Genomic DNA, 230,686 nt, shown 5'->3' with positions numbered 1-230,686 from the left:
TCGTCCTCGTCGACGCCGCCGTCGGGTCCGTCCTCCTCGTCCCCGTCGGTGCGTACGCCGGCACCGCCGCCGCAGAACTGCTTCATCGTCTGCCTGCCGCCGATCACCCTGCCCGGACAGGCACCGCCGCCCACCAAGAAGCAGGCGCCGCCCACCAAGAAGGCGCCTCAACCGAACCCGCGCGTCGGAGTGCCGGGAGCCGCCGCGACATCGGTGCCCGTCCGCTGATCCGGTCTCTCGCGGCCGGCCCGGGACCACCATCGGGGTCACCCGGTGACGCCGGTACGCTGGAGCAGATGACTACAGGAGTTGCGCCCACGGAATCGGCAGTTCGCGCCGCCCTGGGCAAGGTCAAGGATCCGGAGATCGGCAAACCCATCACCGACATCGGGATGGTCAAGTCGGTGAAGATCAACGACGATGCGAGCGTCGACGTCGGGATCTACCTGACGACGTCGGGATGCCCTCTGCGGACCGAGATCACCCAGCGCGTGGAGAAGTCCGTCGCCGATGTCGCCGGGGTCGGAGCGGTCCGCGTCGAACTCGACGTCATGGACGACGAGCAGCGCACCGAATTGCGCAAGAAGTTGCGCGGAGACAAGGCCGAACCGGTCATCCCGTTCGCCCAGCCCGGGTCACTGACCCGCGTGTACGCCGTCGCGTCCGGTAAGGGCGGCGTCGGAAAGTCCAGTGTCACGGTCAATCTTGCGACCGCGCTGGCCGAGCGCGGGCTCACCGTCGGTGTCCTCGACGCCGACATCTACGGTCACTCCGTGCCGCGGATGCTCGGCAGCGACGCCAAGCCGACGCAGGTGGAGCGGATGATCATGCCGCCGATGAACCACGGCGTGCGGTTCATCTCCATCGGCCAGTTCACCGACGGCAACACCCCGGTCACCTGGCGCGGGCCGATGCTGCACCGCGCCCTCCAACAGTTCCTCGCCGACGTCTACTGGGGCGACCTCGACGTCCTCCTCCTCGACCTGCCGCCGGGCACCGGTGACGTCGCGATCTCGATCGCACAGCTGATCCCGGGAGCGGAGATCCTCGTGGTCACCACCCCGCAGCAGGCCGCCGCCGAGGTCGCCGAACGCGCCGGTGCGATCGCGCTGCAGACCCGCCAGAAGATCCTGGGCGTCGTGGAGAACATGTCCTGGCTCGAATTGCCCGACGGCACCCGCATGGAACCGTTCGGCTCGGGTGGTGGCGAGAAGGTCGCCGAGCGACTGACCCGTGCGGTCGGCGCTCCCGTCGAGCTGCTGGGTCAGGTGCCGCTGGAGACCGCCCTACGCGAGGGCGGCGACGCAGGTGTCCCGGTGGTGCTGTCGGCCCCCGACTCCCCTGCGGGATCGGCACTGCGGGCGATCGCCGCGAAGCTGGCGGTGCGCAAGCGTGGACTGGCCGGCATGAGCCTCGGGCTCGACACCGTGCGTCACTCCTGAGCCGCTCAGGTCAGGTCGCGTCCCAGTCGGTGACGGCGGGACGACGACCGGACCGGCGTTCGACCGGAGCGCCACCCGAGGACGACTCGGACGAAGGTGTGTCGGTGTTCTTGTCGAGCGACATCGGCGCCGACACCGGTTTGATCGGCGGCACCGGGGTGGTGCTGCGATCCACGGTCGTGGCGTCCTCACCCAGCCGGAACAGCGAGTCGTCGCCGTCGAGCAGATGCTTGGTGACAATCGAACGCGGCGTCATTCCCCGCAGCTCGTTGAGGTCGGCGAGCGGTTTGCGCAAGTCCTCGAACTCGGGCCCGAGCTCGTCCTTGAGCTGGTTGGTCGCGCCGGTCGCGTAATCGCGGACCTTGCGCAGCGACTGCATCGACCACGACACCGCGCCGGGGAGTCGTTCGGGGCCGAGGATGACGAGGGCCGCCACGACCAGGATCGCGATCTCGCCCCATCCGATACTGCTGAACATCTACCTCGTCCCGGTGTCAGTCGCTCTGCGGCGTGATCTTGCCGTTGAACGTGCGCCCGTCCCGCCAGTACTGGAACGGGATCTCCTCACCGATCTTCGCGGTCCGGACCGCGACATTCAACTCGTCGGCGCTCTCGATCGGCCGTCCGTTGAACGAGGTGACGACGTCGTTCTCGCGGACCCCTGCGCGTTCGGCCGGTCCGCCGGACACCACGTTGCGCACCTGCGCGCCCAGGACCCGCTCGTTGCGGACCGAGCTGGCGTTGATGCCGATCTGGGCGTGGTTGACCTTGCCGTCGCGGATGAGGGCCTCGGCGATGGGCTTGGCCTCGTCGATCGGGATGGCGAAGCCGAGGCCGATGGAACCGCCGCCGGCACCGAGCCGACCTGCGGTGTTGATCCCGACGACCTTGGCCTCGGCGTTGACCAGGGGGCCACCGGAGTTGCCGGGGTTGATGGCGGCGTCGGTCTGGATCGCGTCGATGACCGCGTCCGTGTCGGACTCGGCGTCGGGCGTGAGCGCCACCGCACGGTTGGTGGCGCTGACGATGCCGCTCGTCACCGTCCGGTTGAGGCCGAGTGGCGATCCGAAGGCGACGACCTCCTCGCCGATCTGCAGATCGGCGGAGCTACCGAGGACCGAGACGGTGGGATTCTTCACGTTCTCGACCTTGAGCACCGCCAGGTCGGTCTTAGGGTCACGCCCGACGATACGAGCGGCAACCCGCTGACGGTCGAAGAAGATGACCTCGAGCTTCGCCGCCTTGTCGTTCGCGGCCATCGAGATCACATGGTTGTTGGTGAGGATGTACCCCGCTTTGTCGATGACGAAGCCCGAACCGGTCGAGTAGGCCCCGGAGGCGCGTACGTCGATGGCGACGACGGACTTCTCGACGGCCCGCGCCACCTCGGCGATCGATGAGCGCGGTGCCGATCCGTCGCCGGAGTCGTTGGTGGACAGCTCCACCGAATCGGTGGTCAGCGGGGCCGCGACCTCTGCGGTCCAGCGTCCCATCAGGCCGCCGACGAGAGCGATGAGCAGGGCGATGATCGCGAGCGTCGCAAGAGCGCTCCAGCTGATCCGGTTGCCCAGCAACACATCTCGAACACCGAGTTTGGGTCCGGGGTCGGTGGCCGGGGCCGACGACGCGGTCGGCAGCGCCGGGTCGACGAGTCGCGCCGGGCTCTCCGGATCGCGCCAGGGATCATTGCCGGGCGGCTCGTCCTCGGTCTGGCCGTAGGAGGCGAGGGGGTCGCGCTGGAGGGTCTCGTCGGAACCCGGCGGGCGGCCGAAGGCCTCGGCGAGCACCGGGTCCGGATCGGCGACCTGCGGCTGCGGCGCGGAGTGGCTGTTCGGCGTGGTCGCAAAGGAGCCGCGAACTCCCGAGGGCCGGCCGAAGACCTGCGCGGTCGACGGCGACACCGGGGAGTGCCGTGCGCGTCCGGGTGTCAGGCGTTGGGGTGTTCGGGGGTTCTTCGCAGCGCGCGAACTGCGCGTCACCACCGGGAGTCGAGGTGTCCTCGCCCTGCGGTCCGGTTCCGTCGGCCACGTTCACCGACCCCGACGGCGAAAGTTGCGACCGCGACCCGTGTCACGCATGAGCGGGTTCGCGGGCGGGCGCATCGCGTCTCGGGCGCCGGGAATGCCGTCGGTCGGGGTGTCCGAGCCGAGATCGATCTCGCGGGTCGGGATCTGGGAGAGCGCGCCGAGCAGGGACGCGGGCACCGAGACCTGACCGGACTCGCGGAGCCGGGTGCGGGCCAAGGACTGGGCGTCGACGGCTGCCACGCATTCCGGGCAGAGCGCGAGGTGGTGGGCGGCGCGGGCGTGAGCCGACATGCCGAGCTCACCGTCGACGAAGGCGGCGACCGCCTCGGGGGCGAGATGTTCGGTCGGTGCGAAGCGACGCCCGCCGGCAGTGCCGGGCGCGCGATAGCCGCGGTTGGGCAGGAAGGACGAGGGGGCCGGGGTCCAGGAGTCGGTGCTCCAGGAGGATCGCCGGCGACGAAGATTGGGGGTGGGGGGCTCGATACCGCCGCCCCGCGTCGGACGCCCGCGATCGCCGTTCATCATCGTCGGTCACCCCTTTCCACGACGTGTCCGTCGCAATCCGGTCTCAGCCTGCCGAGTCTGTACGCCACGGTACTCACCGTCGGCGGACTGTGCCGCCGCGTAAGGCGTGCACGCAACGTCTCAGCCTATCCGAGTCAGACAACGACGCTCGTCGGCTCGTGGTTCCCGGACCCCGCGAGAGAGTCGGCGACGTGAGGTGTCCGACGATCGACCGACGCCGGAATGACGTGTCAGGAGTGCACGCCGATGGCGACGGAACGGCTGCTGGTGTGGCCCTGGGCGGCCAGCGCGTCGCGGATGCTCTGGCGGCCTCGGTGAATTCGGCTGCGGACGGTGCCGAGCTTGACACCCAGCGTCGCGGCGATCTCCTCGTAGGAGAGACCCTCAATGTCACAGAGGACGACGGCGGCACGGAAGTCGGGTGCCAGGGAGTCGAGGGCGCGCTGCAGATCGGGATCGAGGTTGGTGGCGTCGAAGATCTGCTGCGGGTCGGGGGTGTCGGCCGGCACGCGGTCGTACTCCTCCGGCAGCGCCTCCATGCGGATCTTGCTGCGGCGGCGGACCATGTCGAGGAACAGGTTGGTGGTGATGCGGTGCAGCCAGCCCTCGAAGGTGCCGGGTCGGTAGTTCGACAGCGACCGGAACACCCGGATGAAGGTCTCCTGGGTGAGATCCTCGGCGTCGTGCTGATTTCCCGACAGCCGGTAGGCCAGGCGGTAGACGCGGTCGGCGTGCTCGCGCACCAGTTCGTCCCATGACGGCATCAGCATCTCGTCGCCGGTGGCGTCGAAACCTGCCGTGCCCGCCGGAACGGCAGGCACGTCGTCGATGGAATCGCGGGAATCGGTCATGGTGGGTGGTCGGTTCCTCTCTCGTGAACACAGCCCGGTGACCCAGAGCACTCACCGTGTGGAACAACGTCGCACCGATCGGGTATTCCCCGTTCCGCAGGCGTTCACACCAACCTGGATCGGAAACACCGTCAACCGGACGCCCTTACCCTCTCCTACCGGAGTGTGGTCGCCGTATGAGTCGGCTGAGTGTTCCCTGAGGATGTGGAGCGACCCCGATTCGCGCAGGTCGGCGTGCCATGTCCGAGTTGGACCGAGCTGCGGCTAACCTCGACGCGTGACCGAGTCAACCCCGTCCGCCGGCCCCGATCTGATCGCCTACGCCGAGTCGGCGATCGTCGAGGACGATGCCGTCATCGCCGCCCGTGCCCGCGCGGAGGAACTGGGCGCCGCGCCCGTGAGCCCCGCGGTCGGCGCGCTGCTCGCGCTCCTCGCCCGTACCGCAGATGCCAAGGCGGTCGCCGAGATCGGAACCGGCACCGGCGTCAGCGGCCTGTGGTTGCTCAACGGCATGGCCGCCGACGGGGTCCTGACCACCATCGACCCCGAGCCCGAACACCACCGAGCTGCACGGGCGTCGTTCGCCGGGGCCGACATCTCCCCCGGCCGGACTCGCCTCATCAACGGCACGCCCAAGGACGTGCTGCCCCGCCTCTCCGACTCGTCGTACGACCTGGTCTTCATCGATGGCCCGCTGCTGGACCTGCCGCGGTTCGTGACCGAGGCGGTCCGCATGCTGCGCGACGGTGGCGTCGTCGTGGTGCACAACGCGACCGCCGACGGCACCGTGGGCGACCCGTCCCGCACCGACCCGCCGACCGCGGCCGCCCGTGAGGCGGCTCTGCTCATCGCCGACGACGAGCGCCTGCTGCCGGTTGTCATCCCGCTCGGGCCCGGTGTGCTGGCTGCCGTCAAGACGCGCTGACCCGAACACGTCCCACCCTTTTTCGGCAGGTGCTCCCCCTGTGTGAGGGTGCTGTACTTGCCGAAAAGAGTGGGTTCCGCGATTTCTAGACGTCCGTCGAGAAGCGGATTCCGTTGTCGGGGATCTCGATCCCGGGCCATACGCGGGCGCCGCGCAGGAGTTCGCAGCGCGCACCGATGTCCGCCCCGTCGCCGACGACGGTGTCGCGGATCAGTGCCCGCGGGCCGATACGTGCACCGAAACCGATGATCGAGCGTTCGACGACCGCCCCGGCCTCGATGACCGCGCCGTCGAAGACCACCGCACCGTCGAGGCGTGCGCGCGGGCCGACCTCGGCTCCGCGGCCGACGACGGTGCCACCGATGAGCAACGCACCCGGGCCGACGCCCGCGCCCTCGTGGACCAGCGACTCACCGCGCCGGTCACCGAGTGCCGGTGACGGCGCAATGCCGCGAACCAGGTCGGCCGAGCCTCGGACGAAGTCCTCCGGGGTGCCCATGTCGCGCCAGTAGGCATGGTCGACATGCGCGTGGACGTGCTTGCCCTCGGTGAGCAGACGCGGGAACACCTCGCGCTCCACCGACACGGGCACGCCGTAGGGGATCGACTCGATGATCTCGCGCTCGAAAACGTAGGTGCCCGCGTTGATCTGGTCGGTCGGCGGGTCCTGGGTCTTCTCCAGGAAGGCGGTGACCCGGCCGTCGGCATCGGTCGGCACGCAACCGAATGCGCGCGGATCGCTGACCCGGACCAGATGGATGGTGACGTCGGCGTCGGCCTTGCGGTGGGTGTCGATGACGTCGCGCACGTCGGTCCCGCCGAGCACGTCGCCGTTGAAGACGACGATGGTCTTGGCGGTCAGCTCGTCGAGGACGTTGCGGATGCCGCCACCGGTGCCGAGCGGCTCCTCCTCGGTGACGTATCGCATATTCAGTCCGAGCTTGGAGCCGTCACCGTAGTACTCGCTGAATGTCTCGGCCTTGAACGAGGTGCTGAGGACGACGTCGCGGATGCCGGCGGCGTGGATGCGCGACAGCAGGTGGGTGAGGAAGGGCAGGCCCGCGGTGGGCAGCATCGGCTTGGGCGCCGAGAGGGTGAGCGGACGGAGTCTGGTGCCCTTGCCGCCGACGAGGACGACCGCTTGGACGTCCTCGGCGACCGGACCCGATCCCCCGACGGATTCACTCCCCACCGAGTCGCGCACGGTGTACTGATCCACTTGATCGGTCCCTTCTTCCTGATGATTGGTACTCACTTCAGCACCTATCCGTTGTTTTCGCTCGTCGGGGTGTCCTGAGCCGACAGCGCGCGGCGGGCGGCGCGCACCGCGAGACGGGAACGCACGGCCAATCCGGCCCGCAGCGCCAGCCGCAGGGGTGCACGTAGAACGCCGGGGTTGCGGTCGGCCTGGAACCGGTAGGCGCTCTCGTGGTGCGCGGGCAGCATCTTCTCCGGGTGCCGGCCCGCGCTGTGCCCCTTGGTGTGCACGATCTCGGCGGAGGGCACGTAGACGTTCTGCCAACCGGCCTTGCCGAGTCGGTCGCCGAGGTCGACGTCCTCCATGTACATGAAGTACCGAGGGTCGAAGCCGCCGACGGCGTCGAAGGCCTCGCGTCGCATCAGCAGGCACGAGCCGGAGAGCCAGCCGACGGCCCGTTCCGACGGGGCCTCGTCGTCGGCGCGGTAGGCCGCGGTCCACGGGTTGGACTTCCACACCGTGCCGAGGATGGCGTGGCCGGTGCCGGAGACGAGGTCTGGGACACGACGCGCAGACGGATAGACCGAGCCGTCGGGTTCGCGGATCAGCGGGCCGAGCGACCCGGCACGCGGCCAGCGCTCCGCCGCGGCGAGCAGCTCGTCGATCGAGCCGGGCTTCCACTCGACGTCGGGGTTGGCGATGAGCACGAACTCGATGTCGGGATCGAGTTCGGCGACCCCGCGGTTCATCGCGCGCCCGTAGCCGAGGTTGCCGCCGGTGCGGACCAGCGTGACGGACTCGTAGTCCTGCTCGGCCTTCTCGGGCGCGCCGTCGTCGGAACCGTTGTCGGCGATGATGACCTGCGGCATCACGTCGGTCACGGCGTCGAGACTGCGGAGAAAAGTCGCGAGGTGATCACCGGAGGAGTAGGTCACCGTGACGACGGCTAGCTGAGCGGGCACCGGCTCAGGGTAACGAACCCTCTGAGGCGGCGATCGACGCGTGCAGCGCGGCACGCCAGTCCCGCAGCGGGGTCAACCCCGCCGCGGCCCAGGAACGTCCGGAGAGCACCGAGTAGGCCGGGCGCGGTGCCGGGCGCGGGAACTCCGCCGTGGTCGTGGGCAGCACGCGTGACCGTTCGGCGCCGACCTCCTCGAAGACGGCTGCCGCGACGTCGAACCAGGTCGCGCGGCCCGCGTTGGTGGCGTGCAGGACGGCGCCGGTGACGCCGGCGCGGGGCCCGGCGGCCACGAGTTCCCACAACCCGTCGGCGAGGTCGATGCAGTACGTGGGTGAACCGAGCTGGTCGTCGACCACCGACACTGATTCGCGCGACTGCTCGAGGCGCCGCATCGTCCCGACGAAGTCGCGGCTCTCGGGACCGCCGGTGTACACCCAGGCGGTGCGCACGACAGTGGCGCGCGGGTCCGCCTCGAGGACCGCGCGCTCGCCCGCGAGTTTGGTCGCCCCGTAGACGGTGGCCGGTTCGCCGCTCACGTCGTCGGGCTCGTAGCCCTCGGGGCGGTCGGAGTCGGGTGCGGCACCCGGGAACACGTAGTCGGTGGAGATGTGGATCAGCCACGCCCCCGCGGCGGCGGTGTGGGCGGCGAGCACGGCGGGACCGGTGACGTTGACGCGGCGGGCACCGTCGAGATCCGACTCGGCGCCGTCGACGTTGGTGTAGGCGGCACAGTTGACGACGACGTCATCGGGGCCCAGGTCGCCGAGCGCGGCACCCACCGAAGTCTCGTCGGCGATGTCGATGTCGGCCGAGGTCAGGGGCCGCCACACCACGGAGTCGGGTGCCTGCGCCGACCTCCCCTGGAGTGCGGTGCCGAGCTGACCGCCGGCGCCGACGATGTACACGGTGGGGGTGCTGGGCGTGACACGCATGCGCACCATCGTGCCGCAGATGCCGGTGGGCCACGACTCCGCCGTCGACCACGTGACGACCGCTACTCGACTCCTCGGCGTTGCGTTCTCGAATTCGCGAATCACTTCAGTAGCCTGGCGACAGCACAACACCAACTTTCACTCCTGCACCGACAATCCCAGGGCGCGGACTACCGGGCGCCACCGTCGAGCAGCATGACGACCTCGAAAGGGACCGCTGACCAGTGGATTCACCATCCGACGGCGCACGTGGGCGGCCGCGCCCCCGGCGTGCGGTACCGCCGGAGCCGGGAAACCGGCGCACTCCGGATGCCGACAACGGCCGACGGCCCGTGCGCGGCGAACGCGCTGGTGAACCGGGACGGCCTCCCCAGGGTGCCCGCCCGCGTCCCGTGGACGCCGAGGCGGCCGGTCCCCGACGCCGCGTGGTTCGGCGTGCTCCCGAGCCGCCGACACGAGCCGACTCCGCGCAGCGTGCCCGACGTCAGCCGCCCCCGGAACGGATTCCCGCCCGGGACGTAGAGGGGATGCCCCGACGACGCCCCGCAGACGAGCGTGATCCGCGACGGCGCGTACCCCCGCAGGATCCCGCCTCGCCCCGCCGTCCGCGTCGCACCGACGAGCCTCTCGGGCGACGCTCCTCCGGCGAGATCCACACGCGCTCGAAGCCCGCCGAACGTCAGCGAGCCGCCGCACCGCAGGACCCTGCCCGCAAACGCCGGCCCCGACCGGACGCCGAGCAGGCTCCGGCGAAGAAGAGCGCCGCGAAGAAGGCCGACCCGACGAAGGCGGCAGGTCCGCGGAAGGCAGCGTCTCCGAAGGCCGGCGCGCCGAAAACAGCCCCTCCCAAGGCGACTGCCGGTGAGGGCCCGGTCAAGACCGGCGCCCCGAAGAAGGGCGCGCCGAAGTCCGGAACGCAGGAGACAGGTACACCCGCGAGGGCTGCGGCCGGCGCTCGGACACCCCAAGAAGCGCCGGCCGGCAGCCACCGCCGGTGCCACCGCGGTGACCGAGAAGCTCTCGGTGAGTGAGGGATCCACCGCAGCCACGACGCCGTCGACCGCACCGCCCGGCACCTCGTCGCGCCGACGCGCCCATTGGGCGTCGGGAGCCGGGTGGGGTCGAGCGCTGATCGCGATCGCATCGGTGGCCGTGCTGCTGTGCACCGGTTACGCCTGGAACACGATGTCCGACCTCGAGACCCGCATCACGCAGCTCGGTGGCCTCGGCCTGGGCGGCGCGAAGGACGGCGCCGTCGACATCCTGTTGGTGGGCACCGACTCCCGCACCGACGCCAAGGGCAACCCGCTCTCGCCGGAGGAGATCAAGCTCCTCCGTTCGGGCGAGGAGGTCGCCACCAACACCGACACCATCCTGCTGGTGCGAATCCCCGAGGACGGGTCGTCGGCCACCGCGATCTCGATCCCGCGCGATTCCTACGTCGACGTGCCGGGAATCGGCATGAGCAAGATCAACGCCGCCTACGGCACCACCCGCGAGGGCGTCCGCGCCCGCGCCGTCGAAGCCGGGCAGTCGCCCGAGGAGGCGGAGAAGGAAGGCACCCTCGCCGGCCGGAAAGCGTTGGTGGACACCGTCGCCAATCTCACCGGCGTCCAGGTCGACCACTACGCGGAGGTCGGTCTGCTCGGCTTCGTCCTCCTGACCAACGCCGTCGGCGGCATCGACGTCTGCCTCAACGCGCCGGTCCGGGATCCGTTCAGCGGCGCCCGATTCCGCAAGGGTGTCCAGACGCTCAACGGCCCCCGCGCCCTGAGCTTCGTGCGCCAGCGTCACGGACTCCCCCGCGGCGACCTCGACCGCATCACGCGGCAGCAGGCCTTCATGGCGTCGCTGACCCAGAAGGTGCTCTCCGCAGGCACTCTCACCGACCCGGGCAAGCTGTCCGAGATGCAGAACGCGGTGGCGCGCTCCATCGTGATCGACGACGGCTGGAACATCATCAGTTTCGCCGAGCAGCTCAAGGATCTCAGCGGTGGACGCGTGAAGTTCGCGACCATCCCGATCGTGACCGAGCAGGGTTGGAGCGAGGACGGTCTGCAGTCCGTCGTCGAGGTCGATCCGCAGGCGGTGAAGACCTACACCAGCGATCTCCTCACCCCGAAGCAGGCGGGCGGGGACACCCAACGCGGCGACTTCAAGGTCGACGTCGTCAACGCCGGCACGATCGACGGACTCGGGTCGAATGTCGCCAACATCCTGACCAACAAGGGTTATCAGTCCGGGGAGACCTCGAGTGGCAAGGCCGACACCCGGGACTCGGTGGTCTACGCCAAGGAGAACGGCGACGCCGCCCGACTGCTCGCGAAGGACCTCGGCGGCGTGAAGGTCGTCGAGGACCCGAATCTCGCCGACGACCAACTCAAGGTGATCCTCACCAACACCTACGCCGGCCCGGGCGGGCTCGGCGACACCGGCGACCAGACCGACAACACCCCGGCCAGCGAGCGCGTCGGCAACAAGCGGCCGCCGATCACTGCCGGGACCAAGGGGCCGATGTGCGTGAACTGACCACACCGAACACCGTCGCCGACGCGATCTTCGGTGCGGTGGCCGATCATTCGCGCCCGCTGCTGACCTACTACGACGAAGCGACGGGCGAGCGAACCGAGCTGTCGGCGGCCACCCTCGGCAACTGGGCGGCCAAGACCGCCAACTATCTGACCGACGAGATCGGTGTGGGTGCCGGGGATGTCGTCGTGGTGGATCTGCCGGAGCACTGGCAGACCGCCGGAATCGTGCTGGGCGCACTGTGGTCCGGCGTCGACGTTCATCTCCCGGGACCGGACGCCACCGAGGTCGCGTCGGAACCGCTGGTGGTCTTCACCTCTCGCGACCGGCTCGACGAACATCCCGACGCCGACGAGGTCGTGGTGGCATCACTCGATCCGTTCGCCCTGCCGCTGCGTGATCTCCCACCCGGGGTCGGCGACTACGGCAGCGTCGTGCGGGTCCACGGCGACCAGTTCGTCTCCCGGTCCCCCGCGGTCGAGGCGCTCGACGGCACCCCGACCGCCGAGGTGATCAGCGAGGCCCGCACGGTGGCCGAGCGCGACGGCGTCGCCGCCGGTACCCGGGTGGTGTCGACGCGCCCCTGGCACACCGCGTCCGGCGTTCTCGCCCATCTCCTCGCGCCGATGATCGCCGGCGGCAGTCTCGTGCACGTCGCCAATGCGCCCGCGGAGCGGGTGATCGCGATCGCCGAGGTCGAGAAGGCCGGCGTCGTCCTCGCCGGATGAGTTCTCGATAACCGCAAATGCCGCACGGCCCGCGGGATCGCACCGAATCAGGCACAGTGGGCACATGCGACTACCTGACGCACTGGCCCGGTTCAACAAGATCGTCACCAATCCGATCCAGAGGATGTGGGCGCCTCACCTGCCACCGTTCGCCATGGTCGAGCACGTCGGCCGCAAATCCGGGAAGACCTATTCGAATCCGGTGCTGGCCTGGGTGGACCGTGACAAGCTCACGATCGTCCTCACCTACGGCAGGCACACCGACTGGGTGCGCAACGTGCAGGCGGCGGGCTCGTTCACCATCGTCCGTAAGGACAAGCGCTACCGGGTCACCGGACCCCGCGTCGTGCCGTCGGACTCCCCCGACCTCGCCGGTGGCGCGAAGATCTTCGCGAAACCCTTCGAGTCGGCGCTCCTCGGCACCCTCCACAAGGACTGACCCGCGATGGCCGACGATCCGCTCGACGACTTCACCGCCGAGGACGTGACCCTGCGCGGCGACACCCGCCGGATCTACCGCAAGGGCACGGGTCCCGCCGTCATCGTGATCGCCGAGATGCCGGGCATCAGCCCGAAGGTGGCCCATGTGGCCCGAAGCATCGCAGATCTCGGCGCGACGGCGGTCATGCCGTCGCTGTTCGGGATCGACGGCCAGGACCCGCGACCGGACAATCTCGGCCGCGTGGGAGCGGTGCGCAACATGCTGGGCACGATCACCAGAACCTGCATCACCCGCGAATTCACCATTCTCGCAACGGGAAAGACCTCACCGATCGCAGCGTGGCTCCGCGAGCTCGCCGCCCACGAGCACAGCCGCTGCGGCGGACCCGGCGTCGGCGCCGTCGGAATGTGTTTCACCGGCGGCTTCGCACTGGCGATGGCAACCGACGAACGGATGCTGGCGCCGGTGCTCTCCCAGCCGTCGCTGCCGTTCGCGGTGCTTCCCGGGCGCGCCCGCGCGATCGACGTCGACGCCGCAGATCTCGCCAAGGTACAGGCGCGGTGCGCTCGAGGTCTCGAGGTGATGGGTCTGCGCTTCGCCGGCGATCAACTCTCGCCGCGGTCGCGATTCGCCCATCTCCAAGAGCTTCTCGGCGACTCGTTCATCGGTATCGAACTCCCCGACGACACGGCGAACCCGGATTCGATGTTCCCCCGACCACATTCGGTGCTGACCGAGGATCTCTACGACGAACCCGGGCAACCCACCAGAGACGCCTTCGACCGGGTGATGAACTTCTTCACCGACAAACTCGGCCTACCGTCCACCACTCCGGAATCGTCTGCCGGACAGGGCTAGTCGCCGAGCAGCTCCTGCTGCAGCGCGGCGTCCTTGTCGAGGACCATTTGTTCGAGGCCCTTCTGGAACGACTCCATCCGTTCCTGCAGGGCGGGGTCGGACGAGGCGAGGATGCGTACGGCGAGCAGCCCGGCATTGCGCGCGCCACCGACCGAGACGGTGGCGACGGGCACGCCCGCGGGCATCTGCACGATCGACAACAGCGAGTCGAGGCCGTCGAGGTGTCGCAGCGGCACCGGCACACCGATGACCGGGAGCGGGGTCGCCGAGGCAACCATGCCCGGAAGATGTGCTGCCCCACCGGCTCCCGCGATGATGACCTCGATGCCGTTGGCGGCCGCGCCGGCGGCATAGTCGAGCATCCGCTGTGGCGTGCGGTGCGCGGAGACGACACCCACCTGGAACGGCACGTCGAACTCGGCGAGCGCCTCCGCGGCGGCCTTCATCGTCGGCCAGTCGGAGTCGGAGCCCATGATCAGGCCCACGCGGGGACCCCGGAACTCTGCGGTCTCACTCATGAATGCACATCCCATCCGTCGGTCCACGTCGCGTGCGACATCCACTGCGCGGCACGCTCGGCGCGCTCACGCACCGATTCCATCGATTCACCCTGGCGGCCGACGACGTTCACGTGGCCGATCTTGCGGTCGCGACGCTCGCCCTTGCCGTACAGATGCACCTTCGCCTCGGGCATACGCGCCATCAGGTGGTGCAGCCGCTCGTCCATGGACATCTCCGGGGCGGTCGGTGCGCCGAGGATGTTGGCCATCACGGTCAGCGGCGAGGTCGGTGCGGTGTTGCCCAGCGGGTAGTCGAGGACGGCACGCAGATGCTGTTCGAACTGTGAGGTGACGGCGCCGTCCATCGTCCAGTGACCGCTGTTGTGCGGACGCATCGCAAGTTCGTTGACGACGAGTTCGCCGTCGACGGTCTCGAAGAGTTCCATCGCCATGACCCCGACCACGCCGAGTTCGTCGGCGAGGCGCAACGCCATCTGCTGGGCCCGTTCGGCGACCTCGTCGGAGAGATCCGGTGCAGGCGCGAGCACGACGGCGCACTGGCCGTGACGCTGGATCGTCTCCACGACCGGCCACGCGGCGCCCTGCCCGAACGGGGACCGGGCGATCATCGCCGACAGTTCTCGGCGCATCGGCACCTTCTGCTCGGCGAGCAGGGCCGGTGCGTCGGACGGGTACTCGTCGAAGACCGCGAGAGCCTCGTCGGCGCCGTCGACCAGCCACACCCCGCGCCCGTCATATCCACCGCGGACCGCCTTGACGACGATCTCCCAGTTGTTGGCCTTCCCGAACTCGATGAGACGGTCACGGGCGGCGGCGCGGTCGCCGGCGAGATCGGCGAACGCCGGTACCGGCAGACCCAGCTCGGCCAGCCGCACACGCATGGCCAGCTTGTCCTGGGCGAAGTGCAGCGCCTTCGACGGCGGGAGGACCGCCACCCCTTCGGCTTCGAGCGCCTGGAGATGCTGCAACGGCACACCCTCGTGGTCGAAGGTCAGTGCGGCGGCACCCGCGGCGGCGCGGCGGAGGTCGTCGAGGTCGTCGTGCGAGCCGAGGACGATGTCGGCGCTCACCTGCGCGGCCGGGTCGGACGCGGAGGCGGCGAGGACACGCAGACACTGTCCGAGGGCGATCGCGGCCTGATGGGTCATCCGGGCGAGCTGTCCGCCGCCGATCATCGTGACCTTCGGCATACCCGACGCCGCACCGGCACCACGCGCCGGTTCGGGAGTGGGTGGCACCGCGGAATTCGAGGTCACAGGCACGGGCACAGGCGCTCCATCCGGCTCGCGTGGATTCACGCGAACCATCGTGGCACGTCGGCTCTGTCATCCGCACAACCGCCCGGAGAACTGTCCCCGGTGTTTTGTTTCGTACACTCGGATCTTGTGCCATTGATCGACGAGCTGATCGCTCGCCTCCCAGCGCCGGTCCGACGGCTCGTGATGCGGCACCACGAACTCATCAAGTTCGCGATGGTCGGCGGCACGACGTTCATCTTCGACCTCGCCATCTTCTACAGCCTCAGTCTCACGATCCTCGAGACCAAGCCGGTGATCGCCAAGGTCATCGCCGGTGTACTGGCGACGATCCTCAGCTACATCCTCAACCGCGAGTGGGCCTTCAAGAATCGAGGCGGCCGGGAACGGCACCACGAGGCGCTGCTGTTCTTCATCATCAGCGGGATCGGCGTCATCCTCCAGGCCGCACCGTTGTTCATCGGCAACAACGTCTTCGACATGCGGTCCAACCTGAGCGTGTCCGAGGTCGTCGTCGTCGACTTCGTCCTCGGTTACATCATCGGCAACCTCATGCAGATGGCCTTCCGGTTCTGGGCGTTGCGCAAGTTCGCGTTCCCAGAGGAGCTCCTGCGCGGCGGCGACGCCGGGTCCACCGACCTGCACCCGACGCTCGCCGAACTCAACGATGAGGAACTCGGTCACGCGTGACGTCGGTGTCCGAGCCGTCCTGATCCGGATCCTCCTGCTCGCCCGGGTCCTCGCCGAATCCGCTCGCATACCGGGCCGGGACGACGATCGCGAAGACCGGGGGACGTCGCACGGTGAGTTCCAGTCGTCCGCCGTCGGCCTCGATCAGAGCCCGCGCCAAGGACAGTCCGACGCCGCTGCGACCGGCACCCGGCCGCTTCCCCGCCGAGAACCCCCGGCGGAAGATGTGCGCGGAGATCTCGTCGGCCACCCCGTCGCCCTCATCGGCGACCGTGATGCGCACCAGATCCCCGGCCTGCAGCGTGCTCACGTCGATCCGGCACATCCCGCGGCCGTGCTGTAGGGCGTTGTCGACGAGCACGCTGACCGCCTCGCGGAGGCGCCCGGACTGCGAGGTGAGCGCCTGGGGCGCGCCGTCGACCACCACGGTCAGCTCACGGCCCTGGGCCTCGAAGGCGTGGCGGAAGTCCTCGACCAGCGTGGTCAGCATCTCCCCGACGTCGATGAAATGCGGTGCGGGTTCGTCGGCCCGCGAGGCCTCCACGAGTTCGTCGAGTTCGGTGGCCAGTCGCTCCACCTGATCGAGTGCGGCCTCGGCCTCGGTGACCACCGCCGGGTCCTCGTGCAGCGTCAGCTCCTCGAGCCGCAGCTGGATGGCGGTGAGTCGGCTGCGCAGCTGATGCGACGCGTCACCGGCGATCTCACGCTCCCGCTCGAGCCGCAGTGCCTGCGCGGTGTTGGCGTCGGCGAGAGCCCGCGACACCCGGTCGAGTTCGGCGATGCCGTACATCTTCCATTCGGTGCGGAAATCGGCACGACCCAGCGTGGCCGCGCGGTCGGCGAGATCGGTCAGCGGGTCGACGATCCGGCCGGCCGTCACGGCGGCCACCACCGATCCGCCGATCACCGAGCCGACCACGACGAGCATCACGATTCCCGCCGCGGTCATCTGGTCGTCGCGGACCACGTCGTTCGGGATGGACAGGGTCAGCGTCCCGGCGGCACCGAGCCCGATGGACTCTGACATCCGCGGACCCGCGATGTCGGCACCGAGAACCATCCGCCGATCCTCCCCCTCGAGGTCGGGATAGGTGATCGTGAGTCGTCCGTCCGGCGGCAGCAGCAGCTCGAAGGACTTCCGGTCGATCGCGTCGCGCGGGATGCGACCGTCGGCGCCCTCCTGCCGGATGAGCTGGTCGGCGATGACCTTCAGCCGGCGGTCGAGGTCCTGGTGGGCGTTGTCGGCGACCCACCACCAGGCCACCACGCTCAACGGGATGCCCAGCAGACAACCGACCGCGATGAGGACGCCGATCATCGTGGTGAGCAGCCGGCGTCGCATGGAGGCCGGTCGGCGCATCGACGCCGGTCGCATGGGCATCGTCCTAGGGGTCGAACCGGAAGCCGACGCCGCGCACCGTCACGATGTGTCGCGGGCGGTTGTGGCGGTCGTCGCCGATCTTCCGGCGCAGCCAGGAGATGTGCATGTCGAGGGTCTTCGACGACCGCAGATCTGCCGACCCCCAGACCTCGGTGAGGATCTCTTCACGCGACACGACCTCGCCGGCGCGTTCCATGAGGAATCGCAGGAGATCGAACTCACGGTTCGCCAGGGTGAGGTCCTGACCGTTCACCAGGACGCGACGCGCCCGGGCGTCGAGCCGGATCTCACCGCCTTCGAGCACCTCGTCGCCGTCGCCGGGCTGGCGTCGTCGGAGCAGCGCGCGCACGCGGGCGAGGAGTTCGGCGAGCCGGAAGGGTTTGCCGACATAGTCGTCCGCACCGGCGTCGAGGCCGACGACGAAGTCCACCTCGTCGGTGCGCGCGGTGAGCATGAGGACCGCGAGCGCGGGACGTTGGGCACGTACCCGCCGGCAGACCTCGAGCCCGTCGAGAACCGGGAGTCCGAGGTCGAGGATCAGTAGTTCGTATCGGCTGTCGAGCGCCTTCTCGAGTGCGTCGGCGCCGGTGCTGACGACCTCGCATCCGTATCCCTCGCGTGTCAGCGCACGTGCGAGCGGTTCGGCGATCGCGGCGTCGTCCTCGGCGAGCAGCACGTTGGTCAACGCTCCCGCACCCCTCTGCTCTCGGGACGGTCGGCGGGCCCGTCCGGGTCGCCGTAGGTGTCGCCGGCGTGGTCGTCGTCCCCGTACATGTCGAGCACCTCGTGATAGAGCAGGGAGTGGACCTTCTCCACCTGCGGGATGTCGTCGAAGGACAGCGGTTCGTCGGAGGCCGACTCGATGACCAGCGTGCCGGTCCGAAGCAGCCGGTCGATGACGCCGTGCCGGAACTCGACGGTGTTGATGCGCCGGATCGGGATGTCGATCCCGGACCGCGTGAGGATTCCGTTGCGGAACATCACCCGACGGTCGGTCAGCACGAAGTGCGTTGTCTTCCAGGCCAGCAGCGGCCGGACGAAGTACCAGACGAGGCCGAGCACCCACACCACACCGACGACGATCAGCAGCACAGTCCGCGGGGTCGAGCCCAGCGACGATCCGGCGATCACGCCGGCGAGGACACCCGCGGCCGCGGTGATGATCCCGAACAACAGGAACGGCCCGAGCAGGCACTTCCAATGAGGGTGCCGGTGGAGAACCACACGTTCACCGGGCGCCAGGTTCTCCCGCGGGTAAGCCATGCGGCTCAGCATAATCGGGACAGGCGTGCCCGGGGGGCACGCTGAGTAGACTGCGAGGCACCAGTACCGATCGACTGCCGGGCACGTTGGGGCGGTCGGCGAGGAGAATGTTATGACCTACCAGGACCCGCGGGGCCCGCACCGCGATCCCGATCCCCGGACCGCCCGCTACGAGTCCGGTTACAACCCCGATTCTCGTGCCTACAGCCAGCAGGGCGCGCCCTACGAGGAGCCGTACCGGGACCAGTACCCCGCCGAGCCCTATGGCGGCGACGCCCATCGCGCCGCGGGCGGATACGCGGAGCAGCCGCGGGCGCCCCGGGCGCCGCGGCGCGGACCCGACGTCAACCCGGTCACGTTCGCCGGCGGCGTGGTGATGACCGGTGTGGTCACCGGCTTGGCGGCCTGGCTGGTCGCGTGGATCATCTCGGCGTTCGTCGAGAAGGTGAACGAGTCCGGCAAGCTCGGTGTGTGGAATCCGGTGGCGGCCAGCGAGATCTGGTTCGGCGTCGTGGGCTTCCTGTGTGCGCTCGCCGCGGGCGCCCTCTGGTACGTGCTCCAGCTGATCACGCCGGCGCCCAACCAGTTCTACCGCTGGATCGTCGGGCTGCTGCTGGTCGCTGCGGTGCTGATCCCGATCCTCACCTACCAGCAGACCTCGGTCGGCATCGAGACCGCGATCCTGCACTTCGTCATCGGCCTGCCTCCGCTGACGATCATCCCCGCGATGGGCATCAAGAGCCTGCAGCGTCCCGTCGGCTGAACCAGACCTAGACCGGTCGCAGGTGCGTGACGTCGCCTGCGGCCGCGATCACCTGCCGTCCGTCGGCGTCGACCACGATCCGCCCGGATGCGTCGACGCCCGTCGCGGTGCCGACGACCTCCTCGTCGCCGGGCAGCACCAGCCGTACCCGGCGCCCGATGGTGTCACTGTCCTCCCGGTAGCGCGCCGCGAGTCCGTCGACGTCGTGCGGCCAGAGGTCGAGCAACTCCGACAGCGCCCGGAGGTACGACGCCGCGAGCTCGGTGAGCGTGACGTCCTGGCCGGTCGCCAGCTGCAGCGAGGTCGCGGTGGGCACCGGTAACTGGTCCTGCGTCATCGTCGTGTTGAGCCCGGTGCCGATGACCGCGACTCCCCCGTCCCCGCCGCGGGTGTGGGGCGAGCGCGTGTACTCCGACAGGATTCCGGCGGTCTTGCGTCCCTCGATCAGAACGTCGTTGGGCCATTTGAGGGTCGGCCGCACGCCCATCGCCGCCCCGATGCCCTGGACCGCGGCGAGACCGGCCAGCAGCGACAGCCAGCCGAGGTGTTCGGTGTGCTCCCCGACCTCGACCGCCGCCGACATCGCCAGCTGGGTCCCGCGCGGCGCGGTCCACGTCCGTGCGTGGCGTCCGCGGCCCGCGGTCTGATCGGTGGTCAGGCGCACCGTCCCGTCGATCGATTCGGTCGCCGCGCGTGTCACGAGATCGGCGTTGGTCGAACCCGTCGCGTCGACCACCTCAATCCGGTGCCAGCGCGTGCCGGCGAGTCGGGTCCGGAGCAGGTCGGCGTCGAGAGTCATGTCTGAAGAACCTAGTGGGCCCATCGGCGCGACGTCGACCATCATGATCTGGGTGTCGGCCGGGTGCACCGTCGGTCCACCCGGCCGTGACGGCCCGGATCGGCGCGGCCTACGACGACGCCGGCGACGGTCGGTTCGATCCCGCACCGGACCGCTTTCGCGCAGCTCAGAGGCACCAGCGCACACCGGAAAACGGACAAACCAACCACCACCGACCGATCGCTCGGGAACCTGAGGGATATCTCACGTTGATCCGGTTGACGTGGCTCACACTCGGGTAGTTAGCATCGACAGTCATGACCACAGCTTCACGCGACGATTCCGCCGCTCCCGACATCCACACGACAGCGGGGAAGCTCGCCGATCTGCGCAATCGCCTCGAAGAGGCGAAGCACCCCGTGGGCGAGGCCGCCGTCGAGAAGACCCACGCGAAGGGCAAGCTGACCGCCCGCGAGCGGATCACGCATCTGCTCGACGAGGGCTCGTTCGTCGAACTCGACGCACTCGCCAAGCACCGCAGCACCAACTTCGGTCTCGCCGAGCGTCGACCGGTCGGAGACGGTGTGGTCACCGGCTACGGCACGATCGACGGCCGCGAGGTCTGCATCTTCTCGCAGGACGCCACCGTCTTCGGCGGCAGTCTCGGTGAGGTCTACGGCGAGAAGATCGTCAAGGTCATGGATCTGGCCATCAAGACCGGCCGCCCGCTGATCGGCATCAACGACGGCGCCGGCGCCCGTATCCAGGAGGGCGTGGTCTCGCTCGGTCTGTACGGCGAGATCTTCCACCGCAACGTCCGCGCCTCGGGTGTCATCCCCCAGATCTCGCTGATCATGGGTGCCGCCGCCGGCGGCCACGTGTACTCGCCCGCGCTGACCGACTTCGTGGTCATGGTCGACAAGACCAGCCAGATGTTCATCACCGGCCCCGACGTCATCAAGACCGTCACCGGTGAAGAGGTCACTCAGGAAGAACTCGGCGGTGCGACCACCCACATGGCGAAGTCGGGCACCGCGCACTACGTCGCCTCGGACGAGGAGGACGCGCTCGAGTACGTCAAGGAACTCCTGAGCTACCTGCCGAGCAACAACCGCGCCGACGCACCTCGCCTGCCGGTTGCGCAGCCGGCCGCCGGGTCGATCGAGGACACCCTGAACGACGAGGACCTCGAACTCGACACACTCATCCCGGATTCGCCGAACCAGCCGTATGACATGCACGAGGTCATCCGTCGCATCCTCGACGACGACGAGTTCCTCGAGATCCAGGCCGATTACGCGAAGAACATCATCGTCGGCTACGGCCGCGTCGACGGCCGCAGCGTGGGCATCGTCGCCAACCAGCCGACCCAGTTCGCCGGCTGCCTCGACATCGACGCATCGGAGAAGGCCGCCCGCTTCGTGCGCACCTGCGACGCCTTCAACATCCCGATCGTCACCCTGGTCGACGTCCCCGGCTTCCTGCCCGGCACCGACCAGGAGTACCGCGGCATCATCCGCCGCGGCGCCAAGCTGCTCTACGCCTACGGCGAGGCCACGGTCGGCAAGATCACGGTCATCACCCGCAAGGCCTACGGCGGCGCGTACGACGTCATGGGCTCCAAGCACATGGGCGCAGACGTGAATCTCGCGTGGCCGACCGCGCAGATCGCCGTCATGGGCGCCTCCGGCGCCGTCGGCTTCGTCTACCGCAACCAGCTCAAGGACGCCGCCGCCAAGGGCGAGGACGTCGACGCACTGCGCCTCGAACTGCAGCAGGAGTACGAGGACACCCTCGTCAACCCGTACGTCGCCGCGGCCCGCGGTTACGTCGACGCGGTCATCCCGCCGAGCCACACCCGCGGCCAGATCGCGACCGCGCTCAAGCTGCTCGAGCGCAAGATGGTCAACCTGCCGCCGAAGAAGCACGGGAACATCCCGCTGTGAGTGAGCGCGCCGTGAACGAGAGCACCGAGAAGCCGTTCCTGACCGTCGTCAACGGCAATCCGACCGACGAGGACCTCGCCGTGCTGGTGAGCGTTCTGGCCGGCGCGGGTGCCGGCGGTGGCGAGCCGGAACCGGAGATCCGCAACGACTGGGGTCGCCCCGTCGATCGCCTGCGTCCGCAGTGGGGCGCACCGTCGAGCTTCACCAACCTGCGCTACTGACACGTGCCTGACTCCCTGATCGGGTCGAGTACACGAGAGACCGGGCCGGCCACCGCCGGCCCGGTCTTCGTGCTCGGATCCGCTTCCCCCGCCCGTCTCCGGGTATTGCGGGCCGCGGGTGTCGAGCCGGTGGTTCGTGTCTCGGACGTCGACGAGGACGCGGTGCTTGCCCAGTTGCCGCCCGGCACCCCCGCCGATGCCGTGGTCGCCGCCTTGGCGCGGGCGAAGGCCGAGGCCGTCGCCTCGCTCCCGGAGATCGCCGGTGCGGCCGAGAACGGCGAGACGGTCGTGGTCATCGGCTGTGACTCGATGCTGCTTCTCGGCGATCGCCTGCTGGGCAAGCCGCACACCCCCGAACGCGCACTGGCCCAGTGGGCCGAGATGCGCGGACGCAGTGCCGATCTGCTCACCGGTCACCACCTGATCCGAGTCGACCCCGCCGGCGGTTCCGCGTCCGCGACCGGGACCTCCTCCACCACAATCCATTTCACCGACGCCCACGACGACGTGATCGCGCGCTACGTGGACAGCGGCGAGCCGCTGCAGGTCGCCGGCGCGTTCACCCTCGACGGCCTCGGCGGCTGGCTCGTCGAACGCATCGACGGCGACCCGTCGTCGGTCATCGGGATCGGCCTGCCGCTCGTGCAACGCCTGCTGACCGAGGTCGGGCTGTCGGTCACCGACTTCTGGCTGCACTGACCTGAGCTTCCTCGAAGAACTCCGGCCAGTCCCGTCCGGGGTGCTCGCGAAGTTCGTCCCCGTGAGCACTCCCGAAGGGCACGTTGCCCCCGGAAGCCGCTGAGGGGGACGGGATTTGCGCCCCCGGTCTGCAAACCCCGAGACCCGCTGCGCGGCGCCCGGATTGATGTCGCATGCGACCTCATTCCGCCCGAGCCGCGAAGGGTCAGCTCTCCTCGAAGAACTCCGGCCAGTACCGCTGCAGGCAGTCCACCGGCTGGCCCTGGCGATTGAACTGCGGTCCGGTGAGGCCGATGGTCAGGGCCCGCGCACGTTCGACCGCCGAACCGTGTCCCATGGCGCCGCCGGTGTCGCCGATGATCGGGAGCAGCGTCGCGACCTGGAGGATCTCCTTGGGTCCCAACCCGTCGCGCTGGTAGGCAGTGGCCGCCCAGTTCGCGGCCAGGCAGTCGGCGACCAGTTCACTGTTCTTGCCCTGGGGCAGGCGTCGTTCCGGGATGTCGAAGGCCTCGGCCATCCGGAACACCACGTTGTGCCCGTACTCGTGGGCGACGACGATCGCGGCGGTGAAGTCCCCGACGATCGGCGACGGCACCCCGAAGACGTTCCCGTCCCAGATGGCGGCGAAGGTGTCGACCGGCAGCACGATGCTGCCCTCGGTCTCCTGTCCCTCACCGTTGGGTTCCTCGTCGACCCCGCAGAAGAATGCGTTCGCCTCGTCGGACGGGATACGGTTCGACGCCCCGTCCTCGTCGATGCACTCGGTGGCGAACGAGGTGCCCGGCTCGATCAGGACACGTCCCGGCGCCGGGTCACCCCAGCCGAGTTCGCCGAACCAGCCGCCCCAGGTCTGGTCGAGGTCGTCGAGCAGCGTGGTGAGGTACTTCGGTACCGCGGTGTCGACGTTGGACAAATTCACCCCGCTGGTCATGAGTTCCGCCGAGGGCGTCGCCAGCTCCGGGCAGTCGTCCGGACTGCATCGGGTGGGGTCGGCGTTGCTCGGCGTCGACGACGGGATCCTCGATCGCGACGGCGAACTCGGGGTCGGCGACCCGGATGAGGAGGTCGATGCCGACGACGAGGGCGCCGGGCTCGACGAGTCGTCAGAGGAGATGAGCGAACATCCGCTCGTCGCGGCGAGCACCGCCACCGCCAGCGGGACGCCCCACCGCACCAGTCGCGAGACACTCCGGCGCTCCACGCGAGCCCCACGTCGATCGATCATTGGGCGAACTTAGCAGGCAACCACCCCACTGACCTGCGGTTTGTCATCCAACCGAAGCACGCCGACACCCGGCGCGTCAGACCGCAGCCGATCTGCCACCGGGCAGTCCCACACGGCCATGCCCTACCCTTTGTATCCGGGACCGGTCACGGTCCGCGCGATGAATGTCGAGACGCCCGAACGCACCAAGCTGGAGAACAGACCGTGAGTGTTGAAACCGACCCGAATCCGGCCTTCGCCGAGTACGCCCACCCCGAGCGGTTGGTGACCACTCAGTGGCTGTCGGCTCATCTCGGCGCCAAGGGCCTCAAGATCATCGAATCCGATGAGGACGTGTTGCTCTACGACATCGGCCACATCCCCACCGCGCAGAAGATCGACTGGCACCTGCACCTCAACGATCCGGTCACCCGCGATTACATCAACGGCGAGCAGTTCGCAGAACTGATGCGCAGCAAGGGAATCGAGCGCGACGATACCATCGTCATCTACGGCGACAAGTCCAACTGGTGGGCAGCCTACGCACTCTGGGTGTTCACGCTGTTCGGTCACGAGGACGTGCGCCTGCTCGACGGCGGCCGCGACGCATGGATGGCCGAGGACCGCGACACCTCCTTCGACGTCCCCGAGTACCCGCGGTCGGACTACCCCGTCGTCGAGCGCGACGACACCAAGATCCGCGCCTTCGCCCCGCAGGTCCTCGAGGTGCTCGGCACCGAGCCGCTCGTCGACGTCCGCTCGCCGCAGGAGTACACCGGCGAGCGCACCCACATGCCCGACTACCCCGAGGAGGGCGCGCTGCGCGGCGGTCACATCCCCACCGCGGTGTCGATCCCGTGGGCCAAGGCCGCCGCTCCGGACGGCCGGTTCCGTCCCCGCGCCGAGCTCGACGAGATCTACGGTGACCTCGACAAGGACACCCCGACCATCGCCTACTGCCGCATCGGCGAGCGGTCCAGCCACACCTGGTTCGTGCTCACCCACCTGTTGGGGTACACCAAGGTTCGCAACTACGACGGATCGTGGACCGAGTGGGGCAACGCGGTTCGCGTACCCATCGCGGTCGGCGACGAGCCGGGTGCCGCGCCCGGCTCCAAGTGAGCCCTGATCGACGATGAGTTTGCCCCCAGACCTGGCGGAAATCGTCGAAGACTTTGCGGCACTGGGTGATTCCGACAAGATCACCTTGCTGCTGGAGTTCGCCGACGAACTCCCCGATCTCCCCGAGCACCTGCAGCAGGACGCGATGGAACCGGTACCGGAGTGCCAGTCGCCGGTGTTCCTGTCCGTCGATGCCGGTGATCCGGAATCGGTACGCCTGTACTTCACCGCACCGCGCGAGGCACCGACCACGCGCGGCTTCGCGGCGATCCTGCACCAGGGGCTCGACACCGCCTCGGCGCAGGAGATCCTCGACGTCCCGTCGGACTTCTATTACGACCTCGGTCTGGGCAGCGTGGTCAGCATGCTCCGCCTCCGGGGCATGGCGGGCATGCTCGGCCGGATCAAGGCCCAGGTTCGCAAGCAGACTTCCGGGTCCGACGCACCCGGGGCATGAAGTTCATCCAGATCCGGGATGAGCCCATCGCCCCGGGCGGGCTCGTCGAGTGGACTCCCTATGTCCCCGGCGGTCTGGGCGCGTGGGATCACGACTCCCGTCTGACCTCGCACAACCACGAGCAGCACCTGCGTGCCGCCTTCGAATACCGCGTGCAGACGCAGCGCGAGGGCGGGCGCGAAGCGTGGCTGGGCCTGTCGATCGAGTTCGACGAGCCGTTGTCGATCCCGGCGATCCGCTCGGTGCTGACCCAGTGGATCGACCGCCACGAAGTGCTGCGCAGCCACGTCGTCATCAAGGGCACCGGCCTGCAGCGGCTCACCACCGACCCGGGCACCGTGAAGCTCAAGATGGGCCGGATCGGCTGGTTCCGCGAGTCCGGGCCGCTCGTCGAACAGCTCGCCGGCTCCTTCGACCGTGCCACCGCACCGCTGCACTGGCCCGCCTACCTGTTCGCGACGGTGGGCCGGGCCGATTCGTTCACGCTGCTGTTCGCCGCCGACCATTCCCTCGTCGACGGCTACTCGCTGATCATGGCCCAGCAGGAGCTCGTCTCGCTGTATCGCGCGGCGCGCGAGCACCGCAGCGCCAACCTGCCCGAGGTCGGCAGCTACGTCGACTTCAGCGCCGAGGAACGACGCCTGGCCGACCAGACCGGCGGCGACCACCCGGCGGTGGAGCTGTGGTCGGAGTTCCTGCGCACGGGCGCCGGCGACATGCCCGCTCTGCTGCAGTCCCACGCCGACGAGGCAAGGACCGCCGATCAGAAGTACCGCGAGGAGACGACGATCCCCCAGGAGTCACTGTGGGGCGTCATCGCCGACGACGCCACGGCCAATCGCTTCACCGCGATCTGCTCGGAGGCCGGCGGGACGCTCACCGCGGGCATCCTCGCCGCGTTCGCCATGGTCCATCACGAGATGACCGGCGACGCGGAGTTCCGCTGCGTGTTGCCCCGCCACACCCGCAACGACACCCAGTGGCTGAACGCCCTGGGGTGGTTCGTGGGCGTCGCACCGTTCTGGGTCGACATGTCCGACTCCCCGACCTTCGACAAGGCGGTCGCGCGTTCGACCGCGGTCCTCAAGCGCGGGCGCCAGGGTGCCGCACTGCCGTTCCTCCGGGTGGCGGAACTGATCGGTCAACGGGGTGAGCCGCGCTTCGTCATCTCGTTCATCGACACCCGCTACGCGCCGGGTTCCGGGGCCGCCGACGCCGGACGCGCGAAGGTGATCCGTAGCCACAGCTACTCACCTCACGAGGTCTACATCTGGATCAACCGCACGCCGTCCGGTTTGCGCTATTCTGCCCGTTTCCCACGTGAATCCCCGCTCCGCGAGCGAGGCGCCGACGAGGCATCGGCCGACATCACGGCCGTCGGGGCCCCGATGCCTGATGCGTCACCTTTTCCGCACGATGCGGAGGCGAGTGCCATCGACCCGACCATCGGTCCCGTACACGCCTACCTGCACAATTTCGCCGAACTCGTCCGTCGGCTCGGTGATGCGAGCACGTTCTCTCCGGCGTTGTGACCCACGGCTCCACCGAACGATTGCTCGGTGCGTTACTGTATTGGCCGGAAGGTCGCGATGCTGGACTCCCGGCGTCGTCCAACGCCCGAGCCGTCCGCATCCCGGTCGCCGAGCGTGTGCCCCCGTCTTGACCGTTGTCCGACATCCGTGTCGCGCGCTCACCCCGCGCTGCGAACACCTGAGTACGAGTAAGGCCCAGGAGAACAAGTGCCCAGTACCTCTTCCGCAATCAGCAAGGTCCTCATCGCCAACCGTGGCGAGATCGCTGTCCGCGTGATCCGCGCGGCCCGGGATGCGGGCCTCGCGAGCGTCGCCGTGTACGCCGAGCCCGACGCGGACGCACTGTTCGTCAAGCTCGCCGACGAGGCGTTCGCACTGGGCGGTCAGACCTCGGCCGAGTCGTACCTCGTGTTCGACAAGATCCTCGACGCCGCCGCCAAGTCCGGTGCCGACGCGATCCACCCCGGCTACGGCTTCCTCTCCGAGAACGCCGATTTCGCCCAGGCCGTCATCGACGCCGGGCTGATCTGGATCGGACCGTCGCCGCAGTCGATCCGCGACCTCGGTGACAAGGTCACCGCCCGTCACATCGCCCTCAAGGCCGACGCCCCGATGGCACCCGGCACCAAGGACCCGGTCAAGGACGCCGACGAGGTCGTCGCCTTCGCCAAGGAGCACGGCGTGCCGGTGGCGATCAAGGCCGCCTTCGGCGGCGGTGGCCGCGGCATGAAGGTCGCGTACACCATTGAGGAGATCCCGCACCTGTTCGAGTCGGCGACCCGCGAGGCCATCGCCGCCTTCGGTCGCGGTGAGTGCTTCGTCGAGCGCTACCTGGACAAGGCCCGCCACGTCGAGGCGCAGGTCATCGCCGACCAGCACGGCAACGTCATCGTCGCCGGTACCCGCGACTGCTCGCTGCAGCGTCGTTTCCAGAAGCTCGTCGAGGAGGCCCCGGCGCCGTTCCTGACCGACGAGCAGCGCACCAAGATCCACGAGTCCGCCAAGGCCATCTGCCGCGAGGCCGGTTACTACGGCGCGGGCACCGTCGAGTTCTTGGTCGGCAATGACGGCCTGGTCTCGTTCCTCGAGGTCAACACCCGCCTGCAGGTCGAGCACCCGGTCACCGAGGAGACCGCGGGCATCGACCTCGTGCGTCAGCAGTTCCGCATCGCCAACGGCGAGAAGCTCGAGTTCACCGAGGACCCGACCCCGCGCGGCCACGCCTTCGAGTTCCGCATCAACGGTGAGGACGCCGGCCGCAACTTCCTGCCGGCCCCCGGCCCCATCTCGGTCTACAAGGAGCCGACCGGCCCCGGCGTGCGCGTCGACTCCGGTGTCGTCGAGGGCGACGTCATCGGCGGCCAGTTCGACTCGATGCTCGCCAAGCTGATCGTCACCGGTGAGACCCGCGAACAGGCGCTCGAGCGTTCGCGTCGCGCCCTCGCCGAGTTCCAGGTCGAAGGCCTCGCCACGGTCATCCCGTTCCACCGCCACATCGTCTCCAACCCCGCCTTCATCGGCGACGGAGAGAAGTTCGACGTCTACACCAAGTGGATCGAGACCGATTGGGAGAACCCGATCGAGCCGTACACCGGTGGAGAGCCGATCGAGGAAGACGACGCCGCCCCGCGCCAGAAGGTCGTGGTCGAGGTCGGCGGACGCCGCGTCGAGGTCTCGCTGCCGGGCGATCTCGCCCTCGGCGGCGGTGGCGGCTCGACCAACGGCGTCATCCGCAAGAAGCCGAAGGCCCGCTCGCGCAAGAAGGGCGGCGGCGCAGCCGTTTCCGGTGACGCCGTGGCCGCACCGATGCAGGGCACCGTCGTCAAGGTCGCCGTGGAAGAGGGCCAGGAAGTCGCCGCCGGCGATCTGGTCGTCGTCCTCGAGGCCATGAAGATGGAGAACCCGGTCACCGCCCACAAGGACGGCGTGGTCACCGGCCTGACCATCGAGGCCGGTGCCGCGGTCACCCAGGGCACCGTCCTGCTCGAGCTGAAGTAAGACTCCCCGCGAGTTCACGACTGTGCAACCAGTCGAGATCAACGCCGGGACGTGGTATCTGCGTTCGCTTCGTGCGGACGACCGGATCACCGACGTCCCGGCGTTGACTCTTCTCGGGGCCGACTCCCCCGCCGACTATGTCGCGACGGCCAACGCCGACTGGGAGTCCGAGACCCGCTTCGTGTGGGCCGTCTGCATCCCGACGACGGGCGAACTCATCGCGCTGATCGGCGTGACGCCGGACGGCTCCTCCGGCGAGCTGTGGGGCCAAGCCCGTGACGGCTACGACGAGGCGCTCGACGCTGCGATCGGGCCCGTGTCACGCTTTGCCGAGGGGGCGTTGGGTCTGACTGTGGCGGACGACTTCTCACGCACGATCGGCTGAGAGTCTCCTCGGCCACGAGCACGCGACCTCGGCCGGGTTCACACACCACAACGAAACGAGCGCGGGGAACCGCGATTGCTCGCCGTTCCCCGCGCTCTTGAGTTCTGCTGTGTCGCTTACGTCGTCGCGTTGGCGAACGCGTCCAGATTGCCGGTCGCCTCGATGTACTCGGTCACCCAGCGTTCGATGACGGCCGAGGTCTTCTCGACCTTCTTGAACTGCCCGACGACCTGGCCGACGGGGTTGAAGGCGACGTCGATGCTCTCGTCGGGATGCTTGTGCGTCGCGGCGACCGCCATACCGGAGACCATGTACTGCAACGGCATTCCCAGCGGATCGGGGTTCTCGGGATTCTCCCACGCCTCGGTCCAGTCGTTCTTCAGCATGCGGCACGGCTTGCCGGTGAACGAGCGGCTGCGCACCGTGTCACGGCTCGAGGCGTCGATGTAGGTCTGCTGCTGGACGGGGGTGTTCTCGGCCTCCTCGACCATCAGCCACTGCGAACCACTCCACGCACCCTGCGCACCGAGCGCCAGGGCGGCCGCGATCTGCTCACCGCTGCCGATGCCGCCGGCAGCCAGAACCGGCACGGGTGCAACCTCTTTGACGACCTGCGGCCACAGCACGATCGAACCGACCTCACCGCAGTGACCACCACCCTCGCCACCCTGGGCGATGATGATGTCGACACCGGCGTCGGCATGCTTGCGCGCCTGCTTCGGCGAGCCGCACAGCGCGGCGACCTTGCGGCCGGCAGCCTGGATCTTCTCGATCATGTCCCTGGGCGGGGTACCGAGCGCGTTGGCGATCAGCGTGACCTTGGGATGCTGCAGTGCGATCTCGACCTGCGGGGTCGCAGTCGCCTCGGTCCAGCCGAGCAGCTGCAGCGAGTTGTCGTCACCGTCGGCGAGCGGCACGCCGTGGTCGAGGAGCAGCTTGCGGCCGAACTCGAGGGTCTCGTTCGGCACCATCGACTGCAGCAGCTTGGTGAGCTCCTCGGCCGACATGTTCGCGTCCATGCCCTCGTACTTGTTGGGGATCACGATGTCGACACCGTACGGGTGATCGCCGATGTGCTCGTCGATCCAGTTCAGCTCGATCTCGAGCTGCTGTGGCGTGAAGCCCACCGCGCCGAGCACTCCGTAGCCGCCCGCCTTGCTGACCGCGACCACGACGTCACGACAGTGGGTGAACGCGAAGATCGGGAACTCGATACCGAGTTCATCGCAGATCGGGGTGTGCATACAGACTCCTCGCCAGTGCCAGAATTAGAACGTGTTCTAATCTGGATACCAGGCTGCGCCTCGTCGGACAAGCGTTCCGCGGAACACTCGTCCCGGGGCGCGCGGCAACTGACCGGCGAACCTCGACCCGACTCCCAGACCTCGATCGAGGTCTGCGTGTCGAGGTCGAGGCCCACCGGACGACAACGCCTTCGGCGGAACCTGTCGTACCCCTGCCCTATCGTGGATCTCAATGCGGGAACGCAAGTGCGCTCCCGGGTATCGGAGGGCCTTGTCCCGTTGAATCGATGTATGTCAATATTGACGGGTGTCGAATAAGAACTTGCTTCTCTTGCCAGGCCGCGGCCTGAGTGGTGACGAGACCGGAGCGGTTACCCCGCTGCTGAAGGCGCTCGCGGATCCGGTTCGGCTGCGGTTGCTGTCGGAGGTCGCCGCGCATCCGGGAGGTGAGGCGTGCGTGTGCGACATCTCCGGGCCGTTCGAGCTGTCGCAGCCGACGATCTCGCATCATCTCAAGGTGCTGCGTCAGGCGGGTCTGGTGACGAGCGAACGCCGCGCGACCTGGGTGTACTACCGTGTGAACACCGAAGCACTGCAACAACTGTCGGTCCTGCTGGGCGATCTCGCCATGGTTGTGGGGGAAACTCGTTCGTGCGAGGCCGACCAGTGACCACCACCGACACCGCGGTCGCGGCGAAGTTGTCGATGCTCGACCGGTTCCTGCCGGTGTGGATCGGCGCAGCAATGGTCGCGGGCCTGATGCTGGGCCGCACCGTTCCCGGCCTGGGTGACGCCCTGGCGGCCGTGGAGATCGACGGCATCTCGCTGCCAATCGCTCTCGGACTGCTGATCATGATGTATCCGGTGCTGGCCAAGGTGCGCTACGACCGACTCGACTCGGTCACTGGCGATCGTCGCCTGCTCCTGGGATCGCTCCTGCTGAACTGGATCGTCGGACCCGCGTTGATGTTCGCGCTGGCCTGGCTTCTGCTCCCGGACCTACCGGAATACCGGACCGGACTGATCATCGTCGGTCTGGCGCGCTGTATCGCGATGGTCATCATCTGGAACGACCTGGCGTGCGGCGACCGCGAGGCGGCTGCCGTCCTCGTCGCACTGAACTCGGTGTTCCAGGTGATCATGTTCGCCGTGCTGGGCTGGTTCTACCTTTCGGTGCTACCCGGATGGCTCGGCCTGGAACAGACGACCATCGACACCTCGCCGTGGCAGATCGCGAAGTCGGTGCTGATCTTCCTCGGAATCCCGTTGATCGCCGGCTATCTCACCCGCCGCATCGGCGAACGGGCCAGAGGCCGCGAATGGTACGAATCCTCGTTCCTCCCGCGATTGGGGCCGTGGGCCCTCTACGGTCTGCTGTTCACCATCGTCATCCTGTTCGCCTTGCAGGGGGAGCAGATCACCTCTCACCCGTGGGACGTCGTGCGGATCGCGCTGCCGCTGCTGATCTACTTCGCGGTGATGTGGGGTGGCGGATTCGTCCTCGGCGCCGCGATGGGGCTGGGTTACGCACGGACCACCACGCTGGCGTTCACCGCCGCCGGCAACAACTTCGAACTCGCCATCGCCGTCGCGATCGCGACCTATGGTGCGACCTCCGGCCAGGCTCTCGCCGGGGTCATCGGGCCACTGATCGAGGTCCCGGTTCTCGTCGCCCTCGTCTATGTGTCCCTGGCGTTGCGGAAACGCTTCACAACTCCCACTGCTTCTAGCCTAGATGTGTCGAAGGAGCCTGCTCGCGATGTCTGAGAATGCGTTGGACGAACACCTACGTCGCGGTGAACACCGCGAGCAGCCCGAACTGTTGATGCCTCATACCGTGTTGGCCCGTACCGCAGCTGACTTGGCCGCCAAGTACGAGGGGGTGGTGTCTCGGCAGACGGTGGAACGCTGTGTTTTCGAGTCCTACACCGTGTTACGGCGTACCTCCCGGGTGCATGCGCATCTGACGACCTTGGCGGGCCGGTTCGCGGCTGATCGGTTACGCGCCCTCGCCCAGGCTGAGGGCGCGGTGCCCAAGGATGTGCCCGAGGTTCTGTTCGTCTGCGTGCAGAACGCCGGCCGCTCGCAGATGGCCGCCGGATTGTTGACCCCTCACGCCGCTGGGCGGGTACACGTGCGCTCCGCCGGGTCAGCCCCCGCGCACTCGATCAACCCGACCGTCGTCGAAGCAATGAGCGAGATCGGCGTCGACTTGGGTACGCAGTACCCCAAACCGCTAACCGACGATGTGGTCGCCGCCGCCGACGTGGTCGTAGCGATGGGTTGCGGCGACGCGTGTCCGATCTATCCCGGTAAGCGGTATCTCGATTGGACGGTCTCCGATCCTGAAGGCCGTCCACTTGGCGAGGTTCGCGCGATCCGCGATGACCTTGATGCCCGGGTTCGTGAGCTCCTTGCCGAGCTCACGGCCGACCGTGTGTGACTTTCCGAGCTTTCCTCCACAGCTGAAAGGGCCTGTGTTTCATGTCTTCCTCTCGACCTAGCGTGCTGTTCGTGTGCGTCCACAATGCTGGCCGATCGCAGATGGCCGCGGGGTTCCTGACCGCTCTCGGCCGGGGCAGTGTCGAGGTCCGCTCCGCCGGATCTGCTCCCGCCGACTCGATCAATCCCGCCGCTGTCGAGGCGATGGCTGAAGTCGGTATCGACATCTCCGCGCAGTCACCGAAGATCCTCACCCCCGACACGGTCGAATCCTCCGATGTGGTGATCACCATGGGCTGTGGCGATGCATGTCCAGTGTTCCCCGGCGTCAGGTACCGCGATTGGGCCCTCGACGACCCGGCCGGTCAAGGCATTGATGCGGTCCGCCCGATCCGCGATCAGATCCGCGGGCTCGTCGAGGACCTGCTCGACGAACTCGTACCCGCCGACCAGCAGGTCGGCCGGTGAGCACGACACCGCAGGTGCTGTTCGTGTGCGTGTCCAATCGCGGCAAATCGGTGATGGCCGAACATCTCACACCGACAGTCACCGCCCGGATCACCCCATCCTCGGCCGGCACCAGCGCGAAGATCGGCGGCCAGGTCAACGACCTGTCCGCCCAGGTGCTCGCCGAAGTCGGCGCCACCGTGGACGGACATCAGCCGCGCCAACTCACCGACGAACTGATGCAAACTGCAGATCTCGTCGTGGTGGTCGGCACCGCCGACGTCACCCCACCCGACGGCGTCGCCCTCGAGGTGTGGAACACCGACGAACCCTCCGAACGGGGCATCGACGGCATCGAACGGATGCGGTTGATCCGCGACGACATCACCGCGCGGATCCGCGCCCTCGCCGACCGCATCGCGCGGTAGGCGGGAGCGCGGGCTGAACGTCGGGCTCAGCAGCAGGCCGTGCGCGCTTCGGCCGGTTCGGCGGCGCTGCCACCGCAGCACACCGAACCCTGCTCGGCGTCGTCGGCGGCGGCGTTCTGTTCCAACAGTTTCGGGCTGGTGCCGAAGGTGTCGGAGTCGGCGAGCACGGTGTAGACCTCCCACTTCTCGTTCGCCGGGCCGGTCACCCAGACCTTGTCCTGGGTTGCGAAACAACAGGTGGAGTTGATCTCCTCCTGCGTGAACAGGCCCTCCCCGGACAGCCTGGCGATCTCGGCGTGCACCTTCTCGCTCGATTCGACCTCGACGCCGAGGTGGTTGATCGTGCCGCCCTGGCCGGGGTTCTCTAGCAGCACCAGTTTCAGCGGCGGCTCGACGACCGCGAAATTGGCGTATCCCGGCTTGCGTTTGGCCGGGGTGGTGTTGAACAGCTTGGAGTAGAACTCGATCGCGGTATCGAGATCATCGACGTTGAGCGCCAACTGCATACGGGACATGACCATCACCTTCACCTGTGAGACATATATCGAACTGCGGCCACTCTGCAGCGTGCCCACCTTTTCGACATATGTCAAGTAGGGGCGTACGATCTGGTCATGCCGAAGCCCTTGCCGATGGTCGACATCAGCGCCCCGATCTGCTGCGCACCGGTATCGGCGGCACCGCTCGATGACGACACCGCGCTGCAGATCGCGTTGCGGCTCAAGGCGCTTGCCGATCCCGTTCGGATCAAGCTCGTCTCAATCCTGCTTACCGACACCGGTGACGGGACCTGCACCTGCGACCTCGCGACCGCGGTCGGCCTCACCGAAGCCACCACCAGTCACCACCTGGGGCAGCTCCGCAAAGCCGGCATGGTCACCCCCGAGCGCCGCGGCATGAACGTCTACTACCGAGCGCAACCGGACTCGTTGGAAGCACTACGCAACGTTCTCAGCGCTACGACGGGTTGCTGTTGAACGGCGACGGCACGAACTGAGCGAGCCTTATCCGGGTGTCCTTTTGGCAGGCCAACTCCGGTGTCTTTCAGCAGGTCAGCGAGCATGGCGAGCAATCCAGCTCGGCTGGTGGCGGGCAGATCGGATCGGTGATCACGGCGTGGCCGGCGCCAGCGAGGGCGGTGATGCGGGCGGCGACGCTGACCGCGTGCCCGAACAGGTCTCCGTCGCGGACGACTGCGCTGCCGTAGTGGATCGATCCCGGCGCGTAGGGCGATGAATCCGTCTTGACCGGCGGCCGCGGCCGCGGGGGCGGTGATCGTGGCGAGGATCACTTGGGGGGCGTCGGCGGTGAGCATCACCGCATCGCCGATGGCCTTGACCAGCCGCGTGCCCGGTCGTAGAGCCTGCCTGCCAGGTCTGAGAGGCCAACCGTATGGCCAGTTCTGCGGCTTCCTGGTCGCCGCAGAACTCGGTGAACACGCTGTATCCGGCGAGGTCGACGAACGCCACCGCGACGTCACGCTGCTCGAGCTCGGCGAGCTCGTCCGAGGGAGGGCCATGGTGATGCCCGTGCAGTGGTGGCGTGGTCATCGGTCACCGGCACGGCGGGCACGGAACCGGGCGAGCGCAGGGTTCTCGCGGACCGTGATGTCGGTCAGAGGCAAAGACGTCAGGCGCAGGCGGAGTTCGCCACGGGGGATGAACCGGTGCGGTGCCCCTTCGAGGTTGTGCAGCAGCCGCGCCGGTGCGCTGCCGAGCAGGTCGTAGCCGACCAGCATTCCGCCGGGCGCGAGCACTCGGGCAGCCTCGGCGAGTGCGCGTTCCCAGTCGATGACGTGGTGCAACATGATGAACGAGACGACGGTGTCGAAGCTTCCGTCCTCGAACGGCAGGGCTGTGGCGTCGGCGACCTGGGCGTGAGCGCGGGCCCCGAAACCCTGCAGCCGATCGCTGGCGGCGGCGACCATGACCGGGTCGAAGTCGGTGACGGTCACATCCACGAGTTCGTCGGGGTTGGTGGTGAGGATCTGTTCGGTCATCGCGCCGGCGCCGCCACCGATTTCAAGGACCCGGCCTCGGGGATGGATGCCTTGCAGCGCCCACGGGAGTACCCACCTGCCGGTGGCCGCCTGCCACGGTGCGCTGCGGCAGAACAGAGACTCGATCGTCGACATCGACGGCATACCAACAGCTCCCACCATCTCGCCCGGCCGCGCCTGCTGCCACTTCTTCGTGATGATTCGATTACAGCACACAATGCCGCTATCATCGTCATATGACGATGAATGAGTGCTCGGTGGCGACTAGGGCGGACCTCGATCCCGCGGTGGCGTTGTTCCACAGCCTCTCCGATGGGACCCGTCTGGCAATCGCAACCCGCCTCGCGCACGGTGGCGAGGCCCGGGTGGCGGATCTGATGGCGGAGCTGGGGTTGGCGCAATCGACGGTCTCCGCGCACGTGGCGTGCTTACGGGACTGTGGGCTCGTCGAAGGCCGCCCGCAGGGGCGGCAGGTGTTCTACAGCCTGGCCCGACCGGAGCTGATGGACGTGCTCGCCGCCGCCGAAACCCTCCTGGCAGCGACCGGAAACGCGGTTGTGTTGTGCCCGAACTACGGCACCGACGCCACCACCTCCTGCTGCACAACGGGCGACACGAAGGCGGGGGTGCGGCGATGAGCGACGCATGCGGATGCGGGCACGACGAACCGGCCAGTGAGGACGAGCAGGCTCCGGAGCACTGGTGGCAGGTGCGGGAGCTGCAGGCTGCCGCCGCGGCCGCGGTGTTCCTGCTCGCCGCGTACATCACCAGCTGGTCCGGCGGCCCCGAACCGGTCGCGCTCGCCCTGGAGTGGGTGGCGCTGCTGATCGGGGCGTGGACATTCGTCCCCTCGACCCTGAGCCGGTTGGCGAAGGGCAAAATTGGCGTCGGCACCCTGATGACGATTGCTGCGGTCGGCGCGGTGATCCTCGGCGAGGTCGGCGAAGCCGCGATGCTCGCTGTGCTGTTCTCCATCAGCGAAGGCCTTGAGGAGTACGCCGTCGCCCGCACCCGCCGCGGGCTGCGGGCGCTACTAAATCTGGTCCCGGACTCCGCGACCGTGCTCCGCGACGGCACCCCGGTCACCGTCTCCCCGGCGGAATTGGCCGTCGGGGACCAGATGTTGGTCAAACCCGGCGAGCGGATCGCCACCGACGGCACCATCACCGAAGGCCGCACCGCACTGGATGTTTCGGCGATCACCGGCGAATCCGTGCCTGTCGAAGCCGGACCCGGCACGCAGGTCTACGCCGGGTCGATCAACAGCACCGGCGCCTTGAGCGTGCATGTCACCAGCACGGCGGAGAACAACTCGCTGGCCAAGATCGTGCAGATCGTCGAGGCCGAACAGTCCCGCAAGGGCGACGCGCAACGCCTCGCCGACCGGATCGCCAAGCCCCTGGTACCGGCGATCATGATCTTCGCCGCCGCCATTGCGATCCTCGGCTCCCTGCTCGGTGACCCGGCCACGTGGATCGAACGGGCCCTGGTCGTGCTCGTCGCCGCGTCGCCGTGTGCGCTGGCGATCTCTGTGCCGGTGACCGTGGTCGCGGCGATCGGCGCCGCCAGCAAGATCGGCGTCCTGGTCAAAGGAGGTGCCGCCCTCGAAGCCCTCGGCCGGGTCCGCACCGTCGCCCTCGACAAGACCGGCACTCTGACCGCGAACCGGCCCACCGTCGTCGACATCGCCACCACCCCCACCGACACCGCTGCTCCTAGCACCGGGAGCAGCCTGGGCGACCGCACTCCGGGCCAGGAGCGGGTGCTCGCCGTCGCCGCGGCGCTGGAAGCGCACAGCGAACACCCGCTCGCCCGCGCGATCCTCGCCGCCCACGGCGAGACCACCGCCGCGCGCGATGTGCAGGCTGTTCCCGGGGCCGGCCTGACCGGCCTCGTCGACGGACGGCCCGCGCGGCTGGGCCGTCCCGACTGGATCGAGCCCGGCCCGCTCGATGAGCGGGTCGCGGCCATGCAGGCCGACGGCGCCACCGCCGTCCTGATCGAACACGACGGTCAGGTCATCGGCGCGGTCGCCGTCCGTGACGAGCTTCGCCCCGAAGCCGGCGCGGTAATCGAGCACCTGCACCGCATCGGCGCCACGGTCGCGATGCTCACCGGCGACAACACCGCCACCGCCAACGCGCTGGCGAAGATCGCCGGCATCGACGACGTACACGCCGACCTCCGCCCCGAAGACAAGGCCCGCATCATCGGCGACCTCCGAACGAACTCGTTCACCGCGATGGTCGGCGACGGCATCAACGACGCTCCCGCCCTGGCCACCGCCGACCTCGGCATCGCCATGGGCGCAATGGGATCGGACGTAGCGATCGAAACCGCCGACGTCGCCCTCATGGGCGAAGACCTCCGCACCCTCCCGCAGGCACTCGATCACGCCCGCCGCGCCCGGAAGATCATGCTGCAGAACGTCGGCCTGTCCCTCGCCCTGATCGCGATCCTCATCCCTCTCGCGCTGTTCGGGATACTCGGCCTCGCCGCCGTCGTCGCCGTCCACGAACTCGCCGAGATCGTCGTCATCGCCAACGGAGTCCGCGCCGGCCGGGTCAAAGCGCTAGCCCGGGCGAGGACCGGAACTGGCCAGCGGACTCCGTCCGTAGTGACGGTCGGGCAGTGATCACCGCGGTTCCGGTGGCGCACCGCCGCGTACGCCTCACACGGCGGTGCGGGCTGCTGGCCGTCGCTGTCGGACTCGCGGCCACCGATCTGGCCGTCAAGGCATGGGCCACAAGCGCGCTCGCGGACGGCGCAGTCATCGGAACGGGGCCGGTGCAGCTGCGGCTGGCATTCAATCCGGGCGCGGCGTTTTCGATCGCCGCCGATGCCCCGGCATGGGTGCTGCCCACAGTCACCGGAATCATCACCTTCATCGTCGCGGTCACCTCCTGGCGGATGGCGCCAGGCACCGGGCACCTCGGGCGGCTGGGGTTAGCAGCGATCCTCGGCGGGGCAAGCGCCAATCTCATCGATCGGTTCCCCGACGGAGTGGTCACTGACTATCTCCACACCGGTTGGTGGCCAACGTTCAACCTCGCTGACACATTCATCGTCGGCGGCGCTGCCATCTTGATCACCCTCACCGCATTCAGGAGTCCCGACGAACGAGCGCAGCATTCACCCGAGCGCTGACCCCCCCCCCGATCCGGCGCAGGGCCCGGCTGGCCGCGCTGGTCACTGCCCGGCTCACCGTCTGCCCGGAGTCTCGATGGTCCGCTCCCAGAGGAAACGCCAGAGACTCCTCGCTGCCGGATACAGAATCTGATCCGCTTGTAGCGCGCACCCATGAAGACTGAGAACAGACATCAGGTTCATACATTCCGGGCGCTACCCCGAAGGCAACCCCCGGCCTGATGAGACCGATCCTCATTCCCGCCGACATCGCCTCTACGTTGAACGTATGACCAGACCAACCAAGTTCGCGTGGGCGTTCTTCGTAACCATTATCGTCGGTATCGGAGTCGCCGTCCTCGTCGATCAGGACACTTCCACACCCGCCCCGTCCGATACCGCCGCGGTGTCTGATCTGGTGACCCGGCCCGACAGTCATCGGCTGACGTCGCCTGCGCAGAGCCGGGCGCAATTCGTCGAGTTCCTGGACTTCGAGTGCGAAGCCTGCGGAGCCATCTACCCGGTCATCGAGGATCTGCGGCGAACCTACGGCGACCGCGTTACGTTCGTCGTCCGCTACTTTCCGATGCCCGGACACTTCAACGCCGAACGTGCTGCTCGCGCGGTCGAAGCCGCCGCCCAGCAGGGGCGGTTCGAGCAGATGTACCAGCGCATGTTCACCACCCAAACCCATTGGGGCGAACAGCAAGTCCCCGCTGACGACCTGTTCCGTAGCTTCGCCGTCGACCTCGATCTCGATATGGCGGCCTTCGACACGGTCTACAACAGCCCGGCCACGCTCGAACGGATCCGCGCCGACGTCGCTGACGGTCTGGCTCTCGGGGTCCAAGGCACCCCCACATTCTTCCTCGACGAGAATCGGCTACAACCGAACACGATCGACGACCTCACCGCGGCGGTGCGTGCAGCGGCGTCTGAATGATCTCAGGGGCTAGGCGGCAGCCTCCGCGATGGGCGGGCCGGCGCCCCTCGGAGTCCATTCTCGGCCATCACGGATGAGTGCCCACACAACATCAATCAACCGTCTGGCCAGCGAGATGAGCGCATGCACGTGAGAGCGGTTCTCGCGTCGTTTGCGCTGGTAGAACTCCCGTGATGGTCCGTCGCGTTGCGAGCTGTTGAGTGCGGCCATGTAGAACACCTTCCGCAGACCCCGGTGGTAGCGCTGCGGTCTACGCAATGTGCCCCGCCGGTTACCTGAATCATGCGGGACGGGAGCAAGACCGGCGTAGGCAGCCAGTTTGGCAGCCGAGCCGAACGACGTGAGGTCGCCACCAGTGAACGCGATGAGTTCGGCACCACTTCGGGTGCCGATACCGGGTACGGATTCAAGAATCCGGGCGTGGCGGTCTCGGCGGAACACCTCGGCGATCTGTTTATCCAGGTAGGTGATCTGGCGAGTGAGCGCCATCAGCGAGGTAGCCGCCTGCTGCACCAGCAATGCCGTGGTCGCCTCACCAGGCAGAGCGACGGTCTGCGCGGCCGCGGCGGCACGCGCCTTGCTGATCATCTTCGGGATGGTCGGCCGGCGGACTCCTTGACCGCGTAGGTGGTCGTAAATCTCCTCGTCGGAGACCCCATCAATCGCCGACGGTGTGGTGAAGCGGGTGACGAACGCCAAACCAGTCAACGTCGAGTAGTCGAAGCACCGTTCGAGACCGGGGAAGATGCGGGTCAGCAGGCCGCGCAGTCGATTGATGCCTCGTGTGCGTTCGGTGACCAAGTCGCGGCGATGCCCGGTCAACAGGTCGAGTTCGATCGCGACGTCATCAGGGACCGCGACCGTCGCGAGATCACCACGCAGGCGCGCGGTCTGGGCGATCACCACCGCGTCGCGGGCGTCGGTTTTGCCTTCGCCGGCGAAAGCGCCGGTCATGCTGTGCACAACGCGACCAGGTACATAGCGAATGTGTTGGCCGCGGCGGGACAACACCCCTCGGAGGAGGGCCGATTCCGGCGCGGTCATGTCGATCGCCCACACCACCGATTCGACACGGCACGCCTGGTCCACAATCGCTTCGATGGCCGCCTGATCGTTCGGTACCCGACGTGACCACAGCACCGTCCCCGCGTCGTCCACAGCGGCGGCGTGGTGTGCGTGACGGCCGACATCGATTCCTACCCAGATTGTTTCGACCACATGAACCTCTCTGCTCGAACCTGTTGACCTCGTCAGGGGTTGTTTCGCCGGCGCACCTTTACACAGCGACAAGTTCGCGAACACTTCTCAATCAGCGGCCGAAACGACCCGTCACGGTCCGGGGTGGCCTTCCACGCCGAGCCACCGAGGGCACACAGGTGATTGTCGAGCCACGCCCCGAACCGCGGACGAGCGTCCGAGGCGACCGCCCCGGACGTACTCCAACGTAAAGGCGATTGTCAGGTGATCCTCCCGATTCCGGTGAGGCGCCTTCCGCCCCGACTCGGGGCACTCCACACCGAACGCGCCGCCCCTGCGGCGCCGCACCACGTTCGAGAGGGCCAACAATGACAGACCACGTTGCAATACAACCGAAGAAGATCCTCTACGTGGACATGGACAACACCCTGGTCGACTTCCAGTCCGGCATCGACAAGCTGACCGCAGCGGAGCAGGAGAAGTTCACCGAGGAACTCGACAACGTCCCCGGCATCTTCTCACTGATGGACCCGATGGACGGTGCCATCGAGGCCTACAAGGAACTCGCGGAGCTGTTCGACACCTACATCCTCTCCACCGCCCCGTGGGACAACCCCATGGCGTGGACCGAGAAGTTGTTGTGGGTGAAGATGCACCTGGGCCGCGACGAGAAGTCGCCCGCCTTCAAGCGGGTCATCCTGTCGCACCACAAGAACCTGAACAAGGGAGACTTCATCATCGACGACCGGACCAAGCGCGGCGTCGACGCCTTCGAGGGCGAGCACATTCACTTCGGACAACCCGGCTTCGAGACGTGGGCGAAGGTCGTCGAGTACATGCGCACGAAGTCCTGATCTCACCCCGAAGCCCCGGTAACCGAGGCCTCCCGACCTACTTCTGATCCCGGCGCGCGTACGGCGTCCTCGCGGTCTCGGTGTCCCCGTAGATGATCGCCCGTTCCCGACGGGAATCGGTCAGCAGGGTTGCACCCCAGGTCATCACGGTGCCGAGGCGATTGCGGACGCCGGCGAGGAAGGCGATGTGGATGACACCCCAGGCGACCCAGCCCGGGAATCCCGACATCTGGAACCGCCCCGACTGCACGATGGCGCGGCGTCGCGCGATGTAGGCGGCGGTTCCGAGGTCGCGGTAGTTGAACGGCGCGCGTTCCTGTTCGCCCGCAACAGTTTCGGCGATGACCTTGCCCGCGTGGTGGCCTCCCTGCATGGCGACTTCGGCGACGCCGGCGAGGTCCTTGTACGCCATCATGTCGCCGGCCACGAACACCTCGGGATGCCCGGGGACCGAGAGGTCCGCCTCCACCGGGATCCGCCCTGCCCGATCCTGTTCGACGCCGAGTGCGGCCGCGAGGGTGTTGGCGAACGGGACGGCCTCGACGCCGGTGGTCCACAACGTCGTTCGCGCCGGATACCGGTCCTTGTGCTTGTCGGCCTTGCGGGTGGTCTCCACGTAGTCGTCACCGACATCGGTGACATGCACGCCGAGGTGTGTCTCCACACCGAGGTCGTCGAGAGTCCGTTGCGCACTGGCCGAGAGCCGGGCGTTGAACGACGGCAACACCCGATCCCCACCGTGCAGCAGCAGGACCCGCGCCTGGGCGGGGTCGATGGCGTCGTATTCGCGTTCCAGCGCTCGGGTGGCGAGTTCGCGGATCTGACCGGCGAGTTCCACTCCCGTCGGCCCGCCGCCGGCGACCGCGAACGTCAGCCAGGAGCGCTGTTCCTCGGGGTCGGTGATCGTCTCCGCCATCTCGAAGGCGGCCATGATCTTGCGCCGGATCGTCAGCGCGTCGTCGAGGGTCTTCATCCCCGGTGCGTACTTCGCGAACTGGTCGTTGCCCCGGTACGCGGTCCGCATCCCGGTCCCGACCACGAGGTAGTCGTAGGGCAGGCGGAACGACGACCGGTCGAGACGGTCGACGACGATCTCACGCGTCGCGACGTCGATGTCGGCGGCCTCCCCCAGGACGACGTCGAGGTTGCGCTGGCGCCGGGTCAGGTGCCGGATCGGGCTCGAGATCGCGCCTTCGGACAGCAACCCGGTGGCGCATTGGTAGAGCAGCGGCTGGAAGACGTGGCTGGTGCTGCGATCGACCAGCGTCACGTCGACCGCGGCCTTCCGCAACCGCCGGACGCAGTGCATGCCCGCGAATCCTGCTCCGATGACGACGACTCTGGGTCTCGAGGGGGCCATTCCGCCGATTGTTCCAGACGAATAGAGACCCGTGGGATTGGTTTGGTCTTCGCGTCGCCGGGTATCCGCGCCCTGTGGAAACCAGGGTTTCTCTCTCGGTCAACGGTGTGGCACACGACGTCGTCGTCGACACCCGCACCACCCTCCTGGACGGTCTACGTGACCGCCTCGGCATCTTCTCGCCCAAGAAGGGATGCGACCACGGCCAGTGCGGCTCATGCACGGTCCTCGTCGACGGCCGGCGCATCGTCAGCTGCCTGTCGTTCGCGGTCAGCTACGAGGGCTCCGAGATCGTCACCGCGGAAGGACTCGCCGAACCCGGCGATCTCCATCCCCTCCAGCAGGCGTTCATCGACCAGGACGCCTTCCAGTGCGGGTACTGCACACCCGGCCAGGTGTGCTCGGCCGTCGGCATGCTCGACGAGGCGAAGAACGGCCACCCCAGTCACGCCACCGACGACCTCGATCCCGACGCGGCGGACGAGGCCCTCAGCGACGACGAGATCCGGGAGCGGATGAGCGGCAACCTGTGTCGCTGCGCGGCCTACCCCAACATCGTCGCGGCGATCCGGCAGGCGGCGGAAGGATGATCCCCTTCACCTACCAACGTGCCGACGACGTGGCCGGAGCTGTCGACTATCTCCGCGACCATCCCGGCGCGAAGCTGCTCGCCGGCGGCACGAACCTCGTCGACCACATGAAGCTCGGCGTCGCCAACCCGCCTGCACTCGTGGACATCTCGCGACTCCCCCTGGATCAGATCAGCGAGAACCCCGACGGCTCCCTGCGTCTCGGCGCAACGGCCCGCAATGCCGACACCGCCGCTCATCCCCTGGTCCGACGCCGCTACCCGATCCTCGCCCGGGCTCTGCTCGCGGGAGCATCGCCGCAGCTGCGCAACCTGGCGACCAACGCCGGAAACCTGCTGCAGCGGACCCGATGCGTCTACTTCCAGGACGTCACGACCCCGTGTAACAAGCGCTCGCCCGGCAGCGGATGCTCGGCGATCGGCGGTTACACCCGCCACCACGCGATCCTCGGCACTCCCGACGCCGACGCCCCGAACACGTGCGTGGCCACCCACCCGTCGGACATGGCTGTCGCGCTCACCGCATTGGACGCGCGGATCGTGGTGCAGGGTCCGGACGGCGAACGCGAACTCGACGTCCGCGCGCTGTACCGCCATCCCGGCGATCATCCCGACCTGGACACGGTCCTCGACCCCCTCGACGTGATCGTCGCGATCGACATCCCCGCGCCGGCGCCCGGATCGGTGTCGACGTACCGCAAGGTCCGCGACCGGGCGTCATACGCCTTCGCCCTGGTCTCGGTCGGCGCCGAGATCACCATGGACGGGGACACGACCGGCGGGGACACGACCGGCGGGGGCACGATCGGCGAAGCGCGGATCGCCTTCGGCGGCGTCGCGCACAAGCCGTGGCGCGCCGAACGAGCCGAAGCCGTGCTCCGAGGGCAGCAGCCGTCGCGTGAGTTGTTCACCGAGGCAGCCGATGCCGAACTCGCCGACGCCCGACCCCTGGACGGGAACGCGTTCAAGATCCCCCTCCTCCGGCGCACCCTCACCGCCGTTCTCGAGGAGCTGACCCGATGAGCGTCGTCGGATCGTCACCCGTCCCCATCGGCCACGCGCGGATCGACGGCGTCGAAAAGGTCCGCGGCACAGCGCCGTACGCCTACGAACACCTCACCGACGCGACATACCTGTGGCCGATCACCGCGACCGTCGCCCGCGGCCGGGTCACCGCGATGGACACCGCCGCAGCGGAATCGACCGAGGGGGTCGTCACGGTCCTCACCATCGACAACGCGCCCCGACTGGCCGACACCTCCGACGGCGATCTCACGATCCTGCAGACACCGGAGGTCGCGTATCGCGGCCAGCTGATCGGCGCGGTGGTCGCCGAATCCCCCGAGATCGCCCGCGAGGCGGCCGCTTCGGTGGCCGTGACCTACGACGGGGCACCCCACGACACCGAGTTCCGCGCCGACCATCCCAATCGGTACCGGCCGGAGAAGGTCAACGGCGGATTCGAACCCACCTCCGAGAGCGGCGAACCCGACCGGATCCTCGACGATCCGCCGGCGGGCACCGTCATGGTCGACGAGTGGTATTCGACGCCGGAGGAGCACAACAACCCGATGGAACCACACACCGTGGTCGCAACGTGGGCGCCCGCCGAGGAGCTCCTCACCCTGTACGACTCGACGCAGTCGACGCAGGGCGTGGTCTCCGCGTTGGCGCCCGTCCTTGGACTCGAACCCGCACAGATACGGGTGATCGCACCGCATGTCGGGGGCGGGTTCGGGTCCAAGGGTTCCCCTCATTCGCACGACGTGCTGGCAGCCATGGCGGCGATGCGTGTGCCCGGCCGAGCCGTGAAGTTCGCGGTGACCCGGCAACACATGTTCGCCTATGTCGGCCATCGCGCGCCGACGCGTTCCCGGCTGCGCATCGCCGCGGACGGCGACGGCAACATCACCGCGCTGATTCACGAGGCGCACACGCACAGCGCTCACGCGAAGGAGTTCGCCGAGCAGGCCGCCGTCTCGTCGCGGATGATGTACACCGCCCCCAACCGGCGCACCGACCATCATGTCGTACCCCTCGACGTACCGCCGCCGTTCTGGTTCCGCGCCCCCGGCGAAGCGCCCGGGATGTTCGCCGGTGAGGTGGCGATGGACGAACTCGCCCACGCCGTCGGACTCGACCCGATCGAACTGCGTCTCCGCAACGAACCCGCCGACGACCCGGAGAGCGGGAAGCCATGGTCGTCCCGGCTGCTCGTCCGCTGCCTGCGCGATGGCGCCGAACGGTTCGGCTGGGACCGTCGCCGCGCCGAGCCCGGCACGACCCGCGACGGACGGCAGCTGGTCGGATACGGCGTCGCGGCGTCGACGTATCCCCACATGGTGAACCCGGGCAACGAGGCCTCCATCGCCTATCGGAACGGCCGGTACGCGGTGCGGATAGCGGCCACCGACATAGGGACCGGCGCCTGGACAGCACTGACACTCATCGCCGCGGAAGCACTCGGGATCGAGCCTGAACAGGTCGACCTCCAGATCGGCGACAGCTCCCTGCCGAGCGGTTCGGTCGCGGGCGGCTCGTCGGGCACCTCGTCGTGGGGCTCGGCGATCGTCACCGCAGCACAACGATTCCGCACCAGGTTCGGCGACGATCCGGCCGACGGCGCCGAGCTCAGCGCGAAGACCGACGAGAACCCCGATCTGAAGAAATTCCGGATCGCCTCGTTCGGTGCCCACTTCGTCGAGGTCCGCGTCGACGCCGACACCGGCGAGATCCGCATCCCCCGCATGCTCGGGGTGTTCTCGATCGGGCGCGCCATCAATCCGCGCACGGTGCGGTCCCAGCTCATCGGCGGGATGACGTTCGGCATCTCGATGGCGCTGCACGAGGAGAGTGTCCGGGACCCGCGCTTCGGGCACGTCGTCACCCAGGACCTCGCCGAATATCACGTCCCAGTGCACGCCGACATCGCCGACGTCGACGCCGTCTGGCTCGACGATCCCGATGAACACGCGACACCGATGGGCTCGCGCGGGGCCGGTGAGCTCGGCATCGTCGGCAGTGCCGCGGCCGTCGTCAACGCGGTGTACAACGCGACGGGTGTCCGCGTCCGGGATCTGCCCGTGCACCTCGACGACCTGCTGGAGGGTCTACCGGACCTCTGAGTCAGCCGACTCCCGGATAGGTCGACCAGCCCGGTACCGCGGGCGACACCGGCCACGGCTCGTCGGCCTGGGCGGGAAGCCAGTGCGGCATACCCACCTGTTGCGTTGCCGCGCAGGCCTTCTGGTCGGTGGTCGGGGTGGGATACAGGGCGGAGAAGTCGTAGCGCGAGGTGTACCAGCCGCCGAAGACGTTGATCTCCGGCGTCCGCTGACCACCCCGCGGAGCCGCCGGCGGCCGGTCCCCGGTTCGTCGGATGTCGATCTCGACGGGGCGGGACGTGTCATATCCGACCGCCCACGTCCCATCGCTTTCCACCGAACGATAGCCCTGGCGGCACAGCACGATTCGCGTCCAGTCGACGTCGTCGACGCGTCGTAGTCCGGTGTAGAAGGCGGTGCCCACCTGGCGCCGGGCCGCGGAGACCTCGGACGGGTAGGCGGTCACCATCTGGTCGATGTTCGAGGGCGAGGCCTCGGCGAACCCCGGGTATCCCCACTTGGCCGACGCCCCGGCGTTGGCGAGCTCGAACGACTCGACGTAGGCGCGGACGAAGGTTCCCTCGGCGGACTGCGGGTCGAGCACGGGTGTGGCCGACCAGCGGAAAGTGGTATCGAAACCGGGCGGGAGGTGGGAGTCCTGGGCGGCGGGACGATCAGGCGCCGTCTGCTCCGGCGATCCCGCGCATGCGGCGAGCCCGAGGCCCGCGGCCAGCGCGGCGACCATTGCGACGATTCGACGGCGGTGTCCTTGCGCCACGTAATCACCTTCTTCGCCGGTGATGGTCTTCGACGGGCCCTTTGCGTGCCGGCTCTGGCTGTACCGACGTGGGCTCTGTCTGCACCCTATGCACGGACGATCGGCAGAGGCGGGATCCGCGTGCACCGGAAAGGCGACGAGAAGGTCTCGAAATGGGCACGCCGGAGCCGGCGGCTCATTCCCAGGTGTCGATGTCCTGCCCCGTGGCCAGGTCGCCACATTCGACGCAGGTCACCTGCCGATCTCGCAGATACCGCTGCGCACCCATATCTCCGTGGATGACCTCGGATGCCGGACCGAGATGATCGGCGCCGATGTACACCGGGTGCCCCCGCCGGCCGTCGAAGACGGCACGTACCAGATCCCCGCGTCGCCCTCCGGATGCCTCGACGATGCGACGCACCACGTCGGGCCCGACATCCGGGGTGTCGACGACGGTGAGCACCACGCCGCCCACCCCGGGCCGACGCTCGGCCCAGTCGAGCGCCGCAGACACCGACGCGCCGATTCCGGCGGCCCAGTCGTCGACGACGAGCGCGGTGGTACCGGCGGGCGGCTCGACGAGCGCAGCGCCCATCGTGACCGCGATGTCCGCGCACCCACCGGCCCTCAGCGCGTCCGTCGCCATCCTCAACCAGCGGCCGTCGTCGGCAAGGATCTTGGGCATCCCGTACCGGCTGCCGGCACCGGCGGCGAGCACCACACCGACAACGTCACCGACTTCGCTGTCCTCACCTGGCGCCGTCACCGTTTCATCTTCCACAATCCCCGGGGCCGTTGGTGAACCGGCGGTCCGCGGCCCGACCTCCTAGGGTGAATGCGTGCGCCCAGACGAACACCTCGACCCCGGCGGACGAGGACAACTCGATCGCTTCAACGAACTCACCACCGACGCGTGTGTCGAGCGTCTGCTAGCCTGCTGCAGCTCACCCACCTGGGCACGACGCGTCGCAGCGGAGCGGCCGTTCGCCGATCCACAAGAACTGCTCGATCGCGCCGACGAACTCCTGCTCGAGCTGACCGAGACCGAGATCGACCAGGCCCTCGCCGGGCACCCCAGGATCGGGGACCGCCCGGACAACGCCTCATCCGCCCGCGAACAGTCCGGGGTGTCCGGCGCGGACGCGGCAGTCGTCGAGGAACTGAAGAAGTACAACGCGGCGTACGAGGACAAGTTCGGCCACGTCTATCTGGTCTTCGCCAACGGCCGGCCCGCCGACGAGCTGCTGGAAATCCTCAGGGAACGCATGGACAACGACCCTGCGACCGAACGCCGCGTCCTACGCGTCGAGTTGGCGAAGATCAACCGCAGCCGCCTCATCCGTATGCTGAGGACACCAGACACCGACGAGGGAGCCTCCGCATGACCGGTCTGTCCACCCATGTCCTCGACGCGACGTCGGGCTCCCCGGCCGTCGGCATCGAGGTGTCCCTGCAGGATGCCTCCGGCACCGAATTGTCCTCGGGCACCACCGATTCGGACGGACGCATCGGCAAGGTCAACACCGACGCCCTCGTCCCCGGTATCTACCACCTGGTCTTCGACACCGGGAACTGGTTCGCCGACAACGACATCAAGGCGTTCTACCCGGAGGTCGACATCTGCTTCGAGGTCGACGACGCCGACCGCCACTATCACGTCCCGGTGCTGCTGAGCCCGTTCGCGTATTCGACGTACCGCGGTAGCTGAGTGCGGATGTCGGCCCACGACGACGTGGCCGCGCTGCTCGGGTCGGCCGCGGCGCGGGTCGTCGTCGGCGTCACCGGACCTCCGGGCGCCGGCAAGACAACACTCGCGCGGTCTCTCGTCGACGAATTCACCTCGAGGCTGGGCTCCGCCGCGGTCGGGTACGTCCCGATGGACGGTTATCACCTGCCGAACGCCGTTCTCGATCGGCTCGGCCGTCGTGACCGCAAGGGCGCACCCGACACCTTCGACGCCGCGGGGTTCGTCGCCACCCTGCGCCGCATCCGCGAGGGTCTGGACGACGTCTACGTCCCCGACTTCGACCACACTGCGGGAGAGCCGATCTCGGGGTCGCTGGTCGTTCCCGCATCCGCGCGGCTGGTGATCGTCGAGGGAAACTACCTCGGGCTCGATGTGCCCGACTGGCGGGATGTGCGGCAAGTCCTGGACCGCCTAATCTACGTCGACGCCGACGCGGAGACCCGTCGCGAGCGGCTCCTGAACCGGCACATCGCCGCCGGGAAAACCGACGCCGAGGCGCGCGCCTGGATCGAGGCCGTCGACGAACCCAATGCGGAGCTCATCGCCACGACCCGCGCGCGGGCGGACACGATCGTCGACTGACCGCTCACGAGTTTCGTTCCCGCGTAACCGTTTCCTTACCGCTCGCCTATTTCCTTCGCGCTTGTGGGACCCGACACGCGGGAAGGAACTGGCACCGCGAGAACATATACGTCAACCGTTCGTTATGCGAAATGTCCTGCACAGCCTGACTATTCGCGCCGTTGGTGCACACGAAAAGTGACAGCGTTCGAACACATGTGGCACTCTTGACGGTTCTGTGGGTGCCTCCCGGTGCGCCTGAAGCGCGCAACGCCCTGTCTCACTTAAGGTTTGGTTTGCGAAGACTAAACCGAGGAGCAGGGCGTTGCGCGCTACTAGACTACTGCCGAAGTTGCTGAAGATCGAGAACCTGGTGGTTCTTGATGTCGCCATTGAAGACGACGATGACGGCCAGTTGTTGGTCGTCTCGGTCCGTGCGAAACGCAGGCAGGGCTCGCGGTGTCCACACTGTCGACGGCGTCGACCAGGCTATGACCGTCCACACCATCCGCGCCGTTGGCGACACCTCGACCTGGGCGGGATGCGCTGCTACCTGCAAGGACACATTGGACGGGTCGACTGCAGCCTGCACGGCGTCGTCACAGAACATGTGCCGTGGGCACGGCCGGCAGCAAAGATGACGCGCCGATTCGACGACACGGTCGCCTGGCTCGCCGCGCACAGTCCATCATCCGCGGTGTGTGAGTACATGAGGGTGTCGTGGCGAACAGTGCAACGCATCATCGCTCGAGTCGTTGCCGATCACACCGGACAGGCCGACCGAATGGATGGGTTGCGCAGGATTGGTATCGATGAAATCGCCTACCGAAAAGGTCGGCGATATCTGACGGTGATCGTCGACCACGACACCGGCAGGTTGGTGTGGGCGCGTGAGGGTGCAACCAAGAAGACGCTTCGCCAGTTCTTCGACGAGCTCGGCGCCACGCGCAGTGCACAGCTGACCCATGTGAGCGCCGACGCGGGTCAGTACATCGAAACGGTTGTTGCAGAACGTGCTCCGGATGCCATTCGATGCATGGATCCGTTTCATGTCGTCCAGTGGGCCACCCGTGCCGTGGACCGTTGTCGTAGCCGGGTCCTCAACCGGATCCACGGTCTCTCCAACGACGATCGTAGGAATCTGAGGTGGGCACTGTTGAAGAACCCCGAGAACCTCACCCCCGGTCAACAGCGGACCCGTGAGCTGATCGTCAAACGCGCCAATAGTGAACTCGCTCGCGCGTATCAACTGAAAGAGGAACTCCGCCACATCGTTACCGGGGAACATTCCGGCACGTGGCGACGGCTCGAGCACTGGTTACATCGAGCTGATCGTAGTCGAATCATCGAACTCGTCGGTCTCTCCAGATCGGTACGACAGCAACAGATCCAGATCTACAACTCCGTTGTCGTGGGCCTATCGAACGCCCGGGTGGAGGCCACCAACACGCATCTGAGGGCACTGACCAAACGGGCCTACGGATTCCACTCACCAGAAGCACTCATCGCGATGTCGACACTCACACGAGGAGGGGCGTGTCCTGCTCTGCCACACCAGTAGTGACCCACGAAACCGTCAGGAGGACCACACATGTTCCCGTAAAGTCGAGTCATGGCACCGCTGGACCAGATTCTCCACCAACTCATCGAGGTCACCCCACCCGCCGACGACCCGACCGGGGCAAAGACTTTCGCCCAACTCGAGATGATTCGACTGATTCGCAACGCGGCGGACCATCTACTCAGTTCACACACAGCCAATCTCGACGATCTCAATGTGGCGGAGCGACATGGTTCCACCACCGGGAGACTGTTGATCGAGATGGGTTTCCCGCCCGCAGTCGCCACTCGCGCCACCCGTATCGCCGAGAACATCGGCGACCTGGGCAAGGTCGAGGCCTCCGCCGCCGACGGCCGCCTATCAGGTGAAGTCGTCGACGCCATTGTCCGCGGACTCAGCACAATCGGGAAACGCTCTCCCACAGAACTTTCCGACCACGACCGAACGATTTACGAAACCGAACTCCTCACCCAGGCCCTGTCCGGCGCCACACCCGCCGAGATACAGAAACACGCCCGGACGATCGGCAATGCCATCGCCGACGACGATGACGGCATCCCCGCGTCCGACGACAAGTCTCTGGACACGTTGTCGCACCACACGACCGACGACAGCCGCGTCGAGATTCATGCCAACGTGACACAGGCCGTGGGCGAGAAGTTCATCGCCATGATCGACGAACGTGCCACACCACGCCCCGAACCCGACGGCGCCGACGACCGCCGCTCCGCCGACCAACGACGCGTCGACGCCCTCGAGATACTCCTCGACCAAGCCGCCCACGGCGCATCCCTGGACAGCATCGGCGCTCCACGTACCCAAACCCTCTTGACCATCCCCGCCGACGGTGGTGACCCCGCCCACCTACCCTGGACCGGGTCGGTCACCCAGGCCACCGCGCAGAAACTCTCCTGCGACGGCACGATCACCGAGATCATCATCGACGGCGAGACCGTGCCCCTGGAAATGGGTCGCGAACGACGCCTGTTCCCGGCACACCTCCGCAAAGCCATCATCATCCGCGACCGATGCTGCATCAGTTGCGGTGCGCCACACTCCCACACCCAGGTCCACCACATCCAACACTGGTCCGCCGACGGCGACACCGACCTCGACAACGGCTGCCTACTCTGCCAACGCTGCCACACCCGCGTGCACCACAACGGCTGGGACATCATCATGGGCTTCGACCGCCACCCCTGGCTCGTGCCGCCGGCCGACATCGACCCCCAACGCCGACCGCTACCCGCCTACAACCGACGCACCATGCGCCTCGACGACGCCGCCTGACACACCATCAGCCGCGGGATCGCCTCGTTCTTTGACAACTCCACAGTGTGAAAAGTGCCGGCGCCCGCAAGTTCCGTTCCCGCTCACCGAAATCAGGTGAGCGGGAACGGAACCGATGAGCGAGAACCCCAGAGGGGGAACGAGATCAGCTGATCTCGACGAGCAGGTCACCCGGCGACACCTGGGTGACCGAGCTGATCGCGACGCGGGTGACCTTGCCTGCGACGGGTGCGGTGATGGCCGCTTCCATCTTCATCGCCTCGATGGTGCCGATCGTCGCGCCGACGGCGACCTCGTCACCCACGTCGACCGACAGGGAGACCACGCCGGCGAACGGCGCCCCGACGTGCTTCGGGTTGGCCCGATCGGCCTTCTCGGCGCTGGCGACCGCGGAGTCGATGCTGTGGTCGCGGACCGCGATCGGACGCAGTTGACCGTTGAGCACACACATCACGGTGCGCATGCCCTTCTCGTCGGGCTCGCTGATGGCCTCGAGACCGATCATCAACTCGACGCCGGGCTCGAGGTTGACGCGATGTTCCTCGCCGTAGCGCAGACCGTAGAAGAACTGGTTCGCCGACAACCGCGAGGTGTCGCCGTAGGTCTCGTAGTGCTCCTCGAACTCCTTGGCGGGCCCGGGGAACAACAGATGGTTCAGACGCACCTGACGATCACGGCCGGGCTTGTCCAGGATCGCCTCGTCGTCGGCGGTCAGCTGCTTGACCTCTGGCGCCGGTGCCCGACCTTCGAGCGCGAGGCTGCGCAGCGGCTCCGGCCAGCCACCGGGCGGATCACCGAGTTCGCCACGCAGGAACCCAATCACCGAGTCCGGGATGTCGTAGGAACTCGGGTCGGCGGCGAAGTCCGACGCGGTGATCCCGCGACCGACCAAAGCCAGCGCCAGGTCACCGACGACCTTCGACGACGGCGTCACCTTGACCAGGCGACCCAGCATCGAATCGGCGGCGGCGTAGGCCTGCTCGACGGCCTCGAAGCGGTTACCCAGACCCAGCGAGATGGCCTGCTGACGCAGGTTCGACAGCTGACCGCCCGGGATCTCGTGGGAGTACACCCGACCGGTCGGAGCCGGCAGCCCGGACTCGAACGGCGCGTACACCTTGCGCAGCGCCTCCCAGTACGGCTCGAGGTCGCAAACCCGGGCCAGGTCGATGCCACTGTCACGGTCGGTGTTCGCCGTCGCCGCCACGATCGCCGACAGCGGGGGCTGACTGGTCGTGCCGGCCAGCGCCGCACTCGCACCGTCCACCGCATCCGCACCGGCCTGCCAGGCCGCCATGTACGTGGCGAGCTGGCCACCCGGGGTGTCGTGGGTGTGCACGTGGATCGGCAGGTCGAAGTTCTTACGCAGCGCCGTGACCAGCTTGGTCGCCGCCGGGGCCCGCAACAGACCGGCCATGTCCTTGATCGCCAGCACGTGTGCGCCCGCCTCAACGATCTGCTCGGCCAGACGCAGGTAGTAGTCGAGGGTGTAGAGATCCTCCGACGGCGACGACAGGTCACCGGTGTAGCTCATCGCCACCTCGGCCACCGCGGTCCCCGTCTCACGGACCGCGTCGATCGCCGGACGCATCGCGTCGATGTTGTTGAGCGCGTCGAAGATCCGGAAGATGTCGATACCGACGTCGGTGGCCTCTTCGACAAAAGCCGTGGTGACCTTGGTCGGGTACGGCGTGTACCCGACGGTGTTGGCGCCGCGCAGCAGCATCTGCAGGCAGATGTTGGGCATCGCCTCGCGCAACTGCGCCAACCGATCCCACGGGTCTTCCTTCAGAAAGCGCAGCGCCACATCGTAAGTCGCACCGCCCCAGCACTCCACCGACAACAGCTCCGGCGTCAACGCCGCGACGTACGGTGCGACGTTGACCAGACCGGTGGTACGCACGCGCGTCGCCAGCAGCGACTGATGAGCATCACGGAAGGTGGTGTCGGTGATGCCCAGACGCGGACTCTCCCGCAGATCACGAGCGAACCCTTCCGGCCCGAGCTGCAGAAGACGCTGCCGCGAACCGTCTTTCGGCGATGCGAGCACGGCGCGCTCGACGGTGGGCAGCTTGTCACGCGGGTACACCGTGGTCGGCCGCTCGCCGTGCGGCTTGTTGACCGTCACCTCGGCCAGGTACGACAGGATCTTGGTACCGCGGTCAGCCGACACACGCTGGGTCAACAGACCCGGCCGCTCATCGATGAACGAGGTGGTCACCCGACCGGCGCGGAAGTCCGCATCGTCGAGCACGGCCTGCAGGAACGGGATGTTGGTCGCCACACCACGGATGCGGAACTCGGCCACCGCGCGCCGGGCCCGACGCACCGCGGTCGGGAAATCCCTTCCACGACAGGTCAACTTGACCAACATCGAGTCGAAGTGACCACTCACCTCGGCACCGAGGTTCGCGCCACCGTCGAGGCGGACACCCGCGCCGCCCGGGCTGCGATAGGCGGTGATCCGACCCACATCCGGACGGAAACCGTTCGACGGGTCCTCGGTGGTGATGCGGCACTGCAACGCGGCACCGCGAATACGGATGGACTCCTGCGACAAACCCAGATCATCAAGGGACTCCCCCGCCGCGATCCGCAGCTGCGAACTCACCAGGTCGACGTCGGTGATCTCCTCGGTCACCGTGTGCTCGACCTGGATACGCGGGTTCATCTCGATGAACACGTGGCGCCCCTGCTCGTCGAGGAGGAACTCCACCGTCCCAGCGCACGTGTAACCGATATGACGGGCAAAGGCCACCGCGTCGGCACAGATCTTCTCCCGCAACTCATCCGGAAGGTTCGGGGCCGGAGCGAGCTCGATGACCTTCTGATGACGACGCTGCAAGCTGCAGTCACGCTCATACAGGTGGATCACGTTGCCGTGGGTGTCGGCGAGGATCTGCACCTCGATGTGGCGCGGGTTGACCACCGCCTGCTCGAGGAACACCGTCGCATCGCCGAACGCCGACTCCGCCTCACGCGATGCCGCCGCGATCGCCTCGGCCAGGTCCCCACGATCGTCGACCCGACGCATACCGCGACCACCACCACCGGCGACCGCCTTCACGAAAACCGGAAAGTGCATGTCCTCGGCGGCGGCGAGCAGTTCGTCGAGATCCGACGACGGCTCCGACGACGCCAGCACCGGAATCCCCGCAGCCTTCGCCGCAGCCACCGCGGTGGCCTTGTTGCCGGTCATCTCCAAGATGTCGGCGCTGGGCCCGACGAAGGTGATACCGGCCTCGGCACAGGCCGCAGCGAGGCCCTGATTCTCCGACAGGAAACCATAACCGGGGTAGATCGCGTCGGCGCCGCATCGCACGGCAGCAGAAACCACCTCCTCGACCGAGAGGTACGCGCGCACGGGATGCCCCGGCAAGCCGATCTGGTACGACTCATCAGCCTTCAGGCGATGAACCGAGTTGCGGTCCTCATACGGATACACCGCGACCGTGCGCGCCCCCAACTCATAAGCGGCGCGGAACGCGCGGATCGCGATCTCACCCCGGTTGGCAACCAGAACCTTGTCGAACATCGGGTGTTCCCTTTTCTCCCGCAGCGGCGTTTACGTCGAATTGTCGCCGGTCCGTTCACTTGACCGGACCAATGAAGTACATCACGTGATCCTACTCACGCCACAACCCACCCCGAACGCCCCCCACAGCATCCCCCGGACACGATGAAATTGACTGCCGGACAAGGTAACCGGAACAGATTGCGTGGGCATTGTGAAACGCTCTCACCGCAGGTGGGCAAGGAGAGAGATCACGAGCGCAAAATACGGCCGAAAACCGACCGATCGCTCTGTCGAACTTCGTTCGCATCGGGATCCGGATTGCGAATAAAACGGTTCGATTCCCACAATCCGAGACGCGCTGCTCACCCCGCGCAGCAGTGACCCACGCCGCAGGCTTTGGTCCGGCGGGCCGGCCACAACTAGCGTCGACCCCGAATTCGTCAGGACAGACTCAGGAGGGTCAGCACCGTGGGCTTCACACGCTTCGTCGCGCTCGGGGATTCGTTCACCGAGGGTGTCGGCGACACGGACCCGACCCGACCCAACGGTCTACGCGGATGGGCCGATCGCGTCGCCGAACAACTCGCCGCCCACAACGAGGACTTCAGCTATGCGAACCTCGCCATCCGCGGCCGACTTCTCGACGCGGTGGTCGCCGAGCAGGTCGACGCGGCGGTCGCGATGAACCCCGACCTGATCACCATCTACGCCGGCGGCAACGACCTCATGCGACCGTCGGTGGACCTCGACGCGCTGCTCGCCCGCTACGACGCCGCGCTCGGAAAACTGGCCGCCACCGGCGCCACGGTCGTCGTCTTCACCGCCTACGACACCGGGTGGGCGCCCGTCTTCCGCAACCTGCGCGGCCGGATCGCCATCTACAACGAACTACTCCGCGAGGTTGCCGAGCGGCACGACGTCGTCGTCTTCGACTACTGGCGGCTCAAGGGCTACGACGACTACCGCATGTGGGACACCGATCGCCTGCACATGTCACCCCTGGGCCACACCCGCATGGCCGCCGAGGTCCTCGCCCTACTGGGCGTGGACCACGACATCACCCCCATCGAACTCGAGGCCGCCGCCGAGCTGACCCGTCGCGAACAGCGTCGGCAGAACGCCGAGTGGGCACGCACCTTCCTCGGGCCGTGGATCATGCGTCGTGTGCGCGGCGTCTCATCCGGTGACGGTGTGGCGCCCCGCTGGCCCGAATTGGTGTCCGGCGCGGGTCTGCTCACCCGCTGACACCGCTGCGCCCAGACGTCCCGGGCGGGGACGCAATCGTTCTCTACCCAGTGCGCCGGGATACGCTGGCCGTTCGGAGGTGTGAACGACACATGAGTACGACGGGCCGGATGAGCGAGTGACGAGCAGGACCGAGACCAACGGATCGCGGGGCGAAGAGAAGCCGCACCCCGACACCTCCCCGGCCGGGACCGACGAGCACACACATCCCCGTGCGGCGGTCGCGGTGCTCTGCCTGGCCGGCATCGTCGTCGCCCTGATGCAGACGATCATCGTTCCGCTCATCCCCCAACTGCCGACCCTGCTGAAGGCCGACGCGTCCAACACCACCTGGGCCATCACCATCACCCTGCTGGTGGGTGCCGTCGCCACCCCGATCGGCGGTCGCATCGGCGACATGTACGGCAAACGGCTCGCCATCCTGGGCAGTCTCGGTTTCGTTGCGCTCGGTTCCGTCGCCTGTGCGCTCGCCACCTCGCTTCCGGTGTTCATCCTCGGCCGCGGACTCCAGGGCCTCGGTTTCGGCATCGTGGCGCTCGGCATCAGCGTCATGCGCGACATCGTCCCGGCTCGTTACCTCGGCTCGGCCGTCGGCACGATGAGCGCCTCGCTCGGCATCGGCGGCGCCCTCGGTCTGCCGTTCGCCGCGGCGATCGCCCAGCACGTCAGCTGGCACGCCCTGTTCTGGTCCTGTGCCGCGGCGTCGACCCTCGCGGCGGTGGGCGTCGCCCTCACCGTCCCGTCGACCACGCCCTCGTCGGGCGGCCGCTTCGACTTCTTCGGCGCGGTTGGACTCACCGGCGTCCTGATCTGTCTTCTCCTGCCGCTGTCGAAGGGCGCGGTGTGGGGATGGGGCAGCCCGCTCACGCTGGGCTGCTTCGCCGGGTTCGTCGTACTGCTGGCCCTGTGGACGTTCGTCGAACTCCGGCGAACCAACCCGCTCATCGACCTCCGCATCCTCGGCGAGCGTCCCCTGCTCCTCACCAACCTGGCCTCGATCGCCACCGGCTTCGCCTTCTACTCCATGCAGCTCATCCCGATCCAGTTGCTCATGGCGCCCACCAGCAGCCCCAACGGTTTCGGTTACGACATGGTCCATGCGAGCCTGATCCTCGCCCCGAGCGGTCTGGTGATGTTCGTGTTCTCGCACATCAGCGGACGGACCAACGCACTCTTCGGCGCGCGGGTCTCGCTGGCGATGGGCGGGGTCATCATCGGCATCGGATACGTCGTCTTCATCGTCGGGCTGACCGGCCCCTGGGCCCTGACCTGGATTCACATGATGGTCATCGCCTGCTGCATCGGCGCCGGTCTGGGCATCGCCTACTCAGCGATGCCGGCACTCATCATGCAATCGGTGAGCGTCGAGCAGACCGGCGAGTCGAACGGTGTCAACGCCCTCATGCGGATCATCGGCACCTCCACCGCATCCGCGGTCGTCGGCATGCTCCTGACATGGTCGATGATCGCCATCGCCGGCCCTGACGGGTCGACTATCGCGGTTCCGGCGAGCGACGGCTATCTGTGGGCGGCGGGTATCGCGTTAGCCACCTGCGTGGTCGCCACGGTGGTCGCGCTGGCCATCCCGGCCCACCGCGGACTCGCCGAAACGCAGGTGTGACACCGCACTCGCCGATCGCGGTCGTGTCCGCGACGCCCGGGAGATCGTGATGCGGTGAGCGCCCGATCCACGTAGCGTGACGCCGTGCCCCCAGCGACACTCATCGAGAACGCCTTCGTCCTCACCGTCGACGCGCAGCGTCGGGAGCTGCCCCGCGCGTCGGTGCTCATCGAGGAAACGACGATCGTCGCGGTGTCCACCGACCCGATCGAGGCCGGCGACGCCGTCCGCGTCGACGGCCGCGGTTGCGTACTGACTCCGGGTCTGGTGAACACGCATCATCACCTCTACCAATGGATCACGCGGGGACTCGCGGCCGATCACACGCTGTTCCAGTGGCTCACCACGCTCTACCCGATCTGGGCCGGGATCGACGAAGAGACCCTGCACGCCGCCGCCCTGGGCGGGCTGACCCAGCTCGCCCTGTCCGGATGCACGACGACCACCGATCACCACTACGTGTTCCCGCGCGAGGGTGGCGATCTGCTCGGCGCCGAGATCGCCGCCGCCGGCGAGATCGGGCTGCGCTTCCATCCCACCCGCGGATCGATGGACCTGTCGGAGAAGGACGGCGGACTGCCACCGGACACCGTGGTCCAGACGATCGACGACATCCTCGCCGCCAGTACCGATGCCGTTGCGCGGTGGCACGATCCGTCCCGCGACTCGATGCTGCGGATCGCACTCGCGCCGTGTTCGCCCTTCTCCGTCACCACCGACCTGCTGCGTGAATCGGCGGTCCTCGCCCGCGAACTCGGCGTCCGCATGCACACGCACCTCGCCGAGTCCGCCGACGAGAACACCTACTGCGCCGAGCATTTCGGTTCGACGCCGCTGGAGTACATGGAGTCGGTCGGGTGGGTCGGCCCCGACGTGTGGTTCGCACACGGAGTGGAATTCGACGACGCGGCGATCGCTCGCCTGGCCGCCACCTCGACCGGGGTCGCGCACTGCCCCACCTCGAATGCCCGCCTGGGCAACGGGATCTGTCGCACCCGGGACCTCGTCGACGCCGGGGTGCCTGTGGGACTCGGGGTCGACGGCGCGGCGTCGAACGAGTCCGCACGACTGCTCGAGGAGGCGCATCAGGCCGTCCTCATGGCCCGCGCGCGCGGCGGCCCGACCGCGCTGACCACCCGCACGGCACTCGAACTCGCGACCCGCGGCGGTGCGCGGGTGCTGGGCCGGGAAGACGAGATCGGATCGATCGAACCCGGGAAGCTCGCCGACCTCGTACTGTGGGATCTGTCCACCGTCGCCCACCGCGACATCGACGACCCGGTCGCCGCTCTGATCCTGGGAGCGATCCCACCGATCAAGGCGTCGTGGGTACAGGGCCGGCAGGTGGTCGCCGACGGTGACCTGCTCACCATCGACACCGAACAGATGACCACCGCCGTCGCGACGCAGCACCGCCGCCTTCTCGACAAGGCATGCTGATGGATCTCACCGCCGTCACCCAGTACCGGTTCGCACGTTCCCGCGACGAAGTGTTCCCGGCACCCGGCGAACAGCTAGTCGCCGGCGGCACATGGGTCTTCTCCGAGCCCCAGCCGGCCACCACCGGTCTCGTCGACCTCAGCGAAATGGGTTGGCAATCGGTCGAAGACCTGCCCGGCGGCGGCCTCCGTATCGGCGCCACCTGCACCATCGCCGAACTGGTCGCACTGCCGCCGCGTCCCGGTTTTCGCGCCCACCCGCTGTTCGCCCAGTGCGCGAACGCCCTTCTCGCGTCGTTCAAGATCTGGAACATGGCCACGGTCGGCGGCAACATCTGCCGGTCGTTCGCGGCGGCGTCGATGGTCTCCCTCGGCGTCGCGCTCGACGCCACGGCGCACATCTGGCATCCCGAGGGCGCCGATCGCGACATCCCGGTCGCCGATCTGGTGATCGGCAACGGCATCAACGTTCTCGGCCCCGGGGAGGTCCTGCGTGCCGTCGACTTCCCCGCGCACGCGGTCGCCGCCGTCACCGGGTTCCGCAAGATCGCACTCGTCGATCTCGGCCGCTCCGGTGCGGTCGTGACCGGCCGCATCGATCCCGACGGCACCACGGTCTACGGGATCACGGCCGCCACCGAGTGGCCCACGGTGCTGCGATATCCCCGTCCGCCGACCGCGGACCGGTTGCGTCACGACATCTCCACCGCCCGCGGCTACTACACCGATCCGCTCGGGTCGGCAGACTGGCGCCGCGGGGTGTCGGCGGTCCTCGCCGAGGAGATCCGCGTCGAGCTCAACGGGACGGGGTAGGACGATGGAGTTCGAGGTCAACGGCGAGAAGATCGACGCCGAGCCGGCTGCAGGACAATGCCTTCGGATGCTCCTGCGGCAGCACGCCCACTTCGAGGTGAAGAAGGGTTGTGACGCAGGCGATTGCGGGGCGTGTTCGGTCCTCGTCGACGGACAACCCGTGCACTCCTGCATCTTTCCCGCACAGCGCATCGCCGGGAAGTCGGTGACCACGGTCGCCGGCCTCGGCACCCCCGACGACCTGCACCCGGTGCAGCAGGCCTTCGTCGACAACTTCGGCTTCCAGTGCGGATTCTGCACCGCAGGCATGATCGTCACCGCCTCGACCCTCACCCCGGACGACCTCCCCGACCTGCCGCGGCGGATGAAAGGAAACATCTGCCGCTGCACCGGATACCGATCGATCAGGGACGCGATCGGCAACGCCGTGGCGCCCGGTCGGCCCCACCCGGGCGGGGACACGGCCGACGACAGCGGCACGGGTGTCGGCACCTCGGTGTGCCCGCCCGCGGCCCGACGCGTCGTGACCGGCACCGAGGCATACACCTTCGACGTCCCCGTCGAAGGTGCACTGCACATCCACGTGCTCGGTTCGCCGCACGCGCACGCACGCATCCGGTCGATCGACACGAGCGACGCATCCGCCCTTCCCGGCGTCGAGGCGATCCTCACCCACGAGAACGTCTCGACACCAAGGTTTTCCACGGGACGTCACCAGAACCGGCTCGAAGACCCCGACGACACACTGGTCTTCGATCCCGTCGTGCGTTTCATCGGGCAGCGCGTCGCAGCCGTCGTCGCGGCGACCCCGGGAACGGCCGAACAGGCCGCGGCGCTGATCCGCGTCGACTACGAGGAACTGCCCACGGTTTTCGACCCCGAGGAGGCGCGAGCACCCGGGGCCCCGGTTCTCCATCCCGACCGCACCCCCGAGGACCGTGTCGTGGCGGCCGATCAGAACATCGTCGCGACCTTCCACGAGGGGTTCGGCGGCGACGTCGAGGAAGCGCTCGCGGCGTCGTCGACGACCGTGCACGGAACCTGGCGCACCGGACGGGTCACCCACGCCCAGTTGGAGACCCACGGATCGATCGCCTGGACCGATGCCACCGGCCGGCTGGTCGTCCGCACGAGCACGCAGGTCCCCTTCCTGGTACGCGACGAACTCGCACGGCTCCTCGACCTTCCGCCCGAGAAGGTCCGGGTGTTCAGTGGCCGCGTCGGCGGCGGTTTCGGCGGCAAACAGGAGATGCTGACCGAGGATCTCGCCGCGGTCGCCACCCTGCGTACCGGCCGGCCCTGCGTGTACGAGATGACCCGCACCGACGAGATGACACGTACGACCTACCGCCACCCGATGCGGGTGACCGTGGATCTCGGCGCCGACGACGACGGCCGGCTCACCGCCCTCCGCGTGGACATGCTCTCGGACACCGGCGCCTACGGCAACCACGCGATCGGCGTCATGTTCCATGCCTGCGCCGAATCGGTCTCGGTCTACAACTGCCCGGTCAAGCGGATCGACGCCGAGGCCGTCTACACCAACAACCCGCCGTCGGGTGCCTTCCGCGGATACGGCCTCGGACAGGTGATCTTCGCGGTCGAGTCGGCGATGGACGAACTCGCGGTCCGACTGGGCATCGACCCCTTCGAACTCCGGCGACGCAATGCCGTCGCCGACGGCGATCCGCTTCTCATCGCTCGGCCCGACCCCGAGATCGACCTGGTGTACGGCAGTTACGGTCTCGACCAGTGCCTGGACCTCGCCGAAACCGCTCTCCGCCGCGGCAACGGCGCCGTCATCCCGCCCGGCCCGCGATGGCGGGTCGGCGAGGGGATGGCGATCTCAGCGATCGCCACGATGGCCCCGCGCGGCCATTTCGCCGACGTCACGGTGGCCGTCGACCCCGCCGGCACCTACCACGTCGGCGTCGGCACCTGCGAGTTCGGCAACGGCACCACGACGGTCCACACGCAGATCGTCGCGTCAGCGCTGTCGACCGAGCCGGGCCGGGTCTCGCTCTGGCACGGGGACACCGACGCCGTCCCGCACGACACCGGGGCGTTCGCCTCCGCGGGGACCACCGTCGCCGGAAAGGCTGTGTACGGCGCTTCGCTCGCGCTGCGCGACACGCTCGTCGACGCCGCGTGCCGACTCACCGGGGTCGATGCCGAACGCATCGAACTGCGTCCGGACGGTGCGGTGGCCGGCGATCGGCTGATCGGATTCCGTGAGCTCATCGACGGCGTCGACGAGCGTCACCGCGTGCGGTATCCGGACGGTCCACGCGCCATCGCCACCGGTGAGGAACGGGGCGAGATGCGTTCCATCGCATTCGATGTGCAGGCTTTCCGCGTCGCGGTCGACACCGAGACCGGTGCCGTCGCGATCCTGCAGTCGATCCACGCGGCCGACGCCGGCACCGTGATGAACCCCGAGCAGTGTCGCGGCCAGGTCGAAGGCGGTGTGGCGCAGGGTATCGGCGCCGCCCTGTTCGAGGAGATCATGCTCGACAACGGATCACCCGTGACCAAGGTGTTCCGCACCTACCGTGTCCCCCAGATGGCGGACATCCCGTTCACCGAGGTGTACTTCGCCGAAACCGCCGACCAACTCGGCCCTTTCGGCGCGAAGTCGATGTCGGAGTCACCCTTCAACCCGGTGGCCCCCGCATTGGCCAACGCCATCCGTCGGGCCCTCGACGTCCGTCCGTACGAGACGCCGATGTCACGGGACCGGATCTGGCGTCTCACGCACCAGCAATCGGGTGGTGCGACTTTCAATTAAAGACCTGACAAACAATCGCCCATTTCTTCGTAAAGAGTTTTTCGACTCCCTAACAATCTGCCGCCCAACAGGTTTCATTTGAGGTAGCAATCGGGACCAAAGAATGACCAGTTTGCCGAATATCTTGCGGATTCGACTTTTCCAGACGCACACTCCTGATTGTCCAATTGTCCAGAGGAGGGCGTCATGACACACACTGCACCGGTAGACGAGGAGGGCCGACCCCTTTCTGCCAAGCAGGGAATCGCCGCGGGGACGTCCATCGGCGCCGCGATCATCCTGATAGTCGTCGGAGTCGTCCAACTCGCCCAGGGGATCGCCGCGGTCGCCGAAGACGAGGTGTTCATCCGCGGCGTCGAATACGTCTACAAATTCGACTTCACGACGTGGGGCTGGATTCACATCGTGCTCGGAGCCATCGCGATCATCGTCGGCGCCGGGCTCGTCAGCGGCGCGGGTTGGGCCCGATTCACCGCCATCGTGATCGCCGGCCTGTCCATCATCGCCAACTTCCTGTGGCTGCCGTACTACCCGTGGTGGTCGATCCTGATCATCGCACTCGACGTGGTCGTCATCTGGGCCGTGTCGACGTGGAACCCGCGCGCCGAGTACTGACGCCGATCGGCTTCCTCCGTGAACACGGAGATCCCCGGGCCCGACGAGGATCCGCCCGGGGATTCCACGGCGATCAGCACCTCCGAACGCGCCGAACTCGAGCGTCTGCGCGCGGAGGTCGCCGAACTGCGCGCCGCGGCCGACACCGGCACGACATCAGCACCCGGCCCCGCCACCGGTAAACGGCGGTCGGGCTGGCGCTGGTTCGCGGTGGTTGTGCTGTGCGTCCTTGTCGCCCTGCTGGCGATCGCCTCGGTGACCGCCCGCTTCGTCCGCGGCGAGCTCCTCGACACCGACCGTTATCTGACGATGGTGTCTCCTCTTGCCTCCGAACCGGCTCTGCAACAGGAGATCACCGACACCGTCACCGACGAGATCTTCACGCGCATCGATGTCGAGGAACTGACCGCCACCGCCCTCAACGCACTGACCGATGCCGTTCCCGCCACCGAGAACGCACCACGCGTCGACCGTGCGATCGACGGATTGGCGCCGGTCCTCGCCGGCCAGGCCCGCAGCTTCGTGCACCAGACAGTGTCGTCCCTGGTGGAGAGCGACCAGTTCGAGACCCTGTGGGTGGAGGCCAATCGTCGGGCCCACGGCGCCCTCGTCGCCGTCGTGACCGGTGACGTCGGACCGTCCTCGGTGACCGTCGACGAGTCGGGAACTGTGAGCATCTCCCTCGGCACCGTCATCGACAACGTCAAGGCCCGACTGCTCGACCGAGGGTTCACCTTCGCCGAGAAGATCCCCGCCGTGGACAAGGAATTCGTCCTCTTCCGGTCACCGGAACTCGTCCGCGCACAGCGTGCCGTGTCCGCACTCGACACCGCGGCCGACGTCCTGCCGTGGCTGGCGATCGCGTGCGCCCTGGGAGCGGTGGCGGTCGCGCCGCGGGGGCGGCGGCTCCGTGCCCTGTCGGTGGTCGGCCTCTCCCTGGTCCTGGGCATGCTCACGCTGGCGATCTCGCTGATCGTCGCGCGGGCACTGTATCTCGACGAGATCCCGCCCGACGTCCTGTCCCCCGACGCCGCGTCCGTCATCGCCGACACGGTCACCGAACCATTACGGCTCGCGTTGCGTGCCGTGGCCGTCCTCGGTCTCGTGGTGGCGATCGGAGCCTTCCTGATCGGCGGATCGGCGTCGGCCGTCGCGGTTCGCCACGGGTTCTCCCGTGGTCTGGACTCGCTGCAGAATTTACGGAAGTCGCGGCCCCCGAACATGTTCGAGACGACCGCCTACCGTGCGCGCATTGCTCTACGCGCCGCGGTCATCGGCATCGCGGCGGTTCTGCTCATGTTCTGGAACTACCCGACCGGCCTGGTCGTGTTGCTGATCGTTCTGTGCGGTCTCATCGCACTGCTCGTGGTCGAGATCGTGATCCGACCGGCACGAGCGGGTGCGGACGAAGCGGTGCCATGACCGAGGAGGCGGTCACCACCCTCGACGATGAACCCGTCACTCGTCGATGGTGGGCCCGTGCGGCGTTCGCGGCCATCGTGATCGCCATCGTCCTGCCCGTCGTGGTGTCGGGTCTGCGAGCACTCCTCACCCTGGCGCTGGTGTGCGTGATCGGCTCGGTCGTCATCATCGTGGCGCTCTACTGGTTCCTGATCGGCCGTGGCGCGATCCGCGTGCTGGCCGCCGTCGTCGCCGTCCTGCCGATCCCGGTCGTCGCCGTCTATCTGATCCGCGAGGGCGAGCTCTGGGTGGTGATCGTGTCCGCCGCGCTGGCCCTCACAGCGATCGCCTGCGCGCGACGAGCGTTGCGACCCGCACGGGTGCAGTCACTCATGCCGGAACATCCGGCGCCGCCCGTGCTCCATCCGTTCGTGGTGATGAACCCGCGCTCGGGTGGCGGCAAGGTCGGCCGCTTCGACCTGCAACGCCGTGCCGAGCAGCTCGGCGCCGAGGTCGTCCTGCTGAGCGGGCCCGAGCATCTTGACGTCACCGAACTGGCGGTCGACGCGGTGCGTCGTGGCGCCGATCTGCTGGGAGTCGCCGGCGGCGACGGGACCCAGGCACTGGTGGCGGCGGTCGCCGCCGAGTATCACGTGCCGTTCCTCGTGATCAGTGCCGGCACTCGTAACCACTTCGCGCTCGACCTTGGGCTGGACCGGAAGAACCCGGCCCGCTGCCTCGATGCCCTGCACGACGGCGTCGAGCTACACGTCGACCTCGGCTGGATCAACGGGCGCCCCTTCGTCAACAACGCCTCGTTCGGGGTCTACGCAGAGGTCGTGCAGAGTCCGGAGTACCGGGATGACAAGACCCGGACGGTCCTGCGCATGCTGCCCGACCTTCTCGGTGGCGGTACCGGCACCGGCCTGCGCGCCCGCATCGGCGACGACACGGTGACCGGGCCACAGGCGATCCTGGTCAGCAACGGCCCCTACGCCACCAATGACCTGGCCGGCCTGGGGCGTCGCACGCGCATCGATTCTGGTCGGCTCGGTGTCGTGACGGTGTCGGTCGCCGACACTCGGCAGGCGGTGGGCCTGCTGCGACGCGGTCACGGACATGGACTGGTACAGCGGACGGCCACCGAGGTCGTCGTCGAAGCCGACGCCGCGGAGATCCCGGTCGGCATCGACGGCGAATCGGTGCTGTTGCCGACCCCGGTGCGCTGCACGATCGCCCCGGCGGCACTCCGCGTGCGCGTTCCGCGCCAACGCCCCGAGATCCGCGTCGCGCCACCGCAACTGGACTGGGTCCGACTGTGGGAGCTACTCCGGCCCAGACCCGCCCGGAGCGGAGTCCGGAGCTGAGCCGGTGGTCGACCCGCGGTTCCGATACGCCTCGACGGCCGATTCGATCGTCGGGAAGAAGCGGGATTCGTCGAACCGGTCAGCGACGCCGTATCTGATGACCCGGTCCTTGACCGGACCCTTGAGTTCCGCGAACACCAAGCGAATCGAGGATGATTCGAGCGCTCGGTCGAGGTCGACGAGTTCGTCGACGGCGGTGGTGTCCAGACCGGTGATGGGTTCCGCGGCGATGATGACCCATTCGATTGGTGTCTCGCCGCGTGCCAACACCTTCCGGACGTGGTCGGCGAAGATGCTGCCGTTGGCGAAGAACAGCGGAGCATCGAATCGGATCAGCACGAGCCCCGGTATCCGATGCCCCTCCGGATGCCGGTTGACATCGTGGAATCCGGTGCCGGCCAACTCCACCAGCTCCGTCCGGTACGGCTGCCAGGCACGCGCGACCACGGCGACGAAGGACAATCCGATCGCGACCAGGATGCCCTCGAGCACGCCGACCAGCGCGACACCGACGAAAGCCGCCAGCGCCAAGGCGAACTCGATCCTGCTCAGTCGCCACATGCGGACCATGCCGGGGACATCGAGGAGCGCCGTCGCCGCCACGATCACGACCGCGGCCAGCGTGGCGTCGGGCAGATAAGCGGTGACACCGGGGGCCACCAGGACGAACACGAGCACCGCGGCCGCCCCGACCACGCCCGCGAGCTGTGTGCGTGCGCCGGCCTGTTCGGCGACCGGGGTGCGTGACCCGCTCGCGGAGATGGGGAACCCGCCGAAGAGTCCGCTGGCGATGTTCGCCGTGCCGATCGCCTTCATCTCCGTACTTCCGTCGACGTCCTCCCCGTGACGCGCGGCGAAGGTCCGCGACAGCACCCCGGAATCGGCGAACGCGATCAATGCGATGCCCGCCGCCGGCCCGAGGAGCGACAGCACGTCATCCCAGTCGACCCCACCGAACTGCGGCAGCGGCAGACCTTCTGGGAGGGCGCCGACCATCTCGATGTCGTCGTCGAGCCCGAGGAGGGCCGTCGCCACGATCGACCCCACGACCGCGACCAGGACGCCCGGTATCCGAGGCAGCCAGCGCCGGAACGCCACGATGACGACCAGACCGGCGATGCCCATCGCGGCGGCGACGTTGTCGACGTCACCAGCCACCACGGAGCCGACGATCTCACCGATCTCGGCGAACAGCCCGGAGGCGTCTACCGAGAAGCCCAACAACTTCGGCAGCTGCCCCACCACGACGATGAGCGCGATCGCGTTCAGATAGCCGATCCGCAGCGGCTTGGACAGGAGTTCGGTGACGAAACCGAGGCGGAGGAACCCGCCGAGGACGAGGATCGCACCGACGAGCACCGCGAGGATCCCGGCCAGCGCGAGAGCGTCCTCGGGGTCACCGACCGCGGCCAGCGGCAGCACCGCCGCGGCAATCAGTGGGGCGAGCGACGAATCGGGGCCGAGTACAAGGATCTTCGACGGACCGACCACGGCGTATGCAAGCAGTGGCACGATCGTCGCCCACAGGCCGGCGTATGCGGGCAGTCCGGCGGCTTCGGCGTAACCCATACCCGCGGGAATGAGCAGCGCGGTGAGCACCAGACCGGCGACGATGTCGGTACGTAACCATTCGCGTTTGTAGGACCGCGCCGTCGCGAGACCCGGAAGTCGCCAGAGCCCCGATCCACCGCCGCTCATCCGCGTGCCCGGCGGGGTGCGACAGCGTCCCCGGCCGCCACCGCCGGCGCGGTTGCGATGCTCCGCCGTCGACGGATCACCTTCTCCGCCTCCACGACCGTCGGGATGATCAACGCCCAGCCGAGGCAGGCGAGCCACTGCCCACCGGTCAGGGACGTGGTCTGCAGGAGCTCTTGAAGGAACCCAAGTTCAACGGAGAGGACTGTGACGACCACCGGGACCGACAGGATCTTCAGTGCGGCCAGGATGGGCGGCGAGAGGCCGGATTCCGGATCTCGCCGCATCGTCAGGCCGGCCATCACCGAGCCGAGCGAGAGGACCACGAAGGCGGTCGTCATGGGCACGTTCGGCTCGGTCGGACTCATCGCACCCGGCGCGAGGAGCATCGCCGCCAGCGTCACGCCGAACTGGAGAACGCCGTAGGCGAACCACTGGACGAAGGTCCTGCGGTTGGCGATGGGCTGCGCCGGATCCCGAGGTGGCTTGTTCATGAGTCCAGGGGGCGCCGGGTCCTGCATGATCACGACGACCGGGAACAACGTGATGAAGAAGTGTTGGAAGATCACCATCAGCGGCGACAAGGCAACACCGTCGTTGATGTCGAAGACACTCGCCACAAGGAACAGGAGGACCAGCGAGAACAGTTTGGACATCTGATAGCGGATGTAGGCGAGGATCTTGTCGTACACGCTGCGGCCCAGGCGGATCGCGGTGATCAGCGTGCCGAAGTTGTCGTCGGTCAGGATGAGCTTGCCCGCCTGTTTGGTCACCTCGCTCCCCGACCCCATCGCGACGCCGATGTCGGCCTTCTTGAGGGCGGCGGCGTCGTTGACCGCGTCGCCGGTCATCGCAACGATCGCGCCGCCGCGCTGCATGACGTCGACGAGGCGCAGTTTGTCGGCCGGGGTGACGCGACCGAAGACGTGCAGCCGCGGGAGTCTCCGGGCGAGTTCGTCGTCGGTCATCGCGGCGAGATCCGCACCGCTGATCGCGCCCGGGCCGAGTCCGAGTTGATCGCCGATCGCAGAGGCCGTGATCGTGTGATCCCCGGTGATCATCCGCACGTCGATGCCGGCGGCATGGGCGATCCGTACCGATTCGACTGCCTCGGCACGCAACGGATCGATGATGCCGACCATCCCGACGAACACCAGATCCTCCACGAAGGCCATCGGATCGTCGGCCACCTCGCGCTCTCGTCCGTCGAGTACGCGCGCCGCGAACGCGAGCACCCGCAGACCCTGCGTCGACATCTCCTGATTGGCGCCTTCGATATCTGCGCGGACCTCGTCGAGCGGGACCTCCCGCCGCCCCGGGCGATAGGCCGAGCGACACCGTGCGAGAAGCACATCCGGTCCGCCCTTGACCATCTCGACGAAATGCGTGGCACCGTCGACCGGGAGGTGGTGATAGGTCGCCATGAACTTGTACGACGAATCGAACGGGACCTCGGCCACCCGCGGATAGGTCCGTCTCGTCAGCGGTGCGTCGACGCCCATCGTGGTGGCGAGCACGATCAGCGCCGCCTCGGTGGGGTCCCCGACCACCGCGCCATCGTCGGAGACGACGGCATCGCTGTCGAGACACAGACCGTACGCCAGCAGCGTGAAGTCGGGGACGTCCTCGCCGGCAACCTGCGTGATTGCCCCGGTCTTGCAGTAACCCTCCCCTTCGACCGCGAACCACCGGCCGTGAAAGTACAACGACCGCACCGTCATCTGGTTCATCGTCAGCGTGCCGGTCTTGTCAGAGTTGATCAGGCTCGTCGCACCCCAGGGTCTCCACGTCGGTGAGATTCTTGACGACCGCTTTGGCCTCGGCGAGTTGTCGCGCCCCGAACGCGAGCATCGCCTGTACGAAGGTGGGCATGCCGGTGGGTATCGCCGAAACGCCCATCGAGATGCCCAGCAGCATCACGGTCGCCGCGTCCTGCCCACGCAGGAGCCCGATGACGACGATGATCGCCACGGCGACCCACGCGATCACACCGAGCAGGCGGGTCAGCGAATCGAGTTCGCGCTGCAGCGGAGACCTGCGCGGCGGAATCGCGGAGAGCAACGACGCGATCCGGCCCATCTGCGTCCGCATACCGGTCTCGGTGACCACGATCGTCGCGGTCCCGCGGGTGACCGAGGTGTTCTGGAACGCCATGTCGGTGCGGTCGCCGAGGGCGACGGACGCGTCGGTGACTACGTCGGGACTCTTGGGTACGGGCGCACTCTCGCCCGTCAGCGCCGCCTCCTGGGTCTCGAGGGTGGCCGATTGCAGCAGCCTTCCGTCCGCCGGGACCAGGTCACCGGCCTCGAGTTCGACGATGTCGCCCGGGACCAGTTGCACCGCGGGCACCTCCTGCAGGACGCCATCGCGCACCACCCGGGCCTGCGGAACGTGTATCCGCGCAAGTGCATCCACGCTCGCCCGCGCCTTCAGCTCCTGCCGAGTCCCGAGCACGACGTTGACGATCACCAGGACCGCCACCACGAGTGCGGTGGCGATCTCCGCGATTACCAGGCTGATGATCACCACCGCAACCAGCATGAGGTTCATCGGGTCTTTCAGCTGCACCAGCGCGATCGCCCACGCCGACGGTGCGGGTTCGGCGGCGATCTCGTTGTCGCCATAGTGCTCCCGCCGCGAGTCGACCTCCGCGGGAGTCAGCCCCTGCCGGCGGTCGGAGCCCAGTGCAGCGATGACGGCGTCGGTGTCCAGGCAGTGCCACGCCGTCTCGTCGGCGTCGTTGCTGCCCAGCACAGGCGGTGGCACGGGTTGGATGGCGGCCATCTCACAACTCCTGGAAGGGGGTGGGAATCCAGTGCAGCGCCTGGTCCGGCGGTCGATACCCGTGTGGCTTCTGTCGTTTCGGCAACGTGACGACGGGGCGTTCGAGCGGTTCGTAGGGAACCTGGCTCAACAGGTGGCTGATCACATTGAGCCGACCGCGCTTCTTGTCGTTGTTGGACACGACATACCAAGGTGCCCAACCGGTGTCGGTGTATCGGAACATCTCGTCGCGGGCTCGCGAGAAGTCGTACCAGCGACTGTAGGATTCGAGATCGACCTTCGAGAGTTTCCAGGTCTTGCGCGGATCGTCGATGCGACTCTGGAGACGCAGCGCCTGCTGCTCCTGACTGACCTCGAGCCAGTACTTCAGGAGGATGATCCCCGAATCGACCATCGCCCGTTCCACTGTCGGCGTCTGCTGCAGGAACTGACGGGCCTGCTCTTCGGTACAGAACCCGAGGACACGCTCTATTCCGGCGCGGTTGTACCAACTGCGGTCGAAGATGACGACCTCCCCGGCCGCCGGCAGATGGGGTACGTACCGCTGGAGATACATCTGCGACCGCTCCCGATCGGACGGGGCGGGCAGCGCGACCACCCGGAACACCCGCGGGCTCACGCGCGCCGTGATCGTCTTGATGACACCGCCCTTGCCGGCCGTGTCACGGCCCTCGAAAACCACGCAGACCTTGGCACCGGACGACCTGACCCACTCCTGCATCGCCACCAGTTCGGCATCCAGCGGCTTGAGTGCCTTCCGGTACGCCTTGTTCGACATCGGCGCGACGCCCTCGCGCCGGTTGCCGCCGGTCAACTCACCGGTCGCTGCGGAGTCGGAAGACTTGTCCCGACGCTTCTTGCCACCCATCGTTCACCTCACGAGTCGCCCGACGCGGCGGGCGGTTGGATGCGGCGTCCCCGGCCATCGAAGAGATGGAGGGAATTACTGAAAAGAGCAATTTGCCCGAATTCGAGTCTCGGGCAGAAGAAGATTCCGCCGGTGCGGAGCAGCGGTATCGGGCAACAAACATCGCCACCCCTTTCCTGGAGGGCATCGGCGATCAAGTCGTATTGTCGACTGCCAGGAGTTATCTCACAGGTGAATACGATCAATAGGCTCAGATTTATGGCGTCTGACCCCGACATCAGACATCTATTTGTCTCCGGCCTGATTTCGCATTGTTACCCGGACAAGAGACAGGGAACGCATCATGTGTTGATGGTTCGAGTTGAGGAGATGCTCGAAGTCGAACAGGTGATAGTCCGCCTGATCGCACGTTTTCCGGCAGCCCAGGCGGGCGACATCGAAGAGCGCGTTCGCGTCATCCACAAGCGATTCACCACCTGCAAGGTGCGGGATTTCGTCCCGCTGCTGGTCGAGAAAGCGGCGGTCCGGGAGATCACCGAGTCGGCGGCAGCCCTCGTCCCCCGCTCGACCCGTCCTTGACGCGACACGGCCCCGCCAGGATCTTGGCGGGGCCGTGTGCGTTCCGTGGGGTCAGCCGCGCAGAAGCCCCTTGGCGACGTGGGTCACCTGGATCTCGTTGCTGCCGGCATAGATCATGAGCGACTTGGCGTCTCGCGCGAGCTGCTCGACCCGGTACTCGGCCATGTAGCCGTTGCCGCCGAACAGCTGGACGGCCTCCATCGCGACGTCGGTCGCTGCCTTGGAGGAGTAGAGCTTCATCGCCGACGCTTCCGACAGACTCAGCGGCTTACCTGCCTTGCCGCGCTCGATCGCACTGAAGAGCATGTTCTGCACGTTGATCCGGGCGATCTCCATCTCTGCGAGCTTGAGCTGGATGAGCTGGAACTGCGCGATCTCCTGGCCCCACAGCTTGCGCGTCTTGGCGTAGTCGATCGACAAACGCTGGGCCTCGTTGATGATGCCCAGCGAGAGCGCGGCGATGCCGACGCGCTCGGCGGTGAAGCCGGCCTTGGCGCCTTCGGAGCCGCGGGAATCCTGACCGGTGTCCTCGGTCTCGCCGAGCAGGCGGTCCTTGCCGACCCGGACGTTGTCGAAGAACAGCTCGCCGGTGGGTGAGCTCATCATGCCCATCTTCTTGAACGGCTTGCCCTGGGTGAGGCCGGGCATCCCCTTGTCGAGGACGAAGGACAGCACCTTGCGGTCACGCATGGGGGTGCCGCTGCCGTCGTCGAGCTTGGCGAACACGACGATCGTGTCGGCGTACGGACCGTTGGTGATGAACGTCTTCTGGCCGTTCAGGATGTAGTCGTCACCGTCGCGGCGGACGGTGGTCTTCATGCCGCCGAGGGCGTCGGAGCCCGAATCGGGTTCGGTGATCGCCCAGGCTCCGACCTTCTCCATGGTGACCAGCTCGGGCAGCCAGCGCTTCTTCTGTGCGAGCGTGCCCTTGCCGCGGATCGTCGAGGCGGTCAGGCCCATACTCACACCGAGCGAGGCGACGAGTCCCAGGCACACACCCGCGAGCTCGATGTTGACCATCATGAACATCGAGCCGCTCATACCGCCGCCGTCGCCGGAAGATTTCTTCTTCTCCCCGTTGGCCTCTGCCTCGAGCTCTTTCTCGAGGGCGTCCTTGGCCATCGCGTCGACCCCGAAGGTCGAGAGCAACTTGCGGGTGATGTCGTACGGAGGCAGCACGCCGGACTCGAGCTCATCGAGGTGTGGCCGGATCTCCTTGTCGATGAACGCGCGCAACGCGTCCCGCACCATCAGATCTTCTTCGGACCACTCGAACATCGTCACTCTCCCCAGACAGTGCCCGCCGGGGGCGAACACGTTTCAGTTTTGCCGACTCAACTGTGTCAGGAGTCACTCACGATGTCTAGGTACGTCTGCACAGATCTGTTTCTTCAGGGGGAATTCTCAGGGGGCCGGCCAGGTGTAGAGCGTCGCCGGCCGGACCTCGACCCGGAAGTACCCCGCGGCGTCGTCGCACAGAAGCGCTTGCGCAACGGGCATCGCCACGACGACGGGCACCTCGCCGATCTCGCTCCCGACCCCGTCGCGCCAGGCGTGTATCCGGCGTACGAACTCCTCGACGGTCTCGCCGCCGTGGGGCCGCGCCGCCGGGTCGGTGAAGAATGCGGCGAGCTCGCTGGGGTCGATCTCCTCGGGCGCGAGTCCCGCCCAGGAGCCGACGTCGAGTGTCCTGAGTGCGTCGTCGACCGCAGGCCGCCCACCGAGGAGTAAAGCGCTCTCGAGGGCCGCGGTCTCGGGTCCGCAGGCGGTCACCGGTCCGGCGACCGACGCGGGAAGCGCTTCGATGTCGCGTCTCCCACGATCGTCCAACGACGCATCACCGCCGAAGCGCACCGATCGGTTGGGACCGGTGCGCCCGGCGGTGATGACCTGCATGAGAACGACCGTGTCCGGTCAGTTCTGTGCGGCGTCGACCGCGCTGGAGGTGGTCGGATTCTTCGACCGCGCCATCGCGCCGAGGATCAGCGCGAAGGTCACCGTCAGCACCGTCCAGAGGATGACCTGGTTGGTGATCGTGTACACGCGGAAGTCGGCGACGACGTCTGCGGGGAAGCCGGGGAACACGATCTGGCCGGCGTCATTGCGCACCGGCTCGGGTACCTCGTCGAACGACGGCAGCAGTGCGATGGTGATCCCGACCGCGATCACGTAGGCGGCACCGCCCACGACGGCCGACACCAGCCCGCCGATCCGCGGACGCAGCCAGAGCGCGAGTACGACGGCCGCGATCGCCAGCACCACCGACGCGATGGTGATGGTCAGGAATGCACCCGTCCGCTCCCCGATTGTGTCGTCGTCCCCGACCGCCGGCGGGTTCGCCGGGTAGGCGAAGAACGGTACGCCGAACACGGCGACGAACCCGATCGCGCCGAGCACCCCGGCGACCGCGCGGGCGTCGGTGGCCGGGTACCGGTTGCCGAGGTAGCTCCACAGCACGGTGAAGGCGACCGCGAAGAACGCGCCCATGCACAGCGCGAACGCCACGTTGCCGACGCCGGCGCCGAGGTTCTCCTGCATGGCGCGGGTGAAGACCTCACCGCCCTCGCCGTGCGAGTGGCCGCCGGCGGCGTGCGCCAGCGCCTCCTCGGCTTCAGAACGTTCCCCCTCGTAGTCGACCGCCTTCGACACCACGGGCTCGAGGTAGAACCGCGCGAATACGAACGAGATGATGCCGGCGATCAGGCCGGAGAGCAGACCTGCGCCGATGAACTTCTTCTCCATGTGAACTTGTCCCTACCGATTCTCGTCAGGTCGACTCAGTGGCAGGGAAAGCCGAGAAAGTGGCGGGAGTCGTGCACGAACTCGTGCACGTAGGTGTTCTCGCCGAAGACGGACACGACACCTTGGTCGTAGCCGAGGAAGTAGTACGCGAGCCCGGCCAACAGCACGGTGAGGCTCAGCCACAGCGCCGCGCTCGCGACCGAGAGGTTCGGTACCGCGAGGGAGCGGGGTGAGGTGGAAACTGCTTCGGACGTACGGGGACCCGTCATGGAATTGTCCTTTCGCCGATCTCGCGTCGGAGAGTTGTGGATCAGATGGCGCCGGCACGGCATCCTGACTCACGTCTTCTCTGGGGCACCGTCGAATCCCTCGACCGCGTCCCCGAGTCGGCGTTCACAGTGGCGCGACCGTTCCGGATTCTCACCGGATTCCCCGTACAGGCGTGTGTCGACTGTATACCCCGACCTGTCACACATGTGAGACATAGTGGATAGATGGCCCGCCCCTCGGTTCTCGATCGATTCACCGCCCCCACCCGGCGATGGTTCACGGGAGCGTTCACCAAGCCGACCGCAGCCCAGAAGGGCGCCTGGACCTCGATCGCCGACGGCGCCAACACCCTCGTGATCGCACCGACCGGCTCCGGCAAGACCCTCGCGGCCTTCCTGTGGGCGCTGGACCGGCTCGCCGCCGACTCCGGTGGGCGTCGTCCGGGAACCAAGGTCGTCTACGTCTCCCCGCTCAAGGCCCTGGCCGTCGACGTCGAGCGCAACCTGCGCGCACCGCTCACCGGGATCACCCGCGCGGCGCAGGAACTGAACCTCCCCGAGCCGAACATCACGGTCGGCGTCCGCTCGGGTGACACCTCCGCCGCCGACCGCCGCGCGCTGGTGAAGACGCCTCCCGACATCCTGATCACCACACCGGAATCGCTGTACCTCATGCTGACCTCCGCGGCACGGGAGAGCCTCACCAACGTGGAGGCGATCATCGTCGACGAGGTCCACGCAGTCGCCGCGACCAAGCGCGGCACACACCTCGCGCTCACCCTCGAACGCCTCGACGAGCTCCTCGACAAGCCCGCCCAGCGGATCGGATTGTCGGCGACCGTACGGCCGCCCGAGGTGGTCGCCGGGTTCCTCTCCGGCTCGGCGCCCTGCCAGGTGGTGAAGCCCAAGGCCGACAAGACCTTCGATCTCCGCGTCGACGTGCCGGTCGAGGACATGGCGAACATCCCGCCGGCACCCGGTCCCGAGGGTGCGGACTCCGCCGAACTCGACGACGCCTTCTCCCCCACGGCCGGATCGTTGTGGCCGTACGTGGAGGCGTCGATCGTCGACCAGATCGAGGCCAACCGGGCGACGATCGTGTTCGCGAACTCCCGGCGCCTCGCCGAGAAACTGACCGCGCGGCTCAACGAGATCCACGCCGAGCGGCAGGGTGTCCCAGCCGAGGCCACCGCCAACCCGACGGTCGCGGGCGGGGCTCCCGCGTTCGTGATGGGCAGCGGGGCGAGTTCGGGTGCCGAGGCGGTTCTCGCGCGGGCGCACCACGGTTCGGTGAGCAAGGAGCAGCGCGCTCAGATCGAGGACGACCTCAAGGCCGGTCGTCTCTCCTGCGTGGTGGCGACCAGCTCCCTCGAACTCGGCATCGACATGGGTGCCGTCGATCTCGTGATCCAGGTCGAGGCCCCGCCGTCGGTGGCCAGCGGCCTGCAGCGCATCGGCCGCGCCGGCCACCAGGTGGGCGAGATCAGCCAGGGCATCCTCTACCCCAAACACCGCACCGACCTGCTGCACTGCACGGTCACCGTCGGGCGCATGCTCGACGGTGCGATCGAGGAGATCAAGGTCCCGCAGAACCCCCTCGACATCCTCGCGCAGCAGACCATCGCCGCGGCCGCCGTCGACGATCTCGAGGTCGACCACTGGTACGAGGTCGTGCGGCGGGCGGCGCCCTACCGCGATCTCGGACGTGGGGTCTTCGACGCGACCCTCGACCTCATCGCCGGGCGGTTCCCCTCCGACGAGTTCGCCGAACTCCGGCCGCGGGTCAACTGGGACCGCGACGCAGGCGTGATCACGGGACGCCGCGGCGCCCAGCGGCTCGCCGTGACCTCCGGCGGGTCGATCCCCGACCGCGGGCTCTTCGGCGTCTTCATGGTCGGCGAGAAGTCCACACGCGTGGGCGAACTCGACGAGGAGATGGTCTACGAGTCGCGGGTCGGCGACGTGTTCGCCCTCGGCGCGACCAGCTGGCGCATCGAGGACATCACCCACGACCGCGTCCTGGTGTCGCCCGCGTTCGGTCAACCCGGCCGGTTGCCGTTCTGGATCGGCGACGCCATCGGGCGTCCCGCCGAACTCGGCGCGGCGATCGGCGCGTTCACCGGGGCCATCGCCGATCCCGGCAAGCTCGACACCCATGCCGAGCGTCTCGGACTCACCGAGAACGCCCGCACCAACCTCGCCACCCTCATCGCCGAACAACGTGAGGCGACCGGTCACCTACCGACCGACCGGACACTCGTCGTCGAACGGTTCCGCGACGAACTCGGTGACTGGCGAGTGATTCTGCACTCGCCGTACGGCCTGCGCGTCCACGCGCCGTGGGCGAGCGCCATCTCCCAGCGCCTCCTCGCAACACTGGGCATCGAAGGTGCCACCACCGCGTCCGACGACGGGATCATCCTGCGTCTCCCCGACACCGACGACGCACCCCCGGGCGCCGACGTCTTCCTCCTCGATCCCGACGAGGTCGAACAGCTCGTCACCGACGGTCTCGCCGACTCGTCGATGTTCGCCTCCAGGTTCCGCGAATGTGCCGCGCGCGCACTGCTTCTACCGCGGCGCGATCCCGGCCGGCGCGCACCGCTGTGGCAGCAGCGCCAGCGCAGCGCCCAATTGCTCTCCGTCGCATCCAAGTTCCCCGACTTCCCGATCGTCCTCGAAGCGGTGCGCGAGTGCCTGCAGGACGTGTACGACCTCCCGGCACTGCTCGACCTGCTCGGCCGCATCCGTTCGCGCCGGATCCGCGTCGTGGAGACCGAGACCGCGAGCCCGTCGCCGTTCGCGGCGTCGCTGCTGTTCGGCTACGTCGGCGCCTTCATGTACGCCGACGACGCGCCGCTCGCCGAACGCCGAGCCGCAGCCCTGTCCCTCGACACCAGCCTCCTCGCGCAGCTGCTCGGCCGCGTCGACCTCCGCGAACTGCTCGATCCCGGGGTCATCGCCGAGGTCATCGCCCGCCTGCAACGCCTGTCCCCCGACCGGCAGGCACGTGACGCCGAGGACGTCGTCGACCTGCTCCGCTGGCTCGGACCCCTGACCACCGATGAGGTGGAGGAACGGTACCGGGGAGAAGCGGCGGTGGCCGAGGTGCTGGCCGATCTGCACCGCAGCGGGCAGATCATCTCGGTCAACCACAACCGGCGCGCGCTGTGGGCGTCGATCGACGACACCGCGCGGCTGCGCGACGCACTCGGAGTCCCGGCGCCGATGGGTATCCCGGCCGTCTACCTCGAACCGGTATCCGACCCGGTCGGCGACCTCATCGGGCGCTACGCCCGCACCCATGGACCATTCACCGTCACCGACGCGGCGGCGTCCCTGGGCATCGCCACCGCGGTCGTCCGCGACACCCTCGCCCGCCTCGCCGCGGAACGACGCGTCGTCGAAGGCGATTTCCTGCCCGAGACCGGTACCGCCGACCCGGCCCAGGGAGCGGCACCGACCACTCAGTGGTGCCACACCGACGTCCTCGGTCAGATCCGGCGCGGGTCGCTGGCCGCGAGCCGCGCCGAGGTCGCACCGGTCGGCACCGAGGTGCTCACCCGATTCCTCGTCGAATGGCAGCACGGTTCACCCGGCACCCAACTGCGTGGCGTCGACGGCGTCGCGACCGTCATCGACCAGCTGGCCGGCTACCCACTGCCGGCGTCGGCCTGGGAGTCGCTGATTCTGCCCGCGCGTGTCTCCGATTACGCACCGTCCATGCTCGACGAACTGCTCAGCAGCGGCGAGGTGCTGTGGTCCGGACACGGGCGCATCGGCAACGCCGACGGTTGGGTGGCCCTACACCCCGCTGACGTGGCCGCCTTCACCATCGCCGAACCCGACACCATCGACACCACCACCGTGCACAACGCGATCACCAACGCACTCGAACCCGGTGGCGCCCTGCGGTTCCCGCAGATCGCCGGGGACATCAGCACCGGCACCACCACCCCGGCCGCGGACATCGAATCCGCGCTCTGGGACCTGGTCTGGGCAGGCCAGGTCAGCAACGACACGTTCGCGCCGGTCCGCGCACTGCTGCATCCGCGGCGCAATCCGACGACGCCACGGTCGGCGCCCGCGCACCGGGCTCGGGGACGGGCACCCCGGCTCCGCGCCGGGCGCCTCTCCGCGCGCTACCTGACCGAACACGCCTCCGGGCCACCGGTGTCGCCGACCGCGAGCGGACGCTGGTTCGCGCTGGACCGACCAGAGATCGACCCGACCATCGCCACGCAGGCGCTGTGCGACCAACTGCTCACGCGCTACGGCGTGATCACGCGGGGCAGCGTCACCGCCGAGGAGGTGACCGGCGGATTCGCCCGGGTGTACAAGGCGCTCACCGTCTTCGAGGACAACGGCCAGGTCCGCCGCGGCTACTACGTCGACGGTCTCGGCGGCGCGCAGTTCGCCTCCCCGGCCACGGTCGACGAATTGCGGCGTCACGCCCTCCCCGACCGGAAACCACCGCGCGAGGCAACGATCCTCGCGGCCACCGACCCGGCCAACCCGTACGGGGCAGCGCTGGAGTGGCCCCGGTCCCGCGACGCCGACGCCGGACACCGCCCGGGCCGCAAGCCCGGCGCACTGGTCGTGCTCGTCGACGGCGAACTCGTGTGCTTCGTCGAGCGGGGCGGCAAGACGCTGCTGACGTTCACCGACTCGATCCCCTCGCTGGAATCCGCCGCCGGCGCACTGGTGGCACTTGTCCGCGCCGGTCGCATCTCCCGACTGACGATCGATGCCATCGATGCGGAACCGGTGCGCGGCACCGACTTCGGGAAGGTCCTCGTCGAAGCCGGTTTCTCCACGACCCCGCGCGGCATCCGACTCCGGTACGGAACCCATGCCTGAGGGCGACACCGTCTTCGCCGCGGCCGCGCGACTGCGCCAGGGGTTGGCGGGCCGTACCCTCACGTCGACGCAGTTCCGCATCCCGTCGCTCGCGACGTCGGACCTGTCGGGACGGGCCGTCGTCTCCGTCCGGTCGCGGGGCAAGCATCTGCTCATCGACATCGGCGAGAGCGAGCCCGGGGCGGGGGACGCGCTCAGCATCCATTCGCATCTGAAGATGGAGGGGGTGTGGCACGTACACCGCCGGGGCCAGAAGTGGCGTCGCCCTGCCTATCAGGCGCGCGTCGTGTTGCGGACCGACGACCACGAGGCCGTCGGCTTCGACCTCGGCACGCTCGAGCTGCTCGCCGACCCGGACGCCGCCCTCGCATACCTGGGACCCGACCTGCTGGCCGACGACTTCGACCGCGAGGAGGCGATCCGACGCCTCGGCGCCGACCCCGACCAGACCATCGGTGCAGCACTGCTCGACCAGCGCCTGATGGCCGGTGTCGGAAACGTCTTCCGCAGCGAGATCTGTTATCTCCGTGGCGTTCTCCCGACACGCCCGGTCGGCGAGGTGGACCTCGGTCCGATGGTCGACCTCAGCCGACGTCTGTTGTGGGCCAACCGGATGCGCTCGGCCCGGACCACCACCGGCCAGACGTCACCGAACGGGCGGATGTGGGTGTACGGCCGCAAGGGACAGCTGTGCCGCCGCTGCGCGACGATCATCAGACGCGGCGAGATCCCTTCGACCGGTGGCGACCGGTCCATCTACTGGTGCCCGCGCTGCCAGACCTGACGCGCAAACCCACCCCTTTTCCGTAGGTCCGCCCCCGGCGAGGGGGCCGGGTTTACGGAAAAGGGGAGGGTTTGCGGCGGGGTCAGACGGGATAGCGCTCGGGTTCTGGGCCGAACTCGAAACGGCGGGCGGTGATCTCCTCGACGGCGATCTCCACGTAGTTGTATTTCACCGTCGCGATCCACGGGCGCAGGGGCAGCTTGTCGGCCGCCTCGATGTCCTTGAACGACGTCAGGACGCGGGCCGTTCCCTTCGCGACGACGCTCCAGCCACCGGTGTCGGTGTGGGCGTCGGTCTCGAACGCCACCCGGTTGTTGACGACGAGCTCGGAGAGTTTCGTCCCCTCACCGGTGCGCAGCGTGATCTTGCCGTCCGCGGCGTGGTAGTTGACGGGGAAGATGTCGGGTGAACCGTTGACGCTCAACGCGATACGACCCAGCTCGGCGGAGCCGAGTAGTTCCCATGCCTCTTGCGGGCCGAGGACCTGAACCGGAGTCTCTGTCATGACCAGTCCCTTCTCTCCCCCACCCTCGATCCTGCCTCGGGGACGTCGGACCGAACAGAGGCCAACGGCCCACTCATCAGGAACACAATGTCACCGAACCGGCGAAACCGGCGATCTCACTCCGGGACGGGTACCGGCTCGAGGATCTCCGAACGCGCCTCGGGCGCGGCCGCCCGCAGTGCGTCGGCGGAATCGTCGTCGGGTTGCTGTTGCGACGCCACCTCGGCCTCGACGCGCGCGATGTAGTTGGCCACCTCGAAGTCGCGCTTCTCGGTGGTCCACCCGAGAAGGGGTGCGAGCAGATCGGCGACCTCGCCGGCGCAGTCGACGCCGCGGTGCGAGTACTCGATCGCGATGCGGGTGCGACGTGCCAGCACGTCCTCGAGATGCAGTGCCGCCTCGGAGACCGCTGCGTAGACCACTTCGACGCGCAGGTACTGCGGCGCGGCTGCCAGCGGCGCGAGCAGCGACCTGTCTTCCTGGGCGTAGTAGAGCACGTCGTCGATCAGCGAGCCGTAGCGGTTGAGAAGTCGCCGAATCCGGTACGGGTGCAAGCCGTATCGCTGTCCGAGATGCTCGCACTGGTTGATCAGCGCGAAGTAGCCGTCCGCACCGAGCAGCGGCACCCGCTCGGTGATCGACGGCGCCACCCGGGTGGGGATGAAGTCGTTGCACTCGTCGACGGCGTCGGCGGCCATGACCCGGTAGGTGGTGTACTTGCCGCCCGCGATCGACACCAGACCCGGGGCCACGGTGGCGACGGCGTGCTCACGCGAGAGCTTCGACGTCTCGTCGTCCTCACCCGCAAGCAGCGGTCGCAGGCCGGCGTAGACGCCTTCGATGTCGTCGTGGGTCAGCTTGGTGACCAGCACCTCGTTGACGCGTTCGAGGATGTAGTCGATGTCGGCCCGGGTGGCGGCCGGATGCGCGAGGTCGAGGTTCCAGTCGGTGTCGGTGGTGCCGATGATCCAGTGCGTCTCCCACGGGATGACGAACAGCACCGAGTTGGCGGTGCGCAGGATGATCGCGGTCTCGCTGACGATCCGGTCGCGCGGCACCACGATGTGCACACCCTTCGACGCGCGCACCTTGAAGTGCCCGCGCTGCTTGGACAACGCCTGGACCTCGTCGGTCCACACCCCGGCGGCGTTGATGACGCAGTGGGCGCGCACCTCGGTGACGTCGCCGTTCTCGGTGTCGCGCACGCGAACCCCGAGGACACGGTCGGATTCGCGGAGGAAACCGATCACCTGCGTCGAGGTGCGGATGACCGCGCCGTAGTTGGCCGCGGTGCGGGCCACCGTCAGACTGTGCCGCGCGTCGTCGACAACCGTGTCGTAGTACCGGATTCCACCGATGAGCGAGCTGCGCTTGAGCGCGGGCGCCACGCGGAGGGCACCCGAACGGGTCACATGTTTCTGCCCGGGCACCGATTTGGCGCCGCCCATGCGGTCGTAGAGGAAGATCCCCGCCGCGACATACGGCCGTTCCCAGACCCGCTGCGTCAGCGGATAGAGGAACGGCAGGGGTTTCACGAGGTGCGGGGCCAGTAGACGCAGCGAGAGCTCGCGTTCCTTGAGCGCCTCACGCACCAGCCCGAATTCGAGTTGTTCCAGGTAGCGCAGGCCGCCGTGGAACATCTTCGACGACCGGCTCGACGTGCCCGAGGCGATGTCGCGGGCCTCGACCAGCGCCACCCGCAGACCGCGCGTGGCGGCGTCGAGTGCGGCACCCACGCCGACCACCCCGCCGCCGATCACGACCACGTCGAACTGTTCCTCACCGAGCCGCCGCCACGCTTCGGCTCGGTAGAGCGGGCCCATGTCCGCCGGCCGGTCCGGGTTGAACTCGGTGTTCATGTTCGCCGAGCCTAATTGATCTCGGGCCGCACCACAACGTGCGACACTGACGGCGTGGGCAGTTCAGGCAAATACGTGGCGGCGATCGACCAGGGGACCACCTCCACCCGGGCGATGATCTTCGACCACAAGGGACGCGTCGTCGGCGTCGAACAACTCGAACACGAGCAGATCTTCCCGCGGGCCGGCTGGGTCGAACACGACGCCGCCGAGATCTGGCGCAACACCCGCCGCGTGGGTGCCGGCGCGCTGGCCTCGGCCGAGTTGACCGCCAGGGACATCGTCGCCTGCGGCATCACCAATCAGCGCGAGACCACGGTGATCTGGGACCGCGAGTCCGGGAAGCCGGTCCACAACGCGATTGTCTGGCAGGACACCCGCACCGGTGACGTGTGCAGGGAACTCGCGGGCGACGTGGGCGACGACCGTTTCCGCGAACGCACCGGCCTGCCGCTCTCCACCTACTTCGCCGGGCCCAAGATCCGCTGGCTGCTCGACAACGTCGACGGTCTGCGCGAGCGCGCCGAGGCTGGTGAATTATGCTTCGGCACAATGGATTCCTGGATCGCATGGAACATGACCGGCGGTGTCGACGGCGGGCAGCACGTCACCGACGTCACCAACGCCTCACGCACCATGCTCATGGATCTGCGGACATTGAGTTGGGATGAGGAGATCTGCGCGGAGATGGGCATCCCGATGTCCATGCTGCCCGAGATCCGCAGCTCGTCCGGCGAATTCGGCTCGCTGCGCGGCAACGGCCCACTGCCCGGCGTCCCGCTGACCGGTATCCTCGGCGACCAGCAGGCCGCCACCTTCGGTCAGGCCTGTCTGAACCCCGGCGAGGCCAAGAACACCTACGGGACCGGGAACTTCCTGTTACTCAACACCGGCACCGAGCCGGTCTTCAGCGAGCACGGCCTGCTGACGACGGTCTGCTACCGCATCGGCGACCAGGAGGCGCGGTACGCGCTCGAAGGGTCGATCGCCGTTACCGGATCGCTCATCCAGTGGCTGCGAGACAATCTCGGCCTCTTCTCGGAGGCGGCGGATGTCGAGAGGCTGGCCGCGGAGGTCGACGACAACGGCGGCGCATACTTCGTCCCGGCGTTCTCCGGTCTGTTCGCGCCGCGCTGGCGTTCGGATGCCCGCGGCGTGATCGTCGGCCTGACCCGCTTCGTCAACAAGGGGCATCTGGCGCGGGCGGCACTGGAGGCCAGCGCCTTCCAGACCCGCGAGGTCATCGAGGCGATGCAGGCCGACGCCGGGATGGAGCTGTCCACACTCAAGGTCGACGGCGGGATGGTGGTCAACGAATTGCTCATGCAGTTCCAGGCCGACATCCTCGACGTCCCGGTCGTGCGGCCCGTGGTCAACGAGACCACCGCGCTGGGCGCGGCCTACGCCGCCGGTCTGGCCGTGGGGTTCTGGGAGAGCGAGGACGACATCCGCGCCAACTGGGCCGAGGACAAGCGGTGGAAGCCGACCATGGCCGAGGAGGAACGGGACCGCCTGTACGCCGAGTGGAACCGGGCCGTCGAGCACAGCTTCGGTCTGGCGTGATTCACCGGTCCGGCGTGATTCAGACGACGAAATCGGCAAGGACGCCGACGACGCCCGCACTGCCGCCGAGGGCCGCGGCGGCCTCGTAGGCCGCCTCCCGCAGGGCCGTTCGCGGAGCCTCGGCCGTCGTCGACACCGACATGGCGGCGAGGACACAGTCGAGCGCCCGGGCCCGCCGGAAGCTGTCCAGCTGGGCGTCGACGTCGCCGCGCCGCTGGTGCGCGAACGAGTCGAAATCCTGTTGTGCGGCGACCACTCTCAACGCGCCCACGCCCGCTGGGTCGGCACTTCCCTGCTGGCGCCATTGCCGGATCACGTCGCGGATCTCGGGCGTCGACGCGCCTGTCACGTCGATCACCGTGGCAACGAGGAGGTGCAGGCACCGGACGATGTCCTCGTCGGGTACGGCGGAGGCGAGCCGGGCGACGCCCCCGGGCAGCCGGTCGACCCGGCTCAGCATGTCCGGCCCCGCGTGTTCGGCGACGATTCGTCGCCGTCGGTGCGCGTGTCGGAGGTGCCCGGCGCCCGATCCGACGGGGTGAGCGCCTCCCCCGGCGTGGGCCGGAAGGCCGGGGTCTCGGACGGGGTCGAGGCCCGCTGGGGGATCCAGTCGCCGATGACCGGCGGCCCGACCAGCGGCAGATCGCCGACGATCTCAGCGCCGTGCTCACGGTTGTGCAGATAGGGCGCAGCCTTGTGCTGGTCGTCGTTGTCGGCCCCGGGTCGACGGCCCATCGGCGGTGCGCCGGCCGGACCCACCGGTGGGGTGGTCCCGGCCCGCGGTGCCGCGGCGCTCGCGGCCGGCGGCGTCGACGTTGCGGGCGTCGCAACCCCCGGCGACGACGGCGACAGCGGGAGTGGCCCGACGACCGGGATCGGCCCTCCGCCGGCTCCTGAACCGGAACTCGTTCCCCCAGAACGGGATTCGCCGCCGAACCCCGTCCGACCGGAGCCGGCGAGACCGGGTGTGGTGCCGCCCGGGGTCCCCTGGCCGCCGCGGAGAAGACCGTCGGGGTCGTCGGCGCCACGACCACCGGACGAGCCCGACGAGGACGCCGACGACGACACCGGGGTGACCGGGGCGGGCCCACCAGCCGCCGGTCCCGGCGCCATTCCGCGGGGCGCGACGGGGACCGCACCGCCACCGGAACGTCCGAAGTCCCCGGCGTCCACGGTGTTCGCGGCCTGGCCCCGGGGTGCCTCGGAACCCGAACCCGATCCACCTCCGGCTGCGGACACGCCGCCCATTCCGCGGACCAGATCGTCCGGTCCGGTGGGCTCGGGAAGCGAATGCTGAACCCGTTGCATCGGGGACGAGTACGTGCCCGACATGGTGCGGTCGGCCTCGAACCGCACCATCGGCGCGTCCTCGGGATTCTCGCGGAGATACTGCTGCAGCTCGCGCAGCCGACCTTCTTGATCCCGTGTCGCACCGACAATCCCGACTGCGCTGCGCAGGGCCTCACCGACGACGGTCGCCGTCTCCACACTCCGCTGCATGGCGTCGGACAACGATTTCCCCGCCTCGAGGGCGGTGTCGGAGGCGAGGCCGCGCAGGTCGTCGCCGAACATCGCCGCCATCCGCTCCGACGCACGGCGCACCGCGTCGATCGCCTTGAGGATCGTCTCGACGTCGCCGGCCGCCTGGCCGGGCTCCATGGTGCGGAGGGTGTCGATGATCTCGTCGATGCCCATGCCGGCCCAGTCCGTGCGTCCGCCGCCGAAGGACGGCGCGTTCGACACGCCACGGTTGTTCTGGGCGAACGGCCCTGTCACGAGAACGACCCCGTCACGACATCTCCCCCCACGTCGCGGTGCGCCCGGCCCCGGGCGGATTCTCGACGACCCTACCGCGATCGAGAGGACTCGCCGGTTGTCAGTCCAGATCGTCGTGACGGACGAGCTGACGCGCCGCCTCGGTGATCGACCCGGACAGCGACGGGTACACCGAGAAGGTCTGCGCGAGATCGCCGACCGTCAGTTTGTTCTGCACCGCGAGGGCCAGCGGGAGGATGAGCTCGGAGGCGTTCGGGGCCACCGCGACGCCACCGATCACCACGCCGGTGGCGGGGCGGCAGAAGATCTTCACGAAACCGCGTCGCAGACCGCTCATCTTGGCGCGCGGGTTGGTCGCCAGCGGCAGCATGACGGTGCGGGCGGGGTACTCGCCGGCGTCGATGGCCTTCTGCGACACCCCGACGGTGGCGATCTCGGGACGCGTGAAGATCGCCGACGCAACGGTTTTCAGCTTGATGGGGCTGACGCCCTCACCCAGTGCGTGGTACACCGCGATGCGGCCCTGCATGGCGGCCACCGAGGCCAGCGGCAGCAGGCCGGTGCAGTCGCCGGCGGCGTAGATGCCCGGCACCGAGGTTCGCGACACCCGGTCCACCTGGATGTAGCCGCCCTTGTCGACCTCGACACCGGCCCGCTCGAGTTCGAGATTCGCGGTGTTGGGGATCGAACCGACGGTCATCAGCACGTGGCTACCGGTGACCGCGGACCCGTCTGCGAGATGGGCGGTGACGGTGTCGCCGTCGCGGACGACCTTGTCGGCGCGGGCGTGCTTGACGAGTTCGACGCCGCGTTCGGCGAGCGCGTCCTCGAGCACCAGGGCCGCGTCCTCGTCCTCGTGCGGGAGGACGCGGTCGCGGCTCGACACCAGAGTCACCTTCACACCGAGTTCTGTGTAGGCATGGACAAACTCGGCGCCGGTGACACCCGAACCGATGACGACGAGATGCTCGGGCAGTTCCTCGAGGTCGTAGAGCTGACGCCAGGTGAGGATGCGTTCGCCGTCGGGCTGGGCGTCGGGCAGGATGCGCGGCGACGCGCCGGTCGCGATGAGCACGACGTCGCCGTCGAAGCGCTGGGTGCTGCCGTCGGCCAGGGTCGCGAGAACACTGTGGGTCGAGACGCCGACCTGGGTCTCGTCGAGGACGGCGGTACCGGAGACCAGCTTGACGCCCTCGCTCACGAGTCGCGACTTGATGTCGGCGGACTGGGCGAAGGCGAGGTCGCGCACGCGCTGGTGGATCTGCGGGAGGGTGACCAGGGTGTCGTCGGTCTTGAGGTTGATGCCGAGGTCCACGGCACGACGGACCTCGGTACGGATGCCGGTGGAGGCGATGAACGTCTTCGACGGGACACAGTCCCACAGCACGCAGGCCCCACCGATGCCGTCCGAATCGATCACCGTGATGTCGGCGCCGTAGGCGGCCGCGGCGAGTGCCGCCTCATAGCCCGCTGGTCCACCGCCGATGATGACGATCCTGGTCACTGTGCACTCCTGTCCTTCACCGGTTTCGTCGCGGCTGCCTTCGTGGGGCACCGCGCGCCCGGGTGCTGTTGTCGAATGGGCGAACTGGCTGGCGCCGGACCGACGGGCGTCCGACTTCAGTGGTGTCCGACGGCAGATCCGACTGGGTCGAGCCCCGCGGGATGGTGCGTTGCTCTGGTCTGGCGGACCGTCACACGGTGTCGCGCCATGTACCAACCTAGTCCGGATCGTTCCAAAACACTCCATGTGGTGGCCCTGCGTGCGTCGTACGCCACTCCTTCACCCCTGCCTGTCGCCTTTCCGAGTCGCCGTCGACCCACTAGGCTCCATCCGTGCCTATATACGCCGCGTACGGATCGAACATGCATCCCGAGCAGATGGCGGAACGCGCGCCGCACTCGCCGATGGCGGGTACCGGATGGCTACGCGGATGGCGCCTGACCTTCGGTGGCGGCGACATCGGCTGGGAGGGTTCCCTGGCGACGGTCACCGAGGACCGCGACGATCCCGATGCCCGCGTCTTCGTCGTCCTGTACGACGTGACCACCGAAGACGAGGAACTCCTCGACCGCTGGGAGGGCTCCGAACTCGGCATCCACCGCAAGATCCGCGCCCGCGTCGACACCGCCGACGGCCCGGTACTGGCCTGGCTCTACGTGCTCGACGCCTTCGAGGGCGGACTCCCCTCGGCCCGCTACCTCGGCGTCATGGCCGAGGCCGCGGAGATCGCCGGTGCCCCGGCCGACTACGTGCAGGACTTGCGTCTGCGCGAGTCGCGCAACGTCGGCCCCGGGCCTGGGCCCGTCGAATCCTGAGGCCTGGACCCGTCGAATCCTGAGTGGCTAGGGCGCGAACGGCGGCGTGAGCTCCAGCGGTTCGCCGGCGGCGCTGCGCGCGTTGAGGACGACGCCTGCCAGCGTGCGGACGCCGATCGCCAGGGCACGTTCATCGAGGTCGAAGTTCGGTGCGTGCAGATCGACCTGCGGGCCGAAACCGTCCCAGACGCCGAGGCGCGCCATCGCGCCCGGGACCTGTTCGAGGTACCAGGAGAAGTCCTCGCCGCCGGGTGACTGCGGCGTGGCGGCGACGGCGTCGGGACCGATCGCGGCGACCGCGCGTTCGAGCATGCCCACGGCGACCTCGTCGTTGACCACTGGTGGGACACCCCGGAAGTAGGAGAGGTCGTAGCGCACGCCGAGCGGCGCGAGGAGCTCACCGACGACGCTGCGGACCAGCGGCTCCAGCGTCGCCCAGGTGCCGTGGTCGCCGGTGCGCACCGTGCCGCGCATCCGGCCCTCCTGCGGGATGGCGTTGGCGGCGCTGCCGGCGTTGGCCGCACCCCACACCATCACCGTTCCCGAGCGCGGGTCGACGCGCCGCGACAGCACCCCGGGCAGTCCGGTGATCACGGTGCCCATCGCGTAGATCAGGTCGCCGGTCAGATGTGGACGGGACGTGTGGCCGCCCGCGGAGTGGAGTTGCAGGTCGATGTGGTCGGCCGCCGAGGTCAGCGGACCCGACCGCAGGCCGACGGTGCCGACGGGCAGACGCGGATCGCAGTGCAGCGCGAAGATGCGTCCGAGTCCGCTGGTCACGCCGGCCTCGATGGCGTCGAGCGCACCGCCCGGCATGACCTCCTCGGCCGCCTGGAAGATCAGCCGGACTCCCACCGGGAGCGGTCCGGCCGAGGCCAGGAGCTTGGCCACGCCGATCAGGATCGCGGTATGGGCGTCGTGTCCGCAGGAGTGGGACGCGCCCTCGACCGTCGAGGTGAACGGGAGGCCGGTGTGTTCGGTGACCGGGAGCGCGTCCATGTCGGCCCGCAGGCCGATCCGCGGTTCACCGGCCGGCCCGAGGTCGCAGACGACGCCGGTGCCCAGTGGGAGCCGACGCGGGGTGAGTCCCACCGCCGACAGCTCGGCCATCACCAGTTCGGTGGTGCGCACCTCCTGCCGGGACAGCTCGGGGTGGGCGTGGATGTCACGCCGCCAGGCGACCAGCTCAGGACCGTTCGCGTCCAGCCACGCGTCGATGATCTTCGACGCGTCGGGCAGGCCGTCCACACTCACACCGGTCACGACAGGACCCCGGCGGGAGTCGGGACGGCGAGGTCGGTGAGCAGCGGTCCGCGGAGTCCCCGCTTGATCAGCGCGAGGTTGGGTCCCACGGTCGCCGCACGGGCGGTGGCGATCTCGGCGGCGCGGGCGGCCAGTCGATCCGCCTCCACCGCCTCGTCGACGATGCCGGCGGCCACCGCGTCGGCAGCGCCGTATCGCCGGCTGGTGTACATCGCCTCGGTCGCGGTCCGGTCGGTGAGCCGCGTGCGCAGGAGCGTCGACATGCCGCGGGTGAACGGCATGTTCAGGGCCGCCTCGGGCAGCGACCAGAAACCGCGTTCGGTGCGCATGACCAGGTGGTCGGCACAGAGGGCGAGCATTGCGCCGGCGCCGAAGGCATGACCGTTGACCGCCGCGACCGTCGGGACCGGGAGGGTGAGGATCGTTGCGTACAGCGCGTGCACACGGTCGAGGTATGCGGGCAGCTGATCCGGCGCGGCGAAGATGTGGTCGGTGTCGAGCCCGTTGGAGAAGAATTTGCCGGTCGCGGTCAGCACCAGCGGACGCTTCGGGTCGGCGCTCACCTCCGCGAGCAGCCGTTCCACCTCGTCGAGCCATTCCAGACGGAAGCGGTTCTCGGGGTTCGACTCGTCGAGCTCGGCGCCCTGGGCCCCGAGATGGAGTTCGACGACCTCCCCGACCTCGTTGAGATATGGCATGAACAGACCTTATCGCTCCGCGGCGCGTCCTCTTCGGGCACGGCGCTCGCACGACGCCGCGGTGCCGCACCGGCGTCGGGGTCACCGTTTAGGGTTGGCGCATGGATCCCACTGCCGACGCCGACGCCGCAGCCCTCGTCGCGGCCGCCACCATCGCCGCCGAGACCGACGCCGCCGCACACGATGTGGCCGTGATCCTCGGTTCCGGGTGGGCCCCGGCGGCCGATGCGTTCGGTGCACCGATCCGTTCGCTACCGATGTCGTCGATCCCCGGCTTCACCCCTCCCAAGGCCGCCGGCCACGGTGGCGTGATCCATTCCGTCCGGGTCGGAGACCGTCGAGTTTTGTTGATGCTCGGCCGGATTCACGCCTACGAGGGCCACGACCTCGCGCGGGTCGTGCATCCGGTGCGGACCGCGGCGGCGGCCGGCGTCCACACCGTTGTGCTCACCAACGCGGCCGGCGGTCTGCGCGAGGACATGTCCGTGGGCCAGCCGATCCTGATCTCCGATCACCTCAACCTGACCGCGCGTTCCCCGCTGGCCGGCGCACGGTTCGTCGACCTGGTCGACGCCTACTCCCCGCGCCTGCGCGAGATCGCGCGGAGCGTCGACCCCTCCCTCGCCGAGGGTGTCTACGCCGGCCTGCCGGGCCCCCATTACGAGACACCGGCCGAGATCCGGATGCTGCGCACGCTGGGCGCCGACCTGGTCGGCATGTCGACGGTGCACGAGACGATCGCCGCACGTGCCGCGGGGCTCGAGGTCCTCGGGGTCTCGCTGGTGACCAACCTGGCCGCCGGCATGACCGGTGAACACCTCAGTCACGCCGAGGTACTCGAGGTCGGGCGTGCATCGGCGACGCGTATGGGCGAACTGCTCGCCCAGATCATCGGCGAGCTGTAGAACCGACCCCGGCGGCGATTCCTCCCCCGACGCGTCCCGACAGAACCCGAGGAGCACCATGACCTATCCACCCGACGGTTCGGGCGGTTATCCGCCCGGCGGGTACCCGGGCACCTACGGGCCGGGCGGCTATCCGCAGGGACCGCCGCCACCACCGCCACGCTCCCCGTGGACGTCGCCCGCGGTTCTGGTGGCCATCGGCGCCGGCGTACTGCTGGTGGTCGCGGGCGTGCTGGCCGCGTTCCTGCTGATCCCCGCCGACGAGGAGTCCACCGACACGGCGGCCGCGAGCTCCACCGCCTCGGAGCCGCCCACGATCACGAGCACGGTCACGCAGCCCCCGCCGGCGACCCCGACCACCAGCACGCCCCCGCCGCCGACCGTGCCGAACCGTCCGGCGCCCACCGTGGCGGGCGCGGACTGGCAGGGGTTCGTCACCGGACCGCGCTGCAACGCCGCCGACGACCCGGCGGTCGCCATCGGTCAGACCTCGCGATCGCGCGTGGTCATCTGCCAGGTCGGCAATCAGACGGGTCGCTGGTACTACAAGGGACAAGCACCCGAGGGCGGCATCGAGCTGCAGTTCCCGACCCGCGTCGGCAACACCTTCGAGGCGCGCAACGGAGCCGTCCGCTACCTGGTGTCCCCGTCGAGTCTCACCATCACGGAGGGCGGTTCGGTGCTGGCGAACGAACCGATGCTCGCCTACTGGTCGTCACTCGGCTGAACCGAGGCGACCCAGCGGCCCGGATCTCCGTCAGCGCGGGCCGAACTGACGATCGCCGGCGTCGCCGAGTCCCGGGACGATGTAGTTGACGTCGTTGAGGCCCTCGTCGATCGCGGCGACGACGAGACGGCACGGGTGGCCGGCCTGCTCGAGCAGCTCCACCCCCTGCGGTGCCGCGACGACGCAGACCGCGGTGATGTCGGTGGCGTTGCGCGCGACGAGCAGTTCGATCGTGTGCAGCATCGACCCACCGGTCGCGAGCATCGGGTCGAGAACGAAGACGGGCAGCCCCGAGAGGTCCTCGGGCAGGGACTCGAGATACGGCACCGGCTGAGCGGTCTCCTCGTCGCGGGCGATGCCCACGAAACCGACCCGGGCCTCGGGCACCATCGCATGCGCCTGCTCGACCATCCCGAGGCCGGCGCGCAGGACCGGGACCAGCAGCGGCGGCTTCGCCAGCCGCGACCCGGTGTGCGGGACCAGCGGCGTGTTGATCTGCACGTCCGCTCGGGGCGCACCGGCCAGCGCCTCGTAGATCAGCATCTGGGTGAGATCCGAGAGTGCCGCGCGGAATCCGGCGTTGTCGGTGGTCTCGTCCCGCATCGTCGTCAGACGAGCGGCGGCGAGAGGATGATCGACGATCAGGCGTTCCATGGCGACCACACTATTTCCTGAGCCCCGCACGCGTGTGCATTGAGGTACCGCGCATCGCCTCCCGCGGGGGTTGGTCTGCACTCGATGGAACCGAACCGGCGCCCACCGCGTCTGAAACCCATGAGCCCGCGATCCACCACCCCATCCGCCGTCCTCTCCCATCCCGGATCCGCCCCGACAGCCGGTCTGTTGACGGATTCATCGGCGCTGCAGCAGTTCTCGTCGACGCACCGCACCGGGGGCCTGTTGGTCGGCGATCAGGCCCGCAGCGACGAGGCGGCCCTGGTCGACCTCGCGATCACGTTCGGGATCATCGGGGCGGAGTTCCTCGCCGCGGTGGTCGAGTTCCTGCGGCTCCACCGGAGCAACCTCGAGACGACGGCGGCGCGGCAGCATGACGTCGCGTCGGCAACCCGCAGCGCCGACGAGACCTACCTCGCCTGCGACTGCGCGGCCGCCGACCGGGGGTTCAACGTCTGATGCTCGACGTCGCGATGTTCGTCGGACCGCTACGGCAACTCGTTGCAGCACTGGGCACGGGCATCCTCGCCCCGGGCAATCCGGCGGAGACGATCCGTGCCGCCGCGAGTGCCGTCGACGCCGCACGCCGTGGATCGTCTGCCGCCACCGACGCGGTGCGCACGCACTGGGAGGGTTCTGGTGCGACCGCGGCCGTCGACGCCGCAGGGAGACTTCAGCAGAGCATGGGCACGCTGGCCGACGACGCCGATGCCTTCGCCCGCCTCGTCGAGAGCGCCGGCGGAAAGGTGCACACGGCGTCGACCGAACTCCTCGGACTGGTCGACTCGCTCGAACGGCGGGCCCGCGCCTTCGGGAACGAGTTGTTCACCCCGACCGGCCTGCTGACGATGCTGCCGGTGGCAGCCGAGCATCTCGGCCGCGGTCTCGAGATCGTCGCCCGCACACGCGCCGACCTCCGCTCCGACACCGACATGATGGCGGCGCTCGGGCGCCGGATCGCACCCGCGCCGGTCACGACCATCGGCGACCAGACATCCGGTGAGCAGCTTTCGGTGTCGCCGGTGTCCGGAGGTGTGCCGATCACGCTTCCCGACGGTTCGGTGGCCCACGCACCGAACGAGCGGGCGGCGACGGCGGTGCGAGCCGCCCTGAGCCAGCGGGGTGTTCCTTATCTCTGGGGTGGGACCACGCCCGCCGGTTTCGATTGCAGCGGTTTCACCAGATGGGCCTACCGGCAGGCCGGTCTCGAGCTCCCCCGCCTGGCGCAGGATCAGGACAGTGCCGGCGTCCCGGTCACGCAGGCCCAACTACAGCCGGGCGACCTCGCCGTCTGGTCCGGCCATGTCGCCATGTACATCGGCAACGATCAGATGATCGAGGCCGGCGATCCGGTCGCCGTCTCACCGGTGCGGACAACGAATCTCGACCAGACCTTCGAGGGATTCTTCCGGCCCCGGTGACGGCGCGAGAGCAATGCGACTACCGATCGGGCGACCTAACCCGAGCTGCCGTAAACCTCGATGATGTTGACCTCCACCTTCGGAGCTGTCAGCGACCCGCCCATCATCGTCGTGTAGGTCTCATCACCCTCTACGCTCACCCACATGGCGACCAGGTCGTCCTCGACGACCTGCTTGAACGAGGCCAGCCCCTCGGTGACGACGGTGTTGATGTCGAAGTCGTAGGCGCTCTCCACCTGCTGGCCGTCGGTGTTGACCCGCATCTGACTGCTCCCTGTCACGCTGTCGGCCTGCACCACCCGCCCGTAAATCACATACAACTCGCCCTTGTGTGCGTTCGGATCCTTCGCGATGAGCTGCCACTCCCGGGTTGTCGCCGGACGGTAGGACGCCTTGTTGGTGAGCCGCTCGAGTTCCTGCTTGCGCCGCTGCCGCTCGAGCTCGCCGGCCCGGGAGTCCTCCGAGGGTTCGGCAGCCCGTTCGCGGGCAGCGGGTGTCCGGTCGCTGTCGGTGCCGTCGGACGACGACCCTGCGATGAGGGCAGCACAGCCACCGAGAACCACAAAGACCGCCAGCAGCGAGCTGCCGACGATGAGCAGAGCTTTCCCGATGCCGCCCGACTTCTTCGGCTGCTGCGGGACGAGCTGCCAGTTGTCGGTCCACTGGCGACCGTCCCACCATCGGAGCATGGACGGGTCGCCGGGATCGACATACCAACCGGGTGGGGTGGTCGGCGGGGGCGGCGGTTGATTCATTGCCACTACACTCCTCATCGGCCGGATCGTCTGCGACACAGACGGTTCACGACATGTGGCCAGCATTGTAGGGCGCTCGGGACGTCAGCGACGTGGTGAGGCTCTGAATGAGTCCAGGTGAGCTACATGCCGGTCTCTTCGCACACCACTCCGAGGTTTTCAGCTGGATTGGAGCGCGATTCTTCCGGCCCCGGTGACGACGCGGCACGAATGCCGTTCGGCCTCTGTGGGGGCACTACTGGATCCGCGGCGATCAATCGCTAGGCTGTGTCCCCATGGCCGGAGACATCGTCCCGATTGAGCTCGGACTCACCGACGGAAACAGCTTCACCCTGTGGGCACCCCGCTGGCGAGAGGGTGACGACGAGTGGGAGGCGTTCCTCGGTCTCGACGAGGATCTCTACGTCCTGCCCGGCGTCGCCGAGCTCGCGGCCTTCGTCCGCACCAACGACGACAACGACCTCGTCGAGCACCCGGCGTGGCCGACCATCGTCGGCGTGCAGGCCGAGGAGCTGATCCCCGACGAGCGCCACACCTACGACCTGGTGGGCGTGCCCGAGCTCGCCGCCGAGGACCCGACCCCCGAGGTCATCGCCGAACTCGAGGACGCACTCGAGATCGTGCGCATCCTGGGCGAGGTCTGCGAACTGACCGCGATCACGAAGTTCTTCAACGGCAACCCGATCCTGGGTGCGGTCACCACCGGTACGCGCAACTTCGAGGGCCGCGAGGGCCTCGACCTCTGGGTTCGCATCGGCCGTCTGATCGCCAAGCACTGGGACGACGTCCTCGACGCGATCGACGAGGTCATCACCACGCCGAAGGTCGACGCGAAGGCCGTCGAGACCGCCGAGGCCGAACTCGAAGCCGCCGCCTCCGCCGAAGACGAGGACGAGCCGGACGACGACGACATCGAGATCGTCGCGACCGCGGACGCCGCCGTCGACGAGGATGACGACGACGATTACGACGACGACGATTTCTGGGCGTCGGTCGGCATCGACCCGATCAAGATCGTCACGAGCGGCAACGAGTACCTGACCCTGCGCTGCTACCTCGGCGACGACCCGGTCTTCCTCGGTACCAAGGGCAAGATCTTCGTGTTCACCTCGGCACGCTCGCTCTCGCGTTACCTCGCCGATGACAACACCCACGATCTGGCCGAGCTGTCGACGTTCGAGGACGTCCGCACCGAGGCCACCAACGGCTCACTCGAGTTCGACGTGATCGATGACAACGTCTACGTGCTGCCCGGCCTGGCCGAGGACATCGCCGACGGCCCGCGGCGCATGGACCGCGATCAGCTCGACCTCGCCGTCGAACTGTTCACCGACGCCGCCGACTACGCCGGCGACGACACCGTCAACGAGGCGCTGGGTACGTCGACTCCCCTCGGCTGGTTCGTCGACTACACCGTCAACCCCGACCCGAAGCGGATGGCCCCGAGCGGACCGTTCGACAACGAGGCCGAGGCCTGGCGGGCGCTCGAGCACGACTTCGAGACCCGGCTCGTCCGGAAGGGCTAGCCCGACCCGAGCAGCACCGCATAACCCGGCTTGATCACATCGTCGATGACCGCGAGCCGCTCGTCGAAGTGGATGAACGCCGACTTCATGGCGTTGACCGTGAAGCGTTCGAAATCGGCCCAGCCGTAACCGAACTGGTCGGCGAGCAGACCGAACTCCTTGCTCATCGTGGTGTCGCCCATGAGCCGGTTGTCGGTGTTGACGGTGACCCGGAACCGGAGCCGGGCCAGCACGTTGAACGGGTGCTCGGCGAGCGAGGTGACCGCCCCGGTCTGCACATTCGAGCTCGGGCACAGCTCGAGCGGAATCCGTTTGTCGCGCACGATGTTCGCGATCAGACCGAGCTTCGCGCCGGCGAACGACTGGGCGGCGAGGTCGACGCCGTCGGGCAGCTCGATGTCGTCGAAGACCCTTACCCCGTGGCCGAGACGGTCGGTGCCGCAGAAGCCGATGGCCTCGTGGATCGACGGCAGACCGAACGCCTCACCCGCATGGATGGTGAACGGCGCACTGTTGGCGCGCATGTACTCGAAGGCGTCGAGATGACGGGTGGGCGGGTGACCGGCCTCGGCGCCGGCGATGTCGAAGCCGACGACGCCGCGATCGCGGTAGCGCACGGCGAGTTCGGCGATCTCCCGTGAGCGCGCCGCATGCCGCATCGCGGTCACCAGACAGCGGACGATGATCGACTTCCCGCGGTCGGCGGCGATCCGCTCGCCGTCGGCGAATCCGCGCAGCACCGCCTCCACGACCTCGTCGAGGGTGAGTCCGGCCTCGAGATGTTGTTCCGGTGCGTACCGCACCTCCGCGTAGACGACGTTGTCGTCGGCGAGGTCCTCCACGCACTCGCGTGCCACCCGTTCGAGGGCGTCGACGGTCTGCATGACGGCGACGGTATGGGTGAAGGTCTCCAGGTATCGCTCGAGGGACCCGCTGTCGGCAGCCTCGCGGAACCACCGCCCGAGTCCGGCCGCGTCGTCGACGGGCAGTCCGTCGTAACCGACCTCGTGCGCGAGTTCCAGGACGGTCGCCGGCCGCAGCCCGCCGTCGAGGTGGTCGTGCAGGAGAACCTTGGGCGCGAGGGTGAGGTGCGCCGGATCCAGCGTCGTCATCTTGTGAACCTAACGGAATCGATGATCAGTGGCCGGTCGCCGGCGTTGCTCGTGTCGGCATCCCCGTCCTCGATCCGCACCGCACCGGCGAGACTCGAGCGCGCGCCCGCGATCCGGTCCTCATCCTGCGTGTGCAAGGTGAACAGCGGTTGGCCGGCGCTGACCCGGTCGCCGGGTTTGGCGTGGATCACGACACCCGCCTCCGCCGAGACCGATTCACCGGGCTTGGATCGTCCTCCGCCCAGCCGCCAGGCCGCGTCTCCGACCGCGCGCGCATCCATGCCGGCCATGACGCCGTTCCGGTCGGCGACGAAGACGTCCTGATGCCGGGCGACCGGCAGCGGGGCGTCCGGGTCGCCGCCCTGCGCGGAGATCATCGCCCGCCAGGCGTCCATCGCCCGGCCGTTGGCCAGGTGCTCGGCGGGATCGGCGTCGGGCCGACCCGCCGCATCGAGCATCTCCCGGGCGAGAGCGAGGGTCAGCTCGACGACATCGGCCGGTCCACCACCGGCGAGGACCTCGACCGATTCGGCGACCTCGACGGCGTTCCCGACCGCCAGGCCCAGCGGGACACTCATGTCGGTGATCAGCGCCCGCGTGTCGACCCCCGCGTCGTGGCCCAACTCGACCATCGTCGACGCCAGTTCGCGCGCGTCGGACTCGTCCGGCAGGAAAGCACCCGAGCCGGTCTTCACGTCGAGGACCAACGCGCCGGTGCCTTCGGCGATCTTCTTGCTCATGATCGAGGTGGCGAGCAACGGGATGGATTCGACCGTCCCGGTGACGTCTCGCAGTGCGTAGAGCTTCCGGTCGGCGGGGGCGAGGTCGGCGCCGGCCGCGCAGATGACCGCACCGACGCGTTCGAGCTGGTCGAGCATCTCCTCGGTGCTCACCTCGGCCCTCCAGCCCGGGATCGATTCGAGCTTGTCCAGAGTGCCGCCGGTGTGGCCGAGACCCCGACCGGAGAGCTGCGGGACCGCGACACCGAATGACGCGACCAGCGGCGTCAGAGGCAGCGTGATCTTGTCGCCGACTCCGCCCGTGGAGTGTTTGTCGACCGTGATCAGCCGCCGTCCGTCGCGGCGCAGCCCGGTCAGATCCATCCGCCGCCCGCTGTCGATCATGGCGCGGGTCCACGTCGCGATCTCCCGCCGGTTCATCCCGCGCAGATAGATGGCCATCAACAACGACGACATCTGCTCCGGTGCAACCTCGCCGCGGGTGTATCCGTCGACCATCCAGGCGATCTGCGCGTCGCTGAGCTCGCCACCCCCTCGCTTTGTCGCGATCACCGAGACGGCGTGGATCACCTCGTCGGCGGCGGGCTCGGTCGAGGACGTCACGAGACCACCTCGGCGATGTCGTCGGGACCGAAGGCGTCGGGTAAGAGTTCGACGAGGGGACGCGGACCGGCGGGATGATCGACGAGGAGGTCGCGGCCGCCGTGTTCGAAAAGCACCTGCCGGCACCGCCCGCACGGCATCAGGACCTTGCCGGAGGCATCGGTGACGGTCACCGCACGCAGGGACTTCCCGCCTTGTGAGATCAGCTGCGCGACCAACGAGACCTCGGCGCAGATCCCCAGCCCGTATGAGACATTTTCCACATTGCAACCTGCTACGACACGCCCGTCGGAGGTGACTCCGGCGGCCCCCACAGGGTATTGCGAGTACGGGGCGTAGGCGTGGGACAACATTTCAGTTGCTTTGTGTCGCAGGACATTCCACTCGATATCGGTACTCACGCCCACCTCCAGGCAAAGGGTGTAACCAACCGGACATGCGCTGTCCATCGGCGCAAAAGCTTGGGTAAGGCAAACCTAAGTCGTAATGTCTTGTGCCTCAAATCGGTTCGGGCAATTTATCACCGGAATGGGCATGGGTTTAGAGTCTCTTGTCATGGGTCCATGGTCGAGTCGGAGCATGCCGATTCGACGCGTCCATCGACGATGTTGGAGGCCACTTTTCCGATGAGCACCTCGACCGAAGTCGCACCTGACCCGGTGCGTCGACGTTCTCTGTACCGCGGCGACCCGGGCATGTGGTCCTGGGTTCTGCACCGCATCACAGGCGTCACCATTTTCTTCTTCTTGTTCGTACACGTGTTGGACACCGCGGTCATCCGCGTCGATCCCAACCAGTACGACGAGATCATCGAAACCTACAAGACCCCGATCATCGGTCTCATGGAGATCGCCCTGGTCGCCTGCGTCCTGTTCCACGCCTTCAACGGCGTTCGCCTGATCCTGGTGGACTTCTGGTCCAAGGGCCCCAAGTACCAGCGTCAGATGCTGTGGGTCGCGATGACCCTGTTCGTCGTCGTGTTCGGCGCCGGCGCCATCCGCCTGCTGCAGATCATGTTCAGCCACCTGTAGGAGACACCAGAGATGACCACCTCGGAAGCCACCGGTGTCGCGAAGACCCTCGGCAAGGAACACGACCGTCCGGCCAGCCTGGACAACCCCCGCTCCCCGCGTAAGCCCAAGGGCGGCAACTTCGAGAAGAACGCATGGATGTTCATGCGCTTCTCCGGCCTGATACTCGTCTTCCTGACGATCGGCCACATGTTCATCATGCTCGCCTGGGACGGCGGCGTGCACCGGATCGACGCCTCGTTCGTCGCCGCACGCTGGAGCTCGCCCGGCTGGCAGATCTGGGACCTGACCATGCTCTGGCTAGCCCAGCTGCACGGCGGCAACGGCGTGCGCACCGTCATCGCCGACTACTCGCGCAAGGACTCGACCCGCTTCTGGCTGAATGTGCTGCTGGCCGTGTCGATGATCCTGACCCTGGTGCTGGGCACCTACGCGATCCTCACCTTCGACGTCAACAGCGTCGGCTAAAGGAGACCATCAACATGCAGGAACACCGCTATGACGTCGTCATCGTGGGCGCCGGCGGCGCCGGGATGCGCGCGGCGATCGAAGCCGCACCGCGTGCCCGCACCGCGGTTCTGACCAAGCTCTACCCAACCCGTAGCCACACCGGCGCGGCTCAGGGCGGCATGTGCGCCGCGCTGGCCAACGTCGAGGAGGACAACTGGGAGTGGCACACCTTCGACACCGTCAAGGGTGGTGACTACCTCGCCGATCAGGACGCCGTCGAGATCATGGCCAAGGAGGCCATCGACGCGGTGCTCGATCTGGAGAAGATGGGTCTCCCGTTCAACCGGACACCCGAGGGCAAGATCGACCAGCGTCGCTTCGGCGGGCACACCCGCGACCACGGCAAGTCGCCCGTCCGCCGCGCCTGCTACGCCGCCGACCGCACCGGTCACATGATCCTGCAGACCCTGTACCAGAACTGCGTCAAGCACGACGTCGAGTTCTTCAACGAGTTCTACGCACTCGACATCTGCCTCACCGAGAACGAGGACGGCGAGCAGGTCGCCACCGGCGTCGTCGCCTACGAGCTCGCCACCGGTGAGATCCACGTCTTCCACGCCAAGTCGATCGTCTTCGCGACCGGCGGCTCGGGCCGCATGTACAAGACGACGTCCAACGCCCACACCCTCACCGGTGACGGCATGGGCATCGTCTTCCGCAAGGGCCTGCCGCTCGAGGACATGGAGTTCCACCAGTTCCATCCGACGGGCCTGGCCGGTCTCGGCATCCTCATCTCGGAGGCCGTTCGCGGTGAGGGCGGCATCCTGCGCAACGCCGACGGCGAGCGCTTCATGGAGCGCTACGCGCCCACCATCAAGGACCTCGCGCCCCGAGACATCGTCGCCCGCTCGATGGTTCTCGAGGTGCTGGAGGGCCGCGGCGCCGGACCGAACAAGGACTACGTCTACATCGACGTGACCCACCTCGGCGAGGATGTCCTCAACGAGAAGCTGCCGGACATCACCGAGTTCGCCCGCACCTACCTCGGCGTCGACCCGGTCACCGAGTACGTGCCGGTGTTCCCGACCTGCCACTACGTCATGGGCGGCATCCCGACCAACATCAACGGTCAGGTGCTGCGCAACAACGACGAGGTCGTCCACGGCCTGTACGCCGCCGGTGAATGTGCCTGCGTGTCGGTGCACGGCGCCAACCGCCTCGGCACCAACTCGCTGCTCGACATCAACGTCTTCGGACGCCGCGCCGGCATCGCCGCCGCCGAGTACGCGAACAACGCCGACTTCGCCGAGCTCCCGGAGCAGCCGACCGAGATGGTCGACGGCTGGCTGGACCTGCTCCTCTCGGAGCACGGCCACGAGCGCGTCGCCGACATCCGCACCGAGCTGCAGGCGTCGATGGACGCCAACGCATCGGTGTTCCGGACCGAGGAGACCCTCAAGCAGGCCCTCACCGACATCCACGCACTAAAGGAGCGCTACGCCCACATCAAGGTCCACGACAAGGGCAAGCGTTTCAACAGCGACCTCCTCGAGGCCATCGAGCTGGGTTTCCTGCTCGAGATGGCCGAGGTCACCGTGGTCGGAGCACTCAACCGCAAGGAATCGCGCGGCGGCCATGCCCGCGAGGACTACCCCGATCGCGACGACGTGAACTACATGCGTCACACCATGGCCTACAAGAAGGGCACCGACCTTCTCTCGGACATCGAGCTGGACTACAAGCCCGTGGTGCAGACCCGTTACGAGCCGATGGAGCGTAAGTACTGATGACATCTGTTCTGGACAAGCCCGCACCCTCCTCCGACGAGCCGCCGCTGCCCCCGGTGCCCGAAGAGGCCACCATGGTCACGCTGAAGATCTTCCGGTTCAACCCGGAGAATCCCGATGCCCAGGGCTTCGAGAGCTTCCGCGTCCCGGCGCTGCCGACCGACCGGTTGCTCAACCTCCTGCTGTACGTGAAGGGCTACCTCGACGGCACCCTGACGTTCCGCCGCAGCTGTGCACACGGCGTGTGCGGTTCCGACGCCATGCGCATCAACGGCGTCAACCGCCTGGCCTGCAAGCTCCTCATGAAGGACATGCTCCCCAAGGACAAGTCCAAGGAGATCACCATCACCGTCGAGCCGATCCGCGGCCTGCCGGTGGAGAAGGATCTCGTCGTGAACATGGAGCCGTTCTTCGACGCGTACCGCGCGATCAAGCCGTTCCTGATCACCTCGGGCAACGAGCCGACCCGTGAGCGCATCCAGAGCCAGAGCGACCGCGCCCGCTTCGACGACACCACCAAGTGCATCCTCTGTGCGTGCTGCACCACGAGCTGCCCGGTGTTCTGGACCGAGGGTTCCTACTTCGGCCCGGCCGCGATCGTCAACGCGCACCGCTTCATCTTCGACAGCCGTGACGAGGGCGCCGTCGAGCGTCTCGACATCCTCAACGACGTCGACGGTGTGTGGCGCTGCCGCACGACCTTCAACTGCACCGACGCATGCCCCCGGGGCATCCAGGTCACGCAGGCGATCTCGGAGGTCAAGCGCGCACTCATGTTCTCGCGCTAGACAATTCAGCTTTCTCTGCAGCCCGGCAACGGCCCGCACCGACTTCGGTGCGGGCCGTTGCTTTCAGGCAGGCGCCCCGCGGCGGAAGATCCCCGAGATGATCGAGTCCACCAGTGCCGCTTCTTCCTCGGGGGCTGCCGGCCAGAGCAGCATGGTCAGGACGGACCGGATCGCGAACCGTGCGGCGACGGTGTCGTCAGGGTCGATGCCGATCAGATCCGCGGCCACGGCGAGCACGGTCGGCGAGGCGAGCACGGTCGGTGTCGTCGCGATGAGGCTTCCCGGCCGGAGGAACTGGCGGATCACCCGGTCCGCGCGCAGGGCGCCGACCGCCGCGGTGATCGCGATCCGTGCGCGCTCCTCCCCCGCCGTGCCGACCGCTTCCGCGCGGATCGACTCCAGGACCGGGGCGGCGGTCGTCGACAACACCGCCTCGATCAGCTGGGCACGACCGCCGGCGTGACGGTAGATCGTCGCCCGTGAACAGTGCGCTCGAGCGGCCAGTTCGTCGATGCTGAAGGCATCGAGTCCACGCGAGGCGATGAGCGCCGCAGCCTGCGAGACGAGCCTCCTCCGGGCCACGTCGCCCCGATCGCCACCCACGAGCCAGTCCGCCATGCACGCCCTTCCGTCGTAGGTCTCATCATGAGACAGGACCCGGCCCCGTATGGTCGTTTTCATCCAGGTCAGGATGCATTAGTGAGACCTCGATAGCGGAGTTCGCCATTCGCTCGTATCGACTTCGACGGGATCCATTGTCCCCGCCGCGCCCGTCGGCGACGCTGGGGACATGCTCGCACTCGACGACCCCGCCTTCCTGTCGCGTTTTCACACCGGGTCGCCGGTGCAGCAGATCGGCGACTCCCCGTTCTTCACCGTCGGCTCCTGGGATCTCATCGCCGACGTGGTGCGACGACCCGAGGACTTCTCGTCGAACCTGACCGCCACGATGGTCTGCCACGACGACGGGTCGGTGTCGGAGTTCCCGGTCGCCGGACTCGGCGACGCGATGCACGTGCTGGCCACGGCCGACGGCCCGCGCCACCGGCTCCACCGGTCGCTGGTCATGCCGTCACTGACACCCGCGCGCATCCGCGCCCTGGAACCCTATGTCGCCGAGGTCGTCGACACCGCCTGGTCCGAGGGAGTCGACGACGACACCATCGACTGGACAACCGCCGTCGCACAACGAGTTCCGATCACCGTGGTCACCGAGTTACTCGGCCTCCCGCACAAGGACATCGACGATCTGGCCCGGTGGGCGGGTGCCACCAACGTGCTGATCGACGGTGTCATCACCCCCGACCAGCTCACCACCGCGACGACGGCGGTCGCCGAACTCACCGCCTATCTCGACGAAGCGCTGGACTCGGCGCTGCGGAACGAACAGGCGGGCGCGCCCGGACGAGGGGTGCTCGCCGAGATCGCGTCGGCCGCGGCCCGGAACGACCTGGATCACCCGGCGGCGGTGATGATCCTCCTGCAACTCGTCGCCGCGGGGTCCGATTCGACCGTCAGCCTGCTGACCGATGCCGTCCGGATTCTGGCGCAACACCCCGAGGTCGCCGCACGGTTACGCCGCGAGCCCGACCTCATCCCGGTGTTCGTCGAGGAGACCCTTCGCCTGGAATCCCCGTTCCGCGGTCACTTCCGGCACGTCGTCGCCGACACCACAGTCGGCGACACCCACCTCCCCGCCGGCTCCCACGTCTACCTCATGTGGCGCGTGGCCAACCGCGACCCCGAGCACTTCGACGCCGCACCGACCGTCGACCTCGACCGCGCCGCCGCCCGGTCCGGGCACGGCTCGCATCTGGCGTTCGGCAAAGGCCTGCACCTGTGCGTGGGAGCCGGCCTGGCCCGCCTGCAGGGCCGTCTGGCGGTCGCCCGGTTGCTCGACGCCACAACGGAATTCCGGCAGACCACGACTGGTGAACTGACGCTGGTCTGGTAAAACCGGGAACCGATCGGTGCCCGACTGCGTCCAAGAAGGACCCAGCCAACCCGCCGAACGGAGCGTCCACGTGGTCCGAGTCCTGTACGTCCGCCTACTTCTCACCCTCTTGACCAGCACCGCCCTGTGCGTGGCGGTGTTCTCGCCCGCCACGGCGGCACCGGCGCCCGGCGCGGACCCTGACCGCGGGTCCCACCGGATCACGATCACCCTCACCTCGGACCGGCAGCACAACGGCGCCGCCGTGTGGTTCGACGCGGCCGGCCGCCTCCGGACCCAGGGCGACGTGCCCCTCGCCCATCGGGACGGGCACACGAAGCTGTGGTCGGCATCCCTGGTCTACACGAAGAACTCGCCAGGCGAACCACTGGACGCGCTATTCCAGTCCGGCGGAGGCTTTTCCAGGTGTCAGATCTGGGTCGAGTCCACACTCGTCGCCGAGGACACCGCTCGTGGGCACGAGCCGACGAGCAGGTGTCGAGCACGCAATTGAGCCGAGTTTCCAACTTGCAGGGAGGAATCGGGAGCAGAATCGTACTCTGTCTCTCGATCGTCATCATGTGAGCGGAGAACCACCATGGCGGAGCGCATCGAGGCCGGAGCGGTCGGAGCCAGCGGCAAGGCCGGTCTTCTGGGCGATCCCGGCAACAAGGGCTTACGGCTCGGTTCGATCGGGCTGATGGGCAACGTCGTCATCGGTTTGTCCGCCGTCGCACCGGCTTACAGCCTCGCCGCCACCCTCGGTTTCGTGGTCGACAGCGTCGGCGCCAAGGCCCCGGCGATGTTCGTCCTCGCCTTCATCCCGATGTTGCTCGTGGCCTTCGCCTATCGTGAACTGTCTCGCGATACGCCCGACTGTGGCACCACGTTCACCTGGGGCACAAAGGCTTTCGGCCCGTGGATCGGTTGGATCGGCGGGTGGGGCCTGGCGGTGTCGGCGATCATCGTGCTCGCCAACGTCTCCGAGATCGCCGCGCTGTACCTGTTCAAGTTCCTCGGCCTCCACGGCCTGGCGGACAGCCTGTTGGCGAAGATCCTGCTCGGCAGCTTCTTCATCATCGCCATGACCTGGATCAGCATCCGCGGCATCGTCATCAGCGAACGCATGCAGGCGATCCTGATGTTCATCCAGTTCGCCGTGCTCATCATCGCGAGCGTGATCGCGCTGGTGAAGGTAGGTACCGGCCGGGCGGGCGATCAGGCGGTCACACCGGAGTGGTCCTGGTTGTGGCCCAGTGGTCTCGACCAGTCACAGATCGCTGCGGCGATCATCCTGTGCATCTTCATCTACTGGGGCTGGGATGCGTGCCTGGCGATCAGCGAAGAGACCAAGGACCCGGACAAGACCCCGGGCCGAGCCGCCCTTCTCACGTGCGTGATCCTGGTCGCCACCTATGTGCTGGTCGCCTACGCGGTCCAGTCGTTCGCCGGGTTCGGCGACACCGGGATCGGGCTCGGGAACGACGCGAACGACGAGGACGTCCTGACGATCCTGGGCGAGCCGGTGGCCGGCGCGATCATGTCGTCGGCGCTGCTGTTGACGGTCTGCGTCTCAGCGCTGTCCTCGACCCAGTCCACGATTCTGCCCACCGCCCGCGGCAGCCTCTCGATGGCCGTCTACAAGGCGCTGCCCGAGAAGTTCGCCTCGATCCACCCGCGCTACATGACCCCCGCCTTCGGCACCGGCGTCATGGGTGCCGCGGCCCTCACCTTCTACCTGGTCCTGTCCCTGCTCAGCCAGGACACCCTCGCCGACTCGATCTCGTCGCTCGGGCTCGCGGTCGCCTTCTACTACGGGATCACCGCCTTCGCCTGCGTCTGGTACTTCCGCTCGACCCTGCTCGCGTCCGCACGGAACTTCTTCCTGCGCGGTCTCTTCCCATTCCTCGGCGGCCTCGCCATGACGGCGGCCTTCATCCGTTCGGCGATCGACATGATCTCGCCGGACTACGGCGCCACCTCGGTCGGCGGGATCGGTGGCGTCTTCGTCCTCGGAGTGGGCATGCTGGTTCTCGGAATTCCCCTGATGCTCGCCTGTTTCACTCACAACAGCGACTTCTTCCGGGGCAAGACACTGACCGCGACCACCGAGGTGAAGGTTCCCGATGTCTACTGAGACCACAGCGACCCGCGCTGACGCAGAGACGCCCGCCGACCCGGCCACTCCCCGGCTCACCGTCGGATACCTCGCGACCCCCTCGGGCGCCGACGGGGTCGTCCTCGCCGTGGCGCTCGCCCGTGTCACCGGCGCGACCATCGACCTGGTGTGTGTGGTGCGCCCGACGCCCTACGACGGCCAGCCCGGGCTCGCCCAGTATCAGCAGCGCATCGAGGCGCAGGCCGCCGACTGGCTCAGCGAGGGTGCCGCGCTGATCCCCGCCGGCTTCTCCTATCGCACCGTTGTCACGGTCAACGAGTCCTTCGCCGAAGGGCTCACCTCCCACGCGATCGACACCGGGGCCACGATGATCGTCGTCGGCGGCACGGGCGACGGGCTGTTGAGTCGCCACACCCTCGGCACCGTCAGCAACGAACTCGTCCACTCCTCACCTGTTCCGGTCGCGTTGGCACCGCGCGGTTATGCGGATCGGGTCGACGCGGTCCTCGACATGGTGACCGTTGCCGTCCCGGTCAAACCCGGAGCCGACAATCCGCTCCCGTTCGCCGAGAAGCTCGCCGAACGGGCGAAACTCGACATCCGGCTGCTCTCGCTGGTCTCTCTCGAATCCCCCTTCGACGACGACGGGTCGAGGGAGGTGCGAACCGCGCAGATCGCCGTCGCGCGAGAACTCCTCGAGAAGACACGCTCCGAGGTGAAACCCGAACTCGAGGTCGACGTCCTCGTCGCCGACGGCACCACGCTCGACGAGGCGCTGGCCAATCTTCCCTGGGACACCAACGACATCGTCGCCATCGGTTCCGGTCACCTCGGATCGCCCAACCGGGTCTTCCTCGGCAGCACCGCCTCTCGCATCCTCCGGTGGACGACGGCACCGGTTATCGTGATCCCCAAGAGGGGCTGACCGCCGCACGGTGCTGACCCGATGGCTGACCGGTATCGCCGGCGGGTGACGGTGCGTCAGCTGTCGAAACCAAGCCCGATCCGGTCGAGGAGCGTGAGCCATGCGCCGCGGCGGCCGTTGCGACGTTCGCTGCGCGCCATCTGATGCCGGGTGAAGGTGATTCCCGCCCAGCGGATCGGTTCCGGCGGGAACGGTAAGGGCTTGCGGCGCACCATCTCCAGGGCGGTGCGTTCGGTCCGTAGACCGTCGACGAGGTCGAGTGCGGTGGCGGCCGCGAAATGCGAGGCGCCGACGCCGAGACCGGTGAAGCCGACCGCCGTCACGACGCGCCCGCCGTGGGAGGCGTCCCAGAAGGCGCAGAACCGCGAGCAGGTGTCGATCACCCCGCCCCAGGTGTGCGTCGCGGTGATCCCCTCGAGCTGCGGGAACATCTGCAGGAGATGCTCGCCGAGCAGCGCCCATTCGCCGGGCCGGTGGGCGTGGCGGGGGTCGTCGTCGGACCCGTAGTGATACGGGGCATCCCAGCCGCCGAACAGCACCCGGTTGTCGGCGGTGAGCCGAAAGTAGTGGAACCGTGGACCGCTGTCGGCGAGTCCCTCGCGCCCGGCCCAGCCCAGGGAGGTGAGCTGATCGTCGGACAACGGTTCGGTCATCAGTGCGTAGTCCCACACCGGGACCGTGTAGGGCCGCAGTCTGCGGACCAGGGATCGGCTCGCCGACGTCGCGACGACCACCCGGCCGGCGCGCACCTGCCCGAAACCCGTGTGGGCGCAGACATCGCCGTCCGACGACCCCGCGGTCAGTTCCAGTACCTCGGTGCTCTCGAAGATCCGTACGCCGAGTCGTTCGGCCGCCTCGGCGAGTCCGAACGCGAGTTTGGCGGGGTCGATGATCAGGACATGCGGGTCGTAGAGGGCGCCGCGGACCATCGGTGAGTTGACGCGTTCCCGGGCCGCGGATGCGTCGAGAAGGACGAGATCCTCGGCGAGTGCCTGCCCGGCGGCGGCGGTCTCGGCGAGATCGTCGAACTGCCAGTCGGTGACGGCGAGGTCGAGTTCCCCGGTGCGCTCGACGTCGGCGTCGATTCCCAGTCGGGTCAGGGTGCCCTGGATGGCGTCGAGGGTCTCGCGACCCATGCGCAGGAGGGTGGGCATCTCCTCGGGAAACCGCTGCAGTCCGTTGCCGAGTCCATGTGTGAGGCTGGCCGCGCAGAAGCCGCCGTTGCGCCCGGAGGCATGTTCGGCGATCCGGTCACGATCGACGAGCACGATCGATCGGGACGGATCCCGTTCCGCGGCTTGCACGGCCGCCCACAGGCCGGTGAAGCCACCACCGATCACCAGCAGATCGGCGGTGGTCTCGCCGACGAGCCGGGGCCGGGGCTCGGGACGCAGGTCACGGTCGAGCCAATATGGGCGGGCTGCAGCCTGCGCGACCACCTGGACTCCCCGCGCGGTCGGCCGCGAGGCCCACGTCGGGTCGGTCACGCCGTCGGACCGCCCAGGGTGAAGATCGTTCGGTGCCATTCCTTTTCGGCGATGCCGTGGATGTCGCTCATGACGTGCTTGATCAGCAGGTACTCGTCGAGGGAGTAGGTCGACATGTCTTTACCGAAGCCGGAGGCACCGTACCCGCCGTGCGGCATCTCGCTGATGATCGGGATGTGGTCGTTGATCCAGACACACCCGGCGTGGATCTCGCGCGAAGCCCGTTGTGCGCGATACACATCGCGAGTCCACGCCGACGCGGCGAGGCCGTAGGGGGTGTCGTTGGCGCGACGGATCGCGTCGTCGTCGTCGGTGAAACGGCTGACCGTGAGCACCGGCCCGAACACCTCGTCGCGGTAGATCTCCGAATCCTCGGCCACGTCGGCGACGAGCGTGGGCGGGTAGAAGGCACCCGGGCCGTCGGGGACGGTACCGCCGGTGACCACTCGCGCTCCCGCCGCCCGCGCACGGTCCACCATCCCGGACACCTTGTCGCGGTGGCTTCTGGAGATGAGGGAGCCGAGATCGGTTGCCGGGTCGGTCGGATCGCCGATGACGACTCCCGACATGAGGTCGGCGACGCCGTCGACGAAGTCGTCGTAGAGCCCGGGCGCGACGATCGCGCGGGTGGCCGCGGTGCAGTCCTGACCGCCGTTGATGATGGAACCCGCCACCGCACCGTGGATCGCGGCCTGCAGGTCGGCGTCGTCGAAGACGACGAACGGCGCCTTCCCGCCGAGCTCGAGCTGGATGCGGGCGCCGGTGGTGGCGGCCTGTGCCATCACCTGGCGGCCGACCGTGGTCGAACCGGTGAACGTCACCATGTCGACGCCGGGATGTCCGGCGAGATGGGCGCCGGCTTCCGGACCGGTGCCGACGACGATGTTGAGGACACCGTCGGGAAGTCCGGCCTCGGTGGCGATGCGTGCCATCGTCAACGTGGTCAGCGGCGTGATCTCGGCGGGTTTCAGCACCACCGCGCAGCCGGCGGCCAGTGCCGGGATGACCTTCCACACCGCCATCTGCAGCGGATAGTTCCACGGCGTGATGGTGCCGACGATCCCGACGGGTTCCCGGCGGATCGATGAGGTGTGGTCGCCCGAGTACTCGCCGCTCGCCTTGCCCTCGAGATTCCGTGCGACACCGGCGAAGAAGTCGATGTTGTCGATCGATCCGGGGATGTCGAAGTCGGTCGCGAGCCGGACCGGTTTACCGGTGTGCGCGACCTCTTCGGTGATCAGCAGATCGGACTCGGCCGCAAGCGCTCTGGCCAGCGCGAGCAGGACTCCTGCCCGTTCCGCCGGGGTCGCACGGCCCCAGGCGGGCTGCGCGGCGCGGGCACTGGCCACCGCGGCATCGACGTCGCCGCGACCTGCCAGTTTCCCGGTCGCGACCGGCTCATCCGTGGCAGGATTGATCACGGTGTGATCGGCACCGGTCGAGTGATGGGGCTTACCGTCGATCCAGCCGGACGGAATGCTGGTTGGTGAGGACATACCCCCAGATTCTACCGCCGCCGTTGCGGATTCACGTGTCGAAATCAGCTTTCGTTGCGGTTTCAGTCGTCTGTGTTGCGGTCTGCTGCGGAATCCGTCACGATCATGGGGTGGTAGACCCTGCATCCACACCGTTGGACGCGACCGCGAAGAAGATCATCGAACTGTTGCAGGCCGATGGTCGGAGCAGCTATGCGTCGATCGGCAAGCAAGTCGGTCTCTCGGAGGCCGCCGTCCGCAATCGGGTCCAGAAGCTCAGCGAGAGCGGACTCATGCAGATCGTCGCGGTCACCGATCCCCTCAAGCTCGGGTTCGCCCGACAGGCGATGATCGGAATCCGCTGTGTCGGCGACACCCAGGCGCTCGCGCAACATCTCGCCGAACACTCCGAGATCGACTACGTCCTGCTGACCGCGGGATCGTTCGACATTTTGATCGAGGTCGTCTGCGAGAACGACGACCATCTCCTGGAGATCCTGAACAAGAAGGTGCGCGTGCACCCGGAGGTCGTCGCCACCGAGACCCTCGTCTACCTCAAACTCGTCAAACAGCAATACAACTGGGGAACCAGATGACCGACTGGAAGTCACGATGACACTGACCGCACCCTCGACACCACCCCAACTCCGCCCAGTCGCTCGGCGAGCGCAGCGCGGCGCACCTCTGGGGACATTTCGCCCGGCACGGTGACGCCATCACTCCGCCGGTGATCACCCGCGGCGAGGGCATGCGCATCTTCGACGATCAGGGACGCAGCTACCTCGACGCGCTCGCCGGACTCTTCGTCGTGCAGGTGGGTCACGGTCGCGAGGAACTGGCAGAGGCCGCCGCCAAGCAGGCGAAGGATCTCGCCTTCTTCCCACTCTGGTCGTACGCGACGCCGCCGGCCATCGAACTCGCCGAACGTCTCGCGGGCCATGCACCCGGCGACCTCAACCGCGTCTTCTTCACCACCGGTGGCGGCGAAGCAGTCGAGAGTGCCTGGAAGCTGGCCAAGCAGTACTTCAAGCTTGTCGGGAAACCCGGTAAGCACAAGGTGATCTCGCGTGCGGTCGCCTACCACGGCACCCCGCAGGGCGCCCTCGCCATCACCGGTGTGCCCGCTCTCAAGGAGGCCTTCGAACCGTTGACGCCCGGGGCGTTCCGCGTGCCTAACACCAACATCTACCGGGCGGCCGACGACCTGTCCGGCGACCCGAAGAAGTTCGGCCGCTGGGCCGCCGACCGCATCGCCGAGGCGATCGAGTTCGAGGGCCCCGACACGGTGGCGGCGGTCTTCCTCGAGCCCGTCCAGAACGCCGGCGGCTGCTTCCCGCCGCCGCCCGGATATTTCGAGCGGGTCCGCGAGATCTGCGACGAGTACGACGTCCTCCTCGTCTCCGACGAGGTGATCTGCGCGTTCGGCCGCATCGGATCCATGTTCGCCTGCGACGACTTCGGGTACGTCCCCGACATCATCACCTGCGCCAAGGGCATGACGTCGGGCTACTCCCCGATCGGCGCGATGATCGCCAGCGACCGTCTCTTCGAACCTTTCCGCGACGGCACCACGACCTTCGCGCACGGTTACACCTTCGGCGGACACCCGGTGTCGGCGGCAGTCGCGCTGGCCAACCTCGACATCTTCGAGCGCGAGGGCCTCAACGACCACGTCAAGACCCAGGCGCCGGCGTTCCGGGCCACTCTCGAGAAGCTCCACGACCTGCCGATCGTCGGCGACGTGCGCGGCGAGGGCTTCTTCTACGGGATCGAACTCGTGAAGGACAAGGCCACCAAGGAGACGTTCACGGCGGCCGAGTCCGAACGCATCCTGCGCGGTTTCCTCTCCACGGCGCTGTTCGATTCCGGGCTCTACTGCCGCGCCGACGACCGCGGCGACCCCGTCGTCCAGCTCGCCCCGCCGCTGATCGCGGGTCAGGCCGAGTTCGACGAGATCGAGCAGATCCTGCGGTCGGTCCTGGGCCAGGCGTACTCGCTGCTGTAGTCCCGCGCCGGCATCGGGGCGGCCTGAGGTCGGACACGGCCTCTTCGCGCGTCGCGAGCCCGCGCGGTTCCGCTGGTAACGTGCGGTCGGTGACCTCGGGGTGGACTCGCCGGACCTCATCGGCGCTCGTCGCCGCCCTGCTCGGGCTGATGCTGTGCGTGAACGCCGCAGGTTCGGCCGGTGTCGGACGGGCCGGTGCCGTCCCCGTCCCGACCGGTGCACCGCCGGCCTTCACGACGCCCGTCACCGATCACTGTCCGCACAAGATCGGTACCCCACCGGCCGTCGACGAATCCGAGGTCGTGGCACCCGGTTCGACGACCCCGTCCCCGCTGCCGGTCCCCACTCCGGCGATCGGGGGTGAGGACCTCGGGTACTGCGGTGTCGTCGCCGACCCCGCCGCGGGCCCCGTTCCCCCTCGACTGACCTCGGCCGGGTGGCTGATCGCCGACCTCGACTCGGGCAACGTGATCGCGGCCAAGGATCCGCACGGACGGTACCGGCCGGCGTCGACGATCAAGGTGCTGCTCGCGCTCATCGTGCTCGACGAACTAGACCTCGACGCGACGGTCGTCCCGACCGCGGAGGACTGGGGTACCGAAGGTGACTCCTGCGGGATGGGGCCCGGCGGTCGCTACTCCGTCCGCGACCTGCTGACCGGACTGCTCATGGTGTCGGGCAACGACTGCGCCAACGCCCTCGCGCGCGAACTCGGCGGTGTGGAGACCACGCTGGAGAAGATGAACGAACGCGCCCGCGAGCTGGGCGCCGCCGACACCCGCGCGGCCAGCCCGTCGGGTCTCGACGCCGCCGGGATGTCCTCCTCGCCGTACGACCTCGCCCTGATCTACCGGGAAGCCATGGCACAGGAGACCTTCCGGGAGTTGATCGCCAAGCCCACCTTCCGGTTCCCCGGGTATCCCCGCCGACCCGATGTGCCCGGCGACAAGGACCATCCGGCGTACGACATGTACAGCAGCAACCGCCTTCTGGTGGACGGTTATCCGGGCATGCTCGGCGGCAAGACCGGATACACCGACGACGCCCGCAAGACCTACGTCGGCGCGGCCGAACGCGACGGACGCCGCATCCTCGTCGTCCAGATGTACGGACTGTCGGTCGAAGCCGACATGTACTGGGACCAGGCGCGGGAGATGTTCGAGTACGGATTCCGGGCCGACCCGAACATCTCGGTCGGACGCCTCGTCGAATCATCCGGCGAGGCAGTCGAAACCACCGCACCGCACGCCGCGTCGTCGGCGGACTCCCACCTCGCGAGCACGGGTTCCGACGCCGCCTCCCCCATCTCGGTCCGCATCCTCATCGGACTCCTCGCAGCCCTCGCCGCCGTGGTCCTGTTGCTGGTGGGATTGAGGCTCTTCGGGCGTAGGTGACGGATCAGACCCGTTCCCGCTCAGCGCGCTCGACTCGACAACCACCCGATCAACACGCTGATCCCCGCACCGACGCCCGCGGCGGCTACGAGTGCCGCCGGGCGCGGCGTCGGGTTGACCTCGACGGTCGGCGAGATGACCACGGGTCGATGCAGTTCCGCGTCCGGGTCCTCCTCGACCTGGAACTCGGCGTTCGCCGGATCGGTCGCGCACCAGGCGGCCGCGTAGAGCACGATGCGCGATGCGAGGTACGCGAACACCATGACACCGAGGATCGGACCGAACGCCACTCCAGCCGGGCTGCTCAGCACCGACTGGAGGTAGAGGCCGCCGGCCGTCTTGACGACCTCGAAGGCGACCGCGGTGATCAGCCCGGCCTTGAGTGTGTTGCGGAAAGGCAACTGCACCAACGGGAGTCGGGCCATGACGAAGGTGAACAACGCCCAGGTGGCGAGGATCGACACGGCGATCGACACCACACGGACGAGGATCGGCGCCCACGACGCATCGTCGAGAGCCACCCACCCCAGCACCGTCTGCGTGAGACCCGAGTTGCCCAGCGCCGTGATTGCCATCGTCACGGCGAAGGCGACGCCGAGTCCGGCGAAGACCACCAGGTCCCACACCTTCGACATGATCGCGTTGCGCTGTACCCGCCCGCCCCACATCTCGGTCATCCCGGCGCGCACGCCCGAGATCCAGCCGATGCCGGTGAACGCGGCACCGAACAAACCCACCACGCCCACCGTCGTGCGGGAGTCGATGGCGGAGGTGATGATGTCGGACACCTGGACGCCGAGCTGCCCCGGCATCTTCTCCACGACGGCGTCCTGGATGCTCTGCAACATCTCCGGCTGCCGAGCCAGCACGAAGCCGGCGACCGCGAACGCGACCATGATGATCGGGACGAGCGCGAGGATGCCGTTGAAGCTGATGCTCGCGGCGTACAGGTTGCCGCGGCGGTCGTTGTAGCGATCGACGGTTCGGAGAAGATGGTCTAGCCACAGCCAGCGTTCGCGCCGGTCCTCGTAGAACGATTTTGCCCGCGTGGCGAGCGACTTCCCCGAATCGACCACCGAACTCACCGCACGCCTCCTCGTCGGGTAGCCGAGAGCGCCGGACTCACGAGCGTGTCAGCGCCTCGGTGACAGGAAACCCACCTTGTCATAGACCGACTCGAGGGTCGCCGAGGCAACCGACCGGGCGCGCTCCGCACCACGGGCGAGGATCACGTCGAGCTGGGCGGGATCCTCCATGTACTCGGTGACGCGGCCACGCAGCGGGGTGACGAACTCGGCGAGGATGTCGGCGGTCTCGACCTTCAGATCGCCGTATCCCTTGCCCTGGTACTTGTCGACGAGGACGTCCACCGGGGTGCCGCTCAGCGCCGACTGGATGGTCAGCAGATTGCTCACCCCGGGCTTGTTCTCCGGGTCGAAGCGGATCTCGGTCTCGGTGTCGGTCACCGCGGAGCGAATCTTCTTCGCGGACTTCTTCGGCTCGTCGAGCAGATTGATGAGGCCCTTGTCGGTCTCGGCCGACTTGCTCATCTTGGCGGTCGGGTTCTGGAGGTCGTAGATCTTGGCGAACTCCTTGACGATGTACGCCTGGGGAACCTTGAGGACCTTGCCGAATCGCGAGTTGAACCGCTGCGCGAGATCACGGGTGAGTTCGAGATGCTGACGCTGGTCCTCACCCACCGGCACCTGATCCACCTGGAACGCGAGGATGTCGGCGGCCATCAGGATCGGATAGGTGAACAGCCCGACGCCGGCGGCGTCAACGCCCTGCTTGGCCGACTTGTCCTTGAACTGCGTCATCCGGCTCGCCTCACCGAAACCGGTGATGCACGACAGCACCCAGGTCAGCTCAGCGATCTCCGGGATGTGCGACTGGACGTAGATCGTGGAGCGCTCGGGATCGACGCCGACGGCCAGCAACTGCGCGACTGACAACCGCGTGCGCTCGGCGAGAGTCTTCGGATCGAACGATGCCGTGATCGCGTGCATGTCCGGGATGAAGTAGAACGCCTCGAAATCGTCCTGAAGGGCCACCCACTGTCGAACCGCACCCCAGGTAGTTGCCGAGGTGAAAGGAATCGCTGGTGGGCTGGATTCCCGACAGTACGCGGGGGCGGGCGGCGCCGGATGCGGGGACGTCAGAACTCATTGGCCCATTTTCGCACCACGCGCAAAGCCCTTTTACGCGGGCGCCCGCCTCACTCGTAGACGACGGTGACCGGCGCGTGATCGGACCAGCGCAGGTCGTATGCAGCAGCCCTATCGACCGTGGCCTTCACCGCACGCTCGGCCAGTGAACGGTTGGTGAGCTGGTAGTCGATCCGCCAGCCGGAGTCGTTGTCGAACGCCTTGCCGCGCCACGACCACCACGAGTACGGGCCGCTCTCACCGGGATAGAGCTCCCGGGTGACGTCGTGCCAACCGGTTTCCAGGAGACCACCCACCCACGCGCGCTCATGCGGCAAGAAGCCCGGGCTCTTCAGGTTGCCCTTCCAGTTCTTGATGTCCGCCTCGGCGTGGGCGATGTTCCAGTCGCCGCCGACGACGACGTGGCGGTCGCTGCGGACGAGCCGACCGAGGTGGGCGCCGAACTCGTCGAGGAACCGCTCCTTCTCCTCGTACTTGGCGATGTCCTTCTCGGCGTCGGTGAGCGCCGCACCCTTCGGCAGGTACAGACTGGCCGCGGTCACCGGCCCGAGGTCGGTGTCGAGGTCGACCTCGAGGTAGCGGCCCAGGTCGTCGAACTCCGCACTTCCGAAACCGAAACGGACGGCGGCCGGCTCGGTGCGTGTCAGCACGCCGACACCGGCGTGCCCCTTGACCGACGACTCACTCATCGTGAGATGCCATCCGGCGTCGAGGGCAGGGGCGAGGGCGTCCCGGGCGAGGTCTCCACTCGCCCGCACCTCCTGCAGCAGCACGACATCGAGCGACGAGTCCTCCAACCAGGGCAGGAAGCCGCGGTTGGTCTCGGAACGATGCTTGACCGCCGCGCGGATTCCGTTGACGTTGACCGTGGAGAGGGAGAGTGGCACGGGGTCACATCCTACGGACGTGGTCCGACAGACCGACGCCCGCAGCACCGGTCCGAGGACAGCTCCACGACGTCTCGGAATGAGACGAGAAAGAGGTAAGGCAACCCTTGCGCACCCCGGGCAGGTATGTAAGCATTACCTAATCCAGGCACGAGGTTAGGTCCCGAGATGTTCGTTTGTATTTGCCGCGCGGTCACCGTCGACGAGGTTCATGAGCACTGCGATGCCGGGGCTTTCACCGTCGACGACATCAGCGACCGCTGCGGCGCGGGCGAGGGATGCGGTACCTGCCTGGAGAAGCTCGACAGCATCCTGAGTGAAAGGCTGGCCACCTCGACGAGCGCTGCGTGATCTGACATCCGACAACTCCGTTAACAACCTCGCGCGAGTGACGCGCGCGGGGCGTTTTGCCGTGTTAGCTTCATCACTACGATTCTTCGGCTAACGGGAGGCTGTCAAATGCGTGGCGACGACGAGGTCATTGCACTTCTCAACGAGCAGCTCACAAGCGAGCTGACCGCGATCAACCAGTACTTCCTCCACGCGAAGATGCAGGAGAGCTGGGGTCTCACGGAGATCGCCGCCAAGACCCGTGCCGAGTCCATCGAGGAGATGACGCACGCGGAGATCCTCACCGACCGCATCCTCTTCCTCGACGCGCTGCCGAACTACCAGCGCCTGCTGCCGCTGCGTATCGGTCAGTCCATCCGCGAACAGTTCGAGTCGGACATGGCGATCGAGGTCGAGGTCGTCGAACGCCTGCGCCCGGGCGTCGCGATGTGCCGCGAGAAGGGCGACATCACCAGCGCGAACCTCCTCGAGAAGATCCTCGCTGACGAGGAAGAGCACATCGACTACCTCGAGACGCAGCTCGAGCTGATCAACAAGCTCGGCGAGCCGCTCTACCTGTCGAAGACGATCGCGACGCCGCCCACCAACGGCTGACGTCCCCCGCTCAGGCGCGTACCGGGCGCCGGCCCGCGGTCACGAACGCGACGACCGCGACCGCGATGCCGGCGACGGCCAAGAACGCGCCGATCACCGCCGGTGACAGGAATCCCCACCCGGCACCGACCACCACGCCCCCGAGGAACGCACCTGCGGCGTTGGCGATGTTGAGCGCCGAGTGATTGAGGGCGGCGGCCAACGTCTGGGCGTCGGCCGCCACATCCATGAGGCGTGTCTGTAGCGCGGGGATCATCGTCGTTCCGGTCAGCGCGACGAGGTATGTGAGTGCGAGTGCCGCCCAGGCATTCTCGGCGAGTACGGCGAAGGCTGCGAGCGTCACCGCACTGGTGGACAGTCCGGCGAGGATCGCGGTCGAGACGTTGCGGTCGGCCGCCCAGCCGCCGACGAAGTTGCCGGTCACCATGCCCAGTCCATACAGCATCAGGGCGATGGGGACGACCGAGACCGGCAGTCCCGTCACCGAGGTGAGGGCCGAGTTCAGGTACGTGTAGAAGGCGAACATCCCGCCGAAGCCGACGACACCGATCACCAGGGTGAACCACACCTGCGATCGCCGGAGCGCGCCGAGCTCGGTCAGCGGGTCGGTGATCGTCATGCCGGACAGGCTCGGAAGCACGCGGGACAGCGAGACGACGGTCGCGACGCCGACGACCACGACGATCGCGAAGGCGGTGCGCCAACCGAACGTCTCCCCCAGCCAGGCCGCGGCAGGTACGCCGACGACGTTCGCGACCGACAGACCGAGCATCACCTGCCCGACCGCCTTGGCGCGATTCCGCGGACCCGCCAGGTGCGCGGCGACCAGCGCCGCGACGCCGAAGTACGCACCGTGCGGAAGGCCGGCGACGAATCGCGCCACGAGAAGGAGTTCGTACGACGGCGCCAGGACGGTGGCGAGGTTTCCGATGGTGAATGCCACCATCAGGGAGATCAGGAGCACCCGCCGTGACATCCGCGCCGTGAGCGCTGCGATCAGCGGAGCGCCGACCACCACACCGAGTGCATAGGCAGAGATGACGTGTCCGGCGGTGGGCTCGGAGACGCTTAGAGACCCGGCGATGTTCGGCAGCAGACCCATCGCGACGAACTCGGTGGTCCCGATACCGAAACCGCCCAGGGCGAGCGCGAGGATGGTCAGCCGGCGGGCACGCCTCGAGATCCCCGATGAGGGACGCTCAGCGACGTCCGATGTCGTGTCGTCGAGCGCGGTGAGAGCGAGGCCGTCCGGTGCACCGGCGGTCGACGTGGGGGCTTCAGGCACGCCTCATGCCAACCGGCCGTCCGGCACCGCCATTCCCCTAGCACCGGTGAGTTCGTTCACATGGCGAAAGACGAGCCTGTGTGCAGGGGATTACTCCGAGCCGGAGTCACCGCCGGAGGAACTGTCCGAACCGCCACCGCTGTCGCCGGGGCTGCTGGAATCCGAGCCGCTGCCGGCGGAGTCCGACGTCGAACCTCCGCTACTGCTGTCGGGGCCGCCGGAACCGCTCGAGTCCGAACCGCCGGACTCCGAGTTCCCGGAGTCGGTGCTGCCGGAATCGCCGCCGGGACCGGCCGAACCCGAGGCGTCGTCACTCGACGGTCCAGCCGACGAGTCGGTCTCCGACCGCGTGACGCCCGGATCGCCGCCGGTCGACGGGTCGGTCCCGCCTCCACCGCCGGCCGGGGTGTTGTCGTATTCGACGGCCGGTATCGAGGTGTCCCCGTCCGTCGAGGTGTCCCCGTCCGTCGAGGTGTCCCCGCCCGTCGAGGTGCCCCCGGTCGACGGGCCGACGGCCACCTCGGCGACCGCAGGCGAACCGGTACCGCTGCCCGCTGCCTCGATCTCCGGTGCTGTGGTCTCGGGATCGTCGTCGACGGTGGCGACGAACCGGGCCAGCGCAAGTGTTGTGGAGGAGTCGTCGTCGGCCGGCAGTGCGAGGGCGTTCGGCTGCGAGGTGATCGTCGGTCCGACGATCGCGCCCGCCCAGTACCGCACGAAGTTCACCGGCAGCAACACGATGCTGCGCACGCTGGCGGCGAGTGCGTTCACACCACGCATGAGGCGGGCCGGGGACAGGCTCACGATGCCTTGCAGGATGTCCTCGAACACGAAGAGGTCGGGCAGATAGGCCCCGTAACCGAGTTGCGGTAGCGGCGGCAGGAATCCCTGGACCAGCCGGACGACGGGCTGCAGATTGGCCAGCGTGATGCCTAGCGGCAGGCCGATCGTCGGACGGCCGGACAGGAAGTCGCCGATCTCGCCGGTGTATCCGATGTCGTTGGCCCAGCCCTGGACCAGCTCCGCGAACGCGGACTTCGCCCCGACCATGCAGACCGTCCCGGTCGCGGTACCCGCGCCGCTGCACGAGACCGGCCGCGTCGCCCACTGCGACGCGGGGTCGCGATACATCGCATACGGGTAGAGGAAGTGCTTCGTCTGGTATCCGAGGATGCCGTCGATGGCACCGATGGGGTCGTACAACGGATCCGGCAGGTCACAGATGGGGTCGCCGTCGATGCACACCGACACCACACGATCGGACACCGTTCCGAACCCGGCGTCCGCACCGTTCGCGCCGCGCGGCCCCGACATGGTCAGACCGGGGATCACACCGATCATCGACAGCTCGATACCCCGCCCGGTCTTGTCGCCGGCACGTCGCGGATCGGAGTACAGCTCGCCACTGATGACATCCGGGTCGATGGTCACCATGACCGGGTTGCCGTCGTCGTCGAGCAACGGCTCACCGTTCTCGTCGATCGCGACGACCTCACCGGCCGTGCCGTTCCCGATCTCGGACAGCACGTCACCGGCCACCCGGGCGCCCTGCGAGTATCCGGCCACGACGACGGGCTTGCCCTGACACTGCGACTGGTAGCCGGCGATCGACGACTTGGTCGCCGCGGTCCCCTGCGCGACGCTCGAGTCGTATCCCGTCGCTCCCAGCGGCCACAGGGTCGTCGGGTAGTCCGCGTAGATGACCTGGTAGGCGTTGTCGCCGGCGTACGGGGAGTTCGGATCGGGTTGGTTGTCGGGCCCGAGCCCCGTGTAGCGCTGTTTCACGCCGACGAGGTACTGCCCCTCCGGGTCGTTGGTGCCGCCCACGATGACGACCGCGCCCGCGCCGCACGAGTCCGCCTTCGCCCCGGGGACACCGCCGACCAGGCCGAAGGACAACGCCACCGCCACACCGGTCGCGGTTGCGATCAGAAACGACGTCCGACGCGACCTGAGATGCTCCATTGCCCGCATGAGGCGCACTCCTCACCGCACCCGGACACGCTTCGGGATGACAAGGCGTCCTCCGCCGGGATTGACCCGAACGTTAGGGCATCGAATCGAACCTGACAGGACCCTGAGAACTGCTAATGATTGTGAACAGGCAGTTCGCGCTGCTCATCCGCCGATTTCAACCGCTCGGAGGACACGTCCAGTACACGGTTTCGAAGGCTGGTGACGAGTTCGATTCGGCGTGACCGGGAGGGTTCTCTGGCACTCACATCCGTGTTATATCCTTGTCGCCAGGTCATGAGTATCAGCGACAAGCCCCGGCTTGCTGATCGGCAACCCTCCAACCGCGGTGGGGTGCTCCGGGTGATGACCGGGTTGTGGGATCGCGTAAGCGAAGCCCCGGCAAGCGCGGGTCCGAAGGTCGGACCCCAACAGGGTCGAGTTTGGCCCTGCCGACCGTAGAAAGTGATCAACAGTCATGTCTGATGCCAACGAAGGCACCAATCCGGCCGACAACTGGAGCTTCGAGACCAAGCAGATCCACGTGGGCCAGGCCGCCGACGCAGCCACGAACGCCCGGGCGCTGCCGATCTACCAGACCACCTCCTACGTCTTCAACGACACGCAGCACGCGGCGAACCTCTTCGGTCTCGCGGAGCCGGGCAACATCTACACCCGCATCATGAACCCGACCCAGGACGCGGTCGAGCAGCGGATCGCGGCCCTGGAGGGTGGCGTCGCGGCTCTGCTCGTGTCGTCGGGTCAGGCCGCCGAGACCTACTCGATCCTGAACATCGTCGAGTCCGGCGGCCACGTGGTGTCGAGCCCGCGTCTGTACGGCGGCACCTACAACCTCTTCCACTACACCCTGCCGAAGCTGGGCATCGAGGTGAGCTTCGTCGAGGATCCCGAGGATCCCGCGTCGTGGCAGGCGGCCATCAAGGACAACACCCGTGCGCTGTACGGCGAGTCGATCTCGAACCCGAACAACGAGATCCTCGACATCAAGGGCATCTCCGAGGTCGCACACCGCAACGGCCTGCCGCTGATCATCGACAACACCGTCGCCACCCCGTACCTGATCAACCCGCTGGCCCACGGCGCCGACGTCGTCGTCCACTCGGCCACCAAGTACATCGGCGGACACGGCACCGCGATCGGTGGCGTGATCGTCGACGGCGGCACCTTCGACTGGCGCGTCCAGCGTGACGGTAAGGACCTGTTCCCCGGCTTCACCACCCCGGACCCCAGCTACCACGGTGCGGTCTTCGCCGACCTCGGCGCTCCGGCCTACGCACTCAAGGCCCGCGTGCAGTGGCTGCGCGACACCGGTGCGGCGATCGCCCCGTTCAACGCCTTCCTGCTCGCCCAGGGCCTCGAGACCCTGAGCCTGCGCATCGAGCGTCACGTCTCCAACGCGCAGAAGGTCGCGAAGTTCCTCGAGGGTCACGCCCAGGTCGAGTCCGTCGCCTACGCCGGTCTCGAGTCCTCGCCGTGGTACCAGCGCGGCCAGGAACTCGCTCCCAAGGGCCAGGGTGCGATCATCGCCTTCGAGATCAACGGCGGTGTGGACGCGGGCAAGAAGTTCGTCGACGCCCTGACCCTGCACAGCCATGTGGCCAACATCGGCGACGTCCGTTCGCTGGTGATCCATCCGGCCTCGACCACCCACAGCCAGCTGACCCCCGAGGAGCAGCTCGCCGCAGGTGTCACCCCGGGCCTGGTCCGCCTGGCCGTGGGTATCGAGGGAATCGACGACATCCTGGCGGACCTCGAACAGGGCTTCGCAGCCGCCAAATAGGACAGGTGAGGCAGTTTTGTCGGTGAGTATCGACCTGAACGCGCAAGCGTCTGATCAGCCCGACTGGGAATCGGTCCCGGACGGGAAGCTCGTCGGCATGAGCATCGGCTCGCTGCCTCTCGACAGCGGCGAACGGATCGACAACGTCACCCTGGCGTTCCAGCGCTGGGGGACGTTGTCGCCGTCCCGCGACAACGTCATCCTCACCCTGCACGCCCTCACCGGCGACTCCCACGTCACCGGTCCCGCCGACGCCGAGCACGAGACGCCCGGCTGGTGGGACGGCCTCATCGGCCCGGGCCAGGCGATCGACACCGATGAGTGGTGCGTCATCTCGGCCAACGTGCTCGGCGGCTGCAAGGGCTCGACCGGTCCCGGGTCCCTCGCCTCCGATGGCCGTCCCTGGGGTTCACGGTTCCCGCAGATAACCGTGCTCGACCAGGTCCGCGCCGAGGTCGCACTCCTCGACCGCCTCGGAATCCGCAGCGTCGGAGCAGTTCTCGGCGGTTCGATGGGTGGAGCCCGTGCACTCGAGTGGGCCATCGAATACCCGGACCGCGTCCGAAGCGCACTGGTGCTGGCCGTCGGCGCCCGCGCCACCGCCGACCAGATCGGCATCCAGACCACTCAGATCGCCGCCATCAAGTCCGACCCGGCCTGGCACGGCGGCAACTACCACGGAACCGGCCAGACGCCGCTGACCGGGATGGGCATCGCCCGTCAGATCGCGCACCTGTCCTACCGCAGCGAACCGGAACTCGACGAGCGCTTCGCCAATGAACCGCAGGGCGACGAGCAGCCGCTGCTCGGTGGCCGGTACGCCGTCCAGAGCTACCTCGAGCACCAGGCGTCGAAGCTGATGCAGCGTTTCGACCCGGGCAGTTACGTGGTGCTCACCGAGGTCCTCAACCATCACGACGTCGGCCGCAACCGCGGCGGCGTCAAGAAGGCGCTCAACGAGTGCAAGGTCCCGGTCATCGTCGGCGGGATCGATTCGGATCGCCTGTACCCGTTGCGGTTACAAGCCGAGCTCGCCGAAGAACTGGGCAACTGCGTCGGCGGCCTGCAGGTCGTGCGATCCGACACCGGACACGACGGCTTCCTCACCGAGTTCGACGCCATCAGCGACCTGCTCAAGCGCACGGTCGAGCTCGCACGCCGCGACGCCTGATCCCGGGCCCACCCGGGACCGGATAACGGCCGCTCAGCGCGGGACGGGGACCGGTGTACTCGACGAGGCCGGCGGTGCCGTCCGAACGGCTCCGGACTGCTCTTCACTGGGCGACGCCCCCGACGCCTGACCGGGAGCCGACGTGTTCGGCGTCGGCTGGGTCAGCGGCGGCGGAGCCGGCGTGGTGTTGCGCGGCCGCAGCTCCTTGGGCAACAGCGTCGGCGGGATCGGGGGCGGCGTCGAGCCCGGCGCGAACGGCAGCGTCGGCCATGGGAACGGCGACAGCGTGCGAGTGCTGGTCGTCCCGGTCGACGGCGCGGTCGGCGGCAACTCGGTGGTGGCCCAGCCCGGCTGTTCGTTCCACGCCGGGGGTTCCTCCGGCTGCAGCGGTGGGGCGGGCTGCTCGTAGGTCTGTTCGACCGGCTGATCGGGAACCTGCGTCACTGGAGCCGAGGTCGTCGGCACCGGCTTCGAACTCTGTTCGCTCGACGTGGCGACCGCGGGGACGCTGCCGACCGTCGACGACGGCTCGGGGACCTGGCGGTCGGCGAACGAGGAGCTGACCGCGTAGACGGTGATCAGGACCGCAGCGAGTATCGCGCCCGCAACCGCGAGCGGCGTCGCCGACAGCCATTCGCGCTGCCGTTGTCCGCCGATGAAGGCGAGTCGGGTTGTGCCCGAATAGGTTTCGCCAGCAAGAAGGGCTGCACCGGTCGCCGCGACCAGCTCCGGGGTCGACGGGCACACCGTGTCGAGGTCGTGACCGCGGGCCAAGTCGCGGACCGCGGGCAGATTGGCGAGACCGCCGACGAAGACCACCACATCCGGGAAGACGCCTCGGGCGGACGCCTCGGCGACGTATCGGTCGAACACATCGCGCGCCTCGCGGACCATCGGTGCCACCGCATCCGCCACCTGGGACTCGGTCAGCGCCACCCGCCCCGAACCGCCGGGGAGGGCGACCGAGGGACCGTCGGACCCGGATCCCGGGTGTCCGTAGGCGATCTCCTCCTTTGCCGTCCGGCAGGCGCTGAGTAGTTCGCTGCGTCCGGCGCGTGTGCGCGCGGTCTCCCCGAGCGATGGGTTGTCGGCGGTGAGGTTCGCGGCGATGGCTCGGTCGAGACGACGTCCGCTGAGGACCGTCGAGCGTTCGACCCCGCTGATCCGGCGACTGCTCGGTTCGACGGTGTAGATCGACATGCCGGTGTCGCCACAGTCGACGACGACAGCGGTGGAGAAACGATCGATCTCCCCGGTGTCCGCGAGGTAGGCGACCACGGCCTCGTCCTCGGCGACCAGACGGATCTGGCGACGGGGGCCGCTCCCCCGCGAACGCAGGTGGCGCCGCTGGGCGGCGGTACGTGCGGCCACCCCGATCGGACCCACCCGGGCGTCGGCCTCACGGGCGGCGCCGAGCATGACGTCGATGCCGGCGTTGACGCGACCCGCATTGTCGAGACCGTCGGTCGGGTCTACGTCGATGACGCGGGAATCCACCACGCTGCGGCCGAGATCGTCACGCGTCAGTAGGACGTAGTGGATCATGCCGGCGCCTGCCGACACGCCCATCGACGTCACTTCGTTCACGTGGTCTTCGGTCGGTGTTGCAGTGATACGTACTCCAGCGGTCGGTGCGTCTGCCCCAGCGTCGTACTCAGTGCTCGGCAGAGAGTTGCCTGGTCAGGCGCGACCACTCGTTCTGAAGGTCACGCTCAGGTCTCTATTGTAATCAATCCGTGCCCAAAGAGTCGATCGACGTGGCGAGCCAGAGCATCACACCACCAACCGTCGCCATCACCGAGACGTCGAACAATTTTCCTCTGACCTGCAGCAATCCCGCCTGGGACGACGGGATGAACGCACGGAGCAGCGCTCCGACGAGAAGTGCCGCACCGAACACGAAGGATCCGCGGCGCCAGCGGTCGAACATCACGAGTAGCGCCGCCGCCAGAACACCCAGCATGACCAGCAGGTACGGGATCTGGACGAGCACCGCGCGCACCCCCTGCACCGGTTCGGGCACGGGCTCGGCGGCGTGATGTCGGTCACCGGGGGCCGGAGGTCGCGGTCGATTCGGATCCGACGAGGGCAGATCCGCTCCGCCACGACCGACCCGCGGCTCGTCCGGACTCACGCCGTGCCGCCGCCCTCAACCCCGGCAACGGCTCCGGCGGCGGCTTGCTGGGCGGCGAGCTGCTGCTCGGCCCGTTCGACGACGTTGACGAGCAGGAAGGCGCGCGTCAGCGGTCCGACGCCGCCGGGGTTCGGCGAGACGTGCCCGGCGACCTCCCACACATCGGGGTGGACGTCGCCGACGAGGCCGACGTCGGTGCGGCTGACGCCCACGTCGATGACCGCGGCACCCGGCTTCACCATGTCCTTGGTGATCAGATGCGGCACGCCGGCGGCCGCGACGACGATGTCGGCGCGCTCGACCTCGGACCGCAGGTCAGCGGTACCGGTGTGGCAGAGGGTGACGGTGGCGTTCTCGCTGCGGCGTGTCAGCAACAGGCCGATCGGCCGGCCGATGGTGACACCGCGACCCACCACGGTGACGCGGGCCCCGGCGATCGGGATGTCGTAGCGACGCAGGAGATGGATGACGCCGCGCGGCGTACACGGCAGCGTCGACTCCTTGCCCAGGACCAGGCGACCGAGGTTGATCGGGTGGAGCCCGTCGGCGTCCTTGAGCGGGTCGATCCGCTCGAGCGCCGCGTTCTCGTCGAGATGTTTGGGCAGCGGCAGCTGCACGATGTATCCGGTGCAGGCCGGGTCGGCGTTCAGTTCGTCGATCGCCGCGTTGAGCTGCTCGGTGGTGGCGTCGGCCGGCAGGTCCTTGCGGATGGAGGCGACCCCGATGCGGGCGCAGTCCGAATGCTTGCCCTTCACATAGGAGTGCGAGCCCGGGTCGTCACCGACGAGCACGGTGCCCAGACCGGGATTGATGCCCGCCTCGCGCAGTGTGTTCACCCGTTCGGTGAGATCTGCGAAGATCTCGTCGCGCGTGGTCTTGCCGTCCAGTCGTATCGCGGTCACGCCCGACATTCTTCCATCCACGACGACTGCGATGTGAGCCACTACTGTCTGTGCCGTGAGAGCAACACGGGCCGACGTCGACCTCGCTGCGGCAACCATCTCGCCTCTCCTGCGGCGGACACCGACGCTGCGCCCCGCCATCGAGACCGTCGACGGTCCCCGGGACGTCGTGTTCAAGCATGAATACCTCCAGCTAGGCGGCTGTTTCAAGGTGCGGGGCAGCCTGTGGGCGACGCTGCACGCACGCGCCGAGGGCGCACTGACCGACGCCGGCGTTCTCGTCGCTTCCGGAGGCAACGCGGCGTGGGCCGCCCGGATCGCCGGCGTGCCGTGCACCGTCGTGATCCCGGAGACCGCACCCGAGGTCAAGGTCCAGACGTTGCGCACCCTGGGTGCGCAGGTCCATCTCGTCGGGTTGCGCTATCAGGACGCGGCCGACGCCGCGGGCGAACTCGCCGCCGCCACCGGCGCGCTCCCACTGCACGCCTACGACCTGCCCGACATCGTCGCGGGCGCGGGCACGATCGGCCTCGAGCTGACCGAGGACTTTCCCGATCCGCTCACCACCGTGGTCTGCGTCGGAGGCGGTGGCCTGCTGGCGGGTCTCGCGGCGACGCTGCGTCCCGGCGACCGTCTCGTGGGTGCCGAGCCTCTCGGGGCGTCCTGTCTCCACCAGGCACGGGCGGCGGGATCGCCGGTCCCGGTCGAGCTCGAGAGCGTCGCCGCCGATTCCCTCGGCGCCACCCGCGTCGGTGACATCTGCTGGGACACCGCCGCGCAGCACCCCGATGTCGACAGTGTGCTGGTGACCGACGCCCAGCTCATCGCCGCACGGCGGATGCTGTGGGACTCGCACCGCATCCTCGTCGAACACGGCACCGCCGCGGCCGTCGCCGCGGTGACCACCGGAGCGGTTCGGCCGGAACCGGATTCGACGCTGTGCATCGTGCTGTGCGGCGCGAACACGGGCTTCGACCTGTAACGGACACCCTGCGGCGCCGTCATCGGCGAGGAGCCCTGCGACTACGCTGGGCACATCATGTTCCGGATCATGTTCTATCAACCCTGCATCCCGCCGAACACCGGAAACGCGATCCGGCTGGCCGCCAACACCGGGTGCGAACTGCACCTCATCGAGCCGTTGGGGTTCTCGATGTCCGACGCCCAGGTCAAGCGGGCGGGGTTGGACTATCACGAGATGGCCACCGTGACCGTGCATCCCAACCTGGTGACGGCGTGGACCACACTGAAGCCCGAGCGGGTGTTCGCGTTCACCGCACATGCGGAGCGCTATCACACCGACGTCGACTACCGGCCCGGCGATGTGCTGCTGTTCGGTCCGGAACCCACGGGTCTGCCCGACGAGGTGCTCGCCGAACCCGAGGTCACCGACCGGGTGCGCATCCCGATGCTGGCCGGACGTCGATCGCACAACCTCGCCAACGCGGCGAGCATCGTCGTCTACGAGGCGTGGCGGCAGAACGGCTTCGCCGGCGCCGTCTAATCGACGCGGTACCGCTTGGTGCGGGCGGTGGCGCCGCCGATGAGCGCGACCTTGCTCTTGGGTACGCCGAGGTGTGAGGCGAGCAGCTCGGCGACCGCCTTGTTGGCACGACCCTCGGTGGCGGGCTCGCGAACGTAGATGGTGAGGGCTCCGTCGGGTCCGGCTTCCACCAGCGGACCCTTGCTGCTCTTCGGCTTGACGGTCACCACGACCTGCTGCGACATCGATGTCCTCGATTCGTAGTTGTGACTCCGGCAGGACCCCTACGGGCTACTGCCAGTCCCTGGATCTGGTTCCCACCCGAAGATCCATGCGCTGCAAACGATCTGCGACGACGGTCACGGCACCTTCAGCATTCTGTACCCGACCGCGCACCAGCAATGCCGGTGCTGTCTGTGCCAGTACACGGTACCGCGCCCAGAGGCCGACGGAACACACCACGTTGACCATCCCGGTCTCGTCCTCGAGGTTGATGAAGGTCACTCCGGAGGCCGTCGCAGGTCGTTGGCGGTGTGTCACCGCCCCACCGATCAGTACGCGTGCGCCATCGGGCACCGACAGCAACCGGTCCGCGGCCACCACCCCCATCGCGTCGAGCCGAGGGCGCAGGAACTGCGTCGGATACGACTTCGGGGTGATGCCGGTGGCCCACGCGTCGGTGGCCGCCAGTTCGATGTCGGACAGGCCGGGCAGCGTCGGCGTGGCACCCGCCGAGCGTAGTTCCAGTTGGTCGTCGCGGACGGTCGCGGCCGCCCCGGCCTCCCAGAGCGCCTGGCGCCTGCTGAGACCGAAACCGTCGAAGGCCCCGGCCCCGGCGAGCCCCTCGAGTTCCTTGGCGCTCAACGCGGCCCGGCGGGAGACGTCGGTGATGTCGGTGTACGGCCCGTCGGCACGCCGGTCGACGATCCGCTGGGCCACCTCCTCCCCGACCCCGCGCACCTCGTCGAGCCCCAACCGCACGTCGAGGCCCTCGTTCTCCAGCGTCGCGTGCGCGAGGGAGGCGTTGATGTCGGGACGATGGACCGCCACCCCGTGCCGGCGGGCGTCGGCGACCAGGGTCTGCGGCGAGTAGAAACCCATCGGTTGTGCCCGCAGCAGCGCCGCGCAGAACGCCGCCGGGTGATGCAGCTTGAACCACGACGAGTAGAAGACCAGCGACGCGAAACTCTGCGAATGACTCTCCGGGAAGCCGAAGTTGGCGAAGGCGGCCATCTTCTCGAAGATGCGGTCGGCGGTCTCGCCGGTGATGCCGTGGAGCTTCTCCATGCCGGCGTAGAAGCGTCTGCGCAGTCGTTCCATCTTCTCCGGCGAACGTTTGGAGCCCATCGCCCGACGTAGTTGGTCTGCTTCGGAGGCGTCGAAGCCCGCGACGTCGACGGCCAGTTGCATCAGCTGCTCCTGGAACAGCGGCACGCCCAGCGTCCGCTCGAGGGCCTTGTGCATCGACGGGTGTTCGACGGTGACCGGCTCCTCCCCGCTGCGCCGCTTGATGAAGGGATGCACCGAACCGCCTTGGATGGGACCGGGGCGGATCAGCGCCACCTCGACGACCAGGTCGTAGAAGCAACGCGGTTTCAGCCGCGGCAGGGTCGCCATCTGGGCGCGGGACTCCACCTGGAACACGCCGACCGAATCGGCGCGGCACAACATCTCGTAGACCGCCGGTTCGGCGAGATCGAGTGTGGCGAGATCGACCTCGATGCCCTTGTACTCGGCGACCAGATCGATCGCATAGTGCAGCGCGGAGAGCATCCCGAGGCCGAGCATGTCGAACTTGACCAGCCCGATGGCCGCGCAGTCGTCCTTGTCCCACTGCAGCACGCTGCGGTTCTCCATCCGCGCCCACTCCGTGGGGCAGACGTCGGCGATGGGCCGGTCGCAGATCACCATCCCCCCGGAGTGGATGCCCAGATGGCGTGGCATGCCGAGGATCTCACCGGCCAGATCGGTCACGTCGGAAGGTGCGGTGTCCGGGGACTTGGCCCAGGCGTCCTGCTGCCCGGGCGCGTATCCGAGCGCCCGCGCCATGTCCCGGATCGCCGAGCGGCCGCGATAGGTGATGACGTTGGCCACCTGCGCGCTGCGATCCCGGCCGTACCGGCGGTAGACGTACTGGATGGCCTCCTCACGACGGTCGGACTCGATGTCGATGTCGATGTCGGGTGGCCCGTCGCGCTCCGGCGCGAGGAATCGCTCGAACAGCAGCTTGTTGGCGACCGGGTCGACGTTGGTGATCCCCAGGGCGTAACAGACCGCCGAGTTGGCGGCGCTCCCCCGGCCCTGACAGAGGATGTCGTTGGCCTTGCAGTAGTCGACGATGTCGGCGACGACGAGGAAATAGCCGGGGAACGTGAGGGTTTCGATGATGGCGAGTTCGTGTTCGATCTGCCGGTAGGCCTGCGGATGTTCGACCGGTGTGCCGTATCGGCGCCGGGCGCGGGTCATGGTGAGTTCGCGCAACCAGCTGGCCTCGGTGTATCCCTCCGGCACGTCGAACGGCGGCAACTCCGGTGCGATCAGACCGAGCTCGAAGGCGCAGTCGGCGGCGATACCGACCGCGTTGTCGATCGCGTCGAGGTGCGCGGGCATCAGTCGGGCCATCTCGTCGCCGCTGCGCAGGTGCGCACCGGCGACGCCTGGCATCCAACCGGCGATGGTCTCGATGTCGGTGCGTGCCCGGACCGCCGCCATCGCCATCGCCAGCCGGCGGCGTCGGGGTGCGGCGAAGTGCGCACCGGTGGTCGCAACCGTCGGCACCCCGATGCGGGCGGCGAGACCGGCGAGCACACCGTTGCGTTCGTCGTCGTCGGGCATGCCCTGAGCGGTGAGTTCGAGGACGACGTTGCCGTGGCCGTAGGTCTCGATCATCTCCCGCAGCGCGATCTCCGCGGCCGGGACGCCGCCGCGGTCCAGCGCACGCCGGACCGCACCTTTCCGGCAGCCGGTGAGGACCAGCCAGTGTCCGTCGCCCGCACCGGCCAGGGCGTCGCGGTCGTAGCGCAGCAACCCCTTCTCGCCCGCCACCATGTGCGCCTCGGCAATGGTCCGCGACAGCCGCCGATAGCCCTCGCCGTCGCGGGCGAGGACCAGCAGGTGTTCTCCCGGCGGATCGTTGAGGCCGGTCCGGGCGATGTCGGGTTCCAGCGACAGCTCGGCACCGAAGACCGTCGGCATCCTGAACTCGCGGGCCGCCTCGGCGAACCGGACGATGCCGTAGAAGCCGTCGTGATCGGTGACGGCCAGCGCCTGGAGTCCGAGGCGTTCCGCCTCCTCGACCAGCTCCTCCGGCATCGACGCGCCGTCCAGGAAGCTGTACGAGCTGTGGGCGTGGAGTTCGGCATAGGCCACCGACGACGAGCCGCGCGCGATGTCCTCCGCCTGGTAGGCGCCGCGTTTGCGCGACCAGGCCGGACTGTCGCCGCCGTCTCCCGGGAACATCGCGTGGTCGCTGTCGTCGGGACCGAAGGCGGTGCCCGGACGACCGCCGCCGGGCGCCCGACCGGAGAGCACCCGCTCCATCTCCGACCACGTCGGTGGTCCCTGATCCCAGCCCACCCGAACAGTCTATCGAACATAAGTTCGACACGACATTCGGAACCCTTTGATTCCGCAAGGATCATTGCGCTCGGCCGAGGTAAGTGCAACCCTCAGTACCAGATAGATTCCAGCTCCCATCGGGGGGACGAGGACATCCAGCGGGCGACTCGCCCGCTCACATGATGGGATCCCTACATGACCAGCTACTTCATCACCGGAGGCAGCGGATTCATCGGCCGACGCGTCATCGATCGACTTCTGACCGTCGACCCCGGCGCCACCATCCACGCCCTCGTTCGCGAATCCTCACGATCGGCCTTCGACGTCCTGCTCGACGAGCTCGGCGCCACCGGTCGGGTGACCCCGGTCGTCGGGGACCTGACCAGCCCGGGCCTCGGCCTCGACGCGCATGACCTGCCGGAGTTCGACCATGTGGTTCACCTCGCGGCGATCTACGACATGGCCGCCGACGCCGAGTCACAGCGTGCGGCCAACGTCATCGGCACCTCGCGCGCCGCCGACTTCGCCATCGCCCACGACGCACTGTTCCACCACGTGTCCTCGGTCGCCGTCGCCGGCGATCACCGCGGTCGGTTCACCGAGGCCGATTTCGAAGTCGGCCAAGGTTTTCCGACGGCATATCACCGGACCAAGTTCGAGGCGGAGCGGGTCGTCCGCGAACGCGAGGGCCTGCGGTGGCGGGTGTATCGACCCTCGATCGTGGTCGGCGACTCGCGAACCGGCGAGATGGACAAGATCGACGGCCCCTACTACTTCTTCGGTCACCTCGCCACGCTCGGCCACCTGCCGTCGAGGCTGCGATTGCCGATGCCCGATCTCGGCACTCTCAACATGGTGCCCGTCGACTTCGTCGCCGCCGCGATGGTCGCGCTCATAGCCGTCGACCCCGAACGCAGCGGACTGGTGTTCCATCTCGGCGACCGGCGTTCGCTGACCACCACCGAGATGTACAACGCCCTCGCCCCGGCCTTCGGTGCGCCCCGCGGTTTCGACGTCATCCCGCACTCGGTGGTCGAGCCCGCGCTCGCTCTGTCGGCCATGGGACCGGCCCGCGTCGGCCGCAATCTCCTTGCCGCCCAACAAGGTATCCCGTCGGCGGTGCTCGACGCGGTGTCGTTGCCGGTGGACTTCTCCTCCGACGCCACCCTCGCCGTTCTCCACGAGCACGGGATCAGCGTCCCCGACTTCACCGAGTACGCACCCGGCCTGTGGCAGTACTGGTCTGCCCACCTCGACCGCTCCCGCAACCGTCGCCGTGACCCCCGGGGTCCGCTGGTGGGCAAGAACATCCTCATCACCGGCGGGTCGAGCGGTATCGGTAAGGCCACCGCCCGGATGTGTGTCGCCCGCGGCGCCAACGTGATGATCGTGGCCCGGTCTGCCGAGGAACTCGATTCCGCCGCAGACGAATTGAATTCGACGACCAGCAAGAAGGGCATCCCGCCGGGCCGGGCGGTGGCCTACCAGTGCGACATCACCGACGAGGAGTCGGTCAACGCGCTGGTCAAGTCGGTGCTCGCCGAGCACGGTCACGTCGACGTGCTGGTCAACAACGCCGGCCGGTCCATCCGGCGCGCCACCGTGAACTCTGTACAGCGCTCGCACGACTACCACCGGGTCATGGCGGTCAACTACTTCGGCGCGGTCAACCTCGTCCTCGGACTCCTGCCGCACATGGTGGCCCGGCGGTCGGGACATGTGGTCAACGTGACCTCGATCGCGGTGCAGTCCCGCGGACCACGCTTCGGCGCCTACGCGGCGTCGAAGGCGGCGCTGGAGGCGTTCAGCGACGTTACCGGCACCGAGACCGTCTCCGATCACGTCACGTTCTCCAATGTGCGTCTGCCGCTGGTGAAGACGCGCATGATCTCGCCCACCGAGGCCTACGACAACCAGCCCGGCACCTGGGACGCGGACAAGGCCGCGGCCCGCGTCCTGCACGCGATCGTCGACCGGCCCAAACGGGTCAGCTCGGTCGTCGGGACGATCGCCGAGATCGGGCACCGCTTCATCCCCGACCTGACCACCCGCATCCTGCATCAGGAGTACCTGCTGTTCGGTGAGTCGGCGGCCGCGATGGGGCGTGCCCGCCGTTCCGGTGGTCGCGACGCGTGATCGACACCCCGTACCTCGAGGTCGACGTCGACCGCCTGGATCGCAACCTCGCCAGTCTTGCCGGAGCAGCCCGGAGTTTCGGGGTCGACGTGCGACCGCACGCCAAGACCCACAAGTGCGCCGAGATCGCCCGCCTGCAGATCGAGCACGGCGCGGTCGGACTGACCGTGGCGACCATCGGCGAGGCCGAGGCCTTCGCCGACGCCGCGGACGACACCGGATGCACCGACATCTTCATCGCGTACCCGTTGTGGCCGACCGCCGGTCAGGCAGCTCGGCTGCGTGCCCTCGCCGAGCGGGTCACCCTGCGACTGGGAATCGATTCCCTCGCCGGCGCACGACATCTCGCCTCAGCGCTGGGCTCGACGCCGGTACAGGTGCTCGTCGAGGTCGACTCCGGCCAGCACCGCACCGGCGTCACCCCCGAACTGGCCGGCTCGGTCGGCGCGGCAGGCGTCGCGGAGGGACTCGACGTGACCGGCGTGTTCACCTTCCCGGGCCACTCCTATGGTCTCGGGGACACCCGACGCAACGCGGCCGCCCAGGAACTGGCCGCACTGGCGACGGCATCCGACGGGTTGCGCGCCAACGGAATCGAACCACTGGTGCGCAGTGGCGGCTCGACCCCGACGGTCGGCCTGCTCGACGCCGAGCAGGCGAACGTCCTCACCGAGATCCGGCCCGGCGTGTACCCGTTCAACGACGCACAGCAGGTGGAGATCGGTTCGTGCGGCTTCGGCGAGGTCTCGTTGACCGCGGTCGCGACCGTGGTGCGCCGTGACAACCACCGGATCGTCCTCGACGCGGGTAGCAAGATCCTCGGCGCCGACCGCGCCCCCTGGGCCACCGGGTACGGCCGGCTCCTCGATCATCACGACGCCCGCATCGTGATGCTGTCGGAACATCATGCGGTGGTGGAATTCCCGGCCACGGCGTCCGACGAGCGCATCCCCGGTATCGGGAGTTACGTGCGCGTGGTGCCGAATCACGTGTGCAACGCGGTCAACCTCGTCGACGAACTGGTGGCGATCGACGGCTCCGACACCCGCTGGCCGGTCATCGCGCGGGGGCGCAACAGCTGAGGCCCTCACTCGTAGACCCCCTCGACGATCCACTCCCCGCCGCGATAAAAGAGCAGCAGGGCGCGTGAGTCGTCGAGCAGGACCTGCGCACGGGCGGTCAGCTCGGTGGTCCCCGCCGCGGATGCCCGGTCCATGCCGACCGGCCACGGGCCGGCCCACCAGCACAGTCCCCAGCTCGCCTTTCGACCTCTTCCGCCGCCCGACGACTCCGACAGCCGGACGGTCACCGGTTCAGCGGTGAACGCTCCCCGCTCGGTCACCCGCACCGGTTGGCCGAGGGCGTCGAGCACGTTGATCGCCGTCTCCACCAGCACGGTCGGGGTGGGTTGCGGCAGGTGGCCCGGCCACGGCGCGGAGGGGTCGCGGCGCGGTGTCCGCTCGTCGCCGAGGGACACCATCGTGATCCGTTCGGCCGGGCCGCGGCCGCCGCTGAGAACCGGGATGCGCACCGCATCGCCTCCCAGCAGTCCCTGGATGCGGACCAGGGAGCGTCGGGCGCGTTCTTCGACGTCGGGGTCGACCGCCGAGCCACCGGCAAGCGTCTCCGAGAGCTGATAGTGCAGGGAACCGGCCTCGACGACCTCCACCGGTTCCAGCCGCAGGCGCACGATCGGCGAGTCGGGGCGGGTGTCCTTGACCTGGCCTCCCGCCCGTCCGTTCCCCCGCCGGCCACCGGTCAGCCAGCCCTCCAGTTGCCACCGGATGCGGTCCGCGGTGGTCTCCGGGGTCAGTGGCTGCGCACAGTTCCACGTCCGCGAATGTTGCTGTCCGCGTTCGGTGGTCGCCTCGATGGTGAGTCGGGTGCAGGCAACGGCGGCATCGCGCAGGCGTCGGTGGAGCTTCTCGGCGAGGGTACGGCCGATGAACGCCGCGGCATCGATGCGATCGACGGGTGGATCGCAGGTGTGGTCGACGTCCAGTTCGGCCGGCAGGTGGCGACCCGACGGCACGCGACCCGGCAACGCGTTGGCCAGACGGTGCGCGAGCACCGCGTCCCGGGCGAAACGGGTCGCCACGTCGGCGATGTCCATCTCGGCGAATGCGCCGATGGTGCCGATCCCCAGGCGCCGCAACAGGTCCACGAGCTCGGCACGCGACGGGTCGCTCATGCTCGGTTCGAGGGCGAGGTCGGCGATGGGCCGGTCGGCGAGATATGCCCGGTCCCCGCCCGGCTCCACCTGGTGACCGCGCCGCGCGGCGAGCACCGCGGTGAAGATCTCGTCGGCGATGCCGACCTGCGATTCGATGCCGCAGGCCGACACGATGTCGACGAGTTCTTCGGCGAGTGCCTCCATGCCGCCGAAGTAGCGCGCCGCCCGATCACCGGGGATCACCAGCAGCCCCGGACGGAGCACCTCGAGAGTCGGGATCACCTCGGCCACCGCGGCCACCACCGGATCGAACAGCCGGCCGTCACGGACCTCGTCGGCCGTGACGACGGTCATCTCCGGGCAGAGTGCCTGAGCCTGGCGTTTGCGCATGCCGCGTCGGACGCCGACGGACCGGGCGGTCGACGAGCAGGCCACCACCCGATTCGCCGACAGCACCGCCACCGGATGCAGCGGCGGCAGATCGGCCTCGGCGGCCGCCGCCATCGCCGGCCAGTCCGGGCACCAGAGCGCGAGGGTCCGCCTGGTGAGTTCCTGCCGTGTCATCAGTTCGCGACCGCGAGGACCGGACGAGTGCTCGTCGTCGAGACCATCTCCACCGAGCGGTCGACACCCTGGCCCCGCGCCAGGAGATCGACCTCGGTGCTCTGCGTCTGACGGCCGCGCCCCGACGCCGTGACCTGCAGTCTCATCCCGCCGATCCGGCCGTAACCACTGCGCGCGGAGTCGAGGTCGGTGGCGCCGGACAGCAACGGACTGTGCCGGTAGGTGAGCACCCGTGCCTCGATGTTCAGCTGCGCACCCGGCCAGGCGCCACCGGCGACCAGCAGGACCGAAGACTGTTTGCGGACGCGTCCCATCACCACGCGTGCCCGCGACGGGGCGACCGTGTCCGCCGTGCCCGGACCCACCCGGCCGAGCACCACCAGATCCATGCCGTCGAGCAGGACGGCGGCCACCTCCACCGGATCGAGGCCGGGGTCGGGGATGGTGGCTATGCGCGAGAGGTCCGCACCCATCTCCACCGCCGACAACAGGCTCAGCCGGGGCATCCCGACGATCCCGACCTGGCCGCCCGCACGGGTGACCGACGCGATCATCGCGACCAGCAACGAGTTCGCACCGTCGAACCGGGCGACCGTGCCGCGCGGAATTCCGTTGTGCGGCAATATCTCCGACAGCGGTTCCGGAATCGGCAGCACACCGGCGGCCGGATCGCGTGTCTCCACCACAGGCCGGTCGGGGCGTCCCGACATCGCCGCCATGCGTCGGCGGAGTCCGGCCAATTCATCCGTACGGGACGACACATCCATGACACGGGACGACACATCCATGACACTCTCCAGTCGCGTGGTGGTACTCGAGCGAGCCGGGAAGGTGCTGCGCCATCTGGTCATCGAACCGCCGTGGGAATGATCCGAGAGGGTGATCTCGTCCGCCGATCATTCGAACATTGTTTCGATAACCAGAGAGTAGAACCACCCACCGACAAGCGTCAACCGAGCACCATCAGCATCCGCATCACCGCCGTAACACGTTGCACTGGTGCATCTTTCGTCACAAGAGATCCCCGCCGCCCGAGGCGCGCGGAGCCCCCTCTGCTACCTGAGGTGCGAGGAGTCCCCAGGCGCAAGGAGGGTCAGAACAGAGTGAGCGCGTGCTGCAGCTCGGGCGCAGCCACCGACTCCGGCGATCCCGTGTCCGAGCCGGACTGCCGCAGACCACCTGAGCCCGCCAGCCCGTGCTGCTGCACCAAGGGCTGCATCCGCTCACGCAACCACGACGAGTATTCCGGCGTCACGTAGGCACCGCGCCCGTAGAGTCCGCGGTACCTACGAATCAGCGCGGGGTGTTCCTCGGCCAGCCACTCCAGGAACCACGGTTTGGTCGAGGAACGCAGGTGCATGGGGAACGCGGTCACGCCCGAGGCCCCCGCGTCGGCAAGAGCCCCGAGCAGCTCGTCGAGATGGGATTTTGCATCCGTCAGATACGGGATGACCGGTGCGACCATCACGTGTGGCGCGAGGCCGGCATCGGCGAGGTCGCGGATCACCGACAACCTCGCCTGCGGCGACGGCGTGCCGGGTTCGATCTTCTTCTGCAGATCCGGATCGACGATGGCCAGCGAGATGCCGACGCTCACCGGGACCTGGCCCGCCGCCTGTCGCAGCAGCGGCAGATCGCGCCGGATCAGCGTCCCCTTGGTGAGGATCGAGAACGGTGTCCGGGACTCCGCGAGCGCGGAGATCACGCCCGGCATGAGTTTGTACCGCCCCTCGGCGCGCTGATACGGGTCGGTGTTGGTGCCCAGGGCGACGGTCTCCCGTGTCCAGGAGCGGCGTTTGAGCTCCTTGCGCAGTACCGCGGCCACGTTCAGCTTCACGACCACCTGGGAGTCGAAGTCCTTGCCCGCGTCGAGGTCGAGGTACTCGTGCGTCGGCCGGGCGAAACAATAGCGGCACGCGTGAGTGCACCCACGAAAAGTGTTGACGGTGAACTGGAACGGGAGATGAGATGCTTCCGGGACACGATTGAGAGCACTCTTCGCCAGCACCTCGTGGAAGGTGATGCCCTCGAAGTCGGGTGTCCGCACCGACCGCACCAGGCCGGAGCGGCTCAGCCCGGGGAGCGCCCCGTCGTCGGCCTCGACCGCCTGCTCGGACCATCGCATGAGAGCGAGTCGAACACATGTGCGATCGCACTGTCAAGTGCGGTGCCCGGGGACGAGCCCTCGCCGCTATCATCGCCGTATGCCACCGTCCGTCGGAACCCATCATGCCCCAGGTCCCCAGTACCTGGTGGCCGGCCGATACCGCCTGAAGTCGCGGATCGGCGGCGGCGGCATGGGCACGGTGTGGCTGGCCCGCGACCAGCTCCTCGACCGCGAGGTGGCCGTCAAACAGGTCGTCTCCACCGAGGGCCTCACCGAGGATTCCGCCGACAACGTCCGCAAGCGGGCGATGCGCGAGGGTCGCATCGCGGCGAAGCTGTCACATCGCAACGCCATCGCGATGCACGACGTCGCCCTCGACCGCGGCGAGCCGTGGCTGGTGATGGAATACCTGCCGTCGCGCAGTGTCGCCCAGATCCTGCATGCCACAACAACACTCGAACCGAGGGAAGCAGCCCAGATCGGCGCCCAGGTGGCCGATGCGATGGTCGAGGCCCACGCGGCGGGCATCGTGCACCGCGACATCAAGCCGGGCAACATCCTCATCGCCGAGGGCGGTCGCAACGCCGGGCTCGTCAAGATCACCGACTTCGGGATCTCACGGGCGAAGGACGACGTGACCCTCACCCAGACCGGCGTGATCACCGGCACGCCAGCGTATTTCGCCCCCGAGGTGGCCCGCGGCGCGGAGCCGACGGAGGCCTCCGACGTCTACTCGCTGGGCGCCACCATCTACACGATGGTCGAGGGCCAGCCGCCGTTCGGCGTCGACGACAACTCGATCGCCCTGCTGCACAAGGTCGCCCGCGCACGGATCAATCCGATGACCAAGGCCGGCGACCTCGAACCGGTCCTGCTGCGCCTGCTGGAACCGAGCCCGACGAAACGGCCGACGATGGCCGAGGCGCGCGATGCCCTCACCGCGTTCGCGGCTGGTTCGCGCGGTACCAAGGACCAGGTGCTCACCGGCCTCATCACCCGCCCCGGCGCCGGTACGCCGGTGTGGGCGCAACGCAACAGCCGTTCGTCGACGACGGGGCCTCACCGCCCGGTGGCGGGCGCGACGCTGCCGCCCTACGCCCAGACCCTGGCCGGCGACCGCGGCTCACGGGACATCCCGCACACCCGGCAGGAGCACCACTCCCCGACCCTGATGTCGACGCCGCCGTATTCGATGACGTCCCGGTCGTCATCACCCCACCGTCAGCCGATGAACCCCGGCTACGGGGAGCCGACCCGGAACTCCCCGACCTCGAGCACCGCACTCGCGGTGTCGGTGTTCGTGTTCTTCGCGGTGCTGGCGGTGCTCGTGGTACTGGCGATCGCGCTGCTGCGCTAGAGCCACGGAGTTGAATGCGCCGTAGCTCCCGCGTGGCCGATTCCTTCCCGCTTACCGGATAGCGCCCGCGGCAGGGAAATGAACCCGCGGGATCAGCCGATGTGGCGCGTGGCCGCCCAGCGGGTCAGCGCATTACGGTTGGACTGCTGGGTTTTTCGCAACACGTTCGACGCGTGCGTCTCCACGGTCTTGATCGAGATGAAGAGCTCCTCGGCGATCTCCCGGTAGGTGTAACCGCGGGCCAGCAGTCGCAACACCTCGAGTTCACGGCGGGTGAGGGAGTCGAGTTCGGGATCGAGCGGCGGTTCGGGGGCCGACGACTTCCCGGTGAACGAGTCGAGCACGAATCCGGCCAGCCGGGGACTGAACACCGCGTCACCCTCGGCGACCCTGCGCACCGCGTCGGCAAGTTCGGCGCCGTCGATCGTCTTGGTGACATACCCGCGGGCGCCGGCCCGGATCGTCGCGATCACGTCCTCGGCGGCGTCGGAGACGCTCAGGGCGAGGAAGACCGGCGCGTTCTCCGCATCAGCGCCGAGCCTGTCGAGGACGCCCCGCAGTACCGCGACCCCGCCGCCGGCGGGCATGTGGACGTCGAGGAGTACCACATCCGGTGCGGTGGCCACGATCCCGGCGATGGCCTCCGGCACGGTGCCCGCCTCCCCGACCACACGTAGTCCCGACTCGTCGGCCAGTTCCGCCCGCACCCCGGAACGGAACACTGCGTGGTCGTCGACGAGGTACACGGTGTAGGTCGACGCCGGGGCGTCGGTCGTGGTGTCCGTCGGGTTCGGGGTCTGCTCGTGGGTCATCTCACCTTCCGGTCGTCGATCGGTTCGTTCTCTGCCTGCGGTTCTACCGCGGATGGCGCGGCGCCGCCCGACTCCTCGACCACCGACGCACCGTCGACGCGCGGCATCGTGAGCGCGACGTTGGTGCCGCGTCCGGGGTTCGAGGTGATCGCCACGCGGCCGCCCATGCGTTCCATCCGCGCCCGGATCGACCGGCTGATGCCCTGCCGATCCTCGTCGACGACGTCCGGGTCGAAACCGACGCCGCGGTCGCGGACGAACACCTCGACCTGATCCTCGGTCACCTCGCAGTACACGTCGACCGTGCGCTCACCGGAATGCTTGGCCGCGTTGACCAGTGCCTCACGGGTGGCGCCCGCCAGCGCCGACCATCGCTTGGCATCGCGGGCGTCGCTGGGCCGCAGGTCGCCGACGGTGATGATCTCGACGTCCACCCCGTAGGCGTCCTCGACCTCCGCGCCGACGCTGCGCAGCGCCGCGGCGAGCGAACCGCGCTCCTGGGCGGGGTCGCCGAACAGCCATGCGCGCAGCTCGCGTTCCTGGCTGCGGGCGAGGCGCGCGACCTCCTCCGGGCGATGTGCCTTCTTCTGGATGAGAGCGAGGGTCTGCAGCACCGAATCGTGCAGATGCGAGGCGATCTCCTCGCGCTCCGCGTTACGGATGCGTGCGGCACGTTCCTCGTTGAGGGCCCGCCACATCCGCATCCACAGCGGCACGGTCAGGAGTACGACGCCGATCAGGGTCGCCGCCACCGCGAGGATCGTCGAATTGAGCCCGCCGAAGCTGCGATCGCCGGCGAGGACGATCACCACGAGCCCGCCGACCACCAGCAGCACACCGCCGATCAGCCGTGTCCAGGTCAGCAGCGGGGCCCGCGGCGCGCGGTGGGAGGTGTCGAACTCGCGCCACACCAGGCTCGCGCCGATGGCGATGAACACGAACGGAACGAGGTACTCCGCGGGCGTGCCCGACGCGGCGAACCCGACCACCGACATCGCGACCAGCCCGATCACCGCCAGTCCCAGCGACTGCCGGCGTTCGCCCGGGGCGGGCGGAGCGGTGTCCTTGCCGGGCGGGCAGAAGAACCAGAGCAGACCGTAGGCCGCGACCCCGGCCCCGGCCAGTGCGGCGAGCACCACGAACACGATTCGGACGCGGAAGACGTCGACCCCCAGATGGTCTGCTATCCCGCCGGCGACACCGGCGACCACACGGCCGCCGTCCCGTCGTACCAGCCGCGGGGCAGGCTCCACCTCCGTTCCACTCACCCCTCGATGTTCCCACGGGTGACAAATCCGGACATCGGGGTTCACCCCTGTTTCTGTGCCCGTGCTCTCGGGGTGGGAGGGTCGCACCCCGATCGACCCGGGCGGAAATCAGGGGATCACCCGATGTGCGGCGGGCGCTCGGGAGAGCACGATGATCGCCATGGACACCAAGGAGTTCCAGAGTCAGCTCAGGGAGATGTGGGCGACACGTCCCTATCGTCCGGAGAACCGGACCATCGCCGGTGTGTGCAGCGGCATCGCGGCCCGCTATCGCGTCGATCCGACGCTCGTGAAGATCGCCTTCGTGGTGTCCGCCTTCTTCGGCGGCAGCGGCCTCATCCTGTACCTGGCGGCGTGGATCGCGTTCCCGGGCCGACAGCGCGCCCACGCCGAGGCCGTTCGCGCCGCCCACTCCGGGGGACACACCGGCCACCGTGGCCACAGCTGGGGCAACCCGCAGTTCATCGTGCTGGCGGTCCTCGCGATCGTCATCGTCACCTCGGTCGGCCCCAACCGCACCTGGGGGTCGGGCGGACTGGTCGGCGCGATCCTCATGCTCGGCGGGTGGTATCTGCTCCACCTGCGCACCCCGACGCCTCCGCCCGGCACCAGCATCGACACCGTCGCCGTCACCGACGTCGTCGTGCCGCCGCCGACGGCCGGACAGTTCGAACGCTGGGTCCCGCGCGCGATGGCCGGCACCGAGACCACCGGTGTTCCGTCCAACACGCCGACCCCGCCGCGCGCACCGTACGTCAACCTGCGGAAGCCCACGGAGGCAACCGCGAACCCCTCGGCGACAGAGGAGACCACCATGCCCAGGAGCGACGTCGACACCACATCGGGCGGGACACAACGCTGGTCTCCCCTGACGACCCCGGTGCCCGCGTCCGACGCCGTCGACACCGCCCCGCCGGCCTGGGACCCCCTGGGAGTGGCCCCGTTCGCGTGGGACCTGCCCGAACCCGCGACACCGGTGAAGTCGGTCGAGCAGCGGCGTCGCCGGTCACCGTTGACGTTGATCGTCCTCGGGCTCGCGGTGATCGTCGGAGCGATCGGGACGGCCCTGCATCAGGCGGGGGTCGACTGGTTCACCGTGCCGCGCATCCTGTCCCTGTGTCTGGCGGTCGTCGGTGTCGGCCTCGTGCTGGCCGCGACACTTCGCCGACGCACCGGCGAGCACAGCACCGGACTGCTGCCCGTCGCCATCCTGCTGGGTGTCGCGACCATCGTGACCACCACGGTCTCCGGTGTCACCCTGCCCACCGGCGGGGCCGGCGACCGGAACTGGAAGCCGCTGAGCGAGAACGACATCCAGCCCGAGTACACCCTCGGGATGGGCGAGATGACCCTCGACCTGCGGGAGGTCGAACTCACCGCCGACCGGCGGGTGGAACTGCGGAACGGGATGGGCGTCATCGAGGTCGCACTGCCCGAGGACATGAACGTCCGCGTCACCTGCGACACCGGCGTCGGCGACATCGACTGTCCCGCCGGACTCGACGGTGGCCGTGACGGCACGGACGGACCCGTCCTGGAGATCGACGCACACACCGGCATGGGAGAGGTTCGGGTCATCCGATGAACGAGCAACGCAACAGCGACCCGAACGTGGCCGACGACCACAACGAATCGACCCACCGCGCACCGGGATTGGGGGTCGTGGGCATCGCGGCGCTGGCCGTCGCGGGCTGGGGCCTCGCCGGCGGTCCGGCGCTCCCCGACGCGGCGAACCTCGGCTGGGCGGCCGTCGGCATCGGACTGCTCATCGGCCTGATCCTCATCATCTCCGGAACCCGGAGCCGGGGATGAGGGACGAGGAGGGGTGAATGCGATCAGGCCGGCGTGATGTCCACGCCGGCCTGATCGTGTTCGGTCATTCCCACTCGATGGTGCCCGGCGGCTTGCTCGTCACGTCGAGGACGACGCGGTTCACGTCGGGGACCTCGTTGGTGATGCGCGTCGAGATGACCTCGAGGACCTCGTAGGGCACGCGGGTCCAGTCGGCGGTCATCGCATCCTCGCTCGAGACGGGACGCAGCACGATCGGATGTCCGTAGGTGCGGCCGTCGCCCTGCACGCCGACGCTGCGGACGTCGGCCAGCAGCACCACCGGGCACTGCCAGATCTGGGCGTCGAGACCGGCGGCGGTCAGCTCCTCGCGGGCGATGAGGTCGGCCTTGCGCAGCATCTCCAGGCGATCGGCGGTCACCTCGCCGACGATGCGGATGGCCAGGCCCGGCCCCGGGAACGGCTGGCGAGCCACGATCTCCTCGGGCAGGCCGAGCTCGCGACCGACGGCGCGGACCTCGTCCTTGAACAGCAGGCGCAGCGGCTCGACGAGGCTGAACTCGAGGTCGTCGGGCAGGCCGCCGACGTTGTGGTGGCTCTTGATGTTCGCGGTGCCGTTGCCGCCGCCGGATTCCACGACGTCGGGGTACAGGGTGCCCTGGACGAGGAAGTCGACCTTCTCCCCCGCCTCGGCCTCCTCGCCGAGGACCTCGCTCACCGCACCCTCGAAGGAGCGGATGAACTCGCGGCCGATGATCTTTCGCTTGGTCTCCGGGTCGCTGACGCCGGACAGTTCCTTCAGGAACACCTCGGCGGCGTCGACGGTGACGAGCTTGGCTCCGGTCGCACCGACGAAGTCGTGCTGGACCTGCTCGCGCTCACCGGCACGGAGCAGTCCGTGGTCGACGAAGACACAGGTGAGGCGGTCGCCGATGGCGCGCTGCACCAGCGCGGCGGCCACCGCGGAGTCGACACCGCCCGACAGACCGCAGATCGCCCGGCCGTCGCCGATCTGATCGGCGACCGCGTCGATGAGGGCGTCGGCGATGTTCGCCGCGGTCCAGGTGGCCTCGAGACCGGCGACCTCGTAGAGGAAGCGGGTGAGGATCTGCTGGCCGTGCGGGGTGTGCAGCACCTCGGGGTGGTACTGGACGCCGGCCATGCGGCGCTTGAGGTTCTCGAACGACGCGACGGGGGCGCCCGGCGTCGAACCGGTGACGATGAAGCCCTCCGGGGCCTGCTGCACCGCATCGTTGTGGCTCATCCACACCGGCTGGGTGTCGGAGAGGCCCTGGTGCAGGATGCCCTCGCCGTTCACCGTCAGGGTGGTGCGGCCGAACTCGCGACCACCGGTGTTGGCGACCTCGCCACCCAGCTTCGCGGCCATCGCCTGGAAGCCGTAGCAGATGCCGAAGACCGGGACGTCCAGGTCGAACACGGCGGGATCGAGTTCGGGGGCGTCCTCGGCGTACACCGACGCCGGTCCGCCCGAGAGGATGATCGCGACCGGGTTCTTCTCCTGGATCTTCGCCAGCGGCGCGTCGTGGGAGATCACCTCGGAGTAGATCCGGGCCTCGCGCACTCTTCGGGCGATCAGCTGCGCGTACTGCGCTCCGAAGTCGACGACGAGTACGGGCCGCGGGCCCTCGAGGAAATCCTCAGCAGAAGAGTCTGTCACCCGGTCGAGTCTAGTGGTCGACCACGACGTGAAATACTTCGACACCGACATGACTGCATATCCCCGCACCTCCGCATGGTCGCTCAGCATCGGCGATCTCACCCAGGCCGCCGTTTTCGCCGCGTTGATCGCCGCGCTCGGCCTGCCCGGGACCATCAACATCGGCACCAGCGGCGTTCCGATCACGTTCCAGACCCTGGGTGTGATCCTGGCGGGAGCCGTGCTGGGGCCCAGTAAGGGCACCCTGGCCGTCGTCATCTTCATGGTGCTGGCCATCGCCGGGCTGCCGATCCTCTCGGGCGGGCGCAGCGGCTTGACCGCGCTGGCCTCCCCGACCGCCGGTTACTTCGTCGGCTTCCTGCCCGCGGTCGTCGTGATCGGCGTGCTCACCGCGGCGATGATGTCCGTCGGCGACAAGCCGCGCTACCGCGTGCTGTGGGGCATCGGGATCAACGCGCTGGGCGGGATGTTCGTCCTCTATCTGTTCGGGGTGATCGGACTGGTCCTGCGCACCGACCTGACGGTGTGGGCGGCGATCACGTCGAACGGTCCGTTCATCGTCGGCGACGTCATCAAGGTCGTCGTCGCCGCGCTGGTCGCCGCGCAGATCCATCGCGGTCGCCCCGGACTGATCGAGCCGCTCCGGCTGTCCCGGCGCACCGCCCCCGGCAGCTGAGCCGCTCCGCGATCGCACCGCCTCGATGATCGAGTTCACGAACGTCTCGCACGCCTACGACGACCGGGTGGTGCTACGCGATGTCTCGTTGAACCTCACCGAGAACCGGATCGGCATCGTCGGTGCCAACGGAAGCGGGAAATCGACCCTCGCCCGGATGATCAACGCGCTCGTCGTACCGGGACAGGGCACGGTGACCGTCGACGGTCTCGACGTCGCGCGCCACAAGCGGGAGGTCCGTCGTCGCGTCGGGTTCATCTTCTCCGACCCCGACCGGCAGATCATCATGCCGACGGTCATCGAGGACATCGAATTGTCGCTGCGTCGCACCGACCTCGACAGGAAGCAGCGTGCGATCCGGGCTCTGGAGGTGCTCGAGCGGTTCGGGCTGGGCGAGCACGCCGACCATCCCGCGCAGCGGCTGTCCGGCGGGCAGAAGCAACTCCTCGCGCTCGCGTCGATCTTCGTGACCGACCCGGCGATCATCGTCGCCGACGAACCGACCACACTCCTCGATCTCCGCAACACCCGCATGCTCACCGATGTCTTCGCCACGCTCGAGGAGCAACTCATCGTCGTCAGTCACGATCTCGACATCCTCGACGGCTTCGACCGCGTCATCGTCATCGACGACGGCCGGGTCGTCGCCGACGACGAGCCCTCGCCCGCGCTCGCCTACTACCGGGCACTGATGTCGTGAACGTCCTCGGCGTCTACCGCCCCGGGAACACTCTCCTGCACCGACTCCCGCCGGGGATCAAGTTCGTCGCGATGGCCGTGGCGATCCTGGTGATGTCGCTGACCGTGCGAACCCTGCCCACGCTCGGCATTGCGACGCTCGCGGTCTCGGCGATCTTCGCGCTGGCAGGAATCGGTCCCCGTGAGGCCTGGAAGCAGTTGCGGCCCCTGCTCTGGATGTTGTTGTTCATCTTCGTTTTCCAGGTGATCTTCACCGATTGGCGTCGCGCCGTGGTGATCTGCGGCGTGCTGGCGCTGTCGGTCGCGCTCGCCACGGTCGTCACGCTGACGACCCGCACCACCGACATGCTCGATGCAATCGTCCGCGGCCTGAGTCCACTACGCCACGTGGGCGTGCGCACCGACCTCATCGCCGTCGCTCTGGCGCTGACCATCCGTGCGATCCCGCTGATGGTCGAGGTGGTGCGCGAGGTCGACGAGGCCCGCAAGGCCCGCGGGCTCCGACCCGGGCCGCGCATCCTCGTCGCGCCCGTGGTGCTGGCAGCGTTGCGTACCGCCGACGGCTTCGCCGACACCCTCACCGCCCGCGGCCTCGACTAGAACCCGCGATCCGTAGAGAATATGCGCGCCATATCCGCATTCCCTCTACGAAGTCCCGTCATGCAGGCCGATTGACCGGCGTGATCGGGAGGCGCAGCGCCCCGGGAGCGTCCGCCGGGACGACGGGAGCCGCGGGCACGGTGGGGTCGATGCGCCGGTAGCTCTCACCCTGCGATGGACGGCGATCTTCCTCACCCTTGTTGGGCCACAGCGCGATCGCGCGCTCGGCCTGGGCGCAGATCGTCAGCGACGGGTTCACACCGAGGTTCGCCGAGATCGATGCACCGTCGGTGACGTGCAGCGTCGGGTAGTTCCACACACGCTGGTAGGGATCGATGACGCCGTTGGACGGGTCGTCGGAGATGGCACACCCGCCGAGGTAGTGGGCGGTCAGCGGCATGTTGAAGATGTCGCCCCACGTCCCACCGGCGATGCCGCTGTTCATCTTGGCGGCGATCCGGCGGGTTGCCTCGTTGCCCTTGGGGATCCAGGTCGGATTCGGCTCGCCGTGTCCCTGCTTGCTGGTGATGTAGCGCAGCGGCCCCCGCTTGCGCACGAAGGTCGTCAGCGAGTTGTTGTTGTTCTGCATGACGAGCGCGATCACCGTGCGCTCGCTCCACTGCTTCACGACGAGCAGCCGAACCAGGAGGAACGGGTTCTTCGCGACCTGCCGGAGGAACTGACCGAACCGGTTGCGACGCGTGCCACCGTCGGTGAGCAACGTCTGCAGATACGCGATCGCGTTGGAGCCCTTGCCATATCGCACCGGCTCGATGTGGGTGTTCGGCTCCGGGTAGAACGACGAGGTGATGGCGACGCCGCGCGAGTAGTCGTTCTCCGGATCGATCCGCGAACCCATCGCGCCCAGGATGGACTCCGAATTCGTGCGCGTCAGTTGTCCCATCGCATCCGAGATCTGCGGCAGCGTCGAATACTTCGCGTGGTGCAGCAGACGCTGGGTGTTGAACGTGCCGGCGGCGAGGATCACCTGGCGGGCGGTGAAGGTGCGCTTGCGTTGTCCCAGCGGCCCCCACGACGACGAGTGGTGCGTCCCGACCTCCCACGAGCCGTCGGCGCGCTGGACGAGCGAGTCGACCGTCGTGCGGTCGATGATGGTGGCGCCGTTGCGTTCTGCCAGTCCGAGGTAGTTCTTCAGCAGCGTGTTCTTGGCGCCGACGCGGCAGCCGGTCATGCAGGCACCGCACTCGGTGCAGGCGGTGCGATCGGGTCCGGCGCCACCGAAGTACGGGTCGGGCACCGTCTCGCCGGGTGCGCCGGCGAGGCCGGTCTTCGCGCCGAAGAACACGCCGACGGGCGTGGGGGTCACGGTGTGACCGACGCCCATCTCCTCCGCCACCTCGGCGACGATCCGGTCCGAGGAGGTGATGGTCGGGTTCTCGACCACGCCGAGCATCCGCCGCGCCTGGTCGTAGTACGGCGTGAGCTCGTCCTCCCAGTCGGTGATGTGGTTCCACTGGGGATCGGTGAAGAACGGCGTCGGCGGCTTGTACAGCGTGTTCGCGTAGTTCAGCGAACCGCCGCCCACACCCGCACCGGCCAGGATCATCACGTCCTTGAGGGCGTGGATGCGCTGGATTCCGTACAGGCCCAGCTTCGGCGCCCACAGCCAGCGGTTGAGACGCCAACTGGTCTTCGCGAACTCGTCGTCGGAGAAGCGGCGACCCGCCTCGATGACGCCGACGCGGTAGCCCTTCTCCACCAGGCGCAATGCGCTCACGCTGCCGCCGAAACCGGAGCCGACGATGAGGACGTCGAAATCCGGAGTGTTGTCGGATCGCTTCTTCACACCCATGCGGACCATGCTAATGGTTGTTGTCACATGGGATGACCCAGGTCACCCTAACTACGCGTGGACGGACAGCCCCACTCGCTGGAACTCCTTGAGGTCGCAGTACCCGGCCTTGGCCATCGCGCGGCGCAGGGCGCCCACGAGGTTGAGCTCGCCGAACGGGTCGTCGGACGGACCGTTCAGGACGCGCTCGAGGCTGGGACGGTCGGCGTTGCCGGCCACCTGGAGCAGTGCGCCCCGCGGGGTGTCGGGGTGGGCGGCGGCCGACGGCCAGTACCAGCCACCACCGGGCGCCGACGCGGAGGCGGCGAGCGGCGTGCCGAGCACGGCGGCGTCGGCACCGCAGGCGATGGCCTTGATCAGGTCGCCCGAGTTGTGGATGTCGCCGTCGGCGATGACGTGGACGTAGCGTCCGCCGGTCTCGTCGAGGTAGTCGCGGCGGGCGGCAGCCGCGTCGGCGATGGCGGTGGCCATCGGCACGCCGATGCCCAGCACCTCACCGGTGGTGGTCGCACCCGCAGCCGAGCCGTAGCCGACGATCACGCCGGCCGCACCGGTACGCATCAGGTGCAGTGCGGTGCGGTGGTCGTGCACGCCGCCGGCGATCACCGGGATGTCGAGATCGGCGATGAAGGTCTTCAGGTTCAGCGGCTCGCGGGCACCCTCGCCGTCGACCTGGGCGACGTGCTCGGCCGAGATGATCGTGCCGTGCACGACGAGCAGCTCGACACCGGCCTTGAGCAGTGCCGGGGTCAGCTCAGGTGCGTGCTGTGGGCTGACCCGGACCGCGGTGGTGACACCCGCGTCGCGTACCTGCGCCACGGCCTCGGCGAGGAGTCCGCTGTCGAGGGGTGCGGCGTGCAGCTTCTGCAGATGACGCACTGCGGCATAGGGATCGGGATCGCCGGCGGCGATGGCGGCCAGCTCCTCGAGCTTGGCGTCGACGTCGCGATGCCGGGCCCACAGTCCCTCGCCGTTGATCACGCCGAGAGCACCGAGCTTGCCCAACTCGATGGCCACCGACGGCGACACCAGCGCGTCGGTCGGGTGGCTCAGGATCGGCGACTCGAACCGGTAGGCATCGATCTGCCACGCGGTGGAGACGTCCTTGGAGGAACGGGTCCGACGGGACGGGACGATGCTGATGTCGTCCAGTTCGTAGGTCCGTCGGGCCGTCCGGCCCATGCCGATTTCGACGAGGTCACGCACCAGTGCGCCTTTCTGGGGAGTTCAGCTCTGGGAGTTCAGCTGCACAACGACCCTACGACGTCCCCGGTCCGGGCAGACCGGCGGGAACGACCGCGGGGATGTCAGCGGGAATAGTAGTTGGGCGCCTCGGCGGTGAGGGTGATGTCGTGCGGATGCGATTCCTTGAGCCCGGCCGCGGTGATCTGGACGAAGCGCGCGGACTGGAGGTCCGTGATCGACGACGAACCGGTGTAACCCATCGCCGCGCGCAGGCCCCCCACCAGCTGGTGAATCACCTGGGACAGCGGACCGCGGAACGGCACCCGTCCCTCGATGCCCTCGGGGACCAGCTTCTCCTCCTTGAGGACGTCGTCCTGGAAGTAGCGGTCCTTGGAGTACGACTTGGCCTGGCCGCGTCCCTGCATCGCGCCGAGCGAACCCATGCCGCGGTAGCTCTTGAACTGTTTGCCGTTGACCAGCACCAGCTCACCGGGCGCCTCGGCGGTGCCGGCGAGCAATGAGCCGAGCATCGCGGTCGATGCGCCGGCCGCGAGGGCCTTGGCGATGTCGCCCGAGTACTGCAGACCGCCGTCGGCAATCACCGGGATGTCGGCCTTCTGGCAGACGGCGACGGCCTCGAGGATCGCGGTGATCTGCGGTGCGCCGACACCGGCCACGACGCGGGTGGTGCAGATGGAGCCCGGTCCGACGCCGACCTTCACGGCATCGGCACCGGCGTCGATGAGGGCCTGTGCGGCCTCACGGGTGGCGACGTTGCCGCCGACGACGTCGACGCGGTCGCCGACCTCGGCCTTCAGCTTGGCGACCATGTCGAGCACCAGGCGATTGTGCGCATGGGCGGTGTCGACGATGATCACGTCGACACCGGCATCGGTCAGCGCCATCGCGCGGTCCCACTGGGGTCCGCCGGTGCCCACGGCCGCGCCAACGAGCAGACGGCCGTCGGAGTCCTTGGTGGCGTTCGGGTGCTGTTCGGTCTTGACGAAGTCCTTGACGGTGATCAGACCGGTGAGGCGACCGTTGCCGTCGACGATCGGCAGCTTCTCGATCTTGTTGCGACGCAGCAGCCCGAGGGCGGCCTCGGCGGAGACCCCCTCCTGCGCGGTGATGAGCGGCGCCTTGGTCATGACCTCGGCGACCGGACGGTTCTGGTCGACCTCGAAGCGCATGTCGCGGTTCGTGATGATGCCGATCAGCTCGTCCTTTTCGTCCACGACCGGCAGGCCGGAGATGCGGTAACGCGCGCACATCGCGTCGACCTCGGCGAGGGTGTGGGTCGGCGAACAGGTGACCGGGTCGGTCACCATGCCGGCCTCGGACCGCTTGACGGTCTCGACCTGGGCCGCCTGCGCCTCGATGGAGAGGTTGCGGTGCAGCACGCCCATACCGCCGGCGCGCGCCATCGCGATGGCCATGCGAGACTCGGTGACGGTGTCCATCGCCGAACTCACCAGCGGCACGCGCAGGGTCACGTTCTTGGTCACCCGCGAGGAGGTGTCGACCTCACTGGGGATCACGTCCGAGGCCGAGGGCAGCAACAGGACGTCGTCGAAGGTCAGGCCGAGCATTGCGACCTTGCCGGGATCGTCTCCACCGGTACGAACATGCGTCATCGGTCCATCGTATCGACTCACCTGATGCGGCGATCGTCACACGTGCACTACGGAGCCGATGCGGTATCCGGGAGCCGTGTTCCCGCCTCCCCGCACCCGCCGTATATCGCCCGAATACCTTCGGAGGCCTGCGGCGTAACAGCCCGGGAATCCGCTACGGTGGTGGTGTGCGTGACCACCTGCCACCCGGCCTCCCGCCGGATCCGTTCGCCGACGACCCGAGCGACCCCGCTTCCGCATTGGACAGCGTCGAGCCCGGCATCCCGTTGGACGAGAACGAGCGGCTGGCGGTCGAGGAAGACCTGGCCGACCTCGCCGTCTACGAGGCACTGCTCGCCCACCGCGGCGTCCGGGGCCTCGTCGTCGTCTGCGACGACTGCCACGAGGACCACTACCACGACTGGGACATGCTCCGCGCGAACCTGATCCAGCTCCTCATCGACGGCACCGTACGTCCGCATGAGCCAGCCGTCGACCCGCGCCCCGACGCCTACGTCACGTGGGACTACTGCCGCGGCTACGCCGACGCCCGCAACCACTACGACGAGGGCCGCTGACCGACCCTCGGGTTCGCTCACCGACACCACTCACTCACACGACTGCGCCCGTACCGATCCGGTACGGGCGCAGTCGTCTGTGGAGTTGGGCGGTCTAGCGCGGCTGACCCTCCGACGCGTCGACGCCAGGCGGCGGCGTCCACGGGAACGCCGGGAAGTCGGCCGGGGTCCGCGTCATCGACGAACTCGTCGATGGCACCTCCTCGGTCGGCTCGCTGGGCGGGCTCGACGGCACGGGCTGCTCGCTCGGACCGGGCTCCTCGACCGGGCCGGGCACCTCGGTCGTGGGCGTGGTGGTCACAGAGATGTCGGAGGGCGACGGCCGCCCCGACCGGTTGCGTACGTCCGGCTCGGAGACGGGTGCACCCGACTCGGTCACCCCGGGTACCGACGGACCGGTGGTCGTCGTCGCGTCCGCGGTCGGCGGCAGGCCGGCTCCGGCGCGAAGCCGGTTCATCCAGTTCGACATCTCCTCACGGGTGTCCTTGTCGCGCATCGGCCCCATGCTGCCCTGGGCCTTCGCGATGAAGCTCGCCGCCGCAGCGGTGTCGCCGGCCGCGATCGCCGCCTCGGCACGTTCGAGATTCGCGCGCACATCGTGGGCCGCCTGCGTCTCCGACGCCGCCTCGGCGAACACGACCTGCTTGACGCCCCACAGCGGGTCACCCGGCTGCGAGCCCTCGGACAGGACGGTCAGGCCGGCCGCCGCCACGATGACGATCGCCGCCGCACCGGACACGACGCGCAGGTGACGGACCATGCGCCGGCCACGGCTCGCGCGTTCGGTGCTCGCGATCGCCCGCTCGACGTCGTCGACGGAGACCAGTTCCGGCGTCGGGGTCGATACGACCTCGTTGCGCCAGCCCGAGAGAAGTTCTGCGAGTTCGTATTCCGCGCTGTCACGCGTGGGGACGGGGGCGTCGTGGGAGAGCGCCTCGAGGAAGTTCTCGTCGAAGCCGACCTCGGAGAGGTCCAGGGACTCCCCGCCGACGCCCAGTCCGGCGTCGAGGTCGTCGCGGGCGGACGCGGGTCCACCGGTGGACGGGCCACTCGGACCGGGTCCCCGACCATGGGCCGGCGGCCGGCCGGGACGGCCGATCTGCTCACGCCCGTGGACGGAGCGACGATGGCGCCAGTCAGATTCTCCGCTCATCGTGACCTCCTGTCCGTTTCAACTCGTCCTTCAACTTCGCCAACGCCCGGTGCTGGGCGACTCGAACCGCACCTGCGGTGCTTCCGATCATCTGGGCCGTCTCCTCGGCCGACATGCCGACGACCAGCCGGAGTACCAGCACCTCGCGCTGCTTCTCCGGAAGTATGTCGAGCAGGGCGCGCATCCGCCTGCTGCCGTCGGCGTCGAGGGCGAACTGCTCCGGTCCGCCGGTGACGTGACCGACCTCGGGCACGTCCTCCACCGGATCGGACTTGACCCGCATGGCGTCGGCGACCTTGTGTGAGGTGATGCCATAGACGAAGGCCATGAACGGCTTGCCCTGGTCCCGATAACGGGGCAGCGCGGTCATCACCGCCATCAAAGCCTCCTGCGCGATGTCGTCTGCGGAGAACAGGTGACGTTCTCCGATTCCGATTCGCCCTCGGCAATAGCGCAGGATCGGTTCCTGCACGCTTTCGAGGACTGATGTGAGAGCTGCACGATCGCCCTGGCCCGCGGCCCGGACGGCGTCGTCCAACTCACCACCTGTCAGCTTCATCGCGCGTAGGAATCCCCGTGTTACAGATCGGTTGACCGTTTGTGAGCCGGTCCTGTTACGGGCCCCGACACCCCTGAACGTCACGTCAACGCCGAGGCAGACCCTCAAACACCTTAGCCATCAGCCCTCGGGCTTCAGCGCCATGCCCTTGCCGATCAGCGTGGCGCGAAGGTCCCGGTACCTCTTCTCCTCCGAGGCCGACGCCGCACCGATGCCGGTCAGCAGGCTCAGCGCCGCCCACTCCAGGGGCAGCAGACCGCGTTCACCTGCGCCGACGATGACATCGCGGGCCCGCGCGGCCGAGGCCTCGACCTCCCCCACACCGGCGAGGGCCGCCGCACGGACGAGAGAGGTCTTCACGCGGTGCCGCGCCGGTACGTCGGAGATACCCGACAGATGCCGGACGAGCTCGTCGCCGGCCTCCGCGTGCGACAGCCCCGCTGCCACGTCTCCGGAATAGAGCCCGAGTTCGGCGCTGACCCACTCCCAGCGCAGCCGGCACCGTGCGTGTGTGAGCCAATCCATCTCGTCTGCCGAGGCCTGCTCTCCCGAGGCATCGCAGAACAGCGTCCGCGCCCGGTCGAGCAGTCGCGCCGACGCTCCGAAACGAAAGAGGCCGAGGTTGTCCGCCGCCAGACCGATGAGCGCGTCGGCGCGTGCCGCCCGTACCCGGTCGGCGGCTGCCCCGATGCTTCGTGCCGCATCGACCGCCGCGACGGTTGCGTACGCGAGGCCGTCGAGTTCCTGCGCAAGGTCGTGGCGTCCACCCTGCCGCAGTAAAGAGGCCGTCGTGCTGCGGCACAGTGACAGCAGCGCCGCTGCCGCGGGGTCACGCGGCATCGGTCCGTGCACGGACGTCACGTCCGCACCCAATCGCTCCAGTTGGGTGAGCGCCGCGGCGTACTCACCGCGGCCCCCCGCCTCGACGGCGGCCTCCCAACGCAGTTCAGAGGCCATGTCCGGGCCTTGGGAAGTGGTCTTGATCACTGGTTCTCTTTTGGTTTGCATGAATTTAACGAACGATTCCCAACGTTAATCCTGAGACCAGATCACCGGCGGATGATAGAAAGATTTCCCCGGTGTTAACCGTTGACATGGCCGTCGTTTGCCGAACGCCGCACACGCACCCTCCCGGCGAATGACACACTGCCCGATACTCGCAGGTCATCGACCACTCCTTTCGTCCGGTCAGAGGGCATGCGGGCCGCTGGGAGGCACTGTGCTAACGACTTCCGGCCGTCTAACCCGCCGTTAACATTTCCGAGACTTTCACGCGGTGGATGACCGATTTCGACGGTATTGACTGCATTTCTCAGGCCCGCTTAATGTGAGCGACAGCGTTGCAGGAAGTCGACGTTTCTCCACCGAGCACCTCGGTGCGGCCCTAGACAAGGAGCAGCTGCCATGCCTCAGCCCAACCATCTCCCCGGCCCCAACGCAGACATCTGGGACTGGCAGATGTCCGGCCTCTGCCGCGGCGTCGACTCTGCGATGTTCTTCCATCCTGACGGTGAACGCGGCCGTGCGCGCGCCCAGCGTGAGCGTCGCGCCAAGGAGATGTGCCACCAATGCCCCGTCATCGCCCAGTGCCGCGAGCACGCACTCGCCGTGGCCGAGCCCTACGGAATCTGGGGCGGGCTCTCCGAGTCCGAGCGCAGCATGCTGATGAAGCGCGGTGTCGGCCGCCGGATGGCGAGCTGAGCAGTCCGTAGCCGCCGGCGGAGAGGGACCCGCCGACGATCAGGGCCACCGCGTCACCACCGCGAACGACACGGGAGCCGGGCATCCGCAGAGGATGCCCGGCTCCCGTGTTGTGTACTACCGGTGCGATGCGCTCAGATCAGTGGGCGTGACCGTGTCCGGCGTGGCCGGCCGGCTCCTCCGCGGGCTGATCGGTGATCGCGGTCTCGGTGGTGAGCACCATGCGGGCGACCGACGCGGCGTTGACGACCGCGGAACGGGTCACCTTCACCGGGTCGATGATGCCCTCGCCGACGAGGTCACCGTAGGTGAGGCTCGCAGCGTTGAAGCCCTCGTTCTTGCCGAGGTCGGTGACCTTGGAGACCACGACTGCCCCGTCGAGACCGGCGTTGGAGGCGATCCAGAACAGCGGCGCCTTGGCAGCGTCCCGGACCACGCGGACGCCCAGCGCCTCGTCGTCGGTCAGCGAGGCGGCGAGCTCGTCGAGCACCTTCGATGCCTGGACGATGGCCGAACCACCGCCGGGGATGATGCCTTCCTCGACCGCGGCCTTGGCTGCGGCGACGGCGTCCTCGACGCGGTGCTTGCGCTCCTTGAGCGAGGTCTCGGTGGCCGCACCGACTCGGATGACGGCCACGCCGCCGGCCAGCTTGGCCAGACGCTCGGCGAGCTTCTCCTTGTCCCAGTCGGAGTCCGACGCCTCGATCTCGCGACGCAGCTGCGCGGCGCGACCGGCGATGGCCTCCTTGGTGCCCGCGCCCTCGACGATCGTGGTGGCGTCCTTGGTGACGACGACACGACGCGCCGAACCGAGGACCTCGAGGCCCACAGTCGACAGGGTGAGGCCTACGTCCGAGGTGACCACGGTGCCGCCGGTGACGACCGCCAGGTCCTCCATGAAGGCCTTGCGACGGTCACCGAAGAACGGCGACTTCACCGCGACGGCGCGGATGGTCTTGCGGATCGAGTTCACCACGAGGGTCGACAGCGGCTCGCCCTCGACGTCCTCGGCGACGATCAGCAGCGACTTGCCCGCCTCGACGACCTTCTCCAGCAGCGGCAGGAACTCCGGCAGCGAGCTGATCTTGTCGCGGTAGAGCAGCACGAGTGCGTCCTCGAGGACCGCTTCCTGGCTGTCGACATCGGTGACGAAGTACGGCGAGAGGAAACCCTTGTCGAACTGCACGCCCTCGGTGATGTCGAGTTCGGTCTGCAGGCCGGAGCCCTCTTCGACGGTGACGACGCCGTCGGCGCCGACCACGCTCATCGCCTTGCCGACCATCTCGCCGATCTCCTCGTCACGCGAGGAGACGGTGGCGATCTGGGCGATGGACTGTTCACCGGCGACCGGGGTGGCGGCGGCCAGCAGGGCCTCGCTCAGGGCGTCGGCGGCCTTGCTGATGCCCTGGCCGAGTGCGATCGGGTTGGCACCGGCGGCGACGTTGCGCAGCCCGGCCTTGACCATCGCCTGCGCCAGAACGGTTGCGGTGGTGGTGCCGTCGCCGGCGACGTCGTTGGTCTTGGTCGCGACCGACTTCACCAGCTGGGCACCGAGGTTCTCGAAGGGATCCTCGAGGTCGATGTCCCTGGCGATGGTGACGCCGTCGTTGGTGACGCTCGGTCCGCCGAAGGCCTTGGCGAGCACCACGTGTCGGCCACGCGGGCCGAGGGTGACCTTCACGGTGTCGGCGAGCTGATCGATGCCTCGCTCGAGCGCCCGCCGCGCGGTTTCGTTGAATTCAATCTGCTTGGCCATGAATCTCTTTCTTCACGGGAGTCGTCCGGCACAACGCACACCGCCCCGGTACCCCTGCACGGGGAGCCGGGGCGGTGCGTCGAGTCACGAGATGACTCGCGGGGTCTGTGTGGCCCGAGTCCTACTTGCCGATGACGGCGAGGACGTCGCGCGCCGAGAGGATCAGGTACTCCTCGCCGGCGTACTTGATCTCGGTGCCGCCGTACTTGCTGTAGATGACGGTGTCACCTTCCTTGACGTCCACGGGGACGCGGTTGCCCTGCTCGGTGACCCGGCCCTCGCCGACGGCGATGACGGTGCCCTCCTGCGGCTTCTCCTTGGCGGAGTCCGGGATGACCAGGCCCGAGGCGGTGGTCGTCTCGGCCTCGACGGCCTGCACCAGGATCTTGTCCTCAAGCGGCTTGATGTTCACGCTCGCCACGATGTGAGTCCTCAACTTTCGTACTGAGAAAGAATCTGCACGTTCATGGCCCTGGGACAAAACCTCGTCGTCGCGGGTGTCCGAGGCTTCACTCAGCGCCGACTAGCACTCTATACGTGCGAGTGCCAGCACTCAAGGGTGGAGGGTGCAAAATGCCGGAGTTTCGCTCGCGGCGATCGCAGGCTCAGCGGCGTCGACACAGCCGGAGAGGACTCAGAGCTGACTGACGCGCACCGACATCGCCGGGTCGGAGGCCACCGTGAGCGGCGACGGTGCCGCGCCTCCGGCGATCACGTGCGCACCGAGGGTGGCGATCATGACCCCGTTGTCGGTGCAGAGTCGCGGCTTGGGCACGCGCAGCGTGATCCCGGCGGCCGCGCAGCGTTCCTCCGCGAGCGACCGGATCCGCGAGTTGGCGGTGGCCCCGCCGCCGAGGACCAGGGTGTCGACCCCCAGATCGCCGCACGCACGGACCGCCTTCATGGTGAGCACGTCGGCGACGGCCTCCTGAAACGACGCCGCGACGTCGGCCACCGGGACCTCCACCCCGTCGCGCTCACACTTCTCCACATACCGGGCGACCGCGGTCTTGAGACCGCTGAACGAGAAGTCGTTGCGGGCGTCGCGTGGCCCGGTCATCCCGCGGGGGAACGCGATGGCCTTCGGGTCGCCGTCCCGGGCGGCGCGATCGAGGGCCGGGCCGCCGGGGAAACCGAGGTCGAGGAGTCGGGCGACCTTGTCGAAGGCCTCCCCCGCCGCGTCGTCGACCGTGGTGCCGAGTTCGACGATCGGCTCGGCGAGATCGGTGACGTGCAGCAGATGGGTGTGCCCGCCCGACACGAGCAGGGCGACGCACTCGGGCATCGGACCGTGTTCGAGGGTGTCCACCGCGACGTGTCCGCCGAGATGGTTCATCGCGTACAGCGGCACATCCCAGGCGAGTGCGTAGGCCTTGGCCGCGGCGACGCCGACGAGCAGCGCACCGGCGAGCCCGGGTCCGATGGTGACGGCGATGGCGTCCGGTCGGTCGATACCGGCGGCCTCACGGGCGCGACGCATCGTCGGCACGATGGCCTCGAGGTGTGCGCGCGAGGCGATCTCGGGGACGACACCGCCGAAGCGGGCGTGCTCGTCGACGCTCGAGGCGACCTCGTCGGCGAGCAGCGTCGCGAAGCCTGGGGCGTCGCCGTCGGCCGGCGTCCAGCGCACGATCCCGACTCCGGTCTCGTCGCAGGAACTCTCGATGCCCATGACGATCACGCCGGGCCCTCCTCGGGATCGAGCGGCCGTCCCGAACTCGGGACCCGCAACATCGTGTAGGCATCCGCGCCGGACGGCTGATAGTAGTTCCGGCGGATTCCGGCAGTACTGAAGCCGTGCCGGGAGTACAGGGTGATCGCGACGTCGTTGTCGGTGCGCACCTCGAGGAAGACCGGTGCGTCGACGGCGTCGGCCACCGTCAGCATCGCCTCCAGCAGGGCCCTCCCGATACCCCGTCCGCGATGGGCGGGATCGACTGCGATCGTGTGGATCTCGCACTCGTAGGCATCGGGCTGACCGAGCGTGGAGATCCCGGCGTAACCGATGACCTCACCGCCCGCGCGTTCCCGCGCCGCGAAGTAGGTGTTGTAGGGCGCGTTGAGTTCGGCCCGGAACGCCGACGCCGGCCACGGCGAGTCCTCGGCGAACATCTGCTTCTCCAGCGCCGCGCACTTCGGGATGTCGCCGTAGGTCAGCGCGTCGATGATCAATTCCGGTGCCGTCACCGCGCGGCCCCCAGTTTCCGGGACTTCTGCTCAACCGCGTCGGGGCGTCGGAGGTACAGCGGCACAAGGGGTTCGGGAATTTCGCCGGCGACGATCTCGGAGGCGGCCGCCGCGACGAGTCCGCGCGCCGACGGCACGGTGGCCTGCGGCGGCGCACCCGTCCAGCCGACCGATTCCAGGTGGACCGCCGAACCCGACGCCGCGCCGACCTCACCGGCGGTGAAGACCGGGGACAGCTCCTCGGCGACCGTCGCCGGGGCGGTGACCTCGGGTCCGCGCACCCGCGCACCGTCGCGGTACAACGCCCAGTACACCTCTCGGCGACGGGCGTCGGTGACGACGAGGACGTCGGGGCGCTCGGCGGGCGGGGTCGTGTCGAGAGCGAGGGCGTCCAGCGAACACACACCGTGGGCCGGGATGCCGAGTGCGTCGGCGAAGGCCGCACCGGTGGCCATACCGACGCGCAGTCCGGTGAACGGCCCGGGGCCGCATCCGACGACCACCGCGGCCAACGCGTCACGGGAGATCCCGGACTCGGTAAGGCATTCCGCGATCAGGGTGGTGAGCAGTTCCGCGTGCCGGCGGTGGTCGGTGACCACGCGTTCGGCCAGCACCCGCACCTCGCCGGCCGTCCCACCGGTCAACTCGACGACCCCGGTGACCACCGAGTCGGTCGCGGTGTCGATCGCCAGCACCGTCCGCGCCGCGTCGGGGCCCCGTTCACCGGAACTCATTCTTCACCCCACCCACTCCCATTCCACATGTCGCACATCGGTGTCCACGTCGCGGCGCAACCGCACCACGAGGTAGCGCTGCGCCAGCCGCTCGGCCACACCTTCACCCCATTCGACCACGACGACCGCGTCGGTCAGCTCGGTGTCCAGGTCGAGGGCGTCGAGTTCGTCGAGACCGCCGCGCGCCAGGCCACCTTCCCCGTCGCCGGCCAGCCCGAGCCGGTAGGCATCGACGTGGACCATCGCCGGACCGCCGGGACGGCCCGGCCGGTGCTCACGCGCGATGATGAAGGTCGGCGACGTGACCCGGCCCTCGATTCCCAGACCGGCGCCGATCCCGCGCGCCAGGGCGGTCTTGCCCGCACCGAGCGGACCGTCGAGGATCACCAGGTCGCCCGGGGACAACACGGTCGCGAGTTCGACACCGAACGCCTCGGTGTCGGCGACCTCCGGCAATTCGCGGGTCCCGGTGCGGTCGGTGACCGGCGTCGGGCGCATTCCGTCTGGGGTGCGGTCTGTCGGAACTCATGCCTTCGCCCGCCTCTTCCACCAGCGTCGACGAGGGGCCGGAAGGGCGACCCGGGCGCGGTCCACCAGATCGACGATCGCGTCGCTGACCAATCGGGGTTCCTCCATCTGGACCATGTGGCCGGCCCCCTTGACCACCACGAGACGGGAATCCGGTCCGAGCTGGGCGAACATGCGCACCGAGTTCGGCAGGGGTGTCAGCCGGTCCTTGTCGCCGCACACGACGGTCGTGGGCACCTGCGCCAGTACCGGCAGTGCCGTCGACTCGTCGTGGATCTCCAGTGCGTGCAGGAAGTTCACGATGGTCTCGATCGGCGTGGACTGGATCATCTTCTCCACGGCGCTGCCGAGTGCCGGACTGAAGAACGCCGGCCCGAAACTGGCCGCGACGAGCACAGGTTCGAGCGCCTGGCGGGTCAATCCGCGGCCGGCCTGGACCAGTCGCGGCGCGCGCCGGACGCTCAGTCGGAAGGCGTCGACCACCGGGTTGCCCAGTCCCTCACCGAGTCCCGCCTCGGTGAGGCCGCGCGATGCGGTCGCGACGAGGCCCACACCGGCGACGGGCCCGGTGGACGAGAACAGTGCCGGATGCCGGCGCGCCAGACCCATCACCGTCATGCCACCCATCGAATGGCCAACGACCACAACGGGTCCGCTGGTGACCGTCGACCGGATCACCGCCGCGGCGTCGTCCGCGAGCTGCGCGATCGTGCAGGTCTCCACCGGCGCGGGATCGCTCTCGCCGTGGCCGCGGTGATCGTAGAAGACGAAGCGGTAGTTGCGGTCGGCCCACTCGGTTGCCAATTGTTCCCGCTGGAAGTGCCAGCTCGCGAGCCCGAGGCTGAAGCCGTGGACGAAGACGATGGTGAGCTCGGGGGGCTTACCGTGGCGGACGTCACCGAGATCGACGGTCCGGACCGCGAGTTCGAGACCGTCGTCGGTGGTCACGGTCCGCGCCTGATCCTCGTACATCGTCGAGAGGTCGATGTCGGCGTGCGGGTCGGCCTTGCCGACGACGCTCTTGCGCGCGATGTTGCGCGCGGCGCCGATCGCCGCCATACCGCCGAGTGCCGCGACACCTGCCAGCCCGGCGAGCAGCCCGGCGCGTTCGGAATCGTCCACCACGCTCACCCCGCTCACTCGTCGGCCACCGCGTCACCGCCGGCCGCGTCCGCGTTCAGGTATCGCCGAACCGCGCGGTTGCCCACCTGGGAGATGATCTCGTAGTCGATGGTGCCGATGGCGTCGGCCCAGTCCTTGGCTGTGATGCCGCCGTGGGCGCCGGTCCCGAAGAGTTCGACCTCGTCGCCCTCCCGGACGCCGGCCCCGTCGGGTCCGAGGTCGATGACGAACTGGTCCATGCAGATACGACCGATGCCGTCGAACAGACGCTCTCCGATACGGACCCGGATGCGGCCCGACAGCAGGCGCGGCACGCCGTCGGCGTAGCCCGCGGGCACCACCGCGACGACGGTGTCGCACGGTGCGATCCAGGTGTGACTGTAGGAGACACCCTGTCCCGCGGCGACCTTCTTGACCAGGGCGACCGGAGCCGACAGCGTCATCGCCGGGATGAGCCCGAAGTCGCCGAGCTCGGGGACCGGACTCCGACCGTAGATCGCGATCCCGGGCCGGACCATGTCACGCGCCAGGTCCGGACGAGTCAGCGCCGCAGGCGAATTCGCAATGTGCATGATCTCGGGCGCCGCGCCGAGACGTTCGAGGTCGGCGGCCGCGGCGTCGAGCCGGACGGCCTGTTCGCTGTTGAGCGGATGGTCGGGTTCGTCACCGCGGGCGAGGTGACACATCACCGCGCGGACGACGACCGCGCCCTCGGCGTGCGCCTTCGCGATCCTCTCGGCGAAGTCGTCCCATTCGTCGGCGGCGACGCCGCTCCGGTTGAGCCCGGTGTCGACCTTGGCCGTGACGCTCGCCGCGATGCCGGTCGCGCGGGCGGCGTCGACCACGGCGTCGAGTTGTCGTGACGAGGACAGCGCGACCTCGATGTGGTCGGTGATCGCTCCTTCGAAGTCCGCGCCCGGGGCGTGCAGCCAGGCGGTGATCGGGGCGTCGACTCCGGCGGCACGCAGTGCGCGGGCCTCGGTGATGTGCGCGACGCCCAACTCGGCGGCGCCCGCGGCCAGCGCGGCCTTCGCGACCGGCACGGCGCCGTGGCCGTAGGCGTCGGCCTTCACGACGGCCATCACGGCAGCGTTCGAGGCGGTACGCAGGACGTCGAGGTTGTGCGCGATGGCGCCGAGGTCGACGGTCGCGGTCAGGGCAGCGGAAGTCATCGTCGACCATTCTCCCAGATCGCCACCACTGATTTGCGCGCGGCGACCCGGGGAGCGCCGTGACCAGCGGTTTCACCGGGACGTTTATGAGTAATCACACCGATGCGGCGGGACCTGGGACCCGGTTTGCTGGACGACACATGCAGCTCACCTCCCCAGAAAGCGACCATGTACGCCACCATGAACCCCGTGCCCGCCCACCCCGACCACCGTTTCCCCGATGACTTCGTCCCCGTGGACCCGGTCGTCTACGGCCCTCCCGCCGGTACCGCCATCCCGGCCCGGCGCACCCCCGGGCTGCGCGAGTCGGTGACCGCATGGGTGGCGAACGGTGTGGCCTGGGTCTCCCTGTTCGCGTCCGCGGTCCTATTCTTCGTCGCGATCCTGGAGGCGCTGGGCGAGAACGACGCGGACGGATGGGTGTTCGCGGCGATGGTCCTGTACGCGGTGGGTGTGGTCGCGACCGTCGGCGCGGTGCTCGGGCTGATCGTCTCGTTCGTGAGGCGTCTCGGGGCCGACGAGCTGCACCGGGCGGGTCCGATCGTCGATCTGGTGCTGCTCACGATCGTCACGCTGATCAGCGTGGCGGGGTGTGCGTCTCCCCTGCTGTTCCTCCTGAGGTGAACTCCCGGATCGCCGGGCGCAACGCCGCGAGCAGCGTGGACGCACCGATCGGGGCTCCCCGGCTCGCCAGCAGTGCGGCGTGGGCGTGGACGCGGGCCGCCCAGGCCCCCGCCTCCTGCGGCGACCTGCCGGCGGCGAGCAGCGATCCCGCAATCCCGGCCAGCACGTCACCGGCACCGGCGGTCGCCGCCCACGACGACCCGGCGTCGTTGCCGACGACCCTTCCCGACGGATCGGCGACCAGCGTGATCCGGCCCTTCAGGAGAACCGTGACACGCCATTGAGCGGCGAGGTCGGCGACCGCGGACACCCGATCGGCCCCCACCTCGGCACCGGTCAACCGCGCGAACTCACCGGCATGCGGGGTCAGGAGCGTCGGTGCCGCGCGACCGGCGACGAGTCCGGGTTCGTTCGAGACGATGGTGAGCGCGTCGGCGTCGACGAGCACCGGCAGATCGGAGTCGAGGACGGTACGCAGCAGCGCCGTCGCGGCCGCGTCGGTGCCCATGCCGGGGCCGACCACCCAGGCCTGGACCCGGCCGGCGTCGGCGAGGTCCGGCGCGGCGACCACCTCGGGGAAGTGCGACACCACCTCGGCGTGCGCCGAACCGACGTACCGCGTCATACCGGAGGTCGCCGCGACCGCGGCCCCGGAGGCCAGGATCGCCGCGCCCGGGTAGCGATGTGATCCGGCGATGACCCCGACCACACCCTGGGTGTACTTGTCGTCCGCGGGACCCGGTACGGGCCAGTCGATCTCGGCATTGGCGTACGAGATGAGTTGCCGCGCATCAGGTTCGACGGGATCACCGATGCCGATGTCGACGACGATCACCCGGCCGCACCGCGGTGCCGCCAGAAGGTGTGCGCGACGCGGGAAGCCGAAGGTGACGGTGACATCGGCACGGACCGACGGCGTGTGCACCTCACCGGTGTCGGCATCGACGCCGGACGGCAGATCGACTGCGACGACTATGGTTTCGGCATCGATACGGTCGAAGACGGCCGCCGCCGCGGGGCGCAACGGCCCCCTGCCGCCGATTCCCACGACCCCGTCGATGACGGCGTCGAGCCCGGCGGGCAACGCATCGCCGACACGACCGCCGGCCGCCCGGAACGCCCGCAGTCCGGCCGGGTGCGCCTTGTCGGGGGCGAGCAGCACCGCATGGGCGGCGACTCCGCGACGGGTGAGTTCGGCGGCGGCGAAGAGGGCGTCACCACCGTTGTCACCGGCACCGACCACGACACCCACCGACCGCCCGTAGCAGCCGCCGATCCGGTTCAGCTCGCCGACGACGGCCTGCGCGACGCCGTGCGCGGCGCGTCGCATCAGCGTCCCGTTGGCGAGCAGATCTCCCGACGCCCGCTCGGCGTCGCGGACTTCGTCGGCGGTGAGGTACCGGGTCGGCATGGGGCCGGTCTACTCGACGGTCACCGACTTGGCCAGGTTGCGCGGCTTGTCGACGTCGTAGCCGCGGGCCTGGGCGACGCTGGCGGCGAACACCTGCAGCGGCACCGTGGAGACCAGCGGCTGCAGGAGCGTCGGCGTCTTCGGGATCGGGATGAACTCGTCGGCGACCGCGCGGGCGGCGGCGTCGTCGGCTTCGGCGATCACGATGGTGCGCGCACCGCGGGCCTGGATCTCGCGGATGTTGCTGACCATCTTCGAGTGCAGCACCGCGCGGCCTTCCGGGGACGGCATCACGGTGATGACCGGCAGGCCGTCCTCGATGAGGGCGATGGGGCCGTGCTTGAGCTCGCCGGCGGCGAAGCCCTCGGCGTGCATGTAGGCGAGTTCCTTGAGCTTCAGTGCACCTTCGAGCGCCACCGGGTAGCCGACGTGGCGACCGATGAACAGCACCGTGTTGTGGTGGGACAGCGAGCGGGCGAGGTCGCGGACCGGCTCCATGGTCCCGAGGACCTCGGCGACCGAATCGGCCATGGCCTCGATGGCGGCGAACTCGCGGGCGACCTCGTCGGCGTACTTGGTGCCGCGCGCCTGTGCGAGGGCCAAGCCGACCAGGTAGGCCGCGACGATCTGCGCAAGGAAGCACTTGGTCGACGCGACGCCGATCTCCGGACCGGCGTGGGTGTAGAGCACGGCGTCGGATTCGCGCGGGATCTGCGCACCGTTGGTGTTGCAGATGGCCAGCACGCGGGCCTTCTGGTCCTTGGCGTGCCGGACGGCCTCCAGGGTGTCGGCGGTCTCGCCCGACTGGGAGATCGCCACGACCAGCGTCGACCGGTCGAGGACCGGGTCGCGGTAGCGGAACTCGCTGGCCAGCTCGATCTCGACGGGCAGACGCGTCCAGTGCTCGATCGCGTACTTCGCCAGGAGGCCGGCGTGGTAGGCCGTGCCACAGGCCACGACGAAGACCTTGTCGACGTCGCGCAGGTCGTCGTCGGTCAGCCGCTGCTCGTCGAGCACGATGCGCCCGTTCTGCAGGTGACCGAGCAGGGTGTCGGCGATCGCGCGGGGCTGCTCGGCGATCTCCTTCAGCATGAAGAAGTCGTAACCGCCCTTCTCGGCCGCGGCGAGATCCCAGTCGATGTGGAAGGGCTTGCCCGCGCGCTCGTTCCGGTCGAAGTCGGTGATCGTGTAGGTGTCGGCGGTGATGACGACGACCTCGTCCTGGCCCAGCTCGACGGCCTCACGGGTGTGCTCGATGAAGGCGGTCACATCGGAACCGACGAACATCTCGCCCTGGCCGACACCCACCACGAGCGGGGTCGACCGGCGGGCGGCGACGATGGTGTCCGGGTGGTCGGCGTGGGTGAACACGAGGGTGAACGCACCCTCGAGCCGGCGCAGGGCCGCGTAGGCGCTCGCGACGAAGTCACCGGCGGTGGGACCGAACGTGTAGTACTTCGAGACCAGGTGGACAGCCGTCTCGGTGTCGGTCTCCGACCCGAATTCGACGCCGTCCTCTTCCAGCTCGGCGCGCAGCTCGGCGTAGTTCTCGATGATGCCGTTGTGGACGACCGCGATCTTGCCGTCGTCGCTGGCATGCGGATGCGCATTGCGGTCGGTGGGCTTCCCGTGCGTGGCCCAGCGCGTATGGCCCATGCCCGTGGTCCCCGACAACGACTCACGGCCGACAGTCGCGATCTGTTTTTCCAGATTCTCCATCCGGAGGGCCTTTTTCTGGATCGCGGTGTTACCGGCGCCGTCGAGGATGGCGACGCCCGCCGAGTCGTACCCGCGGTACTCCATCCGTCGCAAAGCCTCGACGACGATGTCCAGGGCATCGCGCCGCCCCACGTATCCGACGATTCCACACATAGCTAGTCAGCGTACCTGCGTGCGGTGGGACCGATGCGCTCGCGCGCTGCGGAACGACGTGCCGCCGTGCGGGGCGTCACTCCAGGGTCTTGGGGACCACGACGTTCGGTGCCGCGGCGGGTACCGGAGACGCCGCACGACGACGCTTGCGCTCCTTGGCGCCGAGCAGTTTGGCGATGCGGTCCTGCACCTCCGGCGGGTCGTCGAGGTCGACGGCCGGCACCTTGCCGAGAACGGTGTCGGGGTCGGAGAACGCCTGGTACTCGGCGTCCTGCGTGAGCGCGTGCAGCAGGAAACCCGTGGTCAGAGCGCGCACGGCGGTGTGCGTCTTCTTGTCCGCGCCGTTGCTCCCCCACAGCGCACCGATCGTCCGGTGTTCGAGGAGGCCGCGCGACGTCGCGCCGGGCGGGGTGCGCAGAACTGCGCGGTGCTCGTCGTCGGGGGTGTGGTCGGCGCCATACGCCTGCGCGAGCGGGAGTGCGTTGCCGTCGATGGTGTCGAGTTCGCCGATCGAGGAGACGATGAGACCGGGCGCACGGACGCTGCGCGCAGCGGGTAGGAGCCCGGCGGTGGTCGGCGCCGGGAACAGCGCGGCCACTCCCCGGACCTCCGGCTGCGGCTGACCGTGCAGGACGCCCTCCGCCGCGGCGATGACAGCAGCCGACGCCCCGAATCCGTGACCGGCGAAACCCACCTTGGCCGGGTCGACGGTGATCTCGCCGAAGCCCAGCCGGACCCGGGTCACGATCGCCAACGCCGAACGCAGTTGGGCGGCCATCGCGTCGTCGGAGACCAACACGCCGCGCTGGTCGGCCGGGACCGCGACCACGATGCCCCAGGACGCCAGATGCTTGCACAGGTCGCGGTAGCGACTCGGCGAAGCCAGCCAGCCGTGCCCGAAGGCGATGGCGGGCAGCCTTTCCCCACTCGCCGGGGTGAACACCTCGCCGCGTGTACCGACGATCCCGAGATCGCCGCGCAGGACCCGGTGCGGTCCCCGACGGCCGAGCGCGGCCATCAGCTTCGCGGGCGGCTGCGATGGTTTCGAACGCTTCTTGCCTGGCACAGCAGACAGCCTATGCGTTCGGTGGCGGCAGATGCGGACTGGCGTCGGCCATGTCGGCGGGCAGCATGATGCCGGGCAGCGCATCGGCCGCGTCGGCTTCGTGCTCGAGGTCGGCACGCAACCGTTCGGTCTCGGATTGCGCGGCGGTGCGCCGGTGTTCGGCCATCGCGAGGTCGAGATCCCGCTGAGCAGCGGAGAAACGGTGCGAGGCGTCGGCGACCTCGGCGGTGGCCGAGCGCGCGAGAGCCTCGATCTGGTCGGCGAGGCTCACTGGTCACCGGCCAGGGCCAGGTCACCCGCGGACCGCTCGGGCGTCGCATCGGTGGCGGGACCGGCCGGTGGGGTGCCGCCGTCGCGGGTGTCGGCGACGACGTGGGTCGGGGTCGGGGATCCCCCGCCGGGACCGGACGCCGGCCTCCCCTCGACGGCGCCGGCTGCTTCCATTCCCGGAACAGCGTGCACCACTTCGGGTTTCACGACCGGCCCGCCGCTCAGCCGGAACGGGATGTCTTGCTCCTCCGGTTGTTCCCCGGACTCCCGCGCCGCGCGCACCGTCTCGGTCGGCGCAGTCGGCGGCTCGGCCGGGACCGGTTGCGGACGGACCGACTCGACCGGCTGCGCCCCGGGCGGGGTGACGAAGTCGCTGTCCGGCGGCTCCCCGGTCTCGACGGGATAGGGATCGTCGTCGATCCCGTCGAGGGACCGGTTGAGAATGTCGAGAATGCCGGCGATCCCCCGCAGCGTGGCGTCAACCGAGGTGGTGAACAGCTCGACCCGTGACCGGATGTCCTCGACCGCGACATCGAGCGGAACACGTCCGGTCACCACGGCCTGCGGTAGCTCGGCGGGCGGTGTCCCCGCGGCGCTCGGCGCCGACAACCGGGCGACCGACAGGTAGAAGGTACGGAGCAACCGGTCGATTCCCGATGCGGCCGCGGAGGTGGCGTCGGTGATCGTGCGCAGCACATAGAGGTCGGATTCCGCACGCCGCTGATGGTCGACGGCCGCGTCGATCGCCGGCGACGCGGACCTGCCGAGCCAGCCGTCGAGCCGCACCCGCTGTTCGGGCAGGTAGTGCAGCTGTTCGGCGACGGCCCGGTGCGCCGAGACCAGAACCCGGCTGTCCGACGACAGTGCGGTGACGTCGAAGTCGTTCACCGCACGGAGGCCGGCCCGGACCGAGGCGTCGTCGGGGACCGGCACGCCCATCAGCCGGCCGGCCGCCAGCAGCTCGGTGAGTGCGGCGGCGCCGTCCTGCGCGTCTGCCCGCAGCGCGGTCAGGGAATCCTCGCTCCGCCTCATCTCGGAGCCGCCTCGGCCGCCGGTGTCGCATGCGAGATCTGGCCCGCAGCCTGCGCATCACCGGCGGTCATGCCGATCGCGGAGGCGCGAAGATTCTGTGCGAGTACGGCCGCGGCCCGTGACTGCGACCGGAGGCGGGCGGACAGCGAGGCGCTCAACTCGGCATAGGTCGCGGCGGACGGTCCCAGCGAGGACGCCGCGTCGGGGCCGGCATCGGTGCGCGCCCACCGGCCGAAGTCGTGTGCGGCGAGGTCGTCGGCGACGGCGGCGAGGACCAGCGACGAACGCCGGTAGTAGGCCGCGACCGCGGCTACCTGATCGGCGTCCATCGCGATGCGGTTCGGCTCGATGCCGTCCACTGCTCACCCCCGTCCATCCCCTGCCCGCGATCCTCCCGGCCGCGGACGATGCGGAGATCGTACCCATCCCGGGTGCCGCCGTCCGGCCCGGCGACCTGCCAACTTGGACGCACAAAAGCCGTACCCGGTTCCATCCGTCGCAGAACAGGCATCGGCGGTCCTTGGGATTTCCGACAACGACCCCGCCACCGGTACCTTCCGGTCGTCACAATCTTCACCGAGAGTGACACCGACCACACCGTCGGTGAAAGGACCATGCAATGAGTACGTCGGACGTCAGCTTCGGACTCTGGTACGACTTCCGCAACCCGCCCGGGAACTCGCGCGGGTTCGGCGACTTCTACCGCGCGACGCTCGACCAGATCGCCTGGGCGGAGTCGATCGGCCTCGACTCGGTCTGGTTGACCGAGCACCACTTCATGGAGGACGGATACACGCCGTCGCCGTTCCTGCTCGCCTCCGCGATCGGCAACCGGACGACGACGATGCGGATCGGTACCAATCTCGTGGTGTCGCCGCTGCACAACCCGATCCGCCTCGCCGAGGACTCGGCCACGCTGTCCCTGCTGACCGGCGGACGTTTCTCACTCGGTGTCGGCCAGGGCTACTGGGAGCCGGAGTTCGAGGCCTTCGGACGACGGCTGATCAACCGCCCGAGTCTGCTCGAGGAGGGCGTGGAGATCGTGCGCCGCTGCTGGTCCGGATCGGCCGAGCCGTTCGACGGCAAGCGTCTGCGCAAGCCCGCTCTGCCCGTCACCCCCACCCCCGAGACCGTCCCCGACATCCTGGTCGGCGCGATGGCCGATCCGGCGATCGAACGTGCTGCCCGCATCGGCGACGGTTTCCTCAGCACCCAGAACGCCCACCACGCGTCCTACCTGGACGCGCTCGACCGTCTCGGCCGGAACCGGGACGAGGGCCGGATCTTCGCCGGGCAATGGACGATCATCGCCGACGACCCCGAGCGGGAGTGGTCGCGCATCGGCACCCACGCGCTCTACCAGATCAACAAGTACATCGAGATGGGCGCGTTCGGGCCGATCCCCCAGTTCACCGACCCGGGTCAGCTCGTCGACGCCGGCTCGTTCACCCTCTGGGATCCGGCCACCGCCGTCGACGAACTCACCGAACTGCTGACGGCCACCCCGCAGATCGAGGACGTGCACTTCTGGGCGCAGCTGCCCGGCGAAGCCATCGACAGCGGCAGCGCTCGCATCGAGCTCCTCGCCGGCAAGGTCGTTCCGGAGGTCCGGGCCCGTCTGGCCGCGCGATCGTCCGTGGAGGTCCCTGCATGAACCACGGTCCGTCAGCCCACCCGCTGCTGATCACCGACTTCCTGTACCGGGCACGAGACATGTTCGGAGACAGGGAAATCGTCGATCACGTCGACGGCGCCGAGGTCTTCCGGTACACCTATCGCGACTACGCCGACCGGGTCCTGCGGCTCGCGTCCGCCCTCGTCGCGAGCGGCATCCGGCCGGGCGACCGGGTCGGCACGCTGGCCTGGAACCATCGGCGGCACCTGGAGCTGTACCTCGCGGTGCCGCTCGCCGGAGCCGTGCTGCACACGATCAACATCCGGCTCTCCCCCGACGAGATCGCCTACATCGTCGACCACGCCGACGATGCGATGATCTTCGCCGATCCCTCGCTGGATCACCTGCTGTCCGTCGCCCGCGAACGGCGTCCGGACATGCCGGTGATCCCGATCGACTCCGACGACGAGAGCGTCTCGGCGGGAACGACTCTGGACTCGATGGTCGCCTCCGCGGAACCGATCGCGGCACCGGTCGCCCGCGCGGACGACGAGCTGGCCGTGCTCTGCTACACATCGGGTACGACCGGGGCGCCGAAGGGTGTTGGATATTCCCACAAGTCCCTGTATCTGCACACGATGGCGGCCTGCCTGGCCGACGGACATGCGATCTCCGAACGCGACCGCGCCCTGCTCGTGGTCCCGATGTTCCACGCCAACGCGTGGGGAGTCCCGTTCGCGGCGCTGATGTCCGGGGCGTCGCAGATCCTGCCCGGACCCCACCCCACACCCGCGCACATCGCCGACATCATCGCCGCCGAGCGGGTGACCTACACCGGGATGGTGCCGACGGTCGCGGTGGACCTGCTCGCCCATGCGCAGGCCGCGGGAACCGACCTGAGCAGCCTCCGCGCGCTGGTCCTGGGCGGTTCGACGCCGACCCTGGGCCTCATCCGCGACCTCGAGGCACTCGGCATCCCGGTGTTCCAGGGCTGGGGCATGACCGAGATCTCACCGATGGCGACGTTCTCCCGTCCGCCGGCATCCACCGACGACGACCCGGAACGCCGCTGGGCGTACATCCGGAAACAGGGACGGCTCCTCCCGGGGCTCCAGTGGAAACTCGTCGACGACGACGGAAGGCTCATGCCCCACGACGGGATCAGCCGCGGGGAGATCCTGATCCGCGGACCGTGGGTCGCCACCGGTTACTACGGTGCCGATCATCCGGACAAGTTCGACGACGGCTGGTTGCGCACCGGCGACATCGGTGTCATCGACGAAGACGGCTACCTCACGATCGTCGATCGCACCAAGGACCTCATCAAGAGCGGCGGCGAGTGGATCAGCTCCGTCGCGCTGGAGGAGGCCCTGATCGAACACCCCGCCGTCCACGAGGCTGCGGTGGTCTCCGTTCCGCATCCGCGCTGGCAGGAGCGTCCCGTCGCCTATGTGGTCGGCGACGAAGGGCTCGACGTGGAGGCGGTGGGGGCCGAGCTCGCCGAGCGTGTCCCGCGCTGGTGGGTGCCCGAACGGATCGTCGCCGTCGACGCCCTCCCGCGGACCAGTGTCGGAAAACTCGACAAACGGCGACTCCGCGAGCAGGCGGCCGGGACCCCCGACTTGTGGGAACCCACAACCGCCGCGGATTCTCCCGTTCCCGTGACGCACGCCGATTCCTAACGTCAACAGTGTGAAGTTCAGCCTGTTCTACGTGTTGGAGAGTCCGGACCGGGACTTTCGGCGGGCCTACGAGGAGATGCTCTCGCAGGTCGAGATCGCCGAGCGCCTCGGGTTCGACGGGGTCTGGCTCGCCGAACACCACGGCAGCGCCTACGGGTCGATGCCGTCGCCGCAGGTCGCGGCGGCGGCCATCGCGGCCCGTACCTCGCGGATGCGCATCGGTATCGCGGTCAGCAATCTGACGCTCGCCTGGCCGGTCCGGATCGCCGAGGACTTCGCGATGGTCGACGTGATCTCCGGCGGCCGGCTCGACTTCGGCGTCGGACGCGGCTACCAGCCCCACGAGTTCCGTGCGATGGGAGTCGCCGACAAGCAGGACGTCAGCCGGGAGGTCTTCGACGAGGCGTTCCAGATCGTCACCGGACTGTGGACCAAGGCGGTCGGCGAGCCGTACACGTTCCACGGCAAGCACTTCCACATCGACAGCGTGGACTGCCGGCCCGCGCCCCTCCAGCAGCCGACGCCTCCGATCTATGTGGCGTCGATCAGTCCCGAGACATTCGACCTGGTCGCCGACCACGGACACAACATGCTCGTGACGCCGACGCTGATGACCCTGCCCGAGCTGAACGGCTTCGTCGTCGACGCCAAGCGCACGCTGATGCACCGCGGCCGCGATCCTCTCTCCCTCGACTTCCCGATGAACTGGCAGATCCACCTCGCCGAGAACGACGAGGAGGCCGTCCGCCGGGCCCGGCCGAGTCTTGAGTGGTACTTCGACAACGTCATGTCCGCGGTGCCGCAAGGTGCCGCGACCCCGGCGGGCTACGAACGCTACGCGGCACTGGCGGAGGCCGCGGCCGAGGGTGCGATGTCGTTGACCGGCCTGCGCGAGGGCGGCATCTGCTACGTCGGCGACCCCGACGGACTCATCCGCGAGATCGAGATCCTGCGCGAGGAATCGGGTCTCGACCACCTCATCTGCTGGCTTCGGTTCGGCGGCATGCCCCACGACGACGTCGTGCGGTCGATGGAGCTCCTCGCCGAGCACGTCATCCCGCATTTCGCCGACGCCCCACCACTCGTCCCCCGTGCCCTGCGGCACGAGGAACCCACCCACACCGACAAATTTTTCGAAATCGAGTTCGACGATGAAGGAGAAGTCCATGAGCTATCTCGCGGTTGAGAACGATCGCCGGATCTACTTCGAGCACCACCGTGGGGACGCACGCCCCGTCGTGCTGATCCACGGCTGGGGCGCCAACACCCGCTGCTGGGGCGCCAACACCCGCTGCTGGGACACCACCGCCCCCGCGCTCAAGGCCGCGGGGCACGAGGTCGTGCTCGTCGATCTGCGCGCATGTGGCCGCTCCGACAAGGACTTCGAGGACGTCTCGATCGCGGCCCTGGCCGACGACGTGGTCAAGGTGGTCGAGCACCTCGGCCTCGAGTCTCCCGTCATCAACGGCTGGTCTCTCGGCGGAGCCGTCGCCACGGCCGCCGCGTCGGCCCTCGGCTCGCGTGCCGGCGGCCTGGTCCTGACCGGCGGCGCGTCGCCGCGCTACACCGCGACCGACGACTGGCCCTATGGCGGCTCTTCCGAAGACGTCGAGGGAGTCCTCGCCGGTGCCGCCGCCAACCGCGCCGACACCTTCCGCGGCGTGGCCGGCGCGGTCTGCGCGACTCCTCCGAGTTCGGATGTCCTGGACTGGATCTGGGGGATGTTCCTGGAGATGGGCCCGGCCGGGGACGATTCGCTGCGCGACCTCGCCCGTACCGACCTGCGCAAGGAGCTCGGCGGGCTCGACATCCCGATCCTGCTCCTGCACGGCCGGGACGACGCCTTCGTCCCGTTCGCCGGGGCCGAGGCCGTCCTCGAACTCAACTCCCGTGCTCGTCTCGTCCCGTTCGACGCCTGCGGTCATGCCCCGTTCCTCGAGGACCGGGACCGCTACCTCGCCGAACTGACCGGTTTCCTGAAGTCATGAGCACCCGACCCCGGGTCTGGATCGTGACCGGCGGGTCGCGCGGCATCGGCCGGTCCGTCGTCGAGAACATCACGGCCCGAGGCGATTCCGTCGTTTCCCTGGCACGCGGCGTGGCGACCACGCCGTTCACCAGGCCGGCACAGGTCCTGGAGCTGAAGACCGACATCACCGACTCCTCGTCGGTGGCCCGCGCACTGGCCACCGTCAAGGAGGAGTACGGCGGCGCCCACGGCCTGATCAACGTCGCCGGCGTGCACCGCGGTGGACGGGTCGACGATCTGAGTCGCGAGGACTGGGATCTTGTGCTGACCACCAACCTCACCGGCGCCTTCGAGATGTGCAAGGCCACGGTCCCGATCCTCGAACCGGGTTCGTCGATCGTGAATGTCGGTGCGGTGGTTGGCTTTCGGGGATTCCCGGGCGACGTCGCCTACGGCTCGGCGAAGGCCGGTCTCAGCGGTCTGACGCAGGTCCTCGCCGCGGAACTCGCCCCCCGCGACATCCGGGTCAACCTGGTCATCCCCGGTTTTGTGGATACCGACATGACCTCCGGACTCAGCGACCGGGCTCGGGCACGCGTCGTGTCGTCCATCCCCGCCGGGCGGACCGGCCGGCCGGAGGAGATCGCGCAGGTCATCGTCGATGTCGCTCTGTCCACCTACATGTACGGCGCCATCGTGCCCGTCGACGGTGGACTGATGAACACCTTCAGCGGCGGCGGTCGGTGACGTGGCGTCGGGCCGCCTCGGCACGGTTGTGACAACCCACAAGGGGCGCGAAAAGCGAGGGTGACTCACGCCACAGCGACCAATAACGTCGTTGTTGCACACAGTTTCTCGCCTTCCTCGGAGGGTGACGGTCAGAAGGAGGCCAATCGGTGTCAACCAGTACAGCAAGCGTCAGCACGGAGCAGCAGAACAAGGCTCTGGTCGCGGAGTTCATGGAGGTGTTCTCCCGCGGCGACGTGGACGCCATCCTGTCCTTCCTGGCGCCGACGGCCACCTGGTGGGTGGGCGGGGAGATCGACGGTATCTCCGGAACCAAGAACAAAGAGGAGTTCGGCGCCATGCTGGCCGGCCTCTCCGCCACCACCAAGACCGGCGCCATCGCGCTCACCCCGCTCGCCTTCACCGCCGAGGGAGAACGCGTGGCGGTCGAGACCGAGTCGTACTCGGAGATGAACAACGGCAAGGTCTACAACAACCTCTACCACTTCGTCTTCGTGGTCCGCGACGGAAAGATCCACGAGGTCAAGGAGTTCCTGGACACCGAGCACACCCGCGCGGTCTTCCTCGGCTGAGAACTCCCCCTCGGAATTCGCAACACCCCCGAACCCCTTATTCCCCAACCCTTTTGAACCAAGGAGTCAATGCAATGGATGTCGGCGTACTTCTCGTCTTCCAGAACTACCACGAGAACGTGAGTGACGAAGAGGTCTTCCTGCGCGACCTCGAGCTCGGCGTACTGGCCGAGAAGGCCGGTTTCGACTCGGTCTGGTCGGCGGAGCACCACTTCGACGACTACTCGATGTGCCCGGACAACTTCGCGATCCTGTCCTACCTCGCCGGCCGCACCTCGAAGGTCAAGCTCGGCATCGGCGCCACGATCCTGCCGTGGAACGATCCGTTGCGCGTCGTGGAGAAGGCCATCATGCTGGACCAGATGTCCGGTGGCCGTGTACTTCTCGGCATGGGTCGCGGCCTGGCGAAGATGGAGTACGAGGCCTTCGGCATCCCCATGGACGAGGCCCGTCCCCGCTTCAACGAGGCTGCCGAGATGGTGCTGCGCGGACTCCGCACCGGCGTCGTCTCCGGCGACGGCCCGATGTACCCGCAGAAGGAGATCGCCCTGCGGCCGGCTCCGAACCCGAACACCTCCTGGGATGGACGACTTTTCGCCGCGGCGATGTCGCCCGACTCGGTTCCGGTGGTCGCCGACCTCGGCGTCCAGATGATGACCTTCATGCAGTTCCCGTTCGAGCAGCATGCCGAGGCGATCAACGGCTGGAAGCAGATGTTCCGCGACGCCCAGGGCGTCGAGCCCGGCCCGCCGGTCATCCAGGACTTCGTCATCTGCCACGAGGACGAAGAGGAAGCCCGTCGTCTGGCCTACGAGCACATCAACCGCTACTTCCTGTCGGTCATCAAGCACTACGACTTCGCCGGCAAGCACTGGCGTGAGACCAAGGGCTACGAGACCTACCAGGCGGGTGCGGACATGATCCGCGAGGCAGGCATGGAGGCCGCGGCCGACGCCTACGTCGAGGCGAACATCTACGGCACGCCCGAGCAGTGCGTCGAGAAGTACGCCTACCGTCACGAGCTCATCGGCGACTTCCTCCCCAACGCGGCCTTCGCCTTCGGCGGTCTGCCCTTCGACGAGGCCGAGAAGAGCCTGAAGCTCTTCGGCGAGAAGGTCGTCCCCGAGGTCCACAAGATGAAGGCCAAGACGCCCGCGGCGGTCTGATCCGCCGACCGACCATCGCTGCGGCGCCGGCCCCTTCCCCGGCGCCGCAGCGACTCCAACCCCCACATCACGCAGGAGGATCGGTGAACGAAACCGTTCTCGACCAGGTGGCCCTCGGGTTCCGAGAGGTCATGGCCAAGGTCTGCACCCCCGTCGCGGTCATCACGGCCTTCGACGACCGGCGGCCGCACGGCACCACGGTCAGCGCGTTCACATCGCTGTCGATGGGGCCGCCGATGATCCTGGTCTCCCTCGACCGCGGCTCCGACCTCCTCGCGATCATCCGCCGCACCGGCCGATTCGGCGTCAACGTGCTCGCCCACGACCAGGCCGACGTCGCGATGCGGTTCGCCCGCAAGGGCGCCGACAAGTTCGACGGGGTCGACTGGTCGGACTCCGCGGAGCTCCCCCGGCTCGATGGTGCCGCGGGCTGGCTGGGCTGTACCACCGCCTCCCTGGTCGACGGCGGCGATCATGTTGTCGCCCTGGGCAACATCGTCGAGACCGGCATCACCTCCACCGCACCCCTCACCTACCACGACCGGGTGTTTGGCACCCACCGAGCATTCGAGGTCGCCCGATGAGCACGACCACTCTCCCCCAGGACCCCGACGCCCCGACCCCCATCGCGACCGAGGCGTCGACCCAGGCCGTCGCCCGCGCGGTGGCGGCCGTGGCCGCAGGCGGTTTCGTCGTCGTGGTCGACGACGACGACCGGGAGAACGAGGGCGACCTCATCTGCTCGGCGTCGTCGATCACCGACGAGCAGATGGCGTTCCTGATCCGCCACACCACCGGCATCATCTGTGCCCCGATGACCGCTGAGCGTGCCCGCCGGCTCGAGCTGCCACAGATGGTCGAGGACAACCGGGACGCGCACGGCACCGCCTTCACCGTCACCGTGGATCACAAGAACGCCGGCACCGGGGTCTCGGCGCACGACCGCGCCCTGACCGTCCGGGCGCTGGCCTCCGACACCACCACGGCCGGCGAATTGCGCCGCCCCGGACACGTCTTCCCCCTGCAGGCCCGCGACGGCGGGGTCCTGACCCGCGCAGGGCACACCGAGGCCGCCGTCGACCTGGTCACCATGGCCGGGGCCGGCGAGGTCGGGGTCATCGGCGAGATCATCGCCGACGACGGGACGATGCGGCGCGGCGACGACCTCCTCGAGTTCGCCGAACGCCACGGACTGCCGGTGTTGCGGATCGCCGACCTCGTGGCCCACCGGACCGCCGCCGGTTCGTTCGTCCACCAGATGGCCACCGCGGCGATGCCGACCCTGTTCGGCGACTTCCGCGCGGTCGCCTACCGCTCGGACATCGACGACACCGAACACCTGGCCCTCGTCATGGGCGACGTGGCCGCCGCCGGCGCCGCCGCCGAGGGTGCACTTGTGCGCGTGCACAGCGAATGCCTGACCGGTGACATCGTCGGCTCCCTGCGCTGCGACTGCGGTGCACAGCTCGAGCAGGCGCTGTCGGCCATCGCGGCAGAGGGCTGCGGAGCGGTGATCTACCTGCGCGGCCACGAGGGCCGAGGTATCGGACTCGGCCACAAGATCCGTGCGTATGCACTCCAGGAGCAGGGCCTCGACACCGTCGACGCCAACACCGCACTCGGACTCCCGGTGGATTCGCGCACCTACGGCACGGGCGCCGCGATCCTGAAAGACCTGGGCATCCGCCGCGTCCGTCTGATCACCAACAACCCCGCGAAGTACGGCGGGCTCGGTGGCCACGACCTCGACATCGTCGGGCGCGTCGGCCTGCCGACCGTCACCACCCCCCACAACGTCCGGTACCTCCGCACCAAGAAGGAGCGGATGGGCCACGTGCTGTCGGGCGACACCGTCATGGGAGAGGCGCCGACCGGGACGACAGGTGCATGAAGCGACTCACACGACATTGCTACTGTGAGGTTCATCATGAGGTGTCGGTGAGGAGGCCGTGCGGATGACGTCCATCGCGGAGCGCGGAGTCGATCCCGGTATCGATTCCGAGGGCGGGTCGGCACGTGCCACCGGCCGCGAACGCGACGTCATCGCGGCCTTCGCCGAGATCACCACCGAGGCCATCACCGACACCAAGCTCGAGGACCTCCTCAGCCTGGTCGGCCAGAAGCTCTGCGCACTCCTCGGCGTCACCCGTTGCTCGGTCTACCTGCGGCACGCCAACGGCAGCTATCGCGGTGCCGCGGGCTTCTGCGAGGACGCCGGCGACATCACCGAGGCCGTGAAGCGGCAGGTCTCCGGCTTCGACGGCGACCTGTTCAGCCAGGAGGTCATCAACACCCGCGCGCCCGTCGTCATCGCCGACGCCCTCAACGACCCGCGCCCCCACCGCCGGACGATGACCCACTGGGACGTCCGCGCGATGCTCGGCGTCCCGCTCACCTTCGACGACGCGGTGATCGGCCTGATCTTCGTCGACAGCCGCGGCCGCGAACACGAGTTCACCCCCGAGGACATCGAGGTCGCCGAACTGTTCGCGCGCCTGTCCGCCCTGTTCATCAGCCAGGCGATGCTCAACACCCGCCTGCGCGGTCAGGCCGCCGAGATCGCGCGGAACAACGCCACCCTGGCCTACCTCGCCGACGTCCACCACCGCCTGACCAGCGCGGTGCTCGAGGGCGCCAACATCCACCGCGTCGTCGAACTCCTGTCGGAGTTGTCGGCCAAGCCTGTGGTTCTCTACAACAACTCCTTCGATGTACTCGCCTGGGCCGCGCCGGAGGCGCTGAAGCTGACCGCTCCCCCGGTGATGAGCGAGAAGGTGCGGGCCACCGCCTCGGTGCGGCAGGCTCTCGCCGAACTGTCTGTAAGCACGCCGTCGGCCATCGTCCCGGCGCAGCTGGCGGTCGGCCTCGGCCGCCGACACCTGATGTGCCGCTTGGTGATCGAGGGGAGACAGACCGGTTTCCTCGGCATCGTCGAGGTGGGCCGCAGCCTCGAGGCCCTCGACGCGAACATCGCCGAACGCGGCGCCACCGTCCTGGCCCTGCAGATGCTCTCCGAGCGCCGGCAGATCGAGACCGAGGGGCAGGCGCGCGACGACTACCTGTCGGACCTGCTGCGCAACAGCCGCGACAAGGAACACCTGGTCCGACGCGGCCCGCAGTTCGGCATCGACCTCACCAATCCCCATGTGCTGGTTCGGTTCACCGTCGACGACGCGACCGACCGGCTGACGGCGTCGGCGATCCAGTCGCTGGTCACCCGCGCCTTCGCCTCGGTCATGGCCATCTCCCCGCCGCCGGCTGTCCGACTGCCGGGCGCGGTCATCGTCATGGTCCGCCTGGAGTCCGACGACCTCGACGAGGTCGGGAGGGTCCGCGACCACGTGTCGACGATCCGCGATCGACTCTCCGGCGATCTCTCACTCGGCGCGACCCTCATCTCCGGCATCTGCCGCACCCCCGTCGACTTTCCGCACGCCCATCGCGACCTACGCGAGATGGGTTCGGTGGCAAAGTCGTTCGGGTGGGATGAGCGGGTGATGACCCTCGACGAACTCGGCCTGTTCCGGGTGATCGTGTCCAGCGGTCACGTCAAGGAGGCCCTGCACTTCGCGCATTCCTTCGTCGCACCCGTCCGCCAGCACGACGACGGCACGCTCCTCGCCACCTGGCGAGCCTTCGTGGCCGCCGACGGTAAGGTCCAGGCCACCGCGACGACACTGGACGTCCACGAGAACACCATCCGGTACCGCCTCGGCCGGATCAAGGAGATCGCACGACGCGATCCGACGTCGCTGGACTGCCTGCTGTCGGCGAAGATGGCCTTTCAGGTCCTCGACCTCGCAGGTCAGTGACCTGCGAGGACGCCCATTGGAGATTCCTCCAACCGGCCCGCACGACGATGGTTCTCCCCGGGCCGGACACGCCATAGGTTCATTCCATGGCCCGCAGCACGATCCCCGACCGTCCCGCCCCCGATCAGATCCGGGTCGACGCCGACGAGATCCCGGTGGACACCGCCGCCCTCGCGGCGTGGATGGACGAGACGGGCCTGCCCGGCGGGGACATCGACCTCCGGCCGCTGCACGGCGGAACCCAGAACATCATGGTGATCGTCAGCCGCGGCGGACGGGACTACGTGCTCCGCCGCGGTCCCCGGCACCTGCGCCCGCAGTCGAACGCGGCGATCGCCCGCGAGATGACGCTGCTGTCGGCCCTGAGCTCCACCGATGTCGCACATCCCCGGTTCGTCGCCGGCACCACCGACACCGACGTCCTCGGGGCCACTTTCTTCCTGATGGAGCCCGTCGAGGGGTTCAACGCGGCCGACAGCCTGCCGGCCGCGTACGCCGCGACCCCCGAGGGACGGGAGGCGATGGGTTACGCACTCGTCGACGCGCTCGCGGGTCTGGCGGCCGTCGACCACTCCGCGATCGGTCTCGACGACTTCGGCAAACCGGACGGCTTCCTCGAACGACAGGTTCCGCGGTGGCTCGCCGAACACGAACGTTACGCGCGCACACCGGGATACCCGGGCGGGACGTTCCCCGATCTCGACCGGATCGCCGGCTGGCTCGACGACAATCGCCCCGCCGAGTTCCGGCCCGGGCTCATGCACGGCGACTACCACGTGGCCAACGTCCTCTACGATCACCGCACCCCCGAGGTCGCGGCCATCGTCGACTGGGAGATGGCGACGGTCGGCGACCCGCTGCTCGATCTCGGTGTGCTGCTGGCCATCTGGCCCGACGACCCGCGGCAACCGGACCTCTACGAGAGTGCGCTGGGCCAGGCCGGCGACCTGCCGAACCGATCCGCGATCATCGCCCGCTACGCCGAGCGGTCCGAGAGGAACCTCGACGCCCTGGACTGGTACACCGTTCTCGCGAGCTTCAAGCTCGGCATCATCCTCGAGGGCACCTACGCCCGCTCCTGCGACGGCAAGGCGCCCCGCAAGGTCGGCGAGCGACTGCACCGCTACGCCGACGGCCTCTTCGTCCGCGCCCGCGAGATATCGCCGGCGCCTGACACAGCCTCTCCCCCGGATCGAACCGCGATCCCCACCTCGTCCGACCCCACAGAAACGGAGCACACCACCATGGCCTGGGATTTCTCCACGGAACCCGACTTCCAGAAGAAGCTCGACTGGATGCGGGATTTCGTCCGCACCGAGGTCTTCCCGCTCGAGACCCTCGACCTCGACTGGGATCAGTTGCGCAAAGCGATCGCCCCGCTGCAGGAAGAGGTCAAGGCCAACGACCTGTGGGCCGCGCACCTCGACCCCGAACTCGGCGGACAGGGATACGGCCAGGTCAAGCTCGGCCTGATGCAGGAGATCCTGGGTTCCACCCCGTTCGGTCCGCTCGTGTTCGGCTGCCAGGCACCAGATTCCGGGAACTGCGAGATCCTCGCCGCGGTCGGCACCGAGGAGCAGAAGAAGCGGTGGCTCGAGCCGCTGCTCGCCGGCGAATACTACTCGTCGTTCGCGCTGACCGAACCCGACAACGCCGGCGCCGATCCGACGAACCTCACGACCACCGCGGTCCGGGACGGGGACCAGTGGGTTCTCAACGGCCACAAGTGGTTCATCAGCAACGCCGCGACCGCGGACTTCATGATCGTCGTCGCCGTCACCGATCCCGACGCCGAACGCCACCGTCGCACCTCGCAGTTCATCATCCCCATCGACGCCCCGGGTCTCGACGTGGTCCGCGACATCGGCTCGGTGGAGAACCCTCGCCCGCGGCCGTACACCTACGGCTCGCACTGCGAGGTCGTGCTGCGCGACGTCCGCGTCGACGACTCCGCTCTGCTCGGCAACCGCGGCGACGGCTTCCTCATCGCCCAGAAGCGCCTGGGCCCCGGCCGAATCCATCACTGCATGCGCTGGATCGGCCAGGCGAGCCGCGCCTTCGACATGATGTGTGAACGCGCCACCTACCGTTACGCCCACGGCTCGGTCCTCGCCGACAAGCAGACGGTCCGCAACTTCATCGCCGACTCCGCCGCCGAGATCCAGGCCCTGCGTCTCATGACGCTGCACGCGGCGTGGCGTATCGACGAGGAGGGCACGGCCGCCGCCCGCAAGGACATCGCGCTCATCAAGTTCTTCGGCGCGAAGATCCTGCACGACGTCATCGACCGCGCACTCCAGGTGCACGGCTCGCTCGGTTACAGCGCGGACCTGCCGCTGGAGTCCATGTACCGGGCCGCGCGCGCCGCCCGCCTCTACGACGGCCCCGACGAGGTGCACCGCGACAGCGTCGCCCGCCAGTACCTGAAGGGTTACACCCGACCGGCCGACGACCGTCCGACCGAGCACATCCCCACCCGCCGCGAGGCCGCCCGGCGCCGCTTCGCCGAGCTTCTCGCCGAACAACCCTGATCCCACCCCCGCACTGACCCGACCAGAAAGCGAACACGTATGTCTCTCAACGGAAAAACAGCGATCGTCACCGGCGCGGCACAAGGCATCGGTCAGGCCACGGCGATCCGTCTCGCCGCCGACGGCGCTCATGTGGTCGCCGCCGACATCCAGGACTGCGAGGTCACTCTCAAGGAGATCGCCGAGGCGGGCGGCTCCCCGGAGGCGGTCCGTCTCGACGTCCGCGTCGCCGACGACTGGTCGGCGGCGGTGGAGCAGATCACCGCCTCCCGCGGCTCGGTCGACTGCCTGGCCAATGTGGCCGGTGTGGTCAACATGATCAGCGAGGACACCGTCGTCGGTCTCACCGAGGAGGCGTGGGACCTCGTCGTCGGCACCGACCTCAAGGGTGTGTGGCTCGGCATGCGGGCGGTCATCCCGGGCATGATCGACAACGGCGGCGGCCGCATCGTGAACATCTCGTCGATGGCGGCGCTGCGGGGTCTGCCGAATCTGGCGTCGTACTCGGCGGCCAAGGGCGGGGTCGTGGGTCTGACCAAGCAGGCGGCCTACGAGTACGGACCGCAGAACATCCTCATCAATGCCATCGCACCGGGCACCATCGACACCCCGATCCTGGCCGACATCACCGAGGAGATGCGGCAGGCGAACGCCAACGCGCACATCGTGCGTCGACTGGGCCGCCCGTCGGAGATCGCCTCGATGGTCGCCTACCTGATGCGTGAGGGTGACTTCCTGACCGGCGAGATCTACCCGGTCGACGGCGGCTGGGCCGCCAAGGGCAACTTCTGAGAGGAGCTCAGGCGCGCAGTTCGATGCCGTGAGCCGTCACGGCATCGAGCAGCGCGGTCGGGCGATCGGCCGGCGGCACATCGTGCACCAGCGCAAAGGAACATCCGAGCGCTCGTGCGCCGCCGTCGGCCTTCTCGCTGTCCCCGACCATGAGCACATCGCCGGCCGGCACGCCGATCGCGTCGAGTGCGGCGCGGAAGATGCGCGGGTCGGGTTTGATGGCGCCGACCTCATAGGAGAGCGCATACGCGTCGACGACGTGGTCGATGCCGTGCAGGGCAAGGACTTTGCGCAGATCGAAGGCGATGTTGCTGACGATGCCGACCGGCACCCCGGCGTCAGCCAGACGCGTCAGCACCTCGACGGTGTCGGCGAACGGCACCCACGACTCCGGGTCGAGGACCCGGTCGTAGAGAGCGTTGGCGTGACCGGGATGGCTCAAGCCGACCGTACGCAGCAGCGCGAGATACCCGACACGGTGCAGTTCCGGGTCGAGATCCCGTCGCTCCCAAGCAGTCCGGTCGTCACCCTCGATCCCGTCGGGCAGGCCGACCGGCGCGACCATGCGGCGGATGATATCCGCCTGACGTGCCGGGGTGAACGACTCGCCCGCGTCGTCGAGGAGATCGACGAACCAGTCATCGCGCGCCTCGAAGCGGAACAGCGTGCCGGAGAAGTCGAAGAGGACCGCCCGCACTGCGTTCGCCGTGTTCGTCTGACCCGCGGTCATGCGCCGGCGGCCGCGACGACGTCGGCGAGACCGCGGGCGACCGAGCCCGCCTGTTCCGCCGTGCCGGCCTCCACCATGACCCGGACGAGTTGCTCGGTTCCGGAGGGACGCAACAGAACTCGACCGGAGTCACCCCAGTTCGGCCTCGGCGTCGGCCACGGCCTGTTTGACCGCCGGCGACTCCGCGACCGCATGCTTGTCGGCGACGCGGACGTTGATGAGTTCCTGCGGCAGCACCGTCACGATGCCGGCCAGGTCGGCCAGCCGCGCCGAGGTGGCCGCCATGCGGGCCATGATCATCAGGCCGGTGAGGATGCCGTCACCGGTGGTTCCCGAACCCGGGACCACGATGTGACCGGATTGTTCGCCGCCGAGCGAGTACCCACCGCGACGCAGCTCCTCGACCACATAGCGGTCACCGACGGCGGTGGTGCGCACCGTGATGCCCGCCTCGCGCATCGCGATGTGCAGACCGAGGTTGCTCATGACGGTGGCGACGAGGACGTTCTCGTGCAGACGGCCCTTGTCGGCGAGCGACGTCGCCAGGATCGCCATGATGGCGTCGCCGTCGACGATCTCACCGGTGGAATCCACTGCCAGACAACGATCGGCGTCGCCGTCGTGGGCGAGTCCGAGATCGGCGCCGTGCTCGAGGACGGCCGCCTGCAGCTTGTCCATGTGGGTCGACCCGCAGTCGGCGTTGATGTTCAGGCCGTCGGGATCGGCGTGGATCGTGATGACGTTGGCACCGGCGTCGGCGTAGGCCAGCGGCGCGAGCTGCGACGCGGCGCCGTGGGCGCAGTCGACGACGACCGTCAGACCGTCGAGACGCTCGTCGATGGCCTGCGCCAGATGCCGGCGGTAGCGGTCCCCGGCGTCCGGTGCGTCGAGGACGCGACCGACCGCGGCACCGATGGGCCGGATGAACTCCTCGCCCATCGCCGCTTCGATGCGGTCCTCGATCTCGTCGTCGAGCTTGTGCCCGCCGGCGGAGAAGAACTTGATGCCGTTGTCGGGCATGGGATTGTGCGACGCGGAGATCATCACGCCGAAGTCGGCGCGGTAGTCCGCGGTCAGGAACGCGACCGCCGGGGTGGGCACGGTGCCGACGCGGATGGCGTCGACGCCGGTCGCGGCGAGTCCGGCGCACACGGCGGCTTCCAGCATCTCGCCGGAAGCACGCGGATCACGACCGACCACCGCGCGCGGACGGCGCGTGGAATCGTCCGATATGTCTTCGAAAACGACCGCGGCGGCCGAGGCCAGGCGCAACGCGAGCTCGGGAGTGAGCTCGGCGTTGGCCAGGCCTCGGACGCCGTCGGTACCGAAAAGGCGTGCCAAGATCAGCGCTTGGAGTACTGCGACGCCTTGCGGGCCTTCTTCAGGCCGTACTTCTTGCGCTCGACCGCACGCGGGTCACGGGTGAGGTAGCCGGCCTTCTTGAGGGCGGGACGATCCTCCGGGGTGACCTCGATGAGGGCACGGGCGATGGCGAGACGCAGCGCGCCGGCCTGGCCCGAGGGGCCGCCACCGACGAGCTTGGCGAAGATGTCGAACGACTCGGTGCGCTCGACGAGAACCAGCGGAGCCTTGATCAGCTGCTGGTGCACCTTGTTGGGGAAGTACTCCTCCAAGGAGCGGCCGTTGAGCTTGAACTCACCGGTGCCCGGCATCAGGCGAACGCGGACGACGGCTTCTTTGCGGCGGCCGACGGTCTGGATCGGGCGGTCGATCACGATCGGCTCGCGGACGTCTTCGACGGCCGGAGCGGCGTCGTAGTCGTCAGCAGCAGCCTCGACGGCCTCCACGGCCTCGACGACCTCGACAGCTTCTTCGACGGCCTCGTTGATGTTCTCGTTGGTCACTGGGCCACCTGCTTGATCTCGAAGGGGACGGGGCGCTGGGCCGCGTGCGGATGATTCGGGCCTGCGTAGACCTTCAGCTTCGAAGCCATGGCGCGACCGAGCTTGTTCGAGGGCAGCATGCCCTTGACGGCCTTCTCGATGACGCGCTCGGGGAAGGTCTCGAGCAGCTCGGCGGTGGTGCGGGACTTCAGGCCACCGGGATGCCCCGAGTGGGTGTAGTTCAGCTTGCGCTCGGCCTTGTTGCTGGTCAGCGCAACCTTCTCCGCGTTGATGATGATGACGAAGTCGCCACCGTCCATGTGCGGGGCGTAGGTCGGCTTGTGCTTGCCGCGGAGCAGGTTCGCGGTCTGCACGGCCAGCCGGCCGAGCACCACGTCGGTGGCGTCGATGACGTGCCACGTACGCGTGATGTCACCGGCCTTCGGGGTGTAGGTAGGCACAGTTGGTCCTCAACTCTTGTCTTTAGGGTGCTGGTCGGGTGCACGGCGGAGGTTGTTCCCGGCGACCAGTGGGGACCCGGGCCTCTTCTGCCTGTACACACGCGTGTGCGACAGGCGCCGAGCACCAGCGATCCAGGTTACGCGACCGCGCAGGTCAGGGTCAAAACGCCCGACGGGGCTCACCCCACCCGTACCGAGCCGACGGCTCGCGCGCACTCTTCGTCCAGCGACTCGGCGGCCGATCCCGCCTGACAGCCGATGGACACCTGCAGCCCGTCGTCGACGATGACATACCAGCGGATGGAGCTGCCCGAGGCCGGCGCCTCCCGGTAGCTGATGACGTGTCGCCCGGCGTATCGGGTGTCGGCGGAGAACTCGGTGACGACGTCGTCGCCCCGTTGCTCGATCCGGTTGCGGAGGCTGGTGGCGACCGACTGCGGGGTCGAGCCGTCGCGCAGTTCGGTCAGCACCGCGATGATCCGGCGGCCGTCGGCCTCGGAGACGAACACCGCGCGCCGCGTGGTCGGGTCGTCGGTGGTGTCGCCGGGTGTGTCCTGTCCGCTCTGCCGCCAACCACCGGGAACCGACAGCGTGGCGCGCCCGACGGCGACCTCGGAGGCCGCCGGTGCCGGGTCGTCCCGCTGCCACCAGCCGACCGCGAACGCGCCGGCGACGACGATCACCGCCGCGGCTGCCGCACCGGCCAGCATCCGGCGGCTCCGCCGCGTCGACACGGCCGTCGCCGGCTCCGCGGGGTCGGCGACCACCGGCACGGCGTCGTCGGCGACACCTCCGGTCCGCCGGCCGAGACGGACGACGAGGTCGCGGTCCACCGGAACGACACGGCCCGCGATCGCGTGCTCGGCGACCAGGCCGACCGCCGCCGCCACCTCCGCGGGGTCGTCGCCGTCGACGAAGACCGCCTCGACCGCGTCGTCGATGATCGTGAGGCCCTCGGTCCCCTGCTCCCCCGGCTCGATCAGCCCGGAACGTTCGAGAAGCCAGCCCTCGGGGTGCCGCCGCACGATCTGCACGTCCCACGCCGCCGGTCGCGGACGGGCGGGATCGGCGGGCGGCGTCGGGATGTGCGTGGTCTCGACCACGGCACAGCGCTGCACCGTGATGTCGGCGTGGCTGCGCGCGACGAGGACCGCACGCGGGAGGAGCGTGAGCGGGGCACCTCCACCCACGTCGGCCAGCGACGACGCGCGTCGCGGTCCCCAGGTGCTCGGATGCCCGACGATGAGCGGATGTTCGGCCTCGGCCGCGATCCCCAGGTCGGCGAAGGCCATCTGCCACGCCTGCCGCAGGTGGTGCCGCCGGCCGTCGGCGACCACCGTCATCTCGTCCACGGCATCGAGGAGCGGACGCAGGTCGAGCCCGGAATCCCTTGCGCCGCTACCGGGTTCGAAGATCCTGGGTCGGCCGTACGCGAGGTCGACGATTGCGGGACGCCGCCGTATCCCGCTCACGCCCGCACCTGCCTCAGCCATCGCAGATCGTCGTCAGTCCTCGGCCGGCACGAGCGCGACCTGGATCATCTCCTGCGGACGCACGCGGGAGACCAGCTCACCGCGTCCGGGGACCAACCGCTGCATGCGGCTGCGCCCGGTGATGAAACCCTCGTCCCGGTCGCCGCTCATCAGCAGCATGTCCGACGACAGGTCCTTCAATCGTGCGATCACCGGATCGAACATCGCCCGGCCGAGGCCACCGGAACGGCGGGCCAGGATGATGTGGAACCCGATGTCCCGCGCGTGCGACGCGAACTCGATGACCGGCAGCAGCGGGTTGCCCGCCGAGGTGGACACCATGTCGTAGTCGTCGACGACGAGGTAGACCTCCGGCTTGCCCTCCAGCCACGAACGCTCCCGCAGCTGCGCGACGGTCACGTCGTCGGGGGGCATGCAGCCCTTCAGGTAGACCGCCAACTGGTTCATCAGCGTCATCGCGTTGTCGTGTGAACTCGCATAGCCCGCGAGGTGATCGCCGTCGACGATGCCGAGCATCGTGCGGCGGTAGTCGATGAAGGCGATCTTCACCTGCTCCGGGGTCCCGCCGGCGACGAGTCCGCGGACGATCGCACGCAGCACGTTGGTCTTCCCGTGCTCGACGTCGGCGAAGACCATGAAGTGCGGCTGGGCGTTGAAGTCGAGGACCACCGGGGCCAGCTCGAGTTCGCCGACACCGATCGCGACCTGGTTGAGCGACAACGAGACCCCGGCCGCGGCGAGCCCGTTCTGCACCGCCGCCATCTCGATCTCGGTGCTCAGCTTGCGCACCGGCATCGCCGACCGGCCCGGGTACGCGGCGGCCAGTTTCTCCGCCGACGCCGCGACGCCGGCGGGCAGCGACTCGGCGCTGCTGACCGCGTCGAGCCGCGGCAGCGCGATCAGCATGTGCAGTTCCTCCGCGGTGAGACCGCGGCCGGGACGGTTCTGCGGGACACCCGCGGCGGCGCGACGGCCCATCTCCGAATCCGTCGGATCGCCGAGGCGCAGTTCGATACGTGTGCCCAGCAGGTCGCGCACCGCCGGACGGATCTCGGCCCATCGCGACGCACTGACGATGACGTGGACGCCGAAGGACAGACCCTGGGAGACGATCGTGGTGATCTGTTCCTCCAGCGACTCCAGTTCGGAACGCAGCACACCGATTCCGTCGAGCACGAAGAAGACGTCGCCGAAGCGGTCGCCGGCCAGCGGGTCGTCGGGTGCGACGGTCCCGGTGGCGAACCAGGCCGCGCGGCGGGCCCGGTAGTCGCGCATGGACTCGACGCCCAGACGGGCGAACAACAGCTCGCGCGCCCGGATGATCGCCCCGACCTCGGCCACGGTGCGACGGACGGCGTCCATGTCGCCGCGGGATGCCACCGAACCGACGTGCGGGAGTCCGGCGAGACCGGCGAGACTGCCGCCGCCGAAGTCCAGGCAGTAGAACTGCACCTGTTCCGGGGTGTGGGTGGCGGCCGCGGTCATGATGATCGTCCGCAGCGTCGTCGACTTACCCGACTGTGGTCCGCCGACCACCGCCACGCTGCCGGCCGCGCCGGAGAGGTCGACGACCAGCGGGTCGCGTCGCTGGTCGTAGGGGCGGTCGACCAGACCGATCGGCAGCGCGAGATTCCCGGGGACCACCGGCTTGGTCCAGTCGCGCGCACCCACCAGGTGTGCCACGGTCGGCGACTTGTCGAGCGGGTCCAGCCACACCTGGTGCGCCGGCGGGCCGACACCCTCCATGCGGCCGATGATGGTCTGCATCAGCGTCGGGACCGGCACCGAGGTCGGTTCGAAGCCGACCGGGTCGCCGGGCGCCGCCGCGTCGAGGGCCGGGGGCTCCTCGTCGAGCAGGCTCGCCGCCTGGTCCAGCAGCGACCGCGGCGAACCCTCGTCGAGCGGCACCGGCAGTGCGGTGAAGACCTTGAGGTTTCCCAGTCGCGGCGAACCCGGCGCCACGGCATCCGCGGAGTCATCGGCCACGGTCGGCGAGTAGTACGGACCCGAGACGTACGAGGTGGTGAAGCGGACCGGGTCATCCGAGTCGCACTTCAGATAGGCCGAGCCGGGCACGCTGGGCAGGTGGTAGGCGTCGGGGACGCCGAGCACCGACCGGGACTCGTTGGCGGAGAAGGTCTTCAACCCGATCCGGTACGACAGGTGGGAGTCGAGGCCGCGGAGCTTGCCCTCCTCCAGGCGCTGTGAGGCCAGTAGCAGGTGGATGTGCAACGAACGGCCCAACCGGCCGATCGCGACGAACAGCTCGGCGAAATCGGGTTTCTGCGAGAGCAATTCGGAGAACTCGTCGACGACGATGAACAGCGCAGGCAGCGGCTCGAGACGCACACCCGAGGCGCGGGCCCGCTCGTAGTCGGCGACGTTGGCGTAGTTGCCCGCCGCCCGCAGGACCTCCTGGCGGCGGTTCATCTCTCCCGACAGCGCATCCTTCATACGGTCGACCATCGACAGTTCCTGCTCGAGGTTGGTGATGATCGCCGCGACGTGCGGCGCGGACTCGAGACCGAGAAATGTTGCGCCACCCTTGAAGTCGACGAGCACCAGGTTCAGCTCGGTCGGCGAATGCGTCGCCAGCATGGCGAGGACAAGGGTTCGCAGGAACTCCGATTTACCCGAACCGGTCGCACCGATACACAGACCGTGCGGTCCCATGCCGCCGTGCGCGCTCTCCTTGATGTCGAGTTCGACGGGTGCGCCGCTCGGCGTGTAACCGATCGGCACCCGCAGACGTTCGCGGCCGGTGCGTCCACGCCAGGCGGTGGCCGGGTCGAAACGGGCGGCGTCGTCGATGCCGAGGAGTGCGGGCAGGCCCGGATCGGTGGACGTCGCCTCGGATTCCAGATTCGCCAGGGTCGCCGCGGTCGCCAGCCGGTAACGGGCCATGCGGCGGGCGATCGCCTCCGCCTCGGCGACGGTCAGCGAATCCATGTCGGCGAATTCCTCGACACCCGCGGCACTCCGGGCCGACACCTTGCCGCCGCGCACCACGAGCTGCAGCCCGCGTCGGACCGCGAGGCCGTCCGGCGGTGCGGTCAGGTCGAGGACCGTGACACCCTCCATGCCGGCCGAGCTGAGGACGCGTTCGTCGCCGGCGACGTAGCCGTCGTCGATGACGACGACCAGGTGGGCACGGTTCCCGCTCGGCGGGGCGGACCTGCTGAACCGGCCTCGCTCGAGAAGGTCTGCGGCCAGCGCGTTCTCGAGGTCGGCCAGCGTCGGATAGATCATCCGCATCGGACCGATCCCGTCGCGCAGCGTCGGATGCCCCACGTGCGGAAGCCATTTGGCCCAGTCCCAGGCCTCACCGGCCGGGTCGCCGGTGACGATGCCGATGTGGAGGTGGTCGGGACCGTGGAAGGCGCACAGCTCGAGGATCATCGAACGGACGAGTTCGCGGGTCTCCTGCCGCGCGCCCTCGATGTTGATCGCCGGGAAGCCGCGCAGCGAGATCGACCGGGGCAGGCTGTAGACCGCGGAATGGGTGCGCACGAACCGACGTAGCGCGACCATCGACACCGGTTCGATGTCCTCGAGGGGCCCGGTCTCCGGCGGCATCAGGCGGGTGGCCAGGCGTTGGACCCCGACTCCCACTCGCACATGGGCGAAGTCGTTGTCGGCGGGGCGCCGCTCCCACATGCGCCGGCTGCCGACGACGTCGAGCAGGGCGTGCGGGTCGGGATGACTCCAGGTGCGGGCGGCGCGCTGGTTCTCGACGGTGTCGAAGACCTGGCCGCGCAGCTGACCGAGGTAACGGAAGTAGTCCTTGCGCTCTTCGTTGAGTTCTGCGGCGCGCTTGCCGCCGCTGCGCCCGCCGGCGGCGAACATGCCGAACATCGACATGAGCATCATCAGCGGGAACATCATGAACAGCGGGTTGGTCAGGATGTTGCGGCCGCCGGTGACCATCATCAACGCGATCATGCCGACGACGGCGACGATCATGACCACGGGCAGCAGCTTGACGAGCAGATTGCCGGGTACCACGCGAGGGACGTCGGGCGGCGCCTGGATGTTGACCTCACCCCCGGGCATGCGCGGCGGCGTGATGCGTGGCCGACGCACGAACCCCTCAGTGGTCGTGACCACTCGATCCCCCCTGACACTTTCGAGCTGTGCATCCCCTGGCGGGCGAACCCGCTGAAGTTGGCTATGTTAGCTGCTGAACCCTTGGGGGAGGACTGAGCTGTATGGCACCTGTGGACGGATTCGCACCGGGACACCCGACGACCGCCGCGGACGGCACCGGCGGTGACCGGCAGCGCTCGGACACCTCGGTGGAGCCGCAACTCGTTCGTGTTTCGGTGCTGGGTGGCAACACCCAGCTCGATGTCGGCCTACCCGCCGGCATCCCGATCGCCGGACTCATCGGCGACCTCGTCGCGCAGATCGAGTCGCGCAACCCCTCCCGGCACGACCCGGACGACCCCGACGCCGATTCCCGCGGCCGCGGGCGTCCGCATGACCGGCAGAACCGCTGGACCCTCGCCCTCGTCGGGCAGGAACCGCTCCCCCTGCACCGTTCGCTGTCGGAGTCGGGCATCCGCGACGGCGACCTCCTCCTGCTGACCTCCACCCGCACCGGCGAGTCACCCGTCCTCTTCGACGACGTGGTCGATGCCGTTGCGCGGCTGAACGAGTCACAGTTCGTGGGCTGGACCGCGACCTCGGCGCGATACGTGGGTCATGCATTGGCCCTCGTCGCGGCGGTCGCCGCCGGGGCCGGGCTGGCCGCGAGCCGGATCGACAGCGGTGCGCTGTGGCCCGCGGGAGGGTCCGGGCTCGCGGTGATCGGGCTCGTCACCGCGGCGACGATCGTCGCGCGCTACTACCGCGACCAGCTCACCTCAACGATCCTGTCCGTGTGTGCGGCGCCGATGGCGTTCGTGACCGGCATGATCCTCACACCCGGTTCCTACGGTGCCGCGCATCTGACACTCGGATTCACCCTCACCCTGGTCACCGCGGTCATCACCTACCGGCTGACCGCGGTCGGTGCGACCGCCCACAGCGCGGTGACCAGCGCCGCCGTCGTCGGCGCACTCGGTTGCGGCGCGCGTCTGCTCCTCGACGCCGACATCTCCGATGTCGCGGCCGTGGTGGCAGCGGTCGGACTGCTGCTGATCGGACTCGCCCCGCGACTGACCATCCTGCTCGCCAAGCTGCCGCTCCCGCCGGTGCCCACCGCGGGCGCAGCGATCGACGTCAAGGACATCGAACCGCAGCCGTCCATCGAGGGCATCGGCGCGATCGGGGCCACCGCCCTGCCGAAAGCCGATGCACTGGAACGACGCTCCTACATCGCCAACGCGTACCTGACGGGCATCGTCGGCGGCCTCACCGCCGTCGTGGCGATCTCGGCGGTGCTCACCGCCGCTCCCCTCGCCGGCTTCGAGTGGAAGAACGCCGCCTACGCCGCGATCATCGGCGTGGTCCTCTGCCTGCGCGGCCGCTCCCACAGCGACCTCTTCCAGGCGGCGATCCTCATCATCGGCGGTTCGCTCGTGGTGCTCGCACTGCTGGTGGGCCTGGCGTTCGGGGACGGCCAGTGGCCGATCATCTCCTTCGCGCTGGGCGGCGCCGTCCTCGTCGCCGCGCTCGTCTTCGGAGTCGTCGCACCGCACCAGGACTTCTCCCCGGTGATTCGCCGCTGGGCGGAGATCAGCGAGTACATCCTCGTCGCGCTCATCGTCCCGCTGTTGCTGTGGTTGCTCGATCTGTACCGGATCGTCCGGGACATCTGATGCCCCGGGCCACACCCCGGGTCGCGATGCCCCTCGCGCTGACGCTGACCGCGACCCTCCTCGGGTTGACCTCCTCCCCCGCCGCCGCGGTGACCCCGCCGCGCGTCGACTCCTCGGCACTGATCCGTTCGGCACCGGTCGCACCGCCGGAACCGACCGAGCAGAGCCATCTCTGCAACACCGCGACCCTCACCCGCACCACCGCGAATCCGACTGCTGCACAGTCGATGATGAATCTCGAGGAGGCGTGGCGCTTCAGCCGCGGCGCCGGGCAGCGGGTGGCCGTCATCGACACCGGCGTCACCCCGCACCCGCGCCTGGGACGCGTCACCGCGGGCGGCGACTATGTCTCCGGCGGCACCGGGCTCGAGGACTGCGACGCCCACGGCACGCTCGTCGCCGGGATCATCGCCGCACGCCCGAGTGGCTCCGATGCCTTCGCCGGGGTCGCACCCGCGGCATCGATCATCGGAATCCGCCAGTCCAGCAGTGCATTCAAAGCGAGGAACAACCGACGCGACGACGATTCCGCGCCGTCCGTGGGCTCCGGATTCGGCTCCGTCCGCACGCTCGCGCACGCAATCGTGCGGGCCGTCGACCTGCGCGCCACGGTCATCAACATCTCCGAGGTCGCGTGCGCCTCGTCGGCGGACAAGGTCGACGACCGCGCTCTCGGGGCGGCGATCCGGTACGCCTACGAGCGTGACGTCGTCGTGGTGGCGGCGGCCGGCAACGTCACCCGGGACGGCGCGTGCCGCTCGCAGAACCCGGCACCCGCGGCCGGCGATCCCACTGACTGGGGCTCGGTCACGACCATCGCGAGCCCCGCGTGGTACTCGCCCTATGTCCTCACCGTCGGCTCGGTCGACGCCGCGAGCGGCACGCCGAGCGATTTCAGCCTGCACGGCCCGTGGGTCGGGGTGGCCGCACCGGGCACCGACATCGTGAGCCTCGACAGTGCGAGGGGATCGAACCGGCTGGTGTCTGCGCAACGCGGCGAGGAAGGTCCGCTGCCGCTGATCGGCACGAGTTTCGCCGCCCCCTATGTGGCCGGCACCGCCGCGCTCGTCCGCGCGCGGTTCCCTGAACTGAGCGCGCGGGAGGTGATGGATCGCATCATCGCGACCGCCCATGCCCCGGGAACCGGTCACGACCAGCGCATCGGTCACGGTGTCGTCGACCCGGTCGCGGCACTCACCGCGGAGATACCCGTCGAGGTACAGGCCCGGCCGCAGTCGGCCCCGATCGCCGCGCCCGCACCACCGGCGCCGCCGGATCACACGGCGCGCAACGTGGCCGTCGCCGGGGCAGGGATCGGCGCCGCGGTCATCGCTGCGGTCCTGGCCATCGCACTGCCCCACCGTCGGGTTCGCAAGCTCGATCCCGACGAGTTCTGAGCAGCGAGCTTCTGATCAGCCGTTGGTACGCGCGGGACGCAGCTCGCGCGGCAAAGCGAAGGTCAGCGTCTCGTTCGCGGTGTTGACCGTCTCCACGGTGCCGTAGCCGCGCTCGGCGAGGTAGTCGAGCACACCGCGGACGAGGACCTCGGGCACCGATGCACCGGAGGTGACGCCGACGGTGTTCACCCCCTCCAGCCAGGTCTCGTCGATCTCACGGGCGTAGTCGACCAGGTGACCCGCCTTGGCGCCGGCCTGCAGGGCGACCTCGACCAGGCGGACCGAGTTCGATGAGTTCTGCGAACCGACCACGATGACGAGATCGCACTCGGGCGCCATCGCCTTGACGGCGATCTGCCGGTTCTGGGGTGGCGTAGCAGATGTCGTCGCTGGGCGGATCGTTGAGCAGCGGGAACTTCTCCCGCAGCCGGCGCACCGTCTCCATCGTCTCGTCGACCGACAACGTGGTCTGCGACAGCCAGACCAGCTTGGACTCGTCGCGCACGGTCACCGCGTCGACGCTGTCCGGGCCGTCGACGAGCTGGATGTGCTGGGGCGCCTCACCGGCCGTCCCCTCGACCTCCTCGTGGCCCTCGTGACCGATCAGCAGGATGTCGTAGTCGTCCCGCGCGAACCGCTTGGCCTCCTGGTGCACCTTCGTCACCAGCGGACAGGTCGCGTCGATGGTCCGCAGGTTTCGTTCCGCGGCGGACGCGTGGACCTGGGGCGACACGCCATGGGCGGAGAACACGACGATCGCACCCTCGGGCACCTCGTCGGTCTCCCCCACGAAGATCGCCCCGCGATCGGCGAGGGTCTCGACCACGTGCCGGTTGTGCACGATCTCCTTGCGGACGTAGACGGGAGCGCCGTGCTTGTCGAGGGCGCGCTCGACCGTCTCCACCGCACGATCCACACCCGCGCAGTAACCGCGGGGCTCGGCGAGCAGGACACGCTTCGTCTCAGACATGTCTCCCAGGGTACGGGTTACAGACAAGTGCCCGATGATGGCAGAGTGTTGGCATGGATCGCGCACCCTACCCGGCCCGTATCGCCGCAGGTCTGATCGTCACCGCCCTCGAGGAGACGCGCAAGCTTCCCGCGCTGCTCATCACCCTCCCGATGACAGCGGTCAGCCAGACCCTGCAGGCAGGCATGCGGGCGCAGCAGAACATCGCCGAACTCGCCATCAAGGGCGACGCCGCCCTGGGGATGCTGTTCGACAAGCCCAGCGAGCAGCCCCAATGGGCCCGCTTCGACGAGGACGACGAGGTCCCGGGTCCCGACTCCGACGCGCGCGCCGGTGACGTACCGATCGAGAAGCCCACCACCATCGTCGACGAGGTCGAGGCCGCCGCCGATGGCAACGATCCGGGTGATCAGCCCGGCGAAGCGGTGAAGTCCACCACGACCGCGAAGGTGACCAACGCCACGAGGACCAGCGGGGCCACCAAGGCCACCGAGATCGACGCGGAGGCCTCCGACTCCGACCTGGCCGCACCGCCGCGGGCCGACGCCGGTCGCTTCGCGCTGTACAGCTCCGCACCCGAGGACGTCGTGGACGCCGCGGAGAAGAAGCCGACGGCGCCCAAGGCCAAGCCGAAGAACGGACCGGCACCCGAGATCGTCGTCCTCATCGACTACGACACGCTGACCCTGGCGCAGCTGCGTGCCCGTCTGCGGACGGTCGGCACCGACGACCTCGAGACCCTCGTCGACTACGAGAAGGCCAACCGTGGCCGCGCACCGTTCGTGACGATGCTCGAGAACCGGATCGCCTCGCAGAACAAGCGCTCCACCGAGGCGTGAGCGGGACCTCGCCGAACTCGGCCGAGAATCCGTGGCCGGTACGGACGGTCAACACCAAGATCGCCGACTGGATCCACCGGTTGGGCCAGATCTGGGTCGAGGGCCAGGTCACCCCAGATCAGCCGGCGCCCCGGTACCCGCACGGCGTTCCTCACCCTGCGGGACCCGGCCGCCGACATCTCCATCTCGGTGACGTGTAGCCCGGACCTGTTGGCGCGCACCGAGGTTCCGCTGACCGACGGCAGTCAGGTCGTCGTCCTGGGCCGGCCCAGCTACTTCACCGGCCGGGGCACGGTGTCGCTGCGGGTCAGCGACATCCGTCCGGTCGGCGTCGGCGAACTGCTGCTGCGGATCGAACGCCTTCGGCAGTTACTGGCCGCCGAGGGATTGTTCGACGCGCGGCTCAAGCGTCCGCTGCCGTTCCTGCCGCGCTCGATCGGGCTGATCAGCGGGCGGGCCAGCGCTGCGCAGCGCGACGTCTTGAGCGTCGCGACCGATCGGTGGTCGGCGGTCCGCTTCGACGTCCGTGAGGCGCCCGTCCAAGGACCCACGGCGGTGGCACGCATCCTCGCCCACCTCGCCGACCTCGACGCGCATCCCGACGTCGAGGTGATCATCATCGCCCGCGGCGGCGGCAGCGTCGAGGATCTGCTGCCGTTCTCCGACGAGGCCTTGCTGCGTGCGGTCTCCCGTTGTCGCACACCGGTGGTCAGCGCGATCGGTCACGAGCCCGACAACCCGCTGCTCGACCTCGTCGCGGATCTGCGCGCGGCGACGCCGACCGACGCCGCCAAACGAGTGGTGCCCGACGTGGACGCCGAGCTCGCCGGGATCGACGACCTGCGCCGGCGGAGCGCACAGGCGTTGCGCAACTGGGTGCGTCGCGAGACCGGGGTGATCGAAGGCCTCCGACGACGCCCGGTCCTCGCCCGGCCCGGTGTGATCGTCGACCAGGAGTCCGCGAACGTGGCCGAGCTGGTGCGCGCGCTGCGGCGCGACGTCCGGCGTCACGTCGACACCGAGGACCGACGCCACGAGCACCTCGCCGCCCGGTTGTCGACGCTGGGCCCGGCGCAGACCCTCGCGCGCGGTTATGCCGTGGTGCAGCGCACCGACACCGACGTCACCCACGTCGTGAGCACACTCGACGACCTCCCCGTGGGGGCCGAGCTTCGTATCCGGGTCGCCGACGGCGCGGCGCGCGCCACCGTCACCGCGACCGAGGCACCCACCACTTCCCCTGACGACGAAGGAGATTCGTGAGCACCGACAGTGACGACACGGGCGAGGACTACACACCGGTTGCCGAACTCGGCTACGAGGAGGCGCGCGACGAGCTAGCCGACATCGTCAGCACGCTCGAGCACGGCGGCCTGGATCTCGACACCTCGCTGGCCCTGTGGGAACGGGGCGAGGCACTCGCGACGCGCTGCGAAGAGCACCTCCGCGGCGCGCGCGAACGCATCGAGACAGTGATTGCGCAGAAGAACGCGTCCGACCAGGAAGACGCCTAGCAGACAACGAGTAGACGGTCGGCTCAACCGAATTCGAGCTGTGCGCCACGGTCGGCGACGGTGGCGTGGAATCGCTTCTCCGCCGCGCGGTCACCGACCACCAGCAGCGCCTCCCGCCGGTCGGCCGTCGAGTCGACGTGCACGCACGGCGCGCTGATCACGCGACCGCCGGCTGCCGGGGTGGCCGCACCGGCCCCGTACACCGGGACCACGATCACCAGCAGGGCGACGAGCACCGCGACGAGAACCAGCCGCGCCCACATGACCGGCAGCCACCACGTGTACCTGTGCCTGATTCCCCGTGACATGAGCGCCTCCCGAAGCAGACGCTAGGAACGGACGCACCGGTTTTCGCGAGTAGTGGGCTACTCGAATCACCCGACCCCAGCCGGACCCGTCCCCGGGAACCACCCTGTGCAGACGCGCCGTCGTCATCTCGTCGCCGGCGGGTGCCCTCCAGGGCCGGTTCGCAGCGGCGCCTTTCGGGGGCGCTCCTCAGCAGCTCAGGCGTCGAGAGGTTGCTGCGTCGCCACCGACGCCGCGATCGTCTCGATGTCGGCGTCGGGCCCGCGGGACAGGACGCCCACGCGTACGTTGCCGAAGTCGGTGATCCAGAACTTCTTGCCCTCGGCGGTCTCGTAGGTCACCCACTGCCGGCCGCCCGCCTCGCGGGTACCGGTCGCGCCGACGTCGCCGTACTTGGTGTCGTCGCCGCCGAGGTACGGCACCAGCAGGTCCTCCGACGCGTCGGTCTGACTCAGCTGCACGTAGGCGCCACTCGCGCTGAGCCAGCCGACGGTGCTGACCCGGTGTCCCTCGATCGCGTCCGACGAGCCGGAGTTGGGCTTCCACCCCTCCGGTGTCGGCGGGCGGCGGATCGGGAACGGCATTTGTCGGGCGTCGGCATCCAGTGCGGTGACCACGTCGAATGCGGGCACCTTGCTGTCCGCCGGGTCCTGGTTCAGTCCGACCGAGCAATTCCCCGAGGCGATCGCCACCAACGCAATCAGCGCGAGCAGCGGTACCAACGACCAGAACATGTCCTTGCCGTTGATGAGAATGCGCGGTTTGTCTGCCATGAGGGCGAGTATCCCACCAGAAGGGTCAGTCACCGAACGGCCGGTGTGACATGCAAGGATGGTCCCTGAGATCACCGCCACACCCACGGATCCCACGGCCTGCGCCCACTGGGATCCGGGCCACACCTGAGGAGCCGAAGCCGATGACAGCCAGCAGCCACCAAGCACCCGATCGCAACCTCGCGATGGAACTGGTCCGCGTGACCGAGTCGGCTGCACTCGCTGCCGGCCGCTGGGTGGGTCGGGGCGACAAGAACGGCGGCGACGGCGCGGCGGTCGACGCGATGCGTCAGCTCCTCTCGACGGTGTCGATGCGCGGCGTCGTCGTGATCGGCGAGGGCGAGAAGGACGAGGCCCCGATGCTGTACAACGGCGAAGAGGTCGGCAACGGGCAGGGACCCGACTGCGACGTCGCGGTCGACCCCATCGACGGCACCACCCTGATGGCCGAGGGCCGCCCCAACTCGATCTCGGTGATCGCGGTCAGCGAGCGCGGCACGATGTACGACCCGTCGGCCGTGTTCTACATGGACAAGATCGCCGTCGGACCCGACGCCAAGGGCGCCATCAACATCAACGAGTCGGTCGAGTGGAACATCAACTCGGTCGCCAAGGCCAAGGGCATCGACGTCGCCGACCTGACCGTCATCGTCCTCGACCGTCCCCGTCACGCCGAGCTGATCGGTGAGATCCGCCAGGCCGGCGCCAAGATCCGTCTCATCTCCGACGGCGATGTCGCCGGCGCCGTGGCGGCCGCCGACGACTACTCGACCGTCGACATGCTGATGGGTGTCGGTGGCACGCCCGAGGGCATCATCACCGCCGTCGCGATGAAGTGCATGGGCGGCGAGATCCAGGGCAAGCTGTGGCCCCGCAACGAGGAAGAGCGCCAGAAGGCGATCGACGCCGGCCACGACCTCGACCGGGTCCTCACCAACGACATCCTCGTGAGCGGCGAGAACTCCTTCTTCTGCGCCACCGGCGTCACCAACGGCGACATGCTGCGCGGCGTCACCTACCGCCCCAACGGCGCGACGACCCGTTCGCTGGTGATGCGCTCGAAGTCCGGCACCGTCCGCCGCATCGAGGCCGTCCACAAGCCGGCCAAGCTCCGCGAGTACGCGAACCTCGATCTCTGATCCACCCGAGCAGAACGGCCCCACGCCGGGGACCGCGACCGTGATCCACCTCACGAGTCCGGTCACCTTCGGCGTGGGGCCTTTCTACTGGGACGATACGATCCGGTGCGTGAGTAAACCTGCCTCAGCCCCCGAGTTTCTCTACTCTGATCTGCTCCCCATCGGCGCCGACGAGACCCCGTACCGACTCATCACCACCGAGGGTGTCTCGACGTTCGAAGCCGGCGGACAGACCTTCCTCAAGGTGGAGCCGGAGGCGATCCGCAAACTCACCGCCGAGGCGATGCACGACATCAGCCACTACCTGCGCCCCGCCCACCTCGCGCAGCTCCGCAAGATCATCGACGACCCGGAGGCGTCGGGCAACGACCGCTTCGTGGCGCTCGACCTGCTCAAGAACGTCAACATCTCCGCCGGCGGCGTGCTGCCGATGTGCCAGGACACCGGCACCGCAATCGTGATGGGCAAGAAGAGCGAGGGCGTGCTGACCGGCACCGACGACGCCGAGGCGATCTCGAAGGGTGTCTACGACGCCTACACCCAGCTCAACCTGCGCTACTCGCAGCTCGCCCCACTGACGACGTACGAGGAGCGCAACACCGGGTCCAACCTGCCGGCCCAGGTGGAGATCTACGCCACCGAACAGGGACCCAAGGGCCCGGAGTACAAGTTCCTGTTCATGGCCAAGGGTGGCGGATCGGCCAACAAGTCCTTCCTGTTCCAGGAGACCAAGGCGATCCTGAACCCGAAGTCGATCCTCAAGTTCCTCGACGAGAAGATCCGTTCGCTGGGCACCGCGGCCTGCCCGCCGTACCACCTCGCCGTCGTGATCGGTGGCACGTCGGCCGAGTTCGCCCTGAAGACCGCGAAGTACGCCTCGGCGCACTACCTCGACAACCTGCCGACGCAGGGTTCGATGTCGGCGCACGGTTTCCGCGACCTCGAGCTCGAGGACGAGGTCTTCAAACTGACCCAGTCCTTCGGTATCGGCGCCCAGTTCGGCGGCAAGTACTTCTGCCACGACGTGCGCGTGGTCCGCCTTCCCCGCCACGGCGCGTCGTGCCCGGTGGCCATCGCGGTGTCGTGTTCGGCCGACCGTCAGGCCCTCGGCAAGATCACCGCCGACGGCGTGTTCCTCGAGCAGCTCGAGACCGACCCGGCCAAGTACATGCCGGCCGCCGGTGTGGCCGAGGACATCTCGGGCGGCGAGGTGGTCGAGGTCGATCTCAACCGTCCGATGTCGGAGATCCTCGCCCAGCTGTCGCAGTACCCGGTGAAGACGCGCCTGTCGTTGACCGGCCCGCTGGTGGTGGCCCGCGACATCGCCCACGCCAAGATCAAGGAACGCCTCGACGCCGGCGAGCCGATGCCCGACTACCTGCGCGATCACCCCGTCTACTACGCCGGCCCGGCCAAGACCCCGGAGGGCATGGCGTCGGGTTCGTTCGGCCCCACGACCGCCGGCCGCATGGACTCCTACGTCGAACAGTTCCAGGCCGCGGGCGGTTCGATGGTCATGCTCGCCAAGGGCAACCGATCCAAGCAGGTCACCGAGGCGTGCAACTCGCACGGCGGCTTCTACCTGGGCTCGATCGGTGGCCCCGCGGCCCGTCTCGCACTCGACTGCATCAAGAGCCAGGAGATTATCGAGTACCCCGAACTGGGTATGGAAGCGGTGTGGAAGATCGAGGTCGAGAATTTCCCGGCCTTCATCGTTGTTGACGACAAGGGCAACGACTTTTTCACCGACCCGAGCGGGACCGTCAACGTCCCGCTGAGCGGCATAAGGATTCGATCGAAGGAGTAGAACACCTATGACCCAGGCACAGGGCAAGCAGGAATACCGCACCGAGCACGACACGATGGGCGAGGTGCAGGTCCCCATCGATGCTCTGTGGCGCGCCCAGACCCAGCGAGCGGTGGAGAACTTCCCCATCAGCCACCGCCCGCTGGAACGGACGCAGATTCGCGCGATGGGCCTGCTGAAGGCGGCCTGTGCCACGGTCAACAAGGATCTGGGGCTCCTCGACGCCGAGCGGGCCGACGCGATCATCGCGGCGGCCGCCGAGATCGCCGACGGCCAGCACGACGACCAGTTCCCGATCGACGTCTTCCAGACCGGGTCGGGCACGAGTTCGAACATGAACACCAACGAGGTCATCGCCTCCATCGCGAAGGCCAACGGCGTCGACGTGCATCCCAACGACCACGTCAACATGTCGCAGTCGTCGAACGACACCTTCCCCACCGCCACACATGTCGCGGCGACGGAGGCGGTCGTCACCGATCTGGTCCCGGCTCTCGATCATCTCCGGAAAGCCCTGGCGGACAAGGCGACCGAGTGGCGTGAGGTCGTCAAGAGCGGCCGTACGCACCTCATGGACGCGGTGCCGGTGACCCTCGGCCAGGAGTTCGCGGGGTACGCACGGCAGGTCGAGGCGGGCATCGAACGCGTCACCGCGACCCTGCCCCGTGTCGGCGAACTGCCCATCGGCGGCACCGCGGTGGGCACCGGTCTCAACGCCCCGGCCGGGTTCGGCACCAAGGTGGTGGCCGAACTCGTCCGCCGCACCGGCGTCGAGGAACTCTCCCTCGCGAAGGACAACTTCGAGGCGCAGGCGGCTCGCGACGGCCTCGTCGAACTGTCGGGGCAGCTGAAGACGATCGCGGTGTCGCTCACCAAGATCGCCAACGATGTCCGCTGGATGGGTTCGGGACCGCTGACCGGCCTGGGCGAGATCCTGCTCCCCGACCTCCAGCCGGGCAGCTCGATCATGCCGGGCAAGGTCAATCCCGTTCTGCCCGAAGCGGTCACGCAGGTCGCCGCGCAGGTCGTCGGCAACGACGCGGCGGTCACCTGGGGCGGGGGGAACGGCGCGTTCGAGCTCAATGTCTACATCCCGATGATGGCCCGCAACGTCCTCGAGTCACTCACGTTGCTGGCCAACGTGTCCCGCCTGTTCGCCGACCGCTGCATCTCCGGGTTGCAGGCCAACGTCGACCGCCTGCGGACCCTCGCCGAGAGCTCCCCGTCGATCGTCACGCCGCTCAACAGCGCGATCGGTTACGAGGAGGCCGCAGCCGTCGCCAAGCAAGCGCTCAAGGAGGGCAAGACGATCCGGCAGACCGTGATCGACCGCGGCCTCGTCGGCGACAAGCTCAGCGAGGAGGAACTCGACGCACGTCTCGATGTGCTCAAGATGGCCAACCTCGACCGGGAACGCTGAGTACTTTCAGGTCATGACCTCACTGCAGCCCTTCCCCGCGGACTGGCAGACAGCGCTCGTCCTCGTCGCCCATCCCGACGACCCGGAGTACGGCATGGCCGCCGCGGTCGCACGCTGGACCGGCGAGGGCAAGCGCGTGGTCTACGCGCTCGCGTCCAGCGGCGAACGCGGGATCGAGGGCATGACCCCGGCCGAATGCGGCCCCCTACGTGAAGCCGAACAGCGTGCGTCGGCGAAGATCGTCGGCGTCGACGAGGTGGAGTTCTGGGGCTTTCCCGACAGCGACATCTACAACACCCCCGAACTGCGCGCGAAGATCACCGAGACCGTCGAACGCATTGCGCCGCAGGTGATCCTGTCGCTGTATGGCGGACCCGAATGGGCGCCGGGCCAACCGAACCAGCGGGATCACATGGAGTTCGCCGCGGCGGTGCTCGACGCCTACGACGCCCTGGCGGCCTCGAGTTCGGGTCCGGGTTCAGGCGAGGTCCCGGCGTGGTTGTTCGAGAACGGGCCGGCGGCCACACACGCCGTCGACGTCGACGCGCAGTTCGAGGTGGCCGTCCGGTCCCTCGCCGCACACGACCGCTATCTGTCTGTCCTCGACCCGGACACCCCCGTCCTCGATCAGGCTCGTGCCCAGATCGGCCGAGCGACCGCACCACGAGACGACGCAGACGGCGTGCGGATCGCCGGGTTCGAGCTCAAGCGAACCCGATGACCGGCCCGGACACCGGCAGGGTCCCGACGTTGGCCCTGCGGATTTGTGACCTTCGGCCCCTCCCGGAGACGGCCTCGACACGAGAGGGTGTGGGGGTCAGTCTCTCGAACGCCCGGGAGAGTCTCCTCCAAGACAGTCGGGAGGTGACCGGTCATCACGCTCACCGGTGTTCTCGTCGTATTCCTCGCAGCCTTCGCGGTCTGCGCGCTCGTCGGCCTGTCCATCTGGCTCATCGTGCTCTTCGGCCTCCTCTCGGGAGTGCAGGCCGTGGCGTGGGTGACCGAGCAGACCTCGGCGTGGCGACTTCCGGCCGAACCGGACACCGGTCGGTGAACCTCTCCGATCTCGGCGCGGCGTCGCGCTAGAGCGGTACCGACCACCGCACCGACAGGCCTCGGCCCGAGTCGGGCGTGCTCAGCGCGAAGGTCCCGCCCAGACGTTCTGCGCGGTGTCGCAGGTTCTTCAGCCCGCTGGGCGTCACGTCCTCGGGGAGTCCGACGCCGTCGTCGGTGACCTCCACGGCCAGCTCGTTGCCGACCGCGATCGCCACCGTCACCGTCGTCGCATCTGCGTACCGGACCGTGTTGCTCAGGGCCTCCCGCACCACCGCGACCACCTGGTCGGCGAGGCGTGGCGAGACGATCGACAGCGGGCCCGCCATCCGCACATGAGTCTGTATCGGCAGATCGTCGACCTGCTGATCGATCGTCTCCTGCACCCGCTGCCGGAGACGGGTGGTCTCGGTCTCCTCGGACTGCAGGTCGAAGATCGTCGTTCGCACGTCCTGGACGATGTCCTGCAGATTGTTGATGGACCGGGTCAGCCGCGCCCGGATCTCGGGCGACTGGGTGCGTTGCAGCGTCGCCTGCAGGGTCAGCCCCTCTGCGAAGATCCGCTGGATCACGTGATCGTGAAGATCCCGCGCGATCCGTTCCCGATCCTCCAGGACCCGCACCTCATGGGCCTGCATCGTCGCGCCGGCCAGTTGTAGCGCCAGGGCCCCCTGGTCGGCGAAGTTCGCGCTCAGGCTCAGCAGATCCTCCGCGAACCCGTCGCGCCCCTTGGACCGCAAAGCGATCAGCACGCCGCGGGTCGAATCCGCCGTGCGCAGCGGAGCCACCATCACCGGGCCGTGGCGAGTGGACGAATCCTCGGAGATGTCGTACTCGAGCTGCTCGCGAAGCACCGGCCGACGTCGGACGAAGGCGTCGCCCGAGGTAGACCCCTTGATCGGCACCGTTCGTCCGCGGAAGACCTCGGCGTCGACCCCTTCGGCAACCGTGATGACGAGTTCGTCGACCGATTCCGGCGGCATCTCGTGGTCGTGGGGTTCGGCGATGCAGACCAGATCGGCGTCGGCCAGGGTGAGGACCCTGCGGGCGATCGCCTCGAGGACTTCCTGCTGATCGACCCCGGACAGCAGCTCCGCGATCATGTCGCGATTCGCCTCGATCCAGGCGAGCTGGGCCTGGGCCTGCTCGTAGAGCCGGGCGTTCTCAATCGCGATGCCCGCCGCCGACGCCAGCGCCTGGATGACGAGTTCGTCGTCCTCGGTGAACTGCGCGCCGTTCTTCTTCTCGGTCAGGTACAGATTGCCGAAGATCTCGTCGCGCACCCGGATCGGAGCGCCCAGAAAACTCGTCATCGGCGGGTGGTTCGCCGGGAATCCCACCGATGCGGGGTGTTCGGAGAGGTCGGTGAGGCGCAGCACCCGCGGGTCGTCGATGAGCTGGCCCAGCACGCCGCGCCCCGTCGGCAGGTGCCCGATCTCCGTGCGGATGTCCTCCCCGATCCCCTGGGCGAGGAAGGCCGAGAGGTCGTGTCCGCTGCCGAGCACGCCGAGTGCGCCGTACTCGGCGTCGACCAGACGGATCCCGGCGGCGACGATCGACTCCAGCGTGGTCTCCAGATCGAGTTCGGAACTCACCGACAGCATGGCCTCGAGCAGACCGTCGATGCGGTCCCGCACATCGGCGATCTGCGTGATCCGGTCGCGGACCTCATTGAGGAGTTCGCGTAATCGCATCTGCGACAACGCATTCTGTAGTTCGACAGATCTCGCACCGCGCTCCGGGACTTCGCGGACCATACCCCGAATGATAGACCGTTCGATCCAGGGAGTATTCGATTGAACGATTCCGCACGAATGAATTCCCCGCCGTGTGATCGCGCGTCTCTGCACGAGTAATCGGCATTGCAGGCACTTCAACCGGATTCCGATTCGGACAATTCGTAAATGCATGGAAATCGCAGGTCCCGGTCAATCCCGGTATGCCCCGTCGAAAGCCGACCTACAATTCGTCACAGCGGTGTCTGTGCCGACAGGGAGGTGTGTGCCGATGTTCTCGGTTTTCCTCGTCGACGACCACGAGATCGTCCGACGGGGTCTCGTCGAACTCCTCGACCACGACGACGACGTCCGGGTCGTCGGCGAGGCCGCGAGCTGCGCGCAGGCCCTCGCCCGCATCCCCACGGTGAAGCCCGACGTGGCCGTGCTCGACGTCCGCCTACCCGACGGAAACGGGATCGAACTGTGCCGCGAGTTGCTCAGCCGCGTCGACGGACTCCGCTGCCTGATCCTGACCTCGATGACCGACGACGAGGCCATGATGGACGCGATCCTCGCCGGCGCCAGCGGGTACGTCATCAAGGACATCACCGGCATGGAACTCGCCCGCGCCATCACCGATGTCGGTGCCGGACGTTCGTTGCTCGACAACCGCGCGGCCGCGGCCCTGATGGACCGGTTGCGCACGCAGCGCGAGAAGGAGGAGAAGCCCGGCGACGGGTTGAGCGAGCAGGAGAACACGCTGCTCGCCCTCCTCGGCGAGGGTCTCACCAATCGTCAGATCGCCGCCCGGATGCATCTCGCGGAGAAGACCGTGAAGAACTACGTGTCCCGGCTCCTCGGGAAGCTCGGCATGGAGCGTCGTACGCAGGCAGCGGTGTACGCCGCCAAGGCGGCGCAACGGGGTCACGCGCACTGAGTCGAGGGCGCGCGAGTGATTCGCGCACCATATCCTGCGGTTTCGAGCCAGAAACGTGTCATTGGTCCCCTTCCTCGGGACTCTTTACCCGAGACTCGGCCCTCGTCGGGGGCATGTACTGGAGTACACAATCGATGCCCGGGCACTCCGGCATCCGGTGCGTGGACCTCCAGGGGGACTGCCGTGTGACCGCATCCAGATTCACCGACGAACCTGTCGTCGTCGGCGTCGACGGGTCTGCTACCGCCCGCGCAGCCGCCCACTGGGCCGCGCGCGACGCCGCGCTCCACCGGTCAGAGCTCGAGCTGATCGCATCGGCGAACGTCTCGGCGGACGATCCACGCGTCCTCGAACCACTCCACGCCCGCTGCGAACGCGCGCTGGCGGAGGCCCGCCGCGTCGCGGAGGACGCCGGAGACTCCCTCGAAGCACTGAAGATCACGACCCAGATCGTCGACTCCCCGCCGGTCACCGCCCTGCTCGAGGTATCGGATCGGGCCCGACTCCTCGTCGTCGGCAACCGGGGGCACATGGCAGGTCATCGCGTCTCGCTCGGCACGGTCACCACCGCACTCGCCGAACACTGCAGGTGCCCCCTGACGGTCGTGAGGGACTCCATGTCCCACTGGTCCCAGGCGGGGGTCGTGGTCGGCACCGACGGCTCCCCGGGCGGACGAGCCGCGGTCGACGCCGCGTTCGCCGCGGCCGACCTGCGCGGCGTTCCGGTCACGGTCGTCCACGCCTGGTGCGACACCGATGTCGCCGACACGTCCGTGCCGTGCACGATGTCCGAGTGGCCCAGCCACCGCAGCCGTGCCGACGCCTGGCTCGACGCCGAACTCGACGAGGTACGCCGTCGGTATCCGCAGGTCACCGTCCGCTGTGCCGTCACCAGGGACCGCCCCGGCCGTGCCCTGCTCGACCACGCCCAGGCCGCGCAACTGCTCGTCGTGGGCGCACGCGGTCGCGGCGGGTTCGCGGCCATGAGACTGGGCTCGACGAGCCTCACGGTCCTCCGTTCTGCCCGCGGCCCGGTGATGGTCGTACCCCACGACCGCTGACCGGCGCCCCGATCCGCCGAAGCATGTGCCATTCGGCCCTATGAGATCTACGTCACACCCGGCGACACTGAGGTGGTCGCTCGTCCAAGTCCGTCGACGAACCGACAGGACGGATTCGACACAGCCGGCACCAGAGGTCCACCGCCATGACAGTCATATCTCCGTTGTTCGCCGAAACCGAGGGTTCAGCCGACCGGTACTGCGACAGCTGCGGACGCAGCTTCATCTCACGACGACCACTCGCCGAGCCCGACCGGGATCGCTGGGCGAGGGTCAACGGCTGGCACATCGGGGCCGAGGAGACCTTCTGCCCCGCCTGCCGGCACGCACGGTCCGAGATCAACGACCCGTGAACTGCCCGAACAGGGCGGGGACCGCACCGACGAGCTGCGAGAGCAGGCCGGTCAGCATGTCGGAGGCCGGCACATCGGGAGTCGACGGCGTGGCACCCGGAGTTGTTTGAGGGGTTGCTCCGGGCGCCTCGCCGGTCGGCGCACCCTTGTTGACGCCGATCGTGATCTTCGGGTTCTTCGCGGGGTCGAGCCACACGAGGATCTTCTTCATCAGCTCACGCTCGATGGCGACGCAGCCCAACGTCGGCTGGTCGTTGGTCACATGCAGGAACATCGCCGTCGCCTTGCCGGGAGTGCGCTCCGGATTGTGCGCGATGTTGACGGCGTAGTCATAGACGGGCCCCGAGTTGTACAGGTTCTCGCTGTCGCCACCGGGACTCTGGGGCTGACGCACGTGGGTGTTGTAGGTGGGCGACTTGGGATCGGAATCCCACCAGTCCTGCGTGTCGACCTTGAGGTAGGGCATCTTGGTGCCCGGGTTCTCCTGGCGACCGAAGGCCTGGTCGAGCGGGAACGTCCCCTCTGGGGTGCGCGGCACGTTGTCCTGCGGTTCGCCCATCCCCAGGGACCCGAGGTACGCCTTGGTCGGGCCGAGGCCGGGCACCGGCTTCCAGCTGCCGTCGGTTCCCTTCTCGAAGGCGGTGAGCGTGGCCGTCGTGTCCGAAGCCTTGGGCGCGGTCACGACGATCATCTGGCTGGTCGGGCCCCCAGCGCCGTCGAGGCCGCCGGGCACATCCCCGGAACCGCTGTCGCCGGATAGCTGGTTGAGCACCTCGTCGAGCAGCGGGATGCCGAGACCCTCCCCCATACCCGGCAGCGACGGGCCGCCCGGGGCGGTCGGCGTGATCGGTGTCGTCGTTTCCGGATCGGCGAGAGCCTGACCCGCACCACCGGCGCACGCGGCCAGCACCGCGATCACCAATAGTCCCAGCAGTCTCATTCGCCTCATCAGTAACTTCAGCACCACAACAGTGTGACAGCGCGCAAGACCCCGTGAGTCACGTGATGGTCACGGTGCAGTGAGGATCGGGTCAAGCACTCCGACCCACCCGGCTGTCCGCGATCGCCGATCAGCCGTCGATTGTCGAAGGAAAATCGGAAATCATCCATTGTTCGACGCGCAGGACAATGAGCCGAATTCGCGCTTCACGCGTTGCGGTCGCCCAGAATTCACGACCCGTTCTTTGCGAGAACGAAATATAATCGTTAGCGTCGGTAACGGTGTTGATCGAGTAGCGACCTCGCCGGACGGAAGTCACCGACAAAGGAGCGAAATGGGTTCCCTCGAGAACATCGAAGTCCTCACCGTACCCATCGACCTGCTCAACGCGCTCAGCGACCACGGCGGCAGCGCAGCCTGACCCCACCCCCGAGACCGGCCCAACACCGAGAATCCGTTGCGACAGTGGCAAACTCGGCAGCGGGCCGCAATGACGGAAGGCCGCGACGATTCACTCCCCTCAGCGAATCGTCGCGGCCTTCCTCCTTCGAGTCCTCGCTACGCTCCCGGCGCGGACACAACCCGCCCGCTCGCTACGCTCCCGGCGCGGAGGGCCCGAACTCCTCCAACATCTCCGTCACCAACGCCGCGATCGGCGACCGCTCACTGCGGGTGAGCGTGATGTGCGCGAAGAGCGGATGCCCCTTCAACTTCTCGATGACCGCGGCGACACCGTCGTGCCGACCGACGCGAAGGTTATCCCGCTGCGCGACGTCGTGGGTGAGCACCACACGCGATCCCGAACCCAACCGCGAGAGCACCGTCAGCAGGACGTTGCGTTCCAGCGACTGCGCCTCGTCGACGATCACGAACGAATCGTGCAGGGAACGACCGCGGATGTGCGTCAGCGGCAGCACCTCGAGCATCCCGCGGCTCAGCACCTCCTCGATGACCTCCGGCGAGGCGAGCCCCTCGAGGGTGTCGAACACCGCCTGCGCCCACGGGCCCATCTTCTCGGCCTCGCCCCCGGGGAGGTAGCCGAGCTGCTGACCGCCGACCGCGTACAGCGGCCGGAACACGACGACCTTGCGCTGGGTCCGCCGCTCGAGAACCGCCTCGAGACCCGCACACAGGGCCAGAGCCGACTTTCCGGTGCCCGCCTTGCCGCCCAACGAGACGATGCCGACGCTGTCGTCGAGCAGCAGGTCGAGAGCGACCCGCTGTTCCGCGGAACGCCCGTGCAGGCCGAAGGCCTCACGGTCTCCCCGCACCAGCTGCACGCGCTTCTCCGCGTTGACGCGACCGAGGGCGCTCGACGACGGACTGAGCAGGCGGATGCCGGTGTGGCAGGGCAGCTCCCTGGCCTCGTCCAGGTCGATGACCCCGTCGGCGAACAGAGCGTCGATCATTGACGTCTCGACGTCGAGCTCGGTCATCCCCGACCACCCGGACACCACCACGTCCTGCGCGTGGTACTCGTCGGCGGCCAGACCGACCGCGCCGGCCTTCACACGCAGCGGGGTGTCCTTGGACACCAGGGTCACGTCCTTGCCCTCGGCACGCAGGTTCAGCGCACAGGCCAGAATCCGGGAATCGTTGCTGTCGGTGCGGAAACCGGCCGGCAGGACGGACGGATCGGTGTGGTTGAGCTCCACCTGGAGGGTGCCGCCCTCCTCACCGATCTCGATCGGCAGGTCGAGCCGACCGTGCGCGAGCCGCAGGTCGTCGAGCATGCGCAACGCCTCACGCGCGAACCAGCCGAGCTCGTGGTGGTGACGTTTGCCCTCGAGTTCACTGATCACCACCAGTGGCAACACCACTGAGTGCTCCGCGAAGCGCATGACCGCCCAGGGGTCGGACAGCAGCACTGAAGTGTCGAGGACGTAGGTGCGTGTGGTCACGTCGGGCTCCTACGTTCATGCGGCGCCCGCACAAACCAGTTCTCAGGTGACCGGCCGGTCGAAGTCCGTTGCCCTCGGCGTCAGCCGAGGTGGACGAGGACCGGGGCCGGTCCTCTCGCGCTGCTGGTGCAATACACGAATCGAACCTCCCGGACGAACCGCTTCCCCGCGATCCGTACCGTCAACGTACGCGCAGACTCCGCGGGCGGCGCGCCGGAATCAGGTGTGTCGGCGTGAATTTCGCGTTAATCGCAGTATCGTCTGACCCAGGGACGCAAACGGCGCCACCAGGACATTCGTCGTCCTGATGGCGCCGTGCGCGCGTCTTGCGTCGTGCCGGTGTTCTAACCGCGGGCGCGGGAGAGGATGCGCTGACGTGCCGCCTCGGCCTCTTCGCCCAGACCCTCGATGGAGTCGAGCTTGACCGCGTCGGCGAGGGTCGCGGCGATCTCGCGCCAGGTGTCGGAGTTCTCGTAGTTCTCCAGGAGAGCCCGCTCGGCATCGAAGTCGTCGATGTCGTGGCCGATGGCCTCGGCCCGACCCAGCGCCAGGGCCGCGTCGATCGCGATGACCGTGGCGTCCTGGTCGGCGATGATGCCGGCGTTGAGGAACGCACCGAAGGTGTTGGCCTGCTGCTGGTCGTCGGCGGCGATCTTGGTGAGGATCTGCTCCAGGACATCGTCGGCGGCGATTGCACTGAGTCGCTTGATGAAGCTGACGCACTGGTTCTCGTGGACGGCCATCAGCGCGAGAACGTCGAGCGGTCCGAGCTGGTCGACCTGCTCGGGGGTCTGCCGGTAACCCTTGGTGACGTGGACGAGTCGACGGTTCTCGGCGTCCACCGGATCGATGGCGCGACGCACGACGAGGTAGTCGCGCAGGACGATCGAGTGCCGGTTGTCCTCCGCGGTCCACACACCGATGAGCTGACGCCACTCGGAGAAGGCCGGGAAGTGCTTCGCGAGCACACGGTGGTACGACGGCAGGTTGTCCTTGGTGAGGAGCAGCGCCAACAGTCCGGCGCGCGCCTCCTCGGACAGCGTCGCTTGCGACGGATCGAAGTCGGCGCCGCCGAGGAAGGCGAAGTTGCGTCCCTCGTCCCACGGCACCCAGTCGTGCGGGTTCCACGGGGTGGCGGCCGACTGGTGGTCTTCCGCGATCTCGGGAAGAGCCTTCTCGAGCGCGATGATCAGGTCGTCTTCAGTGAGTGCGTTCATCGCTGCAAGGATACGGACGCCGCTCGGCGCGGGGCAATTCAGGTCACATCCGAGCGGCCGGCCACGGCTAGATGCGGCTCATCAGTCCCCACTCCTCGAGTCCCTCGTAGAGCGGGAAGTCGAGGGCGAGCTTGGACACCCGGCCGCGCAGGGCCGAGACGTCGGCCGACGAGCCCGCGGCGAGTGCCGTCGCGATGATGTCGGCGACCTCGGTGAACTCTTCGTCGCCGAAGCCACGGGTGGCCAGCGCCGGGGTACCGATACGCAGACCCGAGGTGACCATCGGCGGGCGCGGGTCGAACGGCACCGCGTTGCGGTTGACCGTGATCCCGACCTGGTGGAGCAGATCCTCGGCCTGCTGGCCGTCGAGGTCACTGTTGCGCAGGTCGACGAGCACGAGGTGGACGTCGGTGCCGCCGGTCAGGACCGAGACGCCGGCCTTGGCGACATCCTCACCGTTGAGGCGTTCGGCGAGGATGCTCGCACCCGACAAGGTGCGGCGCTGACGCTCGGCGAACTCCTCGGTGCCGGCGATCTTCAGTGCGACGGCCTTGCCGGCGATCGCGTGCATGAGCGGTCCGCCCTGCTGGCCGGGGAACACGGCCGAGTTGAGCTTCTTGGCCCACTCCTGCTTGGCCAGAATGATGCCGGAGCGGGGTCCGCCGAGGGTCTTGTGCACGGTCGAGCTGACGACATCGGCGTGCGGGACCGGCGACGGGTGCAGGCCGGCGGCGACGAGTCCGGCGAAGTGCGCCATGTCGACCCACAGGTGGGCGCCCACCTCGTCGGCGATGGAGCGGAACGCCTCGAAGTCGAGCGTGCGCGGGTAAGCCGACCAGCCGGCGACGATGACCTTGGGCTTCACGTCGAGGGCGATCTTGCGCACCTCGTCCATGTCGATCCGGAAGTCTTCCTTGCTCACGCCGTAAAAGGCGTTCTCGTAGAGCTTGCCGGAGAAGTTGAGACGCATGCCGTGCGTGAGGTGGCCGCCGTGGGCGAGGTCGAGACCGAGCATGGTCTCCCCCGGCTCCATCAGGGCCTGCAGCACGGCCGCGTTGGCCTGCGCGCCCGAATGGGGCTGGACGTTGGCGAAGTCGGCGCCGAACAGCTCCTTGGCGCGGTTGCGGGCGATGTCCTCGACCACGTCGACGTATTCGCAGCCGCCGTAGTAACGGCGTCCCGGGTAACCCTCGGCGTACTTGTTGGTGAGCACGCTGCCCTGCGCCTGCAGCACCGCACGCGGCACGAAGTTCTCCGAGGCGATCATCTCGAGAGTGTCCCGCTGACGGCTGAGTTCGCCGTTCATGGCGGCGGCGACGTCGGGGTCGAGCTCCGCCAGGGACATCGAGTTCACGGATGACGAGTTCGCGGTCATGGCGACAAGTCTAGGGACCTGCGCCGCGATCCCCTAACCCGCTACCAGCTCACGGCGCAGGCTCGCCGGGATGAGCGGTTCGTCGAGCAGCCGTCCGAAGGCCGCGGCGCGGTCGCCGGCGGCGTCGAGCCATGTCTCGAGCAGTTGGTAACCCTCGACGTAGGTGCTGATGTAGGCCCGCCACAGCGGCGAGGTGAGGAAGCGCAGCATCTGCCGGGCCCGCTCGGGCGGTGCGAGCAACCAGGTCTGGAGGAAGCCGGCGACGGTGTCGGCGTCGGCGTTCTGGTCGTGCAGCATGAGGGCCGCATCCTGGCGGACGGTCAGCAGTCCGGAGGTCGCGCGTCCGACGCGAATCGCCCGATCGGCGTCGAAGCGCAGGCCGAGGTCGGCGTAGATCTCCTGCGCCCAGGCGCCCCACTCCTTGCCCATGATGGCGGTCAGGGCGTGGTCGGCGAGCCCCTCGGCCATCAGGCACTGCGGGGTGTTGACGAGGAAGATCGACTGCTCGTGCTGGCCGGCGCCGACGAGCAGTTGTTCCTTGCGGCAGTGCTCGGTGTGGTGGCCGGGGTAGGCCTCGTGGGCGATCAGGTGCGGGAGCGAGGACATGTACTGCGTGAGGTCGGCGTTGATAGCGACCCGCGACCGGTAGTCACCGAGGTAGTAGTTGAACCCCGACCACGGCTTGTCGGTGACGACCTCGAAGTCGACGATCTCGTTGTCGGGCAACGGGTACTGCGCGCGAACTCGTTCGCGCAGGGCGCCGCTGAACGCCCGGACGCATTCGTCGACCTTGTCGGCGGGGATCTCATCGGTCCGACGATGGGCGGCGTACGCGTCGCGGAGTTCGTCACCGGTGGCGTCGGCCAGGCCGAGCGCCTCGGCGAGTTCGGTGTGGCCCTGTCGGTAGCGGTCGGCGTCGGCGAGGGCGATGTCGACGTCGAAATAGGCGCTGACCTCATCGACGAAGGAGATCTCATCGCCGGCGAACTTGCGGGCTGAGCACTCGAGCGCCCGCAGATGGGAGCCGATGAACTCCGCGCGGTCGGCGGGCAGATCTCCGGGGAGCTCGGCGCGCAACGCTCGGGCCCGCGCGGCAAGCTGCGCCGGATCGGGCGCGGGCCCGTTGGCGATCTCGGCGCGCAGGGCCGGGTCGCCGGTGAAGGCGTCGACGAAGCCTTCTTCGAGCCGATCGAACGCCAACCCCAGCCGCAGGTAGTCGGTGACGAGGTCGGGGGTCGCGTGGTCGGCCGGCATACCGGGCACGTTACCGGGAGCGGACGCACCGCGTGGACCCACCGCGGCGCGGCGCGAGGTGGGCCCTAAGCTGTTACGCATGACGACCCGGCCGGCCGCGCTCACCATGACCCCGGAGCTGCGCTGATGGCTCGCAATGCCAGTGATCGGGACCCCAGTTTGTACCTGGAACTCGACCGCCGGCAGTGGCGCGAACTGCGTGAGTCGATGCCCCTCGTGCTGAACGAGGACGAGCTCGCCGAACTGGTGGGTCTCGGTGAGCAGATCGACCTCGAGGAGGTCGCCGACGTCTACCTACCGCTGTCGCGTCTGATCCATCTGCAAGTCGCTGCGCGCCAACGACTGTTCGCGGCCACCTCGACCTTCCTCGGCGAGCGTCAGATCAATCGGCAGGTCCCGTTCGTCATCGGTATCGCAGGCAGTGTGGCCGTGGGCAAGTCGACGACGGCGCGCGTTCTCGCGGCGTTGCTCGCCCGGTGGGAGTCGCATCCGAAGGTCGACCTGATCACCACCGACGGCTTCCTGCTGCCGACGGCGGAGATGCAGCGTCGAGGAATCCTGCACCGCAAGGGTTTTCCCGAATCGTATGACCGGCGCGCGCTGCTCCGCTTCGTGACCGAGGTGAAGTCGGGTGCGCGCGAGGTCGCGGCGCCGGTCTATTCACACCTCGCCTATGACATCGTGCCGAACGTCTATCACTATGTGCGGCAACCCGACATCCTCATCCTCGAGGGGTTGAACGTCCTGCAGACCGGTCCGACGCTGATGGTGTCGGATCTCTTCGACTTCTCGATCTACGTCGACGCCAAGATCGAGGACATCGAGGAGTGGTACATCTCGCGCTTCCTGCAGATGCGGACCACGTCGTTCGCCAACCCGGACTCCCACTTCCACGCGTACGCCTCGCTCACCGACGAGCAGGCCACGGCTGCGGCCCGGGACCTGTGGACCTCGATCAACCGGCCGAACCTCATCGAGAACATCCTGCCCACCCGCCCACGGGCCTCGCTGGTGCTCCGCAAGGACGTCGACCACGCCATCAACCGGGTCCGCCTGCGAAAGCTCTGAAAAATCACGCCGGCGTGAGCATCAGATCGACCAGTTCCGCGCTGTGGCGGCCGGCCGCCGCGCGATCCTCCTCGGAGTAGGACAGGTGGAGGGCGCCGATGCCCATCGCGAAGATCCAGTTCGACCGGATCGACGCGGTCTTCGGGTCCATCCCGTGGTCGAGAAGGCACTGACGCACCGCTTCCCGCGCACGACGATCGGAGGTGCGGATACTCGTTTCGGCATCCGGATCCGAGCGCGCCCATTCCCTCATCGCCCGTTCGATCATCCAGTGCCGCGGACTCGTGAGCTGCGCGATCAGGCCCAGCAGGCGATCACGCGGGGGTAGGTCGGCCAGCGCCGCGAAGTTCTGGTGCTCTTCGTCGCTCCACTCGCCCCACCGTGCGACCAGCGCCGCGCGATATGCCGCGATGTCGGAGAAGTGCCAGTAGAAACTGCCCTTGGTGACGCCCATGCGCTTGCAGACGGTGTCGATCTTGATCTGCTTGAACCCCTCCTCGGCCAGGATCGCGTACCCGAGCTCGATCCAGTCGTCAGCCGACAGATGGCCGCCACCCCGCTCCTGCGCTCGCCCCATTCGCTCACCCTAACTGCACATTCCGACCCGAACCGGGCATCCCATACTTTTTTGTATGTTACGTTCCGATCCGTGGACACCCCGACATCCGGAACGGTGCGGATCACCGACGAATTCATCGCCTCCCTGGCCGAGCGCGCCGGCCGGGCGGAAGAACTACGGCATCTGCCGGCCGAGACCATCCGCGACGCGACCGACTCCGGCCTTCTGGATCTGTTGATTCCCAACAGGTTCGGCGGACTGGAAGCCCCCTTCCCGGAGATCCTCGACTACGTCCGACGCCTGGCCCACGGCTGCACGTCGAGCGCCTGGACGCTGGGTTTCTACACGCTGCACGGCTGGATCACCGCCCTGTTCAGCGAGGCCGCGCAGGAGGAGGCGTTCGCCGATCGCCCGTACCTGGCTCCGGCGCCACTGGCGCCGACCGGGACCGCGGAGCCGCGAGAGGGCGGTTTCTCCGTGTCCGGACGCTGGTCCTGGGCCACCGGCATCATGCAGGCCAACTGGGTGATGGTGGGCGCCGTCGTCACCGGCGACCGGCCCGACGCCGTCCTCGCGCTCCTGCCGATCGACGACGCGCGGGTGGAGGACGTCTGGCACACCGACGGCATGCGGGCGACCGGATCCAACGACGTCGTCATCGAGAACGCCTTCGTACCGGCCCATCGTACGGTCCGGGTCCGAGATCTCTACGCGGGCAGGACACCTGGCGCGGCCACGCACGACAATCACTTGTATCGCTGGCCGATGGTCCCCGCTCTCGCCCTGCTGGCTGCCATGCCCGCCCTGGGTACAGCCGAGCGGGTCGCCGACCTGTACGCGGCGCGACTCTCCGAACGCGTCCTCGCGTATCAGATGGTCAAACAGAAGGACAAGCCCGCGGCGCGGATTCGCCTGGGCGACGCACGAATCCGGCTACATGCTCTCCGAGGTCTGCTCGCCGAGACCACGGCGACCATCGAGGGCGTCCTCGCCGGCGGCGGGACGGTCGACGTCCGCACGCGCGCGCAGGCGCGCCTCGCCGCGGCCCGAATCGTGAACGAATCCAGAGCTGTGATCGGCACGTTGCTCGAGGCGTCGGGCGCCGGCGTCCATTTCCTCGACCATCCGATGCAGCGTGCACGCCGAGACGTCGACGTCCTGTCCGGTCACGTGGTCTTCGACTACGACGAGATCCGGGAGATCGCCGCATCACTCGAGATCGGTATGGAGATCTCGCCGTTCGCCATGGTGTGAGACTTCAGGCCACCGGCACGGACACCCGCCGTTCGTCGAGCCCGGCCGGGTAGCCGCCGGCGATCGCGATCCGGTTCCAGGTGTTGATCATCGCGATCGCGGCCACGAGGCAACCGGTCTCGACGGCGTCGAAATGTGCTCGCACGGAGTCGAATACGTCGTCGGTCACACCATCCTCACCGAGCTCCGTGAGTTGTTCGGTCAGCGCGAGGACGGCGCGCTCACGTCCGTCGAACACCGTTCCGGCTTCGCGCCAGGCCGGGAGCATCAGCAGCTTGTGCGGGTCGATCTGTGCGGCGAGCGCATCCCCGGCATGCATGTGCAGGCAGTATGCGCAGCCGTTGAGTTGCGACACCCGCATTGCGATCAGCTCGCCGATCTCGGCGTCGACACCCGCCGCCGACGCGCGCTGCAGGGCGACGAGCGCCTTGTAGACCGCGGGATTGTCCTGCGGAATCCACATGCGCGTCGAGGGGCGTGTCCGAACACTCATCGGGCACTTTCCGCGGCAGCGTCGGCGTGACGAGTCAACCACTGCTCGAGAGTGGTCGGGGTGACGACGTCCGGATCTGCCGGCACCAGGCCGCCGCCGCGAATCGCCGGTCCGCCGACGGGCGCCCCGAGGATCCAGCGCGGCGATCCGCGCCGCGCCGCAACGGCTTTCGCCACGTCGACGAGGTCCATCTCGGCCGGTCCCGCGACCTCGATCTTGCGAAGCTCACCTGCCCCGACCGGGGCGGGCGCTGTGGTGGCCGAGTCCGCGACCGCCTTCGCCACATCCTCCGCCGCTGCCGGGCGGCACCGCATCTTCGGCACGATCGCGACGGGACCGACCGCCATGCGTCCCATCATCTGTTCGGCGAGTTCGAACCACTGCACCGACGCCATGATGGTCAGTGTCGCCGGGTCGACGACGTCGCGGTAGGCGGCCTCCTGGGCTGCTTTACCCCGGTAGTAACCGAATTTCGCGTTCACCGAGGGATCGTCCGCGTTCACGATGGAGACACAGACGACGTGCCCGACCGCGGCCGCGGTCGCCGCCCGCCCGATGTTGTGCGCCGTCGTCCGGAAGAAGTCGACGGCCTTCTTCGCGCTCAGCGTCTCGACACTGAGACAGTCGACCACGACGTCGGCCCCGGACATCGCCCGGGCCAGCCCCTCGCCGGTATACGCGTCGACCCCGGCCGCCCGGTTCGCCCGCACCACCTCGTTGCCCCGTTCGGCGAGCAGATCCGCCACCCGGCTGCCCAGGACCCCACTCGCTCCGATCACCACGATCTTCATCTCGCCCTCCTCGCCGACTTCGTCGGTTGCTGTGTCTGCTTCCGTGTTCTGGCCCTAGGCTAATGCGGGATTAGCACAAGAAAGTGGTCCAATCCGATGGAAGAAAACAGGGTCAATCGCGACGCTGCCCCTCCTGACCCGTGGGCGGAGGTGGCCGCGCGCCTCGGCGCCGATCTGTTCCTCGACCTGCAGCCGGACCCCGAGGCGAGCGCACGCGGGCGCGGTGCGACGCTGCGTCGAACGCTCATCGAGGCGCTGCGATCGGCGATACTCGACGGGCGTCTCCCCGCGGGCACCGCCCTACCGCCGTACCGTTCGCTCGCCGCCGACCTCGGCCTGGCACGCGGCACCGTGTCGGCGGTCTATCAGGAGTTGATCGCCGAAGGCTGGTTGACCGCGCGTCAGGGTTCGGCCACACGCGTGGCCGAGGGCGCGGCGCGCCCCGATGCCACCGGCGGACGGACCGACGATCAACGCCCGTCGACGCACTCGATTTTCCGTTTACCGCACGACTTCTCGCTCGGACAGCCGTGCGCGGGCATGTTCCCGCGCACGGACTGGATCCGCGCTACCCGCCGCGTCCTCACGGCTGTCGGCGACGATGTGTTCGCCCCCACACATCCGCAGGGCCGCCCGGAACTCCGCCACGCCCTGAGCGCATACCTGGGCCGGACCCGCGGGGTCCGCACGAACGCCGATCGGATGATCCTCGGGACCGCGGTACAGTCCGCGCTGGAGATGCTGTCGCGCACCGTCTTCGGCGACACCCTGGCAGTCGAGAGCCACGGCCTGCCCTTCCACTGGCGGGCCGTCGAACGCGGCGGCACCCGGGTGATCCCGATCCCCGTCGACGACGAGGGGATGGTGATCGACGATCTCGAACGCAGCGGCGCCCCGGCCGTCCTGCTCTCGCCGAGCCACCAGTTCCCGACCGGGGTCGCACTGTCCCCGGCGCGGCGTATGCAGGTCATCGAGTGGGCCCGGCGGACCGGGGCGATCATCGTCGAGGACGACTACGACGGCGAGTTCCGGTACGACCGCGATCCGGTCGGCGCCCTGCAGGCACTCGGCCCGGATGTGGTGGTCCACGCCGGGTCGATGTCCAAGAGCCTCTCCCCCGCCGTGCGCGCCGGGTGGCTCGCCCTGCCACCCCATCTGGTGGATGTCGTTCTGGGCGCCAAGGGAGTACGCGAAGGCGACGCCGGCATCATCGACCAGCTGATCCTCGCCGACCTGATCGATTCCGGCGCGTATGACCGGCACATCCGCCGCAGCCGGCAGGTGTATCGCCAACGCCGCGACGCACTTGTCGAGGCCGTCACCGCATGCGGTTTCGGGCTACCCGGCATCGCCGCCGGACTGCACGCCGTCATCCCCGTCGACCACGCCGACGAAGGACTGCTCGTTCACGAGGCGTTCCGGCGAGGGATCGGACTCGTCGGATTGTCCCTGTTCCGGCACCCGGACGCCGATCCTCTGTCGTACGGCGGCCTGGTCGTCGGGTTCGGAACACCCGCGGCGTCGACCTTCACCGCCGACCTGCAGGCCCTTCGCGACCTACTTGCCGAATCGTCTACTGCGCGCCGAGTAGTCCCGTAGCGCTCGCAGGAAGTCGACCCGACGGAACTCCGGCCAGTACGCGTCGGTGAACCAGATCTCCGAATAGGCGCTCTGCCACAGCAGAAATCCCGACAGCCGCTGTTCGCCGGAGGTCCGGATCACGAGGTCGGGGTCGGGCTGGCCCTTGGTGTACAGGTTCGCGTCTATCGCCTCGACGGTGACCGCCTCGATCATCTCCTCGGGGGTGGCACCGGCGGCGCGCTTCTCGTCGAGCAACGCCCGCACCGCGTCGACGATCTCCTGGCGACCGCCGTACCCCACGGCCACGTTGACGTTCATACCGTGTCGTTCGGAGGTGCGGTCGGCTGCGGCACGCAGGCGCCCGGCAACGGCCTCGGGCAGGGCGTCGAGAGTGCCGACGATTCGGATGCACCAGTCGCCGTCGGGCGAGGAGATCTCGTCGACGATGTCGGGCACGATCTCGAGCAGTGCGTCGAGCTCGTCGGACGACCGGTTCAGGTTCTCGGTGGACAGCAGATAGATGGTGACGGCCTCGATGCCCAGACCCGCACACCAGCCCAGCATGTCGGCGATGCGCTGGGCGCCCACACGATGCCCGTGGCTGACGTCCTCGAATCCGGCCTCGCGCGCCCAGCGGCGATTACCGTCGCAGATGATCGCGACGTGCCGCGGTAGGCGCTGGGTGTCGAGGAGTTGGATGAGTCGACGTTCGTAGATGGTGAGAGCTGGACGGCGCACCCGATCCGGCAGCAGCTTCATCCTTCGCGGCCTCGTGTCACGTGGGACACCTTACGCGCCGGGATGCGAGCAAGATGACCCCGCCGACCTCAGCGAGTTTCCCTACAGACGAGTAAGTTACGGTACCGTAGGTTTTGTGAGCACACTGTCGAGCCCGCCCCCGGACGTGGCCGATCGCCCGCGTCTGCGCGGCGTCATCCACCACTACTCCGCTTATGCGGCCGCAGTCGCCGGCATCGCGCTGGTCATCGGCGCCGCGATCCTCGACGGCGCCGTTGCCGCGCTGACGTGTGCGGTCTATGCGATCACCGTCGTCGGACTGTTCACCGTCAGCGCCACCTATCACCGCATCCCGTGGAAGACGGCGCGTGCACGCATCCGGATGAAGCGCGCCGACCACGCGATGATCTTCCTCTTCATCGCCGGCACCTACACTCCGTTCTGCGCCCTCGGCCTGCCGTCGCCGGCAAGTTGGTGGGTGCTCGGCATCGTGTGGGCCGGGGCGCTCGGTGGGTCGCTGCTGAAGATCCTCTGGCCGGGTGCTCCGCGCTGGCTGGGCGTGACGCTCTACATCCTGCTCGGCTGGGTCATCGTCGTGGTCGCCCCGGCCCTGGTCTCCCAGACCGGCTACCTGGTCATGATCCTGCTGGCCCTCGGCGGCGTGCTCTACAGCGTGGGCGGCGTCTTGTACGCGGTGCGTTGGCCCAACCCGTGGCCGCAGACCTTCGGCCATCACGAGGTCTTCCACCTGTGCACCGCCGTCGCGGCGGTGCTCCACTACGCCGCCGCCTGGCTGGTCGTCGCCGGATAGCTGGTCTTCGTCTGACAGCAATATCCGGCCGGCGACTCGGTTCACATGTGCATCGGCGGCATCATGCCCATACCGTGCATCCACATCATCATGTGGTGACACAGCTGCATCATCTGCTCCATCATCTCGGTCCGCCTCCCTTCGCCTGCCGCGATCGGAACCCGTGTCCCTCGCACCCCATCTCGATCCCACTCCGGACCGACACCCCGCGATAGGGCCGACCGTCCTCACCCGAGGGACATGGGACTCACCGTAGGTGCAGGGGGACACTTCTTCACCCGAACGTCACGAGGGCGTCTCCCGCCGGGCCCGTGGGGGTCAGCGGGGGGTGATCGTCTGGGGCTGTGACGAGAACCGATCGCGGCCCTGCTCTTCGGAGCGGACCCACTCGTCGGCGGTTCCTCACCGCGGCGGGACTCGTGGCAGGGGTGGCGTTCGCGCCGGGTCTGCTCGATGGCGCCTCACGGGCGGCGCCGGTGACGACATCATCCGGTTCACCGTTCGGCCTGGGCATCGCCTCCGGCGATCCCCTGCCCGACGGCGTCGTTCTGTGGACGAGACTGGCGCGCAACCCATTCGCCCCCGGAGGCGGGATGGGTTCGCGACCGGTACGCGTCGAATGGGAGATCGCCCACGACGAGTCGATGACACGAGTCGTCCGGCGCGGTGCCGCTCAGGCCACGGCGGAGTGGGGACACAGTGTGCACATCGACGTACGCGGTCTCGCCCCCGCAGCCGACTACTTCTACCGCTTCCGCGCCCTCGGCGCTCACCGACCGGGCGGACGCGCACCGCGCCGGCTCCCCACGCCCACGTCGGCGGGTTGTCCGTTGCGGTGGCGTCGTGCCAGAACTGGGCCGACGGTTACTACCACGCATTCGCCGACATCGCCTCGCACGCACCCGATCTGGTGCTTCATCTGGGCGACTACATCTACGAGAAGCCGATCCCTGACGACGCCCGCCACGGCAGCCCCCGCCCGGTGTCGGCGACCCACGAGGCCGTCGACCTCGACGACTACCGGGAACGGTATGCCCTGTACAAATCCGACCCCGATCTGCAACAAGCTCACGCAACGTCGCCGTTCGCGATCTCCTTCGACGACCACGAGGTCGACAACAACTGGGCTGCAACGGTTCCCGAGGACCACACCGCCTGGCGGCGTTCGCCGTCCGACGCGCGAGCGCGTTGCGGGCGTGGTGGGAGAACACCCCGGTGCGCACCGCCGTGCGACCTGACGGCACCCTCATCCGCGCACACCGGCGCCTCGTCTTCGGCGACCTCGCGGCGATCACCCTCCTCGACACGCGCAGCCATCGCAGCGACCAGGTGAACGGCGACAACGATTCCCCGCAGAACCTCCGGACCGCGGACCCGTCGCGGACGATCCTCGGTGACGCGCAGGAACGCCGGCTCCTCGACGGCCTGGCGTCGAGTCGGGCACGATGGGATGTTCTCGCCCAACAGGTCCCGATGGCCGACCTGGCCCGCGGCGCATCCCGGGCGGTCAGCATGGACGGGTGGAGCGGCTACGAGCCGGCGCGACGACGCGTCCTCGACGGGGCGGCCGACCGTGGCGTGCGCAACCTCGTGTCCCTTGCCGGCGACATCCACCGGAGTGTCGTCGCCGACCTGCGAACCGACTATGCCGCCGAGTCTCCCACCCGCGGCGTCGAGCTCGTGACGACGTCGATCACCTCCGGCGGCGACGGCGAGGACAGCGACGACGGCGACCGCGCGTTGAAGGCCGCCTCGCCGCATGTGCGGTTTGGCAACGCCCAGCGCGGCTACCTGCTCAATCGCGTGTACCGCGACCGCTGGGAGGCCGAGTTCCGCGTGGCACCGTCGGTGCGGTCACCACGCGGTTCACTCCGGCGACGCGCCGTCGTCACGATTCCCGACGCCGCTCCCGAGGTCGACGTAGGCCAATCCGCTCCCTGAGTGACCCCGGAGCTTGCGGACGGGCGTATCGAAGGGTCAGGCGCGCGCGAGCGCGTCGAGGACGGTGGCGCTCGCTTCCCAGCCCATGCACTTGTCGGTGACGGACTTGCCGTAGACCAGCGGGGTGGCATCGGTGGACTGGGCACCGGGCTCGAGGAAGCTCTCCAGCATGACGCCGCTGATGTTCGACGCCTCGCCGGCCTCGCGGGTGGCACGCAGGGACGCGGCGATCTCGGTCGCGACCTCCGCCTGGCGGAGGTGGTCCTTGCCGGAGTTGGCGTGCGAGCAGTCGATCATCACACGTGCGGGCAGGCCGGCCTTGTCCAGGGCCGCAGCCGCAGACGCGATCGACTCGGCGTCGAAGTTGGTTCCGCGGGTGCCGCCACGCAGGATGATGTGGCAATCCTCGTTGCCCGCGGTCTCGACGACCGCGCCGTTGCCGAAGTCGTCGACTCCGAAGAAGACATGCTCCGCCGCAGCGGCTTTCACACCGTCGACGGCGACCTGGACGTTGCCGTCGGTGCCGTTCTTGAAGCCGATCGGCATCGACAGCCCCGACGCGAGCTGGCGGTGGACCTGCGACTCGGTGGTGCGGGCGCCGATGGCACCCCATGCGACGGCGTCGGCGATGTACTGCGGGCTGGTCGGCTCGAGGAACTCACAACCGACCGGCAGACCGAGATCGATGATGTCGAGCAGCAACGACCGGGCAGTCCGCAGGCCGCGCTCGACGTCGAAGGTGTTGTCCATCCCGGGGTCGTTGATGAGCCCCTTCCAGCCGACCGTGGTGCGCGGCTTCTCGAAATAGACCCGCATGACGATCTTCAGACGATCGGCGTAGGCCTCGGCCAACGGCGCCAGACGGCGCGCGTAGTCGATCGCGGCGATCGGATCGTGCACCGAACACGGTCCGACGATGACGAGCAGACGGTCGTCGCGGCCGGCGAGGATGTCGGCGATCTCGTCGCGGTCGCGGGCGACGGCCAGCGCACGACGTGCGGTAAGGGGCAGTTCGGCGCGGACCGTGTCCGGCGACGGGATCGGGCGGAAGGACTTGATCCGTCGATCAGAGGTCGATTCGGCCTTGTCGGCCGTGCGCGTGGAGAGATCCGGGAGTGTGGTCACGGTGTGTGCCTTTCGAGGTCATGCCCTGTCGGTGGTCCAACCGGGGCACGCCTTCACAGTGGTGGAGCCCCGCTCAAAACGACAAGAGCAGCGACCATATGGTCGCTGCTCGGGCTCCGGGTGTTACGTGCGCGCGC

Annotated in this window: 207 protein-coding genes, 9 pseudogenes and 2 riboswitches (1 of these 218 cut by a window edge); of the genes and pseudogenes, 115 read left to right on the top strand and 101 right to left on the bottom strand. The window is 68.4% G+C overall.

Annotation, left to right across the window (positions count from 1 at the left end; all coding sequences use genetic code 11):
* A protein-coding gene (locus RVF83_RS14670; protein ID WP_005196237.1) for a lytic transglycosylase domain-containing protein crosses the window boundary here: on the top strand, nt 1-228 show its 3' portion. The gene continues 897 nt to the left of window position 1, outside the view; the window shows 228 of its 1,125 coding nt (coding positions 898-1,125); its start codon lies beyond the left edge, outside the window; the stop codon is at nt 226-228.
* Nucleotides 229-296: 68 nt separating this feature from the next.
* Complete coding sequence (locus RVF83_RS14665; RefSeq protein ID WP_005196236.1) at nt 297-1,442, top strand: Mrp/NBP35 family ATP-binding protein; 1,146 nt, start codon at nt 297-299, stop codon at nt 1,440-1,442.
* A gap of 10 nt (nt 1,443-1,452) precedes the next feature.
* Here RVF83_RS14665 and tatB read toward each other — a convergent pair whose 3' ends face one another.
* The 4 genes and pseudogenes from tatB to sigE all read right to left on the bottom strand — a co-directional run bounded on the left by tatB (nt 1,453) and on the right by sigE (nt 4,845).
* A complete protein-coding gene (tatB, locus tag RVF83_RS14660) occupies nt 1,453-1,920 on the bottom strand; it encodes a Sec-independent protein translocase protein TatB (RefSeq protein WP_005196234.1) in 468 nt (155 codons plus the stop codon).
* Between the two features lie 16 nt (nt 1,921-1,936).
* Nucleotides 1,937-3,476, bottom strand: a pseudogene (locus tag RVF83_RS14655) (trypsin-like peptidase domain-containing protein).
* Entirely contained in the window at nt 3,473-3,994 is a 522-nt protein-coding gene (locus tag RVF83_RS14650; protein ID WP_005196231.1) for a hypothetical protein, read from the bottom strand. Before RVF83_RS14650 ends, RVF83_RS14655 begins: the two are co-directional and overlap by 4 nt.
* Before the next feature lie 230 nt (nt 3,995-4,224).
* The gene (sigE, locus tag RVF83_RS14645) at nt 4,225-4,845 is read right to left on the bottom strand and encodes an RNA polymerase sigma factor SigE (protein WP_005196228.1); all 621 of its coding nucleotides are present in this window, start codon (nt 4,843-4,845) and stop codon (nt 4,225-4,227) included.
* A 277-nt stretch (nt 4,846-5,122) separates the two neighbouring features.
* Here sigE and RVF83_RS14640 point away from each other — a divergent pair, with 277 nt between their 5' ends.
* Nucleotides 5,123-5,770 carry an O-methyltransferase gene (locus RVF83_RS14640; protein ID WP_005196226.1) on the top strand — a complete coding sequence of 216 codons (648 nt, stop codon included), beginning with the start codon at nt 5,123-5,125 and terminating at the stop codon, nt 5,768-5,770.
* Between the two features lie 85 nt (nt 5,771-5,855).
* On the opposite strand, the gene RVF83_RS14635 is transcribed toward RVF83_RS14640, so the two are convergent.
* The 3 genes from RVF83_RS14635 to rfbD are packed head-to-tail and all read right to left on the bottom strand — an operon-like array spanning nt 5,856 to nt 8,870.
* Complete coding sequence (locus RVF83_RS14635; protein WP_005196224.1) at nt 5,856-6,989, bottom strand: sugar phosphate nucleotidyltransferase; 1,134 nt, start codon at nt 6,987-6,989, stop codon at nt 5,856-5,858.
* A gap of 44 nt (nt 6,990-7,033) precedes the next feature.
* Nucleotides 7,034-7,930 (bottom strand): glycosyltransferase family 2 protein, encoded by an 897-nt coding sequence (locus RVF83_RS14630; RefSeq protein WP_005196222.1) that lies wholly within the window; start codon nt 7,928-7,930, stop codon nt 7,034-7,036.
* A gap of 4 nt (nt 7,931-7,934) precedes the next feature.
* Nucleotides 7,935-8,870: a dTDP-4-dehydrorhamnose reductase gene (rfbD, locus tag RVF83_RS14625; RefSeq protein ID WP_168432666.1), complete on the bottom strand. Its 936-nt coding sequence runs from the start codon at nt 8,868-8,870 to the stop codon at nt 7,935-7,937.
* A 186-nt stretch (nt 8,871-9,056) separates the two neighbouring features.
* Here rfbD and RVF83_RS14620 point away from each other — a divergent pair, with 186 nt between their 5' ends.
* From RVF83_RS14620 to RVF83_RS14595, 6 genes are all read left to right on the top strand, one after another.
* Nucleotides 9,057-9,383, top strand: coding sequence for a hypothetical protein (locus RVF83_RS14620; RefSeq protein ID WP_005193745.1), 327 nt, complete (start codon nt 9,057-9,059; stop codon nt 9,381-9,383).
* A 5-nt stretch (nt 9,384-9,388) separates the two neighbouring features.
* The gene (locus RVF83_RS14615; protein WP_341261944.1) at nt 9,389-9,892 is read left to right on the top strand and encodes a hypothetical protein; all 504 of its coding nucleotides are present in this window, start codon (nt 9,389-9,391) and stop codon (nt 9,890-9,892) included.
* Complete coding sequence (locus RVF83_RS14610; RefSeq protein WP_341261943.1) at nt 9,885-11,390, top strand: LCP family protein; 1,506 nt, start codon at nt 9,885-9,887, stop codon at nt 11,388-11,390. The genes RVF83_RS14615 and RVF83_RS14610 overlap by 8 nt, the downstream gene beginning before the upstream one ends.
* A complete protein-coding gene (locus tag RVF83_RS14605; protein WP_005193740.1) occupies nt 11,378-12,118 on the top strand; it encodes a TIGR03089 family protein in 741 nt (246 codons plus the stop codon). Before RVF83_RS14610 ends, RVF83_RS14605 begins: the two co-directional genes overlap by 13 nt.
* Nucleotides 12,119-12,182: 64 nt before the next feature.
* On the top strand, nt 12,183-12,557 hold the full coding sequence (locus tag RVF83_RS14600; RefSeq protein ID WP_005193739.1) for a nitroreductase family deazaflavin-dependent oxidoreductase: 375 nt from the start codon (nt 12,183-12,185) through the stop codon (nt 12,555-12,557).
* Between the two features lie 6 nt (nt 12,558-12,563).
* Nucleotides 12,564-13,418 carry a dienelactone hydrolase family protein gene (locus RVF83_RS14595; RefSeq protein WP_005193727.1) on the top strand — a complete coding sequence of 285 codons (855 nt, stop codon included), beginning with the start codon at nt 12,564-12,566 and terminating at the stop codon, nt 13,416-13,418.
* On the opposite strand, the gene purE is transcribed toward RVF83_RS14595, so the two are convergent.
* Nucleotides 13,415-13,936: a 5-(carboxyamino)imidazole ribonucleotide mutase gene (gene purE / locus RVF83_RS14590; protein WP_005193725.1), complete on the bottom strand. Its 522-nt coding sequence runs from the start codon at nt 13,934-13,936 to the stop codon at nt 13,415-13,417. The genes RVF83_RS14595 and purE overlap by 4 nt on opposite strands.
* Complete coding sequence (locus RVF83_RS14585) at nt 13,933-15,114, bottom strand: 5-(carboxyamino)imidazole ribonucleotide synthase (protein ID WP_005193713.1); 1,182 nt, start codon at nt 15,112-15,114, stop codon at nt 13,933-13,935. The genes purE and RVF83_RS14585 overlap by 4 nt, the downstream gene beginning before the upstream one ends.
* Nucleotides 15,115-15,324: 210 nt before the next feature.
* Here RVF83_RS14585 and RVF83_RS14580 point away from each other — a divergent pair, with 210 nt between their 5' ends.
* Nucleotides 15,325-15,885, top strand: coding sequence for a GtrA family protein (locus RVF83_RS14580; RefSeq protein WP_039879769.1), 561 nt, complete (start codon nt 15,325-15,327; stop codon nt 15,883-15,885).
* On the opposite strand, the gene RVF83_RS14575 is transcribed toward RVF83_RS14580, so the two are convergent.
* Genes RVF83_RS14575 through RVF83_RS14565 form a run of 3 tightly spaced genes read right to left on the bottom strand, consistent with a single transcriptional unit; the run spans nt 15,857 to nt 18,541 of the window.
* The gene (locus RVF83_RS14575; RefSeq protein WP_039879776.1) at nt 15,857-17,227 is read right to left on the bottom strand and encodes a sensor histidine kinase; all 1,371 of its coding nucleotides are present in this window, start codon (nt 17,225-17,227) and stop codon (nt 15,857-15,859) included. The genes RVF83_RS14580 and RVF83_RS14575 overlap by 29 nt on opposite strands.
* A 43-nt stretch (nt 17,228-17,270) precedes the next feature.
* Nucleotides 17,271-17,951, bottom strand: a complete 681-nt coding sequence (locus RVF83_RS14570; protein WP_005193708.1) for a response regulator transcription factor — start codon at nt 17,949-17,951, stop codon at nt 17,271-17,273.
* On the bottom strand, nt 17,948-18,541 hold the full coding sequence (locus RVF83_RS14565; protein WP_005193707.1) for a PH domain-containing protein: 594 nt from the start codon (nt 18,539-18,541) through the stop codon (nt 17,948-17,950). The genes RVF83_RS14570 and RVF83_RS14565 overlap by 4 nt, the downstream gene beginning before the upstream one ends.
* Nucleotides 18,542-18,641: 100 nt before the next feature.
* Between RVF83_RS14565 and RVF83_RS14560 the strand changes: the two genes are divergently transcribed.
* Complete coding sequence (locus RVF83_RS14560) at nt 18,642-19,292, top strand: hypothetical protein (RefSeq protein WP_005193705.1); 651 nt, start codon at nt 18,642-18,644, stop codon at nt 19,290-19,292.
* A 7-nt stretch (nt 19,293-19,299) separates the two neighbouring features.
* Here the strand turns inward: RVF83_RS14560 and RVF83_RS14555 are convergent, their stop codons facing one another.
* Nucleotides 19,300-20,091: a biotin--[acetyl-CoA-carboxylase] ligase gene (locus RVF83_RS14555; RefSeq protein ID WP_039879775.1), complete on the bottom strand. Its 792-nt coding sequence runs from the start codon at nt 20,089-20,091 to the stop codon at nt 19,300-19,302.
* Nucleotides 20,092-20,387: 296 nt separating this feature from the next.
* Between RVF83_RS14555 and RVF83_RS14550 the strand changes: the two genes are divergently transcribed.
* Genes RVF83_RS14550 through RVF83_RS14540 form a run of 3 tightly spaced genes read left to right on the top strand, consistent with a single transcriptional unit; the run spans nt 20,388 to nt 22,936 of the window.
* Complete coding sequence (locus RVF83_RS14550; protein ID WP_005193701.1) at nt 20,388-22,016, top strand: acyl-CoA carboxylase subunit beta; 1,629 nt, start codon at nt 20,388-20,390, stop codon at nt 22,014-22,016.
* Nucleotides 22,013-22,237, top strand: coding sequence for an acyl-CoA carboxylase subunit epsilon (locus tag RVF83_RS14545; protein WP_005193700.1), 225 nt, complete (start codon nt 22,013-22,015; stop codon nt 22,235-22,237). Before RVF83_RS14550 ends, RVF83_RS14545 begins: the two co-directional genes overlap by 4 nt.
* Before the next feature lie 3 nt (nt 22,238-22,240).
* Nucleotides 22,241-22,936, top strand: coding sequence for a Maf family protein (locus RVF83_RS14540; RefSeq protein ID WP_005193698.1), 696 nt, complete (start codon nt 22,241-22,243; stop codon nt 22,934-22,936).
* A gap of 205 nt (nt 22,937-23,141) precedes the next feature.
* On the opposite strand, the gene RVF83_RS14535 is transcribed toward RVF83_RS14540, so the two are convergent.
* A complete protein-coding gene (locus tag RVF83_RS14535) occupies nt 23,142-23,867 on the bottom strand; it encodes a hypothetical protein (RefSeq protein WP_005193697.1) in 726 nt (241 codons plus the stop codon).
* Between RVF83_RS14535 and RVF83_RS14530 the strand changes: the two genes are divergently transcribed.
* The 6 genes from RVF83_RS14530 (at nt 23,866) to RVF83_RS14505 (ending at nt 29,634) form a co-directional block, all read left to right on the top strand.
* Nucleotides 23,866-24,174 carry a hypothetical protein gene (locus tag RVF83_RS14530; protein WP_051989219.1) on the top strand — a complete coding sequence of 103 codons (309 nt, stop codon included), beginning with the start codon at nt 23,866-23,868 and terminating at the stop codon, nt 24,172-24,174. The genes RVF83_RS14535 and RVF83_RS14530 overlap by 2 nt on opposite strands.
* A 191-nt stretch (nt 24,175-24,365) precedes the next feature.
* The gene (locus RVF83_RS14525; RefSeq protein ID WP_005193695.1) at nt 24,366-25,262 is read left to right on the top strand and encodes a sulfurtransferase; all 897 of its coding nucleotides are present in this window, start codon (nt 24,366-24,368) and stop codon (nt 25,260-25,262) included.
* A gap of 13 nt (nt 25,263-25,275) precedes the next feature.
* Nucleotides 25,276-25,719: a SufE family protein gene (locus RVF83_RS14520; RefSeq protein ID WP_005193694.1), complete on the top strand. Its 444-nt coding sequence runs from the start codon at nt 25,276-25,278 to the stop codon at nt 25,717-25,719.
* Nucleotides 25,716-27,251, top strand: coding sequence for a condensation domain-containing protein (locus tag RVF83_RS14515; RefSeq protein WP_005193693.1), 1,536 nt, complete (start codon nt 25,716-25,718; stop codon nt 27,249-27,251). The genes RVF83_RS14520 and RVF83_RS14515 overlap by 4 nt, the downstream gene beginning before the upstream one ends.
* Nucleotides 27,252-27,458: 207 nt before the next feature.
* The gene (locus RVF83_RS14510) at nt 27,459-29,249 is read left to right on the top strand and encodes an acetyl/propionyl/methylcrotonyl-CoA carboxylase subunit alpha (RefSeq protein ID WP_005193692.1); all 1,791 of its coding nucleotides are present in this window, start codon (nt 27,459-27,461) and stop codon (nt 29,247-29,249) included.
* Nucleotides 29,250-29,271: 22 nt separating this feature from the next.
* Nucleotides 29,272-29,634 (top strand): hypothetical protein, encoded by a 363-nt coding sequence (locus RVF83_RS14505; protein ID WP_005193691.1) that lies wholly within the window; start codon nt 29,272-29,274, stop codon nt 29,632-29,634.
* Between the two features lie 116 nt (nt 29,635-29,750).
* On the opposite strand, the gene RVF83_RS14500 is transcribed toward RVF83_RS14505, so the two are convergent.
* Nucleotides 29,751-30,878 carry a nitronate monooxygenase gene (locus RVF83_RS14500; protein WP_005193690.1) on the bottom strand — a complete coding sequence of 376 codons (1,128 nt, stop codon included), beginning with the start codon at nt 30,876-30,878 and terminating at the stop codon, nt 29,751-29,753.
* A 307-nt stretch (nt 30,879-31,185) separates the two neighbouring features.
* On the opposite strand from RVF83_RS14500, the gene RVF83_RS14495 reads away from it, so the two are divergent.
* Genes RVF83_RS14495 through RVF83_RS14475 form a run of 5 tightly spaced genes read left to right on the top strand, consistent with a single transcriptional unit; the run spans nt 31,186 to nt 34,195 of the window.
* Complete coding sequence (locus RVF83_RS14495; RefSeq protein ID WP_020173050.1) at nt 31,186-31,548, top strand: ArsR/SmtB family transcription factor; 363 nt, start codon at nt 31,186-31,188, stop codon at nt 31,546-31,548.
* Nucleotides 31,545-32,645 carry an ACR3 family arsenite efflux transporter gene (arsB, locus tag RVF83_RS14490; protein WP_005193688.1) on the top strand — a complete coding sequence of 367 codons (1,101 nt, stop codon included), beginning with the start codon at nt 31,545-31,547 and terminating at the stop codon, nt 32,643-32,645. Before RVF83_RS14495 ends, arsB begins: the two co-directional genes overlap by 4 nt.
* On the top strand, nt 32,638-33,321 hold the full coding sequence (locus RVF83_RS14485) for a three-helix bundle dimerization domain-containing protein (RefSeq protein ID WP_005193687.1): 684 nt from the start codon (nt 32,638-32,640) through the stop codon (nt 33,319-33,321). Before arsB ends, RVF83_RS14485 begins: the two co-directional genes overlap by 8 nt.
* A 41-nt stretch (nt 33,322-33,362) precedes the next feature.
* Entirely contained in the window at nt 33,363-33,788 is a 426-nt protein-coding gene (locus RVF83_RS14480; protein WP_005193686.1) for an arsenate reductase ArsC, read from the top strand.
* Nucleotides 33,785-34,195 (top strand): low molecular weight phosphatase family protein, encoded by a 411-nt coding sequence (locus RVF83_RS14475; protein WP_005193685.1) that lies wholly within the window; start codon nt 33,785-33,787, stop codon nt 34,193-34,195. The genes RVF83_RS14480 and RVF83_RS14475 overlap by 4 nt, the downstream gene beginning before the upstream one ends.
* Nucleotides 34,196-34,221: 26 nt before the next feature.
* On the opposite strand, the gene RVF83_RS14470 is transcribed toward RVF83_RS14475, so the two are convergent.
* A complete protein-coding gene (locus tag RVF83_RS14470; protein ID WP_174351863.1) occupies nt 34,222-34,710 on the bottom strand; it encodes an ArsI/CadI family heavy metal resistance metalloenzyme in 489 nt (162 codons plus the stop codon).
* Nucleotides 34,711-34,809: 99 nt separating this feature from the next.
* On the opposite strand from RVF83_RS14470, the gene RVF83_RS14465 reads away from it, so the two are divergent.
* Nucleotides 34,810-35,172 carry an Rv2640c family ArsR-like transcriptional regulator gene (locus RVF83_RS14465; protein WP_005193682.1) on the top strand — a complete coding sequence of 121 codons (363 nt, stop codon included), beginning with the start codon at nt 34,810-34,812 and terminating at the stop codon, nt 35,170-35,172.
* Between the two features lie 569 nt (nt 35,173-35,741).
* Here the strand turns inward: RVF83_RS14465 and RVF83_RS14460 are convergent.
* Nucleotides 35,742-36,338 carry a class I SAM-dependent methyltransferase gene (locus RVF83_RS14460; protein ID WP_005193680.1) on the bottom strand — a complete coding sequence of 199 codons (597 nt, stop codon included), beginning with the start codon at nt 36,336-36,338 and terminating at the stop codon, nt 35,742-35,744.
* 92 nt (nt 36,339-36,430) lie between these two features.
* Here RVF83_RS14460 and RVF83_RS14455 point away from each other — a divergent pair, with 92 nt between their 5' ends.
* The 4 genes from RVF83_RS14455 (at nt 36,431) to RVF83_RS14440 (ending at nt 40,263) form a co-directional block, all read left to right on the top strand.
* Nucleotides 36,431-36,832 carry an ArsR/SmtB family transcription factor gene (locus RVF83_RS14455; RefSeq protein ID WP_039879766.1) on the top strand — a complete coding sequence of 134 codons (402 nt, stop codon included), beginning with the start codon at nt 36,431-36,433 and terminating at the stop codon, nt 36,830-36,832.
* Nucleotides 36,829-38,829, top strand: coding sequence for a heavy metal translocating P-type ATPase (locus RVF83_RS14450; protein WP_005193676.1), 2,001 nt, complete (start codon nt 36,829-36,831; stop codon nt 38,827-38,829). Before RVF83_RS14455 ends, RVF83_RS14450 begins: the two co-directional genes overlap by 4 nt.
* Nucleotides 38,826-39,341 (top strand): signal peptidase II, encoded by a 516-nt coding sequence (locus RVF83_RS14445; RefSeq protein ID WP_005193672.1) that lies wholly within the window; start codon nt 38,826-38,828, stop codon nt 39,339-39,341. Before RVF83_RS14450 ends, RVF83_RS14445 begins: the two co-directional genes overlap by 4 nt.
* A 268-nt stretch (nt 39,342-39,609) precedes the next feature.
* Nucleotides 39,610-40,263, top strand: coding sequence for a DsbA family protein (locus RVF83_RS14440; RefSeq protein WP_005193670.1), 654 nt, complete (start codon nt 39,610-39,612; stop codon nt 40,261-40,263).
* Between the two features lie 9 nt (nt 40,264-40,272).
* Here the strand turns inward: RVF83_RS14440 and RVF83_RS14435 are convergent, their stop codons facing one another.
* A complete protein-coding gene (locus RVF83_RS14435; RefSeq protein WP_005193666.1) occupies nt 40,273-41,481 on the bottom strand; it encodes an IS110 family transposase in 1,209 nt (402 codons plus the stop codon).
* A 347-nt stretch (nt 41,482-41,828) separates the two neighbouring features.
* Between RVF83_RS14435 and RVF83_RS14430 the strand changes: the two genes are divergently transcribed.
* The gene (locus tag RVF83_RS14430; protein WP_005193660.1) at nt 41,829-42,314 is read left to right on the top strand and encodes a 5' nucleotidase, NT5C type; all 486 of its coding nucleotides are present in this window, start codon (nt 41,829-41,831) and stop codon (nt 42,312-42,314) included.
* Nucleotides 42,315-42,351: 37 nt separating this feature from the next.
* On the opposite strand, the gene RVF83_RS14425 is transcribed toward RVF83_RS14430, so the two are convergent.
* Nucleotides 42,352-43,674 carry an NAD(P)/FAD-dependent oxidoreductase gene (locus RVF83_RS14425; protein WP_039879764.1) on the bottom strand — a complete coding sequence of 441 codons (1,323 nt, stop codon included), beginning with the start codon at nt 43,672-43,674 and terminating at the stop codon, nt 42,352-42,354.
* A 74-nt stretch (nt 43,675-43,748) separates the two neighbouring features.
* Between RVF83_RS14425 and RVF83_RS14420 the strand changes: the two genes are divergently transcribed.
* Genes RVF83_RS14420 through RVF83_RS14410 form a run of 3 tightly spaced genes read left to right on the top strand, consistent with a single transcriptional unit; the run spans nt 43,749 to nt 47,388 of the window.
* A complete protein-coding gene (locus tag RVF83_RS14420; protein WP_005193656.1) occupies nt 43,749-44,264 on the top strand; it encodes a (2Fe-2S)-binding protein in 516 nt (171 codons plus the stop codon).
* Entirely contained in the window at nt 44,261-45,286 is a 1,026-nt protein-coding gene (locus RVF83_RS14415; protein ID WP_005193654.1) for an FAD binding domain-containing protein, read from the top strand. The genes RVF83_RS14420 and RVF83_RS14415 overlap by 4 nt, the downstream gene beginning before the upstream one ends.
* On the top strand, nt 45,283-47,388 hold the full coding sequence (locus RVF83_RS14410; RefSeq protein ID WP_005193645.1) for a xanthine dehydrogenase family protein molybdopterin-binding subunit: 2,106 nt from the start codon (nt 45,283-45,285) through the stop codon (nt 47,386-47,388). Before RVF83_RS14415 ends, RVF83_RS14410 begins: the two co-directional genes overlap by 4 nt.
* A gap of 1 nt (nt 47,389) precedes the next feature.
* On the opposite strand, the gene RVF83_RS14405 is transcribed toward RVF83_RS14410, so the two are convergent.
* A complete protein-coding gene (locus RVF83_RS14405; RefSeq protein WP_005193644.1) occupies nt 47,390-48,112 on the bottom strand; it encodes a hypothetical protein in 723 nt (240 codons plus the stop codon).
* A gap of 208 nt (nt 48,113-48,320) precedes the next feature.
* Nucleotides 48,321-48,893 carry a nucleotidyltransferase family protein gene (locus RVF83_RS14400; RefSeq protein WP_005193639.1) on the bottom strand — a complete coding sequence of 191 codons (573 nt, stop codon included), beginning with the start codon at nt 48,891-48,893 and terminating at the stop codon, nt 48,321-48,323.
* Between the two features lie 73 nt (nt 48,894-48,966).
* Between RVF83_RS14400 and uraD the strand changes: the two genes are divergently transcribed.
* The 5 genes from uraD to RVF83_RS14375 all read left to right on the top strand — a co-directional run bounded on the left by uraD (nt 48,967) and on the right by RVF83_RS14375 (nt 53,286).
* Complete coding sequence (gene uraD, locus RVF83_RS14395; protein WP_005193637.1) at nt 48,967-49,512, top strand: 2-oxo-4-hydroxy-4-carboxy-5-ureidoimidazoline decarboxylase; 546 nt, start codon at nt 48,967-48,969, stop codon at nt 49,510-49,512.
* Nucleotides 49,509-49,835: a hydroxyisourate hydrolase gene (uraH, locus tag RVF83_RS14390; protein WP_005193635.1), complete on the top strand. Its 327-nt coding sequence runs from the start codon at nt 49,509-49,511 to the stop codon at nt 49,833-49,835. Before uraD ends, uraH begins: the two co-directional genes overlap by 4 nt.
* Nucleotides 49,836-49,841: 6 nt before the next feature.
* Nucleotides 49,842-50,456: a nucleoside/nucleotide kinase family protein gene (locus tag RVF83_RS14385; RefSeq protein ID WP_039879772.1), complete on the top strand. Its 615-nt coding sequence runs from the start codon at nt 49,842-49,844 to the stop codon at nt 50,454-50,456.
* A gap of 304 nt (nt 50,457-50,760) precedes the next feature.
* Nucleotides 50,761-51,996: an ISL3 family transposase gene (locus tag RVF83_RS14380; RefSeq protein ID WP_341261942.1), complete on the top strand. Its 1,236-nt coding sequence runs from the start codon at nt 50,761-50,763 to the stop codon at nt 51,994-51,996.
* A gap of 51 nt (nt 51,997-52,047) precedes the next feature.
* A complete protein-coding gene (locus RVF83_RS14375) occupies nt 52,048-53,286 on the top strand; it encodes an HNH endonuclease (RefSeq protein WP_005196024.1) in 1,239 nt (412 codons plus the stop codon).
* A 145-nt stretch (nt 53,287-53,431) separates the two neighbouring features.
* On the opposite strand, the gene RVF83_RS14370 is transcribed toward RVF83_RS14375, so the two are convergent.
* A complete protein-coding gene (locus RVF83_RS14370; protein ID WP_005196023.1) occupies nt 53,432-56,821 on the bottom strand; it encodes a pyruvate carboxylase in 3,390 nt (1,129 codons plus the stop codon).
* Nucleotides 56,822-57,271: 450 nt separating this feature from the next.
* Here RVF83_RS14370 and RVF83_RS14365 point away from each other — a divergent pair, with 450 nt between their 5' ends.
* The 8 genes from RVF83_RS14365 (at nt 57,272) to RVF83_RS14330 (ending at nt 68,092) form a co-directional block, all read left to right on the top strand.
* Complete coding sequence (locus RVF83_RS14365) at nt 57,272-58,048, top strand: SGNH/GDSL hydrolase family protein (RefSeq protein WP_005196019.1); 777 nt, start codon at nt 57,272-57,274, stop codon at nt 58,046-58,048.
* A 118-nt stretch (nt 58,049-58,166) separates the two neighbouring features.
* Nucleotides 58,167-59,669: an MFS transporter gene (locus tag RVF83_RS14360; protein WP_005196018.1), complete on the top strand. Its 1,503-nt coding sequence runs from the start codon at nt 58,167-58,169 to the stop codon at nt 59,667-59,669.
* An 84-nt stretch (nt 59,670-59,753) separates the two neighbouring features.
* Nucleotides 59,754-61,109: an 8-oxoguanine deaminase gene (locus tag RVF83_RS14355; RefSeq protein ID WP_005196017.1), complete on the top strand. Its 1,356-nt coding sequence runs from the start codon at nt 59,754-59,756 to the stop codon at nt 61,107-61,109.
* Nucleotides 61,109-61,921: an FAD binding domain-containing protein gene (locus RVF83_RS14350; protein ID WP_005196016.1), complete on the top strand. Its 813-nt coding sequence runs from the start codon at nt 61,109-61,111 to the stop codon at nt 61,919-61,921. The genes RVF83_RS14355 and RVF83_RS14350 overlap by 1 nt, the downstream gene beginning before the upstream one ends.
* A gap of 4 nt (nt 61,922-61,925) precedes the next feature.
* Nucleotides 61,926-64,709, top strand: coding sequence for a molybdopterin-dependent oxidoreductase (locus tag RVF83_RS14345; RefSeq protein ID WP_005196015.1), 2,784 nt, complete (start codon nt 61,926-61,928; stop codon nt 64,707-64,709).
* Between the two features lie 186 nt (nt 64,710-64,895).
* The gene (locus RVF83_RS14340) at nt 64,896-65,324 is read left to right on the top strand and encodes a DUF7144 family membrane protein (RefSeq protein WP_005196014.1); all 429 of its coding nucleotides are present in this window, start codon (nt 64,896-64,898) and stop codon (nt 65,322-65,324) included.
* Nucleotides 65,325-65,342: 18 nt separating this feature from the next.
* Nucleotides 65,343-66,746, top strand: coding sequence for a hypothetical protein (locus RVF83_RS14335; RefSeq protein ID WP_005196013.1), 1,404 nt, complete (start codon nt 65,343-65,345; stop codon nt 66,744-66,746).
* Nucleotides 66,743-68,092: a diacylglycerol/lipid kinase family protein gene (locus tag RVF83_RS14330; protein WP_005196011.1), complete on the top strand. Its 1,350-nt coding sequence runs from the start codon at nt 66,743-66,745 to the stop codon at nt 68,090-68,092. The genes RVF83_RS14335 and RVF83_RS14330 overlap by 4 nt, the downstream gene beginning before the upstream one ends.
* On the opposite strand, the gene RVF83_RS14325 is transcribed toward RVF83_RS14330, so the two are convergent.
* The 3 genes and pseudogenes from RVF83_RS14325 to ppk2 all read right to left on the bottom strand — a co-directional run bounded on the left by RVF83_RS14325 (nt 68,051) and on the right by ppk2 (nt 73,439).
* A complete protein-coding gene (locus RVF83_RS14325; RefSeq protein WP_005196004.1) occupies nt 68,051-69,790 on the bottom strand; it encodes a SulP family inorganic anion transporter in 1,740 nt (579 codons plus the stop codon). The two genes, RVF83_RS14330 and RVF83_RS14325, sit on opposite strands and share 42 nt — an antisense overlap.
* Nucleotides 69,787-72,571: pseudogene (locus RVF83_RS14320) on the bottom strand (cation-translocating P-type ATPase). Before RVF83_RS14320 ends, RVF83_RS14325 begins: the two are co-directional and overlap by 4 nt.
* A gap of 1 nt (nt 72,572) precedes the next feature.
* Nucleotides 72,573-73,439 (bottom strand): polyphosphate kinase 2, encoded by an 867-nt coding sequence (ppk2, locus tag RVF83_RS14315; RefSeq protein ID WP_005196001.1) that lies wholly within the window; start codon nt 73,437-73,439, stop codon nt 72,573-72,575.
* A gap of 258 nt (nt 73,440-73,697) precedes the next feature.
* Between ppk2 and RVF83_RS14310 the strand changes: the two genes are divergently transcribed.
* Nucleotides 73,698-74,018, top strand: a complete 321-nt coding sequence (locus RVF83_RS14310; RefSeq protein ID WP_005196000.1) for a three-helix bundle dimerization domain-containing protein — start codon at nt 73,698-73,700, stop codon at nt 74,016-74,018.
* Nucleotides 74,019-74,069: 51 nt separating this feature from the next.
* On the opposite strand, the gene RVF83_RS14305 is transcribed toward RVF83_RS14310, so the two are convergent.
* The 4 genes from RVF83_RS14305 to RVF83_RS14290 all read right to left on the bottom strand — a co-directional run bounded on the left by RVF83_RS14305 (nt 74,070) and on the right by RVF83_RS14290 (nt 77,029).
* Entirely contained in the window at nt 74,070-75,296 is a 1,227-nt protein-coding gene (locus tag RVF83_RS14305) for an acyl-CoA dehydrogenase family protein (protein WP_039880074.1), read from the bottom strand.
* A 126-nt stretch (nt 75,297-75,422) separates the two neighbouring features.
* A complete protein-coding gene (locus tag RVF83_RS14300; RefSeq protein WP_005195998.1) occupies nt 75,423-75,914 on the bottom strand; it encodes a histidine phosphatase family protein in 492 nt (163 codons plus the stop codon).
* Between the two features lie 18 nt (nt 75,915-75,932).
* A complete protein-coding gene (locus RVF83_RS14295; RefSeq protein WP_005195997.1) occupies nt 75,933-76,760 on the bottom strand; it encodes a CbtA family protein in 828 nt (275 codons plus the stop codon).
* Between the two features lie 35 nt (nt 76,761-76,795).
* On the bottom strand, nt 76,796-77,029 hold the full coding sequence (locus RVF83_RS14290) for a CbtB domain-containing protein (RefSeq protein ID WP_005195995.1): 234 nt from the start codon (nt 77,027-77,029) through the stop codon (nt 76,796-76,798).
* 36 nt (nt 77,030-77,065) lie between these two features.
* A riboswitch (cobalamin riboswitch) is annotated at nt 77,066-77,244 on the bottom strand.
* Between the two features lie 10 nt (nt 77,245-77,254).
* On the opposite strand from RVF83_RS14290, the gene RVF83_RS14285 reads away from it, so the two are divergent.
* Both RVF83_RS14285 and RVF83_RS14280 read left to right on the top strand, forming a co-directional pair.
* Nucleotides 77,255-81,889, top strand: coding sequence for an ATP-dependent helicase (locus RVF83_RS14285; protein WP_005195993.1), 4,635 nt, complete (start codon nt 77,255-77,257; stop codon nt 81,887-81,889).
* On the top strand, nt 81,882-82,673 hold the full coding sequence (locus RVF83_RS14280) for a DNA-formamidopyrimidine glycosylase family protein (RefSeq protein WP_005195991.1): 792 nt from the start codon (nt 81,882-81,884) through the stop codon (nt 82,671-82,673). Before RVF83_RS14285 ends, RVF83_RS14280 begins: the two co-directional genes overlap by 8 nt.
* 82 nt (nt 82,674-82,755) lie before the next feature.
* Here the strand turns inward: RVF83_RS14280 and RVF83_RS14275 are convergent, their stop codons facing one another.
* Entirely contained in the window at nt 82,756-83,178 is a 423-nt protein-coding gene (locus RVF83_RS14275; RefSeq protein WP_005195989.1) for a pyridoxamine 5'-phosphate oxidase family protein, read from the bottom strand.
* Between the two features lie 116 nt (nt 83,179-83,294).
* Entirely contained in the window at nt 83,295-85,037 is a 1,743-nt protein-coding gene (gene glpD / locus RVF83_RS14270; protein WP_005195987.1) for a glycerol-3-phosphate dehydrogenase, read from the bottom strand.
* 75 nt (nt 85,038-85,112) lie between these two features.
* Between glpD and glpK the strand changes: the two genes are divergently transcribed.
* Complete coding sequence (glpK, locus tag RVF83_RS14265) at nt 85,113-86,600, top strand: glycerol kinase GlpK (protein ID WP_005195986.1); 1,488 nt, start codon at nt 85,113-85,115, stop codon at nt 86,598-86,600.
* 19 nt (nt 86,601-86,619) lie between these two features.
* On the opposite strand, the gene RVF83_RS14260 is transcribed toward glpK, so the two are convergent.
* The 3 genes from RVF83_RS14260 to RVF83_RS14250 all read right to left on the bottom strand — a co-directional run bounded on the left by RVF83_RS14260 (nt 86,620) and on the right by RVF83_RS14250 (nt 89,880).
* Entirely contained in the window at nt 86,620-87,060 is a 441-nt protein-coding gene (locus RVF83_RS14260) for a hypothetical protein (RefSeq protein ID WP_005195984.1), read from the bottom strand.
* A complete protein-coding gene (locus RVF83_RS14255) occupies nt 87,054-88,376 on the bottom strand; it encodes a hypothetical protein (protein ID WP_005195983.1) in 1,323 nt (440 codons plus the stop codon). Before RVF83_RS14255 ends, RVF83_RS14260 begins: the two co-directional genes overlap by 7 nt.
* A gap of 100 nt (nt 88,377-88,476) precedes the next feature.
* Nucleotides 88,477-89,880 (bottom strand): NAD(P)H-quinone dehydrogenase, encoded by a 1,404-nt coding sequence (locus RVF83_RS14250; RefSeq protein ID WP_005195982.1) that lies wholly within the window; start codon nt 89,878-89,880, stop codon nt 88,477-88,479.
* A gap of 332 nt (nt 89,881-90,212) precedes the next feature.
* Between RVF83_RS14250 and RVF83_RS14245 the strand changes: the two genes are divergently transcribed.
* A complete protein-coding gene (locus RVF83_RS14245) occupies nt 90,213-90,695 on the top strand; it encodes a gamma-glutamylcyclotransferase (protein ID WP_039880073.1) in 483 nt (160 codons plus the stop codon).
* Between the two features lie 27 nt (nt 90,696-90,722).
* On the opposite strand, the gene RVF83_RS14240 is transcribed toward RVF83_RS14245, so the two are convergent.
* Nucleotides 90,723-91,949 (bottom strand): amidohydrolase, encoded by a 1,227-nt coding sequence (locus RVF83_RS14240; RefSeq protein ID WP_005195980.1) that lies wholly within the window; start codon nt 91,947-91,949, stop codon nt 90,723-90,725.
* A gap of 5 nt (nt 91,950-91,954) precedes the next feature.
* Nucleotides 91,955-92,656, bottom strand: coding sequence for an enoyl-CoA hydratase/isomerase family protein (locus RVF83_RS14235; RefSeq protein WP_005195979.1), 702 nt, complete (start codon nt 92,654-92,656; stop codon nt 91,955-91,957).
* A gap of 101 nt (nt 92,657-92,757) precedes the next feature.
* Between RVF83_RS14235 and RVF83_RS14230 the strand changes: the two genes are divergently transcribed.
* Complete coding sequence (locus RVF83_RS14230) at nt 92,758-93,561, top strand: purine-nucleoside phosphorylase (protein WP_005195978.1); 804 nt, start codon at nt 92,758-92,760, stop codon at nt 93,559-93,561.
* 58 nt (nt 93,562-93,619) lie between these two features.
* The gene (locus RVF83_RS14225) at nt 93,620-94,288 is read left to right on the top strand and encodes a hypothetical protein (protein WP_005195976.1); all 669 of its coding nucleotides are present in this window, start codon (nt 93,620-93,622) and stop codon (nt 94,286-94,288) included.
* Between the two features lie 30 nt (nt 94,289-94,318).
* Here RVF83_RS14225 and upp read toward each other — a convergent pair whose 3' ends face one another.
* A complete protein-coding gene (gene upp, locus RVF83_RS14220) occupies nt 94,319-94,942 on the bottom strand; it encodes a uracil phosphoribosyltransferase (RefSeq protein WP_039880070.1) in 624 nt (207 codons plus the stop codon).
* A gap of 189 nt (nt 94,943-95,131) precedes the next feature.
* On the opposite strand from upp, the gene RVF83_RS14215 reads away from it, so the two are divergent.
* Together RVF83_RS14215 and RVF83_RS14210 are read left to right on the top strand one after the other, a co-directional pair.
* Complete coding sequence (locus RVF83_RS14215; RefSeq protein ID WP_005195970.1) at nt 95,132-95,422, top strand: type VII secretion target; 291 nt, start codon at nt 95,132-95,134, stop codon at nt 95,420-95,422.
* On the top strand, nt 95,422-96,384 hold the full coding sequence (locus RVF83_RS14210) for a C40 family peptidase (protein WP_005195969.1): 963 nt from the start codon (nt 95,422-95,424) through the stop codon (nt 96,382-96,384). Before RVF83_RS14215 ends, RVF83_RS14210 begins: the two co-directional genes overlap by 1 nt.
* Before the next feature lie 35 nt (nt 96,385-96,419).
* Here RVF83_RS14210 and RVF83_RS14205 read toward each other — a convergent pair whose 3' ends face one another.
* Nucleotides 96,420-97,139, bottom strand: a complete 720-nt coding sequence (locus RVF83_RS14205; RefSeq protein ID WP_005195967.1) for a DUF2510 domain-containing protein — start codon at nt 97,137-97,139, stop codon at nt 96,420-96,422.
* Nucleotides 97,140-97,414: 275 nt separating this feature from the next.
* Here RVF83_RS14205 and RVF83_RS14200 point away from each other — a divergent pair, with 275 nt between their 5' ends.
* On the top strand, nt 97,415-98,665 hold the full coding sequence (locus RVF83_RS14200; protein ID WP_005195966.1) for a hypothetical protein: 1,251 nt from the start codon (nt 97,415-97,417) through the stop codon (nt 98,663-98,665).
* Here the strand turns inward: RVF83_RS14200 and RVF83_RS14195 are convergent.
* From RVF83_RS14195 to RVF83_RS14185, 3 genes are read right to left on the bottom strand one after another with little or no spacing between them, the layout of a single operon-like run.
* On the bottom strand, nt 98,662-99,777 hold the full coding sequence (locus RVF83_RS14195; protein ID WP_005195965.1) for an adenosine deaminase: 1,116 nt from the start codon (nt 99,775-99,777) through the stop codon (nt 98,662-98,664). The genes RVF83_RS14200 and RVF83_RS14195 overlap by 4 nt on opposite strands.
* On the bottom strand, nt 99,774-101,120 hold the full coding sequence (locus RVF83_RS14190; RefSeq protein WP_005195964.1) for a thymidine phosphorylase: 1,347 nt from the start codon (nt 101,118-101,120) through the stop codon (nt 99,774-99,776). The genes RVF83_RS14195 and RVF83_RS14190 overlap by 4 nt, the downstream gene beginning before the upstream one ends.
* Nucleotides 101,117-101,521 carry a cytidine deaminase gene (locus RVF83_RS14185; protein WP_039880098.1) on the bottom strand — a complete coding sequence of 135 codons (405 nt, stop codon included), beginning with the start codon at nt 101,519-101,521 and terminating at the stop codon, nt 101,117-101,119. Before RVF83_RS14185 ends, RVF83_RS14190 begins: the two co-directional genes overlap by 4 nt.
* A 225-nt stretch (nt 101,522-101,746) precedes the next feature.
* Here RVF83_RS14185 and sdhC point away from each other — a divergent pair, with 225 nt between their 5' ends.
* From sdhC to RVF83_RS14165, 4 genes are read left to right on the top strand one after another with little or no spacing between them, the layout of a single operon-like run.
* Entirely contained in the window at nt 101,747-102,151 is a 405-nt protein-coding gene (gene sdhC, locus RVF83_RS14180) for a succinate dehydrogenase, cytochrome b556 subunit (RefSeq protein ID WP_005195961.1), read from the top strand.
* Between the two features lie 12 nt (nt 102,152-102,163).
* A complete protein-coding gene (locus RVF83_RS14175; RefSeq protein ID WP_005195959.1) occupies nt 102,164-102,619 on the top strand; it encodes a succinate dehydrogenase hydrophobic membrane anchor subunit in 456 nt (151 codons plus the stop codon).
* A gap of 14 nt (nt 102,620-102,633) precedes the next feature.
* A complete protein-coding gene (sdhA, locus tag RVF83_RS14170; RefSeq protein ID WP_039880068.1) occupies nt 102,634-104,388 on the top strand; it encodes a succinate dehydrogenase flavoprotein subunit in 1,755 nt (584 codons plus the stop codon).
* Nucleotides 104,388-105,176: a succinate dehydrogenase iron-sulfur subunit gene (locus RVF83_RS14165; protein ID WP_005195951.1), complete on the top strand. Its 789-nt coding sequence runs from the start codon at nt 104,388-104,390 to the stop codon at nt 105,174-105,176. The genes sdhA and RVF83_RS14165 overlap by 1 nt, the downstream gene beginning before the upstream one ends.
* Nucleotides 105,177-105,239: 63 nt before the next feature.
* Here the strand turns inward: RVF83_RS14165 and RVF83_RS14160 are convergent, their stop codons facing one another.
* Nucleotides 105,240-105,794 carry a TetR/AcrR family transcriptional regulator gene (locus tag RVF83_RS14160; RefSeq protein WP_039880065.1) on the bottom strand — a complete coding sequence of 185 codons (555 nt, stop codon included), beginning with the start codon at nt 105,792-105,794 and terminating at the stop codon, nt 105,240-105,242.
* Nucleotides 105,795-105,966: 172 nt separating this feature from the next.
* On the opposite strand from RVF83_RS14160, the gene RVF83_RS14155 reads away from it, so the two are divergent.
* From RVF83_RS14155 to RVF83_RS14140, 4 genes are all read left to right on the top strand, one after another.
* A complete protein-coding gene (locus tag RVF83_RS14155) occupies nt 105,967-107,130 on the top strand; it encodes a cytochrome P450 (RefSeq protein ID WP_005195948.1) in 1,164 nt (387 codons plus the stop codon).
* Between the two features lie 70 nt (nt 107,131-107,200).
* The gene (locus RVF83_RS14150; protein WP_005195946.1) at nt 107,201-107,623 is read left to right on the top strand and encodes a hypothetical protein; all 423 of its coding nucleotides are present in this window, start codon (nt 107,201-107,203) and stop codon (nt 107,621-107,623) included.
* An 84-nt stretch (nt 107,624-107,707) separates the two neighbouring features.
* The gene (locus tag RVF83_RS14145; protein ID WP_005195944.1) at nt 107,708-109,246 is read left to right on the top strand and encodes an APC family permease; all 1,539 of its coding nucleotides are present in this window, start codon (nt 107,708-107,710) and stop codon (nt 109,244-109,246) included.
* Entirely contained in the window at nt 109,236-110,153 is a 918-nt protein-coding gene (locus RVF83_RS14140; protein ID WP_005195942.1) for a universal stress protein, read from the top strand. The genes RVF83_RS14145 and RVF83_RS14140 overlap by 11 nt, the downstream gene beginning before the upstream one ends.
* Before the next feature lie 56 nt (nt 110,154-110,209).
* Here RVF83_RS14140 and RVF83_RS14135 read toward each other — a convergent pair whose 3' ends face one another.
* Entirely contained in the window at nt 110,210-111,640 is a 1,431-nt protein-coding gene (locus tag RVF83_RS14135; RefSeq protein WP_005195940.1) for an NAD(P)/FAD-dependent oxidoreductase, read from the bottom strand.
* Nucleotides 111,637-113,136 (bottom strand): gamma-aminobutyraldehyde dehydrogenase, encoded by a 1,500-nt coding sequence (locus RVF83_RS14130; protein WP_005195938.1) that lies wholly within the window; start codon nt 113,134-113,136, stop codon nt 111,637-111,639. Before RVF83_RS14130 ends, RVF83_RS14135 begins: the two co-directional genes overlap by 4 nt.
* A 110-nt stretch (nt 113,137-113,246) precedes the next feature.
* Here RVF83_RS14130 and RVF83_RS14125 point away from each other — a divergent pair, with 110 nt between their 5' ends.
* The 3 genes and pseudogenes from RVF83_RS14125 to RVF83_RS14115 all read left to right on the top strand — a co-directional run bounded on the left by RVF83_RS14125 (nt 113,247) and on the right by RVF83_RS14115 (nt 116,514).
* Nucleotides 113,247-113,711 carry an Lrp/AsnC family transcriptional regulator gene (locus RVF83_RS14125; protein ID WP_039880063.1) on the top strand — a complete coding sequence of 155 codons (465 nt, stop codon included), beginning with the start codon at nt 113,247-113,249 and terminating at the stop codon, nt 113,709-113,711.
* A gap of 16 nt (nt 113,712-113,727) precedes the next feature.
* A pseudogene (locus RVF83_RS14120) lies at nt 113,728-115,120 on the top strand (aspartate aminotransferase family protein).
* A gap of 89 nt (nt 115,121-115,209) precedes the next feature.
* Nucleotides 115,210-116,514: a D-alanyl-D-alanine carboxypeptidase family protein gene (locus tag RVF83_RS14115; protein WP_005195933.1), complete on the top strand. Its 1,305-nt coding sequence runs from the start codon at nt 115,210-115,212 to the stop codon at nt 116,512-116,514.
* 20 nt (nt 116,515-116,534) lie between these two features.
* On the opposite strand, the gene RVF83_RS14110 is transcribed toward RVF83_RS14115, so the two are convergent.
* The 3 genes and pseudogenes from RVF83_RS14110 to RVF83_RS14100 all read right to left on the bottom strand — a co-directional run bounded on the left by RVF83_RS14110 (nt 116,535) and on the right by RVF83_RS14100 (nt 119,569).
* Complete coding sequence (locus tag RVF83_RS14110) at nt 116,535-117,599, bottom strand: YhjD/YihY/BrkB family envelope integrity protein (protein WP_005195930.1); 1,065 nt, start codon at nt 117,597-117,599, stop codon at nt 116,535-116,537.
* A 48-nt stretch (nt 117,600-117,647) separates the two neighbouring features.
* Nucleotides 117,648-118,683 (bottom strand): annotated as a pseudogene (gene trpS / locus RVF83_RS14105) (tryptophan--tRNA ligase).
* Nucleotides 118,684-118,732: 49 nt separating this feature from the next.
* The gene (locus tag RVF83_RS14100) at nt 118,733-119,569 is read right to left on the bottom strand and encodes an exodeoxyribonuclease III (protein WP_005195926.1); all 837 of its coding nucleotides are present in this window, start codon (nt 119,567-119,569) and stop codon (nt 118,733-118,735) included.
* 168 nt (nt 119,570-119,737) lie between these two features.
* On the opposite strand from RVF83_RS14100, the gene RVF83_RS14095 reads away from it, so the two are divergent.
* A complete protein-coding gene (locus RVF83_RS14095) occupies nt 119,738-119,920 on the top strand; it encodes a (2Fe-2S)-binding protein (RefSeq protein ID WP_005195924.1) in 183 nt (60 codons plus the stop codon).
* Between the two features lie 108 nt (nt 119,921-120,028).
* Nucleotides 120,029-120,514, top strand: coding sequence for a bacterioferritin (gene bfr, locus RVF83_RS14090; RefSeq protein WP_005195922.1), 486 nt, complete (start codon nt 120,029-120,031; stop codon nt 120,512-120,514).
* A gap of 10 nt (nt 120,515-120,524) precedes the next feature.
* Here the strand turns inward: bfr and RVF83_RS14085 are convergent, their stop codons facing one another.
* Both RVF83_RS14085 and RVF83_RS14080 read right to left on the bottom strand, forming a co-directional pair.
* Nucleotides 120,525-121,799, bottom strand: coding sequence for an MFS transporter (locus RVF83_RS14085; RefSeq protein ID WP_005195920.1), 1,275 nt, complete (start codon nt 121,797-121,799; stop codon nt 120,525-120,527).
* A gap of 90 nt (nt 121,800-121,889) precedes the next feature.
* On the bottom strand, nt 121,890-123,773 hold the full coding sequence (locus RVF83_RS14080) for a cutinase family protein (protein WP_005195918.1): 1,884 nt from the start codon (nt 123,771-123,773) through the stop codon (nt 121,890-121,892).
* Nucleotides 123,774-124,045: 272 nt separating this feature from the next.
* A riboswitch (SAM riboswitch) is annotated at nt 124,046-124,167 on the top strand.
* 63 nt (nt 124,168-124,230) lie between these two features.
* On the opposite strand from RVF83_RS14080, the gene RVF83_RS14075 reads away from it, so the two are divergent.
* Together RVF83_RS14075 and metX are read left to right on the top strand one after the other, a co-directional pair.
* Nucleotides 124,231-125,553, top strand: coding sequence for a bifunctional o-acetylhomoserine/o-acetylserine sulfhydrylase (locus RVF83_RS14075; protein ID WP_005195916.1), 1,323 nt, complete (start codon nt 124,231-124,233; stop codon nt 125,551-125,553).
* Between the two features lie 16 nt (nt 125,554-125,569).
* Entirely contained in the window at nt 125,570-126,724 is a 1,155-nt protein-coding gene (gene metX / locus RVF83_RS14070) for a homoserine O-acetyltransferase MetX (protein ID WP_005195914.1), read from the top strand.
* Between the two features lie 33 nt (nt 126,725-126,757).
* Here the strand turns inward: metX and RVF83_RS14065 are convergent, their stop codons facing one another.
* The 3 genes from RVF83_RS14065 to RVF83_RS14055 all read right to left on the bottom strand — a co-directional run bounded on the left by RVF83_RS14065 (nt 126,758) and on the right by RVF83_RS14055 (nt 129,760).
* Nucleotides 126,758-128,293, bottom strand: coding sequence for a hypothetical protein (locus tag RVF83_RS14065; RefSeq protein WP_005195913.1), 1,536 nt, complete (start codon nt 128,291-128,293; stop codon nt 126,758-126,760).
* Nucleotides 128,294-128,453: 160 nt separating this feature from the next.
* Nucleotides 128,454-128,747, bottom strand: coding sequence for a DUF3017 domain-containing protein (locus tag RVF83_RS14060; RefSeq protein WP_005195911.1), 294 nt, complete (start codon nt 128,745-128,747; stop codon nt 128,454-128,456).
* A 107-nt stretch (nt 128,748-128,854) separates the two neighbouring features.
* The gene (locus tag RVF83_RS14055; RefSeq protein ID WP_182372517.1) at nt 128,855-129,760 is read right to left on the bottom strand and encodes a bifunctional methylenetetrahydrofolate dehydrogenase/methenyltetrahydrofolate cyclohydrolase; all 906 of its coding nucleotides are present in this window, start codon (nt 129,758-129,760) and stop codon (nt 128,855-128,857) included.
* A 55-nt stretch (nt 129,761-129,815) separates the two neighbouring features.
* Between RVF83_RS14055 and RVF83_RS14050 the strand changes: the two genes are divergently transcribed.
* Both RVF83_RS14050 and RVF83_RS14045 read left to right on the top strand, forming a co-directional pair.
* Nucleotides 129,816-130,742 carry a serine/threonine dehydratase gene (locus RVF83_RS14050; protein WP_005195906.1) on the top strand — a complete coding sequence of 309 codons (927 nt, stop codon included), beginning with the start codon at nt 129,816-129,818 and terminating at the stop codon, nt 130,740-130,742.
* Between the two features lie 57 nt (nt 130,743-130,799).
* On the top strand, nt 130,800-131,264 hold the full coding sequence (locus RVF83_RS14045) for a tRNA (cytidine(34)-2'-O)-methyltransferase (protein WP_005195904.1): 465 nt from the start codon (nt 130,800-130,802) through the stop codon (nt 131,262-131,264).
* Here RVF83_RS14045 and RVF83_RS14040 read toward each other — a convergent pair.
* Entirely contained in the window at nt 131,261-131,488 is a 228-nt protein-coding gene (locus RVF83_RS14040) for a DUF167 domain-containing protein (protein ID WP_005195902.1), read from the bottom strand. The two genes, RVF83_RS14045 and RVF83_RS14040, sit on opposite strands and share 4 nt — an antisense overlap.
* 46 nt (nt 131,489-131,534) lie before the next feature.
* On the bottom strand, nt 131,535-134,819 hold the full coding sequence (locus RVF83_RS14035) for an error-prone DNA polymerase (RefSeq protein ID WP_005195900.1): 3,285 nt from the start codon (nt 134,817-134,819) through the stop codon (nt 131,535-131,537).
* 177 nt (nt 134,820-134,996) lie between these two features.
* On the opposite strand from RVF83_RS14035, the gene RVF83_RS14030 reads away from it, so the two are divergent.
* Together RVF83_RS14030 and RVF83_RS14025 are read left to right on the top strand one after the other, a co-directional pair.
* Nucleotides 134,997-136,937, top strand: coding sequence for an SDR family oxidoreductase (locus RVF83_RS14030; RefSeq protein ID WP_005195898.1), 1,941 nt, complete (start codon nt 134,997-134,999; stop codon nt 136,935-136,937).
* On the top strand, nt 136,934-138,019 hold the full coding sequence (locus RVF83_RS14025) for an alanine racemase (RefSeq protein ID WP_005195897.1): 1,086 nt from the start codon (nt 136,934-136,936) through the stop codon (nt 138,017-138,019). Before RVF83_RS14030 ends, RVF83_RS14025 begins: the two co-directional genes overlap by 4 nt.
* A gap of 5 nt (nt 138,020-138,024) precedes the next feature.
* Here the strand turns inward: RVF83_RS14025 and RVF83_RS14020 are convergent, their stop codons facing one another.
* The 3 genes from RVF83_RS14020 to RVF83_RS14010 all read right to left on the bottom strand — a co-directional run bounded on the left by RVF83_RS14020 (nt 138,025) and on the right by RVF83_RS14010 (nt 141,799).
* A complete protein-coding gene (locus tag RVF83_RS14020) occupies nt 138,025-139,674 on the bottom strand; it encodes a DNA polymerase Y family protein (protein ID WP_005195895.1) in 1,650 nt (549 codons plus the stop codon).
* The gene (locus RVF83_RS14015) at nt 139,674-140,462 is read right to left on the bottom strand and encodes a hypothetical protein (protein ID WP_005195893.1); all 789 of its coding nucleotides are present in this window, start codon (nt 140,460-140,462) and stop codon (nt 139,674-139,676) included. The genes RVF83_RS14020 and RVF83_RS14015 overlap by 1 nt, the downstream gene beginning before the upstream one ends.
* A 305-nt stretch (nt 140,463-140,767) precedes the next feature.
* The gene (locus RVF83_RS14010; protein ID WP_005195892.1) at nt 140,768-141,799 is read right to left on the bottom strand and encodes an Rv2578c family radical SAM protein; all 1,032 of its coding nucleotides are present in this window, start codon (nt 141,797-141,799) and stop codon (nt 140,768-140,770) included.
* 79 nt (nt 141,800-141,878) lie between these two features.
* Here RVF83_RS14010 and RVF83_RS14005 point away from each other — a divergent pair, with 79 nt between their 5' ends.
* Complete coding sequence (locus tag RVF83_RS14005) at nt 141,879-143,138, top strand: serine/threonine-protein kinase (protein WP_005195890.1); 1,260 nt, start codon at nt 141,879-141,881, stop codon at nt 143,136-143,138.
* 92 nt (nt 143,139-143,230) lie between these two features.
* Here RVF83_RS14005 and RVF83_RS14000 read toward each other — a convergent pair whose 3' ends face one another.
* Nucleotides 143,231-143,950 carry a LuxR C-terminal-related transcriptional regulator gene (locus tag RVF83_RS14000; RefSeq protein WP_005195888.1) on the bottom strand — a complete coding sequence of 240 codons (720 nt, stop codon included), beginning with the start codon at nt 143,948-143,950 and terminating at the stop codon, nt 143,231-143,233.
* Complete coding sequence (locus tag RVF83_RS13995; protein WP_039880062.1) at nt 143,947-145,218, bottom strand: ATP-binding protein; 1,272 nt, start codon at nt 145,216-145,218, stop codon at nt 143,947-143,949. The genes RVF83_RS14000 and RVF83_RS13995 overlap by 4 nt, the downstream gene beginning before the upstream one ends.
* A 151-nt stretch (nt 145,219-145,369) precedes the next feature.
* On the opposite strand from RVF83_RS13995, the gene RVF83_RS13990 reads away from it, so the two are divergent.
* A complete protein-coding gene (locus tag RVF83_RS13990; RefSeq protein ID WP_005195885.1) occupies nt 145,370-146,803 on the top strand; it encodes a PspC domain-containing protein in 1,434 nt (477 codons plus the stop codon).
* The gene (locus tag RVF83_RS13985; RefSeq protein ID WP_005195883.1) at nt 146,800-147,030 is read left to right on the top strand and encodes a hypothetical protein; all 231 of its coding nucleotides are present in this window, start codon (nt 146,800-146,802) and stop codon (nt 147,028-147,030) included. Before RVF83_RS13990 ends, RVF83_RS13985 begins: the two co-directional genes overlap by 4 nt.
* 64 nt (nt 147,031-147,094) lie before the next feature.
* Here RVF83_RS13985 and guaA read toward each other — a convergent pair whose 3' ends face one another.
* Nucleotides 147,095-148,687, bottom strand: coding sequence for a glutamine-hydrolyzing GMP synthase (gene guaA / locus RVF83_RS13980; protein WP_005195881.1), 1,593 nt, complete (start codon nt 148,685-148,687; stop codon nt 147,095-147,097).
* 49 nt (nt 148,688-148,736) lie between these two features.
* On the opposite strand from guaA, the gene RVF83_RS13975 reads away from it, so the two are divergent.
* The 3 genes from RVF83_RS13975 to RVF83_RS13965 are packed head-to-tail and all read left to right on the top strand — an operon-like array spanning nt 148,737 to nt 150,662.
* Entirely contained in the window at nt 148,737-149,363 is a 627-nt protein-coding gene (locus RVF83_RS13975; RefSeq protein WP_039880095.1) for a biotin transporter BioY, read from the top strand.
* Nucleotides 149,364-149,388: 25 nt separating this feature from the next.
* Nucleotides 149,389-150,063, top strand: coding sequence for an energy-coupling factor ABC transporter ATP-binding protein (locus RVF83_RS13970; protein WP_005195877.1), 675 nt, complete (start codon nt 149,389-149,391; stop codon nt 150,061-150,063).
* Nucleotides 150,060-150,662 (top strand): energy-coupling factor transporter transmembrane component T family protein, encoded by a 603-nt coding sequence (locus tag RVF83_RS13965; protein WP_005195875.1) that lies wholly within the window; start codon nt 150,060-150,062, stop codon nt 150,660-150,662. Before RVF83_RS13970 ends, RVF83_RS13965 begins: the two co-directional genes overlap by 4 nt.
* A 58-nt stretch (nt 150,663-150,720) precedes the next feature.
* Here the strand turns inward: RVF83_RS13965 and RVF83_RS13960 are convergent, their stop codons facing one another.
* From RVF83_RS13960 to guaB, 3 genes are all read right to left on the bottom strand, one after another.
* Nucleotides 150,721-152,475, bottom strand: coding sequence for a GMC family oxidoreductase N-terminal domain-containing protein (locus RVF83_RS13960; protein WP_005195873.1), 1,755 nt, complete (start codon nt 152,473-152,475; stop codon nt 150,721-150,723).
* 51 nt (nt 152,476-152,526) lie between these two features.
* A complete protein-coding gene (locus RVF83_RS13955) occupies nt 152,527-153,681 on the bottom strand; it encodes a GuaB3 family IMP dehydrogenase-related protein (protein ID WP_005195872.1) in 1,155 nt (384 codons plus the stop codon).
* A 101-nt stretch (nt 153,682-153,782) separates the two neighbouring features.
* The gene (guaB, locus tag RVF83_RS13950) at nt 153,783-155,294 is read right to left on the bottom strand and encodes an IMP dehydrogenase (protein WP_005195871.1); all 1,512 of its coding nucleotides are present in this window, start codon (nt 155,292-155,294) and stop codon (nt 153,783-153,785) included.
* Between the two features lie 167 nt (nt 155,295-155,461).
* On the opposite strand from guaB, the gene RVF83_RS13945 reads away from it, so the two are divergent.
* Nucleotides 155,462-155,851, top strand: coding sequence for a DUF5319 domain-containing protein (locus tag RVF83_RS13945; protein WP_005195870.1), 390 nt, complete (start codon nt 155,462-155,464; stop codon nt 155,849-155,851).
* Between the two features lie 94 nt (nt 155,852-155,945).
* Here RVF83_RS13945 and RVF83_RS13940 read toward each other — a convergent pair whose 3' ends face one another.
* The 3 genes from RVF83_RS13940 to RVF83_RS13930 form a co-directional block, all read right to left on the bottom strand.
* The gene (locus RVF83_RS13940) at nt 155,946-157,004 is read right to left on the bottom strand and encodes an anti-sigma-D factor RsdA (protein WP_005195869.1); all 1,059 of its coding nucleotides are present in this window, start codon (nt 157,002-157,004) and stop codon (nt 155,946-155,948) included.
* A complete protein-coding gene (locus RVF83_RS13935; RefSeq protein WP_039880060.1) occupies nt 156,988-157,563 on the bottom strand; it encodes a sigma-70 family RNA polymerase sigma factor in 576 nt (191 codons plus the stop codon). Before RVF83_RS13935 ends, RVF83_RS13940 begins: the two co-directional genes overlap by 17 nt.
* 120 nt (nt 157,564-157,683) lie before the next feature.
* Nucleotides 157,684-158,550 (bottom strand): hypothetical protein, encoded by an 867-nt coding sequence (locus tag RVF83_RS13930; protein ID WP_005195866.1) that lies wholly within the window; start codon nt 158,548-158,550, stop codon nt 157,684-157,686.
* Between the two features lie 417 nt (nt 158,551-158,967).
* On the opposite strand from RVF83_RS13930, the gene RVF83_RS13925 reads away from it, so the two are divergent.
* Nucleotides 158,968-159,264: a WhiB family transcriptional regulator gene (locus tag RVF83_RS13925; RefSeq protein ID WP_005195856.1), complete on the top strand. Its 297-nt coding sequence runs from the start codon at nt 158,968-158,970 to the stop codon at nt 159,262-159,264.
* A 139-nt stretch (nt 159,265-159,403) separates the two neighbouring features.
* Here the strand turns inward: RVF83_RS13925 and groL are convergent, their stop codons facing one another.
* The 8 genes from groL to alr all read right to left on the bottom strand — a co-directional run bounded on the left by groL (nt 159,404) and on the right by alr (nt 166,763).
* On the bottom strand, nt 159,404-161,020 hold the full coding sequence (groL, locus tag RVF83_RS13920) for a chaperonin GroEL (protein ID WP_005195854.1): 1,617 nt from the start codon (nt 161,018-161,020) through the stop codon (nt 159,404-159,406).
* A 121-nt stretch (nt 161,021-161,141) separates the two neighbouring features.
* A complete protein-coding gene (gene groES / locus RVF83_RS13915) occupies nt 161,142-161,441 on the bottom strand; it encodes a co-chaperone GroES (protein ID WP_004019185.1) in 300 nt (99 codons plus the stop codon).
* 213 nt (nt 161,442-161,654) lie between these two features.
* The gene (gene tsaD, locus RVF83_RS13910) at nt 161,655-162,701 is read right to left on the bottom strand and encodes a tRNA (adenosine(37)-N6)-threonylcarbamoyltransferase complex transferase subunit TsaD (protein WP_005195853.1); all 1,047 of its coding nucleotides are present in this window, start codon (nt 162,699-162,701) and stop codon (nt 161,655-161,657) included.
* The gene (gene rimI, locus RVF83_RS13905) at nt 162,698-163,207 is read right to left on the bottom strand and encodes a ribosomal protein S18-alanine N-acetyltransferase (RefSeq protein WP_005195851.1); all 510 of its coding nucleotides are present in this window, start codon (nt 163,205-163,207) and stop codon (nt 162,698-162,700) included. The genes tsaD and rimI overlap by 4 nt, the downstream gene beginning before the upstream one ends.
* Complete coding sequence (gene tsaB, locus RVF83_RS13900) at nt 163,204-163,941, bottom strand: tRNA (adenosine(37)-N6)-threonylcarbamoyltransferase complex dimerization subunit type 1 TsaB (RefSeq protein ID WP_005195844.1); 738 nt, start codon at nt 163,939-163,941, stop codon at nt 163,204-163,206. Before tsaB ends, rimI begins: the two co-directional genes overlap by 4 nt.
* Before the next feature lie 3 nt (nt 163,942-163,944).
* Nucleotides 163,945-164,439: a tRNA (adenosine(37)-N6)-threonylcarbamoyltransferase complex ATPase subunit type 1 TsaE gene (gene tsaE / locus RVF83_RS13895; protein ID WP_005195843.1), complete on the bottom strand. Its 495-nt coding sequence runs from the start codon at nt 164,437-164,439 to the stop codon at nt 163,945-163,947.
* Nucleotides 164,440-164,466: 27 nt separating this feature from the next.
* Nucleotides 164,467-165,609: an alpha/beta fold hydrolase gene (locus tag RVF83_RS13890; RefSeq protein WP_039880059.1), complete on the bottom strand. Its 1,143-nt coding sequence runs from the start codon at nt 165,607-165,609 to the stop codon at nt 164,467-164,469.
* Nucleotides 165,606-166,763, bottom strand: coding sequence for an alanine racemase (alr, locus tag RVF83_RS13885; protein WP_005195839.1), 1,158 nt, complete (start codon nt 166,761-166,763; stop codon nt 165,606-165,608). Before alr ends, RVF83_RS13890 begins: the two co-directional genes overlap by 4 nt.
* Before the next feature lie 168 nt (nt 166,764-166,931).
* On the opposite strand from alr, the gene RVF83_RS13880 reads away from it, so the two are divergent.
* Nucleotides 166,932-167,387 carry a hypothetical protein gene (locus RVF83_RS13880; protein WP_005195837.1) on the top strand — a complete coding sequence of 152 codons (456 nt, stop codon included), beginning with the start codon at nt 166,932-166,934 and terminating at the stop codon, nt 167,385-167,387.
* Here the strand turns inward: RVF83_RS13880 and RVF83_RS13875 are convergent.
* The 6 genes from RVF83_RS13875 to RVF83_RS13850 all read right to left on the bottom strand — a co-directional run bounded on the left by RVF83_RS13875 (nt 167,341) and on the right by RVF83_RS13850 (nt 173,397).
* The gene (locus tag RVF83_RS13875) at nt 167,341-168,798 is read right to left on the bottom strand and encodes a bifunctional ADP-dependent NAD(P)H-hydrate dehydratase/NAD(P)H-hydrate epimerase (RefSeq protein WP_005195835.1); all 1,458 of its coding nucleotides are present in this window, start codon (nt 168,796-168,798) and stop codon (nt 167,341-167,343) included. The two genes, RVF83_RS13880 and RVF83_RS13875, sit on opposite strands and share 47 nt — an antisense overlap.
* Before the next feature lie 9 nt (nt 168,799-168,807).
* The gene (gene glmS, locus RVF83_RS13870) at nt 168,808-170,670 is read right to left on the bottom strand and encodes a glutamine--fructose-6-phosphate transaminase (isomerizing) (RefSeq protein ID WP_039880057.1); all 1,863 of its coding nucleotides are present in this window, start codon (nt 170,668-170,670) and stop codon (nt 168,808-168,810) included.
* Between the two features lie 76 nt (nt 170,671-170,746).
* A complete protein-coding gene (locus RVF83_RS13865; RefSeq protein WP_005195832.1) occupies nt 170,747-171,736 on the bottom strand; it encodes a dienelactone hydrolase family protein in 990 nt (329 codons plus the stop codon).
* 10 nt (nt 171,737-171,746) lie between these two features.
* Nucleotides 171,747-172,007 carry a hypothetical protein gene (locus tag RVF83_RS13860; RefSeq protein ID WP_005195831.1) on the bottom strand — a complete coding sequence of 87 codons (261 nt, stop codon included), beginning with the start codon at nt 172,005-172,007 and terminating at the stop codon, nt 171,747-171,749.
* Nucleotides 172,004-173,038, bottom strand: coding sequence for a hypothetical protein (locus RVF83_RS13855; RefSeq protein ID WP_005195830.1), 1,035 nt, complete (start codon nt 173,036-173,038; stop codon nt 172,004-172,006). Before RVF83_RS13855 ends, RVF83_RS13860 begins: the two co-directional genes overlap by 4 nt.
* Entirely contained in the window at nt 173,035-173,397 is a 363-nt protein-coding gene (locus RVF83_RS13850; protein ID WP_005195829.1) for a hypothetical protein, read from the bottom strand. The genes RVF83_RS13855 and RVF83_RS13850 overlap by 4 nt, the downstream gene beginning before the upstream one ends.
* Nucleotides 173,398-173,657: 260 nt before the next feature.
* Between RVF83_RS13850 and RVF83_RS13845 the strand changes: the two genes are divergently transcribed.
* From RVF83_RS13845 to RVF83_RS13785, 13 genes and pseudogenes are all read left to right on the top strand, one after another.
* On the top strand, nt 173,658-174,692 hold the full coding sequence (locus tag RVF83_RS13845; protein WP_005195828.1) for an LLM class flavin-dependent oxidoreductase: 1,035 nt from the start codon (nt 173,658-173,660) through the stop codon (nt 174,690-174,692).
* Complete coding sequence (locus tag RVF83_RS13840; protein WP_005195827.1) at nt 174,689-176,335, top strand: long-chain fatty acid--CoA ligase; 1,647 nt, start codon at nt 174,689-174,691, stop codon at nt 176,333-176,335. The genes RVF83_RS13845 and RVF83_RS13840 overlap by 4 nt, the downstream gene beginning before the upstream one ends.
* Before the next feature lie 10 nt (nt 176,336-176,345).
* Entirely contained in the window at nt 176,346-177,521 is a 1,176-nt protein-coding gene (locus RVF83_RS13835; RefSeq protein ID WP_005195826.1) for an LLM class flavin-dependent oxidoreductase, read from the top strand.
* On the top strand, nt 177,502-178,323 hold the full coding sequence (locus RVF83_RS13830) for an alpha/beta fold hydrolase (protein WP_005195825.1): 822 nt from the start codon (nt 177,502-177,504) through the stop codon (nt 178,321-178,323). Before RVF83_RS13835 ends, RVF83_RS13830 begins: the two co-directional genes overlap by 20 nt.
* Nucleotides 178,320-179,051: an SDR family NAD(P)-dependent oxidoreductase gene (locus tag RVF83_RS13825; protein WP_005195823.1), complete on the top strand. Its 732-nt coding sequence runs from the start codon at nt 178,320-178,322 to the stop codon at nt 179,049-179,051. The genes RVF83_RS13830 and RVF83_RS13825 overlap by 4 nt, the downstream gene beginning before the upstream one ends.
* Before the next feature lie 149 nt (nt 179,052-179,200).
* Complete coding sequence (locus tag RVF83_RS13820; RefSeq protein WP_005195822.1) at nt 179,201-179,623, top strand: nuclear transport factor 2 family protein; 423 nt, start codon at nt 179,201-179,203, stop codon at nt 179,621-179,623.
* Nucleotides 179,624-179,697: 74 nt separating this feature from the next.
* Entirely contained in the window at nt 179,698-180,789 is a 1,092-nt protein-coding gene (locus tag RVF83_RS13815; protein WP_005195821.1) for an LLM class flavin-dependent oxidoreductase, read from the top strand.
* Nucleotides 180,790-180,872: 83 nt separating this feature from the next.
* A complete protein-coding gene (locus tag RVF83_RS13810) occupies nt 180,873-181,373 on the top strand; it encodes a flavin reductase family protein (RefSeq protein ID WP_005195820.1) in 501 nt (166 codons plus the stop codon).
* Entirely contained in the window at nt 181,370-182,680 is a 1,311-nt protein-coding gene (locus RVF83_RS13805; RefSeq protein WP_005195819.1) for a bifunctional 3,4-dihydroxy-2-butanone-4-phosphate synthase/GTP cyclohydrolase II, read from the top strand. Before RVF83_RS13810 ends, RVF83_RS13805 begins: the two co-directional genes overlap by 4 nt.
* Nucleotides 182,681-182,744: 64 nt before the next feature.
* Entirely contained in the window at nt 182,745-184,601 is a 1,857-nt protein-coding gene (locus RVF83_RS13800) for a GAF domain-containing protein (RefSeq protein WP_005195818.1), read from the top strand.
* An 86-nt stretch (nt 184,602-184,687) separates the two neighbouring features.
* Nucleotides 184,688-185,476 (top strand): annotated as a pseudogene (locus RVF83_RS13795) (phosphotransferase family protein); the annotation flags it as partial.
* Between the two features lie 369 nt (nt 185,477-185,845).
* Nucleotides 185,846-187,132 (top strand): acyl-CoA dehydrogenase family protein, encoded by a 1,287-nt coding sequence (locus RVF83_RS13790; protein WP_006866018.1) that lies wholly within the window; start codon nt 185,846-185,848, stop codon nt 187,130-187,132.
* A gap of 39 nt (nt 187,133-187,171) precedes the next feature.
* A complete protein-coding gene (locus RVF83_RS13785) occupies nt 187,172-187,924 on the top strand; it encodes an SDR family NAD(P)-dependent oxidoreductase (RefSeq protein WP_005195816.1) in 753 nt (250 codons plus the stop codon).
* Between the two features lie 7 nt (nt 187,925-187,931).
* On the opposite strand, the gene RVF83_RS13780 is transcribed toward RVF83_RS13785, so the two are convergent.
* From RVF83_RS13780 to RVF83_RS13755, 6 genes and pseudogenes are all read right to left on the bottom strand, one after another.
* Nucleotides 187,932-188,654: an HAD family hydrolase gene (locus RVF83_RS13780; protein ID WP_005195814.1), complete on the bottom strand. Its 723-nt coding sequence runs from the start codon at nt 188,652-188,654 to the stop codon at nt 187,932-187,934.
* A pseudogene (gene glmM, locus RVF83_RS13775) lies at nt 188,651-189,995 on the bottom strand (phosphoglucosamine mutase). The gene RVF83_RS13780 and the pseudogene glmM overlap by 4 nt, the downstream one beginning before the upstream one ends.
* Nucleotides 189,996-189,997: 2 nt before the next feature.
* Entirely contained in the window at nt 189,998-190,519 is a 522-nt protein-coding gene (gene rpsI / locus RVF83_RS13770; protein ID WP_005195810.1) for a 30S ribosomal protein S9, read from the bottom strand.
* Nucleotides 190,516-190,959, bottom strand: coding sequence for a 50S ribosomal protein L13 (gene rplM, locus RVF83_RS13765; RefSeq protein WP_005195808.1), 444 nt, complete (start codon nt 190,957-190,959; stop codon nt 190,516-190,518). Before rplM ends, rpsI begins: the two co-directional genes overlap by 4 nt.
* A 179-nt stretch (nt 190,960-191,138) precedes the next feature.
* Nucleotides 191,139-192,452, bottom strand: a complete 1,314-nt coding sequence (locus tag RVF83_RS13760) for a type VII secretion-associated protein (protein WP_005195806.1) — start codon at nt 192,450-192,452, stop codon at nt 191,139-191,141.
* A gap of 12 nt (nt 192,453-192,464) precedes the next feature.
* Nucleotides 192,465-196,559, bottom strand: a complete 4,095-nt coding sequence (locus RVF83_RS13755) for a type VII secretion protein EccC (RefSeq protein ID WP_005195804.1) — start codon at nt 196,557-196,559, stop codon at nt 192,465-192,467.
* 101 nt (nt 196,560-196,660) lie between these two features.
* Between RVF83_RS13755 and eccD the strand changes: the two genes are divergently transcribed.
* Entirely contained in the window at nt 196,661-198,214 is a 1,554-nt protein-coding gene (gene eccD / locus RVF83_RS13750) for a type VII secretion integral membrane protein EccD (RefSeq protein WP_039880056.1), read from the top strand.
* Entirely contained in the window at nt 198,214-199,611 is a 1,398-nt protein-coding gene (mycP, locus tag RVF83_RS13745) for a type VII secretion-associated serine protease mycosin (protein WP_005195800.1), read from the top strand. The genes eccD and mycP overlap by 1 nt, the downstream gene beginning before the upstream one ends.
* A 15-nt stretch (nt 199,612-199,626) precedes the next feature.
* On the opposite strand, the pseudogene RVF83_RS13740 reads toward mycP, so the two are convergent.
* Nucleotides 199,627-200,581, bottom strand: a pseudogene (locus tag RVF83_RS13740) (4-hydroxy-3-methylbut-2-enyl diphosphate reductase).
* Nucleotides 200,582-200,634: 53 nt separating this feature from the next.
* Here RVF83_RS13740 and RVF83_RS13735 point away from each other — a divergent pair.
* The 3 genes and pseudogenes from RVF83_RS13735 to RVF83_RS13725 all read left to right on the top strand — a co-directional run bounded on the left by RVF83_RS13735 (nt 200,635) and on the right by RVF83_RS13725 (nt 202,934).
* Entirely contained in the window at nt 200,635-201,420 is a 786-nt protein-coding gene (locus tag RVF83_RS13735) for a lipid droplet-associated protein (RefSeq protein WP_005195797.1), read from the top strand.
* A pseudogene (gene xseA, locus RVF83_RS13730) lies at nt 201,417-202,683 on the top strand (exodeoxyribonuclease VII large subunit). Before RVF83_RS13735 ends, xseA begins: the two are co-directional and overlap by 4 nt.
* Nucleotides 202,680-202,934, top strand: coding sequence for an exodeoxyribonuclease VII small subunit (locus RVF83_RS13725; protein WP_005195793.1), 255 nt, complete (start codon nt 202,680-202,682; stop codon nt 202,932-202,934). The pseudogene xseA and the gene RVF83_RS13725 overlap by 4 nt, the downstream one beginning before the upstream one ends.
* Nucleotides 202,935-202,957: 23 nt before the next feature.
* Here the strand turns inward: RVF83_RS13725 and RVF83_RS13720 are convergent, their stop codons facing one another.
* Nucleotides 202,958-203,242: a hypothetical protein gene (locus RVF83_RS13720; RefSeq protein ID WP_005195786.1), complete on the bottom strand. Its 285-nt coding sequence runs from the start codon at nt 203,240-203,242 to the stop codon at nt 202,958-202,960.
* A gap of 195 nt (nt 203,243-203,437) precedes the next feature.
* A complete protein-coding gene (locus RVF83_RS13715; RefSeq protein ID WP_005195784.1) occupies nt 203,438-204,013 on the bottom strand; it encodes a DUF4245 domain-containing protein in 576 nt (191 codons plus the stop codon).
* Between the two features lie 143 nt (nt 204,014-204,156).
* Between RVF83_RS13715 and glpX the strand changes: the two genes are divergently transcribed.
* The 4 genes from glpX (at nt 204,157) to RVF83_RS13695 (ending at nt 209,100) form a co-directional block, all read left to right on the top strand.
* Nucleotides 204,157-205,152: a class II fructose-bisphosphatase gene (gene glpX / locus RVF83_RS13710; protein WP_005195783.1), complete on the top strand. Its 996-nt coding sequence runs from the start codon at nt 204,157-204,159 to the stop codon at nt 205,150-205,152.
* A gap of 109 nt (nt 205,153-205,261) precedes the next feature.
* Nucleotides 205,262-206,959, top strand: a complete 1,698-nt coding sequence (locus tag RVF83_RS13705) for a fumarate hydratase (protein WP_039880086.1) — start codon at nt 205,262-205,264, stop codon at nt 206,957-206,959.
* Between the two features lie 7 nt (nt 206,960-206,966).
* Nucleotides 206,967-208,379 (top strand): class II fumarate hydratase, encoded by a 1,413-nt coding sequence (locus RVF83_RS13700; protein ID WP_005195779.1) that lies wholly within the window; start codon nt 206,967-206,969, stop codon nt 208,377-208,379.
* A 13-nt stretch (nt 208,380-208,392) separates the two neighbouring features.
* Nucleotides 208,393-209,100, top strand: a complete 708-nt coding sequence (locus RVF83_RS13695) for a PIG-L deacetylase family protein (RefSeq protein ID WP_005195776.1) — start codon at nt 208,393-208,395, stop codon at nt 209,098-209,100.
* A gap of 361 nt (nt 209,101-209,461) precedes the next feature.
* Here the strand turns inward: RVF83_RS13695 and RVF83_RS13690 are convergent, their stop codons facing one another.
* Nucleotides 209,462-211,189, bottom strand: a complete 1,728-nt coding sequence (locus RVF83_RS13690) for a GAF domain-containing sensor histidine kinase (RefSeq protein WP_039880051.1) — start codon at nt 211,187-211,189, stop codon at nt 209,462-209,464.
* A 250-nt stretch (nt 211,190-211,439) separates the two neighbouring features.
* On the opposite strand from RVF83_RS13690, the gene RVF83_RS13685 reads away from it, so the two are divergent.
* The 3 genes from RVF83_RS13685 (at nt 211,440) to RVF83_RS13675 (ending at nt 213,501) form a co-directional block, all read left to right on the top strand.
* Nucleotides 211,440-212,087 carry a response regulator gene (locus RVF83_RS13685; protein ID WP_005195773.1) on the top strand — a complete coding sequence of 216 codons (648 nt, stop codon included), beginning with the start codon at nt 211,440-211,442 and terminating at the stop codon, nt 212,085-212,087.
* 185 nt (nt 212,088-212,272) lie between these two features.
* A complete protein-coding gene (locus RVF83_RS13680; protein WP_039880085.1) occupies nt 212,273-213,148 on the top strand; it encodes a universal stress protein in 876 nt (291 codons plus the stop codon).
* A gap of 146 nt (nt 213,149-213,294) precedes the next feature.
* Nucleotides 213,295-213,501: a hypothetical protein gene (locus tag RVF83_RS13675; protein ID WP_005195768.1), complete on the top strand. Its 207-nt coding sequence runs from the start codon at nt 213,295-213,297 to the stop codon at nt 213,499-213,501.
* Here the strand turns inward: RVF83_RS13675 and RVF83_RS13670 are convergent.
* The 6 genes from RVF83_RS13670 to RVF83_RS13645 form a co-directional block, all read right to left on the bottom strand.
* Nucleotides 213,488-214,441, bottom strand: coding sequence for a L,D-transpeptidase family protein (locus RVF83_RS13670; protein ID WP_005195766.1), 954 nt, complete (start codon nt 214,439-214,441; stop codon nt 213,488-213,490). The two genes, RVF83_RS13675 and RVF83_RS13670, sit on opposite strands and share 14 nt — an antisense overlap.
* A gap of 130 nt (nt 214,442-214,571) precedes the next feature.
* Complete coding sequence (locus tag RVF83_RS13665; protein ID WP_157226822.1) at nt 214,572-214,844, bottom strand: hypothetical protein; 273 nt, start codon at nt 214,842-214,844, stop codon at nt 214,572-214,574.
* 190 nt (nt 214,845-215,034) lie between these two features.
* Nucleotides 215,035-216,342: a PhoH family protein gene (locus RVF83_RS13660; RefSeq protein WP_005195763.1), complete on the bottom strand. Its 1,308-nt coding sequence runs from the start codon at nt 216,340-216,342 to the stop codon at nt 215,035-215,037.
* Nucleotides 216,343-216,686: 344 nt separating this feature from the next.
* On the bottom strand, nt 216,687-217,559 hold the full coding sequence (locus RVF83_RS13655; protein WP_005195761.1) for an acyl-ACP desaturase: 873 nt from the start codon (nt 217,557-217,559) through the stop codon (nt 216,687-216,689).
* Nucleotides 217,560-217,626: 67 nt separating this feature from the next.
* On the bottom strand, nt 217,627-218,934 hold the full coding sequence (gene glyA / locus RVF83_RS13650) for a serine hydroxymethyltransferase (RefSeq protein WP_035750511.1): 1,308 nt from the start codon (nt 218,932-218,934) through the stop codon (nt 217,627-217,629).
* A 33-nt stretch (nt 218,935-218,967) separates the two neighbouring features.
* Nucleotides 218,968-220,188, bottom strand: a complete 1,221-nt coding sequence (locus RVF83_RS13645) for a hypothetical protein (RefSeq protein WP_005195756.1) — start codon at nt 220,186-220,188, stop codon at nt 218,968-218,970.
* 126 nt (nt 220,189-220,314) lie between these two features.
* On the opposite strand from RVF83_RS13645, the gene coaA reads away from it, so the two are divergent.
* A complete protein-coding gene (gene coaA, locus RVF83_RS13640) occupies nt 220,315-221,256 on the top strand; it encodes a type I pantothenate kinase (protein WP_005195755.1) in 942 nt (313 codons plus the stop codon).
* A 4-nt stretch (nt 221,257-221,260) separates the two neighbouring features.
* On the opposite strand, the gene RVF83_RS13635 is transcribed toward coaA, so the two are convergent.
* Nucleotides 221,261-221,833, bottom strand: coding sequence for a TetR/AcrR family transcriptional regulator (locus tag RVF83_RS13635; protein ID WP_005195753.1), 573 nt, complete (start codon nt 221,831-221,833; stop codon nt 221,261-221,263).
* Nucleotides 221,834-221,905: 72 nt separating this feature from the next.
* On the opposite strand from RVF83_RS13635, the gene RVF83_RS13630 reads away from it, so the two are divergent.
* Nucleotides 221,906-223,069, top strand: a complete 1,164-nt coding sequence (locus tag RVF83_RS13630; RefSeq protein ID WP_039880047.1) for an acyl-CoA dehydrogenase family protein — start codon at nt 221,906-221,908, stop codon at nt 223,067-223,069.
* 4 nt (nt 223,070-223,073) lie between these two features.
* On the opposite strand, the gene RVF83_RS13625 is transcribed toward RVF83_RS13630, so the two are convergent.
* Nucleotides 223,074-223,562 (bottom strand): carboxymuconolactone decarboxylase family protein, encoded by a 489-nt coding sequence (locus tag RVF83_RS13625; RefSeq protein ID WP_005195749.1) that lies wholly within the window; start codon nt 223,560-223,562, stop codon nt 223,074-223,076.
* Complete coding sequence (locus RVF83_RS13620; protein ID WP_005195747.1) at nt 223,559-224,353, bottom strand: SDR family oxidoreductase; 795 nt, start codon at nt 224,351-224,353, stop codon at nt 223,559-223,561. The genes RVF83_RS13625 and RVF83_RS13620 overlap by 4 nt, the downstream gene beginning before the upstream one ends.
* A gap of 96 nt (nt 224,354-224,449) precedes the next feature.
* Between RVF83_RS13620 and RVF83_RS13615 the strand changes: the two genes are divergently transcribed.
* Nucleotides 224,450-225,952, top strand: a complete 1,503-nt coding sequence (locus RVF83_RS13615) for a PLP-dependent aminotransferase family protein (protein ID WP_005195745.1) — start codon at nt 224,450-224,452, stop codon at nt 225,950-225,952.
* Here the strand turns inward: RVF83_RS13615 and RVF83_RS13610 are convergent.
* Nucleotides 225,911-226,693: an isoprenyl transferase gene (locus RVF83_RS13610; protein WP_005195743.1), complete on the bottom strand. Its 783-nt coding sequence runs from the start codon at nt 226,691-226,693 to the stop codon at nt 225,911-225,913. The two genes, RVF83_RS13615 and RVF83_RS13610, sit on opposite strands and share 42 nt — an antisense overlap.
* A 115-nt stretch (nt 226,694-226,808) precedes the next feature.
* Here RVF83_RS13610 and trhA point away from each other — a divergent pair, with 115 nt between their 5' ends.
* Both trhA and RVF83_RS13600 read left to right on the top strand, forming a co-directional pair.
* Nucleotides 226,809-227,483 (top strand): PAQR family membrane homeostasis protein TrhA, encoded by a 675-nt coding sequence (gene trhA, locus RVF83_RS13605; protein ID WP_005195742.1) that lies wholly within the window; start codon nt 226,809-226,811, stop codon nt 227,481-227,483.
* A gap of 344 nt (nt 227,484-227,827) precedes the next feature.
* Nucleotides 227,828-229,424: pseudogene (locus tag RVF83_RS13600) on the top strand (alkaline phosphatase D family protein).
* 36 nt (nt 229,425-229,460) lie between these two features.
* Here the strand turns inward: RVF83_RS13600 and RVF83_RS13595 are convergent.
* On the bottom strand, nt 229,461-230,549 hold the full coding sequence (locus RVF83_RS13595; protein WP_005195724.1) for a 3-deoxy-7-phosphoheptulonate synthase: 1,089 nt from the start codon (nt 230,547-230,549) through the stop codon (nt 229,461-229,463).
* Between the last annotated feature and the right edge of the window lie 137 nt (nt 230,550-230,686).

The organism is Gordonia rubripertincta, assembly GCF_038024875.1.
Lineage (GTDB): Bacteria > Actinomycetota > Actinomycetes > Mycobacteriales > Mycobacteriaceae > Gordonia > Gordonia rubripertincta.
This window is presented reverse-complemented; position numbering and strand designations above follow the sequence as displayed.

Excerpts from the sequence above, each read along its gene's own strand:
- RVF83_RS13780 (WP_005195814.1), bottom strand. The coding sequence starts at position 188,654 with ATGACCGCGGGTCAGACGAACACGGCGAACGCAGTGCGGGCGGTCCTC.
- RVF83_RS14405 (WP_005193644.1), bottom strand. The coding sequence starts at position 48,112 with ATGGTCGCCGCGCTGGCCGCGGGCCTCGGGCTCGCCGCATGCGCGGGA.
- RVF83_RS14290 (WP_005195995.1), bottom strand. The coding sequence starts at position 77,029 with ATGACGGGTCCCCGTACGTCCGAAGCAGTTTCCACCTCACCCCGCTCC.
- RVF83_RS14230 (WP_005195978.1), top strand. The coding sequence starts at position 92,758 with ATGGATCCCACTGCCGACGCCGACGCCGCAGCCCTCGTCGCGGCCGCC.
- groL (WP_005195854.1), bottom strand. The coding sequence starts at position 161,020 with ATGGCCAAGCAGATTGAATTCAACGAAACCGCGCGGCGGGCGCTCGAG.
- glyA (WP_035750511.1), bottom strand. The coding sequence starts at position 218,934 with ATGACCGCGAACTCGTCATCCGTGAACTCGATGTCCCTGGCGGAGCTC.
- tatB (WP_005196234.1), bottom strand. The coding sequence starts at position 1,920 with ATGTTCAGCAGTATCGGATGGGGCGAGATCGCGATCCTGGTCGTGGCG.
- RVF83_RS14015 (WP_005195893.1), bottom strand. The coding sequence starts at position 140,462 with ATGGATGTGTCGTCCCGTGTCATGGATGTGTCGTCCCGTACGGATGAA.
- RVF83_RS14000 (WP_005195888.1), bottom strand. The coding sequence starts at position 143,950 with ATGACCCACGAGCAGACCCCGAACCCGACGGACACCACGACCGACGCC.
- RVF83_RS14235 (WP_005195979.1), bottom strand. The coding sequence starts at position 92,656 with ATGCCATATCTCAACGAGGTCGGGGAGGTCGTCGAACTCCATCTCGGG.
- RVF83_RS14410 (WP_005193645.1), top strand. The coding sequence starts at position 45,283 with ATGAGCGTCGTCGGATCGTCACCCGTCCCCATCGGCCACGCGCGGATC.
- bfr (WP_005195922.1), top strand. The coding sequence starts at position 120,029 with ATGCGTGGCGACGACGAGGTCATTGCACTTCTCAACGAGCAGCTCACA.
- RVF83_RS14595 (WP_005193727.1), top strand. The coding sequence starts at position 12,564 with ATGGCCGACGATCCGCTCGACGACTTCACCGCCGAGGACGTGACCCTG.
- RVF83_RS13825 (WP_005195823.1), top strand. The coding sequence starts at position 178,320 with ATGAGCACCCGACCCCGGGTCTGGATCGTGACCGGCGGGTCGCGCGGC.
- RVF83_RS13690 (WP_039880051.1), bottom strand. The coding sequence starts at position 211,189 with ATGGTCCGCGAAGTCCCGGAGCGCGGTGCGAGATCTGTCGAACTACAG.
- RVF83_RS14485 (WP_005193687.1), top strand. The coding sequence starts at position 32,638 with ATGTCTGAGAATGCGTTGGACGAACACCTACGTCGCGGTGAACACCGC.
- sdhA (WP_039880068.1), top strand. The coding sequence starts at position 102,634 with ATGCAGGAACACCGCTATGACGTCGTCATCGTGGGCGCCGGCGGCGCC.
- RVF83_RS13815 (WP_005195821.1), top strand. The coding sequence starts at position 179,698 with ATGGATGTCGGCGTACTTCTCGTCTTCCAGAACTACCACGAGAACGTG.
- RVF83_RS13830 (WP_005195825.1), top strand. The coding sequence starts at position 177,502 with ATGAGCTATCTCGCGGTTGAGAACGATCGCCGGATCTACTTCGAGCAC.
- RVF83_RS14340 (WP_005196014.1), top strand. The coding sequence starts at position 64,896 with ATGACACACACTGCACCGGTAGACGAGGAGGGCCGACCCCTTTCTGCC.
- RVF83_RS14325 (WP_005196004.1), bottom strand. The coding sequence starts at position 69,790 with ATGAGCGGCGGTGGATCGGGGCTCTGGCGACTTCCGGGTCTCGCGACG.
- RVF83_RS14575 (WP_039879776.1), bottom strand. The coding sequence starts at position 17,227 with ATGCGACGCCGGCTGCTCACCACGATGATCGGCGTCCTCATCGCGGTC.
- RVF83_RS14330 (WP_005196011.1), top strand. The coding sequence starts at position 66,743 with ATGACCGAGGAGGCGGTCACCACCCTCGACGATGAACCCGTCACTCGT.
- RVF83_RS14030 (WP_005195898.1), top strand. The coding sequence starts at position 134,997 with ATGACCAGCTACTTCATCACCGGAGGCAGCGGATTCATCGGCCGACGC.
- alr (WP_005195839.1), bottom strand. The coding sequence starts at position 166,763 with ATGACTTCCGCTGCCCTGACCGCGACCGTCGACCTCGGCGCCATCGCG.
- RVF83_RS14200 (WP_005195966.1), top strand. The coding sequence starts at position 97,415 with ATGGCCGGAGACATCGTCCCGATTGAGCTCGGACTCACCGACGGAAAC.
- RVF83_RS14480 (WP_005193686.1), top strand. The coding sequence starts at position 33,363 with ATGTCTTCCTCTCGACCTAGCGTGCTGTTCGTGTGCGTCCACAATGCT.
- RVF83_RS14500 (WP_005193690.1), bottom strand. The coding sequence starts at position 30,878 with ATGCACACCCCGATCTGCGATGAACTCGGTATCGAGTTCCCGATCTTC.
- RVF83_RS13695 (WP_005195776.1), top strand. The coding sequence starts at position 208,393 with ATGACCTCACTGCAGCCCTTCCCCGCGGACTGGCAGACAGCGCTCGTC.
- RVF83_RS14175 (WP_005195959.1), top strand. The coding sequence starts at position 102,164 with ATGACCACCTCGGAAGCCACCGGTGTCGCGAAGACCCTCGGCAAGGAA.
- RVF83_RS14425 (WP_039879764.1), bottom strand. The coding sequence starts at position 43,674 with ATGGCCCCCTCGAGACCCAGAGTCGTCGTCATCGGAGCAGGATTCGCG.
- mycP (WP_005195800.1), top strand. The coding sequence starts at position 198,214 with ATGCCCCGGGCCACACCCCGGGTCGCGATGCCCCTCGCGCTGACGCTG.
- RVF83_RS13715 (WP_005195784.1), bottom strand. The coding sequence starts at position 204,013 with ATGGCAGACAAACCGCGCATTCTCATCAACGGCAAGGACATGTTCTGG.
- RVF83_RS13960 (WP_005195873.1), bottom strand. The coding sequence starts at position 152,475 with ATGGGTGTGAAGAAGCGATCCGACAACACTCCGGATTTCGACGTCCTC.
- RVF83_RS13625 (WP_005195749.1), bottom strand. The coding sequence starts at position 223,562 with ATGAGTGTTCGGACACGCCCCTCGACGCGCATGTGGATTCCGCAGGAC.
- RVF83_RS14225 (WP_005195976.1), top strand. The coding sequence starts at position 93,620 with ATGACCTATCCACCCGACGGTTCGGGCGGTTATCCGCCCGGCGGGTAC.
- RVF83_RS13685 (WP_005195773.1), top strand. The coding sequence starts at position 211,440 with ATGTTCTCGGTTTTCCTCGTCGACGACCACGAGATCGTCCGACGGGGT.
- RVF83_RS13790 (WP_006866018.1), top strand. The coding sequence starts at position 185,846 with ATGGCCTGGGATTTCTCCACGGAACCCGACTTCCAGAAGAAGCTCGAC.
- RVF83_RS13760 (WP_005195806.1), bottom strand. The coding sequence starts at position 192,452 with ATGGCTGAGGCAGGTGCGGGCGTGAGCGGGATACGGCGGCGTCCCGCA.
- RVF83_RS13990 (WP_005195885.1), top strand. The coding sequence starts at position 145,370 with ATGATCGCCATGGACACCAAGGAGTTCCAGAGTCAGCTCAGGGAGATG.
- RVF83_RS14515 (WP_005193693.1), top strand. The coding sequence starts at position 25,716 with ATGAAGTTCATCCAGATCCGGGATGAGCCCATCGCCCCGGGCGGGCTC.
- RVF83_RS14460 (WP_005193680.1), bottom strand. The coding sequence starts at position 36,338 with ATGCCGTCGATGTCGACGATCGAGTCTCTGTTCTGCCGCAGCGCACCG.
- RVF83_RS14095 (WP_005195924.1), top strand. The coding sequence starts at position 119,738 with ATGTTCGTTTGTATTTGCCGCGCGGTCACCGTCGACGAGGTTCATGAG.
- RVF83_RS14550 (WP_005193701.1), top strand. The coding sequence starts at position 20,388 with ATGACCACAGCTTCACGCGACGATTCCGCCGCTCCCGACATCCACACG.
- RVF83_RS14560 (WP_005193705.1), top strand. The coding sequence starts at position 18,642 with ATGACCTACCAGGACCCGCGGGGCCCGCACCGCGATCCCGATCCCCGG.
- RVF83_RS14615 (WP_341261944.1), top strand. The coding sequence starts at position 9,389 with ATGCCCCGACGACGCCCCGCAGACGAGCGTGATCCGCGACGGCGCGTA.
- RVF83_RS14350 (WP_005196016.1), top strand. The coding sequence starts at position 61,109 with ATGGATCTCACCGCCGTCACCCAGTACCGGTTCGCACGTTCCCGCGAC.
- glpX (WP_005195783.1), top strand. The coding sequence starts at position 204,157 with ATGACAGCCAGCAGCCACCAAGCACCCGATCGCAACCTCGCGATGGAA.
- RVF83_RS14280 (WP_005195991.1), top strand. The coding sequence starts at position 81,882 with ATGCCTGAGGGCGACACCGTCTTCGCCGCGGCCGCGCGACTGCGCCAG.
- RVF83_RS13735 (WP_005195797.1), top strand. The coding sequence starts at position 200,635 with ATGGATCGCGCACCCTACCCGGCCCGTATCGCCGCAGGTCTGATCGTC.
- RVF83_RS13655 (WP_005195761.1), bottom strand. The coding sequence starts at position 217,559 with ATGAACGCACTCACTGAAGACGACCTGATCATCGCGCTCGAGAAGGCT.
- purE (WP_005193725.1), bottom strand. The coding sequence starts at position 13,936 with ATGAGTGAGACCGCAGAGTTCCGGGGTCCCCGCGTGGGCCTGATCATG.
- tsaE (WP_005195843.1), bottom strand. The coding sequence starts at position 164,439 with ATGCGCCCGACGCCGGTCACCGACCGCACCGGGACCCGCGAATTGCCG.
- RVF83_RS14080 (WP_005195918.1), bottom strand. The coding sequence starts at position 123,773 with ATGCGGGCAATGGAGCATCTCAGGTCGCGTCGGACGTCGTTTCTGATC.
- RVF83_RS14275 (WP_005195989.1), bottom strand. The coding sequence starts at position 83,178 with ATGACAGAGACTCCGGTTCAGGTCCTCGGCCCGCAAGAGGCATGGGAA.
- RVF83_RS13805 (WP_005195819.1), top strand. The coding sequence starts at position 181,370 with ATGAGCACGACCACTCTCCCCCAGGACCCCGACGCCCCGACCCCCATC.
- RVF83_RS14375 (WP_005196024.1), top strand. The coding sequence starts at position 52,048 with ATGGCACCGCTGGACCAGATTCTCCACCAACTCATCGAGGTCACCCCA.
- RVF83_RS14065 (WP_005195913.1), bottom strand. The coding sequence starts at position 128,293 with ATGGGCGTGTCGGCAGGCGCCGGCATGATCCACTACGTCCTACTGACG.
- RVF83_RS13985 (WP_005195883.1), top strand. The coding sequence starts at position 146,800 with ATGAACGAGCAACGCAACAGCGACCCGAACGTGGCCGACGACCACAAC.
- RVF83_RS13975 (WP_039880095.1), top strand. The coding sequence starts at position 148,737 with ATGACTGCATATCCCCGCACCTCCGCATGGTCGCTCAGCATCGGCGAT.
- RVF83_RS14045 (WP_005195904.1), top strand. The coding sequence starts at position 130,800 with ATGTTCCGGATCATGTTCTATCAACCCTGCATCCCGCCGAACACCGGA.
- rfbD (WP_168432666.1), bottom strand. The coding sequence starts at position 8,870 with ATGGTGCGCATGCGTGTCACGCCCAGCACCCCCACCGTGTACATCGTC.
- RVF83_RS14295 (WP_005195997.1), bottom strand. The coding sequence starts at position 76,760 with ATGGAGAAGAAGTTCATCGGCGCAGGTCTGCTCTCCGGCCTGATCGCC.
- RVF83_RS13645 (WP_005195756.1), bottom strand. The coding sequence starts at position 220,188 with ATGCCGGCCGACCACGCGACCCCCGACCTCGTCACCGACTACCTGCGG.
- RVF83_RS13845 (WP_005195828.1), top strand. The coding sequence starts at position 173,658 with ATGAGTACGTCGGACGTCAGCTTCGGACTCTGGTACGACTTCCGCAAC.
- guaB (WP_005195871.1), bottom strand. The coding sequence starts at position 155,294 with ATGACGCATGTTCGTACCGGTGGAGACGATCCCGGCAAGGTCGCAATG.
- RVF83_RS14665 (WP_005196236.1), top strand. The coding sequence starts at position 297 with ATGACTACAGGAGTTGCGCCCACGGAATCGGCAGTTCGCGCCGCCCTG.
- RVF83_RS14465 (WP_005193682.1), top strand. The coding sequence starts at position 34,810 with ATGCCGAAGCCCTTGCCGATGGTCGACATCAGCGCCCCGATCTGCTGC.
- RVF83_RS14130 (WP_005195938.1), bottom strand. The coding sequence starts at position 113,136 with ATGTCCTCACCAACCAGCATTCCGTCCGGCTGGATCGACGGTAAGCCC.
- coaA (WP_005195755.1), top strand. The coding sequence starts at position 220,315 with ATGGCTCGCAATGCCAGTGATCGGGACCCCAGTTTGTACCTGGAACTC.
- RVF83_RS13940 (WP_005195869.1), bottom strand. The coding sequence starts at position 157,004 with ATGAGCGGAGAATCTGACTGGCGCCATCGTCGCTCCGTCCACGGGCGT.
- RVF83_RS13925 (WP_005195856.1), top strand. The coding sequence starts at position 158,968 with ATGCCTCAGCCCAACCATCTCCCCGGCCCCAACGCAGACATCTGGGAC.
- RVF83_RS13785 (WP_005195816.1), top strand. The coding sequence starts at position 187,172 with ATGTCTCTCAACGGAAAAACAGCGATCGTCACCGGCGCGGCACAAGGC.
- RVF83_RS14585 (WP_005193713.1), bottom strand. The coding sequence starts at position 15,114 with ATGATCGGCGGCGGACAGCTCGCCCGGATGACCCATCAGGCCGCGATC.
- RVF83_RS13880 (WP_005195837.1), top strand. The coding sequence starts at position 166,932 with ATGTACGCCACCATGAACCCCGTGCCCGCCCACCCCGACCACCGTTTC.
- tsaB (WP_005195844.1), bottom strand. The coding sequence starts at position 163,941 with ATGAGTTCCGGTGAACGGGGCCCCGACGCGGCGCGGACGGTGCTGGCG.
- uraH (WP_005193635.1), top strand. The coding sequence starts at position 49,509 with ATGACCGGTCTGTCCACCCATGTCCTCGACGCGACGTCGGGCTCCCCG.
- RVF83_RS14140 (WP_005195942.1), top strand. The coding sequence starts at position 109,236 with ATGTCTACTGAGACCACAGCGACCCGCGCTGACGCAGAGACGCCCGCC.
- RVF83_RS14155 (WP_005195948.1), top strand. The coding sequence starts at position 105,967 with ATGCTCGCACTCGACGACCCCGCCTTCCTGTCGCGTTTTCACACCGGG.
- RVF83_RS14195 (WP_005195965.1), bottom strand. The coding sequence starts at position 99,777 with ATGACGACGCTGGATCCGGCGCACCTCACCCTCGCGCCCAAGGTTCTC.
- RVF83_RS14345 (WP_005196015.1), top strand. The coding sequence starts at position 61,926 with ATGGAGTTCGAGGTCAACGGCGAGAAGATCGACGCCGAGCCGGCTGCA.
- RVF83_RS13675 (WP_005195768.1), top strand. The coding sequence starts at position 213,295 with ATGACAGTCATATCTCCGTTGTTCGCCGAAACCGAGGGTTCAGCCGAC.
- RVF83_RS13620 (WP_005195747.1), bottom strand. The coding sequence starts at position 224,353 with ATGAAGATCGTGGTGATCGGAGCGAGTGGGGTCCTGGGCAGCCGGGTG.
- RVF83_RS13875 (WP_005195835.1), bottom strand. The coding sequence starts at position 168,798 with ATGCCGACCCGGTACCTCACCGCCGACGAAGTCCGCGACGCCGAGCGG.
- RVF83_RS14455 (WP_039879766.1), top strand. The coding sequence starts at position 36,431 with ATGACGATGAATGAGTGCTCGGTGGCGACTAGGGCGGACCTCGATCCC.
- RVF83_RS14450 (WP_005193676.1), top strand. The coding sequence starts at position 36,829 with ATGAGCGACGCATGCGGATGCGGGCACGACGAACCGGCCAGTGAGGAC.
- RVF83_RS13635 (WP_005195753.1), bottom strand. The coding sequence starts at position 221,833 with ATGGGGCGAGCGCAGGAGCGGGGTGGCGGCCATCTGTCGGCTGACGAC.
- RVF83_RS13670 (WP_005195766.1), bottom strand. The coding sequence starts at position 214,441 with ATGAGACTGCTGGGACTATTGGTGATCGCGGTGCTGGCCGCGTGCGCC.
- RVF83_RS13970 (WP_005195877.1), top strand. The coding sequence starts at position 149,389 with ATGATCGAGTTCACGAACGTCTCGCACGCCTACGACGACCGGGTGGTG.
- RVF83_RS14300 (WP_005195998.1), bottom strand. The coding sequence starts at position 75,914 with ATGCAGGTCATCACCGCCGGGCGCACCGGTCCCAACCGATCGGTGCGC.
- RVF83_RS14165 (WP_005195951.1), top strand. The coding sequence starts at position 104,388 with ATGACATCTGTTCTGGACAAGCCCGCACCCTCCTCCGACGAGCCGCCG.
- RVF83_RS13840 (WP_005195827.1), top strand. The coding sequence starts at position 174,689 with ATGAACCACGGTCCGTCAGCCCACCCGCTGCTGATCACCGACTTCCTG.
- RVF83_RS14075 (WP_005195916.1), top strand. The coding sequence starts at position 124,231 with ATGTCTGATGCCAACGAAGGCACCAATCCGGCCGACAACTGGAGCTTC.
- glpD (WP_005195987.1), bottom strand. The coding sequence starts at position 85,037 with ATGAACACCGAGTTCAACCCGGACCGGCCGGCGGACATGGGCCCGCTC.
- RVF83_RS13720 (WP_005195786.1), bottom strand. The coding sequence starts at position 203,242 with ATGTCACGGGGAATCAGGCACAGGTACACGTGGTGGCTGCCGGTCATG.
- RVF83_RS14530 (WP_051989219.1), top strand. The coding sequence starts at position 23,866 with ATGAGTTCCGCCGAGGGCGTCGCCAGCTCCGGGCAGTCGTCCGGACTG.
- RVF83_RS14415 (WP_005193654.1), top strand. The coding sequence starts at position 44,261 with ATGATCCCCTTCACCTACCAACGTGCCGACGACGTGGCCGGAGCTGTC.
- sdhC (WP_005195961.1), top strand. The coding sequence starts at position 101,747 with ATGAGCACCTCGACCGAAGTCGCACCTGACCCGGTGCGTCGACGTTCT.
- RVF83_RS14020 (WP_005195895.1), bottom strand. The coding sequence starts at position 139,674 with ATGACACGGCAGGAACTCACCAGGCGGACCCTCGCGCTCTGGTGCCCG.
- ppk2 (WP_005196001.1), bottom strand. The coding sequence starts at position 73,439 with ATGGGTGGCAAGAAGCGTCGGGACAAGTCTTCCGACTCCGCAGCGACC.
- RVF83_RS14535 (WP_005193697.1), bottom strand. The coding sequence starts at position 23,867 with ATGACCAGCGGGGTGAATTTGTCCAACGTCGACACCGCGGTACCGAAG.
- RVF83_RS14160 (WP_039880065.1), bottom strand. The coding sequence starts at position 105,794 with ATGGCGGACTGGCTCGTGGGTGGCGATCGGGGCGACGTGGCCCGGAGG.
- glmS (WP_039880057.1), bottom strand. The coding sequence starts at position 170,670 with ATGTGTGGAATCGTCGGATACGTGGGGCGGCGCGATGCCCTGGACATC.
- RVF83_RS14310 (WP_005196000.1), top strand. The coding sequence starts at position 73,698 with ATGGCGTCTGACCCCGACATCAGACATCTATTTGTCTCCGGCCTGATT.
- RVF83_RS14555 (WP_039879775.1), bottom strand. The coding sequence starts at position 20,091 with ATGACTCTCGACGCCGACCTGCTCCGGACCCGACTCGCCGGCACGCGC.
- RVF83_RS14305 (WP_039880074.1), bottom strand. The coding sequence starts at position 75,296 with ATGTTCGAGTGGTCCGAAGAAGATCTGATGGTGCGGGACGCGTTGCGC.
- RVF83_RS14430 (WP_005193660.1), top strand. The coding sequence starts at position 41,829 with ATGACAGACCACGTTGCAATACAACCGAAGAAGATCCTCTACGTGGAC.
- RVF83_RS14470 (WP_174351863.1), bottom strand. The coding sequence starts at position 34,710 with ATGTCCCGTATGCAGTTGGCGCTCAACGTCGATGATCTCGATACCGCG.
- RVF83_RS14260 (WP_005195984.1), bottom strand. The coding sequence starts at position 87,060 with ATGCTGAGCCGGGTCGACCGGCTGCCCGGGGGCGTCGCCCGGCTCGCC.
- RVF83_RS14010 (WP_005195892.1), bottom strand. The coding sequence starts at position 141,799 with ATGCGATGGTCCGAGCAGGCGGTCGAGGCCGACGACGGGGCGCTCCCC.
- RVF83_RS14620 (WP_005193745.1), top strand. The coding sequence starts at position 9,057 with ATGACGACCTCGAAAGGGACCGCTGACCAGTGGATTCACCATCCGACG.
- RVF83_RS14285 (WP_005195993.1), top strand. The coding sequence starts at position 77,255 with ATGGCCCGCCCCTCGGTTCTCGATCGATTCACCGCCCCCACCCGGCGA.
- RVF83_RS14565 (WP_005193707.1), bottom strand. The coding sequence starts at position 18,541 with ATGCTGAGCCGCATGGCTTACCCGCGGGAGAACCTGGCGCCCGGTGAA.
- RVF83_RS14040 (WP_005195902.1), bottom strand. The coding sequence starts at position 131,488 with ATGTCGCAGCAGGTCGTGGTGACCGTCAAGCCGAAGAGCAGCAAGGGT.
- eccD (WP_039880056.1), top strand. The coding sequence starts at position 196,661 with ATGGCACCTGTGGACGGATTCGCACCGGGACACCCGACGACCGCCGCG.
- RVF83_RS14600 (WP_005193739.1), top strand. The coding sequence starts at position 12,183 with ATGCGACTACCTGACGCACTGGCCCGGTTCAACAAGATCGTCACCAAT.
- RVF83_RS13700 (WP_005195779.1), top strand. The coding sequence starts at position 206,967 with ATGACCCAGGCACAGGGCAAGCAGGAATACCGCACCGAGCACGACACG.
- RVF83_RS14370 (WP_005196023.1), bottom strand. The coding sequence starts at position 56,821 with ATGTTCGACAAGGTTCTGGTTGCCAACCGGGGTGAGATCGCGATCCGC.
- RVF83_RS14145 (WP_005195944.1), top strand. The coding sequence starts at position 107,708 with ATGGCGGAGCGCATCGAGGCCGGAGCGGTCGGAGCCAGCGGCAAGGCC.
- RVF83_RS14005 (WP_005195890.1), top strand. The coding sequence starts at position 141,879 with ATGCCACCGTCCGTCGGAACCCATCATGCCCCAGGTCCCCAGTACCTG.
- upp (WP_039880070.1), bottom strand. The coding sequence starts at position 94,942 with ATGGAACGCCTGATCGTCGATCATCCTCTCGCCGCCGCTCGTCTGACG.
- RVF83_RS14385 (WP_039879772.1), top strand. The coding sequence starts at position 49,842 with ATGTCGGCCCACGACGACGTGGCCGCGCTGCTCGGGTCGGCCGCGGCG.
- RVF83_RS13800 (WP_005195818.1), top strand. The coding sequence starts at position 182,745 with ATGACGTCCATCGCGGAGCGCGGAGTCGATCCCGGTATCGATTCCGAG.
- RVF83_RS13615 (WP_005195745.1), top strand. The coding sequence starts at position 224,450 with ATGGAAGAAAACAGGGTCAATCGCGACGCTGCCCCTCCTGACCCGTGG.
- RVF83_RS14520 (WP_005193694.1), top strand. The coding sequence starts at position 25,276 with ATGAGTTTGCCCCCAGACCTGGCGGAAATCGTCGAAGACTTTGCGGCA.
- sigE (WP_005196228.1), bottom strand. The coding sequence starts at position 4,845 with ATGACCGATTCCCGCGATTCCATCGACGACGTGCCTGCCGTTCCGGCG.
- RVF83_RS14650 (WP_005196231.1), bottom strand. The coding sequence starts at position 3,994 with ATGATGAACGGCGATCGCGGGCGTCCGACGCGGGGCGGCGGTATCGAG.
- RVF83_RS13610 (WP_005195743.1), bottom strand. The coding sequence starts at position 226,693 with ATGAAGCTGCTGCCGGATCGGGTGCGCCGTCCAGCTCTCACCATCTAC.
- RVF83_RS13935 (WP_039880060.1), bottom strand. The coding sequence starts at position 157,563 with ATGAAGCTGACAGGTGGTGAGTTGGACGACGCCGTCCGGGCCGCGGGC.
- RVF83_RS13855 (WP_005195830.1), bottom strand. The coding sequence starts at position 173,038 with ATGAGGCGGAGCGAGGATTCCCTGACCGCGCTGCGGGCAGACGCGCAG.
- RVF83_RS14440 (WP_005193670.1), top strand. The coding sequence starts at position 39,610 with ATGACCAGACCAACCAAGTTCGCGTGGGCGTTCTTCGTAACCATTATC.
- RVF83_RS14210 (WP_005195969.1), top strand. The coding sequence starts at position 95,422 with ATGCTCGACGTCGCGATGTTCGTCGGACCGCTACGGCAACTCGTTGCA.
- RVF83_RS14205 (WP_005195967.1), bottom strand. The coding sequence starts at position 97,139 with ATGAATCAACCGCCGCCCCCGCCGACCACCCCACCCGGTTGGTATGTC.